This window comes from Microvirga vignae (assembly GCF_001017175.1).
Lineage (GTDB): Bacteria > Pseudomonadota > Alphaproteobacteria > Rhizobiales > Beijerinckiaceae > Microvirga > Microvirga vignae.
The window spans coordinates 1-230,686 of record NZ_LCYG01000020.1; the positions used below are offsets into that span (position 1 = coordinate 1).

Here is a 230,686-nt window from a genome sequence, read left to right on the forward strand (position 1 = left end):
CCTTGCGAAGCTCGAAACGCAGGATGTTGTTGTCGGCGGAATCGAAGCTCCACGTCTTTTCGGCATCGACATAGAATTGCCGGCCACCGACCGCAATCGTCTCGTTTTCATTCGTGTAGGTAGTCCATTGGGAAGGCAAGATAGACATAAATAAAATCCTGATTGCAGCTTTATGCGTGATTTTTTGAAATGTTAGCCAATTAACTCAGAGTATATCTAACCGCATTCTAAGATCAGTTATACTATATTCTCTTAAAACTAATCTCTGGATGCCCCAAAGTGATTGCTGAGGGACGTCGGTAGTCGAATACACGCTAATCGAAGCGGCCGTCTTGTGAAAGTGCGCCACTTATTTATTAATACAAGCCAACTCAATCCACCTAGATCCTCTCTGACGGCCTGATGGCCCGCAATACTGACGCATGAAAGCGAGCTTGATCATGGCAGCGAAGTTGATCGCGAGCTTCTCGTGTCGGGCGGCAATCGAGCGACAACCTTTCAGCCATCCGACACAGCGCTCGACCACATTGCGTCTGCGGTAGAGGTCTGGATCGAAGGCTCGTGCGCAGCCCTTGCCCATGTTGCCGCCGGTGCGGGGTGGGATCACGGGCCGGATGTGGTGTTGACGCAGAGAGTGGAAGACAGGCCGGTAGCTGTAGGCCTTGTCGCCAGCCAGGTACTTGGGCCTTGTCCGCGGGCGGTCTCTCGGGTTGGGCAGGCGAACCGCTCTCAAGGTCGTCTCGAAGACCGGCACCTCGTGCCGCTGCCCGGGCGTGAGCGAAAAGGCGAGCGGCAGGCCGACACCATCGCTCACCAGGTGGATCTTGGTGCCGGAGCCACCGCGCGAGAGGCCGAGCGCATGGTCGTCCGGCTCCTGCGGATCCCCTTTTTACGCGCTCCGGCCGCGGTGCGACTGGCCCGCACCGAGGTGCTGTCGATGCACCACAGATCCAGGTCAATCAGCCCCTCGGCATTCAGCTTGAGCCGCAGCCGATCCAGGATCATGTCGAACAGCCCTTCACGGCGCCATCGGGTCAGGCGCTCATACACGGTTTGCCAAGGGCCGTAGCGCTCAGGCAGATTGCGCCACTGCGCACTGGTACAGAGCTTCCACATCAGCCCGTTGACTACCCACCGGTGGTCGCGCCAGCGCCCGCCGCCCCGCAGGCCAGAGCGGGGCATCCGATCGGCAATCAACTCCCATTGCGCATCGCTCAGCTCGTGCCGCCGCATCGCACGTCTCCGCCTTGATCAGCCTCACCAAGGCAACAGCCGCATCCCTGCGCAGTCTCAAAGGCCGTCAGACAGGATCTAGTTGTCTGGATCCGAGACCTTCCTTGGCGGCAGCGACAACCTGCAGGGCCTGAGGGAGAGCATTGAGATCCGGCGGCTTGAAGCGCAGGTTGGTCAGTCTGGACTCACTGATCTTCCCTCGCATTGATGGACACCTCTGATATGCTCTTTGGCGAGCGGGAAGGTGTTCGATGACGAAGACGAGACGAGAAATCACACCCGAGTTCAAGCGAGAGGCCGTGGCGCTTCTGGAAAGCAGGAGACGGCCTCTGATGCAGATTGCTAGCGCATCGTGCTTGAATAAGTGGCCCCGGTTTTTCGCTGGCGCGGACCTTCGGTTTGCGCCGGGCGATGCGCTGTTCAAGAGAAGGAGCATCGGATGAGATCCCAAAAGTTGGTCCACTTTTCACGTCCGAGGCTCTAGCTGAGGGCCCCCTTCACTGCTCAGGAACCGGTGGGCCGTCGCCCATGGCGCTACGCCCAGATCCAGGACTGCTCCTGAGGCGCTGCCAGTGGGCGCGGCGCCCGCACCCTCCCCAGTTGATCAGGCGGCTGAGATTGCCCGGCTTGAGCACGCTCAGAAGGCCCTTGGCCGCGGTGCCGTCATGCGCCTGTCCCAAAAATGTCAACGTGACGAGGATCGGGCGGCCCTCGGCATCAACAAGGGCGTGGATCTTCCGTCGGGCCGCCACCAACACAGCCCCAGCATGCCCTTGCCTCATTCCCCGTCCCGCGAGGTTCGGCGTAGTGCTTCATGCTGCGCGCCCTTTCTGATGTTACTGGCGGCTCCAACAAACCCTACGTTATCATCGGCTTTCACCGCAGCACCCCTGGCGACTGCCTCGCAGGATCGAGCTCAAGCCGAGCACTCCAAACATCTAACAGACGTCAGGTCCGGGCGTGCAACCAACCGGATCGCCTGCGCTCTCAACGATTGCATCCTAGAAGGTGACCTCCGCCTCATTCGATCACCTAATCAGCCAAAGTTAGTCCGGTAACATGGTAAGCTCCTTCGCAGCGGCGGTTCAGTGTCTCTGAGAAGATGAAACCTGTGGAGTTTCAATTCTTGCTCGGCAAAACAGCTGACGGCGTGCTTCACCATTTCCAGCTCATTCGATCCTCACGCCGCGCATTTGGAGGATGTTCACGATCTCGCGAATACTCCGCAGGCGCGTTATGTCCTCGGCGGAGAGAGAAATGAGGAACTCGGATTCGAGAGCCATCGCTAGGTTGATGATCGCGAGGCTATCCCAGTTGATGATCGTATTTTGGCTGCTCTCGACCGAAAGCTCGCTGGGATCAACGTCCAAAACCGGTGCGACTGCCCGAAATAGCTTCATCACGTCTGCACCTCTCTGACCTTAATGAACTTGCATTCAACCGTGGGACCTTTCGCGAGCGAAATGCAATAGATCCGACGTTCACCCTCGAGCGTTTCCTTCAGCTCGAAACCTTTGCTTTCGTAGAAGCTCTCAACAAGCTTGTTCTTCTTGGTTGGGGTGTATTCACCGATCAGCTGAGTCGCACCTTGCGCTCTCGCGTCACGTGCGATTAGGGCGAGCATGGCGTCCTCGGCGCCACGCCCGATCACACGACAAGACATCAGGAAAGTATCGATACAGGCTGCATCTCCTTCTTTTCGAACGAGCGCTAAGCCCACTTGTCCGTTGTCGCCGAAACGGTCCACAAGTCGAAGCGTATAGGTCCGCCACAAGGGAGACTGCGCAATCTCCTTGATGAAGGTCGCGTTATGCCGCTTTGTTGTGAGGTTGAACTGATTCGTTTTTTCGAGTAGCTGAACCGAGCGTGCCAACGACGCGCCATTAATTGGCCCGATGTCGGCTACCATCTCAAGTGATGCGACAAAGTCTTCTACGTTGGCCGAGATGCTCATGGCGGCTTCACGCGCCTGATCCGCTTGATAATACACGTTGCGCTTACGATCTTCCGCGGACCGCTCCGGGCTGGCAAAAAGATCGAACTGAGCTAAAAGCCTCGGGATCTGCTCGATGACGGTTGGCATTTGGAGAACGGTCACCTGTGGCAACTCACGGCAAAGGAACTCGCATTCGGCCGGGTTATCGTCGACGAAGACGAGCGACTCGAGCCCAATGTTTATCTCGGCTGCGATCTCGCGGAGATTCGAGACTTTGTCGCTCCAATTCACTCGCTTGACCGCGAAATGGTCCCATTGCAGGATCATCTCGGGGTGTTCGTCGAAAACAGCTTTCGCGTCGGATTCGTTGTTCTTGGAGTTAAGGGCTAGGATCACACCCTGACGCCAGAGATCTAGCACCTGCTTTTGGAACGCCTGATAGATGTTTCCAGGGTAATCTCCACCGATCTTGATTCCATCCATGCCATCTTCTCCGATGATCCCTCCCCACATGGTGTTATCGAGATCAAGGACGAGACATTTCCTGCGAAAGCCGAGCCTGTTACGAACAACAGATAAATAAAGGCCGCTCCAGTCCCAAGCGTAGCGGCTGCTTCCGTGGTAACGTGCCCAGTACCAAAGCTTGGGATCGAAAGAGGCATCGCGTCCGACAAAGGCGGTGACTTGCTCACTATCCAGCATGACGACATCTGGGGTCGTGCGCGCGAAAGTCGCGAGTTCCTGATTCATCTCGTGAACCGCCGCTCTCATACCATATGCCACCATCCAATCATATTGGTGATATGGCATCCACTCAGGCGTCGTAAGAGAATTGAACGCGATTACGCCGCCAAAATTTGAGCGCAAAGCGCTGAGCGAAGTTTTTAGTTCGCTGATCGCCTGCTGGACGATCTTTTTAAGATCATCCTCCTCGCGAGCTGTGAATTCCTCAATAAATTTGGGTGATAGCTCTTCCAGCCGCAGAGAAAGAAACACGAACTCTGGACGATGAGCATACAATCCCGAGTTAATGTCCCGAAGTTCCTCGTGCACTCGGTTGAAAGGACCGAAATAGATCTCCGGCCAGAATCGCTCCAAGTGCGCTCTGACAGTGAGCGGCTGGAGAAGAGGCTCAAGTGTCGTCGTTCCTACCAGCCCGATCCGAACGACCTTTTCGGAGCGAAGCTGGGGCTGGATCTGCAACGTGCGGCAGATGAAGTTAACGTCCGTAGGCGATGGTATAGCCGAGCGTCGAATACGATCTAGTTTGGCTTCGATTTCGCTCACTTTGCTTCCCCTGCTTACTGAACTTTGACTTCATTCCGAATGAGAAGTGCGCCCGTCATGTTGTTTCGCACCGTGCCCTCCAGTACAAGAATCTTGAGCGCTGCCATCTTACCGACTACCTTTACTTTCACGTTGATCGCCCAGATAGGCCGGTGCTGTAAAATCAGTTTGCACACCCAAGCAGAACCATCCCGGCCCCGGCGCTTCGCTACCCACCACACCGATAATGAGCGAAGTCATCCACGCGCCGTGCGCATTGAACCGGCCAAACCTCGTAGTCTTTGCAAAGCCTTCGTCGAGATGAAGCGGATTGCCGTCGCTGACGATCTCAGCGAACTGCGTGATCCTAGCTTCCGTGACCGGCACCTCGATCGTTTTCTCTTCACCTTCCTGGATTTGGTCAAATTCTTCGATGATCCATTTCGTCATACGATCTCCATCAATTGTAAATCGTCCAGCCCGAAGCAGCCTTTTCAAGAAGCAGATCGTTAGCTCGTTTGGCGTCAAGAAGGTGTAACGGGATTGCGCCGATTGAACTCTTCTGCATTATGCCCCGACGAAGCAGCTCCCCCTCGAGTTGCGCGATATTCCTCTTGCAGGAAACGTCGGGATCATGGACACGGGTGCGAACCTTCAATTCTCCCGCCCCGGTCACGACTGAGACCTCTAGGGTTCCCGGCAAGTAGACACGAACTGGGAATTTCGCACCGAGTTCGTCTTCTGCGACGTGCACGAGTGTCAAGACCGATAGATCAACTCCGAGGAGGAGAACTTGTCCTCGTTGCTCGACCAACCGGCCGAGTGGCGAACTCTCGTCGAATGGCAACTCAGTCCTCCCGTGCTCTTGGGTCAGCCACTCTGCGAGGGGTCCTTGGGCACACACAGAATGCGATGGATGGAGACTTCTCTGGACGCCCGGTATTCTGCGAAATACTTCCGTCAAAAGCCCCATCTGCGAGGGTGTGCGACGCAAGTCGAATTTCTCATTAAGCAGATAGTCGCGCGTGAAACCTGTGGACGAGAAGGCGGGCATCATGATCGTGCCTTTTTCACCAACCACTTCGCGTAGGACCTCGAGGAGAGCCATCACGCCACCTTCGAGACCCTCGAACCAGTCGGAAGCGCTATGAACAAAGACAACGCCGCCTTTGACGACACCAAGACGCGTAAGTACTGCGCTCAGCTCTTCGCTCGTGAGATTGCACCGCTCGCGGCGGAGCCTTTGGTTCCGACGACGGCGAATGATCTTCTTCAGCGCATTAAGGGCTCTCCTAGGTAGGAAGTTGATGACCGCGGAGCGAACCCTTCCCGTGAAAGCCATCATTATCCCCACCCTCTCCCTTGCATCCTGCCGTTTCTTGCAAGAACGGCATCAATGAAGAACTTTGCAGCCCAATTCGGGAACCTGAAGGTCATATAGGGGCCCCACACCGGCGACGATCCGGCAAAGCTGCCTTTGAGACGCGCGAGCGGTAGTCGGACCTGGCTCTTCACGAGATAATCGATCGCTCGATCAGCGGCATCGACCCAACGCTGATCCCACGCAATATGCTCATTGTAACGACTCCAGTTGATCGCGGTCTGGGCGATGCCGGTCAAGCATCGATAGCTCGGTCCGGAGAAGTCTTTGGCGATCTCCCCCGGCAGACTTCCGTCTTCGGCCTGAATATCCCGCAGCCTCTCGAGGCTGATGCGAGATGCGGAGATGAAGCGCTCCTCGCGAAGGATCAGACCGCCCTCGAGAAGACCTGAAATGAGATAAGCAAACGTATGGAGAACCGGATTTTTTCCCTTGCTAAAAGCGCAATGCTCGAACCAACCCTGTCCATCGTGATATCGAAGGGTAAAATCCAAATTCCTTTTCGCAGAGACTAGCGCTTCCTCATATCCCCACACCTCGCCAGCCAGTGCTAACGCCCATGCAACGCGAGCATAGTAAGTATGCACAATGTTCCTATATGTGTGCCTTCTCCAAGCTCCATCATCATCCATCACGGATGAGAGCCATCGGGCACATTTGATGCCGGATTCACGGTAGCGGGAATCTCCGGTTTCTCGGAAGAGTGCGATGAGTCCGAAAAGGATCTGTCCGGAATTGAAGACGCTTGGCTTAAACTTGGTCGCAGGAGTCCAGAGGCCGGCGGGAAAAGCTCCATTATGGTCCTGAAGTGAGAGGAGCCACTTGCCCATGTCGAGCGCATGGTCGCGCAATTCTGGAGCTTGCCACTCGCGAGCAACGGCCAACATCGTGGGTGCAATGTAACCGGTGGTCTCAGGGTATGAAGCCGACCAACCACCCAATAGATGATAGACAGCCGGAACGCCCTGTCTCTGCGACTTTTCATGAGCAAATACAAGCCAATCAACGGCCGCACGTGTAGCTTCAGTCCTTAGATCCATTGATGCTCTCCATCCGGTCACGGACAAAAGATGTCCATACCTGGTGTTCTAAGAGTCGAATCCAGACTTGCCCGTAGCCACAATATATCGCGGCCCTTATTCCCCGGATGCCCCGCCACGCTGAGGCGATGACCTATTCCCAAACAAGCCTACAGCGTCGGTTGAATTCCGGAAATTGAGGTAGCATTGCGGCATTTTTCCAAAACCCAATATTGACGACGATGGCTCCCATATTTTTCAGTTGCAAGTACTGTTCCACAACCCAAGCAGATTGTTTAGCCAAACGTTGGCGCTTGAGGTGCAACAAGCACCAAAAAAGTGCTACAATTGTTTCCAATAGGATCACCAAAAAGTAGTATTCACGCATGAACATTTACTTGCGAGTGGTTGATTGCCTCATCGTTTCTGATTAAAATCCTATATAACGTACATGAAGCTAATTACAGCGTTTGTTCTGTAGATATTCCTATATGAATGCAAAAAACTTTGACTAGGGAAGCACCCTTAATTTCCGTTTAACCTTGGGTTGAAGGAGTAACGACGGCGAGGCAAATTGACCGTTCAGGCTATTCAATGCAGCTCATCGGCACCGATGCTTGAGGCAAGAGGCACATACTATCCTGCTATCTTGGGTCCTTGAATTCGGGCCAGGTGGCCGCTTGAGACCTTGGTAGGTGGTCTGCTTGGGATTATCTTGGGTCCAGACGAGATGGATGTGAACTCGAGAACATCGTGCGGAAAGCTCGAACCCTTAGGCTATCGTCGTCGAGATAGCGCATAAGCTAACCAGTCATAAAGTCTTGCAGCTACTACGACGCCGATCTGTGGTCGAAAAATTCTTAGATCGATGACACGCCACCACCTGCTAGTGCGGGACTAAGAGGAAAGGTGCGATGTCCCGAAGGCCTTCATCCACGTCACCACGAGCAGTCTCTTCCGGCACATCGCTCACTGGCCGCTCTCAAACGGATTCCGAGAATTTACATACCGCAAGCCGCCTCGGAAGAGTAATTGCGTGGCACCGCCCTGACTGTGCAGAATGGAACAGTTACTGGGCTGCCGCGGAACGTTTGAGCTTTTAATAGGTCGTGGATGACTCATCCACTTGCCTCATTGAGAATACGTACATTACTGATGGGCCCCCAAGATGAAGGTCGTAATTCTTACCCATTTCTATCCTCCGGAAATGGGAGCGGCGGCAGCACGGCTGCATGGGCTTGCCCGCTGTCTCGTTCAGTTTGGGCATGAGGTAACTGTTCTGACGGGCTTTCCCAATTATCCATCGGGTATCGTAGCCCCTGAGTACCGAAGTAAGCTTAGGGTACATGAGCAGATGGATGGAGTAGAGATCTGGCGAAGCTGGATCTATGCTTCACCACGTCGTTCTAGTATCCAGCGCCTCGCCAACTATTTTTCGGCTGTAGGATCCGCAACGATTTCAGGTTTGATGCTTGGTCGTTCGTACGACATCGTTATCGCGTCATCTCCGCCTCTCTTTATCGGCTTGGCTGGTCTTGCACTGGCGCGCCGGCGCCGTGTTCCACTGCTGCTGGACATTCGGGATATTTGGCCTGAATTGGCAGTAGAGGCCGGTGAGTTCAACTCCGACTCTGCTATCGTCCGTTGGGGGGAACGACTGGAAAGATTCCTCTATCGACGGAGCACATCTATCAGCGTCGTCACGGAGGCGAAGCGGCGCAAGCTAGCGAAAAAGGGCGTGCCGGAGGACAAGCTCACTCTTGTACCGAACGGAGTAGATCTAGAACTTCTCAACTCGCCTACCGATACTAAGCTGCGCGAGAATCTGAAGCTCGAGGGCAAATTCATCGTTGTTTACGCAGGCTTGATCGGCATCTTTCAAGGACTGCATACCGCCGTTGACGCAGCAAACCATCTAAGGGGGCACAGACATATCCACTTCCTGTTCGTTGGTGATGGCGTCAAGCGCGCCGACATTGAACGCCAAATTTTATCTCACCAACTAGAGAATATCACTTGGCTTCCAACTCAACCGCGGGAGGCTATTCCCGGAATTCTGCGGGCCTGTGACCTTGCCCTTGTGCCCTTGGTGAATGATCAGTTGCTGGATGCAGTTCCGTCGAAGCTCCTAGAAGCCTGGGGATGCCATTTGCCGGTGGTTTTAGTTGCGGGTGGTGAAGCGCGGCGACTGGTAGAGGAGGCTGGGGGCGGGGTGATTGTTCCACCTGGTGAAGCACAGCAGTTAGCTGAGGCTATCCTCAAGATCTCAAAAAAGCGGGATAGCTTGGATGCTATGAGTAAGCATGGACATCATTATGTCGCCACACAGTTCGACCGACCAATGTTAGCTCGTCAGATGGAACAAGTACTTAAAGCTATAGTGGGAAGGGCGCAGTAGTATGCTCAATGTCCTAAGCATTGACGTAGAAGAGCATTATCAGGCTCACGCCTTCGAAAACGTTATTGATCGCACTGATTGGGACAGACAGCCGAGCCGGGTCGTGGCCAACACAGAGCGAATATTGAGGCTCTTGGCGAAACACCAGGTTCGCGCGACTTTTTTTGTCTTGGGTTGGGTAGCTGATCGGCATCCAGGGTTGGTGAGGCAGATTGCGCAGGCTGGGCATGAGATTGGAACACATGGTTATTGGCATCAGTTAATTTATCGCCAGAACCAAACCGAATTCGCGGCTGATGTAAGGCATTCCATTGAGGCCATCCAACGTGTATTGCCCTCCTGGAAGCCGTTGGGGTACCGAGCTCCTGCCTTCTCAATTGTGCAAGACTCGCTCTGGGCGCTAGATGTACTTTCTGCCTTAGGTTTTCGATACGATTCGAGTATTTTCCCGCTCCTTGCTCATGATCGATATGGAATAAGCACGGCCTCTCGCTTTGGAAGTCGCCTGCCGAATGGCATGTGGGAAATACCAATAAGTACGGTCCGAGTTGCTGGCCGTAATTGGCCCGTAGCGGGGGGCGGCTATTTTCGACTATTCCCCCTGTGGTTGACCCGGTCAGCCATCCGGCACATCAACGCTGAAGGACAACCAGCAGTCATCTACCTTCACCCTTGGGAGTTTGATCCAGATCAGCCGCGCGTTGTCAATGCACCTCTCACGTCTCGGTTTCGTCACTACGTCAACCTTGATCGGACGGAGCTTCGCCTTGAATCACTTCTTTGCGAATTTCGGTTTGGATCAGTCGTGGACGTATTCGCTTCAAAATTAGGCTCGTAAGGCGGGAACCATGCGTATTGCTGTCGTAACTCAAGAAGAGCCTTTCATCCTTGCGCCTGCACTTGATCGTCTGTGTCGCGCCCGGGCGAAAGACATCGTGGCGCTGATCATACTTCCGTCGTTCAATGAGAAGCTGCTGGCAACAGCACGCCGCCTGTATGGATTTTATGGACCAGTGGATTTTGGCCGGCTCTGTATCCGTTATGGTTGGACAAGACTTGCCGACTTCGTCAATGGCTGGCGGCCCGTCACTCGAGCTTACTCGGTGGGGGATGTCGCCCGCCGCAACTCTATCCCGTTCTATCGCCCGACCAATATAGGCTCTCCTGAGTTCATCAAAACACTTAGCGAGAGAATAAGTCCGGATCTGATTGTCTCAGTGGCTGCGAGCCAGCTGTTTACGAAAGAATTGATAGATATACCCGCTCTCGGATGCATCAATGTGCATTCTTCTCCTCTTCCTCGCTACCGCGGCATGATGCCAAATTTCTGGACCCTACTTCACAATGAACCTGAGGCCGCTGTTTCGATTCACTACATGGTTGCAAAGCTTGATGCAGGAGATCTCATCATGCAGAGAAAGGTGCCGATTTTCGCAGAAGATTCCTTACAGGACCTCATGGTCCGGTCGAAATCGGTAGGAATCGAGGCGCTCCTCGAGGCGATAGATCACATCGAAGCTGGAACGGTACAAGTTGTCCCGATGGATATGGCCCAATCGAGCTACTTCTCCTTTCCAACGCGGAGCGACGCCCAGCTGCTTCGCATGCAGGGCCGCCGGCTCCTTTGAGTGCATAGTGTGCCAGATGCTTTCGGCACGGTACTTATCACTGTCGGGATAGGGCTAAGCTCGACAATAGCCGGCGAGGCAGCGCAACGAGCCTCGCTGAGCTGGACAGCAGGTGCGGCTGGCAGTGGTTGATGAGTCCCTCAGTTTCGTGAGCGCTTAGCTGATCTGCCCCCTGCGAAGGGTCGTCCCTGAAGTATGGCTTGTGAGCCGATGGAGCTGCCCCCCGGATGTGATCCACGGCCTATGCAACTTTCCGGGTCTGATAAATTTGTTGGGCGAAGGCGTTCGGGATCAAGCCGCCGAGCGCCTATGGGGTCTGGTCTCATTGTAATCTCTCCTCCAGTATTCAATCCGCTCCCGGGCATCCGTCATGGATAAGAACCACGACGCATTCAGACATTCCGCTCGCAGGCGGCTGTTGAACGCCTCGATGTAGGCATTGTCCGTAGGCGTTCCGGGTCGGGAGAAGTCAATCTCCACCCGGTTCAGATACGCCCACTGGTCCAGCATGCAACCGGCGAATTCCGGGCCATTGTCCACCCGCAGGCTCTTCGGCCGGCCGCGGTTCCGGGCGATTGCATCGAGCGCCTCCACCACCTGATACGCCCGGAAACTCACTCGCGGGACAATCGCCAGTGGCTCTCGTGTGTGGCAGTCGACCACCGTCAGGATCCGGAAGGGGCGGCCATCGAAGAGCTGGTCAGCCATGAAGTCCATTGCCCAGACCTCGTTGGGTCCACCGACCTCCGGCCGACCCTGCCGGTAGCGCCAGGCCCGCTTGCGCTTGGGTGCCTTAGGCCGGATCGACAGCCCTTCTTCGCGATAGAGACGGTAGGGGCGCTTGTGGTTCACCGGCCAGCCCTCCCGGCGCAGCAGAATGTGCAGCCGGCAGTAGCCGTAGCGCACCCGCGCCGCGGCCAGCTCCTTGAGCCGCATGCGCAGCTCGATCTGCGGATCAGCCCGCTTGCGGTAGCGCTGCGATGAGCGGCGAAAACCAGTGGCCGAGCATGCCCGCCGTTCGCTGATGCCATAGGCCGTCTGCAGATGGCCTGCGACCTCACGCCGAACGACGGGCTTCACCACTTTCTTTTGAGCACGTCCTGCAGCATGGTCTTGTCGAGGGTGAGATCCGCCACGAGCTTCTTGAGCCGGGCGTTCTCGTCCTCGAGCTGCTTGAGGCGGCGGATCTCGGCCACGCCCATGCCGGCGAACTGTTTCTTCCACCTGTAAAAGGTCGGCTCGGTGATGCCCATCTTGCGGATCACCTCGGCCACCGGCGTGCCGCTCTCGGCCTGCCACAGAGCAAAGGCGATCGGCTCTTCCGTGTAGCGCGTCTTCTTCATGGCACTGACCCTCCTCAAGGATCAAAATGCCCGAAAAAGTTGTCCTCGACATGGACCAGTTTGACGGGGCAGGACCACATCAGGCCATCCCAGTAGCCCGAGGAAATCTCCCCGTATGGAAAGTTCGGCACGCCGCAGACGACTGTCACGGTGACTCCAGCGGCAGCCCAGCCCCGTGCATTCTCGGACATGCGCACTGACAGCGTCCTCGCCGAAAGAGGATAGTAATGGCTTAGACAACGCACATGTACACCCGGGATCTCCGCTCTGAAGAGATGTGAAGGCTCAAGTGCTGATCCGCACAGCGAACCGGCCAAAAGCCCTACACGCCAAAATACTCCTTGATATGACGGCAAATGCGCTCCGCCGCCCTGCCGTCCCCGTAGGGTGACACCCCAAGCGCCATGGAGCGGTACGCCTCCGGATCGTCGAGAAGACGGGAGACCTCCGTAATGATTTGGGCGCGATTCGAGCCCACGAGCCGTGCGAGGCCCAAATCGACCGCCTCCGGCCGCTCGGTTTCGTTCCGCATGACGAGTACGGGTTTTGCAAGCGCAGGGCCCTCCTCCTGCAATCCGCCGCTGTCAGTAAGAACTATATCGCACCGAGTGAGTACGCTAACAAGTTCCGGATAATCCAGAGGCTGACACAGATGGACACGAGGCTGTTTGCCCAGCATCGTCTCGGCCAGCGACCGAACATTCGGGTTGGGGTGCACCGGATAGATAAACTCGAGATCCTGATAGGAAAGGCTCAGGTCGATGATAGCTTGGAACATCTCGCGCATGGGCTCACCCATGTTTTCGCGGCGATGAGCAGTAACAAGAACAAGGCGCGATTTACTGGAAAGAGAGAAAGGTAACGGCGGCGCCCGCTGTGACATCCAATAGAGCGCGTCGATACCAGTATTGCCGGTCACGAAGGCTTTGGCGTCCGCAATGCCATCTCGCAAGAGATTGGCTTTCGCCTTCGTTGTCGGAGCGAAATGCAGTGTGCCGAGCATTCCTGCAACCCTCCGGTTGAATTCCTCGGGGAACGGCAGGTGAATATCAGACGTCCGCAGGCCCGCCTCTACGTGCCCGAAGGGAATATTCTGATAGAAGCACGAGACCGCTGCAACCATAACCGAGGTCGTGTCACCCTGCGCCAGAAGCATGTCCGGTCGCAACTCGTTTAGGTACGACTCCAATCGTTCGAAGATGCGCGCTGTAAGTGAGCAGAGGGATTGCCCCTCCGTCATAACGTGCAGGTTACTGTGTGGCTTCACACCGAAGGTCGCCAGTGACTGCTCGAGTAACTCCCGATGCTGGCCTGTAGCGATGATGATTGTCTCCGCCCATGGCGACTCCTGCAAGTTCAAGATTACCGGAGCCATCTTGATTGCTTCGGGACGTGTTCCGATGATGCAGAGAATCCTTTTTTTCGAAGCCAAGATTTCTATTCCTCAAGGTCCGTTACAAGCCAATCGCAGCTTCACCACGGGCAAGATAACCACTATGCATTACTTATATGGCTGGAAACTTGAAGCAAAAGTGGAAATAAGCATAAAGCGATCCTAGTTTAGGTTTGTTGTTGCCCCGAAAGATCGGACAGGATCTCCCGAGTTGACGTGAGGCGATGAACTCACGCGGGGAACGATAACCGAGTGCCGTGTGCGGGTGAAGGCTGTTGTAGTGCTCGATCCATAAGGGAAGGCTCTCCAGCACGGTCCGCGCATCCGGAAGCGGGCTCACTCGGACGTAATCGCGCTTGATCGTGCGCACGACGAAGGCTTCGGCCATGCGGTTGCTTTGCGGGCTCTGCACCGGCGTGGGCCTGGGCTCCAGGCCGATCTCCCGCGCTGGGCTCTTGGTCTCATCGGCGACATACTCGGACCCTTAGCACGTTGCGAAGCAGCGCGGCGGAGCTGGCCTGGGTTGCGCAGCCGCGCTGCGTGGGGTGGTCATGGCCGACCAGCAGGTCTCACAGTGATGTCGCCGCACACACGCAGGTGACTGACCGACGATACCAAGGACATCCTATCCTCCATGTCATGACGATCTTGGCGGAGGCAGGTATCTGCGCCGCTTCGGGCACCACTGCCAGTTCCTGAAGTTCTGTGGCCTTGACTTGGCCACCTGCAAGTCTGGCACCTTCCGCGGCCGCACCAAGCTATCGAAGCACGGCAATGCTCGTCTGCGGCGGGTGTTATGGATGGCTGCCAAAGTGGCAGCCCGCCAGCGCGACAACAGCTTTCGGGATAAACTCAACCGCTACGCCAAGCGCAATCGCCACGATGCCGATCTGCGCCAGAAGGCCATAACAGCGTTGACCGCCAAGATGGCCCGTGTGGTGCATGCGGCGATCAAAGGCGGAACAGAATACCGGCCGCTCTTCGAGCTTCCGGTGTCAAGTGGAAGGAGTTCTCTCTGTACGGGCCGTGAGGACACGTGAGCGACGCTGTAGATTATGTTTGGGCCTTCCTTGGGGGGTGCCTCGCATTGAGGATGGTGAGGATCACGGCGATGGCCGCTGGATCCCGAGTTTGCTACGGAAAAGAACAATCCCGTCGACGGTGGAAGCCACTTGGCTCAGCCTGATGCTAACGCCGATCCCAACTCATCGGCGTGCTGAGATCTGCTGGCCCGGCGCCGCTGCTAATTCCCCACATTAGACGTAGCACCAACACTACTCCTATCTCTTAAACGAGGTGTGAGATGGTGTTCAGTCTATTCAGGGACTACTTCAGCTTCCCTTTTCTACACTCCGCCATTCTCTCGAAATCTGCCTCACTTTTCGAGCCTAGGGGCCCTTCACAATCTTCAATTACGCTATCTTACGTTGAGACAGTGGCTGCGTCGGATTGAGTCTTGCAAATCAAGCACTCTTGTCGATTGGGGAGCTCGCAACCTCACAGCTTTCTGATCTTTGAGCCAACTGGCGTCCGGACTCATTACAGCGCTCGGAATGTGCGTTTCCCCAAGGACTCCAGAGCCGGAACCGCCATCGGGCGCGTCTTTCTCGATCGGCAATGCTGCAGGTCATGAAGCCTGCCTCTTCGAGAGCATGTTTTGCTCGAGAGTCGTCTGCATCAATTCGGACCAAGATCGTCTCAATATCCGGCAGTGCGGCTGCATCCTGTAACCTCTGTGCGACGGAGCAGTTTTGCAGGAAGCGATCACGTGCTGTTGGGTGCGTGTAGCTGTTCCAGAGCAGGCATGCATGTTTCGGCGGCGCGATACGATCCTCCGAATTGATTTCAACACTGCTCTTAAGATTGCTGAGCCAGGCGCAATGAAGCAACACACCGCCTTCTGCGAAGGTATAGACGCGGGCGCCGGCCTGCAGCCACTCGATGGAATCGAGAAAGAACTGTGTCCTGCTAGGATCAGCCACGCCCAACGGCTGGTAGAGCAAAAGATCAGCAATGCAATTGACATTGAGCCTCGGCGAAATGTCGCTATGTCGCACCTCTTTCGGGGAGATGGCGTAAATATTATACTCATGGTGTCGAAGCAGCTTATGAAAAGCTGTCCGGGTCACGTGGGACAAGAAAGTCCAGACACCCGTGTTCGCAATCCGCCTTGCGCGTTTCGCGATTGTATGACGTCTTCCGCCAAATGCTTTAGCTAAAACTCCATGTAGACGAGCCTTCCCAATGGCACGGACGAAGGCAGCCCGATTGAAATAAATCTCGAGGGTGTAGACCTGATCCGCATGATCGGCGAAGCGATCCTTGTAAATCCCTCCGGGTGTCAGATCGAGTTCCCGGAAACCTTGTCTGCCGAGTTCACTAGCAAGGAGCAGGATCAACAGCTTTCCGGGAGAATGTTCCGCTAGGAATGGTGAATGGGCAATGATGCCGAGCAGAACCGTGCTGCGGTCAATCGGACCGATATGTGCGGCAATCACTGAATCTCCGAGCATAAGCGCTGATGCATGCACCAGCCCGGGTTTTTCAATTAGCCGCAGCCAGAACTCTTTCTTGCAGGGATCCTCCCGGAAGGGGAGAAGAGAGTTGATAGCGCCTTGGCGCAGATCGCAGTATTCGGCGACCGTAGGAAGAATGCTCTCGAGTTCTTCGCGGGTGTTCAACTGCACCAGACGAAAGGTAGCTATTCTCTGAAGCCGGTGAATGCGGCTCTTGTTGCTCTTCTTACGCAGGGATTCCTCGGCGCGGCTATTGGGACCGAGCGCCAAGAGAGGGCGTTTCTGTTCGCGCAGGATTACTCGCGATTCCCACGCGCTTCCCGCGCCGCACCAGTCGATCGGAGATCCTGGTGGGAGGTATTTGAATTTTAACCGCTGCCCCGGATAATTGCGGCCAAGCGCGGCCAGAGCCTCCTCGATGAACGAATTTCCGTGTGTCTCGTACGCTAGCCATGCCTGATATTCAGCTTGGCCGGAGCCGATATGAACGATGGCACCTGTGTTCCTCTGGATCGCAAGCGGCAGGAGTCCGATGAGTCCGTTGGCCTCGTCGCGCTGGATTACCAAGAGCGGTTCATAAGTTTCGCGATAGACGGAGAGCCAAGTTTCGGCGTATTCCCAGGATTGCCATATGGTGCTCCAAGGGCACGCCGCAGCGAGTTCCGACCAAGCCTGACGAAATCCGGCATTCTGAAGTAGCGTGTCGGCACTGGTTCCTCGGACAATCTCCGTCTTGGCAGGATTAATCGCAGTTCCTGAAGAATCCATGATACTCGCACCTCTAAGGCCAGAGCCTAACTTATGCGACTCATACGAGATAATATTATATCCGGATTAGCTTTCAATACTTTGCTAAAGTGCTAGAGCCGCATGACTGCCGATACCCGGGTTATTGTAAGCCCTCCGTGTGTACTCCCTGATGAAGTCTGATTTGGAGCTCGAAGGCGCGAGGAAAAATGGAGTATAGCCCCAATGCGTCGGCTGATCAGGGCGCGAGTTTCCTATGCTGTCGCTTGAATATGGCGATCTGAATCAGCGATTACCTGTGAGGAGTTGTGGATGCAGAGTTATGAAAAATCGCCCTATTTTGACGGGCGACTGCGACCCGGAATCAAGCGACTGTGGCAGCAATTCTATCCGAACAACTATACTGATGCCTTTGAGCGGCACGTTGCCTCACTCGTGAAGCCGGACATGAAAGTGCTGGAGATCGGGGCCGGATCCGGCTCGGGTCTCCAGAATGTGTTTGCACTCAAAGCACACTGCGCGTTCTATGCCGGGGTGGATCTCGATCCGCGCGTTCTTGATAATCCTTATCTTGATTATGCTCAGGTGGCCGATGCCTCGCGCCTTCCTTTCAAGGACGCAGCCTTCGATCTCGTCTTCCACAAGATGGTGGCGGAGCACCTTGAGGATCCGCAAGCCGCGTTAATAGAGACGGCTCGGGTGCTCAAGACCGGCGGTCAGTTGATATTCGAGACGCCAAGCCGGTTCTACTATCCCATGCTCATCGCCCGCGTTACGCCGACCTGGTTTCACCGTTTCTACGTTCGCTACTTCGCATCGGGCCGAACGGAAAACGAAGTCTTTCCGACCTATTATCGTCTCAATGACCGCAGGACCATTGAGATGCTCTGTCGTGAGGTGGGACTAGAGCCCACGATCACCTTTCACTCGACTCCGCCCGGCTATCTGCGCTTCAGCGTCGTCACTTTCCTCTTGGGTGTGTTTTACGAGCGGTCCCTCGAACGCCGGTTCCCGGCTCTGCGTGCTAGAATTTGGGTCTCGGCTCAGAAGACAGCTTGAATGAAAGCATCGATCCAGGGTCTATGAAACGGCATTTCGCCGGATGCGTTGCTTCAGCATTCCCCAGTAAACCTCAATGACCCTTGCTGCGACAAGAGGTTCGGCAAGCGATGCTACCTTGCCCCGACCATTAGAACGACACCCGGACTGAAAGACCTGGCGCAATCCCTCGGCGAGCGCCGCCGGATCAGATGAGCATATGGCGCCGGGCACGACGCCGTTGAGCTGGTCGCGCACATCTCCTACATCGGTGCAGACTATCGGGAGGTTGCAGGCCAAAGCTTCCTTCACGACTGTCGGCGAGCCCTCATGGATCGAGGTCAGTAGCAGCACGTCGGCCGCGCACATATAGAGCGGGATGTCCTCTGGCTTTAGGCCGCTTGCTGTTTTCAGGCTTACAGGAATCGTGTCTTCAAGTTGCCTGACAGCCTCTTGCGCTAGAGAGAACCGCTTCACCGGATTCGCAAGATCAAGCGCTGCAAAAAGCACGACGAACGAGTCCTGAGGCCACCCAAGTTGGTCACGTGCCTGTTCCCTGGGCGTCACGGCGAAGCGGTCAAGGTCAACGCCCAAGGGAATCACGTGATATCGTTTGCGCGGCAGGCGCTGGCCTAGATGAGGGGAGACCACGATTACCTCATCCACGAGAAGCGACATCAGCCGGCTGATGAAAGAGACGAAGCGACCTTTCAACGAGTATTGACCATTGCTTCCGACAATTCCCATCACATCGCTACCATGATAGGTAACTACCACCGGAACTAAACGCTGGAGCCTCGCGATCATGGAAGCGTGCCCGAAATGGGCGTGTACGATATCGTATGTTTTGGAGCGCAATTGCGCGCGCATGTGCTTCCATGCGCGGAAATGATTCATCGGACTTGCGCGGCTGACAAAATGGATGACATCAATCTCGACCCTAGCCTTAGATAAGGCCTCCACATGGCGTACCAAAAAAGCGGCCGCCCCGGGTCGGTCTGGAGTGGGATACTCAGTCGTGAGAAGAAGAACTCTAATCCTGGCCGGCTTTTCCTCACGAGCGGGAAATAGCGAGGAATCGCACTCGGGATCAAGGCTAACAAGCGGGTGCTCCAATCGTTCTCTCCATGCTTGTTTGAGCCAATTATCCAGGCTCCGCCAGGATAATTCAATGGTGCTTCTTGGCCAGCTTCAGTTCTGATCGTTCCGGCAATTCTACGACTCAGCCGATCAAACAACGGTGGGCAAGAGCGCACTCATAGTGTTTACTCTAATTGGCGTGGTTGTCGGTTCACCGCAGACTAATAAGTCTTCGCTTAGACTGGTTTGTTGCTGCTGGGCCAAATGCGGGCACAGGCTCGTACGCACCGCCTGCGCCAGGATCTTGAACGACTGGTCCTGACCCGTCAAACTGGCCTATGTCGAGGATAACTTTTTCGGGCATCCGGCTCACAAGCCATACTTCAGGGAGGCCCCCTTCTCAGAGGACAGACCACGGCAACGACCAGGCTCGGGTCTCATTCATCACAGTGATTGAGGAGGACTTGGCGGATTCAAACGGTCGTCGCAACACGGAATCTGTTGATTTACCGCAGCCATTCGTCAAGTGCCTCTGCGGGCGTTTTCCAGCCCAGCGTCTTTCTCGGCCTTGAGTTGAGGGCGGCTGCCACGGCGGCGATCTCCTCGGCGCTGTGCACACTCAGATCAGTGCCTTTCGGGAAGTATGACGCAGCAGTCCGTTGGTGTTCTCGTTGGTGCCGCGCTGCCATGGGCTTTGCGGATCGCAGAAGTAGACCTGGACGCCCGCATCGATCTTGAGACGAGCATGCTGGGCCATTTCGCTCCCTGATCCCAGGTCATCGATCGGCGCAACTCTTCGGGTAAGGTGATGATGGCGCGCGCGATCGCGTTGCGCACAGCCTCGGCCCCATGGCCAGCAAGTGCAGGCCCGTTCTTTATGCGCGGCGCATCGCCGTGGCCCGCCAAGCCGGGAAGATGCAGCAGCATCGTGAAGCGGGTTGTGCGCTCGACCAGTGTGCCGATCGCTGAGCTGCCCAAGCCCAGGATGAGGTCTCCTTCCCAGTGGCCTGGCACCGCCCGATCGGCCGCTTCGGCAGGACGCTGGCTGATCATGATCTCGGGCGAGACAAAACTCTTGCCGCGCCTGCGTACACGCGCCCTCGGCACCCGCAACACCCGCCCTGTTCGCAAGCACGCCGTGAGTTCGCGGCACAGCGCCCCCCGGCCTTGGACGAAAAGTGCCTGATAGATGGCTTCGTGGCTGATGCGCATTGTCTTGTCGTCCGGAAAGTCGATCGGCAAGCGCCGGGCAATCTGTTCCGAGCTCCAGGCCCTAGCCCAGCGCCAATCCTGTCGCTGGCCATGCGGGCGACCCTTCCAGGCTGCGGCAGGACCGGGAATGGGAACGCCGCTCGGAGCGACGACGATCCCAGCCAATCTCTCCTCCACATAAGTGCGCAAGGTCGCGTTGAGGACAAACTTTGTTGGCTTTGGGCGGCGGGCCGATCGCTCGGCATGCCACTGGGCGGTCGTCGCGCGATACTCCGGCCCACCGCTGCAGGTGGCTGCGTTGCGCCGCAGCTCACGGGAGATCGTCGAGGCGGATCGACCGAGCCGGCTCCGATCTCCTGCATGGAATGGCCCTGGACCTGCAGAAGCGCAATTTCCTCACGCTCCAGTAACGACAGGTACCGCCCGGAGAGCGGCTTTGCTGAGGATCTGAACATCGCTGGGGGCATGCCACCTGCCTTTCGGAACCATCTGGTTCCAACAGGCTGCGACACACCTGCCTCGACCGCAGCATCCTCGCTGCTCATTCCCGCTGCGATTACTGACCAGAACCGACTCCGTTCGTCACGTCCTGCCACAGGTGGCCGGCCCGGTGACGGTAACGGCGCTCGTCCAGACCGATCCGACCGCCGCTTTCGAATGCTCATCGCAACCTCCTCCTTCAGGGTGTTGCGACGACCGTTTGAATCCGCCCAGTACTGCTCAGCGGCCTATGTCCGGCAGTTGGCTGCGTTGGGCGCAAAGGCATCGACGAGCCGAACAGGTTGCTGTTATGACAATGCCCCTATGGAGTCGTTCTTCCATTGCTTGAAGGTGGAGTTAGTCCATCAGCGCTGTTGGGCCACCGCGAGCAGGCCCAGCGGGATCTGTTCGGCTATTTGAGGGCTATTACAATCGACAGCGCATCCACTCGGCGCTCTGGTAACTCACGCCCGAGCAGGCCGAGCAGGCCGAGCAGAAAGCGGGCTAACGCAGTGTCTACTCAATCGGGGGAAGATCGCTGCTCAGGTCCATCTAAGGTGGTGACAATGTTAGAGCCCGGTTGCGCTCGGCCCAGGTCAGGGCAACCCAGAGAATAACTTCGCCGACGACCTGGACAACGGCCGACCAAGTTACAATGGCGAGGGGACTGGCTGCCGGAAACAAAAACGGGAGGGTAGTTGCCCCAACACGCCCCAGATTAACCATTAGCGCAATGCGCAGCAAGTTATGCCGCTGCGCCCGGATGTTGTAGAGGCCGATCGAGGCGGTAATGATCAGACCTCCGAAATAGATTAGGAAGAATGGACCCGCCATCGCAAGCCGTTGGCCATAGATCCAATGTATGATACCGGCAACCGGCAACGTCACAGCAATGAAGAGCACGGCGAAGAGCGTCACGACAGTGTTGAACGATCCATTCCCGAGGCCGAACACATTCACCTCGTTCAAATCTCGGTAGAGGACCTGCGGCAAAACATAGTTGCGGATGGTGGCGATCAGGATATCGATTGGGGCCATGAAAATCAGCGCCACGCCGAAGGCTGATGTCGCAAGATCCTCGCCGCGATAGTGCAGCAGACTCTGTGTGATCACCGGCAAGGCACTGTACAGCGCGGCTGATGTGAACATCAGCGGTGATACGACAAGCAAGGGGCGCACGCTGCTCACCTTCAGCATCGGCCAGAGATTGCGCATGGCCGTGGTCAACGTGGCGAAATGGATCGGCAATTGCGCGACCACGTGCACAGCAAGTATGATCAAGATCCAGCTATTGAACAGCACTGCGATACTGCCGGCGCCGACGCGGGTTATCGCAAGAACACTATTCATCCATGTGAGACGCGTGAACCGGCGCTCATATTGCTCGACAACTCGTGTCGCTGACCAAAACGCCACCCCGGCCGCCGCGGCAACGATCATCAGATTGACATTAGGGCCGAAGAGGGCTGTTCCGATCAGGAAGGACAGGAAGGCCGTCATGAACAATGCGGCCTTGGCAAAGATATTGATCGCAATATAGCTGCTGTCCCTGCGCTCGAAAGAAAGCTTGAGAGCGCTCTGGTCCAGGCCGAAAGCAAAAAGAGTGGCGAGCACGTTGATCCAGCTATTAGTGAGCGACAGCCGCGCGAACGTACCCGGGTCGAGTCTCAAGGAGGCAAACACGATGACAATGAAGAATGACAAGTTTAGCAGGATCTGGGATGTGAAAACGCCAGCCTGCTCCCGCGCCTCGGATGATCCGTAGATTTTACGTGCCACATCCAACATCGTTGTCAGCCCTACCCAAGTGGGACGGCACAACACGCCCATATCGCACAAACCGAGGACTGCCCGATCATTCCCATTACGTCCCCACCTTCACACGTCATCGTGGTTTTCATATGCTGTCCCGGCACGATCCGAACGACTCCCTCGCCCCTGAGCCCAGGCTGCGAGGCGCGACATGCCGGTGAGCTTGGCAATAAAGCGCGGAGCGTTGTCGTGAAACCCCACATAGATCCGCCGAACCGCCATTGGCCTTTGCCTGACCTCTTGAAGGCGTAAAGGGCCGGGCTCCAAGGTGAAAGCGATGGCGAATCCAGCGTTCCGCACTGCCTCCTCATGTTCGACAGCATAATCGCTCCGTGAGCCGTTCGGGTAGGCAAAACCTAGGGTGGAGCGCCCGAGCTCTTCCGTCAAGCGTGCCTGACACCCGGCGATCTCATCCTGCGCCTCGGCTGTGGGAAGCTGAGTAAGAATAGGGTGCGTGCAGGTATGCCCCCCGAATTCCAGGCCATCCCGGCTTAGCCGGCGAACGTCGTCCCAACCAAGGTAAAAACCAGCGAAAGCATTCTCCGGCGGGGAGACGTCAAGCCTATCAGCAAGCGCCTGCGCAGCCGTCCAGCGCTCACTCCCCGGGATCCGCTTGGCGGCGGCAACCCAGTCCGCGGTGCTTGCATGCCGAGCCGCCATGGTCGACAGGTTCCGCTCGCCGATAAGGGGATCGGCAATCCTCTCCAATGCGCTCATCTGAAAGCAATAAGCAGCGAAGTCCCAGAGGAATGGCTTTGCGGTTCCGATATGGTCAGTGGCTACGAACACAACACCGGGAATGCCAAATTCGCGCATGATAGGCCAAGCTACGTCGCCATTATCCCGGTACCCGTCGTCGAAAGTAACAAGCACGGGCCTGCGGGGAAGCGGTTTGCCCTCCTGCAGCCATAACACGAGCTGCTGCAGCGACACGGGCGTGAAAAGCCTCCGCACGAGTTGCATTTGCCGCGTGAACTGATCAGCTGTTGCCGTGAAAGCCGGCCGGAAGCCCTTGAATCCGGCGCTGTGAGGATTTCCGACTCGATGATAGCAAAGGACTCTCAAACAGTCGTTGTGGTGTCCGGTCGGGAGACCCTTCAAGCCCCACTCATGGGGTACCCTCGCAGGAGCGGAGGCAATGCCCTCGTTGATCATTGGCGGGTTCATCCTCTGCCTCCCTCACGCAGAGGAGGACGCGTGATCCTGCTATCCATTACTGACCGCTGGCTCCGTGCACCCGGGCGACAGCCCGCGCCAAGAGGCAAACAATATGGTCTCCAGGTTGGAGCCTTCATGACGGCACGCGTAGCGATAGCCATTGCAGAAGCCAGGGCGACATTCGAAAGCCGGGAGGAAAGAGAGTTATGGCTCGAGAGCATATCGACGACCATGATAACACTGAAGCCAATCGCAACCAGGCGCTCCGGAGAACGGGACCCAATCATGAACAGGCGGGCGAGAAAGCCAATCAGCAAGAGCAGCGGGAACAGACCGGCTTCGCCCAGGATCACTAGAAATGTATTGTGCACGCCGAGCCATTTGTCCAGATCAGGACGCTCCCTGAAGCCGCCAACAAGGGCATGAAAATCCCCCAATCCTGCACCCCACGGCAACTGCTGATCGATCCGCCGAAGTCCGAGCTCCCACACCAGTGTGCGCCCCGTCGTGGTTCGTGTCGAGATGTCGCCGCCGAGGATATTTAGAACATCGGCGAGACGCTCCCGTTGATCATAGGACAACTGAAACACGTCATTTGCCAAGATGTACTTCGTGCTTAGCGCTGCCAGCGTGAAAGTGAGAATGGCAACACACAACAGGCCGATGGATCGCCGCGTGATCACGAACAGTAAGCTCAGCGCAATAAGCGTCAGTATGCCCGCTTTCGAGAAAGTCAAAATTAGCGCAAGCAGGGCGATCACCGCTTGGCCGAATGTCAGAACGCGGCTACGGGCTGGATAGGCTACAATCAGCACAATGCAGAAGAGCGCTGCCACTCCCGCCTCGTTCGGGTTGCCGAATAGGCCGGAGGGACGGTCGAGCGAATGCGAGTAGGCTAGATAGGTTGATAAATACGGCGACAATGGAACGAAGATGCACGATACAATGAGGATGCGCTTAAGCATCCTGAAGACATAGGCAAGTTCGGCTTTCGTACAGCCGGTCAGCCAGAAATAAATCGCTGAGACAAAAATCAGCGTTGCCGAGTAAAATTTGATGTAATAACTATCGAAGTGCGGGTCGGTCGCAGCAAACAGCGCTGCAAAAGCGAGATACGAACCCAAGAAAGCCACGAACAGAACGTAGCATTCCGCCTTCACGGCCGAAGGATGTGCGTAGCGCAGCCACAGAACGAGCGTGGAGCAAAATACCAGTGGCGATAGGAGAGCCTGCGTCCCAAAGAACAGGAGTAGCGCACCATTCAGGTTAAGACCGCCGAAGACCAGGAGCGTAATCCCAGCGAGATCCCTGTGCCGCCTCTTTTCCGCACGCGGCGCGGCATCAGTTGGAACGGAGAGGGCGCGAGACCGCATTAAGTGCCTATCCACTTCATTTCAGGTCGACACACAGGTGCGCGCTTCCTGTGCTTGTTGCATGAAATTGCCGGAAGTGTATGAGCGACATCCCAACGGCTCACGTTTTCATGCTCCTATAGCTTGACGCGACGGTGCAGGCTCCAAGCCCAAAGCTGTGCGGTACACATTGATGGTTTGATTGATGATACGGTCGAGCTCATACCGCGCAATCGCTGTTCTACGAATTGCATCCCGGTCGGGCCCACGCGCGAGAAACTCGCTAAGTCGAAGGGCATCGCCGGCAGGGGTAGGTGCCTCCAGAAAGATGCCATTGACGCCTTCTGTCACCATCCAGCGCAGACCGAAGGCGCGGGGAACGGCCACCGGTAGACCTCGGCAATGAGCCTCCGCAACGACCATCGGCGACGTCTCCTGCCTTGAGACAAGGAGCAGCGCATCAGCACGATCCATGAATTCCGCCACATAGCTGGGCGGAACACCGCCATGAAACGTGACGACAGACCCCAGCTTCGCCCTTGCGATCTCGTTCAAGCACCGGCGGTGATAGCGTTCGTCGACCACGGGCCCGACGACATGCAAATGAACATTTGTTCCCCCACGAACCATTTCGCGGACGATCGCGATGGATGCCAAGATATCCTTGCGAGGAGAGATGACGCCCACTTGCAGGAGATGGCGCGTGAGGCTTGGCCGGTGCGGAATACGCGGTGCGCTGAAAAAAACTTCGTCAACTGGATTAGGGATGAAGTGGTGCCGCAAGGCGGTGATATCGGGCATCGCCTCAAGCACGTAGTCATTGATTACAATGATGTCGTCATAGCTCTTGCGTGATCCGCGCTCAATCGCACCGATCACAGCAGCCCGAGCCGGGGCTGTGAAGCGGCGCAGAACATCCGTTCCGGCCGTATGCAGTACGTCTTTATCGTTTACTCCGTGGACGGTAAAGACCACGGGTGGACTACTAGACTTCCGGCATTTCGGCCAGAGCCAAGCGACCCCCGCCAAATCCTGCACATGAACGATGTCAGGGGAAAGCCGCGCAATTTCCCGGTGAACAGCCCTCGAACTCCAGGACCAGTAGCTCAAAAATCCGGGTCCCGGCGGGCGCCTCAGATAGGAGATCTCGCCGAACTCGTCTCTGTGTAGCAGGTTTCGCCGGGTGTTCGGGACAATGAGGGAAACCTGTACTCGTTCCGCGAGCTTGCGCCGCAGAACCTCGACAACTCGTTCAACGCCGCCTCTGCTGGGCTCTCCAGGAAAAGGGTGGGCACCGACCAATGCAACATGCATGGTGCTTACTCCTATCCATGGCAACGCTCAAGATCGCATCCGCTTTCGCGCAGGCTGCACGCCATTGACGACACTCAAGGCGCGATTGTGCAGGGGTACGACATCCTGCCGCCTCTGCGCCGTGCCGAGGAGGCCGATTGTATCGACAACCACCTTGTTCAGGAACGTATTGGCCTCAAGATGCCGGAACTGCTGATGCCCGACGAGAAAAACCACGATGTCAGCCTCGCGCCGAGCCTCGTCGGTTCCCGCAAGACGGACGTTCGGCAGGTTTGCCAGCACAGGCGGCAGACTGCGCACATGCGGATCGCAGGCCAGAACTTCCAGATTTTCATCGCGCGCCAGCTCCTCCACGATGGCGAGAGCCGGAGATTCCCTGAGATCATCCACGTCGGGCTTGTAGGTCAATCCGTAGCAACTCACAACAGGACGCTTGAAGCGCATCGCCAAGGACTTGACCTTTTCAACTACCCAGTGGGGTTTTCTATCATTGACCTCCCGGGCCGTATGGATCATGCGACTCAACTCAGGCGCACTGTCGACGATAAACCACGGATCAATCGCGATGCAGTGGCCGCCGACGCCGGGCCCCGGCTGCATGATTTTCACCCTAGGGTGCCTGTTGGCGAGCTCGATAGCCTGCCAGACGTCAATGCCGAGATGCTCGCAGATCAGCGACAATTCGTTGGCGAAAGCGATGTTGACATCGCGGAATGCGTTCTCGATCAGCTTAACAAGTTCAGCCGTCCGGCAATCTGTCACCAGCAGGTTGGACCGTACGAAGGTCTCGTAGAGCGTTACGCCACGCTTCGCACAGGCTTCCGTGACGCCGCCGATAATGCGGTCGTTGGACACAAGTTCACGCAACATTTGCCCCGGCAGGATTCGCTCGGGGCAATGGCAGACGAATATGTCAAACTCGTCGATCATCTCCGAATACCGCGGCACCCTCAGATCTGGGCGGGCAACGGCTATTCGCTCGCACAGCCGCTCCGTCGTTCCGACCGGCGAGGTCGATTCGAGGATTACCGCGCTCCCCCGCTTGATATAGGGGGCGATGGCGTCACATGCCGCCTCCACATAAGACAGATCGGGCTTCTTCTCTTCCACGAGAGGAGTTGGCACGGCGAGGATGTAGTAATCCGCAGCGATGGGCTCGGTCTGGGCCTTTAGTCGACCGGTGCTGATCGCCGCTTCGAGCAGCATCTGCAGATCTGGTTCATGAAAATGCGGATGCCCAGAATTGATCGAGGTGACGGTCGCCGAATTGATGTCGAACCCAGTTACCTGATGACCCTGGCTCGCCAGCATGGCAGCCGTTGGTAGTCCGATATATCCTAGTCCTGCAACGCATACATCTGCCATGGCGAAGGCTCATCTTTCTAAAGGTTGGATAGGTTACCGAACACGGTTGGGGTCGAATATTGCGATGATTGTTCGCAAAGCGATCTCGGCATCGAGCGCAGGCCCAAATCGCTCGAGGTAGAAGAGGTCGAACTCGATCTTCTCGCGGGTCTCCTCAAGGGTTTCCGCATAGCCGAACCGCACCTGCGACCATCCCGTAATGCCGGGACGGACAAGATGGCGAAGATCGTAGCCGGGAAGATGCTCGGCATAGGCAGCCACCAGGGCTGGCTGCTCGGGCCGCGGGCCGATTAGTGTCATTTCGCCAATCAGGACGTTCCAGAGCTGCGGCAACTCGTCGATGTGGTAACGACGTAGGAGGCGGCCAAGGCGGGTGATCCGGCCATCGTTCTTGGCGGTCGCGTTTTGACGTTTAGTCGCCGGGTCGTTGTGCATGGTGCGGAGCTTGTACATCCGGAAGACGCGCCCAGCCTGCCCCACGCGATCCTGCACGAATAGGATCGGCCGGCCCATATCGATCAGGATTGCCATTGAGGCCACGGCAAGAATTGCTAGTACAAGCGGAGCCATCAACAGAACTATAGCGATATCCATGGCGCGCTTGACGAGTCTATAAGCGGGACGGTTCAAGCAGGCCAGCGCGAGCGGCTCATCGCCGTCAAGATGTATGCGGCCGGCATGCCGCTTTACATAGTTTGTCACTGATTGAATCTCGCATCCGGCAACTGCTGCCCGCGCGACGAAATCGGCCCAGATAGACGTCGAAAGGACCGATCGTGGAACCACAAGAAGATCAAGCCCACATGGATCAGCCTTTGGATCGTCGATGAGACGAATATCCTGGTCAATCTGCTTCAGAGCCTCGGGACCTAGATCAGTCGCGATGACGCTGACAATGCGCTTGCGATAGACAACCCGGAGAAGAGCGATTGTTATGCCGAAGGCTAGCGAAAGAAATGCTCCCATGAAGATAAGCTGGGGTGTGACTCGGAGCGGCAAAATCGCGCTCATCAGAATAATGGGCACGTGGGTGGCCAGGACGCAGAAGAGCACCGCCATGATCCGGCGAGGCAATGGCCCCTCGACAGCAAATGAAAAGATGACGACGATTGCGGGTAATAGGAGGACCAGAACTCTTGATAGAAACTCCACATGATTCAAGATCTGCCGATCGATTTCATCGGAAAGGGCGATCGTCAGGATCCCAATTCCCACAACGAGCACGCCGAGCAGGAAGGCAGCGTGGCCGGGATGCAGCTTGAAAGCTCTATTGGACTGCTGAGACGAGCCCATGAAAAGGGAGGATCCGTTGGAGTCGGCGCTTGCGCCGTTGCCTGCGCCGTTTTGCTCGCTTGCAACTGTGTTCACCACATCGTTCTCCTTAGAAATACAACGCGGCCACTTTTTGGTTCAGATCTATAGGACAGACTGAACAAACGTCGGACTAGCAAGCCACCTCTGTTGCCAAGAAGATCACGGACATGTTGCCTCGCAGGTCGTAGAGAGCAAATGGAAATTCCGTAGATGAACAAACGTCGGACTAGCAAGCCACCTCTGTTGCCAAGAAGATCACGGACATGTTGCCTCGCAGGTCGTAGAGAGCAAATGGAAATTCCGGAGATAACAAGTGGATATTTGTAGCCACTCGCCGGCGATTAGGTTCTGTGATCTGATGAGGACGGCTATCGTGAAAGAAGTCTATAATAAGGATATTTTTCATATCGTCCATTTTATTCAATACAAAGTTAGATCAGCAGTCCTGTTATCAAGCTAATTCTTAATCTTCCCCCTTTTTTTGCTGGTTTTAACAAGACTAGGTAAGTAATATCTTTGAAATTAATAAATGAAGACAGGGTTTATAGGAGAATCGAATATTGATGTGTCCTATGGTAGATCAATAATAAATTCTTGCGTAACTTAAAGTAAGAAAGATATATTCCGCATATACTTATTGTTGTCTTCATTATCATAATGTGTAAACTTGCCGACTAGAAGGGAACCTACAATGTCTGGGTCGAGACAAACAGTCCAAGCGTGTGTCATCGGCGATATAGACTTGGTGCGCCCGCTCGGATTGGCGGGTATAAAATCGGCCGTCGTGTATCCACCGGGGAGTCCCGTCCTCTACTCGCGTTTTACGCATAAGGAGTTCTCGTGGGAGGACCGGGCAGACACCGAAGCAAGCGCAGAACGCATGTTAAACGCACTTATACGCTTCGGAGCTACACAGTCAGAGCCACCCGCGCTTTTTTATCAAGGTGACGGAGAACTGCTGCTCATAGCACAGCATCAAAAGCAGTTGGAGCAGGTTTTCCGCTTCGTAGTCGCAGAGCCAGCGTTGGTAGAGAACTTGGTCAACAAAGCCAAGTTTCAGAAACTTGCCGAGCACTTGAATTTACCGGTACCAGCTACGCGGCGAATCCACTCTTCTCTCAAGAACGTCGATGAAATTGACCTGCGGTTCCCAGTAATCATCAAGCCGGTACGGGAACGGACGTATTGGGAAGCAATCGGGGGGCGCCGCAAGGCGTTATTAGTCGAATCGCCAGAGGTGCTCAGGAAGCTTCTGCCCCAATTAGCAAGTGTCAGTATCGACCTCCTAATCCAGGAAGCCATTCTTGGACCGGAAAGCAGCATCGAAAGCTACCACGTTTACGTGGATCAGCTTGGTATCATTGTTGCCGAGTTTACTGGACGCAAAATCCGGACTTTTCCGGTGACCTGCGGCCATAGTACCGCTCTCGAAACAACCGATGCACCGGACGTGCGAGCACTAGGGCGAGAGATCGTACAAAAACTTAATTTACGTGGCGTGGCTAAGATGGATTTCAAACGTGGGCCAGAAGGTACGCTTTACCTTTTGGAAGTTAACCCGCGTTTCAACCTGTGGCACCATCTCGGGGCAGTTGCTGGAGTAAATCTTCCTGCACTCGTCTATGCGGATCTGCTAGGATTGCCTCGATCAACCAATCTCGTTGCTCGGCCCGGAGTTCGTTGGAGCAAACTGTGGTCGGATATGCATGCTGCTCGAGAATGCGGAACTCCAGTCACGACTTGGTTGTGGTGGGCTCTTCATTGTGAAGCAAAGTCCGGAATGGCTTGGGATGACCCGGTGCCCATTCTAAGATGGGCACTGGCGAAGTTTCGCCTTCAACGCGGAGCCAGATCTGTTAGGCATCGTGAAGGTGCTCTCACGCGAGCGCCCGCAGCCGATAAGAGCTGACATGAAAGTAGCGCTCATCTCCGATATCCACTCCAATTTGGAGGCGCTACAGGCGACTTTAGAAGCAATATCAACCCAGGAAGTCGACTATATAGTGTGCTTGGGTGACATTGTTGGGTACAATGCGAACCCTACTGAGTGCATAGAGCTGCTGCGACAGAGAAACGTTACGTGCGTAGCGGGTAATCACGACCGAGCCGTCACTGGGCAAATCACAACGAAAGGTTTTGACTATACTGCAAAAAGAGCTGTCGCATGGACGCGCAACTGTCTTAGCAATGAAGCCGTTGAGTACCTTGCAGAGTTGCCTGTTGAACTCAGCATTCCAAACGAACTCGTCGCCGTGCACGGGGCACTCCACCCAAAAACGGGACGCGAGACAGTGCGCCTTGATAGCGACGCGCGTCGCCGCCAGAGCTTTGAGGCTCTGCTTACGCATCATTCAAAGGCACGTGTTTGCGCATTCGGACACACACATCAGCTGGGTATATTTGAGCTTCACAACGGTGTTGTGCAGATGCTGACGGGAGACCAAGTCTCTCTGCGAAATGATGCATGGTATCTCGTCAATCCTGGATCAGTAGGACAGCCGCGAACGGCAGATCGCCGATCTACGTATCTGATTCTGAATTCGTTCCAGAAAAAAATCACAGCTCATTACGTTGATTACGCCGACGCGATACCGTTCGCTAAGACTCGTAACGCAGGCTTACTGCCTTTCTGGATCCATCTTCCTCAGCCTATCCGGAAATCACTTAGGTTTCTACCAACACCGATACGTAGCGCCATAAAATGGGCAATAGAATTGCTGCGGCTCTGATAATTCCTCTGCCTCACAGTTTCCTGAGGCTCTCTGCAAGTGGCGAAGATCCGAAGAAGGGTCACGATGACAGAAGTGATGGAGGATGCGGTAGGTCCAGGTCGCGGCGGGTGGATGTCGCGCCAGCGCAAAGAGGAGGCGTTCTGCATCTGCTGCGTGGTGAGGATCTGGAGACAGTCTCGCACTCGCTTGGGGTGCCGGCCGCAGCCGTTGGCGCTGGCGCGATGCTTTCCTAACCACCAGCGGGACCATGGTCCTGCCCCGTCAAACTGGTCCATGTCGAGGACAACTTTTTCGGGCATTGAACTTGCCCCGAATGCTGGACCACTTCCGGAGGCCACTCTCGGCCAGATGTGGACTTGCCCCGAACGCTGGACCACAGCCGGACATGAACTCCGGCCTCATGGCCTCATCGGCCGGCTGGGGGTGCCGATGGATTTCATGAACTCGATTGGGGTCTTATGCCCGATCGAGCTGTGTGGTCTGTCGCCATAATACTCATGGCGGAACGCCTCACATTTTGGCCTGGCATCGGCCAGGGACAAGAACCAGTTCTGGTCGATGCATTCGGCCCGCACCTTGTCATTAAAGGCTTCTACGAAGCTGTTGTCGGTGGGCTTGCCAGGCCGCGAGAAGTCCAGAACAATCCCGTTTCGATAGGCCCAGAGATCGAGAGCGCGCGAGATAAACTCAGGGCCGTTGTCCAGACGAATCGTGCGCGGAACACCATACTGGCTTGCCACCCGCTCCAGGGTCGCAACCACATCCGCGCCGGTGTAGCGGAAGCGCACATCAATCGCCGGCGAGAGCCTCGAGAAGATATCCACGATGGTCCGGACCCGGATCTTGCGGCCATCGAAGAGCTGATCCGACAGGAAGTCCATTGCCCACACCTCATTCGGAGCCGAGGGCAGCTTGCGGTCCGAGCGCACCTTCGCGGCCACCTTGCGCTTCGGCCGTTTGTTCCGGATCTGCAAGCCTTCTTCGGCATACAGCCGGTAGACGCGCTTATGGTTCACGGCCCATCCCTCGCGCTGCAAGAGCACGTGAATGCGTCGATAGCCGTAGCGGACCCGGGTCTCGGCGATCTCCCGGATGCGCTTCGATAGAGCCGCCTGCGACAGCCGGCGCGAGCGATAGAAGTAGGAGGATTTCTGGAACTCCAGCACGCGACAGGCCCGTCGGATCGAGACCTGGAACGTGCTCTGCAGACCATCCACCAGCCGCCGCACCCGCGCAGGCTTCAGAGCTTTTTTGACAGCACGTCCTGCAGCATGGCTTTGTCGAGCGAGAGGTCGGCCACCATCTGCTTCAGGCGCCGGTTCTCCTCCTCGAGCTGCTTGAGGCGCCGCATCTCCGACGGCATCAGGCCACCGTACTCCTTGCGCCACCGATAGTACGTCTGCTGGGAGATCCCGGCCTTGCGGCAGACCTCCTCAACGCTGACGCCGTCATCGACCTGCTTGAGGAGCATGGCAACCTGCTGCTCCGAAAACCTGGACACCTTCATGGTCCGTTCCCTTCTCCCAGCCGGGAGACATTACGGGAGAATTCCCACTTTGGCTGGTCCAGTTTGACGGGAGAAGGTCAACCATTCGGCTCACAAGCCATACTTCAGAGAGGCCCCCTTCTCAGAGGACAGACCACGGCAACGGCCAGGAGACTTGGGCTTGTCCATCATTGCGATCGTGGCAGCCAGTATGCGGTCGAGGCCTATGTACGGCAGTTGGCTGCGTTGGGCGCAAAGGCATCGATGAGCCGAACAGGTTGCTGTTATGACAATGCCCCTATGGAGTCGTTCTTCCATTGCTTGAAGGTGGTTCTGGTTGCCTGCGGATGCTCGTGGATGCCGATCCGTGCCAGGATGATGTTATAGCACTGGACAAAGGCCGCACGGGCCTCAGCCTCTGTTGCGGCTCCGATGGTCTCTGCGGCGTTCGGAAATCGGATGGACCGGCGCGAGAATTCACCCTAGGCGCCTGAACCGAAAAAGTGTTCGAATTCAATCTCACCTACCTAGACAGTATGGAACGTTTTGGATGTCTCCTCAGCCGGCCCGCGACCTTCGCGATCAACTAATGTCTGTTCAAACCACAACATGATTTTTCCTCCCTAATCTTCATAAACGCGGCGGATCCACTCACCGCGGATCCGGAGGGAGATTCAGCGCCGATGAAGGCTTCTGTTTCGGAGGGTAATCGTTGCTCTGCCTCACTGCACGAGGAGGATGTGGATACAAGCGATGCAACTGGGTCGAGCTGATGGTGTCCCAATCGTCATTGGTCTGTTTAGCTGGAACAGGCTTCTGCGTGAGAGGATCAGGCATGCTTCTCTCCCTTCCTGCAATACTTTGCCGAATGTTGAAAAGCCGGAATTGCCGTTCTTTCAGCGCTCCAAGATCGGTTCAGATGATGAATAGGTCTATTCATTAAGAGATGTACTCCCAATTCGCAGCGGGAGCTGTATGTGTCCTCGGCCGATGAGGCAATCAATCATGAGTGAAGAGGGCTGGCCCTGGCGAGGGCAGGGCCTCAGCCGGCCAGCCGACGCTATCATGAGTGGCGTTCAACGGGGGCCACTTACTCCGGTTTAGCTGTTGCTACCTCATGCCAGCGGTCACGATCTTGCTCAGCAGCCGCCAGAGCAGTCCTGAGAGCATCCACATGGGGTAATCGCGGGAGTGAGTCGCCCTGAAGCAGTCACGCTCGTGGAAGCCGGTGGCTGTTCCCCGATACGATGGAAGAACGGGCTCACGACGGGAAGCCGGGCCCAAGCATCGAATGGAGAACTGCCATGGATGACTATATCGGGCTCGACGTGTCGATGAAGGAGACGGCGGTGTCGATCCGCCGGGACGGCAAGCGCGTCTGGCGGGCAAGTGCCCTTTCCGATCCCAAGCTCATTGCTGACCTGATCCGCAAGCGCGCATCGTCTGTGAAGCGGGTGATCGTCGAGACCGGTCCACTGTCCGTGTGATTCTACCATGCCCTTCGAGCCGAGGGGCTGTCAGCTATCTGCATCGATGCTCGTCATGCCAAGGCCGCCCTCGACATGGCTGCCAACAAAACCGATGCTAACGTCCCCGACGGTTTGGCCCATCTGGCTGAGGTTGGGTTCTACCGTGAGATGCGGGTGAAGAGCTTCGACAGCATGCTGACCCGCACGCTTGTGGCGGCGCGCACCCGACTGGTGCGGATCTGCACCGAATGCTCCACCAGATCCGCGATCTCATGAAGACCTTCGGCCTGATCGTTCCCGCCGGCAAAGGCAGCACTTTCGAGAAGAATGTTCGCAGTCTTCTGGTCGATCAGGACGGGCTCGCTGCGATCGTGCTGCCAATGCTGGAGGCTTGGCGCAACCTGCGCCTGCGTGCCGCTGAACTCGGACGTCAACTCGTGGCGGGCGCCCATCAGAACCAAGCCTGTCGCATTCTCATGCCGATCCCCGGTGTCGGGGCGATCACCGCAATATCCTTTGCGACCGCCATTGAGGATCCGGACAACGTCAAGAAGTCCCGCTCCGTCGGCGCTTGGTTCGGCCTGACCACCCGGCGCTACCAGTCGGGTGAGGTCGACTACGATGGCCACATCTCCCGCCGGGGCGATCGCCATGTGCGAGGGCTTCTCTTCGAGGCGGCCACGGTCGTCCTGACCCGCAGCTCGGCTGACAGCAGCCTGCGAACATGGGGTCTCAAGCTCCGCGAGCGGGTGGGCTTCAAGTGCGCTGCCGTTGCGGTAGCACGTAAACTGGCGGTCATCATGCATGCGATGCTCAAGACCGGCACGTTCTTCGATCGGAGCATCGGAGCTGCGGCTTGATCGGTTGAGGATCGCGCTCAGTCTCCGAGCGCGCTGAGATGTCCCTGCCGGGACGTGGGCCGAGCCATTCCGCTTGATGGGATGCACCGCTGATGCAGCCGAGTGCATCGTCCACATGGGAAGGCTCCTCCCGCGAAGCTCCATCATGCGGCGACTGCTGTCGACCGCAAAGACGACCCTGCACTCGGCAGACGCTCACATGGCGGGCCGCGGATCCGCTGTGATCTGGCCCTCCGCAATGGTCCCTCAAGCCTGACCTCAAGCTCGAGCCGGTTCTTACTTGAAAAAACACTTGCAAAATGGTCCGCGATTAGACGACCTATCAAGCGCTATTTTGTTTGCCTTTGAGCCTGGACAGCCAGAGTATCTGCTCCTCGGCGTGGCTCATGCTTTGCTCTTCGGAGCTGCACTATTTGGGATGTACAACAAAAACGTAATGGACTTGTTCGGCGAGTTAGCCGCATTTGCTACTTTCTTGTCAGCATGAACGCTGGCTTGGCCATCGGATTTTTGACTGGATTCGCGGGAATGCCTCCCCGATTTGGAAAAGGCGGCTCGATAGCGATGGCAATCATGGAAGGTTTCTTTAAGGCTGGAGGAAGAGGCCGTGAGCATCACTAATCTGCGTGTATTCAGAAGCGCCGCATGGCTCTGCATTGTGCTGCTCGCAGTTCTTTCTTTAATGCCCGGCAGTGTTCAAATGCGTTCTGGAATGCCTGGAGGCTTTGAGCATGCCATAGCTTATTTCGGCACGGCTACGATGTTTATGCTCGGCTATCACAAGAGTGGGCGGCTGGTTGCTGCAGGACTTTTGGCCTATGGCGGCCTTCTTGAAACCCTTCAGCTATTTGCCCCTGGACGAGTACCCAATATCGCTGATGCGGGTGCAAGCGGCGCAGGCTCTATCCTTGGAGTGATCGTCTGGACAGTCCTTCTCGAGCACTGGAGGAGAGACTCTCACTCTGGCGATGATCGTGAACCTATAAAGGGGCATTAATGCTAAGTCGCCGTACGCTCTGATTCGATAAGGGCGCATTTCTTACTTTCGAGAGCAACAGACGAGATCTAGACTTCAAGTGAAGGTTCATCGCCGAACACGGAGCGGCCACCATAGGTGTGTGAATTTTCCCGCTCTTTAGTCATTAGAAGATCAAACTCTGGACCCGCGGCAAAGCGTTCTAGAGCGCGGGCCTGTTCGTCTAGCCGCTTCAGAGCGAAAAGCTCCTCCTGTCGTCCTAATTTCGCTTTTTCAACGGCAGATTTCAAAACCTGGATGGTCTGATCGTAAACACGGAGCGGCACCGGAAAAGGGTGCCGGTCCTTGCCGCCATGCGCAACCGAGAACCGTGCTGGATCGCTGAACCGGCATGGCGCTCCATGAACGATCTCCGCTACCATGGCCAGCGCCTGCACTGTGCGAGGCCCAACGCCAGGTGTCAGCAGCAGATCAGGAAAATCCTCCGGGCCACGATCAGCAGCGGCCGCGAGACTTCCATGCAACCGCCTCAACACCACGTCTTTGGAGCGAACGTCATGATGCTCGGGCATCACCAAATGCGGAAGCAGCGGCTGTGGTGCGGCAACAGGCTCTTTGTCTTCCTCAGCCAGCGCAAGAAACTTTCGGGCAACCCCATCAGGCCCCATCGTATCCAAAATCTCGATCTGGGCCCGGCGTGAGGCCTCAGCCCGACGATCTGTCAGATTGACGATCGTCCCCTGCCCGACCCCATCAATGCCCGTATGCGGCTCATCGACGAAACTCTTCAGGTCTTCCGAGAGCCAATGGTAGCGCCGAGCCTGCCAGCGTGCATCGTTCATGCCCTGCTGAACGACAGCCCACTTGCCGTCGTCTGTGACGATGAAGCCATGCAGGTAGAGATCGAAGCCATCCTGAATGGCAGCGCTGTCGACCTTGGCTACCAGCCGACTAGCCTTTGCCAGAGCCGATCCGTCAAAGCCTACGTGCTCGCCGATAGACACGAGTTCCTGTGGGGTCTGCCGGGAATGACGTCCGCGCCCGCCGCACACGTGAATGCCGAGCTCCTTCGACAGAGGTGTCAGGCCGCGTTTCAGCGCCCCGATCACGCTGGTCGTGATGCCTGACGAATGCCAGTCCATTCCCATAACAGCGCCGAATGACTGAAACCAGAAAGGATGTGCCAAGCGGCGTAGCAGTTCATCGCGCCCATAATGATGAACGATAGCCTCACTCATCACGGCACCCAGACGCGTCATGCGGTCAGCAAGCCATTTCGGCACGTGCCCGCTGTGTAGCGGCAGGTCCGCGCTTCCTGCTTTTCGTGCCATGAAAGAAAGGCCCTTCGTCGGCTCTTATAATCTGTTGTGATATCGCCACACTAGCTAAGACTAGGCATTGGTAAGATCAAGCGTGCTCTCGCGCCCCAGAGCCTGAAAGTTCGTTGCCAGCCAGCTGCGGGCTGAGGCGCGGCCCAGATCCTTCAGTTTCTTGAAGAAATCCCACCTTGCATTGAGGCGCGATGACGCAGCATAGGTATCGAGCTGCGCGCCACCATGAATCCGGTGCATCAGCACGCGCTTGTAGTCGTCTGTCGAGAGCTTTCCCTCATCGATTAATCGTCGGACGAATCCGATCGCCCTGAGCTCGTAGAGAAGATTGGCGTTGAAGGTGATCTCGGTCAGCCTGCTGCGGATCTCCTCAGCTGTACGTGGTGTTGAACGGCGTTCAATAGGATTGATCTGAACGAGCAGGATGTCATCCGACTCAGCCTCATAGAACAGTGGGAAGAGCGCAGGGTTACCGGTGTACCCCCCATCCCAATACGGCTCGCCATCTATCTCGACGGCCTTGAAGATCGTTGGCAGACATGCGGATGCAAGAACATGATCAACAGTCAGTTCAGAGGCTGAAAAAACTCTGATCTTTCCGGTCCAGACATTTGTTGCCGATACAAAGAGCTTTGTCTCCTTACAAGCCCTGACCCGTTCGAAGTTGATCAGCTCGTTCAGCGCATCCTTCAGCGGATTGATGTCCAGCGGATTCAAATCGTAGGGACTTGCGACTTGAGAGAACGCTCCGCTCCATATATTCGTCGACCCGTGGGTGCCGCTCCAGTAGCTCAGGAAGTGGTCGAAGAGAGAGCGTTGAATGGGTGAGAACCCGCCATCAAGGCTGACCCTTTTCCAGAACTGCCGCAACTGCTGGCGGGCACCATCTCGGCCGCCCTCCAGCCAACCTTCCACGAGGACGACCGCGTTCATCGCACCGGCGCTCGCGCCTGTAATCGCCTCAATGGCCAGCCGGCCATCTTCAAGCAGGTAGTCCAAGACACCCCAGGTGAACGCCCCGTGCGCTCCCCCGCCCTGCAACGCCAAGGAAACCATCTTCTCGGCATTCGGCCCAACTAGACCGAGCAGCTTGGTAGATTTGGTTGAGGCTCGCCCTGGCATCCCGGTCTCCGTTCATCGTGTCCCGGTGCAGGATGTAGCATAAATGCCCCATATGCGCAGGAAGCCTGCGACATTGAGACGAGCGGACGCCGGCATGTGGCCGGCCTCATATCCTTTAAGCTACTGACCGAAGCGCTGATCGTATTCCAGGACGGCGTTCAATAGAACCTGAGCACCGGCAGCGCATTCCTCGAGCGTTGTGCTTTCTGCCTCGTTGTGGCTCAAGCCTCCTTCGCAAGGTACGAAGATCATCGTCGTGGGAGCTATGCGCGCGATATAAGCCGCATCGTGGCCAGCACCGGACACCATATCACGAGACAAGAATCCTGCTTTCTCCGTGCCCTTGCGGACTGCGGAGATGCATTCAGGATCGAAGCGAACTGCGGGGGAGTCCCAAACCTTCTTCACTGAAAATTCCAGGCCGATTTCATTCGCGATGGCAGGAATGGCGCTCATGAGCTTGCCCTCCATGACTTCGAGCACCGCATCGTCCGGATGCCGGAAATCGACCGTGAAGAAGACATGTCCAGGGATCACATTGCGTGAATTGGGCTTCACCTCCACCAAGCCAACGGTGCCGACGGCGGAGGGTGAATGCTCCAGGGCGATCTGGTCCACGCGCTCGATGATACGGGCGGTTCCGAGCAAGGCATTTGTGCGCAGGTTCATGGGGGTCGAGCCGGTATGAGCCTCGCGTCCGGTGAGCTCAACCTCGTACCAGCGCATACCCTGAACGCCGGTCACAACGCCCACCATCTTTCTCTCGGCTTCGAGAATGGGCCCCTGCTCAATGTGAAGTTCGAACATGGCGCCGAACTTCATGGAACCCGGTACCGCATCGCCCCTGTAACCAATGCTCTCAATGGCATCGCCGAACTTCACGCCCTGGCGGTCCTCTCGGCTGTCAGCGAACGCCCGGTCGAACACGCCGGCATAGACACCGGAGCCGAGCATCGCGGGCGCGAAGCGCGAGCCTTCCTCATTGGTCCAGTTCACGAGCATCAGGGGCGCATTAGTCTCATAGCCGAGGTCGTGCATCGTCCGCATGACCTCAAGGCCGCCGAGGACACCGAGAACGCCGTCAAACTTGCCGCCTGTCGGCTGCGTATCGAGATGGCTACCGATAGCAATGGGGGAAAGATCGCTCCGCTTACCCGGCCGAGTGGCAAACATATTGCCGACCTGATCGACAGCGACCGTGCAGCCAAGCGCCTCGCATTGGCTGCGGAACCAGTCGCGCACCTGGCGGTCCAGATCGGTCAGCGTGAGGCGGCAGATGCCGCCCTTCTCCGTGCCGCCGATCTTGGCTGTATCCATCAAGCTGTCCCAGAGGCGCTGAGGGTTGATGGTAAGATTTTGCATGATGTGATCTCAAAATGAACGCAATGAGCCTTGCTACGGGAGCCCTCCTCCCGCATGCGGGAGGAGGCAAGCGCAATCAACGCGCGACGGCCTTCGGCGCAGTATTCGCCTTCCAGAGGCGCTGGGCTTGAGCAAAGGCTGGCAGCGGCGGACGAGCCACGAAACGGCCCTGACCGCGTTCGGCCCTAACCTGACCGCTCTCCGCTGCAAGCCTGCCACGCAGATAGACCTTCGCCGGAAGGCCTGTGAGCTCGAAACCTTCGAACACGTTGTACTCGATACGGCTCACTTGGGCCTTGGCCGAGACGGTCTTGGTCGCCTTCGGGTCCCAGATCACGATATCCGCATCCGCTCCAGGCAGGATCACCCCCTTCTGCGGATACATGTTCAAGATACGTGCCGCATTCGCCGAGGTGACGGCGACGAACTCGTTCGGCGTGAGCCGTCCCGTATTGACGCCTGCGTTCCAGAGCACGGGCATACGGTCTTCGAGGCCACCCGTGCCATTCGGGATATTGCGGAAGTCGCCCAAGCCCATGCGCTTCTGTTCGATAGTGAAGGAGCAATGGTCGGTGGCGACCACCTGAAGCGAACCGGCCTGCAAGCCTGCCCAGAGACTGTCCTGATGCACCTTTGGCCGGAAGGGAGGCGACATCACGCGTTGGGCCGCATGATCCCAACTCTTGTTGAGATAGTCCGTCTCATCGAGCACGAGGTGCTGGATCAACGGCTCGCCGAAAACACGCTTGCCTTCCGCCCGAGCGCGGGCAATCGCATCGTGCGCCGGCTTGCAGGAGGTGTGCACGATATAGAGCGGACAACCTGCCATGTCCGCGATCATGATCGCACGGTTTGCTGCCTCGCCCTCTACCTCAGGCGGACGGGAATAGGCGTGAAACTCGGGGCCAGTCTTGCCTTGGGAAATGAACATGTTCTGCATCTGCGCAACGACATCGCCGTTTTCGGCATGGACGAGAGCCGTGGCACCCAATTCTGCGCAGCGTTTGAAGGAGCGGAAGAGGATATCGTCATCCACCATCAGCGCACCCTTGTAGGCCATGAAGTGCTTGAAGGTGTTGACGCCATAGGTGTTCACGATCTCACCCATCTCGCGTTCCACCTGATCCGACCAGGATGTGATGGCAAGATGGTAGGAGTAGTCACCTACAGCCTTTTCGGACTTGTTTCGCCACTCTCGATAGGCATCAATCAGGGATTGACCTGCGCCGGGAATGCAGAAGTCGACGATAGTGGTGGTTCCACCGGAGATCGCCGCCTTGGTACCCCACTCGAAATCATCCGCAGACACGGTTCCCATGAACAGGAACTCCATATGCGTGTGGGGATCGATGCCTCCCGGCATCACGAAGGTGCCACCGGCATCGACGATCTGCGCACCTGCAGGTGCTTCGAGGTTCTCGCCTACGGCGACGATCCGCTCACCGTCCACCAGCACGTCGGCACGACGGCTCATATCGGCATTCACGACGGTTCCGCCACGGATGAGAAGAGACATGGTCCTGTTCCCTGATCATTTTATGATTGGTGGATGGGGCAAGGCGTGACGCCTCGCCCCAACATTCACTGATATGCACGAGGCACGAGGCTCACATTTTGGCGTCGACGACGGCGTGGGACCAAGCGCCCTCGGGCTTCTTGGTGATCACAGGCGCATCGCCGCCGGAAGAGAGAAGGATCGCAACCGTGCGGTCGAAATCCGCCGGGTCGAGCTTGCCCTTGCCCGAGGTATCAAGCAGCTTGGCGATCTCACCCGCCATACGCTTCTGATGCTTTTCGGTTTGTGCGCCGGAGGCATCGTTGTCGAGGACGATGGTTGCTGCCTCGTCCGGATTCTGGCGCATGTAGTCCCAGCCCTTCTGAGAGGCAGCCACGAACTTTGCCATCTTGGTCACGAAGGCAGGATCCTTCAGCTTGTCCTGCATCACGTAGAGACCGTCCTCGAGCGTTGCGACGCCCTGATCCTCATACTTGAAGACCACGAGCTGCTCCGGCTTGAAGCCCGCATCGATGACCTGCCAATACTCGTTGTAGGTCATGGTCGAGATGCAGTCAGCTTGTTTCTGGATGAGCGGATCGACGTTGAAGCCCTGCTTGAGAACCTTCACGCCGCCGGCCGATCCATCCGTCTTGAGCCCGAGCTTCGCCATCCATGCGAGGAAGGGATATTCATTTCCGGAGAACCACACGCCAAGAGTACGTCCCTTAAGGTCCTGTGGCGTCTTGATGCCAGTCTCGGCGCGGCAGGTGAGCATCATGCCGGACTTCTTGAACGGTTGCGCGATGTTGACCAGCGGCACACCCTTTTCGCGTGCGGCGAGAGCCGATGGCATCCAGTCCACGACGACGTCCGCGCCACCACCGGCGATGACCTGAGGCGGTGCGATGTCCGGACCACCTGGCTTGATCGTCACGTCAAGTCCGGCCTCCTTGTAGAAGCCCTTGTCCTTGGCGACGTAATAGCCAGCGAACTGCGCCTGCGTGACCCATTTGAGCTGGATCGTTACCTTGTCTGCCTGCGCGAAGGCGGCGCTGGTAAAGCCGAGTGCAAGTGCTCCCGCCAGTAGTGTGGTCCTGATCATTCTTCTCTCCTCCTAAACGCCGCCCGCGGATCCCCTTATGTGCGGTACGACGGATGCCAAAAGGTTGCGCCGCGCTCTATGAGAGCGACAAGTCCGTAGAAAGCCGAGCCCGCAATCGCTGCGAGCGCGATTTCCGCCCACACCATGTCGAGAGACATGCGAGCGACCTCAATTGAGATGCGAAAGCCCATACCGACGATGGGTGTGCCGAAAAACTCCGCGACGATGGCGCCGATAAGCGCGAGCGTCGAATTGATCTTCAACGCATTGAAGATGAAGGGCAGCGCCACTGGCAGCCGAAGCTTCAGGAGGCTCCTCCAGTAACCCGCCGCATAAGAATGCATGAGGTCCCGTTCGAGCTTGCCGACAGCAGCAAGACCTGTGACGGTGTTCACGAGCATCGGGAAGAACGTCATCACCACCACGACAGCCGCCTTGGACGGCCAGTCGAAGCCGAACCACATGACCATGATGGGCGCGATGCCGATGACCGGCAAAGCAGAGACGAAATTGCCGAGCGGCAGAAGCCCCCTGCGCAGGAAGGGAACGCGATCCGCGATGATGGCGACCAGGAAGCCTGAAAGACATCCCATCGCGTAGCCGGACAGAACCGACTTTACGAAGGTCTGGAAAAAGTCGTCTCGCAGCAGCGGCAGTGAGGCAGAAAACTTTGCGGCGATGGCGGAGGGCGCAGGCATGAGGACTGATGGAACCCCTGCCCCTATCACGATCACCTCCCAAAGAAAGAATAGGAAAGCGCCGAAAAGAACCGGCACCGCGAGCCCGATCGCACGGCGGGCAACCGGCTGTTTCAGTTTGAGATGTGACAGACCGCTGATGGCGAAACCCGTAAGCAGCCACAGGACCACGATGAAGGCCCAGAAGGCCAATCCAGCTTGTCCTGCGACATCCGGTCGATGCACCAGATAGAGAGCATAGAGGCAGCCGAGAATGGCCAGCGGCGTCAAGATCAGAGCGTGGCGGTTGGCACTCATGCCGGGCGCACTCCCATGCGGCGGTTCACGATCCGCTCCACCGAGCTCACGATGGCGACCAATATCGAGGCCAAGATGGCTGCACCGAAGAGAGCGGCCCAAATTTGAATGGTCTGGCCGTAGTAGGATCCGGCGAGAAGACGCGCACCAAGTCCGGCCTGTGCACCGGTCGGCAACTCGCCGACGATGGCACCCACAAGGCTGATAGCGACGGCCACCTTCAGGCCTGCAAAGAGATAGCTCAATGACGCCGGAAGACGCAGCTTCCAGAAGATCTGTGCCCCGGACGCAGAATAGGTGCGCATCAGATCGCGTTGGATGAGATCGGGAGAGTTCAAGCCCTTCACCATGCTGATTGTGATGGGAAAGAAGCACAGATAGGCGGAGATGATCGCCTTCGGGAAAAGACCCGTGATTCCGATGGAGCCCAGAACGACAATGATGATCGGCGCGATGGCAAGGATCGGGATTGTCTGGGATGAGATGATCCAGGGCATCAGGCTGCGCTCAAGGGTCTTCACATGAACGATGAGAACCGCCAGTACGATGCCGAGCAAGGCGCCGAGGCCGAACCCTAGGAGCGTGGACGACAGCGTCACCCACGCATGGAACAGCAGATTGCGGCGGGATGTGATTGCGATGCCGAACACCGTCTTTTTAAGCTCGGCCACAATCTGATGCGGAGCAGGAAGAACAGGTCGCTCTTGATCCAGTGTCCCGAGAAGGATCTCGCCAGTGGTGTGCTGCTCGCCCGCGCGCGAGAAGGCGTCGGTCACACCCTGCCAGTTCATGAAGATGGCGGCCACGTACCAGAGCGCGAGGATTACCAACACAACCACGAGAACGGGACCGGTAGTCCCTTCCCGGCGCAGCACCTTGCGGCGCGCTGGAGGCGCAGCGAGAATGAGAGCTTCAGTCGTCATAGGAATGCCCCGCTCTCAGACCCTCGCGGACCCTATGCGCAATCTTCAGGAATTCAGGAGTCTCGCGAATGTCGAGCGTCCGATCACGTCCTAGAACGCTTGCATCGATGATATCGATGATGCGCCCCGGACGTGGTGACATGACCACGATCTTAGAGGAGAGAAAGACCGCTTCCGGAATGGAGTGTGTGACGAACAGTACCGTCTTGCCGGTTTTGTCCCAGAGCTTGAGCAACTGCTCATTCAAATGATCGCGTACGATCTCATCCAACGCACCGAACGGCTCATCCATGAGCAGGAGCTTTGGGTCGAAGGAAAGAGCGCGAGCAATGGACGCGCGCTGCTGCATCCCGCCGGAGAGCTGCCAGGGAAACTTGTTCTCGAACCCTTTCAGGTTCACAAGCTCAAGCTGCTTTGATGCCTTCTCACGTCTCTCGGCTTTGGAGACGCCGAAGATTTCAAGCGGCAGCTCGATGTTCTTCTGAATGGTGCGCCAGGGGTAGAGTGCAGGAGCCTGGAAGACAAAGCCATAGTCCCGACGCAACCGCGCCTCTTCCGGGCCCACGCCATTGACGTGAATATCACCGCCTGTCGGCTGCTCGAGATCGGCGATCACCCGCAGCAGCGTCGTCTTTCCGCAACCCGAGGGGCCGATGAACGAGATGAACTCCCCTTCTGCGATCTGCAGATCTACGTTGGAAAGAGCATAGACAGGCCCATCCGCTGCCTCATAGGTCAGTGACAACCCCTTGATCGCGACGACAGGCGGCGATGCGGGTTCTTTCATGGCGCCCTGTGCAGCAAGCGTAGCCGGCATCCCGTTTTCACCGATCCATTCATTCGTTACGCGCTTCAGCACTGTCTCACTCCCCAGAGGCTCTGGTTATGTTCAGGCAAGAATCGTGCCGTTCCCATTCTTCCGGAAATTCCGCGACCCTCATTCGAGGGGAATGCCCAGTTCATAAGCACTGCGCCGCCGCTTTCAGCATCTCGCGAATGACGTCCGCCATCACTTGCCGATTGAATTTCAACAGCGATATTGCGCGAGGACACATCCGCAACGTAATGTCCACTCCAGGAAGAACGAGAAGGTTTCGATCGGTGGCTGACGAGATAGGCCAGGACCCGCAAATGTCCTCGCGCAAGACCAGAGCGGGAGAAGCGAATGTTCAACGCATTCTTGACTCGGCTCTGACTGTTTTCGCCGCCTACGGCTTGAGGGGCGCGCGTATCGACCAGATTGCCGAAGCCGCCGGCCTGTCGAAGCCGAATCTTCTCTATTACTTCCGCACCAAGGAAGAGCTTTACACCGCGGTTCTCGCACGAACTCTCGACATGTGGCTTGAGCCTCTGCGCGAGCTTGACGGAACGAGCGATCCGCGAGCCGCGCTGAGTGCCTATATCGGCCGCAAACTCGAATACTCGCGCACGCATCCCTCGGCCTCGCGCCTGTTCGCTCTGGAAGTGCTGCAGGGTGCGACGCACTTGAATGCGGACCTCACTGGCACTTTGCTCGAAATCGTGGAGGCGAAGTCCCGCATCATTGAAAGCTGGATTGCCGATGGGAAGATGCGCTCCGTCGACCCTAAGCACTTCATCTTCGCCATCTGGGCAACCACGCAGCACTATGCCGACTTCAGCGCCCAGATCGAAGCACTCACGGGCAATACCATTGCCGACAATGATTTCTACAAGACTGCCCACAAGACGCTCACGAGCATTCTCCTCGACGGCGTTTTGCCGCGTGGATCCGAAGGATTGGAGGATTGAAGCAGCCATAGCGACGAGCCATTGATATCGATACGCAAATGGAAACGGCGCCAGTCGACCAGCGCCGTCATTCTGTTCACTCCGCCGGCTCGAGCGGCTCGAGGGGTTTCTTCGCGACTTGAGGATTGTTCGGGTGCTGGGTCCAGTTGAGGCATGAGCCGTCCACGAGGCGTCCCGTCCGACGATCCACCTCGTCCATGAGAGGCACCATCGTGATACAGTTCTCGATGGGACAGATGCTGGCGCAGAGATTGCAGCCGACGCACTCCTCATCGATCACCTCGAAGTGCCGCACGCCATCCTTCAGATGCGTGATTGCCTGATGCGAGGTATCCTCGCAAGCCACATGGCAGCGGCCGCACTTGATGCAAAGATCTTGATCAATATGTGCCTTTACAGCGTAATTGAGGTTGAGGTACTGCCAATCCGTCACGTTCGGCACGGCTGCACCGACGAAGTCGGATACTTTAGAGTAGCCGCGCTCGTCCATGAAAGCCTCAAGACCCGTGATCATCTCCTGAACGATCTTGAAGCCATAGACCATGGCCGCAGTGCAGACTTGAACCGTGCCGGCACCCAGAGCCATGAACTCTGCTGCATCGCGCCAGGTTTCAATGCCGCCGATGCCTGAGATCGGCACGCCATGCGTTGCAGGCGAGCGGGCAATTTCCGCTACCATGTTGAGCGCGATCGGCTTCACCGCAGGGCCACACATGCCGCCGTGGGTTGCCTTGCGGTCCGTATGCGGCCGCGGAATCATGAGGTCGAGATCGACACCGACGATGGAATTGATCGTGTTGATGAGCGACACCGCGTCGGCACCGCCGCGTTTGGCGGCTTCTGCAGGCTTGCGGACATCCGTGATGTTGGGCGTGAGCTTCACGATGACCGGCATGCGCGAATGCGTCTTGCACCAGCGCGTGACCATCTCTACATATTCCGGCACTTGGCCGACCGCCGCGCCCATGCCGCGCTCAGACATGCCATGCGGGCAGCCGAAATTGAGCTCGATTCCATCGGCTCCCGTCGCTTCAACGCGCGGAAGAATGCGTTTCCAGGCCTCTTCCTCACAGGGCACCATGAGCGAGACGACGATGGCCCGGTCTGGCCAGCGACGCTTCATCTCGGTGATTTCCTGCAGGTTCACCTCAAGTGGGCGATCTGTAATGAGCTCGATGTTGTTGAAGGCGGACACGCGCCGGTCGGGTCCATGCACGACGCCGTAGCGTGGGCCCGAGACGTTGACGACCGGGGGCCCCTCCTCACCAAGGGTCTTCCAGACCACGCCGCCCCAGCCGGCGCGGAAGGCGCGTTCGACGTTGTATGCTTTGTCAGTGGGCGGCGCCGAGGCGAGCCAGAAGGGATTTGGCGATTTGATGCCGCAGAAATTGACGCTGAGATCGGCCATGACTCTCCCCTTATTCCGCCGCCATCGGCACGAAGCCTTGAAGGGTGCGATCGATCGACAAGGCTGCCTGTTTGCCGTCCTCGACGGCCACCACCGTGAGATCGCGGCCCCCAGCCACGCAGTCGCCGCCGGCCCAGACATCCGGCAGCGAGGTGCGACGGTCAGCATCAACGGCAATGCGCCCCCTATCGAGGTCGAGCACCTCGCTCGATCCTTCAAGAACCTGCGGTACGAAGAGCTGGCCGATAGCCTTGAAGAGCTGATCCGCCTGCAGTTCGAAAGTCTCGCCCGTATCGACGAGGCGCCCGTCGCGCTCCGCCGTTGCCGCGAAGATGACGGACCGGAGCACGCCGCTCTCGCCATGCACGGCGACCGGCCGGGCCCAGTGACGCACCACGACGCCCCCAGTGAGCGCCAATTCCTGTTCGTAGCGGCTGGCACCCATCTGCTCTGCACCACGACGGTAAACGATGGTCACTTCCTCCGCTCCGAGCTTCTTCGCCTGCACCGCGGCATCGACAGCTGTCATGCCGCCACCAATGACCACGACACGCCGACCGATCGGCAGCTTGGAGAGATCAGCCGACTGGCGGAGAGCCTCGATGAAGGCCACGGCATCCTCGATGCCGCGCAGCTCGCCAGCGTCGATCCCGAGGGAATTCGCCGCCTGAAGACCGAGGCCGAGGAAGACGGCATCGAAGTCGCGCCGCAGATCGGCCAGGGTGAAGTCGTGCCCGAGCGCTTGATCGCACCGCAGTTCGATTCCTCCGATGCTCAGGATCCAATCGACTTCGGCTTGCGCGAAATTGTTGGTCGACTTGTAAGAGGCGATCCCATGCTCGTTGAGACCGCCGGCCTTCTGCCGCTTGTCGAATACCACCACGTCGTAGCCGAGCGTAGCGAGTTTATGCGCACAGGAAAGACCTGCAGGCCCCGCGCCCACCACCGCTATGCGGCGTCCGTTCGGCGCGCCATGCTTGTAGAGCTGGCGCCCGGAGGCCATGATCGCATCGGTGGCGTGGCGCTGAAGCTGCCCGATGATCACGGGCTTTCCCTCCGCCTCATTGCGCACGCAGGCCTGCTCGCAGAGCGTTTCCGTCGGGCAGACACGGGCGCACATGCCGCCAAAGATGTTGGAGTCGAGAATGGTCTTGCCTGCGCCCGTCGCGTTGCCGGTGGCGATCTGCCGAATGAAGAGCGGAATATCGATACTTGTCGGGCAAGCTGTGACGCAGGGCGCGTCGTAGCAGAACAGGCAGCGCTCTGCCGCCACTCGCGCCTCATGAGCATCGAGAGGAGCATGGAGATCGGAAAACGCGTTACAGTAGTCGCCCGAGGGCAGCCGCCCGCCTCGGATATCGGGTGCTGAAGACATAGGTCCTCCTGCGCGCTCAAGGCGCGTTTTACAGGCTGTCGATCCGTTCACCTCGGCCCGCCTCTATCGGGCAGGCTCTTGTTTGACCATCCGATCAAAAGTTTTGAATACTGTCAAACACTGTTTAGAATGATTTTTATTGGCACGACCGCCTAGGTATTCGCCAAGCATCTGCGCAGGATGCGGCTAAACAACGCGAAGAGCACAAGAATTCGGCATCTGGATACACTCCTCAGCTGAGTGTGCCCGTAGACGGGCAGCGTGTGCCCAAATTAGGTTCACATGGAGCTTGCGCTCTTCCCATCAGAAAATGCACGAGGCTCAAGTTCGACGAGAGTTCCAGCACGGCAGCGCGCAGCTCCCGGCAATCCAGGCATGATCGGTCTCAGGGCGCATAAGAGAGAAGAGCCGGCATCATATGCCGGCTCTGACACGGCCGACCCTGCTTTTCTATCTGAGAGCAGCCGCGATGCGCGTCAGCTCAACCGCCGCATGTCGGCCATGATAGCACGCGCCGCGTTATGGCCGGGCGCGCCCGTGACGCCACCACCGGGATGCGTACCTGCGCCACACATATAAAGACCTGTGATCGGGGCGCGGTAATCCGCGTGGCCCAACATTGGTCGAGCACTGAAGATCTGGTCGAGCGTCAGGGCGCCATGGAAGATATCGCCACCCATCAGGCCGAAGGTGCGCTCGAGATCGAGTGGACTCATGATCTGCCGTCCAACGACGCTCTCCTTGAAACCGGGAGCATAGCGGTCGACGGTGGCGATCATCAGATCGGCTACCTCCTCGCGGTGATCGTCCCACGAACGGCCATCCGAAAATGTCGGTTGGACATGCTGGCAGAACAGGCTTGCGACATGCGCGCCCTCCGGTGCAAGGCTGTCATCGAGGGTTGAAGGAATGAGCATCTCCACCACCGGCTCGCGGCTCCATCCGAAATGCTTCGCATCGTCATAAGCACGGTCCATATAGGCGAGTGACGGTGCAATGATGATGCCAGCGGTATGGTGATCGGCCACCTCTCGCCCAGGAAGAGCCGTGAAGCTCGGCAAAGATGAGAGCGCCACATTCATGCGGAACGTGCCCGAACCCGACTTCCAGCGCCGCATACGATTCAAGAAGTCTGCCGGCAGGGCATCTTCCGGAACCAGCCTATCGAAGAGCAGTTTAGGGTGGACATTGCCAGCCACGGCGCGCGAACGGATCGTACGCCCGTCCTTCAGGACGACGCCAGCCGCCCTTCCCTTTTCAATGATCACCTCACGGACCGGGGCGTCGGTCTCGATCTCGACGCCGCGCTCGCGAGCCGCCTTTGCCATGGCCTGCGTGATCGCACCCATTCCGCCGATGGCGTGGCCCCAAGCACCCCTCTTGCCATTCACCTCGCCGAAGACGTGGTGAAGCAACACATAGGCCGTGTTCGGCGTATAGGGGCTCGCAAAATTGCCGACGATGGCATCAAAGCCGAAAGCTGCCTTCACACAATCTGTCTCGAACCAGCCGTCGAGATAATCGCCCGCCGATTTGGCAAAGAGATCCAGCAGAGCCCGGCGGTTTGCCATAGAGAGCCCGCGCAGGCGATTGCCGGTTATCAAGGCGCGCCAGCCTTCTGACAAGGCCGCGCGCCAGCCGCCGGCTACGAGATTCGGAGGCTGCTGGAGAACGAGATCGCGCAGGACATCCGCAACGGCGTCGATTTCGTTGGAATAGGCATCGTAGCGCTCGGCATCCTTGGCACTGAAGCGCGCGATCTCGGACCGGGTCACGCCCTCACCGATCTTCAGATACTTGTCGTTGGGAAGGGGCAGGAAGTTGGACAGGCGGCGCTCGACAACCTTCAGACCGTGACGGTGCAAGTCCAGATCGCGAATGATCTTGGGGTTGAGCAGGCTTACCGTGTATGAGGCCACGGAATTGCGAAAGCCAGGATGAAATTCCTCTGTGACAGCCGCACCGCCCACAACGGAACGCTGCTCGAAGAGCTTCACCTTGTATCCGGCCGATGCAAGATAAAAGGCACAGACGAGACCGTTATGCCCTGCCCCGATGATGACGATATCGCAATCATTAGCCACGCTTCGTTACCCCTAGTCCAGTGATCTATCTGTGGTTCTTGAGCCTAGATCAGTGAAGGATCTGGCTCAAGAAGGTGCGGGCGCGCAGCTCCTTCGGGTTGGAGAAGAACTCGGACGGTGTGCCTTGCTCGACGATCTCGCCGCGGTCCATGAACACCACACGGTCGGCCACCTGACGGGCGAAGCCCATCTCATGGGTAACAACAGCCATGGTCATACCCTCGCCGGCGAGCTGCGTCATGGTGTCGAGCACCTCCTTGACCATTTCGGGATCAAGCGCAGAGGTGGGTTCGTCGAACAGCATGATGTCGGGCTGCATGGAGAGAGCCCTTGCAATGGCTACACGCTGCTGCTGGCCGCCGGAGAGTTGCGAGGCATATTTATGAGCCTGGTCCGGGATACGTACCTTGCCAAGATAATGCAGCGCCCTCTCTTCGGCCACCTTCTGGGAGACGCCGCGCACAAGCCGCAACGCGAGCATGCAGTTTTCCAGCACCGTCAGGTGAGGAAAAAGATTGAACTGCTGGAATACCATGCCGACCCTTTTCCGCACTGCCTCCACGGCTTCGGGCTTTCGGGTCAACTCGATGCCATCGACGAGGATCTGCCCCTCCTGAAAGCTCTCGAGTGCATTGATGGTACGGATGAGCGTCGACTTCCCGGAGCCCGAGGGGCCGCAGATGACGAGTTTCTCTCCACGAGCAATGGTGAGATTGACGTTCTTCAGAGCTTGAAAGGTGCCGTACCATTTCGACAGGCTCTTGATCTGGACGGCAGGGGTCGCTCCCATGGGTTCAGGCGCCGTTTCCACGAGAGAGAGCTTTTTCTTCTGCATCACGAATGAATCTCCTCTCAAACATGCCTGGTTCCGGTCGTGGCAATCATCATCGCATTTGGGCTCTGTTGAAGCGCCGCTCGATGCGCGCCTGAACGAGTTCCAGAACGATAGACAGGATCCAATAGATCAGCGAGGCGGTGATCATCATTTCCACATGACGGAACTCGGTCTGACCCTGGGTGCGGGCAAGATACATGAGCTCCCACACACCAACCACAGACACCAGCGAGCTGTCCTTCAGCATGGCGATGAACTGGTTCCCGGTCGGCGGGATGATGATGCGCATGGCCTGGGGAAGAATAATGCGGGTCAACGTATCTCTCGGCCTCAATCCGAGAGCGCGGGAAGCCTCCCACTGGCCCTTTGGAATGCTCTCGATGCCAGCGCGGAAGATTTCGGTCATATAGGCGCCGTAGCAGAGCGACAGGGCCAAGATACCAGCGGGAACCGCGTTGATGACATATCCAAGCTGCGGCAGACCAAGATAGATCATGTAGATCTGCATGAGCAGCGGCAGACCACGGAAGAGAGAGGTATAGAAATTCGCTATTCCCAAGGCAATTCCGTTAGAGGACAGCTTGGCGATGGCGCCGATCATCGCCAGAACGGATGCGACGACAATCGAGATGGCCGACACATACAGGGTCGTCACCAAGCCCTGTGTGAGTAGGAAACCGATCTTGCGGCGGATGAACTCGAAACTGAGATCGAATGAATAGAAAAACAGCAGGACGAGAAGTGCCAGCTCCACCCAAACGGCATACATCTGATGCCTGATGCTGAGGCGCATCACCACGGCCACGTTCAATGCAACGACGGCCGTGATGAGCAAAGCCACAAGCAGGTTCGCCGCTAACGGCGAGCCCTCTGCCAGGCCGAAAAGTTCCACAAGCGCTTTGCCGAGTGATGTGGCTCCAGCCTGTGTATAGAGAAGAACGCCGAAGAGAAGCCCGAGACCCGGGATGTAAATGGAGGGTCGGGATAGCAGCCTCGGGTAATCGACGTTATCGGCGTAATGCATCAGGCCAATCCTCTCTCAAACCCATTTCAATGACAGCATCAAATTTAGACCGACTTCCGCTCCCGGAAGAGATCAGCCGCCTGATAGGCCCAGTATGTCAGCTGGGCGGCTACGCGGCCGGCAATCCAGCCATTCCAGGCAAGACCAAAGGGAGCAAACAACTTGTACCGATCCGTCTCACCGAGAATCGCTTCTGCAATCACGCGCCCGCCGATGGTGGTGGTGTTCATGCCGTGTCCGCCAAAGGCCGTGCAGTACCAGACGCCAGGCTGCAACTGTCCGATCTGAGGCATCATATGGCGCGCATAGGACATCAGGCCCGACCAGACGATCTCGACATCGAGATCCTTCAGTTGCGGGTAGGTCGAGACCATCGTCTTATGCAGCAGACGGCCGAGGAGGCGCGGCTCGGTCGTCCGTGTCGTGATCTTGCCTCCCCAGAGGATGCGTTCGCCGCCATCGACGACGCGATAATAGTCACCTGCACGCCGGTCGTCGCCAATAGCCGCATCGGTTCTAATCGCGCTCGCAATCAGCTCCCGGTTAGGCTTGGTCAGCATCACGTAGGTCGCGATGGGCAGGTAGCTATGCTTGAGCCGTGGAATGAGATTTCCGGTATAGCCGCCCGATGCAATCACCAAATCGTTCGCATCAACGGAGCCATGTGCCGTCTTGGCGATCTTGGTCGCACCGTTAAGGGCAACCGCAACGACAGCCGATCCTTCGTAAATCTGACCTCCTGACCGCTCGATTTCCGCAGCGACCGCCCGGGCATAGGTAAGAGGATTGAAATGGAAGGCATTAGGATCGAACAGAGCCTGGTAGTAGCGCGGCGAGACGAGCAGCTGCCTTACCTCATCCTGGCTCTTGAACTCGATCTTGTAATCGAATTCCTTTTCCAGCCAATCACGATGTGCCTTGAGATCATGCGTCGCCTCGTAGCGTACAGCGCCCAGAATGCCATGGGTCGGCTTTGCATCTTGAATGGCAAGGCCCTGGACATTCTTCAGAACATCCTCCATGCCTTCGATGGAGAGGCGGTGCAGCTCCTTGGCATGATCGGCACCGACCATACGCTGGATATTCTTGTAGCGGGCCGCCCAACCGGGGCTCACGAAACCACCATTGCGCCCCGAGGCGCCCCAGGCGACGCGGTTGGCTTCCAGCACACAGACCTTCCGGCCTTTCCGCGCCAGTTCGAGAGCGGCTGTCAGACCAGCCAGTCCCCCACCTACAACACAGACATCAACCTTCACGCGCCCTTCGAGCGCCGGTCTCTGGACGGCATCCGGGCCCAGCGCCCGACGGTAATAGGTTTCGATGTAGGACATGATCGGTAGTGTCGTGTTGCGGGTGGAAGATTCAACCAGGTTGCGGCACGCTTACTTGCTGTAATCGGCGCCGTACCACTTCGTGGTCAGCTTGCTCAGAGTGCCGTCATCCTTCATGCTCTGGATGATGCTGCCGAGCTTGGCGGTCCATTCCGGATCACCCTTGTCCGTTACCACCACGAGCGGCTCCTTGAAGGCAGCATCGCCGGGCAGGATCTTCACCGGATACTTGTTCTTGATAGCGTTCTGGGCCGTCTGCTCCGGCGCGATCACCGCGTGGATGCGTGTGCCGTCGCCTAGACGCAGATCATCGAACGGCAGCATCGAGTCAGCATAGGTCTTCACCTCGCCGGGTGTCAGCGTATACTGGATCGGCGGAATACCGGGGGCATCGATCTCGAGACGGCGATTGATATAATCCTCTGAGGTCGTGCCGGTCTCAACACCGATCTTCTTGCCATTCAGATCGCTGCGCGAGGCGGCCTTGCTGTCTTTGTGCACTACGAAGACATAAGGGCTGTAGTAGTAGATGCCGGCGAAGTCGATCACCTGGGCCCGTGCCTTGGTGGGCGTCACGGAGCCGACGGCCACATCGAAACGGCCATGCCAGCGACCACCGGTCATCACGTTCCATTCGGGCGTCTCGAAACTTACCTTCACGCCGAGGCGCTTGGCGATTTCATTGGCGACGTCCACGTCGAAACCAACGAGCTTATTATTGTCATCGAGATAGCTCTGCGGAGGCCACCCGCTGTTGGTCGCCACTTTCATTTCACCGGCCTTCATAACCCGGTCCATGGTCGGGCCAGCCTGAGCCGCTGCATTCATGGCCGAGACGAATCCTAGGGCCACCATTGTGCCAAGAAAGAGCTTACGCATCCTTCATCATTCCTCTGGTTGTGGTTGGATAAACAAGGCGATAGGTTTTTCCTACTTCTTGGAGCCGCAGCTCACGCCCAGTGCGACTGAGCGTCAAAACAGGCTTCCGCTACGTCAGGCGATGGAAGCTCTGAAAATCTTTTGAGAGAGAACAACCGGTTCGAAACAAAGACGCCGGACGGCACGCCCTACGCGGACCACACGTGGAGACGTGCGGCCGCGCAACACCTGCCTCAGTGATCAAAGGGCTGTGCATAGACTGATCTAAGCCGTTCCAGAATCCACAGCCTGCGTGGCTCATGTTCCGCAACCTGCTGAGAGCGATCAGCCTTCAGCACACGCAAATTGCTGTGAAATCAGCCACTTAGCCATTCGAGACCTCCCTCAGGCGTTTTCGCCAATTTGTGTTGTCTGACAGCAGACGACTAATCTTTTCTGCTGTCAAGGGTGCTGACGCTAGGGAAGGGAAAGTTTCAACCGCTACAGGCCTGACCCGGGAGCATGCCCAAATCCAAAGCTCAGACAAGAAGCTAAGAGATGGGTTTATTTGCGAACGAAGCTGAATGAAAAACGGCTGCCGCGATGGTAGTCCTTCGCGAAAACCACAGGAACTCCTGTGGGCGTGAACGCCGTTTCCGTGATCAAGAAGGCCGGACCGAAATCATGCAGGTCGTTTCTCTCGCTGACATCATGCGGCAGCATGACGGAGGCAGCAATCGCTGTGGACATCCGCGGACGCATGTCATGACGCTCCAGCAGATCGAGTAAGGATCCGCTCCAGTCGATGTCGTAGAGACGATCGGAAATGATGGAGCGAGGGATATAATCCAGGCAGTAGACTAAGACCTCCTCTCCCTGCATCCGCAGTCTTTCCAGCCGAATGACGCGGGAACCGGGAGAAAGACGCAAGGCCTCCTGCGCCTCCCCTGATGCCACCTCCTCGGAAATCGACAGCACCTTGTTGATCGGGCGATATCCCGATTTGTGCATCATATCCGTGACGCTCTCGAAGCAGGTGATCGGCCGCTCGACTTGGAGAGCCGCCGCGGCAGAGACAAAGCGGCCCTTGCCATGCTTCACATAAATAGCGCCATCCTGCTCCAGAAGCTTCAACGCCTCTCGCAGAGCCGGCCGCGAGATCTGGAACTTCCGTGTGAGCTCCGCCTCCGTCGGCAGCTGATCGCCTGGTTTAAGGCCCTGCTCCTCGATCAAGGCGCTGATTGCATCGCGCAGTTGCAGAACCAGGGTTCGCTCATCGCGGAGCGGGGTAATCAGGGACATATCGAATTCAGCTCACTTATGAGGCTAGTTGTCAGTCCACTCAGGATTGAGCGATCTTTGGCCCGGGCGCAAGTTTCTTAAGCAGCCCTCCGTCGTCGCGCTGGTGTCTGGCCCTCCCCTCGTCAAAATATTAAGTCTGACCTGCGAATAAGCGAGCCTGTGACAAATTTGGCTTGACATCATCCCGCTCCTCACCCAAGTTGTCAGACGACTGTCATTAGCACGATCTCAGCTCCAACGCTGTTCGAGAGCCCACATGCTGAACTTCGATGAAAAGCGCTTCCTGCGTATCCAATCCGGCGCCGTGTCCCATGCTGGCGGTCTCTATCGTGCTGTTCAAGAATGCCTTGAACAGGGTGCGCAGAACTTGTTCTTTCTGGGAACCGGTGGGGCTGCGATCCTGATGATGCCTGCTGCGCAGATGCTCCAGCGGCAATCTTCCTTTCCCACATTCCTGGAGATGTCGGCGGAACTTGTCCTGACCGCCCATCAGGCACTCGGGCCCAAGTCGATTGTCGTCATCCCTTCACTCTCCGGAACGACCAAGGAGAGCGTTGCGGTCATGGAATACTGCAAGGCAAAGGGCGCAAAGATCATCTCTCTCATCGGCCACGCGGAGGCTCCTCTTGCAAAGGGAGCAGACTATCCGTTCGTGAATTTCGCCGAGGACGACACCTCCTGCGAATCCTTCTACATCCAATCGCTTCTCATTGCTCTCGCCGTCATGCACCTGCGCGGCGAATATGCTGATTTCGATGAGACCGTTCAGGAGCTCATTCGCCTGCCGCATGCTCTGCTGAGCGTCAAGAAAGGCTATGAGATCCGGGCCGAGCGCATTGCCGAAGAGATCAAGAGCGAGCCCTATCACATCATCACGGGCGCCGGCTCGAGCTGGCCCGAGGCCTTCTATTACGGCATGTGCATTCTCGAAGAGATGCAGTGGATCCGTACTCGTCCGGTCCATGCTTCCGACTTCTTCCACGGCACGCTTGAACTGGTGGAGAAAGGCGTCAGCGTACTCCTCTTCAAAGGTGAGGATCCATCACGTCCGCTCGTCGAACGTGTCGAGCGCTTCCTGCCAGCCTATACGGACAAAGTGCGTGTCTTCGACACCGCTGAATTCATACTTCCGGGAATCTCCGACGAGGTTCGCGCCTTGATCTCTCCTGTCGTTCTTGCAACGATCTTCGAACGGATCAGCGCGCACCTGGAAGTGAAGCGTAATCACCCGCTGACGACGCGTCGCTATTATAAGCGCGTTGCATACTGAGAAGGCATGCTTGAGAGAGGCCGCCGATGAGTTCGTTCGAGTTTGCAACCGTCGGCGACAATTGCATTGATCGTTTCATGCCTCCGATTGGCCTTTCGCTTATCGGAGGCAATGCCGTAAATGTGGCCGTGCAGCTCAGCCGACTCGGGCTCAAGACAGGCTATTTCGGCGCAGTTGGCCCAGATGAAGATGGCCGTCGTATGCTGGCCTGTTTCAAAGACAACGGTCTTTCCATTGATCACGTGCAGATCCTGCCGGGAATCACGGCCTATACCAATATCGACGTCGATGAAGCCGGGGAGCGGACGCTCACTTTCGAGGAGTTCGGAGTCTGCAGAGGCTATCGTCCGAACGACCTCGATCTGCTGGCTCTGTTGCGGATGAGGCACGTCCACATCGGATGGCTCGACGATGGAGGCGCTTTGCGCCGTACATTGAGCGCCTCAGGTGTCAGTGTCTCACAGGATATCTCTGTCAACGCCGATGCTCATCATCTCGGCATCGAAGGGCTCGACGTCGCCTTTGCCTCTGCTGGAGAGGATCTGGGTCAGGCGGAGCAGCTTCTGAATACCCTTCTCTCAAGAGGCGCAAAGCTCGCCGTTGTGACATGCGGCTCTCGCGGCAGCATGGCATCCGATGGCACACGCATAAGAAGGACAGGGATCAAACCCGTGGAAGTCGTGGATACGACTGGAGCTGGCGACAGCTTCATTGCAGGCTTTATTGTCGGGTACGCCAGCGGACAGGATCCTCAAAGATGCCTGGAGATGGGGCGAGATATAGCGGCCGAGGCTTGCTGTCACGTCGGTGGCTTTCCGCAGCCGGTGCTCCCTCTCTGAGCCTGGAGAGATTGCAAGGCTAGCCTTGAGCCGCCCAAGGAAGCTGGGGACACGCACCGCCGCGCCTCCTCTCACTATATTGACGAGAGCCATCTCCCATGCACTACATATTGTAGTCATGGGTCTTCGGATTCGGATCCGAAGCTAAGAGGGAATCCGGTGAGCCTTAAGGGCAAATCCGGAGCTGCCCCCGCAACTGTGAGCGACGAGCCTCCTGCCATCACACGTCACTGGTGAGCAATCACCGGGAAGACCGGCAGAGGGCGACGACCCGCAAGCCAGGAGACCTGCCCAGGACTGACGATCATGTCCTCGGGCGGGGTGTCCCGAAGGATCGCTCTGCTCACTGCGTATGATATGCGCGGTCTGCCTCGCGTTCCTCGGCCCATGCCCCCAACATTTTGGGGTTGCCGAATGTCAAACTCTCTCTCTACGACACAGACCGCTACGGCGGTGCCTTTTGCTTCTTTCGCAGAACCGCCTGTTGCATTTGAATCCGGTTACCGCATCATCCGGCGTAATGGCAGTGTCACGCCTTTCGATACTGCGAAGATTGGGTTGGCACTAACCAAGGCCTTTCTCAATGTCGAAGGTTCGACGGCTGCCGCCTCCCGTCGCATCCATGAAACGGTTTCATCTCTCACCATTGAGATCGTTACCGCTCTCACCCGTCGGGCTGAAGCAGGGCGTACTTTCCATATCGAGGAGGTGCAGGACCAAGTCGAGCTCGCTCTCATGCGCGGCGGGCATCACAAGGTTGCGCGTGCCTATGTGCTCTACCGCGAACAGCGAGCAGCCGAGCGGGCCAAGGCGGCGCCGACACCAAGACCAGAAGAACCCCTTCTGCACATGACGCTGGCGGACGGCACCCGGGTTCCTCTCGATATGACGCGTCTGCAAGTGCTTGTGACGGAAGCCTGTCAGGATTTGGCTGATGTTGCAGCGGACGACATCCTGGCCGAGACCCGACGCAATCTTTACGATGGCATCAAAGAGACCGAGCTGGCACTCGCACCCGTTCTCGCCGCACGCACTTTGGTTGAACAGGAGCCGAACTACTCCTTTGCCAGCGCTCGCCTGCTGCTCGACAACCTCCGCAGAGAAGCCCTGAGCGCTGTCTATGGCGAGCGGCAGCAGGCCACGCAGGCTGAGATGGCTCAACGCTATGCCGAGTATTTTCCGAAATATGTGAGAAAGGGCATCGAGGCAGAGCTGCTCGACCCCGAGCTCGGCCGCTTCGACCTTCATCGTCTGGCAGCAGCGCTGAATCCGGAACGCGATCTGAACTTCCAGTATCTCGGCCTGCAGACCCTCTATGACCGCTACTTCCTGCACATTGCGGGAACCCGGTTTGAACTGCCTCAGGCCTTTTTCATGCGCGTGGCGATGGGCTTGGCTTTGCGCGAGATCAACAGAGAGGAGAAGGCGATCGAGTTCTACGCCCTGCTCTCATCCTTCGACTTCATGGCCTCGACGCCGACTTTGTTCAATGCCGGCACGACACGCCCGCAACTCTCCTCATGCTTCCTAACAACCGTACCGGACGATCTCGACGGCATATTCAAGGCCGTGAAAGACAATGCCCTCCTGGCGAAATACTCAGGTGGTCTCGGCAACGACTGGACGCCGGTGCGCGGTCTGGGCGCTCACATCCAAGGCACCAATGGAGAAAGTCAGGGCATTATCCCCTTCCTGAAGGTTGCCAACGACACGGCCATTGCAGTGAACCAAGGCGGCAAACGCAAGGGCGCCGTCTGCGCCTATCTTGAGACATGGCACATAGATATCGAGGAGTTCCTCGACCTACGGAAGAACACCGGAGACGACCGCCGCCGCACCCATGACATGAACACGGCCAACTGGGTCCCGGACCTGTTCATGCAGCGCGTTACCGAGGATGGTGTGTGGACACTGTTCTCACCTGACGAGACGCCCGATCTGCATGATCTTTACGGTCCGGCCTTTAAGAAGGCCTATGAGTCTTATGAGGCCAGGGCTGCTCAGGGCGTCATCAAGGTCTTCCGGCAGGTCCGAGCGGTGGATCTTTGGCGGCGCATGCTCACTATGCTGTTCGAGACAGGACACCCCTGGATCACCTTCAAGGACCCCTGCAACATCCGCTCGCCTCAGGGGCATGTGGGTGTCGTGCATTCATCCAATCTTTGCACGGAAATTACCCTCAATACATCGCTTGATGAAGTCGCCGTCTGCAATCTCGGCTCCGTCAATCTCGCGCATCACGTGACGCCGCAGGGTATCAATCATGAGCGCCTAGCGCGCACGGTGAGAACCGCCATGCGGATGCTCGACAACGTGATCGACATCAATTTCTACACCATCCCCGAGGCTCGTCGTTCGAACTTGCGCCATCGCCCCGTAGGCCTTGGGCTCATGGGTTATCAGGATGCACTCCACACCCTACGCCTGCCGATCGCATCCGAAGGGGCTGTTGCCTTCGCTGATGAGAGCATGGAGGTCATTAGTTTCCATGCCATCTCGGCGTCTTGTGACCTCGCTGCAGAACGTGGTCGTTATCCGAGCTTCGAAGGTTCACTGTGGTCGCAGGGAATTCTCCCCATCGACTCTCTCGAAAGGCTGTCTGAAATCCGTGGAGGCCTTGAACTCGACCGCGCGGTGACCCTCGATTGGTCATCCTTGCGCGAGCGCGTCATGCAGGTCGGCATGCGCAACTCCAATGTGATGGCGATCGCGCCGACCGCGACCATCTCGAACATTTGCGGGGTTTCGCAATCCATCGAACCGACCTTCCGCAACCTCTATGTGAAGGCCAATATGTCGGGCGATTTCACTGTCGTGAACCCCGCGCTTGTGCATGACCTGAAGGCGCGTGGCCTATGGGACGAGGTGATGATTGCGGACCTGAAATACTTTGATGGAAGTCTCGCTCCCATCGACCGGGTTCCGGATGACCTCAAGGCGCTCTATGCCACGGCCTTCGAGATCGAACCGTCCTGGCTGATCGAAGCGGCGGCGCGTCGTCAGAAATGGATTGATCAGGCCCAGTCGCTCAATCTCTACATTGCCAATCCGAATGGGCGGAAGCTCGACGGCATGTATCGCCTAGCCTGGGAGCGTGGGCTCAAGACAACCTATTATTTACGCGCCACGGCTGCGACCCATGTGGAGAAATCGACCCTCAAGGGAACGGACGGCAAGCTGAATGCCGTACAGGTTGCTCCGGCTCCGGCAAGCCACAACTTCGAAGTCAGAGCCTGCTCCATCGATGATCCGACCTGCGAGGCGTGCCAGTAAGCAGCTTCGGTCACCTCACTCTCATGTCAACGGTCGCACTGTGCGCGCGGCCCATCTCCATCATTCAGGGACCTTTTCTATGCTCGACTGGGATACTCCTCGGAACACTGCTCAACCCGCATCCATCCGCCCTGCCCCTCTTGCCGATACCACGGGCCTTGGCGCCATCGACCGCAGCGGCGGGCGTGTCAGTGTAGATGAGAAGGCAATGATCAATTGTCGTGCCGATGTGAACCAACTGCTGCCACTCAAATACAAATGGGCCTGGGAGAAGTATCTCTCCGCCTGCAACAATCACTGGATGCCGACTGAAGTCTCCATGCAGGCGGATATCGCGCTCTGGAAATCGCGTGATGGGCTGACAGAAGACGAGCGGCGCATGATCAAGCGCAATCTCGGCTTCTTCGCAGCTTCGGAGAGCCTGGTGGCGAACAATATCGTTCTGGCGATTTACCGGCACCTTACCAATCCGGAATGTCGCCAGTACCTGCTCCGCCAAGCCTTCGAGGAGGCGGTTCACACGCACACTTTCCAATACATCGTGGAGAGCCTTGGCCTTGATGAGGGCGAGCTGTTCAACATGTATCGCGAGGTTCCCTCGATTACCGACAAGGCCGCCTGGGCGCTCAAGCACACCCAAGGCATCGAGAAGCCCTCATTCGCTACGGGAACTCCGGAAGCAGACCAAGCGTTTCTGCGCGATCTCATCGCCTTTTACGTCGTTTTCGAAGGCATGTGGTTCTACACGGGATTCGCGCAAATCCTGGCACTGGGCCGCCGCAACAAGATGGTCGGGATCGCGGAACAGTACCAATACATTCTGCGGGACGAGAGCATCCACCTGAATTTCGGGATCGATGTCATCAACCAGATCAAGATCGAGAACCCGCATCTCTGGACGCCAGCCTTCCAGGAAGAAGTTCGCCAGATGCTGCGCGAGGCAGCAGAGCTTGAAGCCGCCTATGGCCGGGACACGATGCCTCGCGGCTTCCTTGGCCTGAATTCGACCCTGTGCGAGCAATACATGCACTTCATTGCCAATCGCCGCTGCGCTCAGCTTGGCTTAAGCTCTGTCTTCGCCGAGGTCGACAATCCCTTCCCATGGATGTCCGAGGCGATGGACCTGAAGAAGGAAAAGAACTTCTTCGAAACTCGCGTCATCGACTACCAGAGCGGCGGTGCTCTGGCTTGGGACTAAACACAAAGATGCGGGGCGCTCGACGGCGCCCCGCGTATCCTAACCTTGGCGCATCGCGCGGAACCGGAGGTCCGCTCCCAGCGGTGCGCTCCTCTCAAGACTGAGCATCGGGTCAATCCCAGTAATGGAATCCGCTTTTCTCCTCCGATGCTCTAGTGCCGCAGACCAGGTGCTTCTTGGCCGGTACGGGCTACGTACTCTGTGTAGCCACCGCCATACTGGTGAATGCCTTCTGGCGTGAGCTCGAGGACCCGGTTTGACAAGGCCGCCAGGAAGTGGCGGTCGTGGGAGACGAAGAGCATGGTGCCCTCATAGCGCGAGAGCGCCTCGATCAGCATCTCCTTGGTCGCCATGTCCAGGTGGTTCGTGGGCTCGTCGAGCACCAGGAGGTTCGGCGGATCGTAAAGCATCTTGGCCATCACGAGACGCGCCTTCTCGCCACCCGACAACACGCGGCATTTTTTCTCCGCATCGTCGCCCGAGAAGCCGAAACATCCGGCGAGCGTGCGCAGCGAACCCTGCCCCGCCTGCGGGAACGATTCCTCCAGGAACTCAAACACCGTGCGGTCACCGTCGAGCACCTCCATGGCGTGCTGGGCGAAATAGCCCATCTTTACGCTAGCGCCGACGGTAACCGAGCCCTGGTCGGGCTCGGCAGTGCCTGCGACCAGCTTCAGCAGTGTGGACTTTCCAGCGCCGTTGACGCCCATGACGCACCAGCGCTCCTTACGGCGCACCGCGAAATCGAGTCCCTTATAGATGTTGTGGCTGCCATAGCCCTTATGGACATTCTTAAGGGTAATCACATCGTCACCTGAACGCGGCGCAGGAAGGAACTCGAACGCGACCGACTGACGGCGTCTGGGTGGCTCCACGCGTTCGATCTTCTCCAGCTTCTTCACCCGGCTTTGCACCTGCGCGGCGTGCGAGGCGCGGGCTTTGAAGCGCTCGATGAACTTGATTTCCTTGGCGAGCATCGCCTGCTGGCGCTCGAACTGCGCTTGCTGCTGCTTCTCGTTCAGCGCACGCTGCTGCTCGTAGAATTCGTAATCGCCGGAATATGTGGTGAGCGACCCACCGTCGATCTCGATGATCTTGTTGACGATCCGATTCATGAAGGCGCGGTCATGCGAGGTCATGAGCAGAGCGCCCTCATAGCCTTTGAGGAACTCCTCAAGCCAGATGAGGCTCTCAAGATCGAGATGGTTGCTCGGCTCATCGAGGAGCATGGCATCAGGACGCATGAGAAGAATACGAGCGAGCGCCACGCGCATCTTCCAGCCGCCGGACAAGGCGCCCACGTCACCGTCCATCATCTCCTGGCTGAAGCCGAGGCCATCCAGCACCTCGCGGGCGCGACCTTCGAGGGAATAGCCGTCGAGCTCCTCGTAGCGCGCCTGCACCTCACCATAGCGCGCGATGATGTCATCGAAATTTCCCGCCTGATCCGGGTCCGCCATCGCGGCCTCGAGTTCCTTCAGCTCGGCCGCCACTTCGCTGACCGGGCCAGCCCCGTCCATCACCTCGGCGACCGCGCTGCGACCCGCCATCTCGCCCACATCCTGGCTGAAATAGCCGATGGTCACGCCACGATCGACGGAGATCTGGCCCTCGTCCGGCTGCTCCTCCTTGGTGATCATCCTGAAGAGCGTCGTCTTGCCCGCGCCGTTGGGGCCTACCAGACCGACCTTCTCGCCCTTCTGGAGGGTCGCTGAGGCTTCAATGAAGAGAATCCGGTGGCTGTTTTGTTTGCTGACGTTCTCGACGCGAATCATAGTCCCTGGGCCTAAAGCAGTTGCGGCGGCCTTATGGCATGGGTCGCGTCTGGGGACGAGGGCCTCAGGGCGGACAAAATGTCAGCCTCTCTCCCTCACCTCTTTAGTCCTAGCCTCGCGATCTACCTGCTAAATGGCCTCCCAGGCCGCAGAGGCTTCCGAGCGCCGAAGTGCATCGAGAATACGCAGGTTCTGGATCGCATCGTCCAGTCCATAGGCCAAAGGCTCAGCACCGCGAACAGCCCGGCTGAACGCCTCGCCCTGGAGCTGGTACTGATCCAAGACGTGAAACTCAGTTGCCCGAGCCGATCCTCCACCAGGGACCGTACCGTCGTCCACGAAGATCCGAACCGGCCTGTCAGCGGGAGCATTGAAGGGAATTTCGACTTCGATCCGCCCTCTCGTACCAAGAGCCTGAAGTCGCTGGAAAGGAACTGTCTGCGTTGAAACCGTGAAGGTCAGCTGCCGACCGGCACCGAAATCCATGAGCGCGCTCGTCATGCGATCGGTTCCGAACGCAGGATCCCGATCAATCAGAGCGATTACCCGGAGAGGTTCCGCATCGAAAAAGTAGCGCCCCGCCACTACGGCATAGCACCCGATGTCCAGAAGACCGCCGCCGCCGATATCCGCCTTGTTGCGAATATTGAGGGGATCGACATTAAAATATGAGAAGGCCACCTGCAGCGCTCGCAGCTCTCCGATCTCGCTGCCTCTGATCAAATCCCTGGCATGCTGCCATTGCGGATGGTGCCGCACCATGAACGCCTCGGCGATCAGCACCTGAGATGAGGCGTCCTTCAGCGTCTCGGCCTCAGCGGACGTGATGGCAATGGGTTTCTCGCACAGGACATGCTTGCCGGCAGCGGCAGCCGCTAAGGTCATCGGAACGTGCAGATGATTGGGAAGCGGGTTATAGATTGCCTCGATGTCCGGATCAGCCAGCAAGGCTTCATAGGAACCGTAAGCTTTCCGGATTCCAAGCTCGTCTGCCATCTCCCGCGCGGAAGCCTCATTTCGAGAGGCAACAGCCACGATATCGCATAAGGAGCTCTTCATCATTCCCGGTACGACCTTCGTCCGGCCGATCTTTGCCGTACTCAGAATTCCCCAGCGTACAGGTTGCATCCTGTCCTCCCATGTAAAGTGCTATTGAGACAGAACCCGCGTGCGGGCCCGGCTCTGCCGCGAGACCTTCTTTGGATCCCGCAAGAACGGACCAGTCGTGTCACGTTCCAGCAGTGTCAACGGCAACCGTACGTTCCAATCCTCCGGGCTCATTCCCTGGCGAATCATTTTGAGCAGCACATCTGCACCTTTTCGCCCAAGATCATGCAGCGGTTGCCGAAATGTGGTGAGGGTCGGTTCGACATAATCGGCAAACTCGATGCCATCAAATCCGATCACGGAAACATCCTCAGGAATGCGAACACCAGCGGCCCGAACGACCTTGATGAACCCGATCGCACTCTCGTCGGAAGAGGCGTATATGCCTGTCGGTCGATTCTTGAGACGCAGGAAGGCTTCTGCAGCAGCGACACCCGCTGAAAAAACGAACCGCCCCTCCCAACACACGAAGTCCCGTTCAGTTAGGCCCGCCTCAGCGATGCCATCAAGGAAACCCGCGAGACGCTCAGCCGCAATGACGTTAGGAGGCGGTCCAGCGATGTATCCCAACCTTCTGTGTCCAAGCCGAACCAGATATTCAACGGCGGCCCGCGATGCCTCTCGATCCTGAACGACGACATTCGGGATCTTCTCCTCGTGAATGGCCGCGCACATGGCCACCATGGGGAGTTCAGCCTCCCTCATCGTTCGCTTGTCGCTTTCAGGAATCCGGCCATTCATGAGGATAATGCCATCGACCTGTCGAGACAAGGCAAGCTCGACATAGCGCGCCTCTCGCTCGGCACAATTGTCGAGATTGCCAATGACAAGGCCATAGCCTGATTGTGTGAGCTCATCATCGATCCCGCGCAGAATTTGAGCGAAGACAGGATTGGCAAGGTTAGGCACCACAACCAAAGCTGTCATCGTACGGCGCGTGCGAAGATTTCTCGCCACGCTGTTCGGAGTGTAGCCGCTGCGTCGTACAGCCTCCGTGACGAGGTCGCGCGTCTTCTGCCTGACCTTGTTCGGATCGGCCAGAACACGGCTGACCGTGGCGGTCGAGACACCGGCGAGCCGAGCCACATCGGCGATGCGCACCTCCTTTGCAGAAAGCCAGCCTTTCCGGCTCATGGAGAATACTCCTGAGACTCCAACAAGATATCATCCCTATCTTTATAGACCATACTTATGATTTCCGTAGTGCCTTGACTTCTTGGAAAAGTGCTTACAACTTATCAGGCAAGATGTAATCGATTACAAAAGTCGATACAACGCTTCTGGGAGGAAGCCATGCGCCTGAAGAAACGCGTTTCCGCGTATACCCTTGCTTTTGCCTTCATCTCAAGCTCTGGAGCACTTGCGCAGCAGAAGGCTGAGGTACTCCATTGGTGGACATCGGCGGGTGAATCCGCGGCCGTAAGGGTCTTCGCGGATCAGTTCACCAAGGCTGGCGGCACCTGGGTCGACAATGCCATCGCAGGTGGCGTCAATGCTCGCGCAGCAGGTGTCAACCGCATCGTTGGCGGCAACCCGCCAACCATGACGCAGTTCAACACCGGCAAGCAGTTCGATGAACTCGTCAGTGCCGGCCTCCTCCGCGATCTCGATGCTCAGGCCAAGGCTGGCAAATGGCGCGAGATCATGCCGAAATTGATCGTCGACGCGGTTACCCGCGAGGGCAAAGCCTATGCGGTCCCGGTCAACATCCACGGCCAGAACTGGATGTTCTACAACACCAAGGTCTTCGCCGATGCGGGCGTGGAACCGCCGAAGACGTTCCCCGAGCTGTTGCAGGTCAGCGACAAGCTGAAGGAAAAAGGTGTCATCCCGCTGGCTCTCGGCGGCCAGCCGACCTGGGAGCGCAATCTGTTCAATGCCGTGCTCGTGGGCCACGGCGGCCCCGACCTGTTCCGCAAGGTTCTTGGCGAGCGTGATCAGAAGGCAGCCAAGAGTCCCAAGTTCAAGGAGGTCGTCGAGATCTACGGCAAGATGCGTGGGCTCGTCGACCAGGGCAGCCCGGGCCGGAACTGGAACGATGCCGCGTCGCTCGTCATCACCGGCAAGGCCGCCATGCACTTCAACGGCGATTGGGCCAAGGGCGAGTTCATCGCGGCGGGCCAGACGGCCGGCAAGGAATATGGCTGCACCATCGTGGGCGAAACCCCCAGGGAAATCATCGGCGGCGACGTGTTCGTGTTCCCGGCGACCAAGGACAAGGCGCAGCTCGCCACGCAGGACAAGCTCGTCGAGGTGCTACTCGACCCGGCGAGCCAGCTCGAGTTCAACAAGAAGAAGGGCTCGATCCCGGTCCGCATGGATGTGGACATCTCCTCCATGGACGCCTGCGCCCAGAAGTCTCATGCGGTGGTGAAGGATCCCGCCAACCAGGTGGAGGCTCAGGAACTGATCTCGACTCCGAACTTCACCGGCGCCATGCAGGACGCGATTACGCAGTACTGGAACACTCCGAACATGTCGGCCGATGCCTTCATCGAGAAGGTCACAGCGGCCATGCGCGACGCGAGCTGATCCCTGCGGCTCGCCCCCGGGGCTGGGGCGAGCCGTCCTTTGCCGAGGCTTGAATTTTCTCGACAGGACGTTCTCGATGGCCACCATCCCGATCCGCGTTCCCAATCTCGCCGCGTCCAGAACCACGGCCCGAAGCCGCATCCGAAAGCGATTGCCCGCGGCTTTCGCCCTCCTTCCGACCGCCCTCGTTGTCCTTGTCGTCTATATCGGCTGCATGCTCTGGACTGTGCGGCTCTCATTCACGAGCTCGACGCTCCTTCCGAAGCTCGACTGGGTCGGCCTGGCACAATACAGCCGCCTCTTCGCCAACGACCGTTTCCTGACCTCGGTCGAGAACATTGCCATCTTCGGCGTCCTGTTCATCTCGGGCTGCCTCATTCTCGGCTTCCTGCTCGCGGTGTTCATCGATCAGAACGTGCGCGGCGAAGGCGTTTTCCGAACCGTTTTCCTTTATCCCTATGCCATGTCCTTCGTCGTCACCGGCGTGGCCTGGCAATGGTTTCTCAATCCCGGATTAGGCCTTCAGAAACTCGTGCGGGATCTGGGCTTCCCGAACTTCACCTTCGACTGGATCGTCAACCAGGACATGGCCATCTACACCATCGTCATCGCGGGCCTCTGGCATGGGGCCGGCCTGACCATGGCCATCCTGCTTGCAGGCCTGCGCGGAGTGGATGAGGATCTGTGGAAGGCTGCCAAGGTCGACGGCATTCCCACTTGGCGCGTCTATGTCTCCATCGTCCTGCCCCTGCTCCGACCCATGGTCATCACCGCAACGGTGCTGCTCACGACCGGCGTCGTGAAGCTCTACGATCTCGTCGTCGCGATGACCCTGGGCGGTCCGGGCATCGCCACCGAAGTGCCTGCGAAGTTCGTGATGGACCACCTGTTCGAGCGCAACAACATCGCGCTGGGCACCGCCACCGCCACGATCATGCTGATTGCCGTGGTGTCCGTGCTGGCTCCGTGGGTCTATGCCCGCTACGTCCGACCGCAAGGGAGGCACGCATGAACGCTGCTCAGCCTCAAGGCCGTCGCCCGCGCCGCCTCACCCCCGGCCGCATCGGCGTCTATGTCTTCCTGATCTCGGCCGCCCTGTTCTTTCTGCTGCCGCTCTGGATCATGGTCGTGACCTCCCTCAAGCCCATGGAGGAAATCCGGCTCGGCAACATCCTCGCGCTGCCGCAGATGCTCACCTTCGAGGCGTGGAGCAAGGCCTGGTCATCGGCCTGCACGGGTCTCGAGTGCCACGGCATCAGCGTGGGCTTCTGGAACTCGGTGCGGATCCTGATCCCGTCCGTGATCTTCTCGATCATCGCGGGAGCGATCAACGGCTATGCCCTCTCCTTCTGGCGGGTCAAAGGCGCCAACATCCTGTTCGGCGTGCTGCTGCTCGGCGCCTTCATTCCCTATCAAGTCTTTCTCTATCCGCTGGTGCGCATCTTCTCGATGACCGGCATCTACAATTCACTCACATGCATCGTTCTGGTCCACGTCATCTTCGGCCTTCCCACGATGACGCTGCTGTTCCGCAACTATTATGCAGGCCTCCCTATCGAGCTGTTCAAGGCGGCACGCATCGACGGAGGTGGCTTCTGGTCCATCTTCTTCCAGGTCATCCTGCCTATGTCCACGCCGATCCTGGTGGTCGCCACGATCCTGCAGGTGACCGGCATCTGGAACGACTTCATCTTCGGCTTGACGTTCGCCGGCCGGGAGAACCTGCCGATGACCGTACAGCTCAACAACATCGTTCACTCGACCCAGGGTGAGCGCGCCTACAACGTCGACATGGCCGCCACCATGCTCGCAGCGTTGGTTCCCCTCGTCATCTACTTCGTTTCAGGACGTTGGTTCGTTCGCGGCATCGCTGCCGGCGCGGTGAAGGGATAGGACATGTCTGCCGTTTCAGTTCGTGATGTTACCGTTGCCTTCGAGGCATTCCGCGTTTTCGATGGTCTTTCGCTTGATATCGAGGAAGGCGAGTTCATCGTGCTCCTCGGCCCTTCCGGCTGTGGCAAGTCGACACTCCTCAACGCCATCGCCGGCCTCCTCGACGTCGCCTCGGGTCAGATCTGGATAGGCGGCAAGAATGTCACCTGGGAGGAGCCCAAGGATCGCGGCATCGCCATGGTCTTCCAGTCCTACGCCCTCTATCCTCGGATGAGCGTCCGTGAGAACATGTCCTTCGGTCTCAGGATGGCGAAGACGCCGAAGCCCGAGATCGAGCGGCGTGTCAATCAGGCAGCGGAACTCCTGCAGATCACGCATCTTCTGGATCGCAGGCCCGATCAGCTTTCCGGGGGCCAGCGCCAGCGCGTCGCCATCGGCCGGGCGCTTGTGCGCGATGCGGCGGTATTCCTGTTCGATGAGCCACTGTCCAATCTCGATGCCAAGCTCAGGAATGAGTTGCGTGTGGAAATCAAACGCCTCCACGCGCGGCTCGGTAAAACCACGATGGTTTATGTGACGCATGATCAGATCGAGGCCATGACCCTGGCCGACCGGATCGTGGTGCTGAAGGAGCAGAAGGTCCAGCAGATCGGAAGCCCGGATGAAATCTATCGCCGTCCCGCCAACCTTTTCGTGGCAGGCTTCGTAGGTTCCCCGCAGATGAACTTCGTCAAAGGCCGCATCGAAGGTAGCGGCGCCGGCCCAGAGTTCGTTTCTGGCAAGCGTCGCTTGTCGCTCGCCGGGTATCAATTCACTGACGCGCCGCAGCCGGGACGGGAGGTTGTCCTTGGCGTCAGGCCCGAGCACCTCGACATACTCGAAGCAGGCACCTGGCCGGACTTCAAGGTCGACATCGTCGAGCCTATGGGCGCCGACACAGTGATCTGGTGCAGCGATGGTGAGGGCTCTATTCAGGTACGCACGAGCGGGAGCAAACGAACTGCTCGTGGTGAAGCCCTCTCCGTCGGCGTCGATCCCGCACAAATCTCCCTGTTTGCCGCAGATAGCGGCGACCGCCTTTGATCCGAAACGTCTCTCACTCGCGAAACGAGCTTCCTCGCCTGCTCGCCATGCCATCAAACCTTGAGGACCCAATGAGCGTCACAGACCTTCTTTCCATTCAACTCTATACCTTGCGCTCGCTGGAGGACGTTGATCGCATTCTCGATACCGTGGCGGAAGCCGGCTATCGCTATGTGGAGACCGTTGGCTCGCATCTCGAGAATGCCGCAAGCATCAAATCGAAGCTTGATGCGAGAGGGCTCAAGGCGTCGTCGAGCCATGTCAGTATGGCAGCTCTGCGCGAGAAACCCGAGTCGGTCATCGAGGCCTGCCAGACGCTCGGCTTCAAGGATCTCTTCATGCCGGCCGTGCCTCCAGAGCAACGCGACATGGACGCCGAGGGCTGGCGCTCGCTTGGGCGGGAGTTGGGCGAGATGGCCCACCGCTTTCACGAGCAAGGCATCAGCCTCGGCTATCACAACCACCATTGGGAGCTGAAACCGAAGGATGGCAGCAGGACAGCCCTTGAACTGATCTTCGAAGCGGCAGGAGACAGCCCTCTTGCATGGCAGGTCGATGTTGCATGGCTCGCGCGCGGCAATGTCGATCCGAAGGAGTGGATCCATCGCTATCGCAGCAAGATCACGGCTGCCCATGTGAAGGACATCGCGCCGCCTGGGCAGAACGAGGACCAGGACGGCTGGGCCGATGTCGGCTCCGGCATTCTGAATTGGCACGAATTGTGGCGCACCTGCCGGGAGGCAGGCGCCCAATGGATGGTGGTCGAGCACGACAAGCCTGCAGACCCCGCACAAACCGCCCGCGCCAGCTTCGCCTTCCTGCGCACCATCGAGGATTGATCATCATGGATACCCTGAACGTCGGCATCGTCGGCTGCGGCAACATCTCCGGCATTTACCTGCAGAATATCCCAGCCTATCGCGGTCTCTCGCTGCGTGCCTGCGCGGACATGCGGCCCGAAGTGGCCCAGGCCCAGGCGTCTCGCCATGGCATCGAAGCGATGTCCGTCGATCAGCTTTTGGCCCGCGACGACATCGATCTCGTGGTAAATCTCACGATCCCAAGTGCTCATTTCGGCGTATCGCTTGCAGCGCTGAGCGCAGGCAAGCACGTGTTCTCGGAAAAGCCGCTTGCCGTTGATTTCGAGCAAGGTCGCAAGCTTGTGGATGAGGCGGAGGCCCGTGGTCTCCTTCTTGGGTGCGCACCCGATACCTTCCTGGGCGCAGGCGGCCGCCTTGCACGCAATCTCATCGATGACGGTTCCGTGGGACATATCCTATCGGGCACGGCCTTCCTGATGTCGCACGGAATGGAACATTGGCATCCCGATCCGGAATTTTTCTTCAAGCCTGGTGGCGGTCCTATCTTCGATATGGCCCCGTACTACCTCAGCACGCTTGTGAACCTGATCGGCCCGGTCAAGCGCGTCTTCGCGATGTCAAGCATCGGTTTTCCTGAGCGCATCGTGACAACGGAGTCCTCTCCACGTAAGGGTGAGCGCATCACGGTCGAGACGCCCACCAATGTCATGGCGCTCCTGGAATTCGCTTCCGGCGCCCAAGTCACCCTGTGCATGAGCTGGGACGTGTGGAAACACGGGCACCCGGCCATCGAGCTCTACGGCACGGAAGGTTCACTTCGCGTGCCGGATCCGAACTTCTTCGGCGGTCATGTGGAGGTCACGGATCGTGGTAGCGATTGGCGTGCGCTTGACTCGAGCGCGATGCCCCTTGGCGCTCCCAACTGGCGCTCACCAAACTGGGCACCCGATGTACCGGCACGTGCAAATTATCGTGCCCTCGGTCTGGCCGATCTCGCCAATGCCGCCCTGCGCGGCACGCCGCACCGCTCCAGCGGGCGCCTCGGACTTCACGTCCTTGAGGTCATGCATTCCATTCTGGAAGGTGCTGCCACGGGTCAGCAGAAGGCAATCACGACCATGCTGGAGCGCCCGGCTGTTCTCGCTGACGATGATGCGGCCGAACTCTGGAAAGGCCTTCCTCAAACCGCATCTGCAGCCTGAGGGAGCAGCCTGAATGCGCGAGGCACTGATCGTCTGGGGTGGCTGGAGCGGGCATGAGCCGGAGCAATGCGCGGGCATCATCGCCAGTATGCTGGAAGAGGACGGCTTCAAGGTCCGCATGGAAACCTCGACCAGGGCGTTCGCAGATCCAGACCTCGCGCAACTTAGCCTCATCGTCCCGATCCACACCATGTCGAAGATCGAAAAAGATGAGGTGGCCAATCTCTCCCGGGCCGTACGCGAAGGCGTGGGTCTGGCAGGCTATCATGGCGGGATGGGAGACGCCTTTCGCGAAGCCGTCGAGTACCAGTTCATGTGCGGCGGACAATGGGTGGCTCATCCCGGCAACATCATCGATTACCGGGTCAATGTGACCCGTCCCGATGATCCGATCATGCAGGACATCCAGGACTTCGACTATCGCTCCGAGCAGTATTATATGCACGTCGATCCTTCGAACGAGGTTCTGGCAACGACAACGTTCTCCGGAGAACATGCACCATGGATCGAAGGCGTCGTCATGCCGGTCGTCTGGAAACGCCATCACGGCCAGGGGCGCGTCTTCTACAGCTCCCTCGGGCATGTGGCGAAGGAATTCGAGGTGCCCGAAATGCGCACGATCCTCAGGCGCGGCATGCTCTGGGCGGCTCGATAAGCGTGTCATAAAACTGTCATGCAAACTTCATTAGGCGGCACCATATCGACCTGATATCCCTTCCCCGTCATTCAATGGGGAAGCCAAATGGCGAAGACCGATAAGGATCCACTTCAAAAACTGTCCACGCTTATGGCAAAGGCCGTACAGCGTGGAGAAAAGCTCGAACGCACTCTCACCAAGCTCGTTGCCCAGTCAGAGCCTGGCTCTGCGGCAGACGATTTCCTAAAAGCTGTTCAAGGAGGCCTCAAAGCCATCCGGAAGAACGTCAAGTCGCTGGAGCGATCGGTCTCCGCTGATGCGAAGAAGGCATCGAAGGAACAGGCTAAGAAGGGTTTTAAGAAGCCCGCAAAGCGCAATGCCATTCCCAAGAAGCCTGCGTCTGCTGACATCAGCCCGCTTGTCGAAATGACCATCCAAGAGTGAAACTACCTCACCCCATCACCAAAGAACATATTCTGGAGGGCCTGCTCCTGGGCCCTTCATCGATAACCTACGCCATTGGAGTCTGGCCTATTGCCGAGTGGATGGCGTGGAGTGGTACAGGCCGATCTTCCTGCCAAGGCCGCTTCTGCGATGAAGTATCACAAGTTAGATGTAGGCCGTGCAGGCTGCCGTAACGGCCCCATGAACTGCCTGTCTTTCGGCAACGCAACTGGCCTTTAGAATATTTTAGAGACGGAGCCGATTGGTGAGGCTATATATTGAACGAGGTAGTACCAAAGAGATCTTAAAGTGACTTTTGTGTTCATATTGAGTGCCCTGGTTGGAGCAGCGGTTACTTTCGGTGCCCTCTGGCCCCTAGGTGCGGCCATCGCGCTGATCGGGGCCCCATTTGGTGCAAGCCTATTAGCGCTTCTTGTAGCTATTCTCCTATCTCCGCGAACTTCAGAGACCAAGAAGGCAAGCTCCCAGCGGGCCTGATAACAGGCGGCAGTCTCCACCGCTCTCTACGTGAAGTGCGGCCAGCATGAGCTGCACCACTCTAAGCGGCACCTATTGAGCTCCACGATAGTACGATAGCATATCCCTTGGCATCAAAGATCGGGATGACTTTTTACCGAGGAAAAAGCTCCCAGATGGGCCGTCGTAGGAATGCCGCTTCGACGATACACGATCAAAGTGTTTCAGCCAGAAGAATAGAAGTGCGGTTACCAGTCCGAACTTCGATGATTTGAAAATACCAGCTGAAAAATAGCGGATCGACCAAAGCAACGCTGTCCCAGGCCCACGCGTGATCCCTGCTTCGATTTCCTCGAACCGGCGAAACAACCATCGGTGTCCGCTTGGCGTAAATCTGGTGAAATCATAAGCCGCTTCGTGCACCTGCTGCATGAAAGGCGTTTCTGCATAGACGAGGCCACCTGGCGACAGAACTCGATATATTTCAGCCACTACATCGGAAGGAGTAAGGACGTGCTCGAGAACGGCTTGAATCCACACTCCATGGACTGAGGAGTCTGCAAGTGGGAGCTGATGCCCATCCGAAACGAAATGCGTCAGCTCTGATTTGTAGATATCGGTTCCGAAGACCGTCACGTCCGGATCAGAATATAGCGCTTGAGCGCCATTCCCTATTTCCCCTCCCCCGATGACGAGAATGATGGGATGCGCATAGGTAGCCTTCAGTTCGGAAAGGAACCGCGTGGCATTCGCCTCCGTAGGCCCCTCTGTTCGAAGAAGCGATTTCTTGAGCTTCTGCGCCCACCCCACCCGCCTCTTCACTGGAGAGGATGCGCGATTGGCCAAGACTTGCTCTCTCAATACGATCGAGTTCTCGAAGTCGATGAGGACCGGAACTGTATCGACTACCGGAAATTCGGACGTCGACATCTGGCATATGCTGTTCGTACAGCGCCAGCCATGAGTGGCTCTTGAGGATAAAAGCGGGAATTTACAACGTGGGCAATGCAGGTGAATCATCTCATCCAGCCTCAACCTGTTTCTAACGATGAGAGCGCAATCCATTGACGCTCTGTGCAACTAGGTCTGCTTACTGGTAGGCGCCGAACTCAACGCGCCCGTCTTTGAATGCACGAATCAAACCATAACGCAGCAGCAATTCTTGCGGTGACCTATGCCGAGATCATGGCATCGGTCTTGATCACACAACTCCTTAAAACATGCCTTATTTCGGCGGAAAGTGCCTCTTCTCTATCCAGTCGATGTGCGCGAGTTAGGTACACACAGAAAGTGCAGAGGACATTGAGGATGCCTCTACTGCAATGCCAAATGTCATTGCTGCGCAAATGAAACAGCAATATGGCATTCAGTCGGCTCTTAACCCAGAGTTTGCTTGATCCATCTCGACATACATCCAAGGCGCATCGTGCGCCTACCACTTATGAGCATGAACGGGCTCGCTTCATGTAGAACATCGGTCTCTGCAACATGCTGAGATGCAATGCCTTATTTAAGCTATGATGCTCTGATCTCTAATCCTTACTCTTTGTTTCTTTTCTATTCCCCATAGCCTTGTGGGGGATGCAAAGAAGCCGTTTTCGCAGCTGCGAAAAGGATCTACCCCGCAATAATATTATCGCCGTGTTGAAGGTGAAGCTAGGTTGATACCCAACTCAGCCGCTCAGGGCTCTACGCGGCAATGTCGCGCTCAGTGACAGCTAGCCCATAATCTCATGGCTAACCAGGGGTGTGATCGATGACTTCATCCGCCGATGCATCAACTACGGGTCCTCGGATTCTAGCGTCAGCATCGACTCCCTTTTACATCCCCATTTATTTCGCCACGGCCCTCATGGCCGCATTGGACTTCAGTCTCTCCCTCCTATCGTTCGTTCTTGGAGACCTCGCTTTTCATCGGGTCTTCACGAAAGGCACCAGTCTGCCAGAAGATGCAGCGCTCCTAGGCGCGATTGCGGGATTGATCACCGTGCCGGGAATATTCGTTACCCGGGGGTACTCGGCCCTACAGGGAGTTTATCGCTCGAGGTATGCACTAAAGTTTGTCTTACCTTGGGCCTTTGCTTTCTTTGTGATCGGCTGGATAGCCTTTCTGACGCAGACGACCCAAGCCGCTTCGCGAGGAACGGTCACATCTGCATTTATCATTGGATTCCTGCTGGCACTGCCCACACGTTCCGCGGCTCTGGCCTACTTCAAGCATCAGGTATCGCGCTCTGCTCTTGCAACGCGCCGCGCCATCCTCATGGTAGAAGAGACTCACAGCGACGTATCTCAGATCGTCACCAGTCTTAAACGAAGCGGCATAGATATCCGTGCCCAACTGCCGTTTGATGGAAGCGGCGACGAAAATGATATCTTGTCGAACGTCAAGGATGTAGTTGATCGATGTCGCTCGATCCTCGCGCACGAGAACTGCGAGGCTATCTATCTCTTCATTCCCTGGTCCGACAACAATAAATACAGGCTCATCCGATCTGCGCTGAGTAAAGTGCCTGTACAGGTCTATCTCTTCCCCGACCGCCACATCGACGAGATCCTGCGCGGCGCCTGCATCGAAACGGCGTGGGGCGCTGGCTATCAGGTCCAGCGCACTCCCCTCAGCCTGATTGACCGGGCTCTGAAGCGTGTTCTAGACGTGGCAGCGGCGTCTACGGCCCTTCTCCTACTCTCACCACTCATGGCCGCTGTGGCTGTGTTGATTAAACTCGACAGCACCGGTCCCGTCATTTTCAAGCAAAACCGCCGTGGCTTTAGCGGCCGGCAATTCAAAATTCTCAAGTTTCGCAGCATGACGGTTTGCGAAAACGGGGACACAGTCCAACAGGCTCGCCGTGGCGACTTAAGGATCACTCGCGTAGGCGCCTTCATACGCAAAACCAGTATCGACGAATTGCCACAGCTGTGGAATGTCGTACGAGGAGAAATGTCCCTGGTAGGACCGCGTCCTCATGCCCTCGCTCACGACGATTTCTATAGCCAATTAATCGCCAGCTATGCATCCCGTCATCATGTGAAACCTGGGTTGACAGGCTGGGCTCAGGTGAATGGCCTTCGGGGAGAAACTCCAGAAGTGTCGGACATGGAAGCTCGCGTGACAAAGGACCTGTGGTACATCGATAATTGGTCCATCCTGCTCGATCTCAGAATTATTCTTCGAACCGTGTTCTGCGTCCTGTCAGACAAGCGGGCATACTAGCCGCGGGTAAAGGCACCACCTCCCAGCTAACAGCTAGCTGTGTCCTCAGATGAAAGGATTGTTGTATGCGTATTGCAATGATTGGTGCAGGCTATGTGGGGCTCGTATCGGGGGCGTGCCTTTCTGACTTCGGCCATGAAGTCGTCTGCATCGATAAGGATAAGAGCAAGGTTCGAGCTCTACTTGATGGCAAGATACCGATCTACGAACCCGGACTGGATGATCTCATCGCACGCAATGTGCGTGAGCAGCGTTTGACGTTCAGAACAGGACTGGCAGAAACCGTTGCAGCTGCTGACGCTGTATTCATCGGAGTAGGCACCCCATCCCGCAGAGGTGATGGCCACGCGGATCTTTCCTATGTTCATCAGGCAGCCCGGGAAATCGGAGCAGCGATATCTGGTTACACAGTTGTGGTGACTAAATCGACAGTTCCCGTCGGCACTGGCGATGAAGTAGAGCGTATCATCCGAGAGATCAACCCGAAAGCGGATTTCGCCGTCGTTTCAAATCCAGAATTCCTGCGTGAGGGAGCGGCAATTAACGACTTCAAACGTCCGGATCGGATCGTCGTCGGCACTGATGACGAACGGGCCAAGAAGATGATGCAAGAGATCTATCGCCCGCTTTATCTTAACCGATCACCGCTTGTTTTCATGTCGCGGCGCACGGCGGAGCTGACCAAGTACGCCGCCAATGCTTTCCTTGCTACGAAAATCGCGTTCATCAACGAGATAGCGGACCTTTGTGAGCAGGTGGAAGCAAACGTTCAGGATGTGTCGCGCGGTATAGGTCTCGATAACCGTATTGGCTCGAAGTTTCTGCATGCAGGCCCCGGCTATGGCGGCTCGTGTTTTCCCAAGGACACTCTCGCTTTGATGAAGACTGCCCAAGACTACGGCGCCCCACTCCGCATCATTGAGACAGTCGTCGCATCAAATGATCAAAGGAAGCGTGCCATGGCACGAAAGATCATCGCTGCATGCGGCGGTTCCGTACGAGGCAAGACAATCGCCATCCTTGGTCTTACGTTCAAACCAAATACCGATGATATGCGTGAGGCACCGTCGATCGCTATTATCACAGCTCTGCAGGATGCAGGAGCTCGGGTTCGTGCTTACGACCCTGAAGGAATCGAGCAGGCTCAGCTCGTAATGGGCAATGTTGAATATGCTGACGACCCTTATTCCTGTGCGGAAGGCGCTGCCGCGCTCGTCATCGTCACCGAATGGGATGCTTTCAGAGCACTCGACATGAGACGGCTCAAAAACATCATTCCCTCTGGGATTGTTGTAGATCTACGAAACATTTATCATCCGGACGAGATGGCTGAGTATGGTTTCACATATCGAAGCATTGGTCGTGCCGAGGTCACGTGAGTAGACAAGCCAACATACAAGGCGTTCTTGCAATTTCTGAGTGAGGTCAAACGCACGTCTCTCAGAAATTGCCATTCCTAAGCGCCAAGAGCGATGTCGGATCAGATGCAATGGAGTGGCAACGACCAGGCATTCTTAGAGGTAACTCGATCTCCGTTTAGGCCACAGCCCCTGGCCGAGGTCATGCTGGTGGTCAGCTCCCCATTCAAAGCAGCTCGTTCTACGAGACATTGCCGTATGCTATGTCGATGATGGGGATCTTCTGCTATTTCATTTAAACACCAGAAATAGTCCCCTTTTCAAATTCGAGAGGCGATAAAGATGTCTCCCCCGTCTGACCGCACTCTATAGAAGTCGTATCGCAGCCGCAACACGAAGCCATCTCCAAAACGTGCTTAGGCAACTTGCTCGAGCGTTAAGTGGTTGCGGGGATAGCCAAAAGCGTCAAAGTCTTTGCGATAGAAATTATAGATCAAGTCCATAGTTTCAGAATCGATTTCTATCGGCCTATCGCCGGACTTGTTAGTGTGGGGGATCTTCTCAACCAGGGAGACGCCCAGGACATCTTGCAGACGCTGCTCTACCGGTGTGAAACCATCTTCCAACTTGAAGATCTCAACATCTGGGGTTAGGAAATCAGTCTGTGGGCGGATATGATTGCTAAGCAGGTAGCTGTTCTTTTCATACTCGGCAAAGCAGCGGCGCACCCATCTCCGGAAAGAAGGAGTGAACAATGTCTGCTTTTTGGACCCTATTCTATACTTGTATTCACTCATGATGCGCTCATAAGGGTTGCGCACGACAGCAAATGAGTAGTCGAAGAAACTCCCGTCGAAGAGATAAGCATAAACGTGTGTATCAAAATGCTGCGGGACACACGGAACAAAATCACTGCGCTTAGGCGCATAGAGAGACAAGGGCCCTATCGATCGCAACCACTTCTCAACGGAGGTTCCACCAGTCTTGGGGATATGTACGAATAGCAGAACCTTAGAGCCAGCTCGCAGAATCGGCATCTCGACCTCGTAGCTTAACTCTCACACAATTCCGGGATGATGAGAGTTGGTTGAAGAAATATCAGTAACGGTAAAGATCAGCGTTACTTCTTAAGGTTGGGACCATAGTACCCTACCCAGTAGCTCTCATCGTAGCTACTGTCGTAGCTGCGAACCCTCTTTTCATCGACCTTGTTAAGCACAGCGCCGATGATCTTCGATTTGATCTCTCCAGAGGTCTCGATCGTTCTGCGCAGCACGTCAGCTGTTAGCATGTTCCATCCAACGACCAGTACAACTCCGTCAAGCAAATGCGCGGCCGCTCTCACGTCTACGCTCGGAGCTATTGGCGACATATCCAGAACGATTACGTCATAGTGCGCACTAAGATCGTCCATCAGTTGCTTCATTCGCCGGGATCCAAGCATCTCATGGGCAGCAGCTTCCGGCTCACCAGATACGCCGGGAAGAACGTGAAGACCGCTTTCTGCGTCGATCCAGAGCTTGTCGTCGAGACTTCCGCCGCTCTCGAGAAGGTCCAGGATTCCGCGGCTCGGATTGTCGACAAGCGCACTGGTTAGATATGGAAAGCGGAAGTCGAGGTCGATCAGGAGAGTACGGCGTCCGGTTCGAGAAAACATATGGCCAAGATTGACCGCGACGGAGCTTTTCCCCTCGTGAGGAATACAGGATGTAACGCCAATCACCTTGCAGCGCGAGGCACGCCCTATCTCATTACACGTCACTACAATGTTTCTGATCGTTTCCGTGAACCGTGTGTACGGCTGATGGATTACTGCGCTCAGAAGAGGCTGGTAGTGATGAGCAACTGAAGAGCCGTCGAGTTTGGACGTGACAGATCGCGTTGCCGCATAGTCCAAACTGCCGACGTCGAAGCGAGGCAAGAAGCCCAGAAAGTCGCAGTTAGCCAGGCTCTCAACTTGCCTCGTAGTCTTGACCTTCCGGTCACTTATCTCCCGCAGAAAGGCGCCTGCAGTTCCCAGAGCTAATCCGGCAGAGGATGCCATCAGCATGACAATGCTGATGATGGGAGCATCCCTCTGAGTTGGCGGAACAGCCCGTGTAAGGATGCGCGCTTCCGATCCAGAGAACGACTGCTCCTGAACGACACGCGCATAGCGATCAAGGAAATTGTTATACAGCGTCCGGTAAGACTGGGCGTTGCTCTCGAGCTCACGCAAACGGACCTGAGCCTCGGATCCACCGTCTGGTTGAAACTGCGCAACAGCTCTGTCAGCAACGGCAGCACGCGAGCGCAGTTCCTCAATCCGCTCCTCAAGCCAATCTTTAGTTCGTCCCGCACCGACAAGTCGTGATGCCACTTGATACTCGATGTATCGCTCAGAGAAGGCGTTCGCAATCAATGCAGCCTTTTCAGGATCGAGAGAAGAGAAACCAATCGCAATCACATAACTGAGGCCGCCACGGTGAACGTCCAGATTGTCTTTGACCTTCTCGACTGCGATCCGGATGGGGTCATTGCTGTTCGGTGGCTGAGGAGGAAGCCAGCCGGCAGATTGCAAGGCCGTTTTCAAGGCGGCTCGTACATGTGAGATAGGATTAAAGGTCGGATCATCGCCGCTACCGAACTCAGGATCGTCCTGCAATCCGAGGCGTCTTACGACATCCTCTACAACGGCAATCGAGTTTATCGTAGCCACTTGGCTTTCTATGAAGCCAGGATCTATGGCGCCGGATGCCGTCCCCGAATCCTCGCGGAAGGGATCGATTCGTTTTGCATCGATAATCACGCTGGATGAGGCATAGAACGTAGCTGGCGTGATCACGATATAAGCGACACCCAAAGCCGCGAACAAGAACCATGCTAAGGCGATAAGCAGCCACTGGCGCTTCATTGCCCCAAGTATGAAGCCGAAATCAACGAGGTCCTGACGCTCTGCTTCGGTCTTAGTGCTGATATAGTCAGCCTTGATACTGTAGTTGCGAGCAAGATTCATATTGGAATATCCCTGTTGACCAAGGCCGCTCCTTCACATCCAAATTCCAGCAAGGAGCACTGACCATATCTTCAGCACTGGAGCTTTATAGCTTAGTCCTACCACGAGGCATCATTCCCAAGAGAGGTACTCTCAAAGCCTGGGCTTCCGTTGTGACGGATTCTATTTCTCTGACGGGCTAATTTCAGCCGGCTTGTAAAGAAGCGGTCCTTAGGATTGATGACTCTACCCATGAGCTATTCTGCTATCCTTCTGCTCCAAGACTGAAGTTGAATTTGGACTAATATCCAAAGTAGCCAGGTTTATAGATCAGTCAGAACTGAAATGTCGCAGCAAGTACATATCTATCTTCCCTCACTTGATGGTGGCGGGGCCGAGCGAGTTTTCGTACGCCTCGCAAATTATTATGCAAATGCAGGCCTCAGAACGCGTTTATGCGTCAACACAGCCACTGGACCGCTTCGGACAATCGTAGCCAGCAACGTTGATCTGGTCGACTTTGGAAAGAACAAAGCTCGGGAAACATGTATCTCTCTGAAGAGATATCTAGAAAAGGAGCGTCCCACGGCACTCTTGTGCGCACTGACGGTCAATAATCTTACGGCGCTGACTGCTCGTGCCGGGGCAAGAGTTTCCACGCGCCTCGTCATCAGCGAGAGAAACAACCTATCCAGCAACCTGAAGCGATGGCCATTGCACAAGCAGCTGGCTATCCGGCTTGGTGTCCGCGCGCTTTATACAAAAGCCGATGCGATTACGGCAGTGTCATCCGGCGTAGCGGATGATCTCTCCCAAATTTCAGGAGTCAATCGAGGAAAGATCAGCGTCATATACAATCCGACTCCTGATCACGGCGAGATCACAGCCGCAATGGCATCTCCTAATCCGCATCCTTGGTTAGGGGAAGACATCCCAGTCATAGTCGCAATGGGACGTCTCGTACCGCAAAAAGGGTATCGCACCCTCATTGATGCGTTCACCATTCTGCGTGCAAGCCGTAACGCTCGTCTCATCATCCTTGGAGATGGTCCCCTGCTTCCTGAGCTTGTTTCACGAGCAGAATCTGCAGGGGTACAGAATGATATCTGTTTCCAAGGTTTTGTGATGAACCGACTCGACTATCTTGTCAGATCTTCGGTCTACGTGTTGAGCTCTGACCGGGAAGGATTCCCGAACGCTTTGTTGGAAGCCCTTGCTTGCGGCATTCCTGTCGTCAGCACAGATTGTGACGGGAATGGCCCTCGGGAAATCCTCGGCAGATCACTCCCTGAAACTCTTGTGCCAGTGGGAGATGCTGTCAAACTAGCTACCACAATCAGTGAGCAACTCAGCTCTCCCCCTTCACGCGAAGCGCTTGACGCGATAGCCACCCCCCTGACCATGGATCATGCCGCTGGCCGCTACCTTGCTCTTTTAGAAGGAGCGGCCACGGCCTAGTTTATGGAGCGGGCTCCTCAATAGTTGGATCTGACGATCGACAGATCCGGTTTCGAGGACCGGAACTACTGTGTAACTCCTGCCACAGCACCCTGTGCGGCGCCGGCTGTTACCACATCACCGGGCATCAGTTCCATATCTAAGCGCCCGATCAGCTGCTCTTCCCGGTCAGCTGACTTACGGTAGACTAATATCGAGGGTGTTGATCCGACGGACGATCCACCTGTTGGCAGCGGAACGGAAAGCCCAATTGCTCTAAGTCGTAAAGCAGCTGTCACAAGGCTGGCATTTGCCGTTTGCAGATCACGAAGAATTTCAACCCTCCGATCTTCGTCCGCCTTCTCAAGTCTCCGGCTTATATCGTCACGATCTTTCCGTGCGTCGGCCAAGAGGACATTGGTCTGCAGCATACGGGTTGCTGAAGTCAGGGCCGCACGCCTCGCTTCAGAGACGCGGAAGATCGAGGTATTTCCCTTTTCGAGTGAAGCACTCAGACTTGCTAGATCCTGCTGATCATCCTCGTTGACCTTCCCCTCCTTCTCACTCTGCTCCTTCAGGGAGGCAATCCTCAAGTCCATCTTGGCAATCGAGTCTCGTAGGTGCGCCTTGTCACTCTCAAGGGCTGCCTGACGAGCCTGCTTCTGCTCGATTTCCAGCTTGAGAATACGATCTGCGACATCCTTCTCCACCAGTAAGGCCGGAGACGGGACGGGATTCGCGCCCTTAAGCTCGGATTCAAGGCGCCATACTCGCGCGAGTTCTTTCGAGTATTCCAGTGTCAGGGTCTCACGTTCACTTTGAAGACGCACGAGATCCATAGGCGTCGCACCAGCGCTTGACGCCGACATTGATCCTCCGGCCAAGGCAAGTGCTTGGCGGACCGTCATGCCCGGCCGAAACGGAACCGAACCAGACTTAAGAACATCACCGCTGACATAAACCGGACGGTACTCGGCAACGGTGACCAGAAGCTCCTCAGGATTAAAGTTGACAGCGGACTTCCGCCCATCTTCGGCTCTGCGGAAAAGAACCTTGTTCGGAAGAGTAGCTTCGATTTGCGCCCGCAACTCTTGGAGTGTCAGCCCCCGGGCCTTGATGCTGCCGAAAACCGGCAACGCCACTTCGCCATTCAGATCAACGGGAGCCTGAAAGCGAAAATCCTTCATCCCTGCGATGATAACTTCAACTTTATCACCACTGTCGAGGCGATACTCAGCTTTCGCAGCAGGTGAGAATAAAAATAACGGAACGCCCACCACGAGCAGAGTTCGAGCTTTCATCATTGCTTGCCTTCAATCCCATGAATTCGCGTATTCGTTACGCTACAGGACAGAGAAGTGGCAGTCCACCAGTCCAGGCGGATCGCATGCGAGCCAACATGTTGCTTTCATTCGCAAAATCTGGATTACCCCGTTTGATCAATCTCTGTCATACTTATAAAGAAGAGTCGTTCCGCAGCCCGTCCCCCGCACAGATCTGGCCCTATATAAAATCTCGAGCGCAACCTCCACTTCAAGCGACTGCCGATGCGGTTTTGTGCTTGAATGAAACGAGATCCGATGAGGCAAAGGCGATAAAATGAGGATTGGCGAAAGCAGAGTCGCTGACCTGGTTTCGCTTTCCATAGGTCAGGTCTATCCCGTCGAGGGTCCGTACGCATCCTCCAGCCGCACTGAGAAGAGCATGCCCGGCTGCCGTATCCCACTCCATGGTACGCCCTAAGCGCGGATAGATATCTGCTTCCCCCGCAGCAATAAGACAAAACTTCAGGGAGGAGCCCGCAGAAACGCGGTTCAGAACGTTGAACAATTTGAGATAAGCGTCAGTCTCCGCTCCAGCGTGAGATCGGCTCGCCACCGCGACAAGACCTTCATCAGGAATCTCACGGGCTTGGATGCTCCGCCAGATCAGGTCCTTATCTTGGGTGACATTCGCCTCCCAAGCGCCTTTGCCAATAGCACCGAAGAAGATGCGTGAGAGTGCAGGTGCATAGACAACACCCGCAACAGCTTCAACGCCGTTAACAAGAGCAATATTAACAGTGAACTCTCCGTTTCGGCTGATAAACTCTTTTGTCCCATCAAGCGGGTCGACGAGAAAAAACCTCTCGGATTCTGGAGGGATCGTACCAGCAGAGGCCTGCTCTTCCGATATGATCGGGATGGAAGGCACGTGTGTCGAAAGAATTTTGATGATTTCAGCCTCTGCTGCTTCATCAGCAGCTGTAACAGGGGACGAATCGACCTTTAAGCGTGCCTCTGTCGCCTCCTGGCTATAGTGTGACAGGATTGCCTTGCCTGCTGCTAATGCGGCAGCAATCATTGCATCATGGACAGGATTCTCAGAGATCATGACTTTGGGCTTTCATTTTAGAAGTAGAGGAATGTGATCATGGTTAGGCTTCCAATCGTGTAAGCAAGCAATGTAAGCGAGCCCACCCGCAGAAAATCTGCGAACGTATATCCTCCGGCCGTCATAACCATCAGATGCGTTTGATATCCGAACGGCACGAGAAAGCTCGCACTCGCACCGAATGCCACAGTGAGTGCAAAAGCATCCGGAGGAGCCCCAATAAGCCGCGCGATCTCAAGAGCCACAGGTAACGCTGCGAGTGCAGCACTCACGTTGGACAGGATTTCGGTCAGAACCCAAGTAAGAGCGAAGACCATGACGATGGCTGCCACGGGACCTGCTCCGGGTGCAGTGTCCAAAAGTAGTTTGGCCGCTGTCGTCCCAAGCCCCGAATGTGCAATCAAGGTCCCGAGAACCAGGGATCCCCAAAGCATGACGACAAGTTCGAATGGGAACGTCCGCTTCACATCACGCTCACTGAGCCATTTTCCCGCTAATGCGAAGAACAAAAGAAGTAGTGTCGCAAGTGCGAATGGCACAGCCTCTGTGAACGCCAAAATTAGGAATACACCGAATCCAGCCGAGACCAGAGCCGCACTTTTGGGGGGAAGATTGGTGGGACCTGCATAGGACGTCTCGACGACATGTAGCTGCCCCCGAATATCATCGCGAGCCGCGAAGTCGTAGCCAGCTGCAAGGACGAGCAAGTCGCCAGCTTCTAAACGGATATCCCCGAGTTTCCCAGACAGTCTGGCGTTCCCTCTTCGAATGGCAAAGACTGACGCGTCAAAGCGAGAGCGGAACTGCGCTTCCTTGAGGGTTTGTCCTATGAGGCTGGAATGCGCAGCAACGATAGCATGAAGGATATTCTCATGCGGCCGGCCGGCGGCCTTCGGCATCATTTCCAAGCCGTCGATCGATTCGAGCTCGACTATGTATCTTACGTCTCCAACGAATACCAGGATGTCACCCTCTAGCAGAACCTCCGTAGGCTCTACTGGGGAGAGAACACGGTCTCCGCGCATGACCTCTGCAAGGAAAAATCGCCCGAGATTGCGCAAGTGGTTCTCGATGACGCTCCGCCCTATGAGCTGTGACCCCGGCGGGACGCGTGCCTCTACGTGGAAGAACTCCTGCTCTCCTGCCAGACGCTGGGCACCTTTGCGGAGCAGAACGGGAGCCGCGACGACGAGGACAGCAACGACAAGGATGACGGATGCAAGACCCGGAAGGAAAAAGCTGTCGACGCCGAGAGAAATGCCTTCGCGGGCCGCCTGCCCGACCACGATGAGGTTTGCCGAGGTGCCGAAAGGCGTCAGCATGCCGGCCGCAAGAGCCCCATACGATAGCGGCATCAGAAGGGTGTGCGGTGCATGACGCGGGTGGTTTGCCGCACTACCCATGAAGGCTCCAACTACGGCCGTGTTGGGGACGACCGAAGAAACTAAGCTCGTGACGCCAAGAAATCGCCCCAATGTTGTTCGAACGCCCGCTTTCGTCCGATGAGAGAACAGAAGCCTCCGGATCCAGCCGATCCGCGACAGGACATTTGAGAACAGAACGAGGCAGATGACCGCAATAAGCGAAGGATCTGCCAACAAGCCTAGAACAGTATCGAACGGTAGCCGCTCGAGAAGAGCGACTGCCGTGATGAAGATCAAAAACCCATACATTGGCGACAATCGCGAGCTTGCCAAGCAAACGACCAGAAAGCCCACCAGAGCGATGTCGATCCAGTTCATGAGCGAAACCCTTGAGCGAAATCAGATCGCGATGGATTTCATGCGTAGGTAGCCCAGGACTTCATCTGCGAGTTCTTCTGCTGACTTCCCGGTTGTGCGCAAGTGAAGCTCCGGAGCGCTCGGAGTCTCGTAGGGCGAGTCAAAACCAGTAAAATTCTTGATTTCTCCTCTCTGAGCCTTGGCATAAAGACCTTTGGGATCGCGCCGCATGCATTCCTCGATGGGCGTATCCACGAAGATCTCGATGAACTCATCCTCCTTCATGCGTTCACGGATCATTCGCCGCTCAGCTTCGAACGGAGATATGAAGGAACACAGAACGATAAGGCCAGCGTCAACGAATAGCCTGGAGACTTCACCAATCCGCCTGACATTCTCTACGCGGTCGGCATCTGTGAATCCGAGATCTCGGTTGAGTCCATGGCGAACATTATCGCCGTCCAGGCCATAGGTGTGATATCCCCTGGCATGAAGTCGTTTCTCGACGACGTCTGAAATGCTCGACTTTCCCGAACCAGACAATCCAGTGAACCACAAGACGCATGGTTTCTGACTCTTGATCCGGGCACGCGCTTCCTGATCGACGGTCGTATGCTGCTGGTGGATATTTGTTGCTCGGCGGAGAGCAAAGTCGATCATGCCAACAGCAACTGTGGCATTCGTGAAGCGATCGATGAGAATGAAGCCACCAGTCTCAGGGTTATCTTTGTAGGCATCAAATGCGATTGGACTCGCTGTCGAGAGATTGCAGACGGCGATCTCGTTCATCGACAACTGAGTTGCCGCCAGATGCTCGAATCTCTCAATATCGAGTTTATGCTTGATCGAGGTAATCGTTGCGGGAACAAGACGCATTCCAACGCGAAGCAGATACTGGCGGCCAGGCAACAACGCATCCTCGGACATCCAGAGAAGGTGAGCGCTGAACTGGTCTGCTACTGAAGGACGATCGTCAGGCGGGCATAGGACATCACCGCGTGCAATGTCGACCTCATCGGTCAGCGTTATGGTTACAGCTTCGCCGGCTCTGGCCTGATCGAGATTTCCGTCGAAAGTCACAAGGCTTTTGACGGTGCTCGCCCTCCCGGACTCAGCGACCGCTATTTTGTCTCCAACCGTTACGGCTCCCGACGCTACTGTGCCGCTATAGCCCCGGAAGTCCAGGTTGGGCCGATTGACCCACTGGACGGCCATCCGGAAAGGAGCGGCCTCATGGTGCGACTTGATATCAATCGTCTCCAGATAGCGAAGCAGCGTAACTCCTTGATACCACGAGATATTGTCAGAAGGCGTAACGACGTTGTCACCATAACGTGCCGAGATCGGGATCGGCATGATTGATGCGAAAGACAGCTGACTTGCGAAGGAAGAGAAGTCTGCCACGATTTGATCAAATATCGCCCTGTCATACCCGACAAGGTCGATCTTGTTCACAGCCAGAACAATGTGGCGTATTCCTAACAATGAACAGATCACCGCATGACGTTTGGTTTGTGGCAGCACACCTTTGCGGGCGTCAATCAGCAGGATCGCGACGTCCGAGTTCGAGGCCCCCGTCGCCATATTTCGGGTGTATTGCTCATGCCCAGGCGTATCTGCGACCATGAAGGCCCGCACCGACGTCGTGAAGAAGCGATAGGCGACGTCGATCGTGATGCCCTGTTGACGTTCATCATCAAGACCATCCACAAGGAGAGCATAGTCGATTTCATCCCCGGTCGTGCCAAAGCGCCGGGAGTCGCTCTCCAGAGTAACGAGTTGATCCTCGTAAATCCTCTGGGACTCAAAAAGAAGACGACCGATCAAGGTCGACTTCCCGTCGTCGACAGAGCCGCATGTCAGAAATCGCAGAAAGCTCTTGTTCTGATCTGCCAGCATTCGCTCGACAATTGTTTCTTCCTTTGCGTGAAGGTTTCCGCGGAAGAGAGCTTCGGAATAAAGCCTGAGACTCGTCATCAGAAATAACCCTCGCGCTTCTTTCTTTCCATGGATGCAGCTTCGTCCGTGTCTATAAGGCGTCCCTGACGCTCGGAGGTCCGAGTGGTCATCATCTCCTGCACAACCGCTTCGACCGTATCTGCGTCGGACTTCACAGCACCGGACAAGGGATAGCAACCGAGTGACCGGAAGCGGACCTTCTTCATGACCGGCCGCTCTCCGTCGTTGAGGCGCATCCGTTCGTCATCGACCATAATGAGGGATTCGCCGCGTCGCACGACAGGGCGTTCAGCCGCTAGATAGAGGGGGACAATCGGGATGTTTTCCGCCAGCGTGTAGAGCCAGATGTCGAGCTCGGTCCAGTTCGATAACGGAAAGACCCTGATCGACTCGTTCTGGTGAACGCGTGTGTTGTACAGACGCCAAAGCTCTGGTCGCTGATTCTTCGGGTCCCAGCCGTGATTGGCGCCGCGGAATGAGAATATTCGTTCTTTTGCGCGGCTTTTCTCCTCATCGCGCCGGGCCCCTCCAAAAGCGGCGTCGAACCCGTATTTATCAAGCGCCTGTTTGAGACCCTCTGTTTTCATCACCCGCGTATGCAAAGAGGATCCGGAATCGAAGGGATTGATCCCACGATCGATTCCTTCTTGATTCACATGCACAATGAGCTCCAAACCGAGCGATGCCGCAAGATTGTCCCGGAACGTGATCATGTCCCTGAACTTCCATGTCGTATCCACGTGAAGCAGCGGGAATGGCGGCTTGCTCGGATAGAATGCCTTCATCGCCAAATGGAGCATCACGCCCGAGTCCTTGCCGATCGAGTACAGCATCACGGGATTCCGGAACTCGGCAGCAACTTCGCGAATTATGTAGATTGACTCGGCCTCAAGTCGCTTGAGGTGTTCTGACAACATAAAATGTGCTCCGTGATTGTTATCCGTTTCAACCGCAGAAACAGGAGCGTGATGCCGAACTCACTTCTGGTTTAGGATTCGGCTTTGCGCACAACACAGGCGTTACACGCAAAATAAGCCTGCGATGTGTACCGCCTCCTTGCACCAACTATCGCTCCTACCTCTCCCTTCTTCCTCGTCCGTCCTGCACTTCGTTGTGCAGGCATGAATTACCGTCCTATGTCTCCGCCGAGCGTGCATCGCATGTCATGGGCATGATCTGTTGAGGTAAACGCCCAGCGTTCAAGCAGCCAGGATGGCCTCCCATCATGACTGTTGCTTTTGTCCAAAGATCCGCCGATATGATTTGTCCAATTGCTCGGACAGCCACTCCCCTTCAGCGCCGAGAACCCGCCGCCCAAAGAGGGCAAGCAGCAGCATGAAACAGGCGGCGGTAGCGCTGCCGCAAAGCACAATAAGAATTGCCGGCCAGTCATATTTCACGCCGAGATGATGGATACTAAGCATCAAGGCCAATATGACAGTCGAAAGCGCCAAATGACGCATGACGCTTCTTAGAACCAATGTAACCGGGACCTTACGGGCGATACTTGCAAAAGCGAGACCGAGCCAGAAATTCAGTACAATCGCTGTTGAGACTCCGAGGCCAACTCCGTTAATGCCGAACGGTGTGCCAGCGATTGCTCCGGTAACGACGCTCGCGGCGTAGATCCATTGCCAAAGGGCAAGAGTGTAGACGAAGCCAGAAGCTCGCAGAAGCGTACTTGTCAGCTTATAGGCTGTCCGGAAAGGCAGGGAGAGGAGCAAGATCTGAAACGGGAGAACGGCTGCATCCCAGTTGTGACCAAGCAGGATTCGTACGATCTCGGGAGCCAAGGCGATCAGAAAGGCAGCAACAGGAAAGCTGACCATGGCGATGAGCCCAATGGCCCTTACATAAGCGCGGTTGAGACGCTCATTCTTGTCCTGTATCGATGCCATCGCCGGAAAGAGAACCTTGTCCGCGACAGCGCCGATCATGTTTGTTGGCTGTGCGACAAAATAAAATGCACGGGTATAGATGCCGAGAGCTGCCGGGCCCAGCCAGCGGCCGATGATAAAGTAATCCGCGTTCATGGCGATGTGATTGCCAATACGTGCAACGGTCGTGCCGAACCCAAAATGTGCGATTTCGCGCGCAATAGGGCCGTCAATGAGCGGACGTAGAGTATGCCGGCCAAGCAACATGAAGCCCGCAGAAAGAATGGCTGTTTGAGCGACTTGGCCAACGACAAGCGCCCAGAAGCCGAATCCGAGAGCTGCTGCCGAGATCGCGAAAGGTGCATATCCCAGCAAATAACTGACGAACTCCGTCGCGGCCATGGCCTTGTAACGCATCTGGCGCTGGACAAGCCCCTCGGAAACAATCGAGATGGAGCGAATGGGAAAGAGAAATGCCAATGCCTGAACGACAGGTTCTAGAGCTGGCATCTGGAATAAAGATGCAACGAGTGGCGCTAGTAGCCAAGTAACGGCTCCAGCCGCGACGCCGAACAGGACAGAAAGCGTAAACCCGGTGCGGATATGGGCTTCGGTGAGATCGCGCATCTGCACGATTGAAGGCGCTACGCCCACTCGGGCAAAGACTTCACCGAGCGTTACCACCACCATGGCAGCGCCAACGATACCGAAGTCGGCAGGCATTAGGATGCGTGCGAGAACCGCGAGAACCAGAATCCTGACGACAGCTAACGCTCCGCTTCCGGAAAAAATCCAGAAGAATCCGATCAGCGATCGCGTTTCTAGACCCAGAGTTATTTGGCCAACCGACATAGCTGGATTTTGCCCCACTTCAAGAAGCAGCCGAAGCGTCCGACATCGCTGTCGGTGGATTCTTTGCTACTGGTCCATTTTCGGCATTCCGAACGGCAAAGTCGAAGTCCCGTTGGAGGTATAAGGGTCCTCGGGCGGGGTATCCCTGTTGGCTCGAAAAAATTAGGACGAGAGCGCCGTTTCTCGGTGTTGCATGCTCTCATGAGAACGGCCGATAAAGGCACCTGCCTGATCGAGCAGGCGAGAACCAGCTTTATAAACAGCTGCGGTGGGCACGAATGCTAGTGGTTAGCAGCTCTTATGAAGCTGCTGCCAATCCGACGAAGTCAGGGTGAGAACAAACAACATGCGCCGCGGGATGCGGTCGATGGCACCCTCTTTGCAGCCAATTCGGGCGCAATGACTTTAGTTCACACCGTGATACGTCTTGAACCAGGATACAAAGCGAGCGAGCCCCTCCTCGATGGGCACGCGGGGTTCATAACCCAAATCCCGGCGACTGTCCTCGATATCGGCAAATGTACGCAGAACATCGCCCTTCTGCATCGGGGCAAAGTGCTTGTCCGTCGTGCGCCCCATCTCTCGCTCAATGATGCGGATGAAATGCAGCAGGTTGGTCGGACGATGATTGCCGAGATTATAAATCTTGTGACGCACCCCATACTGATTGCGCTCAGGGGTTCTCCCTATTGCGGCGATCAAACCGTCGACGACATCACTGATATAGGTGAAATCCCGGGCCATATCGCCGTTGTTGTACACTGTGATCGGCTTTCCGGCTGCGATGGCTTTCGCGAAAGTGTAGTAGGCCATATCTGGTCGCCCATAGGGACCATAAACAGTAAAGAACCGAAACCCAACCGAGGCCAAGTCGTAGAGATGACCATAGCATTCCGCGATATGCTCGGCAGCAAGCTTGGTTGCGGCGTAAAGAGAGACTGGGCTCGTAACCACCTGCTCTGGAGAGAAAGGCGTCTCGCGATTGGCCCCATAAACGGATGACGAGGAGGCATATAGCAGCGTTACGGGACGAGCCAGGCTGCGCATCGCTTCAAGAATTGCGACCTGCCCCAGGACATTAGCCGTGACATATGCCTCAGGATTCTCGATGGAATAACGTACCCCTGCCTGTGCTGCGAGGTGAACCACCGCGTCAGCATTCGAGTGCTCGGAAAAAAGTGATCGCATAAGTGCCATGTCGCTGACATCGGCACGGAGGAAATGATAGCGCTCATATTCCGCAAGTCGTGTTTGGCGGGCCTCCTTCAGGGTTACCTCGTAATAGTCGTTGATGACATCAATTCCGATCACCGTGTCGCCGCGCTCAAGCAAGCGTTCAGCAAGATGAAAGCCAACGAAACCGGCAGTTCCTGTAACGATGATCTTCATCGACTACCCTTTTCTTTAGGAATATTACTGCTGAATTCTTACAGACGGGGCACATCTCTGTCTATGTGCCGGCATATCTCTTAAGTATAGAGTCACGTTCCAGGGGGATATACGCCACCTTATTTTGGAGCAAACAGGAGCGAAACTCTCGATCAATACTTTCTGGATGGCGCATTTGGCCCGTTGACACCTCGGGGCTAAAGGCCGCGGATCGATTGATTGAGACCGAGCTTTCGAGAACTATGTGGTGTGTCCTACCCTGTCGGTGAGAACGTTCAACTCATGCCATCCTCTCTCCAAAAGAAGCTTCCAAGATTCAGCAGGCGCGAGCTTCTCTCGGGCTGCTTGAGTGGGCTCCTTCTGACCCAAAGTGGGCGCGGAGCGGCTCAACCCACCCGGCAATCGGAAGCTCGAGATCTCCCTCAATTCTTTATCGCGCCATCCGCTTCCGGAACGGGGAGGTCCTGGGCTGATGCATCCGGGATTGAGAGCCTCCCCGAGTTGATCACACAGGGAGGTCCTGGGAGCATTATTCACATTCGAGCCGATGAGAATGACTTCTATGATCTCACTGGCAGGACACTGAGGATTGAGCGGGGCGGCACGGAGCAGGCTCCTGTCACGATCCGCGGGGTACGCAGCGACGGCAGCGTCGGATATGCTCACCTTCACTCGGATCGTACGCCTTGGACTCTTCCGACCTCCCCTGAAACGGTCACGGACACCTCTCAGTGGAATCCGGGCGGTGATCTGTTCCTGGTTGCTTCCGGAGCCCAGCATATCGTCTTCGAACATCTCGACCTGCGCCGAGCAGGCAATGCAATCAAGCTCTCCGACAGGATGCATGGCCTCACTATTCGCAATTGCCGAGGCTACAACGTCCGACGTTTTCTGGAGATGAACAGCAATATCGACGTGAGCGACGTCGTCGTCAGTCATGTCACCGTCATCGGCTTCTCCAAACATTGCTTCCGCTGCCGCGGCACAGGAGGGAACTGGCTTTTTGAGGCTGTATCGGCCAATTCAGGACGTCAGGATGGTGACAACTTCGCCGTTGGAATAGGCATCAACGAGATGGCGCACGGTATCGTCATCCGAGATTCGGAGTTCGCGAACTGCCATGACAGTCAAAACCGGTACTGGAATGGCGATGGCGTATCCTCCGAAGAGGAAAACAGCAATATCTTGATCGAGCATGTGGTCTGTCACGGCCATACCGATGGGGGGCTTGACCTCAAAAGTTCGCGCACGACGGTCCGAAATTGCGAATTCTACGATAACAAAATCAACGTTCGTGCCTGGGGTGATATCGCGTTGATCAACAACATTACCCGGTCTGCCCATCTCAGAGGAGGCGTCGGCTATGCCGCTCATATTGGCGTCTATGCCAACAAGGAAGTGACGGCCAATTTGCGCATAGATGGAATCAAAATGCTCGAAAAGAATCCAGACGTGAGTCTCTTCTCGCTAGGAGGAGAGAACGCGACAATCTCCGTGGTGAGGTATGAAATAGATAAAGCTCCCGGCACGGCGCTCATCAGAAAAGATCGAGCCAGTGGCGCAACGATGATCGCCAATCCCCCTCTCCTCTGATTGAAATCAGCTCGATCACCCTTCGGCCCGCACAGTAGGGAATGAATCGATCAAGCTCATACCTGGAGACCTGCAAACGACAGGAACCCACAAGATGAAATCAAAGACCCTGTCCGTCGTTCAATCATTCACACCAGAGATTCATTATTCGCGCCGCTCATTTCCGCTGACAGCGAGCGGTGGCAGACCAGCCTCAGTTGCGAGATCGGCATTCTGTGCCGGCAGCCCCTGCAAGCGCCGGTGATCTCCAAAAATTCGAGACAGGAGGCGCTCCGGCGAATATGGAGCTACAGTGTCAGCGACGAGGCTCGGCCTTATTTGCCCGCTCTGAATTGATTTCCAGGTATCGACAATTTTGGCTGCCAGGTCTTGAACTTCTGTCGGAGAGCGAGGAACAAGGACTCCGCTTTTCCCTTCAAGAACGACCTGCTCAAGCTGCGGCAGGTGAAATGCACAAACTGGCCTGCCAGCGGATAATGTCTCCATCACAAAACGCGGCATACCTTCGAACTCAGACGTGAGAATGCCGATATGCACGGAGGACAAGATGCCTGCGATTTCCGATGCCTTCCTGCGACCGTGCCGAACCGTCACGCCGCGAATGGCGTCGAACTCCTGAAAGGCCTCCATATTGCCGTCTCCGATGTAGTGAAAGTTGACCATGCCGTCGGTCAGCCGGCTGACCTCCTCGATGGTCCGGAACATGAGACCAGGGTTCTTGAAAAGATCGAGACGCCCAGCGTAGACGATATTCAGCTTGTTTGAGCTGAGATCAAACTCTGTGGGCCGGAAAGTATCCTTGTCCGCCCATGTCGTTAAGGTGCCGAGTTTGCCTGCACAACGCGGGCTCATGGCCTTGAGCCGGTTCGTGAGGTTCTCGTTCACGCAGTAGAACTTGCTGCAGAGATTAAGGGCAAGGTAATCGCCGAACTCCTTGATGAACCAGTACTTCTTCAAAAGCGAGCTCATGCTGCTGCTTTTGCTTTCTGCCCCATCATGGAGCATTTGAATGAAGGGTCTTCCGAGCAAAGCCGCAAAGGGAGCGAACTCGACACGGCGAAGCTCGACCGTGGCCCGGGTGGATGAAGTGTAGCATCGGATTGTCCGCCAATGCAGGATCAGTTGCAGCATGAAGTTGAATGTGAGCGAGTCTTTCAACTTAGCCGCATATTCGTTCGTCTGCTGATCGTTGTAGTAGGCGATGGGAAGAAACTTTATCCTGCGTCCTCGAAACTCGATCTCCGAGATCTTACCGATCTCCAAATCTCCGAATCCATCGACACCAACCAGAAGCAGTTCCATATCCTCGGGATGGTAGGTGATGTAATCCCTGACATAAGTCTCGATACCGCCCACCTTTGCACCACGGGGATCAAACGGGTGAATCATGCAGACGTGATACATCGCGTGAGCGTCCTTTTTGTCTAAGCAGTCATGAGCGTTGAGGTCGTTGACTTATGAGCGATCGCTGCCTTCCAGCGACAAAGGCATCGGGCTCTGCAGATCCTTTGCGACCGCGATCAGAAAACGCCAGGAATTGAGGAGATAGCGCGGCGCAAGTCTGCGCGGCTCCTGGGCTAGGCGCCAGAACCACTCCATGCCGATGCGGCGCATGAATGGAGGCGCACGTCGCTGTGTTCCCGCGAGAAAATCAAGGCCCGCACCCAGACCGAAGGCATACAAGCCGCCAAGAATCTGACGATGCTGATGAACCCACACCTCTGACTTCGGAGAGCCGATCCCCATCAGGAGATGAGTGGTTCCGTGTTTGGCTACCTGTTGCGCCATATTGGTCGAACAGGTGTGGTCATATTCAAACCCTAATGGCGGTACAACCCATGCAACGGACGCCGGATCAAAACCTTGGGAGGTGAGCCGCTTGGTCAGCCGTTCGCAGGCCTCCTGGTTGCTTCCAATCATAAAAACTCTGTGGCGCGCAGGATCCCAGCAGCCGAAGAGAGATTGAACAAGGTCTGCGCCTGTCACGCGGGCTGGCAGCTTCACCCCTCGAAGACGTGCATAGAGGTAAACGGGCCAACCGTCTGCTGTCGAGATCCAAGCTGACCCGTAAGCGGCACGGTAATCGGCTCGTCGCGTCAAATTCACCACATGATCCAGGTTTGTGGTCACGACAAGGCGTGGACCGGATCCATTTGGTATATCCTGCGTAACGAGATCCACGATGGCTTGCTGTGTCAGCGAAGAGAAGTTGATCCCGAAGACGTGCTTCATGGCCCCACCCGAACGAATGTTCCTTTACTAGAGCTTAGAAAAGCACTGCCATGCCGTCGCTCGGTCATTGGCTGTACGCCGAAATTGCCACTTGGGTGACGCCTCTACATCCATTGAGCGCTCAGCCGTGGTACCCGGCTTGCTTTACATTCCCGAGAATTCATCCGGGAAGAAGATCTCTGAAGCGAACCAAGAAGCAGTATGGCAAGAAGCAGCATGGTATGAATAGCATTTTCAGACTTGTCGAAAAAATCTATGCTGTTACCGCCCTGTTCTTCATGACGGGCTCATTGATTGCCATCATGTCCCCCGACGAGCTTGCCGTGGGTGTCGATGGGGCAGGTTCTCCGCACTATCGGATGCTCGGGCTCGCAATCGGCGGCGTGGCATTCCTCTTGTTGGCTATGCGTCCAAAGGCTTTGCTTCGGTACTGGATCGTGTTCATTCCGGTGCTCGTGGCCGTTGCCTCCATCTCCTGGTCAGTATCTCCAGGAGTCGCTTTTCGCAGATGCGGCTCTCTCATCATCACGACCGTATTCGCCATCTGGCTCGGCGAACGCTTTACGACGCGGACCATCATGAATCTGCTGCTGGGAGCAATGGCCCTTGTCTGCATCAGCAGCTACGTTTCCATCTTCGCCTTTCCGAACTTCGGCATTCACAATCCGACCAATACCATCAATCCGAGCCACTTTGGGGCCTGGAGAGGAATGCTGGGCCATAAGAACGACTTCGGCCGCATGCTGGCTCTTGCATCCACTATCTTTCTGGTTGCCTTTCTCATCCGCCAGAAGTGGCGCTGGGTCTATTTGACCGGGTGGCTGTCCGCGATAGCTCTGATCGGCGGCTCTCACTCGGGTCAGGCGGTTGTTCTCGCCATCCTGCCTGCAATAGGTCTGATCATGCTGCTCTGGCTGAGAGGCATGCCGCTGCAGTTCCGATCTCTGGTCATCATTGTCACCCTTCCAATCGGCCTCTTCGTCTCCCTGATCTCCAATGTGATCGTGACGGAAGTGCTGAACATTCTGGGTAAGGACCCCACCCTCACCGGCCGGAGTGATATTTGGAGCGCCGCCCTGAGTTCTCTCGGGAACAACATTTTCCTAGGTGGCGGTTACGGCACCGGATGGGAGATGATTGCCGCTGGCGTGTTCATGCGGATGGGTGGAACCATGACGCATGCCCATAACGGTTATCTCGACCTGCTCCTTGATGTTGGAGTCTTCGGGCTCTCCATAACTCTAGCGTTCTATGCAATCCTCGTCTTCAAACTGAGGCGGATCCTTCTTTCGCCTAAACAGACGGAAGCTGTCGCTCTTGGGCTCGTTGTGCTGATTTTTATCATCTCAGGTAATTGGGTGGCGTCCTTCCTCCTCCAGTACAACAGCATATATTGGGTTCTGCCGGTCCTCTTGTATGTAAAGCTCACGCAGATCGAGACTGCAGCTTCGCAACAAGTATTACCAGTTCAGATCAATATCCCGCTCGGCTCAGGAAAGTACGGCCCGATGACAAGCTGAGGCCGAGAGAGGATCTCGGTAGCTTGGCGACCAAGAACACTCTAGCGAATGCTGCTTCGAGAGCAGCCGGCTGGATCAGATACGACGTGGTTTTTTCTGCACCAAGCCCCTGGCGCAAGGCCGGACATGCCGCATAAGCCTCGCGCAGTATGCGTCAACAAGGGAATATCTCGCCATCCTGCGAGAGGGAACCGTTTGAAGGAGCCGGAGTGCAGAGATGTCTCAAGCCGTTCCTGCTTCGGCCGGCGCTCTCCAATGAGGCAGATTGATTCCGATCATCTCTTCGAGCTTCTCAATATCTGCAAGCAGAAGATCGGAATATTGAAGCGCCTGCCGGCGGATCTCTTGCTTGTGCTGGGCACTCGGCACGGGCCCGAAGACCAGCTTCTTCAGGGGGGCAAGATTCAATTTGCTGACCAGATAGCCGGCCCCGAGTCCTCTCAATTCATCGGCCCCGAACCGGGTCAATCGGGCAAGAGCCTTGAATTTCGGAACGCTTGCCTCGTTCACGAAGGCCTTGGAAAGTTCGGAGCTTGGTGCGATGAAGGGAATACCGAGGAGCTTGCACATCTTCTCGCAAAAGCCGTTGAGATTGGCCCTCATTTCTTCTTCCAAGAGGACGTGGACCCGGTCAGCTCCCAAAAGGTCCAGCCAGACGCGCAGATTCTGATAGTAGAGGCCCGAGTGGATGATGTCTTTGTGCATCTCCACCATTCGTTCAAACCCGACATCAGGTACGCCACATTTGAGATAGTGGAAATAGTGCGACACAGCACGATCGATCGGGTTCTTGAGAGTACAGATCACATGAGCCGTGGGAAGGATTTGCGCCAAACGCTTCGTGGCCTCAGGCTTTCCGAATAGTGTCGGCGCAACCTCGACACAAACTCCTTGCCTCCCATCGCTGAAATGCGACTCGTACCATTCGAGGCCTTTGTGAAATCTTTTATCGAAGAAGACTGTCTCTTTCAGGGTCAGCGGCAGGACGACATCGTTTCGCGCCCGCAAGTAGGTATCGATCCAGCTCGTACCGCTCTTGGTCGGCCCGATAAACACGAAGTTTGGAAGCATGAGAGTCCCTTCCCCATCCCGCTTAACGCAAATGTCTGATAGGCGGGCGTACTTTACGAACTCTCCAAAGTGTTTCCCATATATCTGTAGAGTTAGCCCATTCTAGATAGCGGGCGCCTTTCACAGGTACCTCAGCATCCTGTTCATCGAACATTGATGCTGGAGGATACAGGATGTCTGGTCAGTGATGCACATGAGGCAGATAGGCCACCCTCTCTGCCTCATCTCTCTTCGGACGCTTATGCCACAATCATGAAATGATCTGCTGTGAGCAGAACGCCTTTCTTGAACGTCGCCAGCAAGGCCGCTTCTGCAGCTCCAGCGCCGTCACTGTCCCACATCAGCTTATAGGATGTCTTATTGTACAAGAACTGGCCATGCCCCAGAGCACTGCCTTGCTTCGACGTTCCCGACACCGTCTTGAAATAGCTGGCTTCAAGGTCCCCATTCCGCAGGCCTGCCCCTTCGCGCAGTCCGAAGCCGGCGGCCATGATGCCGATCCGATCCGCGCTGTTGGAGAAATCGAGGATGGTGTCGGAGCTGGCGGCCTTTGCCTCGCTGAATACGAATGTATCCGCCCCTGATCCGCCGGTCAGGCTATCATGCCCCCCGGCGCCCCAGATGATGTTGGCGCTATTGTTTCCCTTCAGAACATCGGCACCGCTTCCGCCCTTGATCCAGGAGGATTGGTCAATCGTGCTTGGAGGTATGCTCGAAGAAGGAGATGGAGTCTGAGAGTCTTCCGTCTCATCCGTCTGCACGGAGCCTGACGTCTCATAGTAAGGCGTCACTCCAACCCCTTCCCAAACGGACGGGCCTGTGCTGCCGGCGTAGTTGCTGATCAGCTTCGTGCTGTCCAGGGCGCTCGCGAGACCAAGCCAGTCTGTCTTGTCGAGCCAGTTGCCCTGCAGAGTCACATCCTTGCTCTCCCACGCAGGAGTATGGAACGTGCTGCCTGCCGCGGAGACACCGATTGCCTTGGTATGAACAATGTCATGGATCCAATTACCGGTCAGTTCCACCGACTGGGCACCGAGCACACGGATGCCCTGATGAGCCGTGTTCTCGACTTCATTGCCGACCACGCGAATGTCGCGGGCCTCGTAGCTTTCCGTACCAATGAAGCCGGGCCAGAAGAACTCCTCTCCCGTATAGCCGCCAACGCCGATCCCGTGCTTACCCGCACCATCGATATGGTTGCCCTCGACCAGGATGTCGTAGGAGCCACCCTTGATATTGATTGCCGCACCGTGAGCGCCCTTGATTTCATTGTGGCCAATCACACCGTGATGCACACCCACGAAGTCGATACCCTCCTCCTCACCCGTCGAGCCGGTGATGCGGTTATTCAGGACATAGACATATTCGGCCTTGCTGACCTTGATACCGTCGCCAGCGAGAGCGGCGATGTCATTGTTCTTGAGGACAATGTTCTTCGGAGGATCGAAGGTGTTATTGAGGTTCACATACACATGCACCGCATTGCGGGATGCAGATGTGGGTCCAGCAATGCTCATGCCGTCGATCACGATATGATCCACGCCTGCGACTTGGAGTGTGTCTTTCGCGTTGTCTGCTGGCTTGATCTGGGCTTTGCCACGGCCATCCGCAGAAATGATTTGAATCGGTAGGTCCTGAGCACCGTTCGTCCGGAGCGTTACATTCTCGGTGTAAACACCAGCCTTGACCATCACGGCGGTTCCGGGCTTGGCGCGATTGACAGCCTCTTGGATCGTTTTGACAGGATCAGTCTCAGTTCCCGCTCCGCCCGTGCGTCCGCCAGCGGATACCCAAATAACATCAGTCGGCTGAACAGCCTGCAATAAATACATCGTATGCCCCAATTATAAAAAAAGAAAATATTCTTATATATTTGAATAATAATGCTTATTAGCAACAACGCCGAAGCGTGTCTATACGTAAGATCTGAAAATTAAGCGCGACGCAAGCAACGCACTCTGCGCTTCCAGCAAGATTCAAGCACCCGTATGGTCTCGGGAAATTCTGATCGCTGCCTGATCAGTATTGGAGAAAGGACAATTCTGGAACAGACTTAAAGCTATCGGTCCCGCGGCGATTGGGGGGCAGACCACAGGCAAATTGCGATATCCGCTTGGCTCCCGTGATTCCTGGAGTCTCCCCTCCTCCGATATTAAAATACAGCAACTGACCAGCGGTTCGGCCAATTCCTCGAATGCGGGCTGGTATCGTATTGGGCTGGTCGGATATTTTGAGCGTGACGTAAATCTCGGTTTTCCAACCCCGTTGCAGGCGCTCGGAAATGTACTCCGGCTTGACCAAGGCTTTGAACATGACCAGATCGCCCTGATGCTGGCTCAGGTACGAGCAATGCTTCATGAATATACCGAGCGCCTTCTCCACGTCGCTGCGGGTCAATGTTCCGCCCTCTATTGTTATCTCAAACCGTGGTGTGCTGGCATTGGCCGCAAAGGACGTGAGGCCGATCAGGGCGGCTCCTAATCCAGCCAGGACAGCCCACCACATCTGTATCTCCCGTCAGCCCCATCGTGAACCATCAGCGGATCGGAAGAATGAGAGCCTTGCTGATGGTGAGGATCTAATGCTTGTCAGAAGTCAGTTGCAAACGCCACCTGCCATAACGAGCTAGCTCGCGTTCCACTCTTCCGCGCCAACGAAGAGAATTGTGAAAGACTCTCCAGGCTGCGCAAAGCAAGAACAAGAGAGATGATCCGCCGTTTACATGGCTATAACTGCCTTCAGGCGCCCGACATCCCTGTCAAGGATGTATAAGGCGTCAAATCTCGGACATGCTGACCAAGATCTTGCAGCTCGATCCAACAAACCTGGATCAGGATGAGTCGGCCGGGATTACCGAGGCGGGTGTGTCAGCGTTCGCGAGACAGCATCGCGCCAGCCGTTCACTTTCTCGACCCGCAAGGTCTCTGGCAGGGATGGCAGAAAGCGCGTCTCCAAACGCCACATATCGGCAAAAGCCACAGGATCGGGGAAGATTCCGGCATGCAGACCTGCAAGATAGGCCGCGCCCAGAGCGGTTGTCTCCTTCACCTCAGGTCGATCGACAGGAGCCCCAAGGATGTCGGCGAGGCGCTGCATCGCCCAATCGGAGGCAACCATGCCGCCGTCTACACGCAGCACGGTTCCCTCCCCATCGCTGCCAGACCAATCATCGTGCATGGCATCCAAGAGGTCGAGCGTCTGGTAGCAAACGCTTTCCAGGGCCGCGTGGGCGATCTCCCGAGGGCCGGTCGCCCGGGTGAGGCCGAACAGAGCTCCTCGGCAATCCGGGTCCCAGTATGGCGCGCCGAGCCCGACGAAGGCCGGCACCAGGTATACGGATTGAGCAGGATCCGCGTCGCGGGCCAACTCACCGGACTCCGCGGCGCTCTTGATGATGCCGAGCCCATCACGCAGCCATTGCACGGCAGCACCCGCAATGAAGATCGAGCCTTCAAGGGCATAGATGGGTTTGCCGCCGAACTGGTATGCGATGGTCGTCAGGAGACGGTTGCGGGAGGCGACAGGCGTGTCTCCGGTATTCAACAGCGCAAAGCATCCGGTGCCGTAGGTCGACTTGGCCATGCCGGGCGTGAAGCAGGCTTGTCCAACCGTCGCTGCCTGCTGGTCGCCGGCAACGCCGCAGATCGGGATCGCGGCCCCAAAATGCTCGGACAGGCTCATGCCATAGGAGGCAGAACAGTCACGCACCTCTGGAAGCATGGAGCGTGGGATGCCGAAGAGGTTCAGAAGATCGTCGTCCCAATCGCCGCGATGAATATCGTAGAGAAGCGTGCGGCTTGCATTCGTGGCATCGGTCGCGTGGACTTCGCCGCCGGTCAGACGCCATACCAGGAACGTATCCACCGTTCCAAACGCGAGTTCACCTCGCTCCGCGCGGGCGCGCGCACCCGGAACATTGTCGAGAATCCAGGCGATCTTGGTGCCGGAAAAATAAGGGTCCAGGAGCAATCCGGTGCGCGACCGGATAAGATCTTCATGCCCTTCGCTCTTCAGCCGCGCGCACAATTCCGCCGTCCGGCGATCCTGCCAGACGATTGCCCGATGGATCGGCTGGCCTGTACGACGATCCCAGACAAGCACTGTCTCGCGCTGGTTGGTGATGCCGATGGTCGCCACATCCGCAGGACGGGCATCTGCCTTGCGGAGCACCTCGCGGCCCATCTCCACGACGGTCTCCCACAGATCCTCCGGTTCATGCTCGACCCAGCCGGATGCGGGATAATGCTGAGGAAACTCCCGTTGTGCGACGGCAACGATGGACATGTCCGCCGAGAACAGGATGGCGCGGGACGACGTGGTCCCCTGGTCTATCGCGAGAACAAGGCTCATGACTTCCCCGGAACATTGTGTCTGAAGGATGTTTCAGAGCACATGGATTCTAAAAGGCCCCGCCCTCGTAAAGGCGGGGCCGGACTTGTTTAGCTGCGCTTCGGCGGATTGGCCGGCCAGCTCTTGATGAGCGTGTCGTAATCGACCGTCTCACCCTTCGGCTTCTCGTTCGCCAGCTTGCGCTGGGGCGCGATGTTGCCAGAGGCTTCGGCCTTCTTGAACCACTCCTCTGCCGAAGTCTTCGGGTTCAGCTTCGGTCCGCACTCGCCCTGCACGTTGGCGCGCTCGAGACGGCCGAGCACCTCGTCCTGGGCTGCGGCAAGCGAGTTCATCGCTTCCTGCGGAGTCTTGGCGCCGGAGGCCGCGTCACCGATGTTCTGCCACCAGAGCTGGGCGAGCTTCGGATAGTCCGGCACGTTGTTGCCGGTGGGCGTCCACTGCACGCGGGCTGGCGAGCGGTAGAACTCGATCAGGCCGCCGAGCTTCGGCGCGCGCTCGGTGAAGCTCTTGTCCCAGATGTCGCTTTCGCGGATGAAGGTAAGGCCGACATGGCTCTTCTTCAGCGAGACCGTCTTCGAGGTCACGAACTGAGCGTAGAGCCAAGCGGCCTTACGGCGCTCGACCGGCGTGGACTTCAGAAGCGTCCAGGAACCCGCATCCTGATAGCCGAGCTTCATGCCTTCCTTCCAATAGGAGCCATGCGGCGAAGGAGCCATGCGCCATTTGGGCGTTCCGTCCTGGTTCACGACGGGCAAGCCTGGCTTCACCATGTCGGCCGTAAACGCCGTATACCAGAAGATCTGCTGGGCGACGTTGCCTTGGGCAGGCACAGGGCCGGACTCGGAGAAGTTCATGCCGTTGGCCTGTGGCGGGGCATATTTCTTCATCCAGTCGAGATACTTGGTAATCGAATAGACGGCGGCGGGACCATTTGTATCGCCACCGCGTTCGACGGAGGAACCGACCGGACGACAGCCTTCCATGCGGATGCCCCACTCGTCCACGGGCAGGCCGTTCGGAATGCCCTTGTCGCCATTGCCGGCCATGGAGAGCCACGCATCGGTGAAGCGCCAGCCGAGCGACGGGTCCTTCTTGCCGTAGTCCATGTGGCCATAAACCTTGACGCCGTCGATTTCCTTCACGTCATTGGTGAAGAATTCGGCGATGTCTTCATAGGCCGACCAGTTCACCGGCACGCCAAGATCGTAGCCGTACTTGGCCTTGAACTTCTCCTTCAGGTCCGGGCGCTGGAACCAGTCGTAGCGGAACCAATACACGTTCGCGAACTGCTGGTCCGGCAGCTGATACATCTTGCCATCGGGCGCCGTGGTGAAGGATTTGCCGATGAAGTCGTTGATGTCGAGGGTCGGCGAGGTCACGTCCTTGCCTTCGCCCGCCATCCAGTCGTCGAGCGCAACAGCCTGCTTATAACGGAAATGCGTGCCGATGAGGTCGGAATCGTTGACCCAGGCATCATAGATGTTGCGTCCGGACTGCATCTGCGTCTGGATCTTCTCCACCACGTCGCCTTCCTGAATGAGGTCGTGGGTGAGCTTGATGCCGGTGATTTCCGAGAATGCCTTGGCGAGCGTCTTCGCCTCGTATTCATGGGTCGTGATGGTCTCGGAAACCACGTTGATTTCCATGCCGGCGAAGGGCTTCGCTGCATTCACGAACCATTCCATCTCCTTGAGCTGATCGTCCTTGGAGAGCGTCGAGGGCTGGAACTCGCTATCGATCCAGCGACGGGCTTCCTCCATGCCCGCCAGAGCAGCGCCGGTGCCAAGCGCCATGGCAATGACGCTCGTCGAGACAAAGAGCCTCAAGCGCCGATGAGATTGGGTCAGTTTCATTTATTCCTCCCAAACGATGCCCTGTCCGGCTTTCTCACCGTTGTCTTCTTCGGCACGGGCAACCCGAAGAAATTCTTGGAGCCTGCCTCCTCTCACACCGTGCGGAACACCAGCACGGCATAAAGGAGCGACAGGCCCGAGGCCCACCACAGGTCGGGCCCGACAAGCCCAAGCCACGCAAGGTGGATGAAGGCAGAGCCCAACAAAGAAATGAAAAGGCGATCGCCCCGCGTGGTCGGAATGCGCAGGATTCCGACCCGCTCGGTTTCCGGCCGATAGATTGCCAACAGAGTCATGATGACGAGTAGGCCCGCAATGCCGACGAAGAACAATGCCGTCTGCCATGTCCAGGCCATCCAGCTGAGATCTGGCATGCGAACCTCCTTAGACCCGGCCCAGGGCGAAGCCCTTGGCGATGTAGTTGCGGACGAACCAGATCACGAGCGCGCCGGGAATGATGGTGAGAACGCCCGCTGCGGCGAGCAATCCCCAGTCCATGCCAGAAGCTGACACGGTACGCGTCATGGTGGCCGCGATAGGTTTGGCGGTCACCGAGGTCAGCGTGCGCGCGAGCAGAAGCTCGACCCAGGAGAACATGAAGCAGAAGAACGCCGCGACACCGACACCCGAGGCGATCAGAGGCATGAAGATCTTCACGAAGAAGCGCGGGAAGGAATACCCGTCGATGGCGGCCGTCTCGTCGATCTCGCGCGGCACGCCCGACATGAACCCTTCGAGGATCCAGACCGCAAGAGGCACATTGAACAGGCAATGCGCCAAGGCGACGGCCCATGGCGTATCGAACAGGCCGATCGCCGAATAGAGATTGAAGAAGGGCAGCGCGAAGACTGCTGGCGGCGCCATGCGGTTGGTGAGCAGCCAGAAGAACAAATGCTTATCGCCGAGGAAGCGATAGCGTGAGAACGCGTATGCCGCAGGAAGCGCGAAGGCGATCGACAGAACCGTGTTGATCAGCACATAGGACAGCGAGTTGATGTAGCCCGAATACCAGCTCTGATCCGTGAAGATGGTGATGTAGTTGTCGAAAGTGAGATTGCGGGGCCAAAGCGTGAGGCCGGAGGTGATCTCCGTGTTCGTCTTGAGGCTCATGTTCACGAGCCAGTAGATCGGCAACATCAGGAACAGGATATAGAGTGTCATCACCACCACGCGCCCGTTCACACGCGGTCCGGCAAGGACCTTGTTCGCAGCGAGCGGCGCTGCGGAGGTCTTGACGTCGGATGGCCGGATAGCAACGGAATCGGTCATGCCTCAGCCCTCTCCTTCTGCGCATCCACATTGGTCATGATGGTGTAGAAGACCCAGCAGATGGCAAGGATGATCAAGTTGTAGACCAGCGACATGGCCGCCGCCTTGCCGAGGTCGAATTGTCCGAGCGCGAGCTTCACCAGGTCGATGGACAGGAAGGTCGTGGCATTGCCCGGGCCGCCTCCGGTGAGCACGAAGGGCTCCGTGTAGATCATGAACGAGTCCATGAAGCGCAGGAGAACGGCAATCAGCAGCACGCGCCGCATCTTCGGCAGCTGGATCGTGCGGAACACGGCCCAGCGCGAAGCACCGTCGATGCGCGCTGCCTGGTAGTAGGCGTCCGGGATGGATTTCAGACCGGCATAGCACAGGAGCGCGACGAGGCTCGTCCAGTGCCATACATCCATGACGATGATGGTAATCCATGCGTCCAGCGGGTCGCCCGTGTAGTTGTAGTCGATCCCGAGATGGTTCACGACCCAGCCGAGCAGGCCAATGTCGCTGCGGGCGAAAACCTGCCAGATCGTACCGACCACGTTCCAGGGGATCAGCAGCGGCAGAGCCATGAGCACGAGGCTGAGCGCCACGGTCCACCCCTCGCGCGGCATAGAGAGAGCGACTGCAATGCCGAGCGGCACCTCGATCAGAAGAATAATCGCGGAGAACAACAGGGTACGCCAGAGCGAGTCGAAGAAGCGTCCGCCAAGGTCCGTCGAGGGATCGAGCAGCTCCTGGAACCAGCCGACGCCGTTCCAGAAGAACTGATTGTTTCCAAAGGTGTCCTGCACGGAATAGTTCACAACGGTCATAAGCGGCAGAACGGCCGAGAACGCCACGATGAGAAAGACGGGCAGGACCAGGAGCCAGGCCTTGTTGTTGAGGGTTTTCGTCATGTTGCATGCCCTCCCAGTGCTTCACCGGCAACCAGATGCCCATCGGCATAGATGTGAATGTGATGCGGGTCGAGATGGAGCCCTGCCTCATCGCCGCTGACGGAGAGATTTTCGGGGACACTCGCGGCCAGCACGCGTCCGTTCATCTCCACGCGAGCGATGCGTGCGCGCCCGATATCGTCGATACGCCGGATCCGCACGGGCAGCCCTGTGCCTTTCGGCTGGAGCCGAACGAACTCGGGCCGAATGCCGAGCTCGATCCGGTCAGTTCCTGGCAGGCTGCGATAGCCGCGCTGGAGAGCCACGGATTCGTTGCCGAGATAAGCGGTTGCCCCCTCCACGCGGCAGGGCAGGATGTTCATGCCCGGAGAGCCGATGAAGTGACCCACGAACGTATGGGCCGGGCGCTCGAACAGCTCATCCGGCGTGCCGGTCTGCACCACCGCGCCATCATGCATCACCACGACCTTGTCGGCGAAAGTCAGCGCTTCGGTCTGGTCATGGGTGACGTAGATCATGGTGATGTCGAGGGCGCGGTGAATTTCCTTGAGAGTGGAGCGCAGCTGCCACTTGAGATGCGGATCAATCACCGTCAGCGGCTCGTCGAAGAGGATCGCCGCCACGTCCGGACGCACGAGGCCGCGCCCCAGTGATATCTTCTGCTTCATGTCGGCCGTGAGGTTGCTCGCCTTGCGGTTAAGCACGGAGGTCAGGTCGAGCAGGCGCGCGATCTCCTCCACCCGCTGAGCCGTCTTGTCCCTCGGAACATGGCGGTTCTTCAGTGGAAAAGCGAGGTTCTCGCGCACTGTCATCGTGTCGTAAACGACAGGAAACTGGAACACCTGCGCGATATTGCGTGCTTCCGTGGGAAGGTCCGTCACGTCGCGATCATCGAACAGGATGCGGCCACGGGTGGGGCGCACCAGCCCTGAGATGATGTTGAGAAGAGTGGTCTTGCCGCAGCCGGAGGGTCCCAGCAGTGCGTAGGCGCCGCCTTGGCTCCACACGTGATTGATCTCCTTCAAGGCATAATCCTGCGGAGCCTGCGGGTTCGGCTTGTAGGCGTGGGCGAGATGATCGAGTGTGATACGAGCCATGGATCTCTCCTCACGCGGCTTTCTGTGCCGTGCTGGCGGCGGCAAGTCGGCCAGTCGGATCGAACAGGAAGAGGTGGCGAGGGTCGAGGTACGCGGTGATGGAAAGACCCGGCTCCAGGCGTTGCACACCCGGGACAAGGGAGACGAACCGGTGCTCCCCGGCATCGAGATGCACATAGCTCTCGGAGCCCGTGATCTCAGCAACGGACACGGAGGCCGGAATAGTGATCTCATCACCGCCCGAGGATACGAGGCTTAAGTGGTGAGCCCGGAAGCCCACCGTGTAATCTCCGTCAGGAACGGTCGCGAGAACATCGGTGGCAAGAACCTGTCCACCGGTGCTCAATGTCGCAGATCCGCCCGATTTGCGGATCGTCAGCGTGTTGAGCGGCGGATCGGAAAACACGCGCGCCGTGACGAGATCTTGGGGCTTGCGATACACCTGTGGCGTCGTGCCGAATTGGGTCACGCGGCCCTCAAATAAGGTCGCCGTGTTGCCGCCGAGAAGCAGCGCCTCGGAAGGCTCGGTGGTCGCATAGACGAAGATGGCGCCGGACGCCGCGAAGACGCGCGGCAGCTCCTCACGCAACTCCTCACGCAGCTTATAATCGAGATTGGCCAAGGGCTCGTCGAGCAGCACGAGGTCTGCTCGTTTCACCAGAGCACGTGCAATGGCTGTGCGCTGCTGCTGGCCTCCCGAGAGGTTCAAAGGCTTGCGGTCGAGATAGGGTTCGAGCTTCAGAAGCCTAGCCGCATCCTGCACACGCGTCTCGATTTCGGAGGCTGGCAAACCTGCGACGCGCAGTGGCGAGGCGATGTTTTCGTAGACGCTCAACGATGGATAGTTGATGAATTGCTGGTAGACCATGGCGACGCTGCGACGCTGCACGGGCCAGCCTGTCACGTCCCTGCCATCGACGAGAATGCGACCGCCTGAGGGCGCATCCAGACCTGCCATGAGTCGCATGAGAGAGGTCTTGCCGGCGAGCGTTGCGCCCAGGAGAACGTTGAGGGAGCCTCGCTCCAAAGTCATGGAGACATCATCGATATGCACCGATGCTCCGACCTTCTTCGATACTCCTTCCAGAACAAGAGTCATTGGCAATTCCTTCAAGCCGCGCTGGAAGTAGCGGCATTGCGCATGAACATGTCGAGCGCCTCAGTCTGGGTCGCTGAAAGCCTTAATCCCAGTTTGCTGCGCCGCCAGAGCACATCATTGGCGGTGAGCGCCCACTCCTGATCCATCAGATATTGAACTTCACGCTCTGTGAGACCAGCACCGAAATCCTGCCCCATGTCGTCCATGGAGCGAGCGTTCCCCACGACGTCTCGGGTGCGGGTGCCATAGGCGCGCACGAGGCGTGCAACGAGGGCGTGGTCCAGGAATGGATACGCGCCACTCAACTCGGCCACCAGAGCCTCGTAACCCGTCTGCGGGAAATCACCGCCCGGAAGCGGTGCTTCACCTGTCCAAGCAGGCTTTCGCGCCGCGGGAAGATAACCTTTCAGCTTGTCGAGCGCTGCCTCGGCAAGGCGCCGATAAGTTGTGATCTTACCCCCGAAGATCGACAGCATCGGCGGCTGTCCGCCTGGAGCATCGAGCACCAACACATAATCGCGCGTGGCCTCCTGCGCTTTGGATGCACCGTCATTGTAGAGCGGGCGGACGCCTGAATAGGTCCAGACCACATCCTCCGGGCGGACAGGCTGCTTGAAGTACTCGCTGGCCGAGGCACAGAGATAGGCGATCTCCTCTTCGGTCGCCTTCACCTGGGCCGGATCGCCATTGTAGTCCCTGTCGGTTGTGCCAATCAGTGTGAAATCGCCCTGATAGGGAATCGCGAAGATGATGCGGTTGTCATTATTCTGGAAGATGTAGGCGCGGTCGTGCTGGAACACCTTCTTCACGACGATGTGGCTCCCCTGGACGAGCCGCACGGATGCGGAGATGTTGGCTCGGGCCACACCGTTCAGCACCTTCTCCACCCATGGCCCCGCCGCATTGATCAGCACCTTCGCTCGAATGCGCTCCCGGCGACCGGTCCGCAGGTCTTCGGCGGTAACGATCCAGTGGCCGCCGGAGCGCTCGGCGCTGACAACGCGGGTGCGGGTTCGGACCTGTGCGCCACGCTCCGCTGCATCGCGAGCATTGAGCGCAACGAGTCGTGAATCGTCCACCCAGCAGTCGGAATATTCAAATCCCTTGGCCAGACCCGGCTTGAGAGGATCTCCGACAGAATTCGCTCTCAGGTTGAGGGTCCGGGTCGGCGGCAGGAGCTTTCGGCCACCAATGTTGTCGTAGAGCGCCAGTCCCAGGCGCAGCAGCCATTGCGGCCGCAAGCCTTTGTGGTGGGGCAGGACGAAGCGAAGCGGCCAGACGATATGGGGCGCGATGCGCCAGAGCACCTCGCGCTCCATCAGCGCTTCGCGCACGAGGCGGAACTCGTAATATTCCAGATAGCGCAGACCGCCATGGATGAGCTTGGTCGACGCGGAGGAGGTGCCGCTGGCGAGGTCGTTTTGCTCAAAAAGAATGACGGACGCCCCTCGCCCGCTCGCATCCCGGGCGATCCCGCATCCATTCACGCCACCACCAATGATGGCAACGTCGAAGGTCGCTCCCTCAAGCGAGTCCACCGGCGTTCCTCCCGAGCCCCAGGCTGGATTTTCGTTTTTATATTCGTTTGAGGCTACTCAGTCCTCAAAACGAAAGCAAGATCCACTAAACGAAAATCGGCCGAAGAGCTAAACATATTATAATATAACATTGCATCCTACCCAAAGGCATCTGTACCAGCGGCTACTCGCCGAAACTTCCGACTTCCACGACCTCAACCTGCGAGGCCTCGCAGACTTCCCGCAGTTGCGGTGACGACAGCGTATCCGTTACGAACATGTCGACTTCCCGAAGGTGTCCAATCCGGACAGGCGCAGAGCGCTCCGCCTTGAGGTGGTCGGCCACAAGAACAACTTTTCGGGCATTGTCGATGATGGCCCGTGACACCCGCACTTCGCGCACGTCAAAGTCCAACAATGAACCGTCCTCGTCGATAGCCGAGGTGCCGATCACCGCATAATCCACCTTGAACTGCCGCACGAAATCGACCGCGGCCGAACCGATGACGGCGCCATCCGAGCGCCGCACAGGTCCGCCGGTCATGATGACCTCGATCTTGGGATGCCGGTACAGGATATTGGCAACGTTGAGATTGTTGGTGATGACGAGCAGTCCCTCGTGATCTTGAAGCGCTCTCGCGACTTCCTCCGTGGTCGTCCCGATATTGATGAAGAGGGAACTGTTGTTGGGAATAAGGCGGGCGGTCGCCGCGCCGATGGCCTGTTTCTCGGCCTGGGCGATGAGACGCCGGGCCTCATAGGCGACGTTCTCGACACCCGAGGCGATGATGGCGCCTCCGTGAACCCTGGTCATCAGCCGTCGCTCGCAGAGTTCGTTCAGATCCTTGCGGATGGTTTGCTGTGTCACCTCGAGGCGCGCAGCCAGATCATCCACGTTCACCCGTCCGTGGAGGCGCGCAATCCCGATGATTTCCTGCTGGCGAGGAGAAAGCACCTGATCCATGGCCTGAGCTTTCGTTTTTGCGCCGTTTTAACGAGAAAGCGAGCCTCAAGCGAAGCATAGGGCTATCGCCGGGTCAAGCCAGGCCGCAGAGCAGCCTCAAGGACGGCCCATCCACGCCGCCGCCGCGGAAAGCCCAACAATGCCCCCTTGCGCCCGAGGACGGTCTCGCGCATCGCCAAGCCGAGGACCTTTAAGGAAAGCGCAGAGGAAGAGGGGTAAGTTGGGATTGAAGATATGTGACTAGGCGGCGGCAGTTACGGCGAATGCGCTCACGAGCAAGGTGGCAACCAAGCTGCACAATCAACCCTGGGCCAGAGCCCATCTGCGCCAAGCGAGAGCGTCAAGCGCCTGCCCTGCCGTACCTCACCGATATCGATCCCGACCAAGCACTGCCCGTTGCTACCGACCCGGCCCCAGGATGCATCAAGTGTGTGCTACCGAACTGATCCGCTCGATTATCAGCAGGAAGAGTCGCGCCACTCGCCCTTCGAACGGCATCAATATTTTTTAGAGCCGATGATCTTCGCATGATTTCCATAACTGAGCGCCCAGGCAGCAAGAGCCGTTCGGTTGTTGATATTTATCTTTCGATAGATGTTATGCAGATGCATTTTCACAGTTCCTTCGGTGACACCGATCTGTGATCCGATCTCTTTATTAGACAGCCCCTCCGCAACGAGGTGAATAATTTCACACTCGCGCGGCGTCAGTGTGCTGATGGTCTGTTCGTTTCTCTCAAACTGCTCTTCCAAAAGCCCGATCTCAGAATTTACGATATCTGTTGGAAACCAGCGATTGCCCATCGCAGTTTCACGCATGGATTTAAGCAGCGTATCCGCTGCTGCATCCTTGAGCATTAACCCATAAGCTCCACGCGCGATGGCTTCCGCAATCTGGCTGTCATTAACGGATGCGGTAAGAAAAATGATACGAGTAGGAATCTCATCGCCAAGAGCTACAAGAACTTCAACTCCGCTGAGACCCGGCATTGCGAAGTCTAAAATAGCCAATTCGGGTCTTAGATCTTGGATAGCTTGAAGCGCCGTTATGCCATCAAGGCATTCGGCAGCAATCTCAAACATCGGATCTGTTTGAATCAACGTTCTAAGCCCCCCCAGGAAAACGGGGTGATCATCAGCTAACACAACCCGAAGAGGCCGGAAGGCGGTTTTCACAGCGGGATCTCAATGGTTATCTCAATACCCGAGGGAGAGACTTCGAGGGTAAGGGAGCCGCCTAATTCCTCGGAACGGGTGCGGAGTGAAAGGGGGCCGATTCTGTGGGCTGCCAGTTCATCATCCGAGTATCGACCGCTGAGGCCCGGAAACCCGCATCCGTTGTCTCTGATCCTGAGATTAAGGCTGCCCGACTCAGCCCGAACGGCAATATCAATATGGGATGCCTTGCCGTGCCGGACAGCATTGGAGAGCGCCTCGGCTAACAGATAGCATACGTTGCGCGCTATATGTTCTGCAGTTTGTAAACCGGGAGGGTCAACCGTCACATCCACATCGCAATCCCATTGCTCGCTAAGATCGCTGAGCAGACTTCTGATCTGGCTGCCAAGATCTGCCGGCCTTGAGGGGGTATTCGCGCCCGACCGTGTCATCTCGATGAAGGCTCGAATCCGCTGTTGCTCGGCAGTGAGAATCTGTCGAGTGCGAGCTAGGTGCTCCTTGCTCTGCTCACTAGCCTTGTTCATGCTGATCATCAGATGAATGTCAGCAGCAGCCAGCCCTTGCAGAACACCGTCGTGCAAATCTCGCGCCAAGCGAGCTCTCTCGTTGAGAGCAACAGTCATTTCACGCTCACTACGTAAGAGATGGTGCTCGAGATCGACGCCAAGCCGTGTTGCAATCAGCTCAGCGAGCAAAAGGTCGTCCGGAGAACTCTCATCAAGCGGATCGAGTAAGAAAATTCGGCCGCTACAAACCGGGAGCTGAAATGGAGCAGACAGGGCTCTCTGAATCGAGAAAGTCTGCCGAAGATCCTCATTGATCAATTCTTCCGCGCTCACCCGTTGTACGCGAGGGGTGTATAAGAAGCTTTTGCGCGCCATACCTTCGGCAACGATCGTACCGAACCGATCGGAGCGCTCGCGACTGTACTGAATGCCTTGTTTTGACCAGTACACAACGTCGCGGAATGGCTCATCAGGCTGCTCCCAAATGATTAGCATTCGTGGGGCACAAAGAATGTCGGCCGCATGTTCGAGCGCAGATATGATTGGAACGGGAACATCTTGCCTGTGCTCAGGCCCCGGCCATGCGACGAGTTGGGCCAAGCGAAGACGGCTGCGCTCCTGCAATGCGCCCACATAACCCAGCATAATGCCTGCGACCAGCAGATTGGCCGGCCGGAGGATAGCCTGGCTTAGGCTGAGTTCGTTGTCTCTTTCCGTGAAACCCTGGCGTTCAATTCCCATGACAAGGAAAAAGATCAACACGAGCAACCCCGTCGTAAAGATTGCACCGCGCCAGTCCCATCGAAGCGTGGCTGACGCAATAAGAAAAGTAAAGTACAGCAGAAACGGGCTGGCTAGCCCGTGATTGAAATACATCAGAAGGCAAATGCAGACAACATCGATGGTATGGGCAAGGATCTGTTCTCGATTGGCTGGAGGTCCTTGCATAACTATATAAAAGCTGACAAACGCAAATACCAAATAGGCAATAGCAATAATATAATTTGGCGCTGCACTTCGGGTAATCTGAGGGAAATCTAACGTGATCGCAGCGAGCGCAAAGATCGCCATCAGCAGCCGCGCAAGAACGATGACACGGATCGGCGGCACCGTTAAAAGGCGCCGAAGAAGAGAGTCCTCAGGCTTGGCCATAACATTCATGGTCCAGCACAACACGATGAAGATATTGTCGATGCTATGAAAGATTGCCCATGATAATTAGCGCGAGGGGCGTAGTCCTATCGACCTGAGGTGTTATTCTTAGATCATGGGGAGTAAATATGCCCTATCCCAAGTATGTCCTGGAACCGAATGGATAACTCCATTGGACCATCGATTGGAAATCGCTGAGCATTGAGCGTCAAAGGGTATTCGGTAGAACTGCTACGGCAATCGCGGTGGGATCCTGAAACCTAAGCGCCGGGATCGACCCTGGAGTTTCAGCAATCTTCAGGGTGGGATGGCTTGGTCCTCATCCAGATCTCATAGGTGACAGCTCGTGCCTCCTCCTGGAGCCTGGCCAGTCGAAAGAATAACTCATCGACAGGCACAACGGAGAGAGGTTGACTTCTAACCTCGTCCAACTGGGCGCCAGTAAGACGGCGTAGCTCTCCAAGAATTTTTGGCCCCACTCCGGGCCTCTTCAACCATTCCTTATCAGGAATACTTTTCACTTCCTGCAGGCTTGGAATGCGTCCGGCAAATTCGGCCAGCACGATGCTTCGAAGACGTGCCGGGCATCGGTCAACTGGAAAAGGGGCAGCATGCTCCATCTGATTGTCCCGTTCGACAAGAACTCATCACAAGGTCGGGTCGTACCTCAGGTCGCCGATCTTCCCGGAGTGGAAGGTTTCGTATCCCGCACATCAGGTGGGCCAAGGCTGGTTCAGTTCTAGTTCAGTTCTAGAGCCTTCGCTTTCGACGTGTCCGTTGCGACAATGACCGCAACCTGCGTACGGTTTGCTGCGCCAAGCTTCCGCATGATCTGTCGAACATGCACTTTGACCGTGGCCTCGGTCATGTGGAGCTCCCGCGCGATCAACTTGTTGGAAATTCCATGTCGCAAGAGTTCAAGCACCTCCTGCTGGCGCATCGTGAGGCCATGCGACGACCTAACTTCTGCTATCTCCGCTCTCTCGACCTGCGGCTCTGAATCATGGATTGCTATGTCCGCATGCTGCAAAAAACGCTGGAGGACGGCTGGTGGAAAAAATGAGCCGCCGCTTAAGAGAAACGTTAGGGCCTGAAGAGCGACGGTGGGCTCCAGGTTCGTTGGAATGAAGCCGTGGATCCCGATCTGAAAAGCGCGAAGCATTTCATCAGGATCCTCTCGATCAGATATCGCAACAAGAACTGCCTCTGGCTGTTGAGCCCGGATAGCATCGATTTTCTGCACGAGGCTTGGATCACATAACGTGCAGTTGCCGACGCTGAGCATGATCATCTTGCAATTTTCTACCAACCCATTCTCGCGAAAATCCGACGCCTTGAGCGTCAATCCACAGGAGCGAGCCCACGCCTCCAGAAGGCTTACCAAGCCTGCCCGCCTGAGGCTCCTCACATCGAGGATCATTGCTGTAGCATCAGTGGCGTTTTCAGGCGTCACGTTCATTTTGGTCTCTCCCAAGCCACCAAAAATGTTATCTGGCTGCCAATGCAACTTTGTTGTTTAAAACGCTGAACTTACCGCTGAAACCTAGGTTCTAGGTGCGGATCTACTACTGATAACCAAGAGTTGCGGGGCTTGGCTATTTACCCAAAGTTATACCACTTTATTAGAAGTCTAATGGTTTTATCATTCGTTCTAGTTGAATTATATCCTAATAATTAGTGTATTCAGACGAACATATCTGATGTTGATGCACGAAATGGCGGCGATCTTCTGGGTCAAGCGTATTTATATAAGGTGGACACTGATCAGGTCATGAGTTTATTTGCCTATTGGATCGCGTGACCGGCGGATAGGAACTTGTTTCCATCTGTCGGGTCCGGACACCCTTTCAATTCAACTCCTATTTCCCCAAAAGACAGCACTATTCCTACTCACGATATATTCGCACTGAGCTTTCACTCTTCTGATAGATTGCGTCGGCCCTCACGGGATTGCGATTGTTGCTCGTCGCAAAAGCCTGGGAAGTTACGCCCTGCTGTCCGTACAGACGTGGCGAACCACTGGATTATCTAGCGACATCTAGGACACCGCTTGCAGCGGAGCCTCGTCATGAGTGATACAGGCCTACATTTCGATGCAAGCCGCGTCGAGAGCGCCTACGAGAGACTCGACCAAGCCGTTATGGCGGCTCGACAGCTTGCGACGGAGTCAAATCACAAGCTCTCCAGGGAACCTGCTTCCTCGGCTGCGGATGAGCTCGCCTATCTCCTGGCTTCACAGGCAGCTGAGGCGAGTCACGATTTTTCTCTTGGTACTCTTGGCACATTCGCAGCTCAGACACCCGACCAGCACGCTGCGATAGCCAAGCCGCAGGAGGCTGCACCTTTAGTGGAATCTCGAGCCGACGGAAGCATTTCCGCGCAGATGCCTACCTATCCGTCGGTTTTGGCACCCTGGCTACAACTTATGGGACCTGCGGTCATCACCGCTCAGATTGTGGCAGTCGTAGTGCTGGTAATTGTCTGGATGCCGGGTCTCCTGTCGGAGTCCGTCGCGCAAGTGTTTGGTCGGAAAGGACGGACAGCGAGCAATCCCCTGCAAGGCAGCACGATCGTAGTCCAAGCTGATATTCCACAGACAAACTTCCCACAGAATGAAGCGGTGCCGTCCGAAGTAGCGGAGAAACCTGCCATAACGGCGATCTCTTCTGAAAGCCTTGCCCCACCAGCTCCCGTTGATGTTCAATCAGCCGAGCCCGCGACCGACGCTATCCTGAGCCTTCCGGTCGCACCTCTTCCCGCCACCGATGTCGTGTCAGTCCGGAATGAGGCTGACGGGATGATCACCGAAAGCACGCCCGAGGAGACTGGTGCTGCGTCACCGCCGTCGCCGACCGTCTCTGTGCCCGGACCCGCTGCTCCAGTGCTGAACACGACAGATCCTTCTGCGGACCCGATTCCCGCCGCTGCAGAGGGGTTGAGCCGGGAGGAAACCTCAGCCGCAACAGTCACAGAGCAACAACCCGAGCCGCTATCGCCGGACGAGGAGGTCCCTGCCGGCGAACCGAGCGAGGAAGCACAGCGCGCTGCGACGCTGCCCGACGGGCTTTCCGTGGAAGAGAAACCAGATGTCATGCCAGCGCCTGAGACGGAGCCTTCATTGTCGCTCGAGGTTCCGCACGGCGTTCCAGCGCCGCCAACCGCAGACAGTCCTGCACCAGCCCCTGTTGAGCGCCTCGTCAAGATGGCTGAGGAACTCGCTGCCGAGAACCGAGTGGCCTTGGAGCGTGAACGGGAGCGCGCTGATGCGCTCGCTCACGAACTCGCTTTGGCACGTGAAGAGCTGGGCGCGCTGCGTCTTCGTCCATCCTTTTCATGGGGAACGGCACCCCTCCTCGTAATGCCTGCACCGGAAGCCACCCAGGCGGCTGGCACGGAGATAACACCCGCAGAGCCTGCAGATCGGGCGAACGCGGAACCGATGACAGCTCCTCTCCCGGCACCATCCACCGAGAACGATCGCACCGCCTCAGTATTATCGATCCCGTCTTCGTCGCAAACCAGTTCCGCGAACGAGCAGCGCCTGGTCGACCGTGCCGAGGCGCTCCTGCAAGCTCGCGACATCAGCGGCGCCCGCCTTCTGCTGGAGCGCGCTGCAGAGCGCGGTAGTGCTCGCGGAGCTTATCTCCTCGCTCAGACCTACGATCCAAGTGTGCTTGCTCGATGGCAGGTGCGCGGCGTTCCCGGCGATCCGGAGAAGGCTCGGAAATTCTATGAGCAGAGTCGAATGCCGGCGGATCGGGAGGTGGCTGCGTCCCCCATGTTACGCTGACCGCTTTACATCAAAATCGTTGGGCCAAACGCCGCTGCCGTGCATAGCCGCCATCTGCAGAGCCTTCCTGATCTGCACGGCCGGATGCATCAGATGCTGCGGTCTCTCGTCTTGATATGAAACGTTTGCAGGCAATTCTGACGCCAAGTATCACAAGGATAATCCACGATGGTTTGACGTCGCGTCAGCCTAAATCATAAGTTTGATCACTGACTGCACACGTTCTATTCGGCCTATGGATCTGCTCTCTTTGCAACGACCTCGCACGAGCGGTTGACAATTTCGGAAGGAGAAACAGGATGGCCAAGGCAAAGATGTTTTCTAATGCTTTCGCGAAAATAACAGGATCTCTGTCATCCGCAAGCAGCAGTGCTTCGTCGTTAGCCGATGGCCCTACAGGCGATGCGGCCAAGCAACCAGCTCCAACGCCGAATGCCCTCAGCACAGATACGAACAGCAAGATGCAGACCATGATTGGTGGCGAAGCGACCGCCGTGGGGGAGAGCACCAGCGCAAGCGGAGAAGTCACCACTCGGACGTTCGACAAAGGCGCGGTCAAGATAAGCTTTGGCTCCGCCGAATTCACGGCAGCCGCGAAGACAACCGGCGGTGATCCAACATACGCAGCCGCTGACTCCTATGCGTCTGCGTCAGGCGCAGATATCTTCCTGACCCGCACGAAAGTCTCCTCATACAATGGACAAGAGGCGCTTCAGACTTATTCGGGCGAAACATCCCGAACCGTTTATCTCGCGATTGACATCGAGAAGGTGGACCTGCCGCGCGGTCCAATAACAGTCGATAAGACGATCGAGAAAGGGGATCCACCCACGGCACTCCCGAGCGATGGCAACCTGGCAATTCTCGACGTTGACGCGAAAGCCGAGGCAGAACATACCTATATCGGCACCGATGCCTCCGCTCTTTCGATGGAGGACAGCCTCTCTACGGTCAGCGCGATCGTGATCACCGAAGTGGCTTGAAGACCGATGTTGATCGATATGCGCCGCAGAGACTGACTTTAGTCCGCTCTCACTGCCACCGAAGCGGCGCCTCACCTGTCATCTATCATGACCAACTTCTCACCCGCATGACGATCGTTAGGTGGATCACCCATTGCGTCTATTTCAATGCTCCCTCGACTTCAGTACTTCTGGGGCTCGGAATCGCTCCGTCAGGAGGATAGATGATGAAGGTCAGCAGTTCATACCAATCCACGACATCCGTATCTTCCGTGACGAATTCGACGGACCCGGCGGGCGATTCCATCGTTCGTACTCAGAGTAATGACACGACGATCGGTATTCAGACCGGGTCTCTGGGTACGGACAGCGACGACGGCACGGTTGCCGTCCTGGGCGGCGAAGCAATCGCCGTTGGCGATGACACGTCGGCGATCGGGACCATCGAGGGCGAGGTCACTGATACAGGGACCGCTGTTATCGCAGAGGGATCTGCCAGTTTTACTGCCACCGGCGAGGCATCCGACGGCGAACTCGCTTATGCATCCGCCAGCACCTACGGTGAGGCATCTCCGTCAGACACGCTTGTGACCGTCACTTCGGCATCCTCCGAGACCGTCCAAACGTCCGACAAGTCCACATGGACGGAGACGTCAACGACCGACCTTCTGGTTGTTGATTTTGATCTGTCGAATGCCTCCGGCGACTCGGACGTAAGCAGCGGATCCCTTGACGGTGGCTCCGACGAGCAATCCAATGTCGTTGAGGCAGATGAACCGAGCCTGTCAGATGCTTCCACGTCGGTCGATCTGGATGGCAACCTCGCCGTTATCGAGATCGATGCAACGGCATATGGTGACGAATCCCTCGTTCTTGTTGACGCCTCCGCACTGACTATCGAGGACGAGTTGTCCGTGATCGGCGGCTACGCCTGGTTTGGCGTGGGCTGATCCAGCCCGGCCGCAAAGTCATCTAAGATGGAGAGTGAAAGACATGCAAATTGATGTCATCAGTGACATACAGACGCTCTCATCGCTCCGGGATGACTGGGACGCCGTATATGAAGCCGATCCGGAGGCACAATTCTTTCTGTCATCGGTTTGGCTCTTCAAACACCTCGAGCGCCTTGATTCTCCATGGTTCGTGCTGGCCGCGAAGCCGACGAACGACGCCATCAGCTATGTTGGCTTCTTTCCTCTCCGCCTCAGACTCAAGACGAGGGAGAATGGCGAGTTCTACAATGAAATCACAATGGCCGGGGCACCGGGAGCCGACTACACCGGCTTCATCTGTGTGCCAGGAATCGTGCACGATGTGGCGGCAGCTTTTGCGACACACATTAAGACGCTGAATTGGGCGGACCTCAATCTTACACATGTCCTCGCATCGAGCGAGCGTCTCAATTCGCTTCTGAGACATTTTCCGCGAGGTTCATTCCGGATAGGAATCACGTCACTGGTGAATACCGACGGCATTGACAACAGTGTGTGCCCGCGCGTTGAACTCCCGAAAGATTGGGAAGTCTACCTGAACAATGGATTGCGCCCGAACTTGAGGCAGAAGATCAGGCGGTTTCTGAGGCATGTGGAGACCTCGCATGAGTTCCGCATCACGAATACCACGGCAGAAACCATCGAACATGACATAGGGACTCTGCTCCGTCTTTGGGAAGCCCAATGGGGATCCCGGAAGGGCGAACGTCTGGCGAGCATCCGCAAGGTGGCCCGTGTCATGCTCATGGACTGCTTCGACAGCGGTCTGCTGTTTCTGCCAGTTCTATGGAAGGATGGCGTCCCAATCGGCGCACTCGCCAGTCTGATCGACATGAAAAACAAGTCGCTTCTGTTTTACATGGGCGGCCGCATGGAAGGACTTAACAATCCTCCGCCTGGCCTTGTCCTTCATGCGTACAGTATCCGAACGGCCATCGCCGCAGGTTTCGCAACCTATGACTTCCTGAGGGGGAACGAAGCCTACAAGTACTCCTTCGGAGCTGATGAGCGCCACATCAGGTGCATTGTCGTAAGGACGGAAAGCGGACGCAATCTTGGGAACAGATTGGACAGAAGAAGCCTGCCTCTGCTGCTCCGGCAGGCGATCGCCCTTCATCGGGCGGGACGACTTGATGAGGCCGAACGTGTTTATCGAAGGGCTTCCGACCTGCAGCCTGATTGTACGATGGCGCTCTATCATTTGGGACAGTTGATGGCAGTCAAAGGCAATCACCGCGCTGCGGAGCAACTATTTAAGGCCGTTGTCGTTGCTGAACCTGCCGCATGCAAAGCATGGTCCATGCTGGCGCGATCGCTTCTGGCGCAAGCCAAGCTTAACGAGGCGGCAGCCGCATATCAAGAGATCATAAGGCGGCAGCCGACATTCCCCCACGCATACTACAATCTTGGAGTCACTCAACTCAAGCTTGGACAGCACCGGGATGCGGTTGCATCGTTCGAGGCGGCGCTCGATCTACAGCCGGATGGTACCAACGCACGGACTGCATATGCAAAAGCTGTTGCCGTCGCAAGATCGGCAGTGCTCTCGACACGGATCTATGAGCACAATGCTCTGGAGCGCTTCTAGGATAAGCCCAATTTTTTGGGTAAAGCGCAGCCTATCGTGATCCGCGCCCGCTATGCGCCCCTGACTACAGGGTTGAACGCTCGTTCTCACATCGGAACTCGGCCCGTCGTGTTTGGCATGCCTTTAGCCGCCGCGGAACGATATTCTGAATGCTTATTCGTCTCAAGTTGAATCGCTCGTTGTGCGGCATAGAAAGATGCTCCATCGGAATAATTACAAGTATTCTGTTGTTGCTCCTATATATATCTAATGATTGATCAAACTTTAGCATCTTTGACTTTGAACTGCTTCGATTTCAAGCTTCGTTTGTCGGTGATCTTGCCGGCTTCGTAACGGGAGACAGGAAATGTCTTATGACGTAGATTTCGAATTCGAAAAGGAAATTGATATTGAGGTCGAGGCTGAGGTCGAGCTCGAGTGGGATATCGAGTTCAAGAAGGATGTTGACGTCGACATCAAGGTCGAGTCCGATGTCGATATCAAGGACAACCTGACCCAAGTGAATGTTGACGCCGAAGCTTATGGCGAGAACACCCTTGTGGAAATCGATATGGCGGTCCTCACGACAGATTATCTGTCGCATGCCTCCGTTTCGGTCATCTCTGCCGTAGACTAGTGGCTAGGTGATTGCGGCGGCGGTCGTCTGCGGGCGACCGCCGCCGGCTTTTATTCGTCTGGAGATAATCTGACTGATTGCTCCGGGTTTTGTGCTTTCACGGCATTGAAAAACACTGAGGGCTGCGAGAGCCTCGTGCGGCAGCTGCTACGGTCGCGACGCCAGATGTTTCATGTCGCATGCATTCACCCTCCCCACATTTACATCTCTGTCGGCTCGCCCGACTGCATGACGATCCCGCAAAGATGATTAGCCAACAGTATGAGCACACCCGTGCTGGGGCATCGCCTACGTCAAAGGGTGTTAGCCGTGTGCGTCGTTGTATTGGTGAGTGCAGTCTCTACTATCCCGGCAAAGCACTAACGTGATCTGCGTTGATGTAGTTAATTCATGGGGAATGTGCCATGCCGAAAATCAGGCTTACTGGATCGAGCGACTTTTCAAAAATATCGACAGCCGGCAGCTATCAGGTTTACGGCCTCGGAGGTGCCGATATCATTCAAGTGAGCATTGCACGAGGCTCAACCAGTCCTGACAGTGGTGACTACTTGGACGGCGGCGACGGCAATGACACGATCACGGCCGCGGGCACGAACGATACCCTGGCAGGAGGTGCCGGCACGGACATTCTCAGGGCTAACGATGGAAACGACGTCATCTACGGTGACGCCACGGATGCTAATGAAGATGGCGTGGTGGATTCCGCCAGCATCGACGGTCCCGTCGGAGGCGGCGACATCCTCGATGGCGGCAACGGCAACGATACGCTCCATGGCGGTGGCGGCAACGATAGCCTACTCGGAGGCTACGGGAGTGACAGTCTTCTCGGCGGCTACGGGAGCGACATGCTCATTGGTGCCGGGGATAACGACACCCTGCGAGGAGGTGCCGACAATGACACGCTCGACGGGGGACTTGGCAATGACGACCTGGACGGTGGAGATGGTGACGATCAATTGCTGGCGAGCAGCGGGGACGACATCCTTCGCGGAGACCTCGGGCAGGACACATTGTTGGCGGGAGCCGGAAACGATCAGCTTTTTGGCGGCGACGGCGACGATGAGCTTATTGGTGGCGAGAACGATGATAGGCTCGTCGGCGGAGCGGGTGCAGATCTTCTGAACGGCGGCCCCGGAAACGACCAACTTTTCGGCGACGACGGCGATGATGAGCTTGTTGGCGGCGAGGACGACGACCGGCTCGTTGGTGGGGCGGGTGCGGATGTTTTGAATGGCAGTCTCGGTTTTGATACGGCTGACTACTCAGGATCGTCGCAGGCGATTACGATCCAGCTGAGCGCCGATCCCGCAGCCCCTGGCACAGGAGACGGAGGTGAAGCTGAGGGAGACAGTCTTTCCGGAATCGAGAAAGTCATCGGCTCGTCGTCGAACGACGTTTTGCTCGGCAGCACGATCGCGGATGTGCTGGATGGGTTCGGCGGCAACGACCGGCTCGTCGGTGGCGGCGGTGCGGATTTTCTGATTGGAAACGGTGGCGTCGATACAGCCGACTATTCGGCCTCGGGGGCTGCGGTCTCCATCACCCTCAACGCTGATCCCGCCGGATTCGGAACCGGCGCTGGTGGCGATGCCGAAGGAGATAAGCTCAACACGATCGAGCGTGTCATCGGATCAGACTTCAACGATACGCTGACGGGTAGTTCGGTCAATGATGCGCTCATGGGAGGTGCCGGAGCCGATGTTCTGACGGGAGGTGACGGCGTTGATGGAGCAGAATACTCGACCTCATCATCAGGAGTTTCGGTCAACCTTCAGGCGGGGACAGGCCTCGGCGGAGATGCTGAAGGCGATCAGCTCAGCACGATCGAGAATCTGATCGGGTCGGCCTTCGACGATCTGCTGATTGGCAGCACAGCCGCGAACCGGCTGGAAGGTGGGAACGGCAATGACACCTTCCGCGGCGGCGCCGGAGCAGACGTATTGATCGGTGGTGACGGCACGGGCGACACGGCGGACTATTCGGCGTCGTCGGCCGGCATCCTGGTCACGTTGACTGCCATCGCAAATGGAGCAACAACAGGTGCCGGAGGGGACGCAGCTGGAGATGTTATCAATGGCATCGAGAACCTGATCGGTTCGGCCTTCACCGACGATCTGAGGGGCAGCAGCATCAGCAATCGCCTCATCAGCGGCAACGGCGATGACATCCTCCGAGGAGGCAGCGGGGCCGATCTGCTCATCTCGAACGGAACCGGGTCGAAGACACTGATCGGTGACGGCATCACAGATGGCGGAAGCGCCGGATTGGACACCTACAGGACTCTCGCCGGAACGTCGTTCATCACTCAGTATCAGACCGGCGAGGACATTCAGGTCGGCGGCGCGTTCACGGCAAGCCTGGCTCAGATCAATTCGGCTGGCACCCTTGCGCTCAAGCTGACGGGAGCAGGAGGAGCATACCTCACCTATGTGGTCGTGGGATCGTTGGCCAATACTCCGGCAGCGCAGGCTGCGGCATCTGCCATCCTCAACAGTGGTGATATCTCAATCGTTGATCCAACTTCGATCGCCTGACCACGAGCAGCGATGGCATGTACGGGTGGCGGAAAGCGTACTCGCACGTGCCATAACGCTGAACAGCAAGACGCTCCCTTTAACTGGAGCACACGTCAAGCGCGATCTCAATGTCGTCTGGCGCAGATGGCGCCGAGACTGCCGACAGTCCTGCCAGCCGTCTGTCGAAGCTTGGAGAAGTTAGCATGGCGCAGCAAGCCAGCATCACACGATCGTCACGCCAAGATACTGAACTCGATAAAGCCCTGTCGGCTTGCCGCTCCGCCTTCTGGATCATGGCTTTGTTCAGTCTTGTCATCAATCTACTGCTGTTGACACAGCCCATCTACATGCTTCAGGTCTATGACCGGGTGCTGACAACGGGCCATCTTGAGACCCTGATAACATTGACGGGTCTCGCTGCAATCGCTCTCCTCCTTCTTGGCGCCCTGGATTCGCTTCGCTCTGCCGTCACAGCCAGAATCGGCTGCTGGCTCTATAATCGTCTCGGGCCTGTGTATCTCGCGAACGGAGTCAATGCCCGCCTTCTCGGAGACACTGCGGGCGCGCAGCCGCTGAGAGACCTGAGCCAAGTCCAGACCTTCATTGCGACTCAGGGCTTAACAGTGTTCTTTGACGCGCCGTGGGTTCCTGCCTTCGTGATCCTGATCTGGATGCTGCACCCGGTACTCGGAATATTGGCTCTTTGCTCGGCCATTATTCTTCTGGCGCTGACCATCGCCAACGATCTCTTAACGCGTAAACCTAATCTCACGGCAAATCTCGCTCAGATCTCAGCGACCCAGCAGGCAGAAGCAGCCATCCGCAATGCCGAAGTCGTCTGCGCGATGGGCATGCTTCCCGCTATCGTCGAGCGGTGGAGGAACTCGAACGCTCTGGCTCAGAGCGCCATCCGGACGTCAGCGGAGCTCGGAGGAGTTCTAGTCGGTCTGACGAAGTTTATGCGCTTTCTGGTGCAGATCGCCGCTCTCGGACTGGGGGCGTGGCTCGTTCTAAGGGGCGAGCTATCGCCTGGCGCGATGATCGCAGGGTCGATCCTCCTGGGCCGCGCCCTTGCGCCGGTCGAATTGGCCATGTCGGTATGGCGCGGCTTTTCTTCTGCCCGGATTGCTTATGGACGCCTCAAACTGCGACTCCAGAATAGCCCGGTGGATATCAACCGGACGAGGCTTCCCACTCCGGCAGGCCGGCTCACTGTCGAGAACGTCACCTATCTGTTGCCGCAGGATCGGCGGCCCGTATTGCGGAATGTTTCCTTTGTTGTCGAGCCAGGCGAAGCGGTGGCCATCATTGGTCCATCGGCCGGCGGGAAGAGCACTCTTTGCCGTCTGCTGGTTGGAACCGCGATCCCTTCCTCCGGACAGATCCGGATTGATGGATCGCAAATTGATCACTGGGATCAGGATCAACTTGGCCAATTCATTGGGTACTTACCACAGGACATCGAGCTCTTCGCAACTTCAGTCCGCGAGAACATCGCCAGGATGGGCCAGGTTGACGACCAAGCTGTGGTAGAGGCCGCGATGACGGCTCATGCACATGAGCTTATCCAGCACCTTCCGCAAGGATATGAGACGCAGATCGGGGATGGTGGAACTGGCCTTTCAGGGGGGCAGCGCCAGCGCGTGGGATTGGCACGAGCCGTATATAGAAACCCACGGTTAATCGTCCTTGACGAGCCCAATGCCAATCTCGACCAAGCCGGTGAGTCGGCTCTGGCCGCAACCCTTCATGAATTGAAGCAGCAGGGCACAGCTCTCATCATCGTGGGGCATCGCCCCTCCACATTGGCTCAGGCCGACAAAATCCTCCTGCTAAAGGACGGCCGCGTCGAACTCTTTGGTCCACGCGAGCAGGTCTTGCAAACGCTTCGTGGGCTCGCCGCAACCAGTGGCAAACCGGGAACGGTTCCAATGCATAAAACTCCCAGTGTCGAGGAAAATGATACGTCTAAGGAAGGTCATACGGAAGGACCTGCCCCGATCACGGCATCTGTACCCGAAAATGCAGAACCCAACAGGTGTGCACAATGAGCTCAGTCCCGGTGTTGCGAGTCGTTGAGGGGGATCGGGATCGGTTCCCGACGATAACAAATGATCGGGCGGATCTTCGTCACGGCCTTCGGGGACCAACGCGCGCAGGATGTGTCTTGACTGCCGCTTTCCTGCTCGGATTTGGCTTATGCGGATCTGTGGTACCGATCGCTGCTGGTGCCTCCGCTCCTGCAATCATCAGCCCAGACGGGAGTCGCAAGACAATCCAGCATCTAGAAGGAGGCATAGTTGAGGCGTTGCGTGTCCGCGACGGCGATACTGTCAGCGTCGGGCAACCTCTCGTCATTTTATCCAGCATTCAGCCGCGTGCCACATACGAAACGCTGCTGGAGCAGCAGCGAACTCTCCTAGTGACACGTGCACGGTTGCTGGCTGAACGTGCGGGACAAGACGAATTGGAAGTTCCGTCCGAGTTGCGTGATAGCGTCAATGACTCAGGGTTTCACAAGATACTCGAGGGGCAGCGTCAACTTCTCAAAACCCGGCACGCCATGCATCGGTCTCGAGTACGAGTCCTCCGGCAGCGCATCGAGCAGTATCAAGAGCAGATTCTGGGATTGCAGGCGCAGGTTCAAAGCGCGACACGGCAGTTTGAGTTACTCAACGAAGAGGTAGAGGGCAAGGAACAGCTCCAGCGAAAGGGTATTCTCCCGAAACCGGAATTGCTTCGGGTGCAGCGCATGCAAGCTGAGATCCTCGGCCGAAAGGGCGAGTACACTGGCAACATTTCTCGCGTCAGGCAGCAGATCGGCGAAACAGAGCTTCAGATTGCAGCCTTCGAGGCGGAACGCGCAGATCAAATCACAGCTCAACTTGACCAAGCTCGCGTTGAACTGGCGACAAACGGCGAGCGCCTCCTCGCCAGCAAGGATATCCTGAACAGGACGACTATCCGGTCACCGGTTGCGGGAAAGGTCGTAGGCCTTCGGGTCAAGACGGAGGGCGGGGTCGTTCAAAAAGGCGAGCCTATCATGGACATCGTTCCCTCGGACGACATGCTTCTGATTGATGCGCGTATTGCGCCGAACGATATTGATGTTGTTCATGTCGGCCTTCCGGCGCAGGTGCATTTACTTGCGTATGCAAATCGCACCGCGCCTCGAATTTCAGGTGTGGTGAAGTCCGTTTCTGCCGACCGTCTCATCGACGAGAGTACCCACCAGCCCTACTATCTCGCTCGCGTCGAGGTTGACCGGGAGGAAGTGAGACGAAATGATCCAAGTATCGAGTTGGTGCCCGGAATGCCAGCAGAGGTCTTGATCGTCACTGGCGAGCAGACCCTGGTCCAGTATTTGATCAAACCATTCGCCGATGCATTGAGGCGGAGCCTACGGGAGGTCTGAAGACCCTGCCGGCGTCCTGAACACAAGGCAGAGTTAGTCTGGACGAAGGGATTCCACGATAGCGAAGAAGAGGTTCAATCCAGAGCAGATCATCGTCGTCTTGCACCGGATGGAGATAAATCGCGCTTGCGTGTAAAAGGCCGTGATCCCGGAGCAGCGCTCAGGAACGAATACCTCAGGCTGGGATCTTCGGCACGCCCACGGAATCCCAGGTCGTCACTGGAAACTGAAGGGACCATTCCAACGACGTGCGCCCCTATCTTCGTGCCGCCGCCCGTCGTCATGGAAGCGACCTGCTGCAGGAGAGGCCTTTAAGGCGAAGAAGTATCAATCGGCGACTGCCTCTGCCACGTTGGTTGTACTGGAGAGTGCTAATCCTTTGAGAGAGCTAGCATCGAATCTGCAAGGAGAGCAGGATTGCTCATCAGCACTGATGCAACCGGTAACAAGGGAGGGCCGTTCCGATGCCATCCTCATTCAGCAAGAGCGCCTTGCAGTCTCTTAGCATCGCCATTCTCACGGGGGTTGGGCTGGGGGTCAGTGCGGCGACAGCTGTTTCCGCCTCACCCGAGGATGAGATCGCCCGTCTCAATCGAGTTCGCGCCAACCTGTTTGAAGAGCTGGTCAAAACGCGAGCAGAAGCAGCTGCCGCCCGTGGAGAGCGAGATGAGGCCATCAAGGTGCGGGATGCCGCCGAGGCCGAACTTACGCGACTGAAGCAAGAAACGGCTTCTGCCCAACCGCCAAGTCCGGCACCCGTCGGCGAGACTACGGTCGAGCCACAGAAACAAGTTCAGGGCGCCAGTCCGACAAAAATACAGAGCCGCCCGAAAATGAAGACAGTGCGTCCCGCTGATCGGCGGAATATGCCGGGCTCTGGCCCAACCGCTACAGCTTCGATCCCTCGGGCTGTCACAGCGACATCGCAGTCTGACCTCGTTCGGACTGGCGCCGATGCCCGCAGGGCAAGCAGGCAGGTCAGGGCAACTGCGCGCATCCCGGCGATTTCGGCTGCTCAGCCACAGGAACTCCCTAGCGTGTTGCGCTTGCAAGGTCCACGGTAGCTCACCAAGGCCCAAGGTCTCGGATATGCCTGAAGCCGAAAGCCAGGCCAACCCGAGCTTCGTCGGTGTGGAGTCAATCCCGCTTGGCGCTCTCATGCCGAAGTCGAACCCAGCAGCACTCTTGCTGCCGTGATCCACATTACGAGACCAATCGCGCCGTCGAGAAACCGCCACGTACCCGGGCGGACGAAGAAGGGACGCAACAGGCGTGCGCCATACCCCAGCGAAAAGAAGAAGGTGAAGGATGCGAGCATGGCCCCGAGCGCGAACATCTCCCGCCCCTCATCAAACTGGGTCGAAATCGACCCGATCAGCACTACGGTGTCGAGGTAGACGTGAGGATTGAGCCAAGTGAATGCCAAGCAAGTGAGCAAAGCCCTTTCCAGTGTGGTCGTGGCAGTTCCGGATAACTGCAAGCCAGTATCGACCGCAAAGGCTGATATGAAGCTGCGTGCACCGTACACAATGAGAAATGTGGCGCCCGCATAGCGCATGACAGGCTCAGCCCAGGGCATGATGGCGCTGATTTGGGCAAATCCAGCGACACCGAGCAGGATCAGCACGGCATCGGACAGAGCGCAGGTCAGACACACCGCCAGGACATGCTCCCCCTTCAGCCCCAGGCGCAGCACAAAAGCATTTTGCGCTCCGATGGGTAGGATCAGGCTGAGGCCCAGCATGAAGCCTGCGAAGAGAGGAATTGTCATGTCGAACTCCAATAAGGGTCGACATGGGCTAGGCTACACTGCAAGATTAGGACAGTTAAAATTTCTCAGCCTACATTAGACGCTCTAATCCATGCTCGATTACTCCCACCTCTCCGCCCTTGCGGCTGTTCTCCGGACCGGCAGCTTTGAGCGCGCCGCGCAGCAACTCCACGTAACGCCCTCAGCCATCTCCCAGAGGATCAAGCTGCTGGAGGAGCGGCTTGGGGTCGTACTTGTGATTAGGGGACAGCCCTGCACGGCAACGGAAGTTGGCCAGCGGCTGTACCAGCATGTGGAGCAGGTTGCGCTGCTCGAAAGCTCTTTGCATCAGAACCTTCCCGTTCGGCCCGAGAGCCGACCAGTCACGCTGCGCATTGCCGTGAATGCAGACAGTCTCGCGACATGGTTCATCGCGGCCATGGCGAGCACAGACGGATACCTGTTCGATCTGATGCTGGATGATCAGGATCACAGTGCGGAATGGCTGAGGCGCGGCGAGGTCGTGGCAGCGGTGACGGCTCACAGCACGCCGATCCAGGGCTGTGACTGCCATTCTCTTGGGGCATTGCGTTATATTGCGACCGCAAGCCCGCAATATTGCGCCCGATGGTTTGCTGATGGGTTCAGCGAGCATGCGGTTGCACGTGCGCCATGCCTGATCTTCAATCAGAAGGATCAGCTCCAGGCGGAATGGTTGCAGCAGGTGCTCGGAACCAATCTCTATCCACCGCTTCACTGGCTGCCCTCGTCGCAGGCTTTCGTGGATGCGGCACTGGCTGGGCTCGGCTGGGGCATGAACCCGGAACCGCTTGTGATCGATCACCTGCGTGCGGGGAGACTGGTTGCGCTGAAGCCCGATCAGCCTCTGGATGTCCCGTTGTTTTGGCAGCAGAGCCGGATAGTGAGTTCTGTGCTGGGCGATGTAACCCGGGCCGTTCTGCATGAGGCCAGTGCGATGCTGGTGCCGGTCCAACTCGCGCCCAAGCAATGAGGACACGGCGACCTATTTGCCGTCGGTGCCCTCCCACCATGGCGTTAGCTGTCCGCAGTGATCCAGAAGCGGAGGCCTCCTCTCCTTCGCGAGTATCCGCTTACCGCTCGCAAGCTGACCACTGCGCGATCTTCGAGATGTGCCACTTCCTGACATTCCCTTTCGGCCACTTTTTGCGCGGCTGCTGCTCTGGATTAACCAGGCCCTTACTCCTCTGTCAGATAGTGCCGGTCCACGGACGGCAAAGGAGAAGCCATGAGTGACATCGTTGGAATTCCGGGCAATCGGATCCGCTCGTTTATCGAGCGCATCGAGCAGATCGAGACCGAGATCAAGGAGTTGAACGAGGCCAAGAAGGAAATCTTCTCCGAGGCCAAGGGAGAGGGCTTCGACGTGAAGATCCTCAAGGAGATCATCAAGCTGCGCAAGCAGGATCAGGACGAGCGCGACGAGCACGATAGCCTGCTCGACGTCTACATGCGGGCCATGGATGAAGCCGGATCAGGCCCTGCTGCGCAAGCTGCCTGACGGCATCACCCGCTCAAGTTCTGAAAAGGCTGCCGTTGGGCGGCCTTTTTTCTTCCCGGCGTGAGACAGGCCGCGCCCGACGTACGATATTGCTGTTGGAGCCTTCGTGGCGGTTCCTTGGGCAATTTCGACTGTGGATCTCATATTGTCTTGTCGCGTGGGCCATGAGCTAATCACGACAGGCAACCTAACTTTATCTGTCGGATACATGACAGACCAGCGCCGAACACAATGTTCAGCTTAACAATTCAGAATTAGGAAAGTTAAGTAATAAATCCAATAAGTAAAGCCTATAAATAATACAAAAGATGCTCTTATGAACATCACGTAAATTGATGTTCATAAAATTTCCTCATTTACCTGTAGATCTACGTCTCACTCGGCGCATAGAATTACAATGCTGTCGTTTAATTGACCATTGATTTAATAATTGATGATATGACCTTAAGATTATGAGGCCGCATATTTTAAAATAGGTATCCGTCCGTATGGGCAGATACGGACTAGGGGGTCGCGAACACGGTTAAAGGCCGGGCGCGGCCTTTTTTCTTCCGACCTCAGGCGGGTAAGACCGACTCCGGATTCGACAGCATTGACGCTGCTATGCAAGCGGCAGTCCGCTCAGCGGCGGGGATCGGAACAAGCCAGCTTGCGCGGGGGCGCAGCAATATTGTTATTGACGCGATGGACGAGCAGAAGCAGCGGGTGTGCATGGTGACCGCTTCCATTAAGATTGGGTAGCACGTCCACGGCCTTGCCTTCCATACGTCCTCCGATGTCTGAACCTCATCCTGCCGATGATCCTGTTCCGCCTTCTGTGTTGGGGACAACAGCGGCAGCGAGGAATACAAATAGATTGCGTCGTGGGAAAAGGACCTAGAGTTACCATGACGAGGCTCGGCGGTGGCCTCCATCGCCGTCGAGCCACTCACGCTCAGCCAAAGGGCATTGCTCACATGACAAACCCGAAAGCTGATCGATCAGGGAGATGAGCCATGATCCTTGCTTATGTGGTCTTCGGACTCGTTGGGGCGGTTGCCGCGCCCGCCGTCGTGGGATTGATGATGCCGGCATCCGCTCTGGATCTTCTGGCTTGCGCGCTGCTCGGGGCAAACGTGACCCCGTTCGGTGTTGCACTCGTCGTCTTGCTGAGGGACTTCTTGGCCAACGGATCCGAGAGGAAAAGAAGCGCCGCGGATGAGGCCAGAGCCGTCCGCGGAATGTAACTTTCGATAAGCGCGATCATCGAACTCGATACTAAGTGTTCAAAAAGTCTTTGCGGCAATTACAGGATTTTGCTGGAATTATTCAGTCAAACCAACTCCTGAGAAGCCGCATCTGACCCGTCGCTGAGACTTCGGTCACGGTAGACAGGGCTCTGAAGCAAAGAGTTTGCAACACAGCCCGGAAGTTTCGTCTGCTTCAACCGCGGCGTTGAGATACGTGCCTTGCGAGCGAACTTTTCCTAAGATCGCCTTGATATACTCCTTCACGATCGGCTCTGATAAACCAAGTTCCGATGCGATTGTGTCGATTTGCACCCCTGCTTGCAATCGCCACAACACAGCAGCCTCTCCCGCTGAAAACATGCAGGTGTCGGGAACAGGCATTCTGAGGATTGTTGCGGTCATCACATATCCTCAAGGACAGCGAGTTCTCGAAGGTAGCTTTCCCGTCGTTGGTGATGCCGGGCCTCAAGCATCGTCAAAGCGCGATCCTTCACGAATGGATCCGGCAAGGCTGCGATAAGATTTCTGCCTCTCCCTCTCATACTGGTCATCGATCCCCTTCAAGATGGCCCGAAGGGACCTCACGAGAGGGTGATCCTCCACAGTTGCACGAAACCCAACGCTGCCTAGCCCTTCAGTTGCGCTGTTTGCCTTCTGATAGGTCACTCCCCGCCCCTCTCGACCACCGTCAGACCCTCCAATCTTGCGGGAAACCATGTGCAGCGTCTGTCGGAAGAACGACAGTTGAGATGAATGTTTTGATGAATGGTTTCTATTTCCTCACAACGCCTCCGTGATGATCAGCGCCTGCTATCAGAGGTGGCATGCAGCGGCATCAGGTTGACGAGTAGGTGTGCGGCAAAAGCCGCCTGAAGACCTGTCTTATCTTCGTGTGGCATTCACACGCTGCTTGTTCGAGCCCGTCACGATCCAACACGGCAACTGCGCCTCGGTGTTGGCTGATCAAGCCTTGAGCCTGGAGCCGTCCTAACACCGCACTCAGAGTGGGCCGTTGCACCGATAGCAGTTCGGCCAAGAATTCATGAGTAAGAGGCACCACATCTTGGTTTACCCGGTCCTGTGTGTTCAGGATCCAACCGCAACATCGCTCCTCTACGGTGTGAACGGCGTTGCACGACAGGATCTGGAATGTCCGGGCCAGTAACGCTTCGCCATACCGCATGATGATCTGGCGAATGCCGGGCCGCGTATTCCTGATCTCGTTGAGTTGCTCAAAGGAAATCCGCGATGCCGTTCCCGATACATGCACGATGTAGCGCCCGAAGGACTCGCGTGTCACAAGCGCACTCAGAAGCCCGAACATTCCCTCACAGCCAAAGTTTGCAACTTCTACGGTGCGACCATCCTCCAGCACGTTGACGAGGGAGACAATGGCGTCATGGGGGAAATAGGCGTGGCGAATGAAATCGCCTGTTTCATAGACCGCCGTGCCGCGTCGCAGATCAGCCATCTCCAAGTGAGGCTCAAGACAGGCGAAATCGTCGGGATCAAGCGCGGCCAGAAGCCGGTTGGAGCGATGACCTTTTGCTCGTCGTGCCTGTTTCATCGTCAGGGATCATAGCCGTCTGCTGAACTCGGTCCACGGAGGAGTAGGATTGACGGCCTGACCGGCAACTCGCCTCCTCCCAAAGAGACAACTTTCCGCCTTCACGGATCCGTGAATGAATGAACGCGGACGGACAAAGTCCCTCGGCCAGGCGTGAAGAGCGCGACGGCAGCCCCCGCCCGGATTTCTCGGTTAAATACATATCCTGTCGAGCCGACAGCGCCGTCCGCTCAAAGGGGAGAAATTTGAATTGCGCGTTTGACGAACGTCGATACAGGATATTTGCCGCAAACCAGACGCTTAAGCTGCAGCCCTCGCTCAACACGACATGGCAGCCGCTTTCTTGGCGGCAGCATCCAGGCCTGCAGAAACCGATTCCCTGAAGCCACGAGTGACCATGGTTACGAGGGCAGCGGCACTCGTGCCGCGATAGTCGATCATGTCCTGCACGATGACGGTCGGATCGACGCCTGCGTTTGCCATCGGCTGGCTCGCTCCAACCACCACTCCCTTTGCAGCGTGTCGGGCAAATTCCTCCGGGAGCCCCTGCTCTACGGCGTGCGCGGCCATCGCTTGTGGTGCACGAGGTCCGCGACCCGGTTTGGATCAACTGAGTCCGGTGCCTCTCCGAGAAGGCCAAGGCAAATCACCGTTTCTGTTCCGTGTCCGCGGCCGGTCCAGGCCAGCGATCCGTAAATCCGGGCCTCAGTCCGTCTCGGAACGAGACCATCACACTTCAGCTCATCGATGAAGCGCTTCGCGGCCGCCATGGGGCCGACCGTATGCGAGCTTGACGGCCTGATGCCGATTTCGGAGAGTTCAAAAGCACTGATCACGGGAGCCTCGCGTCTCGATCAGGCGATGGAAGGTTCGAACTCACGGGCTGCTTCGATCAGGTAGTCGCGCACGTAGGTCGAGAATGACCTCCAGCACTCCACCTGGTAGGTTGGCGTGTCATCGAGCCTCATGAGCACGATCTCGGCCTTTCCCATCAGCGTGCGGGTCGCCATGCCTGTTGGAAAAGCGGCCTCGGCGAGATCCAACGGGCAGCCGCTGTTGAGCACCTCGGCCGCGCGGCGGCCGGAAACCGTGATGCCAACATTGCGATGGCTGACGTCCACGAGGGTGTAGAAGCGGCCGCTGAGTGCTGCGTCGATCTGACTCGCAATGACTTCCGCATCATCGTAGGGTCCGGTCAGAAGCCACTCGTTGGGTCCGAGGCGGATCGAGGACCGCTCGGCCGAGCCCGAGCGGGTGTTGATCGGAATATCGAGTGTGACTCCCGCGGCAGTCTGAGCACCTTCCAGATCGGCCTCATTCAGCCGAAGCGAAAAGCGAGCCTGGGCCGGGAGAGGTCGGATCACGACCTGCGCCTTAGTGTCGGGCCTCGTGACAGGTTGCTCGATCGGCAGCGACAGATCACGGTGGGCGGCATGGCTGGTCTTAAGCATTAACGCGCTCCCCTGCAGGGTCAAAGAACACCGGCTCACAGATCTTCGCGGTCGTGAAGCCCGTCGGTGTCGTGACATAGACGCGGCTGCCCATGCGCGAGCGTCCGCCGGCCAGCAACGCAAGTGCGATGGAGCGATCACAATTCGAGCTCCAATAGCTGGAGGTCACGTGTCCTACCATGCGCATGGGAATTGTTTGATTAGGATCCATCACGATCTGAGCCCCCTCTTCGAGCACCTCGTTCGGGTTATCCGTCACCAACCCGACCAGCTGCTTGCGCCCTGCGCTCACAATGTCTGGACGCGAGAGCGAGCGCTTGCCGACGAAGTCGGGCTTGGTTTTCGCGATAAGTCCCGACAATCCGAGATCATCCGGCGTCACGGTGCCGTCCGTTTCCTGGCCGACGATGATAAAGCCCTTTTCGGCGCGCAGTACATGCATGGTTTCGGTGCCGTAGGGTGTAATGCCAAAGGGTTTGCCGCGCTCGAAGATCGCCTCCCACACGGACTGCCCATAGTCGGAAGGCACGTTGATCTCGAAGCCGAGTTCGCCTGTGAACGACACACGGAACAACCGGCAGGGAATGCCGCAGATGAAGCCAGTGCGCACGGACATATGCGGGAACGCCCCGGGCGACAGATCAATGTCCGTCACCAGCGGCTCGATCACCTCCCGAGCCTTCGGGCCTTGGAGTGCGATGACCGCATATTGCTCGGTGATCGAGGTAAGGAACACCTTGAGGTCCGGCCACTCGGTCTGGAGATAGTCCTCCATATGGGCCAGCACACGGGGCGCACCGCCAGTCGTCGTGGTCACGTGGAAGCGGTCATGGGCGAGGCGCGCGACGACGCCGTCATCCATGATGTAGCCGTCTTCCTTCAGCATCAGGCCATAGCGGCACTTGCCCGGCTCGAGCTTCAACCACGCATTCGTATAGATGCGGTTCATGAACTCGGCGGCATCCGGGCCCACGACTTCAATCTTGCCCAGGGTCGAGGCATCGAAGATGCCGACGCTCGTGCGGGCGGCCTTGCACTCGCGTGCCATGGCGGCATGCATATCCTCGCCCGCCTTCGGAAAGTACCAGGCACGCTTCCATAGCCCGACATTCTCGAACTCCGCCCCATGGGCCGCCGCCCATTCGTGGATCGGCGTAGTGCGGATCGGATCGAACAGGTGGTGACGACTCGGACCGACAAAGGCGCCGAACGTGGTCGGGGTATAGGGCAGCCGGAAGGTGGTCGTGCCGACGGCCGGGATCGGACGGTCGAGAGTGCCCGCCACCAGACCGAGCGCGTTCATGTTCGACGTCTTGCCCTGATCCGTCGCCATTCCTGTGGTGGTATAGCGCTTGACGTGTTCGATTGACTCGAAGCCCTCGCGCACCGCAAGCCTGATGTCCTTTGCCGTCACATCGTTCTGGAAATCGACGAAGGCACGCAGGCGCTTCGGATTGACGTCGGTCGGGAGCACCCGCACCGGCTTGAAGCCGGCCGGGCTGTTGGTGGCGTCGAAGGTCCGCTCGGACACATGCTCCGCCGCTTCGGCGCCGGCCATCCAGCCCTGCCTTAGACACTCGCCAAGCTGGTATGCTCCCTTGGCGGCGCCGACCGAACGCTCAGCCTGCACCGAAGTGCCTGGCACAAAAGCGTCCAACGAGGGCTCGTAGCGGGCCTTGGCGCGCGACTGGGAGAACAGGTGGATAGCGGGCGTCCAGCCGCCGGACATGCCCACACAGTCGCAGCGCAGCGTGCGGCGTGCGCCGACACGTCCATCGGCACTGACCGGAGCCACGATGAGGCCGGTGACCCGCTTGCGTCCCCGCGAGGCGACAACAGTATGGCCGGTCAGCACCTCGCAGCCCATCGACCGCAACTGAGCGACCTCCGGTCCGCACTCCGCCTCACTGCGGACATCGACCACCGAGACGGCGAGCCCCGCCGCCTTGGCATCGGCCGCTGCCGTGTAGGCGGATGCACCGCTGGTGGCGAACACGATCTGGCGTCCCGGCGCGACGCCGTAGCGATTGATGAAGGCGCGGACGCTCTCCGCCAGCATAATGCCGGGACGGTCGTTGTCGGCGAAGACGAGCGGGCGTTCATGAGAGCCGGTGGCGAGGACCACCTGCTTGGCACGCACCTGCCAGAGCCGCTCTCGCGGGAGGTTGGACGACGGGTCAGCCAGATGATCCGTCACGCGTTCAGCCAAGGCAATGTGGTTATGGTTGTAGTATCCGAAGGCCGTCGTGCGTGGCAGCACCACGACGTTGGCGCGGGAATCCAGCGTATCGACCGCCTGTCGGACCCAGTCCTGCGCCGGAATGCCATCGATCAGCGAGGTCACGTCGTGCAGAAGCGAGCCACCGAGTTCAGCCTGCTCATCGACGATGATGACCCGCTTTCCACTCTCGGACGCGGCGAGAGCCGCAGTGAGACCAGCCGGCCCGGATCCGACGACGAGCACGTCACAATGGGCGTGGCGATACTGATAGCGATCAGGGTCCGCCACTGTTGGGGCGCGGCCGAGACCGGCGGCAGCGCGGATGCGTGGCTCGTAGACCTTCGTCCAGAACGTGCGCGGCCACATGAACGTCTTGTAGTAAAACCCCGATACGATCACCGGCGAGAGGAGATCATTCACCTCGCCGACGTCGAAGTCGAGCGATGGCCAGTGGTTCTGCGAAGCGACGGCCAGGCCGTTGAAGACCTCCACCACTGTGGCGCGGTTATTCGGGTCGGAGCGTCCCCGTCCACGATCCACGTCCAACAGAGCATTCGGTTCATCCGAGCCGTGGGTGACGATGCCGCGAGGCCGGTGATACTTGAACGAGCGAGCAACCAGATGGATGCCATTGGCGAGCAACGCGGAAGCGACGGTGTCGCCCGCGTAACCCTGCACGGTCTGCCCGTTGAAGCTGATCGAGACAGGCTTCTTTCGGTCGATGCGACCGCCTTCGGGGAGTCGGTAAGCCTGGTCCATCAGAGCCTCTCCTGCCCGGGTGTGCGGTCGGGCCGCTTTTCACCCACCTTGTAGGTTTGAATGAATCGGTCGCTGGCAGTGTCGCGAAGGGCATTGAACCAGCGCTGGCAGCCATGGGCGTGATTCCAGCGTTCGGCGAAGACGCCCTTCGCGTTGGTGCGGACGAACAAAAATTCCGCCCATTCCTTGTCGCTGAGTTTTGAAGGCTCTGCCGGGCGAGCAATGTGGGCCTCACCGCCGCAGCGGAATTCAATCTCCGGGCGGGGTCCACAATAGGGACAGGTCACGAGCAGCATGGTGCGCCTCAATGTGCAACGGCCGCCGCTGCCGCCTCATCGATGAGGCGGCCGGTACGGAAGCGGTCCATGGTGAAGGGAGCGGCGATTGGATGGGGCTCGCCCTTGGCAATGGTGTGGGCAAAGACGTGGCCGGAACCGGGCGTGGCCTTGAAGCCACCGGTGCCCCAACCGCAATTGACGAACAGGCCTTGCACGGGCGTCTTGCCGATGATGGGAGAGCGGTCCGGGGTCACGTCGACGATGCCGCCCCAGTTGCGCAGCATGCGCATGCGGGTGAATTGCGGGAACAGCTCGCAGATCGCATCGAGAGTGTGCGTCGCGATGTGGATGCCGCCCTGCTGGCTGTAGGATACGTACTGGTCTGTGCCGGCACCGATGACGAGTTCGCCCTTGTCCGATTGCGAGATATAGGCATGGACCGCGTTCGACATGACCACGCAGGGAAAGACCGGCTTGACCGGCTCGGAGACGAGTGCCTGCAGCGGGAAACTCTCCAGCGGCATGCGGACACCGGCCTTCTCCATGATCACGCTGGTGTGGCCTGCCGCCACCACGCCAATGCGAGGCGTGCGGATGAAACCTCTTGTCGTCTCGACCCCTTCAACCGCGCCACTGAGGCCGCGGCGAATGCCCGTCACCTCGCAGTTCTGGATGATGTCGACGCCCATCGCGTCCGCGCCGCGGGCATAGCCCCAGGCGACGGCATCATGGCGGGCCGTGCCGCCGCGCCGCTGCAGAGCCGCGCCCATGACCGGGTAACGCAGCCTCTTGGAGATATTCAGGGGCGGACAGAACTCCTTGGCTTCCTCGGGCGTCAGCCACTCGTTGTCGACGCCGTTGAGGCGGTTCGCATAGACGTGGCGCTTGAAGCTCTGAACGTCATGGACGTTGTGCGCGAGCATCATCACGCCACGGGCCGAATACATCACGTTATAGTTAAGCTCCTGGGACAGACCCTCCCAGAGCTTGAGCGCATGCTCGTAGATGGCGGCGCTCTCGTCATAGAGGTAGTTGGAGCGGATGATGGTGGTATTGCGGCCGGTGTTGCCGCCGCCGATCCATCCCTTTTCGAGCACTGCAATGTTCCGCATGCCGTGCTCTTTCGCCAGATAGTAGGCCGTAGCGAGGCCGTGGCCGCCGCCGCCGACAATCACGGCGTCGTAGCCAACCTTCGGCTCCGGGGCGCGCCACTGGCGTCCCCATCCCTGGTGAGCGTTCGTCGCCTCCTTCAGAAGCGTGAGAAGCGAAAATCGGCGCATTGGAACACCCTCGTGCTGTCCGCTTGTTATGCCGTACATCAGCCGTCGGACTTCGTATTTGTGCGACATTAGAGTAGAACGGATGCGACAGAGGATAGAAGATAATGGCGCAATCCGGTCGCAAGTTGAAAGTGGGCTTCGTGCTCATGCCGAAGTTCACCCTGACGGCCTTCTCGACCTTCCTGGACGTGCTGCGCCTGGCAGCTGACGAGGGGGATCTCAGCCGGCCGATCGCCTGTGCGTGGGAGGTCATGAGCCCGCAGCGCCGGCCAGTCGGGTCCAGCTGCGGAATCGACATTCAGCCATCGTCGGATTTCGTCGACCCAAAGGCTTTCGATTACGTGGTGGTTGTGGGAGGGCTGCTGCATGGCGCTCACGGGCTCCCTCCCGAGATCGCTCAATACTTGAGAGCCGCAGCCCAGGCTGGCGTGACGCTCATCGGAGTCTGCACCGGCAGCTTCGTCCTTTGCCGCTTAGGATTGATGGCCGATCGCAAGTGCTGCGTCAGCTGGTATCACTACCGGGACTTTATGGAGGAGTTTCCGGACCTCGTCCCGATCGCCGACCGACTTTATGTGATCGATCGTGATCGTATTACGTGCTCCGGCGGAGCCGGCGTAGCCGATCTCGCGGCTCGCCTGGTCAGCGACCATCTGGGACAGGCTCAGGCTTATAAGGCTCTGCACATCCTTCTCGTCGAGCGGCCACGTTCGGGAGACACCGCACAGCCCGCACCGTTCATCGCTGCGACAAAGGATGACCACCTTGTCTCACGGGCCCTGCTCCTCATGGAGCAGAATCTCATGGAGCCTCTCTCCGTCCAGGATCTCGCTGGAGCGCTGTCATTGAGCGTACGTCAGCTTGAACGTCATTTCCGCAACCATTTGGGCGAGAGCCCGCAGGAGAGCTACATGGCCCTGCGTCTCAAGCATGCACGCTGGATGCTTGAACATAGTGCCCTTCCGGCCGTCCTGATCGCGGCGGAACTCGGCTTCTCGGACAGTTCCCACTTCGGTCGCAGTTTCAAGGCACGCTACGGGATGACTCCTGTCCAATTCCGTCAGATGAGCCGCCACGGTGACACGAAACCAGTCAGGCGCCCGTCGGCTCATGCATATGCTGGCGATAACGTCGACCGGCGGGTTTTCGACCAGAACCATGAGTCGGACGCATCAGCCGAGAGGCAAGAGGCCCCCAAGGGACGACAGCACTGGCTGTCGCGGAGTTGAACCAAGCTCGTCCCCGATGCTCCCGTCCGGCCTCATGCATCCGCTCACTCTGCTCCACCGCAGATTATTTAATCTGGAATCCATGCGCCGGTGGATCCCGGTCGTCGACAAAGATCGTGTTGTGACCGGTGATACCAGCCCATCCCCCTATGCTTGGCATGATCCCATCGTAGGATCCGACAGGACTGGAGGCCTCGGCTCGACCCTCAAAGATCGTGCCGATCAGGCTTTCATTTCGGTAGCTGTCTCCGATCTTCAGGACCCAGCCCCATCTCCATTCGCGTCAGCCCTCTCGCAACCTCGGCTCCAAGACCGCCGGCCCCACCAATCCGGCCAATACGACCATCGCTAGGGAAAGAAGAATGCATTGGTTGAGGCCAACGAGCAGCGTCGGTTTAGCGGGTGGCTTGTCGCGCCGGGACGTGCCACGAACTTAGTGCGGGCGGAGACAGGGGATCTGAACCCGGTCCGTGCTCAGCGGCCTCCGCGATGGGTTAGTCGTGCTGAAGGTCTCGAGAAGGTGCGAAATAGCACCTGACGGGCAACATCCCGCTGGCCGACAAGGGAAATTCACCTGCCGCTTCCGGCCTCGGGTGTATAATGCCCGCACTGACTCGAGGTCCCTTCGGGTCGCGGGTCGCATGGCGAAGGAGGGTGCGATGCAGACCAATGTCGAGCTGGTTCAGATGCTCTACAAAGCCTTCCTCGACCACCGGATCGATACCATCCTCGAGCACTGCTCGGACACGATCACCTGGGACTGCGTCGGCAATCCCGCCTGGGTGCCGCTGGCCGGTACCCGCAGCGGCAAGGACCCCGTCCGGCGCTTCTTTGAGGAACTGGCCCGCGGCTACACGTTTGAGGAATTCTCGCCCGACAGCTTCCATGACGCGGGCGATCATGTGTTCTGCTTCGGGCACTCGCGCTCCCGCGCGGCCGCAACCGGGCAAGCCATCGACGACCGTTTCCTGCATGCCTTCAGGATCGAGAATGGCAAGGTGGCCGCGTTCACCGACTTCATGGACACGGCGGCGGTCGCCGTGGGGAGCGGAACCCTTCGGGTGACCGGAGAGGGAGCCAAGGCAGCTTAGGACTTGCTTGGTGGCTCTTGCCGCCGAATGCGGAAACCTCCGATCCAACCAAGGAGCGGAACCATGACGGCCTTCAACGTTGTTCGGGTACGCGTGAAGTCAGGGCGCGAGGGTGTGTTCATCGAGTTTCATCGCAGCATCGCTCCCGACTTGGCAGGCCTGCGACATGGGGTGGTGATCAAGACCGGCGAGCGCTCCTGCTGTGCCATCGGCGAATGGGGCAGCATGGACGCCCTGGTGGCGGCACGCCCGGCGAGGACCTCCTATCTGGATCGGTTCAGGGACATGCTGGAGGACCTCGGCTCCGGCTTGGGCGTCACCGACCCGGTGTCCGGCGAGGTGATTCTCGATACCGCCGAACTGATGCCGATCCCGCCGATGGGAACGGGTGCCGATAAGCCCCGGGCAGGCAGGAGTCTGTAGTCCCGGTCGGAAAGCCCGCCAGTCGGGCGTATAGGGAGGCGGGTGGATCTTCGCCGATGAGGTGGAGCACCCGATCGGGTCTCCCGGCATGGAGGAAACGATGCCAAAGATCAGGTTGTGGGCGGTTGCCCTGGGTTTCGTGCTCTGCCCGGCATATGGACAGGCCCAGCATCATCACGACCACGCGCAGGGCGCCTCCCCAGGCGCGGTGGCTCTCGGGGAAGTCCATTTCCCGGTCAGTTGCACGCCCGAGGCGCAAGCTGCTTTCGACGAGGCGATGAAGCTGCAGCACTCGTTCTGGTATCAAGCCGCAGGCGAAGCTTTCCGGCGGGTGCGTGAGCGCGATCCAGCCTGTGTCATGGCTTATTGGGGCGAGGCCATGGCCCTCTTGGTGAATCCCTTCACCGTCACCACCGCAGCAAACCTCCGGCAAGGACGCGCCTTGCTCGAGGAGGCGCGGCGGATCGGTGCCCGCTCCGAGCGCGAGGCCGGTTTTATCGCTGCTCTCTCCGAGCTTTACGGCAATGAGGACCCGGCGACGCACAGATCCCGCCTGGAGCGCTATGAGCAAGCGATGAGCGGGCTGTACGAGCGCTTCCCCGACGACCCGGAGGTCGGCATCCACTACGCCCTTGCTCTGGTGATGGCGGCGCCCCCGACGGACAAGACCTACGCACGCCAGATGCGCGCCGCGGAGATCCTGGAGCGGGCGTGGGCCCGGCAGCCGCAGCACCCCGGTATCGCCCACTATTTGATCCACACATACGACACGCCCGCGCTTGCGGCGCGCGGTGTGGCGGCAGCCGAGCGCTACGCCGAGATTGCTGCCGACGCCCCGCACGCGCTGCACATGCCCTCCCACATCTTCACCCGGATTGGCCGCTGGGAGGACTCGATCGAGACCAACCACCGCTCTGCCGAGACGGCACGTGAGCGGCAGGCCGTCTTCGACGAGATCCATGCGCTTGACTACATGGTGTACGGCTATCTCCAGACCGGGCAGATTGAGGCGGCACGGAGCGTGGTCACCGACTTAGGGCGCTTTGCCTCGTGGACAGCGCCGGCTCCGATCTTTGCCTGGGCCCTGACCGTGATGCCGGCCCGCTTTGCCCTTGAACGCGGGGCATGGGAGGAGGCGGCGGCTCTCACCCCAGGCCAGCAAACCGCACCGCTGGTTGTCGCAAACACGCACTTCGCTCGTGCGGTGGGCGCGGCGCGGGCTGGGCGCCCGGATGCAGCGGCTGCGGACATTGAGGCACTGAAGGCTGCGGCAGCCGCTCTTCGCAATAGCGATGCCTATTGGGCGGAGCAGACGGAGATCCTGCGCCTCGCGACTGAAGCTTGGGTCGCCTTTGCGCGCACCCAGCATGACCAGGCAGTCACCATCATGCAGGAGGCGGCTGAGCGCGAGGGGCGGACGGATAAGCATCCGGTGACGCCCGGCCCGCTCTTCCCTGCTCGCGAGCAACTCGGGGAGATGCTGCTGATCATGGGCCGCTATGCCGAGGCGCAGCGCGAATATGAGGCCGTCCAGACGACGGAGCCTGGCCGGTTCCGTGCCGTCCATGGGGCCGCACGAGCGGCTGAGTTGAGCGGCGATCGTGAGGCGGCGCGACGGCATTATGCACACTTGCTTGATGTCGCCGCACAAGCTCAGCCAGGCTTAGCCGAGATTGAGCACGCTCGTGCTTTCCTGAGCAACTGAGGGAACAGCGGTCGAATGTCGGCACCGGGTCAAACCACGAAATTCGGTGCTGGCCATAAACGTCCGCTCACGCTTTCAATTCCGGAGACTTGGATGGAGACTTGGATCATGTGAGCCTCGCGCCGCCTCTGGAGCATGCTCCGGAGGCCGGAAGGATCAGGCTATCGAATCGTTCACTTCGACGCCCCACTCGAAATCAACCGTTCCCGCCACATGCGTCAGCGTTCCAGCCGCTATGCCATGCCGTTATCGAGGAGCTCCCAAAAGGTGAATGACGGCAGGTGCACCAAGTGAAATTCCCGAGAGGAGTAGGAGGAGGAACACGATGCGCCGCATCGTGACAGGTGAAAAGGGCGGCGGCCAGCGGCGAGCAGTGTAGGTTGCGCTCATCACGGCCGGAATAGCCACAAGCGCCGACATGGTCGAGCTCGATGGAAGATCGCCGGAGACTGCCACAAGGCTGATGCGGAATACCGCGTTAAGAGCGAAAACCGTCACCAGGGTTTCACGCACCTTCACCAACGGCATGGGCTGACGATAGAAATGGTAAACGAGCGGCGGGCCTGCAGTTGAGAACATCCCGCCCATCACACCAGCAATTCCGCCGAAAAATAGGAATGATCCATTGCCGGATCGCTCCGGAAGCGGCTCGGGCTTTCGCGCAAGCTGCAGGCTCGAGACGACGATCACCAAGCCGAGAAGCAGGCGCAGAAGATCGACGTGGCTTCCAGCAAGCCATTCCAGCAGCCAATAGCCGACAAAGAGCATCGGAATGCTCGCTGCCATGACGAGGCCGAATTGATACCACGCCACATCACGCCAGCCCTTCAGAAGCATCTGTGTGGCATTCACAAGAGTCAGCATGCTCACGATCACTGCAGCGTCGGGCAGAGACAAAAGTCCCGTGAGACCGACCCCACCCATGGTGATGAGGCCGAAGGCGAAGCCCGTCAGGGTTTGCGCATAGGCAGCGGCGCCCGTCAGGACCAGGAAGCCGATGAGCTCCGAAAGCGACATACTTTGTGGACTTCCTCAAACTGGCGAACAGCTCCACAAACCGGGAGCCGGCATAATTGAAATCGGCTGCTAAAGCATCGGCCCCAAAAGTGGATTTGCACTTTTGGGATCAATCCGATGCTTTCTCTTTCAAGCAGAGCATCGTTCATGCGGAAAACCGGGTCCACTTTTCCGCACGATGCTCTAGCCCGAGGGAGCCGCAATTCTCGCTCCCTGTGCTCTAATCGCGGGTTTTCAGTCAAGCGCGATGAGGTGAGGTCTGGTATCCTTGCTTCTCCTCGGGTCATGGTTCGCTCTGCGGCCGGCACTCGCCGCCACAGGATCGGTTTAACAGCATCAGCCTTCCAAAGCCGGCGACGTGGTCAGTTGGAGAAGCGTTGTCACATCGGCTTCACCCTAAGGTCAGCCTCGGGTCACAGTCCGACATTCCCCTGCCCTTCCCGAGTGTCAGCTTACGCCGGATGAGCAGAACAAACTTCTTGCGTCGGAGAAGTGCCAAAAGGCGACGTCAGGAATACGCACCAGGCTTGCATGTCTCTCCAAGCTCTGTAGCCCGGCAGCCGCTCCACCAAACTGAATGAAGCGACACGCACCCTTCACAGAGAGGAGGTCACAGCACCGGTGATGCGGGTGATCGCCTCATCGACCGTCGGTCTGGGGCAACCGAGATCGGCGCGCATATCGAAATCCTTGTTCGCTCGCCCGGGACCGCGACGATTGAAGGCTGTCACAGGGCTGTTCACTTGCACGTCCTTTGATCGATTGTGAGTTGTTCGTTCAGTACCAGGGCTCAGAGTTCCGCGCGTCCGCCATCGACGACGATCTCGGCCCCCAGCATGTAGCTCGAACCATCGCTGGCCAGGAACAGCACCGCCGCGGCGATTTCCTCCGGCCGGCCCATCCGCCCGAGCGGAACCTGTGCACCGACCTTGGCGGCGTAAGCGCGGAACTCCTCTTCCGTCTGGTTCCTGACACGGTGGATCGGCGTTTCGATGGAGCCGGGGCTGACCGCGTTCACCCGGATCCCACGCTCCAGGAGTTCGGCGGACAAGGTCCGCGCGAAGGAACGGACCGCCGCCTTCGATGCCGAAAGGAGCGAACGCCCGGGCGCTCCCACCTGGTTGAGCCAGGATGTGTTGAGGATGATCGAGGAGCCCGATGACATCAGAGGCAACACGGCCTGCACGGAGAAGTAGACGCTCTTCACGTTGACGTCCATCAGCCGGTCGTACATCGCCTCGTCCGTGCTCTCGATGGGCGTGCCGAAGGCGACGCCGGCATTGGCGAACAGGATGTCGAGCGAGCCGAAGGCCTCCCTCAGTTCCTGTTGCAGTCGGTTGAGATCCTCTCGCGAGGTGACGTCCGCGCGTATGGCAAGGGCAGCGTCGCCCAGTTCGGCGCGTGCGCCCTCAAGCTTATCCGCATTGGTCCCGGTGATGGCGACCCTTGCACCGTGCTCTTGCAGCAGCCGCGCAGTCGCGAGGCCAATACCGCTCGATCCGCCGGTGATCAGCGCTGTCTTTCCCTTAAGCATCGGTTGATCCACGCTCCTCGCGCCCTCAGCGTCGGCAGGCATCACGGCGCCTTGGCGACCGAGCGAACAAGGGCCACGACTAGGCTCAAGATGCCGCCAAACCATAGCGCCATCGCAACTGGTCCCAAAGCCATGGCCCAGCCTGTTTGGCCCGGCGCATGCATCATGGGATGAGTCCAGGGCGTGCCCGTTGAGTCCGTGGCGAAGTGCCCGGGACCGGACTGATGCAGAACGATCATCATTGCGATGCCGGAGAGCAGCGCGACGCCTCCGATGGTGGCTAACCTCTTCGTACCAGTCATGATCTGTCCCTTTCTCAATTGGAAGGTCTTGGTCGATCGCGATTAAGCCCTGGAAGTCCGCCCCTGTTCAGAGACCGGTGCTTGCGTCTCCGTCTTCCAGGAGAGTGCAGCACCAGCAAGCAGGAGCGGGAGGAATGAGATCCAGAGGACCATGTCCCAGCCGTAGCTGGCCAACAGTCCTCCCGACGAGAACGAGCCCGCGGCCATCGTGCCGAACACCAGGAAGTCGTTGAGCGACTGCACGCGCGTCCGTTCCTCGGGACGGTGGCACTCCAGCACGAGTGCCGAAGCGCCCACGAAGCCGAAGTTCCAGCCGACCCCAAGCAGGATCAGGGTCAGCCAGAAATGCGCCACGTCCACCCCCGTCAGCCCGATGGCGGCGGATGCGGCCGTCAGGGCCAATCCAGCGGCTACCACGCGGGGGGCGCCGAAGCGCGTGATCAGCCGCCCGGTGAAGAAGCCCGGGCCGTACATCGCGATGATGTGCCATTGCAGGCCGAGGTTGGACGATTCCTGCGACAGGCCGCACAGACGCATCGCCAACGGGGCCGCCGTCATGATGAAGTTCATGAGCGTGTAGGAAACGACCCCGCAGATCACGGCGGTGATGAAGCGGGGCTGGCGCACGATGGCACCGAGCGGGCGACCGCCGGCCACCTCCGCCGCCGTGGGCATCGGGACCCGGACGCCGAACAGGACGAGGGCGGACACGACTGCGACGGCGGCCTGCGCCAGGAACGTCGCCGCGAACAGGTAGGGCTGCCACAGGTCCATGGTGTAGGTGACGAGTTGCGGACCGATGACCCCGGCGAACACCCCGCCCGCCATGACGGCGGACAGGGCCCGGGGGCGTCGCTCCGGCGCGACGCAATCGGCGGCGGCGAAGCGGAATGAGAGGACGACGGCGGCGTAGGCGCCGCCGAAGAACGTGCCTAAGCAGAACAGCCAGAACGAGCCCAGCACGACCGCCAGGGCGGCCAGCAGGCCGACGAGCACGCCACATCCCGTTCCCGTCAGGAACGCGGCGCGACGACCATGGCGCCGGGCGATGGCTCCGGCCGGCAGAGTGCAGGCCGCCATCCCCACCACGAAGATGGAGATCGGCAGCGTGGCTAGCGCCTTGCTGGGGGCTAGCATGTTGCCGACGATGGCGCCGGTTGCGTAGACGACCGCCGAGTTCGCCCCGGCGAGCGCCTGCGCGACCGCGAGCCTCAGGACATCGGCATCCCCGGATCGACTCGCGGGCCCGAGCCTGGTCGCCGTGTTGGCATCAGCGTGTGACATGGGGATCCTCAGGCTGCGAGCAGACCATGCCAGCGCGTGTCGCGCGGCGACGGGCGGCGGTGCAGGCGACGGTCGAGAAGCTTGCCGGCCTTCACGGTCTCGCCGCTTCGCATCAGAGCCAGAAGGAGCATGTCCTCGATCATCTCGCGCTGGGCACCGCTGCCGCCGATGCGCACGACCTCGGCCGCGACCGGCTCCAGGATGCGGGCGCAGCCCGCGTAGTCCTCCTCCGCGAAGGCCAAGGCGGCGCGGCAGATCGCCGGCACCACCGGCCCGGCGGCCAAGCCTCCCGCTTCGATCAGTCCCGTCAACGCCTGCACCCGCTGCTCGACCGCGGCCCTGTCGCCGGTTGCCGCCGCGATGAGGGCCATGTGGACATCGGCGAAGGCGAAGCCGGCCTGTTGGAAGACTCCGCCGGAATAGGCCGCCGCCGCCTCCCACAACCCCGCCGGCACCGTGTGGCCGTAGGCCTTGAGCCGCCACAGGAACGACGCCGTGTCGCTGACGACGTTGACCGGCATCCCGGCCGACACCGACGGCTGGATGTAATCCGCGTAGATCGCAAGCGCCCGCTCCGGATCACCCCGCTCCAGGGCACCCAGCGCCGAATGCCAGGCGATGTGGCCATGGAGGATGCCGGCGCGGTCATAGCCCGGCAGCCAGTCCGCGATCAGCCTCTCCGCGTCCTCACCCGCGCCGCCCTCGTACATGGCGTGCGAGAGCGCGTGCGCTGCGTTCGCGTTGTTTCTTCGCAGGTCGTAGCTGCGCTGCGTGAGTGCCCAGCCAAGCGTCACATTGCCGTTCTCGGCATGGGCCCAGCCCCGGTAGGTGAGGAACCACCAATCGTCGGCGTCGAAGTGCCGGGCGTGCCGCTCGCAGAGATCCACGCGCGCTTGGTCATGGTCCGCCATCCCGGAGAAGGCGAAGAGCCCGAAGGCGCCGAGAGGCAGCGACAGGATCAGGACGTCCCGCGGCCAGGTGTCGGCGTGCGCGAGCGACCGCTCCAGCGCCTTTGCCGACTGGCCGTTGACGGCAAGCGACAGGATCTCCACATGGCTCCGCTCGCGCTCGGTCCCGCGCCGGGCGACGATCTCTTCCGCCGTCGCGATCCGCGCCTTGGCCTTCGCCAGTTCGGCCCGGATGGCGTGCAGGCGGGCGCGCGCCGCATGGGCGAGAGCGAAGTCCGGGTCGGCCGCGATAGCCTCCTCCAGGGACTCCGCGGCGCCGGGCCAGGCCGAGAGGAGCAGGTCGACTCCGTGCCGGTAACGTTCGGCTGCGAGATCGGACGTCGTCGAGAGTGGCAGACCACGGCTATCCAGGAGGGTCATGGCAGGGTCCTCGTTCTGGGATCGGGCGGGCAATCAGTGCTCGTTCCAGCGGTTTATACGCGATCCCCTCCTGTCGGTATTTTGACAATCTGCCAAACTATGTAGAGTAACCGCCAAACTGGAGGCCCAACATGACATGGGAGACAATCCAGGCGCCGTCTGGCTTGGCACCACCCCAACCGATCACCGTCCGGGCTCAGTCGATCCCGGCGCGCCATTACTTCCCCGAGCATGCACACTCCTGGAACCAGATGGTATACGCGATCTCCGGCGTGCTGACGGTGGCGGTGGAGGGGCGCTCCTTCGTGATCTCGCCGGAGCAGGCCGTCTGGCTGCCGACAGGCCTGCGGCACCGGGTCGGATCCCTGCTCGGGGCGGAGTTCCGCAGTCTCTGGATCGCCGACGAGGCCGGCCGCGGCCTTCCGACGGCTCCGACGGTGTTCGGCGTCACGCCGCTGCTCAAGGCTCTCATCGTCGAGGCCACTGCGATCGAGGACGAGGAGGATCGTGATGGATATGCCGGCCGTGTGACGGAACTGATCCTTGACCAACTCCGGCGGGCGCAGCCCCTCCCGGGCGCGCTCCCCTGGCCGCGCGGGGGATCCTCCCTGACGGCGCTTTGCGAGGCGCTCTACGCCGACCCGGCCGACCCGCGCGGGCCGGAGGCGTGGGGCCGGGAGCTTGGGATGTCGGAGCGGACCCTGGCCCGCCGCTTCGAGACGGAGATGGGCATGAGCCTGCGTTCCTGGCGGCGGCGCCTGCGGCTGTTCAAGGCGATTGAACTCATGGGCGGTGGCTTGGACGTGACCCGGACGGCCATGGAGCTCGGCTATGGCTCGACGTCGGCCTTCGTGTATGCGTTCCGCACCGACATGGGGTGCAGCCCCCAGGCCTACATGCGCGGGCGTGGGGCAGATCGGTTCGGGAGCTGATCTAGTGTCCCGTCGGAAGTCTCTTGGCTGGCCAAAGCTGATGGTGAAACGCCGCTGGTACTGACTACGCCGAGGCCAGATGACGTTGCGATAAGATCCTGAATCCGCAGTTTGACGCATGGTGTGCATGCGGACAGGTTTCCGGTGTACGACCGAGCGCACTTTGTACGGCACCTTTAATTGATGGTTGAGGTCTACTCCGAGGCTGCCGTCCCGCCCGGCCTGTTGCGGAAGCCGTTTTCTCGGGATCACCCTGCTCCTGCTTTGACTACCGCGGCGGAAGCATGGCGCTGATCCGGACTTGAAGTCCGTCCGGAGCGAAAGTCGTCTCGACCTCGCCCCCCAACTGCCGCCCGAGGGCTCGGTGCAACAGCACCGATCCAAAGCCCTGCCGCTCCGGCTTCTCGACCGGAGGTCCGCCACGTTCCTGCCAAGCCAGATTGAGCTTGCGCCCGTCGGCCCGCTCCTCAACGCTCCAGGTTACCTCAACGCAGCCGCTGGGAAGCGAGAACGCACCGTACTTGGCGGCATTGGTGGTCAGCTCATGCACCGCCATCCCGAGTGCCACCGCGATCTCGGAGGGCAGCCGAACGTCGGGTCCGGCAAGCCTCACCCGCTGGCCGGATCCATCGTCGTAAGGCGCTAGCTCGAAGTCCAGGATGCCCTTGAGCGAGGCCCCGCCATGCCCCTGTTCGATCAGCAGTGTGTGCGTTCTCGCGAGCGACGTGATCCGCTCCGTCACGGCCTGCTGGAACTCGGCAATGGTCTGGGCGCGCCGCGCCGTCGAGGCGATCACCGCCTGGACTGTCGCCAGTGTATTCTTGACCCGGTGATGGAGCTCACGGTTGACCAGAAGGAGCTGCTCCTCCAGCCGCTTGCGCTCGGTGATGTCGCGGGCGATCTTCGAGGCGCCGATAATCCGGCCGTGGCCGTCCTTAACCGGTGACACTGTCAGTGAGATTGCGACCTGATGGCCGTCCTTGCATTGGCGAACGGTTTCGAAGTGCTCGATCTGGTCGCCCCTGCCGGTGCGTTCGAGAATCCCCGTCTCCTCGTCCTGCCGATCTTCGGGGATCAGGAGCGTCACGGGTTGGCCGATCACCTCCTCGGCCCGGTAGCCGTAGAGCCGTTCCGCACCCTTGTTCCAGCTCGTAATGGCGCCGGTCAAATCCATGCTCAGGATGGCGTCGTCGGACGACTCGATGATCGCGGCAAGCCGCCGCGCGGCCTCTTCCGCCTGCTTGCGGGCGCTGATGTCGACGGCGAACTCCACGATGGTGCCGTCGCCCAGGTCGCGGCCGGCGAACAGCATCCAGGAGCGGCTGCCGTCCTTGCGCAGGTACTCCTTCTCATAGGGGCCGATCCGCCCCGTCCCGGCCAGATCCTTCATCTGCGCCTCGCTGGCGGCGACCCACTCGGGCGGGGTCATCCGGCGCCAGTCGAGATTGCCGCTCTCGACCTCCTGCCGCGACCAGCCGGTGATCTTGAGGAATACGTCGTTGGCGCCGATCAGCGTACCCTCATAGTTGAAGAACATGACGCCTACGGCTTCGGTCTCCAACACCCGCCGCAGGCGCTCCTCGCTCGCGCGCAGCGCCATCTGGGCGAGGTGCGCGTCGGTGACGTCATGCCCTTCGCAGAAGATCCCGGTCACCCGCCCGGCTGCGTCGCACACGGGCTCGTAGACGAAGCTGAGGAAGCGTTCCTCCGGCACGGTGCCGGGCGCGCGTTGCAGGCGAACCGGAACGTCTTCGGCCACGACACGCTCGCCGCGCGCATAGACCTGGTCGAGCCACTCGAAGAAACCCTGCCCCGCGAGTTCGGGGAAGGCCTCACGCGCGCTCCGGCCGATGCAGTCGCGGTTGCCGACCAGCCGCAGATAGGCTTGGTTGGCGAACTCGAACACGTGCCCGGGTCCGCGCAGGATCGCGATGAAGCCGGGGGCCTGCTCGAACAGGCGCCGCTGCCGCTCGGTCTCGGACGCGAGCCGCCGCTCGGCCATGATCTGGCGGGTGATTTCCGTGCAGGCACAGAAGAACCCGGCAACCGAGCCCGTTTCGTCACGCACAGGTGTATAGGAGAAGGAGAAATGGGTCTCCTCCGGGTAGCCCCGCCGCTCCATGATGAAGGTGATGTCGTCCATGTGGACCGACTCGCCCGCATAGGCCTGCTCAACAATCGGCAGGAGTTTGTCGTGGATGTCGGACCACACATCAAGGATCGGTCGGCCCAATGCGGCCGGGTGCTTGCGCGCAAGGATCTCGGCATAGGCGTCATTGTAGAGCAGCGTGCGCTCGGCGCCCCAGGCAATAAACATGGCCTGTTTGGAGCTCACCATAACGCCAATCAGGGTCTTGAGGGCCTGCGACCAACCCTCGGGATGGCCGAGCGACGTCGCGGCCCAGTCATGGGCGCGGATGCGGGTACCCATTTCCCCGCCGCCCGAAAGGAGGTCGAGCCGCGTGTTCGGTCCGAAGTTGCCGTCCATGATCTCCATTCTGTTTGTCTGAGGGCTCAGGGGCTCGGCCCCGACTGCCGCCTCGTTCATTCGCCCGGTGTGCCCCTCATCGTGGCGAGGGAAGGCAGCTTCGTTGCTTGGGCCGTGCGGCGCCTGCCGTCTGGCGGTTGAGGTTGCTACCCCGCCTCAGCCCCGTCATGGGCTGATCCACCGCGAAATGAGAACGAGCCCCGCTGGACGGAGGTACCCAGCAGAGCCCGAACCGATGCGGATGTGACGCCAATCCGCATTTGAGACCCCTCGTTTACTCAGAGCTGCGAGAGGCCTCACTTACATAAGTGAAACGTAACCGCAGCTTCCCAATTGGCGGCGCGACGGGAACGAACTGTGCTCTGTCCGATCCTTTGTCTCGCCCCTGGCAAGTAAACCGACGGACCGAATGTCAGCGCCGGGTCAGACCAGGAAATCCCCTGCTCCTCAGGAGCGTCCGGTGTTCCTTTCTTAAGCGGACACTCGGTCTGCTTCCGCGTCGTGCCATGAACGGACCTTCCTGACGAAAAGGTGCCGCCGTGCAGATCCTTACCTGTTGCGGAATCTCCCGGTCATCTCATGAATGTGCCGCACGGGAGTGGCCCCGCGATACGGCTTTGGCATGAAGTGTCCGTCGTCCGGGATCTCATCAGGATGCGGAGGGGCATAGCCGGAGGAGATCAGCAGCCGGATGTGAGGCCAGCGCTGGTGGACCTGCTCGGCGAGCGCCATGCGGTCCGTCGAGTCGGGCATGTCCACATCCGTGAACAGCACCTGCACCTCATCCGACCGCGCCTCCAGCACCGCCAAGGCGACACGGGCGTTTGCCGCCTCCAGAACATGGAACCCAGCCTCCTCCAGCTCGTCGGCAGCGGTCATGCGCACCAACGGCTCGTCCTCGACGATCAGGACAACAGGAGGCTCTTTGATTTCGGTCGGTGTCATTGCCGTCGAACGGAATTAACCTATGTTAGTTCCTACCGCCCAGGTTCTTTGTTTTGCTTGAGGTTTTTATCGATGATCCTGTCTGACACGCCCGCCCACAGGTTCAAGGTTGGAGATCGGGTGTGGATTGTCAGATCCTCCAGCGGCAACGCGGCGGAAGCCTTCCTGGAACTCGTCACGCTCGCGGATGCCGCACAGCGCCCGCAGCAGATCTGGGAGGTGGTCCGGCTTCGGCCAGCCGACGAGATCGGATTTCAGTACCACGTCAAAGCCTGTGAGAATGGACAGGAGCGGCTGGTTCGGGAGGGCCAGCTTGCCCCGGCGGAATAGCTGTCGGCTGGTTTTCTATCAAAGAGAGCGGCGTCGCCGCTTGGTTCTGCTGGCGGATCCGCTCGGCCGTCCCATCGGGGCCGCTAGGCCAGACGCTGGCTGATCCATGCCTGCGCGGCATCCGGATCGGCAAAGACTGGGTGGTCTATTCCGCCAACCTCCCCAAAACCAGCCTCCGGAAACCAGTGCGTGGGAGCCGCCTCGGCGGCTCACCCCATGCGCGCAGCAGAAGGAAGAAGACCGTCATGATACGACGGCTGGGTAGGCCTCTGGCCCATGAGGAGCTACACTCAGGACGGTCTGGGGGCGGGTTCCAGCAACCGGTAGAGAGCTTGGGCGGGCGTTTCGCGGCTGACAGGCTTTTCGAGCCATGGTGCATCCCGCAGCTCCGGCGGACGACCGGCTTTTGGCGGCAGGCTCGAGTAGAACGCGAGCGGTATTCCCCGGCGCTTCAGCTCAGGGGCGACGTCGAGGGAGGCGCCGTCCTTGATCATGATGTCGAGCACGGCCAGGTCGGGGGATGTTGTGTTCCAGCCATTGCCGCGCCTGGGCACTGCTCATGAGGGGGCCCGCACCGTGAATCCGGTCTCCTCCAGGGAGGCTTCCAGCGACATGCCGATCAGCGCCTGATCTTCGACGATCATGCCGTGGGATTCACGCATCGAACTCACCCTCCGTGTAACTTGGACAAAGAGAAAGAGCCCCGCTGGCAGGAGGCCGCCAGTGGAGCCCAATGGACGCGAGGAGGGACGAAATCGCATCTGCCCGCTTCTTTACGCAGGCCCGAACGCTTCTTCGCTCACACAGGTAAACCCTGGCCGCATACTCTCCGAAGTCACGGCATTATGGCGAACAGCGCGTGCCCCAGTCTGGCCTGCATTCTGAAAGATTATCATAAGTTAGTGGCAGGGCTCTTTCGGTGCCTTAAGGCACACGGCCCTCTGCGCGGACCAGCCTGGAGGCTGCCGTTTGTGCGTGGAGGAGAAGCATGGTCGCCGACAGCCTCAAGGCGGGGACACTCCCGGAAGAACCTGATGGTCTTGAGGATGGGCAGAGCGTTGATGGCGAGCCTGCGCCGGAGCCAACCCTGCCACCCCGTATCGCCGCCTATCTGGGAGAACAGCTCCAGGCCTTCTACGCGCACCTGATGAGCGCGCCTGTTCCCGATCGTCTCGTCCAACTCCTGGAGCAACCGGATCGGAAGGGGAGCGCGAGCGATGGCGACTGAGACCTCCGTCCATCAGGCCATGCTGGCCGCCGTCCCGCACCTGCGGGCCTTTGCCATCTCATTGTCCGGCAACGTCGAGTATGCGGACGATCTCGTTCAATCGGCCCTGATGCGGGGCCTGGAGAACCTCGACAAGTTCCAGCCCGGCACGAGCATGCAGGCGTGGCTCTTCACCATCCTGCGCAACCACTACTACACCGAACTGCGGAAACACCGGCGCGAGGTGGAGGATCCGGACGGAGCGATGGCCGAGAAACTGGCCGTGCTGCCGGAGCAAGGCTCGCGGCTGGACTTCACGGATATGCAGGCAGCACTGGCCAGGCTCAGCCCCGAGCAGCGTGAGGCGCTTCTGCTCGTTTCCGCCGAGGGCGTGTCGTACGAGGAGGCGGCTCAGATCTGCCGGGTCAACATCGGCACGCTCAAGAGCCGCGTGAACCGCGCCCGCACCCGCTTGGCGGAGCTCCTGGCGCTTGATGCTGAGGAGGACCTTGGCCCCGACCGCCTGGTCAAGGCCGCGCTGCTCACGCACACGCCCTGATAAGAGCGGCCGTGCATTCGCAGCGGCCAGATGCTCTCATCAGCTACTCGGCCATCCGCTCGTCAGGAATCTCGCCGGTTGCGGCAGAGCTGGCTTCAGCCGCAGCCGCTGGCGGAGCATTCTCGACCGTCGCGCCGGAGCGCTCCTGCCCTTGCTCAGCCAGCTCCCGCTCTGCCCGGAACCAATGGCCTTCAGGATTTCCGGTGCGGCCCTCACTCTCCCAGATCTCATAGGCCCGCCGCCGGATCCGCTCATCCTGGTTGGTGGCGATGGCTGCGGCGGACACTGTGTCGGACATGATCTGCCCCCTCTCGCTGGACCACCGGATCAATGATCGAGCAGAAAAGAGGTTCATCCATCCCTATGTCGAAGTTGGCCCCTGCAAGCGAGGATCACCTTCGAACCCATGAACAACCGCATGCCACGTGCAGGTTGTGCATGTTGTGCTTCATCTCGGATGAGCCGGCTCACGGATTGCCTCTCCGATCGCGGCTGCGCATGGCCTGCCGCAGCACCTCAAAGATGACCGCTGTCGACCAGCCAAACAGCAGTACGCCGTTCATGGCCGCCATCGGGCCAAGTAGGCGCCAGCGCTCCACCGGCACGACATCGCCGTAGCCGAGTGTCGTGTAGTTGACGAACGCGAAGTACAGCATGTCGACTCCCGCAGGAGCGGCATCCAGGATTGCATAGGCGAGAGACCACGCGATCACCTCGGCTACGTGTGCGATCATCAGCACCCCGACGGTCGCGACCATGACGGCAGCGAGCCACGCTTGGGATCGGCGGGGCTCCCATTTCAGGGCGCGGCGGGCAGTCCCCACCACCGTTGCCATCACGGCCGCATGGATGGCGATGTTGCCCAGGCTGACGGCGCCCCCGAGGAGAAGCTGTCGCAACATGGCTCACCTTCTACGGCGTGGTGGTCGGGATCAGGTAAAGGATAGCCGCGATGATGAGATAGAGGGCCAGCAATTGGGCTCCCTTGAACCAGTTGGACTGGCCGGCCGTCGCAACGGTTGCCCCAAGGAGCACCGCCCCGAACAGCATCCACATTTCGGCCTGCGAGAAGGCCAACCGGAACTGCGGCTGGCCCATGAGCGGTGCGACCAACACCAGGATAGGGGCCACGAACAAGGCGATCTGCACGCAGCTTCCCAGAGCAATGCCGATGCTGAGATCGGGACGGTTGGCCCGACCCATGGCGATGGCCGAGCCGGACTCGGCCGCGCCGCCGACAAGCGCCAGCACGATCACGCCCATGAACACCTGCGACATGCCCAGCGAGTGCCCGGCCTGTTCGGCGGCCCCAACGAGGAGTTCGCTCATCCAGGCTGCGCCGAGAGACGCAACCAGCAACGTCGCGACGCCCCACGCGAGGCTAGGATGATCGTGACTTTCCTCGCCGGCGGCAGGGGCATTCAGTTCGGCGAAGATCTCCGGATGGGTTCGCAGGGAGTACAGCAGGAAGAGCCCATAGAGGCCCAGCAGGACGACCGCCACGACGAGGTCCAGGGTGGCGTGCAGGCCAAGGTGGGGCTCCGCCTCAAGGGTGCGGTGGAACGCGCTCGGCAGCGCCAGGCTGATCCAGGCCAGAACCATGGTCGACGAGTAGGTCCGCACCGCATCCGGGTTGTATTTCTGGCTGTGGTGGCGCAGGCCGCCGAGCAGGAAGGAGAAGCCCAGAGCCACCAGCAGGTTGGCGAGGAGCGCCCCGACAATGGAGGCGCGCACCATCTCCAGGAGGCCGGCCCGCAGGGCCACCATGGCGATGATCAGCTCCGGCAGGTTGCCGAAGGTGGCGTTGAGGAGGCCTCCGACCGTGGTGCCCGTGTGGACGGCGACCTGCTCGGTTCCCTGGACGATGAGCTTGGCGAACGGCACGATGGCCAAGGCGGCGCAGAAGAAGACCACGCCGGCAGGAAGGGTGCCGACGCGGTCGAGACCGGCGGCAATTGGCGCGAGGACCAGGAGCCACAGGAGAGAGGGCCTGAGCAGGGATGACCTGTGCGGTGATGCTCCGGCCACCGGGTGAGTGTCGGGATACGGCTTGTCTGTCATGACCTCATCCCTCTTGCTTGGTCGACCGTGCAAACCTGGCCGCTTCCATTCATCGCCCATTGTCAATCTCGATGGAGCGGCAAACCCCTCCAATCGGGCATTGGGCGGTGTCAACCGTCCTCACCCAGGCCGGACGTGCCGTTTCCTGGAGAGCGCAGAAGCTCGCGTCCCGCACATAGCGGTCATAGGTCGTTGGCCCTGTGCGCAGCACGGCCGCGCCCTGCGACACCACGATCCCCCTGGCCTGCGCACAGGTCATGGCAAGGGTCGTCGGTCCCGGCTGCGCGATGGCGCCTGGGGCGAAACCTGCGATGGCGATGGACACCAGGATGGATCTCATGACTTTCTGCCTTTTCGATTCATCCTAGCCCACCCGCAACCCCGTGCTTGACCGAGGGAGACAATCCTTTGGCAGTTTGGGCCGCCGATCCGGCCGTGAACGGGAGATGCCGCGATGACGAGCTGCATGCAGCAGCCTGACTGCCGCCCATGCCTGCCATCAAGGCATCATGGTCTGGCTCCGGGAGCCCTCATCCGGCATTCGACCCAAGTGGATCGGGATCACTCTCCAGGGCTAGCCAGTGGGCCGCTGCATTGGCGCCCTCACCACTGGACGGGCGTCGCTGACTTAAACTGCCAAGATATTGTCCCATTCTGTCAAGCAGGCTGCCTTGGCCGACCTACAGTGATCCCATGGGCAATCCTTGGTCTCTCCCGTGGCGGAGTGTCCTGACACTCGGATCGTCAGCTTGTCCAGGTCCCAATGGAGACCTGTCCTGGGCGTGCACGGGCAATGTGAGCCCCGGCATCAGACTGTATCCCGCCACGCCAGACCAAGCCTCAAACCGTTGGTCCCATCTGAGATGGTCTTGGACGGATGCCTTTTGGAGGAGGACACGATGCGAATTGCGGGACTTGTGGGTGCCACTGGGCTTGGCCTTGGCATTGCGTCGACGTGGGTCTCGGGCGCGATCGCGCAGGGAGGCCTAGCAGCCTATCAGGGCGCTTGGCTGTCCGGGGGCGCGGATTGCGCAGAGGTTTACGCGTCCGCGGGGAAAGGAACCTCGTTCAAGAGGCCGGTCGACATCTTCGCGCCCGCCTTCATCGTCTCCGGCAGCCGCCTGAGGACGCCTCAGGCATCGTGCCGCATCAAATCGGTTCGGCCGAGCGGTGATCGTCAGCTCTTGGTCCTCGGATGCGCCAACGCCGTGGCGGGCAACGAGGTGCGGGTTCTCATGGCGCCGCAACCGGACGGCTCGCTCAAGCGCTACTTCAACGCCCAGGACACGATGGGCACCGCGTACAAGCAATGCTCGCGATAAGATCCCTGGGGACAGCGGCTTTCGCAAGCCTTCCCCGGTCACGGTCAAGAAAGGCGAGCTCAGACGAGCCATCAGTCGAATAACAGCAAGGGGTGCGATGGTGACTTCTTTGAGAGCATCGACAAAGCGACAGGTTTTTTCCGTGGCGGCCGCAAACTTACTCGGCTTGGCCCTTGCGACGCACTCGGCTCTCGCGGACAACCCTGCTCCCGCAGCGGCGCTGGAGATCGGGGCGAGGTCGGCGGGGATCTCATCCGAACGGTACGGATCCGCCAAGGCACCAACACGAAAGCCGACGAGGAAGCAGCCTGACCAGTCCGGCAACTTCGTGTACGGGATCATCAACCAGATCCGGGCCCAAAGCGAGGAGCTCTGCGCCCGCTACGGCAGCCCGGGCGATTGCCTGGAGGAAGCCGAGATCTGCCTGACCATGCGCGACTCGGAGGACAATCGGGTCAGGCTGTGCCTCAACACCATTCCCGGAGAAGGCGGAGGCGACGGAGGCGCTGTGCAGAAATCACGCCTGAGACGGTAGCCTCGATGATCATGGTGCATGATGCGGCCTGCGCGCCGAATGGTGTTATAATTAAGGTTGAGAACCGCGAGCGTCCGGCCTGCATGGCCGTGCTCATTGCCATGCATTTCCGATGAACGGGTCTGCACGACCAAGAGGAACTTCGAAGAAACAGAGGGGGTGGGCACGAAATCTTTGGAGGTTGTCATGAGGAAACTCGCAACTGTCGCCGCTGCCGCCTTGATGACGATGGGCAGTGTTGAAACGGCGGACGCGCAGTACTGGCGTGGCCGCGGCTGGGGCTATCACGGCGGTTATTATCACCATCACGGCGGCTGGGGCGGCGGCGCCGTCGCGGCCGGGCTGATCGGCGGGGCAGTTCTCGGAAGCCTGATCACCGCAGCCGCCACTGCCCCCGCCTATGGTTACGGGTATCCCGCCTATGGTTATGGATACGGGTATCCTGCCTACGGCTATTATGGCACGTGGCCGGGCTACTATTACCCGCGTCCCGCCTACTACTATCCACGGCCTGTCTATTATGGCCCGCGCTATTACTATCCCCGCCGAGTCTATTACGGTCCGCGTTACTATCCGCGCCGCGCCTATTATGGCCCTCGTTACTACGGGCCCCGCTATTATGGCGCATATCGGGGCTACTACGGCCCGCGCTACTTCGGACCTCGCGTGGCCTACCGCCGGTATTATTGAGGTCGTGCCGCGAGGAGCCGCTGGGACTTTCAGGGGATGGCGTACTGCGCCGTCTTCAACCAGGCCTGAGGGATTTGAGCACGATGCAGGCGAGAGACTACGCGGCCACCGAGATCCTGCGTGACGAACGCAGGGTTGAAATCCGTGCCCTCAGGCCTGAGGACCGGGCTGCCCTGCTCGCCGCCGTCAGCCGGACCAGCGACCAGTCCCTCTACCGGCGCTTCTTCGCCTTCAAACGCGGCTTCACGGACCAGGAGGTCGACTTTTACATCAATATCGACTTCGTCAGCCACGTCGCCCTTGTTGCGGTGCTGGAAGAGGACGGGCGACCGATGATCGTCGGCGGAGCGCGTTACATCGTGGGGCAGCCCGGTCAGGCCGAGGTCGCCTTCGCCGTAGACGATGCCCACCAGGGGAAGGGCATCGGCACGGCCCTGTTGCGCCATCTCGTTGTCTTGGCCCGTCAGGGCGGGCTCAAGGAGCTGATCGCCGATGTTCTGCCGGTCAACACCGCGATGCTGAAGGTCTTCGGGACCAGCGGACTCGGGATCACGACGCGGCAGGAGCCGGACACCACCCATGTCGTGCTCCAGCTCTCCTAAGTTAGTGCATCGTACGGATCCGGAGGGCCGCGCTAGCGAATAACCGGATCCACTTTTCGCTGACGCGGCCCTTCGGGTCGCGCAGACGATGCGCTCCTCTGGAGATTGAGCATCGGATGAACCCAAAAGCGGAATCCACTTTTCTCGTCCGATGCTCTAGCCTCCCCCTGAAAGGTGAGGGCTCGGGCACTCTCCCAAATGCCCAAGCCCCCTAAACGCCTTGGCCAAGTCCGAGGATGAAGTCCAACCAACCACGGGCGCCTTGTCCGGATCAGATGCTGCCGGCGAGACGGCTGGCTGCCAGCATTGTGGCGCTCCTTGAATTTCCTGCCTTTGGGGCCACTCTGGCTCGGTCGCCGTGCCGGACTTGACCGATGGGGACGATCCTTTGACAGATCAGGACATTGAAAAGGCCCAATTCCGGGTCAGCCTCGCCGTGGATCGGGCCTGACGTGATGGCGGCGCCTGGGGCAGTCAGGAACGCCAGGAGATCATCGGCACAAGACGTTTATGTTGCTGCGGCACAGTTTCATCCTCCAGACCAGGAAGGGGGCGAGGCGATGGCGGAGGCGCAGCCGCAGACCGTATCCACGGCCCAAGCGACGGATCCGGTTCACGCCTGGATCATGGCGGGCCTGCTGTTTCTGTTCATGCTGATCAACTTTGCCGACCGGGCGGTGCTCGGCCTCGCCGCCGTTCCGATCATGCAGGACCTTGGACTGACCCACAGCCAGTTCGGCCTGATCGCGACGAGCTTCTTCACCCTTTTCTCGGTGGGAGGCGTGATCGGCGGCTTCCTGGTGAACCGCGTCGCCAGCAAGTGGGTGCTGGCGGCCCTCGCGTTGATCTGGTCCCTATGCCAGCTGCCCATGATGCTGTCGGTCTCGGTGGCCGCTCTGGTTGTGAACCGGGTCGCCCTCGGCTTCGGCGAGGGGCCTGCCTACCCGGTCGCGCTGCATGCCGCCTACAAGTGGTTTCCGAACGAGCGCCGTGCCGTCCCGACGAGCCTCATCGCCATCGGCGCCTTGGCGGGCAACGGCATCGCGGCACCGGTGATCGTCACCATCGTTGCCGGATGGTCCTGGCACGCCGCATTCGGGCTTCTCGGTGCGGTTGGCCTCGTCTGGTGCGTCGCGTGGCTGGCGATTGCCCGCGAGGGGCCCCTCACCCCGGATGGCCTGAGCTCCGACGAGCCCATGGCGCGCCCGTCGTACCGCCGGCTGTTCAGGTGTCGAACGGTCATCGGCGTCCAGATTGTCGGCTTCTGTGCCTACTGGCTGCTGACGCTAGCAGTCGTCTGGCTGCCGGCGTTCCTGAGCCAGGCCTTCGGCTACACGCCGGTCCAGGCCGGTTGGATCATGATGCTGGTGTCACTCGGTCAGATCGTGCTCCTGCCCGGCCTATCGACCCTGTCCGACGGCCTGAAGCGACGCGGCGTTCCGAGCCGGCTGGCGTGCGGATCGGTTGCGTGCGCCAGCACACTCGCTGCGGGTCTGATCATCATTCTGTTGGCGCGATCCGAGGGGTCGCTGCCGATCATCGCGTGCACCGTGATCGCCTTCTCCCTCTGCAACGTGATGTTTGTGCTTGGACCTGTCCTGATCGCCGAGGTCACTCCGGTCGAGCGGCGCGGGGCGGTCCTCGGCGTCTCCAACGCGATCACGACGCTGGCCGGCCCTCTCGCCCCGGTGATCACGGGAGTGGTGGTTGATGTCGGCACCCGCCCGGCGGACGGGGTCCGCACAGCCCTCCTGATTGCGGGAAGCCTGACCATCCTGGGGGCGCTTGTGGGATTTGTCCTGATTGACCCGGAGGCGGATCGGGCCCGTAATCCGCTGGATTCCAGGGATGAAACCCAACCAGCGTAACAGCTAACCTGCGCACCTGCGTCCCACGTGGGGTTCGAAGCGTTCAGAGCGCTCCCGACCGACGGCCACCGGCCGTAAACTGGCAAGGCGCTGTCCAAAGACATCAAACACGCCGCCAGGCACTAGGAAGTTCCCGATACCGGGAAGTCACTCCGGTCCAAGGTGCCCGTGGCCTCGGACAGGGTGAACAATCACCCAGCCCGACGGCCACCCACCGGCGCGAGAGGATCACTGCACGGTGCCGCGGGACCGGCCGCCCGGGATGCTGCAGGAGCATCCGGTACCAATCGGCGCCGAATTGGTCAAAGCGCAGGTCCGGACCGGGGTCACACAGTATCCGCCAGACGCCGATGCCACCGGTGTCTGGTAGGTGGAGTACGGGTAGCCGTAATACGGATAGTTATAATACGGGTACGTGGCCGCCGCCCCGATCACCGCCCCCGTGGCTAGACCCCAGCCCCAGCCGCCATAGTAGCCGCCGTAATACGGATAGCGCCTGTAGTAGCCGCGGTAATAGGGATACCGCCCACTGTAATACCGATTGCGCCCCCCATAATACGGATAGCGCGCGCCCCAGGAGCCCGACGGACGCACGCCGTACCGCCAATCACCACGATTGCCCCAGCGGTTGTCGAAGCGGCCGCCCGGATTGCTGATCGCAGCCGGGCGAAAGCGCCCGGCTCCGGGGCTGATGCCGGCCACGCGGCTTGGCATGCCGGACCGGGCGGCAATCGCACCAGTGCGGAAGCCACCACCTGTTCCGACTCGGGAGGCGCCCATGCCACCTTGAGGAATCCATATCCGCGGGCCTCCCATGCTACCGCCGCCCATGCGGGCACCACCACCGAAGCCGCCGCTCATGCGGGCGCTTGGGCCGCTAAAGCCACCGCCGCGGCCGCCACGCTGGGCCTCAGCCACATCCGGGATCAGAAGAGTGCCTGCTGCGAGAGTGATAAGAGCCAAGAGAGTCCTGTTCATTGCCATCCTCCCTTTCGCCGCCCGGCGCACAGCACAGGGCAGGCTATCATCGGCAGAACACATTGTGATCACGGTAGGAAAACCTGCTTGATCGTTTGAGACAAGCACTTGGCATTTTGCGACGGAGGTCATGCAAAGAGCTTCACTCCCCCGAGATTTCCTCCCATGCGAAAATCCGGCAGAAGCTCAACAAACTGGTGCATGTCAGGGAGGCGATTTCAGGCCGCTAACCCACATGGACCGACGCTTGAGGCGATTCCTGGTCTCAGCGTAGGCCGATCTCAACGCCGCTCACGTTGGCGTTCAGCTCCAGTCCGATGTTGCGGCCGCGCAGGTCGAGCACGATACCCCTCGCATTCTGCAGACGAATGCTCGATACGCCGCCGCCGGCGGCGGCTCCCACGCCAACGGCCGTATAGGTGCCGGCGATGTCGGAGGCTCGGCGCAGGTTGTAGGCGCGTCCGACTAGGTCGGCCTTCGAGGCCCCAATCGTCGCGCCGAAGCTCAAGCCGCCAACACTCAGCGGATAACGCCGCCCCTGAAAGACGAGCGTGCCTCTGCCGCCGCCGATGCCGACGATGAACCCCGCCTTGGCAATCTCGACGTGGACCGTGCCGGTTGCGGCCCATCCTGGTGCCGCCAGCCCCAGCGCGAACGTCACCGCAAGGGCAACCAGACCAGAACGAAGAGTATGGTGGAATGTGAACATGGATCCCTCCCTCTTCTCACGTTCTCACGGGCAGAGACGAACCCGGGACCTGGCGATCACAAGGCTATGATGGTCTCGGCACGGGCGCTTGCCATCAGCCGAGGCCGGTTGCGAGGCAATCCGCTCGCTCTCCCGCAGTGCGTGACCGCTCGGGTTACAGCTGGCACTGGATCGTGCAAACACTGACCCAGAACGTTCCAGCGGGAAACCGTCACCCGCCGATCCGGCCCCCTCCGTTCACGGACTTGGTGTAGATGGTCATCAGTTTGCCTATCTCGGAATTGTAGTCGCGGAGGGTTTCCTCCATCCAGCGGGATTGAATGGCCGTCACGTCCGCAAGGTTCTTGCAGGCCATCATTTCGCGGGTGGTCTCGGCGTCCTTTTCAAGCCGCATAGACACGAAGCTCATCATCTCGCGCTGGCATTCAGTGGCCGCGGCGAACCACGTTTCCGTGGCGTTCGCCAGGGCGCGGCCGCTGTCGCCTGACAATGCATATCCGGCACCGCTTCGCAGTGTGTCTGATGTTCCTGAACTCTTCGACATGGTGGCCATGGATCGTCCTCCTTGAACAGAATCCTTCTTCAGACTGAAAGAGGCGCCCCCTCGCCTGCTCACAGGCGGCGGAGGGCAAAGTCCGCCCGTCGTGATGTCAGTGCCCGCCGAGCACGAGGGTCTGGATGGGATACAGCAGTGCCTGGATGCGCAGGATCATGGCGTGCACGAGCCCGACGGCATCCACACCATGAAGGGCAAGTCCCTTCAGGGTGCCGACCTGACCCGAGGCGATCAGATCGTGATTGCTGGAGTAAGCATTGGCGATGCAGCTGCTGCCCGGCGTGACGCCGTCGAACCCGCCCTCGTAGAGGGGTTCAAGAAAGACCAGGATGGTCCCCGGCCGCGTCACCTGCTGCGGGTCGATCAGCTGCTCGCCGCTACGGATCTGGCCGGCTGCAATGAAATCCTGCACGTCTGTCACCACCATTGGGATGACCGTCCAAGGCTTGGACGCGCAGGTGGCTTCGGCAGCCATGCCGACCTTCATCACCTGTGCCTCGACCTGGCCGAAGCCAGCCTGCAGGCGTCCCCGGCCGGCGCCCTCCGGGATCAGGACCCCAGCCGGACGCATGAGCGGGTTGACGATGTCACCCACCCGCAGCGTGAACTGCTCCACCCGCCCATCAATACCGGCCCGAACGACGGTCTTGTCCAGATCCACCTGCGCCTGGGCCAGAGCGGCCTCGGCGCTGGCCTTCTCGGCCGGCAGCAGGGTGGTGAGCCGCGCCTCGGCCTGGGCCTTGGCGGCGGTGGCGGCGTCAATGGAGCCCTGGCGTCCCTCGACGGCCACCTGCAGCTTCTCGATGTCCCGTGTGGCGACCGCGCCCGGATTGCGCCGGTAGATCTCCTGCTTGGTCTCCAGTTCGTCTATCGCCTGCTGATACGCGCTCCGGGCCTCCTGGATCTTGCCCTCGGCCGCCTGGATGTCCGTCTTTGCGACGACCAGCGCCGCGTCGACCTCGGCGATCTTGCGACGGGCGGCCTCCGCGGCCGCCTCCTGTTTCGAGCTGTCGAGCCGGAAGATCGGCGCGCCTTGTTTGACCGGGCCGCTCACGCCGCCGACAAAGACTTCAGCGACACGCCCGTTGGTCTCCGGAAGGATCGGGATCGTTCGGAAGAACGCCGTGGCATTCGTGGTCGACGGATGATTGTAGAAGATCACCGTGATCAGCCCCACCGTGAGCATCAGGCAGGCAATGATGCCCCACCGCAGCTCGAACCAGACCGAATAGAGCGTGATCTCCTTGCCGAGCCGCTTGCCCTGGGCATAGCGGCGGTAGAGATAGTCCGGCAGGATTGTCAGCAGGGAGCAGAGAAGAAGCTCAAGCATGGATCTTCTCCTTCGAGATTCGAGCAGGAGCGATGGTCTTCGGCACTTCGACTGCGCCCCCACCTGACGCTTCGGCCGGCGTGACTTCGGCGCCGATCTCATCCGGGGCCTCGCCCGCGCCCTCGCCGGGCTTCAGGCCGGCGATCTTCTCAAGCGACCCGGCGATCCGGCGCAGCGGATTTCCAAAGTCGGGAATGTCGATCAGGGCGAGCAGCAATCCGGCCACCCAGAACAGATGCACGTGCGTGAACAGCGCCAGCAGGCCCAGAATTGCGACGATCTCGAATTGCAGCTTGTGGCCCCTATGGGCGATCCGCTCCGGCAGGGTGTGCAACCTTAGGAACAGGAGCCCGACCGCCAGCACTGCGAGCACCAGAAACACCGCTACGATGACCATGAGGACGTCGGTCTCGCCGGGCGCGGTGATGAACGCCGGCAGGTGGTGGGGAGCCGCTGGGTTAAGTGCTGCGGTCATACTGTTTCTCCCATTGCGCAGATTGAACCATTTTCTCAGGTCAGCCTCGCCCCATCTGCCGCTAACACCCGCTGCAGACGCTGCGCAGGGTGCGGTTCAGACGGCGGTCCATTTCGCGCATCTTTCTGTCTGCCTCCGTCCTGCTTTTGTCCGCGTTCGTCTGCACGTCTTCCTGCTGCTGAACGGACGACGGGGTCGGCTGCCGGAGCTTGGGCCTGTCAGGCGAAGATTGCTGATCCGGCGCCTGGGCCACGGCGGTTCCGACCCAAAGGAGCGCTGGAATCGCAAGAGCGGTGAGTCTGCTCAACGACAAGGGAATGGAAGCCATCTGGACCTCCTCTTGTTCGCATGTTCAAGCGTCGGACCAGCGTCACGCCATGATGCTGAGCCCGCCGTCGACATAGGTCGTCGTCCCAGTGAGGCGCCGGGCGAACGGCGTCGTCAGGTAGGCGGCCGTGAGGCCGACATCGTCGATGTCGACCAGCTCGCCGATGGGGGCCCGCTCGATGGCCTCGGACAGAAGGACGTCGAAGTCCTTCAGCCCGGAGGCTGCCCGGGTTTTCAGCGGGCCTGGCGAGATGGCATGCACGCGGATGTGCTTGTCGCCCAGCTCGTAGGCGAGATAACGGACGACGCTCTCCAACGCCGCCTTCACGGGGCCCATCAGGTTATAGTTCGGCACGACCTTGTTGGCGCCGTGATAGCTCATTGCCAGGAGCGTCCCGCCCTCGGGCATCAAGGGTTCGGCGAGCCGCGCCATGCGGACAAACGAATGGCAGGAGATGTCCATCGCCACCTTGAATCCCTCGTCGGAACTGTCGACGAGCCGTCCCTGCAGATCCTCCTTCGGGGCGAAGGCGATGGAATGGAGCGCGATGTCGAGGCTGCCCCAGGTCTCGCGGATCTGCCGGAACACGGCCTCGAGCTGGCCGCTGTGAGCCACGTCGCAAGGTGCAAAGATCGAAGCCCCGAGCTCCATGGCGAGCGGCTCGACATAGGGCCGGGCCTTCTCGTTGAGGTAGGTGACCGCAAGGTCGGCCCCGAGCTCGCGGAAGACCCGGGCGCAACCGTAGGCAATCGAATGCTCGTTGGCGATGCCGATGACGAGGGCGCGCTTGCCATGCAGGATCTTCGACTGGATGGCGACTTTGGTCAGGTCTGTCGATTGATCGTTCATGAGCTTCCCCTCGTGCGTCGGTTGTCGCGTGCGTGACGGGCGGATGCTTGCTTGGCCACCGCTTCAGGACGGACTTCTGCCGGGTTTTCCGCCAGCGTCACCGTGATGGGCTCGGCTTTCGCCGTGCCGCTTGTGTCCTCTTCGGCGAGGAGGCGCCGGATCTCGCCGAGCAGGGTGACCTGCTTTTCGTTGGCCTCGATCTGGCCCTCTACACGGTCGAGCAGGTCCAGCAGCCTGCGCCGGTCCGCAGAGGTTCGCAGGAGCTTCGGAAGCGCGGTGAGCGCCTTCACCGGTTCGAAGTCGACGATGAAGGACTGCTCGCGGATGATCTCCCGGGCGGCCTCCGCCGGCATCTCCATGAGGCCGATCTCCCGTCCGACGAGCTCGCGCGCCCGTTTCATGGTCGAGAGCCTGCGCCGGCCCGTGCCGGCCTTCATCAGCAGGAGCGCCGCGCGGACCATGGCTTCCGTCCGGTCGCCCTCCGCGATATGCGCCAGCGCCTCCTTGACCAGCGGAGCATTCCGCACATCGATGGGTTCCTCCGCAACGGCTTCCCTTTCCTCCGCGGCCATGCCGATGCTGGCCGGACCGTAGGCGCGGAAGAAGGCGTTCTCCACTGTCGCATCGCGCAGGTCGCGATAGAGGTCCCACGAGGCGGAGGTCACGGCGGCCGTCCAGCGCTCCATCATGGCCATCGGGCCGTCATTGTCGCGCGGCGCCCGATTCGCTCTCGCCAAGTCGGCCATGCCCTTGAGCGGCCACAGGAAGGGATTGAGGTCCGACACCGCCCAGCGCTGCGCCCTTTGCGGATTGAACGCCCGGGCGAACCCGGCCGTGGCCGGGGTGACCATGGGCGCCACGAACGGGTGCACGAACGTCTCGTAGGCGGAAGCAAGCGCCTCCGAGGTCCTCTCAACCGCCTCGAATGGCATCTCATCCTTGCGGCTGTATTTCTGCAGAACCTGCAGGTCCTCGATCCGTCGCTCGGTCAACAGCACGTCATAGCGAACGCGCCCGTTCGCCTTCTGCTCCTCGACCTGCATGCCGTAGAGCCCCGGCGGGAGATGCTCGATGTAGTCGATCAGGTCGACGATCTGGGTGTACTCACGCTTGGCGACAGCGCCTGAGACGAAGATGCCGAGATGGCCGACGCTCTTGTGCATCAGGCCGACGATCACCTGTCCGTTGGCCTTGAGGGCCTCGGTGGTCGGATAGAGATCGGCGACCCAGTTGAAGGCCTGTTGCGGTGGCGTGATGTTGTCGCCAAGCGATGCGAACAGGATGATCGGCGACTTGATCGACCGCAGGTCGAAGGCGCGTCCCTCGGACCATTCGGCGTCGCCGGCCGCCAGATTGTTTCCGACGAACAGGTTCTCGACGATCCACTTGATCTCCTGCCGGTTCATCAGGAAGAAGCCGCCCCACCAGCGCTCGAACTCCAGGAAGCGCTCCGGCTCGGTGTCGATCTTCGAGAAGAGCGTGTAGTACTTGTCGAAATAGGTGTTGGCCGGGTTGAGATATTCGAAATTCTCGACCAGGTAGGCCCCGTCGAACTTGCCCGCGCCAAGATCACTTGCGAACAGCGCGGGCCAAGTGCCGCCGAGAATGCCGCCAGCATAGCGCATCGGGTTCTCGCCGTCATTGCCGGCCCAATACGACATCGGCGCCCCGTTGATGACGATAGGACCGACGAGATCCGGTTCGACGGCGCCGACCAGCATCGAGGCCCAACCGCCCTGGCAGTTGCCGAACAGGACGGGCTTGCGGGTCTTCGGATGGCGCTCGCCGACGATGCGGAGAAACTCGGCCTCGGCGCGGGAAACATCCGCCAGGGTCTGTCCGGACACCGGTTCCGGGAAGAAGATCACGCAATAGACCGGATGCCCGGCCTTGAGCGCCACCCCGACCTGCGAGTCCTGCTTGAACCCACCAATGCCGGGCCCGTGGCCCGCCCGCGGGTCGATGATGACGAACGGCCGCCGGTCCGGGTCGGTCTCAATCCCATCCGGTGGGAGGATGCGCACGAGGGCATAGTTCACGGGCCGTTCAAAGGTGCGGGCGTCCGCGATCATCTCCCAGTCAAAGGCCAGCAGCGGCGGCTTGCCGGCCTTCTCGTGCTCGATCCAGTTGTTGCCGCGCTGCCGCAGTGTGTCCCAGAACAGGATCGAGCGCTGGGTGAAGTCGAGCCAATAGGAGCTGGCGTCGCGCCAAAGGTCGAAAGGCGGCACCGAATGGTGCGAGTCATCTCTCATTGGCTCACTCGCAGCCTTCACGGCATCAAGGTAACGCTGCACGGCCTTGGTGCACCGCTCCTGATAGACCTCCGTGACCTTCGTCTGCACGCAGCCGAGTTCGGTCAGCCTCGTGTCTAGGCTGTGGTGATTGCTGTCGGTCGCCGGTTCGGTTCTTGGCATCGGAGTCATCCACCCATGAAGGTCGTGATTACTGCTTGGTGTCGCCCCACTTGAGGAAGAAGCCGACGTCGCCCGGCAATCCGCCCGGCCACTCGATGATCATCGCGCTCAGCCTGAAGCCAGCATTCTTCAGCTGGTCACGCCATAACTCGTAGGCCTGACGCGGGCGTCCGGTGAGAGTGTCGGGCCAGGTGGGATCCGAATTGTTGATCGCGCGGCCATGGTCGGTGCACAGCGCGTTGGGGAAGCGCATGACCATCAGCTCGGTCTGCCCGCGCTCCGCCGCTGCCCGCAGCTTCGACTTCAGCGGTTGCAGGATTTCCTTCAGGCGCTCAGGAGTCAGGTCGATGGGCTCTGCCATCCGCTTGATCAGGTCCTGGCGCGCCTTCTCGGCGCGGTCCATTCCCTCGACCGATTTGCTGGCTTTCGCCATCTGCATTTCGGTCATGTAGGTCCGCAGGTCGGCGGCCGACATGAACGTCTCGTCCCCGAGTTCCTGCTGGCCCTTCTCGTCCGGCCTAGTCTTCAGCGTTTCCATGACAACAACCTCCCTGTTCAGGATGCGAGCTTGTCTTGCATCGCGCCGAGCATGCTGCGCGTCTGCCGGGCGATTACGAGTTCCTCGTTGGTGGGGATGACCCACGCCGTGGGCCCGGATTGGGAAGAGATGCGCGGGCCGCCGGTGCGGTTGGCGGCCTCATCGAGGGTGAGCCCGGCCCAGGCGAGGCCGGCGATCACCTCGGCGCGGGTCGCCGCGTCGTTCTCACCAATGCCGGCCGTGAAGACGATCCCGTCGATGCCGCCCAGCGCAGCCACGAGCGAGCCGATTTCGCGCGTGATGCGGTAGACGAACAGGTCGATAGCGCGCCTTGCGTCCACATCGGTCGCCGCTTTCGACCGCAGAACCCGCATGTCGTTCGAGATACCGGAAACCCCAAGGAGGCCGGACTTGGTGTAGAGCACGCGCTCGGCCTCTTCCGGCGTGAGTTTCATTTCCCGGAGCATGAAGAAGACGACCCCGGCATCGATGGCGCCACAGCGGGTTCCCATCGGGAGGCCATCGAGGGCGGAGAAGCCCATGGTCGTCGCGACGCTGACGCCTCCTTCAAGGGCGCAAAGGCTCGCGCCGTTGCCGAGATGCGCAACGACCACCCTGCCCTCGGCAAGGCGTGAATCGTAGTCCTTGAGCACGGACGAGATGTAATCGTAGGAGAGGCCATGGAAGCCGTAGCGCCGCACGCCGCGCTCACGCATTTCGCGCGGCAGGGCAAACAGGCTCGCGATCTCGGATTGTGTCTGGTGAAAGGCCGTGTCGAAGCAGGCGATCTGGGGCATTCCGGGAAGGCGTCGGTGAACGATCCGGATCGGCTCCAGGTTGTGGGGCTGGTGCAACGGCGCAAGCGGCACCAGCGCCTCAAGCCTCTGAATGACGGCCTCGTTGACCAGAACCGGGCGTGAAAAGGCCTCGCCGCCATGAACGACCCGATGCCCGATGGCCACGGGCTTGCGCTCCTCCCGAAACTGGCTCAACCACGAAACGAGGTGCATCAGCGCCTCCTCATGCCCGAACCAGTCGCCGGAGTCCCACGTCATCTCGTCGAGGACGGCGCCGCCCGCGTCCTTGACCAGGAAATGCGCCGATCCCCCCAACCCTTCATAGAGGCCCTTCCAGACGAGCCGCGGCTCCGCGCCGTCCAGCATGTCGAAAACCTGGAACTTGAGGCTCGATGACCCTGCATTGAGGACAATGAGGACCGGTGTCATGGCTCAGACCTCCGGAACGGAAAGCTGCTTGCGCTGCGCGTCGGCCACGAGCGAGGCCACGGCACAGGAGGCCAGCCGGGTGATCGTCGAGTCGGCCCGGCTTGTCAGGATGACCGGCACGCGGGCGCCGAGCACGATGCCGGCGGCATCCGCGTCGGCCAGAAAGGTCAGGCTCTTGGCGAGCATGTTGCCGGCCTCGAGATCCGGGACCACAAGCACATTGGCCTGCCCGGCGACCGGCGACTGGATCTTCTTGATTTTCGCCGCGCCGAGGTCGATGGCGTTGTCGAGCGCAAGGGGACCATCGAGGATCCCGCCCGTGATCTGGCCGCGGTCCGCCATCTTGCACAAGGCCGCGGCCTCGATGGTCGAAGGCACCTTCGGGTTGACGGTCTCCATCGCCGACAGGATCGCGACCCGCACCGGATCGACCCGCAGCGCCCGGGCGAGATCGATGGCATTCTGGACGATGTGGATCTTGTCCTCCAGCGTCGGCGCGATGTTCACCGCCGCATCGGTGATGATGAGCGCGGTCTCATGGTCGGGTACGTCCATGACGAAGCAGTGGCTGATCCGGCGTGCGGTGCGCAGGCCGCCCTCACGGCGAACCACCGCCCCCATGAGCTCGTCCGTATGCAGGCTCCCCTTCATCAGGGCCTCGGCCTGCCCGGACCGCACCAAGTTGACGGCTTCTTCCGCCGCCGCATGGCTGTGCGGCGCGTCGACAACGCGCATCGCGGAGACATCCTTGCCCAGCGCCTCTGCGGCGGCCGCGATCTTGGCCTGTGGCCCGACGAGAATTGGCTCGATCAGACCGAGTTCGACTGCCTCGAACACCGCGCCCAACGAGGCCGCATCGCAGGGGTGTGCCACGGCAACCTTCAACTTCGGCAGAGACTGAGCTGTTGCCACGAGCCGGTCGTACTTGTCGTGCCGCCGCTGGCCGTGCTGTGGCGCGTCTTGCGCTGAAACCGCAGCCGTCATGATGACCTCCTCGCTCTTCTACCGATGGTCACTCGCCATGGCCGCGGGGATGCCGGAATGCGGGGGCATGCGGAAGCGCCTCCCATGCCCGGTTTCACGACCGTCCGGCCTGTGTGCAGATGCAAGTATGGGCCGCTCCCATCCCGCTGCTTGACCCATTGAGCCATTGTTTTGACAGTTTAGGACTTCCCTGCGGGAACTACCCTGCGGGGAATGTGCGATGCCCCCGCCTCGCCCGCCCCGGTAAGACTTGCCTGCCTCGGGCAGGAAAAGTGTCGTGACGTCATGATTTTAGAGGTAAGCCCTACCAGGGCTCCTGCCCCGGACGGTCAGGTCAAGGGAGCATCCGGCCTTGTCCTGGAGGCGGCACAGGGCTCGCCTCTGCCTGCAGCCGGATCAGAAAGGTTTGTCCGGCCAGCTGGGGGGCCGAAGCCGGCGTCCTCGCGAGGTCAGCGCAATTTGCGGAGCCGGCGCACCTTCCGGACATGGGGATGGCTGGCGCGCCATGCCGACGGGGGCTGCCCGGACCAGCGCCGGAACGCGCGCGTGAAGGCGCTCGGCTCGGAGTATCGCAAGACCGTCGCAATCTGGCCAAGCCCCATATCGGTGTTTTGCAGCAGTTCGCACGCGATCTCGAAGCGGATCTCGTTGGCCACCTGCCGGAACGCGTGTCCTTCCGTGCGCAGGTAACGGTTCAAGGTGCGGCGGTGCATCGAGAAGAGACGGGCGATCGTGGCGGCGGAGCAGGTGTCCCTGAGCAGTTCGATCCGAAGCACACGACGCAGATCCTCGGTGAGGGGACCAGCACCATTGGCTGAATGCGGCCCGGCCCTGCGGATGGATGGCATCTCCATGGCTCTTTCCCCCTTTCTGGCAACCTTGGCGCTACCGGACCTGCGATCATCCCCTCCCCGTCGGCCCGCCTAATCGCTTGGGACTTCCCCTTGACGGTTGGCGAAGCCATCCGGGGCACCCGATCAGCCACCCTCCTCGGGCGGCTTGCCTTTGACGAGGGTGAGCACTTGTCGGGCGGCGGCCGGCTCGGCTTCGTCGCGGCCCGCCACCTGCACCGTGGGAAATGCGAACCTGATCCCGTTCTCGTCGAAGGCCTTCTTGAGCATCGCGTACGCCCTGCGACGGATCACAAACTGCTCGCCTGGCCGGGTCATCATCTTCATGCGCAGCTGGATGGCGAACTCGCCGAACTGCTCCACGCCCTGCATCTTGAGCGGCTCGATGAGGTTGGGTGCGAACTCCGGATCGGCTGCGAGCTCCTTGCCGACCTGCTTGATGACCTTCTTCGCCTTGTCGAGGTCGGTATCGTAGGTGACGTTGATAGTCATCTTGTCGATGACCCAGTCGCGGCTCATGTTCTCGACTGCCCCAAGCTGCCCATACGGGATCGTGAAGACTGGACCGCGATGGTGCCGCAGCTTCACCGAGCGGAAGCCCAGCTTCTCCACGGTGCCCTTATAGCTGCCGCTCTGGATGTACTCGCCAACCCGGAAAGCGTCGTCGAGCAGGTAGAAAATCCCGCTGATGACGTCCCTGACCAGCGTCTGCGAGCCAAAGCCGACGGCGACGCCGAAAATCCCTGCGCCCGCGATCAGGGGGCCAATGTCCACTCCCAGCGACGAGAGTGTCATCAGCACGGCCACCGCGGCCAAGACGATGAAGGCGGCCATCCGGAACATCGGCAGCAAGGTCCGGATCCGCGCTTGGCTCAAGGCGGCCTCGCTGCCCGGAGGAGCCTCGGCCTGCAGGCGCGACAGACGCCGGTCGATGTGTGTCTTCACGACCTGCCAGATGAGGTCCGCAACGAGCAGGATAACAATGCTGCTGAGCGCACCGCGAACCAGCCGGGTCCCGACCGTGTCGCGGCTGGTCAGCTCGACCAGATCAATGTTCCAGACCCGGGCCAGGAACAGGGCGGCCGCGACGATCAGGAGCGCCCGGATGCCTCGATCCAGGTAAACGGCACCCAGCTCGTGATGGTTGGCGGCCTCCGCGCTCCCCGGCGGCCGCAGAAGGTGACGGGCGGACCGCTGGGTGATCTTCACTGCCTGAGGCAGCACAACGGCGACGACCAGAAGCCAGAACAGCCCTATCAGACCGGCAACCCACAATCCCCACAGCAGGACCAGGTGGAGCGACAGCAGCCACTCCCCAAGGACATGATGACGAGGAGGATGCTCAGCCGCCTCTGGCACAAGGGTGGGAGAAGATGGCCATCGCCAAACGGCCTCGACCGCCAGCACCAGAAGACCGAGCCCCAGGACGTAGGCAACGAGCCTGCGTCCGTCGGGCGAGAACCCGAGGGTATGCACGAGTTCGACAGTCGCCCAGCCGAACGCGAACCAACCAACAAACAGTACCAAGCGGCGGTACCAGAACCGGGCCGCCCTATCGGCCATCGGAATGACGCGCAGAGCTTCAGGATCGTGGCGGCCCATCGGCCGGGGCGAGAGCAAGATTCGACCGCCCAGGAGAGCGAACCGCAGCAGGAGCGCCGCAAACAGATAGGCTAGCACGATCCGCCTGAGCAGCGGCGGCCAATCGAAGACGAGAAACGCGCCGATGCTCCCGATCCCGAAGATCGCCACATGGGCCAGACCGAACGCAAGGCGCCAGACTGTCATCCGCACGCGCTCGGCCGCTGTCTCGATCGGACCGGAGATGTTGCGGTCGCGCGCGGAGGCCGTGGCCTTCCGGAAGAGCCACTCGGCTCCAGCGCCGAGGCCGAGAAAGCCGAGCACAAGGAGAACGACATCAAGGAGGGACCGGCTCTGAAGCTCCTGCGACAACAGAACGGCGGCCCGCTCGACCTCCTGGGGGAAACGGGGCACCGCCGCCACAAGGGACCCAAGATGCGTCCGCAGCGCCTCGACCCGCGTCGCCAGCATCTCGGAACCCACGCCTTGCGGCTCGGAGGATGTGGGCTCTCTCGGGGACGCCGCCGGCTGCCGCTGCTGATCGATCCATGTCCGGATGGCAGGGTCGTCCAGGAGCCTGAGAAGCTCCTGGACTTGGGGTGGCGGAGCGGCCGGAGCCGCAGCGGTCTGCGCGCAGGCTGGTTCGGCCCCGGCCTGAACCGCGAACAGGAACATCAGGCCCCGCAGGGCCCCGGCCACCGACCGAAATCGTGTCGCTTTCACGCTCCGCTCCAATCAGGGCTGGCTACGGGCAGCGGTAGACGATCTGGCCGTAGGAGTTCACAACCTGCTGGCAGCCGGGAGCGGCATAGTAGTATGTGCCGGCCGCCGCGGCGCCGGCCGCCGTTCCGTAGGCCACGGCCCGGCGAGTGGTCCGGCGGGCCACGCCGGCATAGCTCATGGGTGTCGCGGGGCGACCCACCCTCGCCTCCGCCTGGCTGATGAATGAGCCGGACGGAATAGGCTCGCTACCGCTCCAGAAGAGAGTCGCGCCGCCGGCCAGGAGCGCGGGCGCAGCCCGGGATACTAATTTGAGTGACATGGTCATTTCGCACCTCCGGGAACGACACCGGATGGGATCTCGTCGATGTCCTTGAGGAGAGTGATCGCAACCCCGCTGGAGCCTTCCGGCGGCTTGAACGTGAATGCGTCCGTCGCCGGGCTGACACCAGTTTGCCAGTCCCGAAGCCGCAGCGTGTACTGGGGCGCGGCGCCCACCGCTTTGCTTGTTATGACATATTTGCGGGGAAGCGGCCGTTCGCCGACTTCGACCCAGATCTGCCAGTCAGTGTCGAGGTTACGGAATGCGAGATGCTCGCACTCGACACCCTCTATCACGCCGCGACCGATGTGCTTGGCCTCCAGCACCCCTGCCATCAATTCATCATAGGGTTTTGACAGCAGGAGATCCGCGCCTGGAAGTTCGAGCGGGGCCTCGGTCCGGAGCCGGTCGACAACCTCATCGAACGTGCCGGTGGCGGGAATCTGGGCAAACTTGTTGCCACCGCGATCATGGATCGTGACATTGGACCCATCTGAGATGAGTTCGACATCGGCGTAGCCCCCGGTGCGGCTGACGCGGAACTTGTTCGGGCGGCTCAAGGTGACCTCGCCCGAGGCGCTGAACTGGATCTTCTCGACGGCCGGGGTCACCACCTCGACATCTGCATCGTATTTCAGTGACAGATTCTCCTGGCGGCTGACGTAATCTGACATGGCCTTCAGGATGTTCTGAGCAGCACCGTCCTCCGCCCACGCGGCAGGCGCGAGTGCGCCCGTGATGGCCATGCCGGCGAGAAGGCCCAACGCGGATTTCGTGAGCGCCACACCCGGACGCGAACAGATTCGTCGGTTCATCGTGTGATCCTCCCTGGAACTTCCCACCGGAGCAAAGCCGTGGGAGCGTCGAACTGCGCTTTGCCGGATCGACAGCCGGTACGGTCACTCTAGGCCCGCCGGAACCCTGTGCTTGACCGGTGGGGACAATCTCTTGACAATTTTGGCCGCCAGCACGTCAACCCGGGTGGCCTTCACCACGCCAGGCGGTGGGCGTCTGACCCGACCAGCGCCGGAAGGCGCGGGTGAAGGCGCTGGCCTCGGAATAGCCCAGAGCCGCCGCGATCTGGCCCAGCGGCACCTCGGTATACTGCAGAAGCTGGCGAGCGATCTCGAAGCGGATTTCGTTCGTGATCGCCCTGTATCCCATCCCGCTGCCTTTGAGGCGGCGGCTCAAGGTGCGCCGGTGCATTGCCAGCAGGTCGGCAATATCCTCCGCAGAGCAGCGCTTGCTCGTCAGCCGGGTACGCAGCAGCCGCCGAATATCGTCTGAAAGAACGGAACCCTGAGCGCCCTTCATCTGCTGGATCCGTTCCTCCAGCAGGGCCCGCACCATGGGATCGGCGCCAGCGATCCGGCGATCCAGATCACTGGTCGGGAGGACGATGACAGCTGTCTCCTGATTGAATCGGACGGGAGCCCGGAAGTGGCGCCGGTAGGGCTCCTGATCTGCTGGTGCGGCCCGTGGCAAAAGCACCTCAATCGGGTTCCAGTCGGGGCCGCACAGAGCGCGTATGGCGTTGAGCGCTACAGCGAGGGATCCGTCCGAGATCTGATCCGCGCTCTCGGCCTCGGGCTGGTAGACCGAGAAGGAGAACAGGGCCGTGTCTCCGATGAGCCTCAGCGACGGGACAGCCCCCCGGTTCTGTATGCTCAGGTTTGACACGAGCGCTCGCATGGCGTCGCCTAGCGTCTCCGAATGCAACATCAGGCGCCCGACCATGCCTAGCGACAAGATCGTGGCGCGCTGGCCGACCAGCAGCCCAAAATGCGGGCAGCGGGTGCGTGTCACACTCAGGCTGAGCAGTCGGCCCAAGGCAGCATGCGGGATCACGTTCGTGCCATCGTCGAACAGATGCGGGTCGAGCCCCGCCTCGCGGATAACCGGATCGGGATCGATGTCGAAATCGCGCAGGGCCGGGGCAATCTCCTTGGCAACCCCTAGATGGATGTAGCCGGGCGGAAGGGTTCGCCCGGGGCCTGCCAGAACAGAGGGTGAGATTGATACGCGTTGTCCGAGACTTCTACTCGTACTCTTGGACGCAGGCCCGATGTCGTTGGTCATCGCCAGGCCCTTTCGCAGAGTTCTGAAATCTATCTTGGGACCGCATAATTGGTCCGCTCGAACGCCAACGCCCTGACCGGATCAGGCTAACATAGGCTAATCGGCAATTGAGGCCCAATCACGAAAAATGCCCGCTCTTTTCCCTGCCGCTGTCCCGTCTGGTCAAAGGCCTGTCTTGAAGCGTCAAGCCGGCCGTCAGGTCAGCGCAATCATCGAGCTCCTGCGGAGGCCGGAGTGAGGTCCGGGACGCGGCAGATCACGGAGGGGCTGCGGATGAGCCTGGACCAGCTCATCAGTCTTCTCGTCGCCGTCACCTTGATCGAAACGATGCTTGCCAGCGGGCTCGGCGTTCGGCCCGGTGGTATCCTGGCCATGCTGACTCTGCTCGGCGCCAGCCTTGGGGCCGGGTGGGTTGCCGGCGGTCGGTGGAGCGGGGACCGTGAAGCGGTGGCCTTCACAACCTCGATCCGCAATGTCGGCCTTGGCCTAGTGATCGCAGCCGGCGGTTTCGCCAGCCCATCCCGGTTACGGCGGTGCTGGCCTATGGGCTCGTCCAAATGGTCGGGTCATTCCTGCTGGCGTTGTGGCGGCAGCGGATCCCGTCGTCGGCGGAGGCGCGGCCTGACGGTCGCGAGGAAGAACTGAAGGGTCTCCCACGCTGCCGAATCTAGCGAAGAATTCCATCCTGACGCTACCTGCAGAACTTCTATCCCCTGAGCAGTTGGAGGACTGCTAAGAGTCAGGTACTGAAGTTCTCGTGCCATTTTGCAACGTCTGCTTAGGGCAGGATTGCTGCCCTCGGGCTTAGGTCCGCCTCGTGCCAGGAGCGGTCATTCCTGTCAGCTGTTCGGATTGGAGAAGGGCCGAGTGCAGCGGCCGTGTTTCTGCCTTACTTAGCGACGCTAGAGGTGATCGACGCGATCACCTCCGAGGCCTTCTGGAAGGCCGCGTCCCGGTCCGTGATGCCGTGGCGCCGGGCGATGTACTGGAAATCATTATAGACCGTCCACACTGTGCCATTCTCATCTTCCGAGATCAGCAGCCGCACTGGCCAGTCAATGCCAACATTCGGGTTCGAGGTGATGAACTGCGAGCCGAGCGCAGGATTGCCGAACACCAGAAGGGTCGATGGTCTCAGTTTGATTCCTGCATCAGAAGCGAGCTTCGACTGGTCGACGGCGAAGAAGAACATGATGCCCTTTGCGCTGACATTCTGCTTGATCCGGTCGATGGTTTCATTGAACTGATAGGCGCTTTTCACCTTCACAATGCCGTTCTCAAGGGTCTGCTGACTGGAGTCCTCCGCTCTTGTTGTGACGGGGGAAAGAGCGAGCGCGAAGGGGATCAGGGCAGCGGCACATAGATCTGCAATGCGGGTAGCCATTGGGCACTCCTTCGGTTGCCGCCCACGCACCGCGCGTGAGCCATGGCAGCAGCATGAAGAAGGTCGCCTGCATGTTGAAATACCGAGTAGCTCCCAAATCGATACCCGTCAGCTATCGCCGGCGCGAGCATGCGAGAAGAGGGAAGCTCCACACATAGTCGCAGGCGCTCACAGCCGTGCCGCCGTCATAGCCGCCCGCTATCGGCTCCATTGTTCAATGGTATTTCAACCGCCTAGCCATTTCCGCGATCATGTCCCAACCGGCAGCGCAAGCAGGGACTAAGCTCATATTCCGAGAGATCGGATCAATGCTTCCCGGTTGCTGGAACGGGAGGGAACCGTGGCATCATCAGCTTCCGTCACGCGCTCCGACGTCGTCAGCCTCACCGAGGCGCTGGCAACCCGGTTCCCCGTGAGCCGGGCACTTGTGGGGGATGATGTCTTCCGGGCCATGGCGCACGCCTTCATCGAGTCGTCGCCACCCCTCTTTCCCGTGCCCATGGCCTATGGCGACGACTTCGGTGATTTCATCAATACTTTCCCGCTCCCCCGGCCGGTGCCGTATCTCGGGGACATGGCGCGTCTCGAGGCAGCACGAACCCGTGCCTGTCACGCGGCGGAAGCTAGCCCTCTGACGGTCGTGGAGCTTGCTGCTTACGCCCCTCATGCCTGGGAACGGTTCTGGGCCGTTCTCCATCCGTCCGTTCAGATCGTCAGATCCACCTACCCTATCGTGTCGATCTGGGAGGCGCACATCGCCGAGTCGCCAAGCCTGGTTGATAGTTCAAGGCCGGAGGATGCCCTGGTCGCTCGTCGGGAGCTTCAGGTCGAGATACACCGGTTGCCACACGGCGGTGCAGCTTTTGTTCAGTGCTTGATGAGCAAGGCGACGTTCAGGGAGGCGGCTGACAAAGCTGCCGTAGAGGATCCACAGTTCGATCTCGTCACGAGCCTGAGCGTGCTTCTCAGTCATCACCTGATCGTTGGGCTCAACTCACGCGCTGGCCGGTGACCTGAGCAGGGAAGACTGTGGCCGTCGCTGGTTGTTTGCATGAGGCCAGGCCAAGCCAGGATTCAACCGAAAACAATCCAGTCGGGAGCCGCGCTCGCCGCGCTCGGCGCGTTGGGTCTAATCGTCAATACGGCATTCCCTCGGCGCGCTGGCGCCGCAGGGCCTCGGCGTACCAGACGAGCTCATCGACGAAGCTGCTGACTGCCTTGTCGAGCCATGGCACCTCCGGATACCCGTCCGATGTGAGCGCTGTGCCGATCTCGGGGATCGGCAGTAGGGATGGGATGCTAGAGGGCCCGAGCTCGCAGAGCATCGCCCGCAGCTGCATGGCGGCCCTGACGCCGCCGAAACGCCCGCCCGAGTAGCAGACGATGGCTGAGGGCCGCCAGAATTACTCCTCGAGGAAGTGATCGAGAGTGTTCGACAGGCCAGGCGGGATGCTGTGGTTGTACTCTCCGGACACAACCACGAAGGCATCCGCGCGTCGGAAGAGCTCCGCGAGACGCTCCAAGATCTCGGGCGCCTCTCCCTTGGGATATTCCTTGTACATGCGATCGAGCAGCGGCAGCTTCAGCTCAAGCGGATCCACCAAGGGCGCCACATGCCCCCGGCCCTTCCAGATGGCGAATGATGAAGCGGGCGGCCTTTATCCCTTGGCGATCCGAACGAACCGAGCCCAGGATCACGGGCATAAGAAGAGGCATCTCATCTTCCTGACAATTCCGGCGTGGCTGTGAACGATTTTGATCCCGGGTACCTGTCGCATCCTTGGCATCACTGTCGGTATCCTACCCGCCTGCTGCCGGAAGCGCTCATAGACAGTTCCTATCGACATGACAGACAGCGGGCATTTCAGCTCATGCATCACGCCTGCGATCATGTTCGTGTCCAGCATTTCCTGACTTGACCAGCGGACAGTGGCACCAAGAGGCCGTCATGAGCACCAACGAGAACGAGCGCATTCTCATCGTCGACGACAATCCGGCGTTCCGGGAGACTCTCGTGAAGTGGCTCCGAGCCGCCGATCACGATGTCGTCGCGGCTGAGGGCGGCGAGCAGGCCTTTCTCATGCTACGAGATTGGCAGCGCCCCATCGGCTGGCTCTATACCCGAGCGCCTCTCCCTGGTCTGATCGACGGCTGGATCCTGGCCGATGAATACCATGACACTCATTCCGGTCGTGCGGTCATCGTTGCGGCTCCGCAGGCCCGGCCGTCCCGTGCCGGCGACATTATCCTCGCTCAACCCACACTGGCCGCGGTGATGGAAGCCCTTCGCCATCTGATGAACAGACACCGGAATCGGCCAATTTCTGCCGACACCAACTCCCGCCAGCAGCGGCGTGCTGCGTAATGCTGGGATTGGAACGGGCCGATAGCCATTCGGCATGGAGCCCATAGAGAGGCGATATTTCTGCTTTACGAAGCCACCTGGGACAATCGCAGCCATCTCTTCAGGAGGATCTCCCATGACGGAACTCTCCGATGCCCCCAAACGGGCTCGTGTTGTGATCGTTGGCGCGGGCTTTGGCGGTCTGACGGTGGCGAAGGCCTTGGCCAAGGCGCCGATCGACCTGACGGTTGTCGATCAACACAACTACCATCTGTTCCAGCCCCTGCTCTACCAGGTTGCGACGGCAGCCCTCTCACCGGCTGATATTGCTTCGCCTATCCGCACGATTCTCAAAGGACAGCGGAACTCCTCCGTGCTGCTGGCAAAGGTCACGGGCATCGATACGAACTCCGGGGAGGTCATGGCGGGAGATCGTCGGATTCCGTATGACTATCTCGTTCTCGCGACCGGCGCCCGGCACGCATACTTCGGCCATGACGATTGGGAGGCCTATGCCAAAGGCATCAAGACGATCGACGACGCGACTGCACTACGGCGCAAGATCCTGCTCGCTTTCGAGAGAGCCGAATTCGAGCATGATCCAGTGGAGCGCGGCCGCCTGCTCGCGTTTGTCATTATCGGCGGCGGTGCAACAGGGGTCGAGATCGCTGGGGCCATGGCTGAGTTGGCCCGGAAAGCGCTGGCTGTCGACTTCCGCTCGATCGACCCGACGAATGCCCGCATCGTCCTGATCGAAGCGGGTCCGCGCCTCCTCCCGGTCTTTGAGGAGCATCTCTCGGAGGCGGCCCGGCGCTCGCTGGAAGAGCTCGGGGTGGAGGTCCGGGTTTCGACCGCCGTCACAGACTGCGATGAGGCTGGTGTATCACTCGCGGATCAGCGGATCGGGACGCGCACAATCATCTGGGCCGCGGGCGTGCAGGCATCGCGGGCGGGCCAGTGGCTTGGGGCCGAGACCGACCGGGCTGGCCGGGTCAAAGTCGCGCCGGACCTCAGCGTCCCAGGATACCCGAACATCTTCGTCCTCGGTGATACGGCCCACGTGCGCGACATGGATGGAAAACCTCTCCCAGGCGTTGCCCCTGTGGCGAAGCAGGAAGGCAAGTATGTTGCCGAGCTGATCCAAACACGGATCGCCGGCGGCGATCTTCCACCCTTCCGCTACCGCGACCCGGGATCGCTCGCTACCATCGGCCGGAAGAAAGCGGTGGTGCAGTTTCGCCGGCTTCGCCTCAGCGGCTACTTGGCATGGTGGCTCTGGAGCGTGGCTCATATCTACTTCCTGATCGGGTTCCGCAACCGGCTGGTCGTGGCGATGAATTGGGCTTGGACCTATGTCAGCTTCCAGCGCGGCGCACGCCTCATCACGGGTCCTGATCCGGAGCCAGAGATCAGAACCGACAAAGGTCCGGGGATGGAGCGACTGCACGAAGTTGCCTAGGACACCAACAATCGTCCCGCGACAGATCCTGAGCAGGCTTCTGCCGCCATCAATCCCTCCTTGCAGACCTCACGTCAGGCAAGCTCTTCCATCCGTTGACGCTCCTTCTCGAGGTCCAGGGCAAGAGCAGGCTGTCCGAGCCATTGCGCCCGCATGGCCTCGCGCACGAGGGCTCCAACGGCCGGGGAATACGGGCGCCCGCGGACCGTCACCAGATTAACCTTGCGCCAGATTTCCGGGTCGACCATCGGCCGGGCCACGACCATCGGATGCCTGGCACAGCTCTTGGGCATGAAGCCAAAGCCGAGCCCCGCCGCGATCATGGCGAGAATCCAGTCGTCCCGCTCGCTGCGATAGACGGTGTCGCACCCAGCAAAACCATGCTCTCTCCAGATCGGCCCGGCATACCCGTTGAACTCGCAATTGATGCGGTTGAGATAGCGCTCCCCTGTGAGGTCGCGCGGCGTGATCACGTGCCGGGATGCGAGCGGGTGATCGGGCGAGACGACAATCATGAACTGCTCCCGGAACAACGGCATGTGGTGCAATCGCTCGTCAGGCTCCTGCCCCGGAATGCAATAGATCGCCACCTCAAGCTGGCCGTTGATGAGCCGGTTCTCCAAGTCGGCCGCGTTGGCATCGACAATTTCGAGTTCGATCCCGGGGTGTCGCGCCTGCAGGCCGCTGACGAGCCCAACGAGCTCATCAGGCTGGATTGTGCACATCACACCTAACTTCAAGGTTGTTTTCTTCAGCTTGGCGAAGTCGAAGGCCTGCCGCTTGGCTTCCTCCGCTTGGGCATAGACCTGCTCAAGATGCGGTTTCACCATGCGCCCGAGCTCTGACAGGTGCGTGTTGTTCCGCTCCCGATGGAACAGAACGCCCCCAAGTTCCTCCTCGAGCAGCTTGATCGCTCGCGTCAGGGAGGGCTGCGCGACATTGCAGTGCTCTGCCGCCCGCGTGAAGTTGAGATCTTCGCAGACGGCGAGGAAGTATCGGATCTGGTGCATCTCCATGGGAAGCCTCCTCCCCATTGGTTAGGTGGCTATACCACCGTCGCTGGCTCTGCCTGCATTCGGCGCTCATCCTCAACATACCGTCGAATGGTCCGTTGCAGTGATAGCTTCTGGCTATGGAATTGAGGCCCACTCGGCATTTCCAATCGGCCCTTGCCTGCCCGACCATGAAGCTACCGCATCGCGCCGGCTCCACTTGGTTGCCTCCATCTGGGCGCAGCGGAACAGAGGAGACGTTGATATGCTGAACCGAATTCAAGGCGCCTTTATGCTCCGGCATGGACTCTGCGCGGTCGCTCTCCTGGCGGGTGCTGTCCTGGCCGCTCCCGCACATGCCGGGGAGTGCCCCGCTGACAAGATGAAGGCCGGCGCCCGCGCCCAGGGTGAAACCCAACCTAAAGGTGTCACAGACACGACCCTCGCGTCGATCGACCTGTCGAAGGAGAAGGTCAACCTGCAAGACCGGCAGATGCGAATCCGGAGGCTGGTGGTCCAGCCTGGCGGCGTCGTTCCCTGGCACAGCCATGAGGACCGCCCTGCCCTGATCTATGTCGTCTCGGGCACGATCGAGGAATACGCCAGCAACTGCACCGTACCGATCGTGCACAAGGCCGGCGAGGTTTCGGTCGAGAAGCTCGGCGTCCAGCACTGGTGGAAGAACACGGGCAAGGCACCGGCGGTCCTGCTGTCCTCGGATGTCTTCCACGAGATGAGGAAAGAGGACGAGCACATGATGTGATCATGCCCTGACGCGTCCGGCGCCCGGCATTTCGGGCCGGCCGCCGGACCACCACAGCATTACGGGAGGTGATCATGACCCATTTCAGCCAAGATCAGCTAATGCCGATGCATGGCCATCATGCCGGCACGCTGGAGCGAACCGTTCTGATCGGCTTGATCGCCTTCCTGACGGTGGTCGATCTGTTCGGCACCCAGGCCATCCTGCCGGCGCTGGCCAGGAGCTACGGCGTGACGCCCGCCGCCATGGGCTTCGCCGTGAACGCAACCACGATGGGCATGGCGCTCGCTTGCCTGGCGGTCGCCTACTTCAGTCACCGGATTGATCGCAGGCGCGGCATCCTGGTCAGCCTGACGGGGCTCGCAATCCCGACGGCCCTCCTCGCCGTTGCCCCCGACCTTACGACCTTCACGGTGCTGCGGATCGCCCAGGGGCTGTGCATGGCCTCAGCCTTCACGCTCACCCTCGCGTATCTCGGCGAGCATTGCAGCGCCATGGACGCCGGCGGAGCCTTCGCGGCCTACATCACCGGCAATGTGGCCAGCAACCTCTTCGGCCGGCTTCTGGCGGCAGGGTTCGCCGATCATCTCGGCCTGCCAGCGACTTTCCTGTCTTTGGCCGGTTTGAACCTTCTCGGCGCGGTGATCGTCTATGTCTGGCTCACGCAATCCGCGATGATGACCGCTCAGGACGAACCCGTCCGGGCACCATTTTCGATCTGGGCCGAGCACCTGCACAATCCGCTCCTGCGACCCAGTTTCGCCATCGGCTTCTGCATCCTGTTCGCCTTCATCGGCACCTTCACTTACGTGAATTTCGTGTTGGTCCGTGAGCCGATCGCGATCGATCAGATGACTCTCGGGTTCGTTTACTTCGTATTCGCGCCCTCCATCGTCACCACCCTGCTGGCAGGCCGCGCTGTGCAGCGCTTCGGGACCCGCCCCACCTTCTGGGGATCCCTGGCCGTCGCAGGACTCGGTCTGCCCCTTCTGGTCGTGCCAAGCCTCCCCGCAGTTCTGATCGGCCTGATGCTCGTTGGCGTCGGCACCTTCTTCGCGCAGGCGACCGCGACGGGCTTCGTCAGCCATGCGGCCACAACGGACCGCGGCTCGGCGAGCGGACTTTATCTCGCCTCCTACTTCTCGGGCGGACTGGTTGGGAGCGCGATTCTGGGTCAGGCCTTCGATCGCCTCGGCTGGGGAGCGTGCGTCATCGGGGTCGGTATCTCGCTCCTGGCCGCCGCACTCCTCGCAATCCGGCTGCGACCCGCATACGAGAGACCTTTGCCCGAGACGGAGCGGGATATCCCGACACCATCTCCATCCGCTCTGCGCTAGGCGTATCCAGGCGGCTCGATAGCGGCCCTCTATCAATACGGCAGCAAACCGGCATTTCAGATCCAAGCCCTTCGCTGCCATCGTCGAATGGGTTGGATGTCAATCCACCGGAACGCGTCACGACACCCCTGCAGGAGGATCATTATGAACGTCGCCCTCACCCAGCCATCGACCGGTTTCGCGAGAGTTCTGGACGGCAAGGTCGCCATCATCACGGGCTCGACCAGCGGCATTGGCCTTGGCATCGCCCGCGCCTTCGCGTCAGCCGGAGCGTCGGTGGTCATCAACGGGTTTGGCAAGCCGGACGAGATTAACGCAACGGTCGATGGCTTCCAGAATGAAACCGGCACCAAGGCGGTCTACTCCGCTGCAGACATGACCAAGCCGGACGAGATCGCCGGCATGGTGGATCTTGCCCTGGAGACGTTCGGTCGCCTGGACATCCTGGTGAACAATGCCGGCATCCAGCATGTCAGCCCGATCGACCAGTTTCCCATCGAGAAATGGGATGCGGTTCTGGCCATCAATCTCTCCTCCGCCTTCCACACGATCCGCCTCGCCCTTCCGGCAATGCGGCGTCAAGGCGGCGGCCGCATCATCAACATCGCCTCGGCGCACGCCCTGGTCGCCTCCCCGTTCAAGGCCGCCTATGTGGCTGCAAAGCACGGGATCGTCGGTTTGACCAAGGTCGTCGCGCTTGAGACGGCGGAGCAGAACATCACATGCAACGCCATCTGCCCGGGCTATGTCTCGACCCCGCTGGTCGAAGCGCAGATCGACGACCAGGCCAAGTCTCACGGCATCCCGCGCGAGCAGGTGATCCGGGACGTGCTCCTGGCGCAGCAGCCCAACAAGCGGTTCGCCACCGTGGAGGAAATCGGTGCCTTCGCCACCTTCCTGGCCAGCGATGCCGCAGCCTCGATCACAGGTGCTGCTCTGCCAGTCGACGGCGGCTGGACCGCCCACTGAGGAGGACGTCATGCTGAACCATGGGACACCTAAGGCCGACATGAGGGGCAAGGGCTCCGACGAGGCGGTGATCCGCGAACTCGAGCGGACGGGAACCTCACCCGAAGCGATCACCGAACAACGGCTCCCAGCGACGGTGCCGACCCGCTTGCGCCGGATCCCGAAGGAGCTCGGCCAGATTGTCCTCGTGCTGCAGGGCGGCGGCGCGCTCGGAGCCTATCAGGTCGGCGCCTATCAGGCTCTGCATGAGGCCGGAGTCGAGCCGGACTGGGTGATCGGCACCTCGATTGGCGCCATCAACGCCAGCCTGATCGCAGGCAACGCGCCGGAGGACCGCATGGAGCGGCTGCGGGAGTTCTGGAGCCGCATGCAGCACAGCCCCTGGGTAGAGCTCCTGGGGGCTTGGCCACTGGTGGGACCGCTGGCCACGAACCTGACAACCATCACGCAGGGCATTCCGGCCTTTTTCAGGCCCAACCTGCCAGCTTTTCTCGGCCTCCAGGTGCCCCTCGGATCGGAAACCGCCGCCTACTACGATACCTCGCCTCTGGCCGAAACCCTGTCCGAACTCGTGGACTTCGAGCGGATCAACGGGAAGGAGACCCGCCTGACGGTGGGAGCCGCCAATGTGCGCACCAGCGAGATGCGGTACTTCGACAGCCGTGACATGGATCTCGATGTCCGACACGTGATGGCATCCGGTGCGCTCCCTCCGGCGTTCCCGGCGGTGCGGATCGACGGAGATCTCTACTGGGACGGGGGCATTCTGTCGAATACGCCGGTCGAGGCCGTGTTCGATGACAACCCGCGGAAAAACTCGGTCATCTTTGCGGTCCACATCTGGAACCCGCAGGGACCTGAGCCGGACACGATCTGGCAGGTCATGAGCCGGCAGAAGGATATCCAGTATTCCAGCCGCGCGGTCAGCCACATTGCCCGGCAGAAGCAGATCCATCGGCTCCGACATGTGATTGCCGAACTTGTGCGCCGGTTGCCGGAGAGGGAGCAAAGGACCGATGCTGTGCGGGAGCTGGCAAGCTATGGCTGCCTGACCCGCATGCATGTGGTCCGGTTGCTGGCGCCGCCTTTCGAGGGGGATGACCACACGAAGGATATCGACTTCAGTCCGCGGGGCATCCGCCGCCGCTGGGAGACGGGTTATGCCGACACGAGCCGGGTTCTGGAACTGGCGCCCTGGTTGGGCGACTTCGATCCGGTGGAGGGCTTCATCCTGCATGAGACCCGGCCCGGTGTGATGATGACGGCCGGATAAGGTGCCGGTCATGCGGACCGGCGCCTCTCCATCAATGAATAGACCTGGTGGAACTGCCGCAGGAGAAGCACTATGAAACTCACCTTCCCCCAGCCGGCGGTCGGTGCGACGAGGATACTCGACGGCAAGGTGGCGCTTGTGACGGGCTCCACCAGCGGAATCGGCCTCGGCATCGCCCGCTCATTCGCCTCTGCGGGAGCCTCGGTCGTCCTCAACGGTTTCGGCAAGCCCGAGGAGATCAGCGACGCCGTTGACGGCCTGCAGCGTGAGACCGGCAGCAGAGTAGTCTACTCTGCTGCCGACATGACCAGGCCGGACGAGATCGCCAGCATGGTGGACGTTGCCCTGGAGAGCTTCAGTCGCCTCGATGTCCTGGTCAACAACGCCGGTATCTTCCATGTCGGTCCCGTTGATCAGGTTCCGGTCGACAAGTGGGATGCGGTTCTGGCGATCAATTTGTCTTCCGCCTTTCACACGATCCGCCTGGCGCTTTCAGCGATGCGCCGCCAGGGCGGGGGCCGCATCATCAACGTCGCCTCGGCACTCGCTCTCGTCGGTTTGCCGCTCACGTCGGCCTATGCGGCGGCCAAGCACGGGATCGTGGGCCTGACCAAGGTGGTCGCGCTCGAGACGGCAGAGGAAAACATCACCTGCAATGCCATCTGCCCCGGAAATGTCTGGACGCCGCTCGCGGAGGCACACATTGCGGAGCAGGTTCAGACGCAGGGTCTCTCACGCGAGGAGGTGATCCGGAACATCCTGCTGGCCGAGCAGCCTAACAAGCGCTTTGCCATGGTCGAGGAGATTGGGGCTCTCGCCACCTTCCTGGCGAGTGATGCCGCCGCTTCGATCACGGGCGCGGCGCTCCCCATCGACGGCGGCTGGACGGCCCACTGAAACGACCCGATCAGATCCTATGCTTGGGCATCGTCATCGACGGGAGCCTCAGCGGACCTGGCCTGCTCGACTGCAAGGGCACGCTCCCCGAACCAGCGCGTGCTCATCGCCTCGCGCACCAGCGCCCCGACGGCCGGCGAGTGCGGCCGACCCCGCACGGTGACGAGGTTCACCTCGCGCCAGAACTCGGGCTCGATGATCGGCAGGCCGACCACAGCCGGATGGTTGACTGAATTGGCCGGCATGAAGGCCCAACCCAGGCCTGCCGCGACCATGGCCAACGTCCAGTCATCCCGCTCGCTCCAATAAACGGCGGTGCATTTGACGTTCTGGGCCTGGAACACCGGATCGGCATAGCCTGCGAACTCACAATTCGTGCGATGGATGTAGCATTCCCCATCGAGATCTTTCACCCGGACGGCGTTCCGGCTCGCCAAACGGTGCTGCCTCCCAAGCGCCGCAACGATCTGTTCTCGGAAGAGCGGAAGAACGTGGAGTCGCTCGTCCGGCTCCTTTCCGGGAATGCAGTAAATGGCGACCTCCAGGTCACCTTGGAGGAGACGCTCCTCCAGTTCCCAGGCATTGGCATCGGCCATCTTCAGCTCGACTCCTTCATGCCGCGCCCGAACTGCACTGATGAGGCCAACGATCTGATCCGGAGCGATGGTGCACATGATGCCGAGCTTTAGGGGAGTATGCCTCAGCCTGGCGAAATCCCCCGCTTGGCGCTTGGCCTCCTGCATCTCGCGGTAGACCTGCTCCAGATGCGGGCGGACGATCCGGCCGAGCTCCGACAGGTGCGTGTGAGTACGCTCCCGGTGGAAGAGTGGCCCTCCGAGCTCCTGTTCCAACTGCCGGATTGCGCGCGTCAGGGAGGGTTGAGCCACATGGCAGCGCTCGGCCGCGTGGGTGAAGTTAAGGTCCTCGCACAGGGCGAGAAAGTACCGCACCTGATGCATTTCCATCGCACACCTCCCGCAAGCTTGGCCTTCATGGCCGGCGAGGGTCTGATTCCCTTTGGGTTTGAACTTTGCTCCATCAGAAGGTGATGGAGAACGCGATCAGGAGAACCGCAGAACCAAATTCGCCAATCTGCTGTTGCCCATAGTGGTCTCCCGCTGACTTCAGGTGCCCTGAGCAAGTGCCTCCGTGGGGCCACAAAGGTTCGCCTCAACCATTGGCGGACGAATTTTTGCATGGATACTAAGGCGATGGTCGAGCCGATGTGCGGAAGGGCACCTGGACGCTGAGGTGAAACCTCCAACACCGGACATCCTACTAACCGCCCAACACAACGCCCGGCTAAACTACGCGAATCATCTTAACTTCCGCGAAATAACGGCAAACTGAAGAATAGGAGTTATGGGCCAGCCAAGCGGTGCAATATCGCGTGCTGAGTGGCTGTTTCCGCGCCCTTTTGGCGTGTCGGACGAACACATGGGCCAAGCTCGCCGCAGGCATCGATGCTCTCCCTCTATCGACGCAAGAGCCACAAAGTATTTCCGCCACGCAGCCCCTACCCTCATCCTAGATCCATTGGCTTTCGGAAAGGCTCGTCTCGACCATGACCAGCATTTCTGAAGCGACAAACTGAAACAGCCATAGCACCGAGTTCCAGACGAAATGTCTGTTTGGGTGCCGGTCTCAATTTGAGGAGTTCTGGGCATGCGCAAGCTTCTCCTTGCCTTTCTGGTTGGCGGTATTCTGGGAGCCAGTGTTGGGGTGGCCCTCGGGTTTTTCTTCTTCCCGTTCGTGTTCCCTCCCCCGGTCGCGATGGACGCCCTGAGTGAAAACGAACGTACGAAGGTAATCGCGACCGGTGAGTTCCTTCACGCCAATCCCGCCGATCCAATTCATTACGGCCGTGGACGCGTGACGGCCACCTCAAGAACGGTGTTTCTCGAGGACGACTTCGAGGTCGGTCCCGGCCCAGCATTTCATGTCTACCTGGTGCCACGGAAGGAGGTGCGCCGATCCGCGGATGTCACCGGAACCATGTTCGTTGACCTCGGCCCCCTGCGCGCGTTCAAGGGAAGCCAGCGCTATTCGATCCCGAGCGGAGTCGATGTGGCTCAATTCGACAGTGTCGTGATCTGGTGTCGCGAATTTTCGGTTCTGATCTCGCCGGCTGACCTTCAATTCAAGACATCAAAGCTAAGTGCCGTAGGTGAAGCTGACCCGTCGATCGCCCGATAAGTCCACATGGGCACATGGAAACCACTGCTCGGTGTCATTGAACATGGATAATCAGGTGATGGAACAAATATCCATGAAGTTCCCCCACCCTTTACACATGTCTGGTTAGGCGCGACGAGCGGACCAAAACGTTACTTCCGAGAAGTGCCAATTGCTGACATTCCCACTATCTCCATTCGGGACGCATCAATCTGGACTATCAGCCCCAAGACTCGTCGATCGGCTTTCCAAACCTGCCCGCCATTCAGCACCCGCATCACGACGCGAGTGTCGACGTCCTGCCTTTTTCAGTCCGGGCCGGCTGGTAGGGCCTGATCGAGAACGTCTGAAGACGCACGAGGGCGGCGCTCAGGCGGGCGGCCTCCTCATAGCGGGTTTCATCATGGGGCGGCTGGTCCGTGTGGCCGCTGGCGAGCGCCTCTGTCGTTGCGACCAGCCGGCGGAGCGGCTTGGCGAGCCATGCCGAGAATAGGTAGAGCAGGACGAGACCGACCAGTGCACCGGCGCCGAGCAGCATCCAGAAGGCCTGTGCGATGGCCCGCGTGGGATCGAGCACCGTGTTCAGGTCCGCACGTACGATGAGGCTCCAGCCGAAGCTGGGCATGTCCTTAAACTGGATCGAGGGAATGACGGCCGCTATGTAGTCCTTGCCGTCCTGCCATCTTTCGCGAAGCGAGATCGATATGCCCTGGCCGGCGGCGACGGCCGACCCTTCGGACAATCTCGTCTCCTGAAGCTCCGGCGGGCCCGAGAGAACCATCCGGTCCCGCGAGACGAGAAGGGCATCGACTCCCTGTCCCCTCACGGCCTGGATGATATCCCTGACCATGTTCCAGTCGAAATGCGCCCCGATGACGCCGATCACGGCGCCTTGGTCGTTCCTGATCGGAGCAGAGAAATCGACGAAACGGCGCGGCTCCTGCGTGGCGGGGAGAAGCTTCGCCAGAAGAACCGCCTCATGCACATCGACAGCGGTCGGGCCGTTAAGGCCGCGGCGAAACCACGGCCTCTCGGCAACGCTTGCGCCCTCCAGCATGCCCTGCGAGGCGGCGATTACCTTCCCCTGCACATCGGCCACGCCGATCCAGGTATAACGCCGATCCACCTGACCCAGCAGGGTGAACTGGCGGCGGATTTCCTCAGGATCGTCCAGGCGAACGACGCGCGCCATTCCCTCAACGTCCTGCCAGAGCTCGTGCATGCGCTGTCCGAGCTGGTTGGCGACGATTTCGCCAAGAAGCCGCAAGCGCGCGCTGTTGGCCACCTCTGCACGGCGCTGCATGGCATTCGTGAACATGGTGCCGGCCACGATGGCTGGCACGAGCATCAGCAAGGCGCCGATGACGAATACAAGTGTCTTGATCCCGATGCGCATTCTCGCGCTCTCCTCTCTTGCGCCTACCGCGACGCCAGGCTGCGCATCCAGCCTCTGATCATCTCGGGAAGGTCGCCCCGCCCGGTTCCCGGCTTCGCATCTGCCGTGTGGAGCTTGCGCAGAATCCCATCGCGCTGTTCCGGAGTTGGACGCAGGGACAGGTGATAGCCGTCGTTCGTTTCTTTCGATATTCGGACGGCGACATCGCCGACATCCGCAAGAGCGATCGCTCCCAGGGCGCCGACCGTCAACCCGGCCAATCCGCGGACACGGGCATGATCGACTCCGAGCTCGAGCACCCAGGACGGGAGTCGTTGCGATCCGACGGAAATCGTGGCCAGCTCGACATTCTCGCGCTGGGGCCGGTTGGCGCGAGGCCGCTCGATGCAGACCAGCATGGTGATGGCGAGCACGACCAGATTGTAGATCGTCCAGAACAGGATGATCCTGATGCCATCTCCGGCTTTGGCCACGTGGCTGAAATGATCCGGGAAGATCAGGGGCAGGAGCATTCCCAGCACGGTGAGGCCGAAGAGGATCGCGAAGGGCTTCATCATCGGCCATTGCACGATTGTCTTCGTCCGGTCGCCGCCCTTGGCCGTTACGCGGAATTTGTGCGGTCCTTTGGTCAACAGACCCATCGCTGCCGCGCGCGTGATGGGCCATGCGGCAATGAGCTGGGACACATCGTTGAGCACAGGCCAGATCAAGCCGCCGGAGATCCAGTTGAGCGTGATCAGCACGGCTGCGTAATAGGGCAGATAGTACGAAACGACATCTGTCAGCGAGGCATTCACGACGAAGATGCCGAAGTACCAGTAGAGCAGCGGGCCGATGAGAGCGATCAGGCGGAACGGAAAGGTTGTCGTCCAGAACATTACCGAGTCGACGAGGCTCAGGCGCTGCATGAAGCGCAAGCCATTGGCGCCGAAGGGATTGTAGACGTTGCGCACGATCTCCATCATGCCCAGGCACCATCGCCCGCGCTGCACAACATATTCGTGCAGTCCTTCCGGGGCGAGCCCTTCCGTGAGCGCTTCGTTGAGGTAGACCGTGCGATAGCCGTGGCTGTCGAGGCGGATGGTCAGAAGGAAGTCTTCCGTCACGCTCTGCGTCGGCAGGCCGCCGATCTCGCGCAAAGCCGAAACGCGCACCATCGAGGAGGTCCCGCAGCACACCGCGATGCCCCATGCGTCGCGCGCAGGTTCCAGATGATCGAAGAAGAAGCGCTGCTCGTCGGGATAGGCGGAGGCGATGTAGAGATTGTGCTGGATCGGGTCCGGATTGAAGAAGTGCTGCGGCGTCTGGACGAGGCCGACCTTCGGATTGTGGAATAGGGCGACGGCCCGGCGCACGAAATTGCGGTGCGGCACGAAATCCGCGTCGAGGACGGCGACGAAGTCGGGGGCATCCTCATCCTTCAGGCGCTGTGTCAGCGTGTAGTTGATGTTGCCTGCCTTCGCGTGCTCGTTGGTGGGTCGTGTCCTGTGCTCGGCGCCATAGCGGCGGCATACCTCGGTCAGCCATTCCCGGCGCCCGTCGTCGAGAACGAAGACTCGTAAGCTCGGATAATCGCTCGCCTGCGCACCGGCGAGCGTGCGCTCGAGAACCTCCAATTCCTCGTTGTAGGTGGCGATGTAGAGGTCGACGCGCGGCGGATTGCTGCCCCACCAGGCGATGTTCCGGTCCGCTTCCTCATGTCGGTCTTTCCGGCGGGTGAGGAACAGATAGGCCGTGGTCGAGGACACGAGAGTCAGGGCCTCGATCGCTACGAAAATCCATCCGGCGATGACATCGAGGGTGAGGCCTTCGGCCGCCGACGGAACGGTCTCGGTGATCCGCCAGATCATGTAGCGCCAGCCCAGCAAGGTCGTCAGACCGAGCAATAGGGCACGGATCCAGGTGCTCTTCGGCGGGGCGAGCGGCAGCAGCAGCAGGGCAAGGCCAATGACAATGGCTAGACCCGCGAGGCTCGACAGGTATTGGTCGAGGACGAGCATCTACAGGCCGAGATCCGCGAGCTTCTGCCGGATGCCGGCGAGCGGCCCGCCTACGAAGACCACCCGGCCCGTGCGGCCGACGGCGCAGGAGAGGTCCGGATCGCTCGCAAGCTCCGGAATGCTCAAGGCGACGTCGAAGCGGGTCAGGTGCTCGGGGCTGGGACCGATGGCGAGCGTGCTGTAGAGGCCGGCTGCCCCCGATCCGCCGAGGCGGGTGATCGTTCCCTCGAAGACCCGGCTGTCGCCGACCAGCCGGAACTGGGCCGGCATGCCAATCCGGAGGGTGGAATAGACACTCTCGCTCACGCTGGCCGTGACCATGACGGCGGAGCAATCCACGAACCGGACGAGATCCTGCCCTTGGTTGACGTGTTCTCCGCTGCTGGCAAGGAAGTTCCAGACGATGCCGGGGCTCTGCACCGAGAGTTCTGCCGAGGTCAGGCGATTGACCCGGACCCGCTCGGCCGCGATCTGCTCGGCGGTCAGGCTCAGGCGGCGGCTGACATTGTCGGCCTCCGCCTTGAGCTCGGCCAGCCTGAGGTCGAACTCCCGGATGCGTTGGATCGAAAACGGTGCGTCGTTGTAGGAATCACCGATGAAGACGCCGTTCTGAGCCGACGAGAGTTCCGCCGTGAGATAGGTGATGCGCTCGCGGGTGCTGGCGATGTCCTGCTGCGCGACGTCGTGTTGGGCCTTGGCGCGGTCGAGGGTGATCGCGGTCTGCACGCCGCGCGAACTCAGCTCGCGGGTCCGGTCCAGAGCGCTGTTCGCCTCGCGGAACCGTGCCTCCGCCGAGTTCACGGCGGTCTGCGCCTCAGCGATGCGGGACCGGATCTGGCGCACTCGCCCTTCCTGATAGCTCTTGGCCTGGGTGTCCAAGACCTTGCGGGCCTCGTCCACCGCCGCGGTCTGGGCCTGGAGCCGGGCGAGATCCGCCTCGAGTGTGGAGCGGGTTCGCTCCAGGTCAATCAGGCGGGCATTGTCGAATTGGTTGTCGGTGATGCGCACAACGGTCTCTTCAGGGGAGATCTGGGCTCCAATCGTGCGCACAGAGAACTCGGCCAGTCCCTGGATGGGCGCACGCAGGACGGTGGTGCGGGCATTGATCGTGGCGTCGGCGCTGGTTCCCGAGAGGTACTCGCCGACAACGACATAGAGCCCTCCAAGGAGCAGGATTGCTCCCAAGAAGATACGGACGAATTTCATTGGTTAGAACTCGATCGGGACCTGAGACAGATTAGGCTGCAACGACCTTGCCCTTGCCCCTGATTGAAGACGCATCCGCTATCAGGCTACGAGGTAGGTCAGAGACATAAGTCTTAACCTAGCCGTTGGTTTCTGATGGGGTAATCCGAAAGAGGTTTTTGGACAACGGGGCCATGTGGCGACGTGATGTCCTATCACGCCGCTGACACCGTGATAGGCGCATGCTTCTGTTCAACGAGCACTGTAGCGCGCACGAGGTGAGCTGAGCTTGTGTGGCGCTATTCTGAAGGTCGCCTTCGGGTCAAAAGGCGAAGTTCCCCACCCTTCACAAACGTCGGCTCACCGCTCACAAGCTGACCAAGATGCAACGTCTGTGATGTGCCAGAAGCAGTCCTTGGGTGCCCTCGACGTCGAAGTCACGTTTCAATCCCTTGTGGATATTTAGGTCAGCGGCATACACGGCTGCTGACTCATCGCGAAAGCTCGGAAGGTCCGCTACAGGGATGCTGACCTTGGCTACAGCAAGTTTCCGCGTTCCTCTGTGCCGCTGTTGCGGACGCATGCGTGACTTCAACGCTCCCTGACGGCAAAACCGTTTGGCGGCTCGATAGCCGCCACAGATGATAGGTAAAGTTGCCAACAACTGCGACCGAAAGGACCTGAACCCAGCCAGTGAACTTGGCCGCCGCGAACATGGACTTGACCACTCGCACCGCCTTGGATCCATTCTGGCAGTCATCGCCTGGCGGCTCTCGTCAGGACGGCAGCCGTATTTCCCGAAAGGATTCGCCAAGTTGGAGTGCAGCGCTCCGTCGATCGCCCATATCCACGAGCAGATCGAGTATTCTCAACAGCTTCTGGGCAAGGGACAGTGACATCGATGCGTCGCGCCCCGCGAAGTCCTGAACGAGCTGGGCAATCCTTGCGCTGAGGAATGTGCCTCGCCAGCCCTTCAGAGATTGGAGCCCGCCGCCAATGACTGCAAGGACTTGGTCGGCAAAAGCATCGGCCGGATAAGAGGCCTTCGCACGTTCGCAAAGGGTAAGATAGTGGTCCATCACCGGCGCGGCCCAGCCCCCAGCCCGCACGAAGCGATCAATAATCGGCAGAATTCGAGCGATCTCGGACCAGTCGCCGTTCACATAGCGCGCCGCGCCATTCGCGCGCTCGATTTCAACAAACATCAGGGTCTGCACTAGCCGCGGCTGATCGAAACCGGAGAACTCACCGCTGCGATAGGACTCCTTCTCAATTGCTGAAGAAGCGAGCAACCGTTCAAGGCAAAGCTCAAGAACCTCAATCGCATCAGAGGGCACGGCCGCTGCATCGTAGATGTAGCGGCATACATAGGAGCTGGCGAATGGTGCGAGAAGCGCCCAGCAATTGTCGCTCTCGAGCTGAAGGATCGGCTCGAGCAATCGCGGTTTGATATCCGCGAGCGGAAGAAGCCCCGCGATCCGGCCCAACGTCTCCCCGAGTTCGTGGATCCACTCAAAGAGGTTTGACGAGCTCCGATCACGGCGGCCCGGCTTCACCCAAGGTGGCGCGTTCTTCTCGTTAGTCCAGGTGAGAACCGACGACATAAAATCGAGGAAGAAGGGCTTTGCATCGCTCGCGACAATTCCTTCGATTGGACCGTGTCGGATGATCTTGGCCGCGTACTGCGAGTACCAGTACACATCGGGCTCGCTCCACACTTCGTTTGGGTCCGCCGCGTCGCTGTCATCGTAATCTTCATAGTGCTGACGCCGACCGCGCGCGTTCCGTGCATCGAGCTTCACCCAAGCCGGCGGCGGCTGAGGGATTGGCAACCAGCCCGCGCCATTCAGGTAGAACTCAGCGGCATGGTTGAGAGCGGCCTGGGCGTCTTCCTGCGAATGGACAGGATCGCCTGGGCCGCGCATCTCGCCCGGGGGGACCCGCTTAATGTGACAGAGCGAAAAGGCAAGGACGAGCGCCGACCAAGCCAGCTTTGGATCGATACTCCAGAGCCCAGAAACCTCCTGCAAAGCAGCCAGCGACACCACTTCAAGCGGATGCGCCACGAGCGCTAAGAGTTTGGTCGCCGCGTCCTTCTCCGCAGTGCCGTTTCTCAGGTCAGCCGCCAGACCGCGCGCAACGAAGATCGATGGGTGCCAAGGGATGATGCTTCTCGACGTCCAATATGCGTCGCGCTCTTCCGGAGCGCGGATCGCCCGGTTGAGGATTTCACGGGCCCAATCGAGATCGGCGGGGTCAAGCTGCTCACGCAAATTCAAGGCCACAGCAGCAGTTGCGGCGACCGCACCGCGGTGCATCTCGATCTGATCGTCTTCGCCTTCTGGCGCTTCAAACAGGGCAGGATTGTCGATCTGCTTCGCGAGCGCAATTGCCTCATGGGTTGTGAACCCGTCAGCAACCTTTCCATCTTCAAAGGTCTTTGCTGCCCAGGTCCAGAGCTGCGCCTTTCGGAGGTACAACGTCGCCTTTTCAGCCTTCACTTGCCGTTCGGGGGCGGCTGCTGATGGGCTGACATGGTTCAGCCAGATAGTGTCGGGATCCTCACTGGCGCAGTAAGCCTCGTAGTTCTCGGGGTCAGCCAGCTCCTCATATTCGAGTGCCTGTGCGAGGTAGTTTTCCCGCGCAGCCGGATCGTTTTGCTCCTCTTCGTAACGGTACGGGAGCGCGTTCTTGAAATTGCGGATCGCCGTGCGCGTTCTCTCCGCGAACTGTTCACCGCCGAAAACGTATCGGGGAACCAGCCATCGCAGCTGCTTCTTCCGGGCAGTCCGCTCGTTCACGGACCGGATGGCGTCGATGTGCGCCTGGTCGGTGCGAGCCTTAAAGCCCATGAGGCTAGTGGTGTTCGCCGAGATGTCCTGGGCCATGCGGTTGTGATCGGCCGACCATAGCGCCTGTGATGTGACGAGGGGGAAGACCGCTTCGGAAATGGCATCGGTATCGAGCGCCAACGCAACAGCGACACCGAGGATGGCAATGCATTCATTCCCCTCGACGATCTCCTGGATCAGTACGTCAAGTGAACGACCGCGCTTGAGTTCGGCGAAACACCAATCCTCAAGCGCCAAGAACCCGCAAGCGATGGGCTTCGGTGCCCAAAGGGCGCGAAACCAGAGGTATTCCCGGGTACCGCCCCAGAACCTTTGTGTGCCCCATGGGAAGGTGAGTTCGAGCGGTATGGGGGGTGCCCCCGCGGTCGCGGGAATGGCGATGAAGTTGCCGCCAAGCGGTCATCGCATGATTGCAGAGCCCACGCAAAAGGCGAAGCGCGTCAGCTGGCGCGGACTGAAAGAGCGCATGAAACGGCTCCCTCAGAGGCGATGGCGGCCAGAAGTTTTGTGTATCCTCATCAATCGAGAGTCGTTCCCAGTCATGATAAGAGAATTCACCAATGCTCCGGATTGAGAACCCACTAGCGATGCCGAGCTCATCGATGCGCGTGCGCTCACTCTCGGGTTTTCCGAGCGCCGCAAGGCTGCGCTCGGAGGCCTTTTGCAACTCCTTTCTCTCCCGCGCGACCTGATCGTCGGGAAGCTCTTTCGTCAGGTGTGCAAGGGTCAGCTCGACCAGCAACTGGGGGTGTGAGCGCGCGAGATAACCCGAAAAGCCGACCAACTCCTCAAACTGGCGGCTCCGCATGCGATCTGCCCGGATGACGCGCTCAAGATACTCGGTTGTGAGTTCCGGTTCGGTCCGGGACGATGTGAGAATGAGCGCTGAGAGCCGACGCCGGAAATCGCCGAAATCAGGAACCTGATGCCAGCGGCTTGATGTCGGCGTCGGCACATCGTCCGACGACACGCAGTCAATTTCGCGAAGCCACTCTGCGCACCTCGATATGATCGCCTTCGAAATGGGATTGGGGTAGTCCCAGAGCGCGTTCTGCCAGATCTCGAATACAGCGACAATCTCTGGGTAGAGACGTGAAGGGATCTCGTCGAGGCGGGCAAGAATAAAAGTGATCAGGCGGCGCCATGCCGCGAAATCGGATGGCCAGCCAAGGAGGTCCGCGAACCGCTGGCGCTGCTCTTGGGGTAGATTGCCCGCGAGGATCGTTGGATTCGGGATGGTCTTTTCAGACTGGAACCAGACGAGTACCTTCTCAAGCAGGCGGAAGTCATTGGCATAAACTGCGGTCGCGAAGCGCTCCGGAGCAACTTCGAATTTAGCCGAGCCAAGGGGGCCAACGAGCCAAGCGCGCATCCACTGGGACCTCAGACCAGACGTTTCGGCCTGCGCCAGGTAGGCCCCCCAATTCTGGTCTTCGGTGTACTCCCACTGCGATAGCAGCTCGACGACACGAGCGACAGCCGGCGGCTCGCCACAAGCTCTAATCTCATCAAGCCACTGCGACGCCTGATCGGCTAGAACGTGAAAGAAGGCCCGCTCAAAGAAGATGTCGTGGGCAAATCGGACAGAGTGTCCCGCCCGGGCATCCTGCAGGATGCCGTCCGTCCTCAGGTCGTCGATGTGAGCAACCGACTTTAGCTGGCTGAGTCTGATCGGCTGACTGAGCTGTCGCGCGCGAACCGTGGCGAGATCGAGTATCGCACGTTGCCGTTCAACCGCACTCTGACCAGAAGCGTTGTAGCCGCCGCGCTTCCACCAGTTCTCGATCAGATCGATTTCGGACTGGGGCGTGAAGGACGGCCCCCTCGGATCGGCGATGAAACTTTGGTTCAGGACCTTGGCAAAGAACGGTCGCCGCACGATCGCCTTGACCTGACGCGTGCCAAACAGGAGTGATCGGAGATGGGGTTTTGCGTTGGCGAGAAGCTCCGCCTCGTCATCGTTCAGAGCGTCGACGCCAAGCGTCTCAACCTTGGCTAGAGCAAGCACGTCGCCCAGCCAGTTGCGCAGAATCTCAATCTCAGTGTCGCGGAGGGAGACGACGATCCGCCAGTTGCCGAGCAGCGGAGACTGCACAACGGTGCGGATCACATCCAGCACAACAGGTTGGTGCTCCTTCTCGACTCGATCAATCGCGTCGATAAAAAGGATCGGCGTACCCGCCGCCCCGATCTCAACGAGTAGGTGTTCGAGGGAAGCGCTCGACATCCCTTGGGACGCCGCGTAGCTGATCCAACTCGTGCCTTCGAGCTGCTCTGCTTTGAGGAAAAGTGTTGGACCGTCTTTGAGCGACCGCTGAACGGCGCGGCGCATGAGCACGGACTTGCCACTGCCCGGCAGTCCGCGAACTTGAACGAGGCGGGCCGTGTTTAGCTTTGAGTCCAGCTCTGCCAGGAGTGTCGGTCGCTCAAGCTTCGTGCCTCCAACATCATCTTGGATCAGCTCCGCATAGCTCTTGGCGAGCGCGGAAACATTGTCGAGGTCGTCCTGCAAAGAGGTCGCGCCACGCAGACGCGCGACTTGCGCGATCGAGCGAACCAGCCGCGGACGATCAAACTGCCCCGCCTTGCCCGCCGAGGCTCGGGCGAGCTGGACCATTCGCGACCAGATAAGAGGCGCCTTAGCAGCGTCACCTGGGATGAGGCAGTCACGGATACGATTGATCGCTTCGGGCGGGTCAGCTGCGCCCTCGCGCAGGAAATCGAAACGGATCAGGACGAAGTGAGCGAGGAACCGGTGCACTTCCTCACTCGTGCATAGCGAACCTTTGGTGTCATTGAGGAGCGCAACCATGTCCGCTCTGACCGCCTTTTCGGCTGGGCCGGCATTTCCGCCCTCCGCGAAGCGCGCATCGAAATGCGCTGGTGTAAGGCTTTCGCGCGCCAGATCACAAAGGGTCCTGAGAGCCCTTTCCTTGGCGGAGGTTATCGTTCCGACCGCCGCCCCATGGCGGTCCACGCCACTCCGAAAGTCCGGTTTTCCAAGGGTAGCCCAACTATCGCGAATGATGTCGCGGAAATCCTCGTTAGACTCCGCCTTGCTGATTGTCAGTTCCCGTTTGACTTGCAGGCTGAGGCGCGCGGGGGCGCCAGTCGCGCCCTCAAATCGACGATGACATCATCCAGTGGCTCACCGAAGTCACGCTGCTGGACAGCAACGCGGACCACGGTCCGGTCATCAATGCCGGGCGCATAGTCCTCGGCGAGAAGCGCCGCGAGATAAAAGGCGGCGGCATCTCCCTCAAAGGTGAAGCCTTCACCTCCCGCGAGTTCAGGTGATTGCGGCATGAGCAGCCTTCTGAATCGGTCGAGCAATCGCCACGTGCATCCACACGTTGCGACGAGACGATGGTGGATATGTATTTCTTCCCCAGAGTCAATTGGCGTTACCCGTACCCGGACTTGATGAACGTCCGCGATGGATTGCGATCGGAGGTCGGCCCCACCTATTGCAGTTATCCGACACGCAATTATCGAACGACCGCTTGGGATAGAATTCGGCCTTTAAGCGCGGCCGTGTAGAGGTTCGCTTTAGGTCTGTATTTAGACCCTCCGCTTCGAACCTCGGATCTGCTAGGGAAAAGCCAAACGTCCAATGCGGAAGAGAGTGCCCCCGCTACCCATATCATCGTATAGCAGGCAGAAGTGTTACCTCAGGCGTAACCTTAAACCGGTACATGCAGTACAGGCAGCGCCCTAAAACTATCTATGTCTTTGAAAACATTGGTGGGTGTACAAGGACTCGAACCTTGGACCCGCTGATTAAGAGTCAGCTGCTCTACCAACTGAGCTATACACCCGTCGCCGAAGCGCTTTCAGCGGCGCGATCTCCGCTGAAGAGGCCGTGCGTGTAACAAACCGTACGGCCCCTGTCTAGCCCATTTGGAGAGGTTTTTTCCTCAAGCTGCGGTTTTCGATTTGGCGCGGTGATAGCTGCCGTCACCTTGTGTCAAAATCCGATCCTCAGGCTGGATCTGCCCGGGCTCGATCTCTCCCTGCCCCTCCAGTTCCTTCCAGAGCGGAATCAGCCGGTCGATGTCCAGGCTCGGCCAGGCTTCGACGCCGTCGAGCACGAAGTAGGTCTCCTGGTAGTCATCGATCCGGTAGAGGGTGCGCATGACACGGCCCAGATCGAACGCGACGCGGTTCGGCGATGGGCTCTCGAGCGCAAAGATCGTCTCGCCCGGGGACGAGGCGATCCCCGCGCCGACAATGCGCATCCCTTGAGGGGTCTGGGCGAGGCCGAACTCCACCGTGTACCAGTAGAGCCGAGCCAGATACTTCAATGCCCCATGCTCGGCGGCCACGAGGCCTGCCTTACCGTAGGATTCGAGATAGTCCGCATAGATCGGCTGCATGATCAGCGGCACGTGGCCGAACACGTCATGGAAGATATCGGGCTCCTCGATGTAGTCGAGCTGCTCCGGTTTGCGGATCCAGAAGCCTGCCGGGAACTGGCGATTGGCCAGCATGCGGAAAAAGGCCAGATCCGGGATGAGCCCGGGCACGGCCATGACTTCCCAGCCCGTCGCCGCCTTGAGGCGCTGGTTCATGACGCGGAAATCGGGGATCCCCTCCTCGCCGATGCCGAGGCGTTCGAGCCCTTCGAGGAACTGGTCGGCGATACGGCCCTTCAGGATCTCCCGCTGACGCTTGGCCAGGGTTCTCCAGGTGGCGTGATCGGTCTCGGTGTAGTTCTCAAAGCCCTGATCACGGATGTAATCGCGCGGATCGTCGCTGCCGTTGGCGGTGTTCATGGCGTTTCCTCCGTCGTTGTTGTGTCGTTAGGATAACACCCGCTTCAGGTCATTGTTCGCCGGATCCTGCCTGGAAAAGCATCCACGCGGTCATAAAATGACCTGAAGGCCTCAATTGATGAGATTTTCATGAAGCGCCACCTGTCTCTCTCCGACCGCCGGATCCTGCGTGCCATCCAGGGGGACGGGCGCATTCCCAATTCCACCCTGGCCGAGAAGGTCGGGCTTGCCGCCTCCCCCTGCCTCAGACGCCTGAAAGCCTTGGAGGAGGATGGGATCATCGAGGGCTACCGGGCGCTCGTGAACCGCAAGGCCCTCGGCTTTGAGGTGGAGGCCTTCGTGTTCATCAAGCTGGAGCAATCGGAACCCGGCTGGCGCACCCGCCTCGTGGACCGGCTGAAAGGCTACGAGGAGGTGATCGCCTGTCATGCTCTCGCCGGCGAGGTGGACATCATCGTCCATGCGGTGGCGCGGGACATCGAGAGTTTCGGCGAGTTCACCATGAATCGGCTGCTCACGCTGCCCGGTGTGGCCGACGTACGCTCAAGCTTCGTGCTCTCGACCATCAAGCAGCAGAGCCCGATCCCGGTGCCGGATTAAGCAAAGGCAGCTCTTTGTCTCCGGTCATGGCCGCACTTGTTGCGGCCATCACGTCTTTCGCCGCCTAAGACGTGGATGCCCGGCACGAGGCCGGGCATGACGGGAAGGATGCTTTACTCCGCAGCGTGCTGCGCGTGGAGGCGAGCGCCTCGGCTCAGCAGCTTGTTGAGGGCGCCGAGATAGGCCTGAGCGGACGCGACCAGCGTGTCGGGATCGGCGGCGCGGGAGGTCACGCTGCGGCCGTCGGCGGAGAGGCGCACCGACACTTCGGCCTGCGCATCCGTGCCTTCCGTCACCGCATGCACCTGATACAGCTCCAGCACGGCTTCGTGCGGCACCAGCGCCTTGATGGCGTTGAAGGTGGCATCCACCGGGCCGTTGCCCTCCTGCTCCTCGATCACGGCCTTGCCGTCGACCTGAAGGCGCATGGTGGCGCGCTGCGGACCGCGCGTTCCGGCGACAATGTGGAGCGAGACCAGCTTGATGCGATCATGCGCGGTGGCGATGTTCTGATCGACCAGCGCCTCGATGTCCTCGTCGTAGACGTGCTTCTTGCGATCGGCCAGATCCTTGAAGCGCTCGAACGCATCCTGGAACTGGTTGTCGGAGAGGCTGTAGCCCAGCTCGTCCAGCTTGTTGCGGAATGCCGCGCGGCCCGAATGCTTGCCCATGACGAGCGAGGTCTTGGACACGCCGACGCTTTCCGGCGTCATGATCTCGTAGGTCTGCGCATTCTTCAGCATGCCGTCCTGGTGAATGCCGCTTTCGTGCGCGAAGGCGTTCCGGCCGACGATGGCCTTGTTGTACTGCACCGGGAACGAGGTCGCAGCCGAAGCGAGCTTCGACGCGCGCGTGAGCATCGTCGTTTCGATGCCGGTCTCGAAAGGCAGCACGTCGCCGCGCGTCCTGATCGCCATCACGATCTCTTCCAGCGCCGCATTGCCCGCACGCTCGCCGATGCCGTTGATGGTGCACTCGATCTGACGTGCGCCGCCCTCCAACGCGGCCAGCGAGTTGGCGACAGCGAGACCCAGATCGTTGTGGCAATGGGCGGAGAAGATCGCCTTGTCCGCATTCGGCACGCGCTCGCGCACCGCACGGAACATGGCGCGATATTCATCCGGCGTCGCATAGCCCACCGTATCCGGCAGGTTGATGGTGGTGGCGCCTGCCCTGATCGCAGCCTCCACGCAGCGGCACAGATAATCGATCGGCGTGCGTGTGGCGTCCATGGCCGACCATTCGATGTCCTCGATCAGGTTGCGGGCCTGGGTCACCGTGGTGGTGATGATCTCCAGCACCTCTTCCTCGGTCTTGCGCATCTGGTGCGCCAGATGGATTGGCGAGGTGGAGACGAAGGTGTGAATGCGCGGTTTCTTGGCATGGCGCACGGCCTCGCCGGCGCGGGCGATGTCGGCCGAGATGGCGCGGGCGAGACCGGCGACGGTCGCGTTCTTCACCTGCTGCGCGATGAGGGACACGGCCTCGAAATCGCCATTGGAGGCGATGGGGAAACCCGCCTCGATGATGTCGACGCCCATGGCATCGAGCAAAGCCGCAACCTCGAGCTTTTCCTCCAGCGTCATGGTCGCGCCGGGGCATTGCTCGCCGTCGCGCAGGGTGGTGTCAAAAATGAATACGCGGTCCTTGGAGGAGCCGGTGGTGGAAGCGGTCATCGTGTCAGTCCTTCTCGGAGGGAGCGCGATCCAGGGCCTTTATGCCATGCGCTCACGGTTGTTCTTGAGATCTTCCAAAAACCCCTGAGAGCCCAGGCGGCAGCGCCCAGCCGACCCTCAGGGGCGGCTAAGGAGAAGGAGGCCAAGGAGAAGCGCGCGGCCGGCCGCTGCAGCGGTGCCGTTCATTCCAGCGCTGTGGGAGCCGATTGCCATCGCTGCCCATTCCTCCAAAGACCGCGGCCCTGCCGCGAACAACGGGCACGTTTGTAACGGGACGTTCAGGGAATGGCAAGCGCTTGAAACAAACGAAAAGCCAGAGCCCGACGATGGTATAGGAAATATCGTCCGAAGCCATGGCCCAGCTGGAGACCCTGGCCGGAGGCCAAAATGCTCTAGATCAGATCGAGCTTGGCTTTTTTCAGACCGTCCCAGCCCGAACATGAGGTGCCTTCGATGACAAACGCGATCCGCGGCCTATGGCTTACCGGCCTCGTGGCCTTGCCGCTCGCCGCCTGCAACCAGACCACCTCGGGCCCTGCACAGGCGCCTGCCAGATTCCGCATGCCGGACGGCTCCGGCTGCCAGGGCGAGATCGCCCGCTACCGGGCCGTGATGAGCAACGATCTCGCCATGGGCCACGTGAACCAGACCGTCTACAACCGTGTCGACCGGGAGATCGGGCAGGCCGAGGCCGCGTGCGCCGCCGGGCGCGATGCGGAGGCGCAGCGCATGATCAACGCGACGAAAAACCGCCACGGTTATTAGCGCATCGTGCGGACCCGAAGGGCCGCGTCAGCGGAAAGTGGCCCCGGTTTTCCGCTTCAACGATGCGCTCATTCTAGAAGGGAGCATCGGATGGATCCCGAAAGTGCAAATCCACTTTTCACGTCCGAGGCTCTAGTGAGTGAAGACCCACTCGAAGAAGGATTGCAGAAAGAGGGGCATCGCCTTCGGGTCGATGTCCCCCACTCCGCGGATGATCCGCACATCCTGCAATTCGGGCTCGGAGTCTTTGGCGATGTTGGCGCGGATGAGGCCTGCGCCTTCCTCCGCCGTCATCGGCAAAGTCACCATGCGCAGAAGTGCAATGGTCGGCCAGCGCTGGACGATGATCCACTCGTCATCCACGTGGAACTCGTTCTCCCGAAGGCCTGTCTCTTCGATCAGCTCGCGTGTCAGGCTGGAGGCAAGATCGACAGTGCCGTCAGGCCTGAGATCCGACAGATCCGGTGTGCCCGCCGCGAAATAGACGCGGCCCGCATTCGTGGTATGCGCGCCCATGACGCCGCAGATGAAAGCGCCGTCCGATCCGCGCAAAGCGCCCATGGCGAAGCCGTTGGCAATGCTCTTGTCGGGATAGCCGCTGTCGATCCAGGCAACGAAATCAGCGTAGCTCGTCTCGAAGTAGGTGTTGCGGCACAAGTCCTTTTCGAACTCGACATTGCGGAGCAGCAGAACCCGCCCATTGAACATCTTCGGCTTGTCCGCCGTGCGGCGCTTCCAGTTCGCCGCGATGAGATCGCGATTCTGCTCCGCCCAGGCCCATTCCATGGGCACGCATCTCGCCTCGACGCGTGAGACGCGCCTGATCAGAACCTCACGATTCACGCAATGATCTCGCCGCGGCTCACCATGACCGCACCGCCGCCGATCTCGGCGGAAACCAGCGCGCCATTCTTGATGGTCATCTGCAGGAAGATCTCGCTCGGACGGCCCATCTCGACGCCCTGCTCGATGACGATGTTGTGCTCGCCATCTCCCAGCGGCTCGCATTGCATGAGCGCGCCTGCGAAAGCTGCAACGGCGGAGCCGGTGGCCGGATCTTCCGCGATGCCCATGCCGAGGCCGAACATGCGGGCACGGAAACGCAGGCCATCTGCGTTCGGCATCCGGGTATAGACATAAGCAGCCGGATGATCGCTATCGAGGAAAGCCTTGTCGAACGCCTCGCCCTGCGGCCGGGCGCGGGCCAGCGCATCGAGCGATGCGACGGGGACGAGATCGTAAGCCACACCACCCGTGTGGCGGCTCGGCACATGCCGCTCGAAACCGATCTCCGTGGGATCAAGGCCGAGCGCCCAGGCGCAAGACGTCGTGTCCTTGCCCTCGCCCCAGGAAGACGGCAGGCGCGGCAGGCGGAAGCGGGCCTCGCCGCTCACAGCATCCTTCACCTCGACCACGCAGGGCACGATGCCGACCAGCTCCTTCAGGCCGAAGACCACGGCGCCGGGCTGGCCGTTCTGATCCAGCAGCGCGAGCAGCACCGCCGTTCCCACCGTAGGGTGACCGGCGAAGGGCAGCTCGCGTCCGGGCGTGAAGATGCGGATATCGGCGCGCTGATGCGGATCAGCCGGCGGGAAGACGAAGACCGTCTCGGAGAGGTTGAACTCTTTCGCGATGGTCTGCATGCGCGCGTCGTCGAGCCCCTCTGCGTCGAGGACGACAGCCAGGGGATTCCCGGTGAAGCGCTCCGAGGTGAAGACGTCGAGGGTGATGAAACGGCGGGCCATGCGGATCAAACCTCTTCGGCGATAAAACGATTGGTGGGCGAGACGAACTCGTCCTGCGCCGCGATGGTGAGGATCTCGCGGGACCCCGCCTCCTCCGTGCGCTTCAACAAGCCGTAGACAGAGGCAGAGGCTTCGGCAAGTGCTGTCGCAGCGGAGCCCGAGCGCGCATAGTGGACGAAGAACAAGGCCGCGATTGCGTCCCCTGCCCCGTTCACGCTGAGCGAGAGCTTCGGCGTACGCACGCGCCAGAAGCGTCCGTCCTCACCCGCAATCAGATCGATGGAATCCGCGGGAGTTTCCTTGGTTCCAACGGAGGTCACGAGAACGGCCCTGGGACCGAGCTGCTGCACGGCAGAGACGGCCTTCTTCAGATCACTCAAGGTTTCAGTCGTGAGGCCCGCAAGATAGTTCAGTTCGAACTGGTTGGGCGTGATGATGTCGGCAGCAGGAACCGCGTGATCCCGCATGAATTCGGGAATACCGGGGCGCACGAAGATGCCGCGCCCCACATCCCCGATCACCGGATCGCAGCAATAGAGCGCCTTTGGATTGAGCTTCCGCACCCGGGCCACGGCGGAGAGGATCGCGTTGCCGATATCGGCCGAGCCCATATAGCCGGAGAGAACGCCGTTGCAGCGTTCCAGCACGCCGCGCTCGGCAATGCCGTCAACCAGCTCTTCGATGGCAGGACCGTCGAAGACTCGGCCCTTCCAGGAGCCATAGCCCGTGTGGTTGGAAAACTGCACCGTATGGATGGGCCAGACCTCGACACCGAGCCGCTGCATCGGGAAGACGGCGGATGCATTGCCCACATGTCCATAGGCAACATGGGATTGGATCGAGAGAACATTCATGACTTTGGCCCCTTCTGCTTCCTGGGTTAGCGCATCGCCGATCCGGCATCAAATCAGGGGATGTGATCTTTTTCATCACGGGGAGGAAACATGCCGCCCTGTGGCGAAGCGGGCCTATGGCATCTGGCCCCTCTCGAGAAGCCCGGGCATGATCGAAAGGGGCGAATTCTTCTTCCAGCGCTTCGGTCCCTGGGCCATGTTCCTGGGCCGCTTCTTCGGTCCCACCCGCGCGGTTCTCCCGCTGATCGCCGGCATCTTCATGATGCCGCGCGTTCTCTTCCAGGCTGCCAACATGGCGTCAGCCTCGGTCTGGGCTTTTGCCCTCCTTGCGCCTGGGGCCGGGCTGGCACATTACCTGCTCTGGTAAGATATTTCGGGGAACCGGGTCAGGTAAGGCTCATTAACCTCCCATACCAAACGGAGGTTTCCTATGGGCAAAGGCAAGATGAGCGGCGACAACTCCGCCGAAAGCAAGAAGCACCCTGGCACTCACATCCGCGGCTCGGGCGGCACCATGAAGAACCGCACTGATCCCGGCAAGCAGGACAACAACAAGGCCGCAAACACCAAAAGCAACCAGCAGTAGTGTCGGTGCTTTTCAGCCTTCCTGATTAAAACGCTCTCCATTTTCGGACAGTGGCAAATGCCTTCCGCAATGTTGGCCAGAAGATACAACATTGCAGGAGGATTGCATGGGGCGGTGCCCCGAGTGTGGGCTTTCATCTTTGCAGGCCTATTGCGGTAGCAGCCCTGGCCCGACACTCGGCTGATCCGCTGAAAATCAGAAAAAAGAAGGGGCGGAAGTTTCCGCCCCTTTTGATGTCTGCTTCCTGCAGGGATCAGTTCTTGGTCTTGTCGACCAGAGCCTTCTCCTTGATCCACGGCATCATGGCACGCAGGCGAGCACCCACGTCCTCGATCGGGTGAGCGGCGTTGCGGGCGCGCACGGCCTTGAACGAGGTCTGGTTGACCTTGTTCTCGAGCATCCAGTCACGAGTGAACTTGCCGGTCTGGATGTCCTCCAGAACGCGCTTCATCTCGGCCTTGGTCTCGGGCGTAATGATCCGCGGACCCGTGACGTACTCGCCGTACTCGGCGGTGTTCGAGATCGAGTAGTTCATGTTGGCGATGCCGCCCTCGTAGATGAGGTCGACGATCAGCTTCACTTCGTGCAGGCACTCGAAATAGGCCATCTCGGGCGCATAGCCCGCCTCGACGAGGGTCTCGAAGCCCGCCTTGATCAGCTCGACGAGGCCGCCGCAGAGCACCACCTGCTCGCCGAAGAGGTCGGTCTCGCACTCTTCCTTGAAGGTCGTCTCGATGATGCCGGCGCGGCCGCCGCCATTGGCGGAGGCGTAAGACAGCGCGATGTCATGAGCATTACCCGTGGCGTCCTGGTGGATCGCGATAAGCGTCGGCACGCCGCCGCCGCGCTGATATTCGGAACGCACGGTATGGCCGGGGCCCTTCGGAGCGACCATGAGCACGTCGAGGTCCTTGCGGGGCTCGATGAGGTTGAAGTGCACGTTGAGGCCGTGAGCGAAGAGGAGAGCCGCGCCCTGCTTCATGGTGTCGTGCAGCTCGTTGCGGTAGATGTCGGCCTGCAGCTCGTCGGGGGTGAGCATCATGACCACGTCGGCCCACTTGGCGGCCTCGGCCACTTCCATCACGCGGATGCCGGCAGCCTCGGCCTTGGCAGCGGAGGGAGAGCCCTTGCGCAGCGCCACGACGATGTCCTTCACGCCGGAATCACGCAGGTTCAGCGTATGGGCATGCCCCTGGCTGCCATAGCCGACGATGGCGACCTTCTTGCCCTTGATCAGATTGATATCGGCGTCGCGATCGTAATACACGCGCATGGTGCTCTAGTCCTTGTGTTTCAGGGGGCGTTCCCCAGTCTCCATTGGCATTGCGGTCAGGCCCGGGCCATCGCGCAACATTTGTTTTGTCCAGCGCCGCTTTTAGCGAACAAAACTGCGCTGACAAGTCGAAGTTTGTAGGAAAGATGCGGAAATTGCCTCAGTTCGGCACTTCCACCTCACCCCACAAACGGTCCGAGCGCGGAGAGTTCAAAGAGCCCTCCAATGCTCTAGATTGGCTTCAAAGCGATTCCCCTTCGAAAGGACAAGCCGCATGCAGCGCCTCGCCACTCCCGATGAAGTTCTCGCCTTCTGGCGCAATGCCGGGCCGGAGAAGTGGTTTTCAAAGGACGAAGCCTTCGACCAAGACTGCCGGGACCGTTTCATGTCCACCTATGAGGCCGCCGCGAGGGGCGATCTCAACGAATGGGAGCTCACCCCTGAAGGTGCGCTCGCCGTCATCCTTCTGCTCGACCAGTTCCCCCGAAACATGTTCCGGAGCCGGCGCGAGACCTATAAGACCGATCCCGTCGCCCTGATGGTCGCAGACCGTGCCATCGAGAGAGGGTTCGACCGCAAGGTGGAGCCGGAGCTCCGCCGTTTCTTCTACCTGCCCTTCATGCACTCCGAGTCCCTGCGGCACCAGGAGCGCTCGGTGGCTCTGAACGAGTCCCTCGGCGAGGAAGACTCCATCAAATGGGCGCGCCACCACCACGACATCATCGCCCGCTTCGGTCGCTTCCCTCATCGCAACGCCATTCTTGGGAGAGAGACGACGCCGGATGAGGAAGCCTTTCTGAAAGAGAGCGACTTCAGAGGGTGATCCCTCACAGAATTCCTTCCGCACCGCGTGCCATGGCGGCAACGCCGGTGCGGGACACTTCCACGAGACCCACTGCCGTCATGAGCTTGATGAAGCGCTCGACCTCATCGGTCGTGCCCGTCAGCTCGTAGACGAACGACGTGAGCGTCGCGTCGAGAGTGCGTGCGCCGAAAGCGGAAGCGAGTCGCATCGCTTCCACGCGATGATCGCCCTTGCCCACCACCTTCACGAGGCAGAGCTCGCGCTCCACTGCTTCGCCGGTCATCGTGAGATCGACCACGCGATGCACCGGCACGAGACGCTCGAGCTGGCTTTTGATCTGCTGAATGATGCTGTCCGTACCCGTGGTGACGATGGTGATGCGCGAGATATGAGCCTCGTGCTCCGTCTCAGTCACGGTCAGGCTTTCGATATTGTAGCCGCGGCCCGAGAAGAGACCAGCGATGCGGGCGAGAACGCCCGGCTCGTTGTCGACGACCACCGCAAGAGTGTGCCGGTTGACGGGCTCGACGCGGTGCGCATCGGGGTAATGGGTTTTCATCTGGAGCATGGTTCGTTGTCCGGCTTTATCGTCTGGCTTCAAGCTGCTTTGCGGTAATTCTCGAGTGCTTCTTCATCGACCTCGTCGGCGTCGACGATCCAGGTCTCTTTCAGCGCCGCAGCGCGCCATTCCTTGAAAGCGGGAAGCGAGAGGATCGTGTCGACATAAGCGCGCGTTGGCGCATCGAGCGGAAGAGAATAGGTGTCGAGGCGTGTCACGAGCGGCGCATACATGGCATCCGCCGCCGAGAACGCGCCGAAGAGGAACGGCCCGCCCGCACCGAAACGCTCACGCGCCTGTCGCACGACTTCACAGAACCGTGCCACATCGCGCGCGACGGCCTCGCCGCGATCCTTTTGCGCGTACTTCTTGCCCAGATTCATCGGGCACGCATTACGCAGAGCGAAGAAGCCAGCGTGCATCTCCGCCGCGACGGAGCGTGCCATGGCACGAGCCTTGCGACCCTCGGGCCACACAGGAACACCAAAGGCATCGCCCACATATTCCATGATGCTGATGCTCTCCCACACGGCCACATCACCATCGATGAGGATCGGCACCTTTCCGGCGGGAGAGTGCCTGAGCACCTTCTCCTTCGTATCCGGCAGATCGAGCGGGATCGTGATCTCGTCGAAGGTGACGCCCAGCTGCTTCATCAGCAGCCAGGGACGCAGCGACCAGGACGAATAGCACTTGTTGGCAATGACAAGGGTTGGCATGGGTTCACTCTTTCCGATCACACCAGCATCTTGCCCTTCTCGTCGATCACGGAGCCGATATCGGCACCGGTCTCGCCGAGATAGTCATTCAGCAGCATCTCGTTATGCGCCTTGCCCGAGGGAATCATCGGGAAGCAGTTCTCCGTCTTGTCGACGATGCAGTCGAAGATCACCGGGCGGTTCACGGTGATCATCTCCATGATCTTCGCATCGAGCTCGGCCGGGTTGTCGCAGCGGATGCCCACCCCGCCATAGGCTTCCGCGAGCTTCACGAAATCGGGGAGCGATTCCGAATAGCTCTGCGAGTAGCGGCCGCCGTGCAGCAGCTCCTGCCACTGGCGCACCATGCCCATGTACTCGTTGTTGAGGATGAACACCTTGATCGGCAGATTGTACTGCAGCGCCGTCGACATCTCCTGCAGCATCATCTGGATCGAGGCTTCACCCGCGATGTCAATGACGAGCGCATCGGGATGCGCAAGCTGCGCGCCAACGGCTGCCGGCAGGCCATAGCCCATGGTTCCATGGCCGCCCGAGGTCATCCAGTGGTTCGGATCCTCGAACTTGAAGTACTGCGCCGCCCACATCTGGTGCTGTCCGACCTCGGTCGTGACATACGGCGCACGATCCTTGGTGAGTTCGTAGAGACGCTGGATCGCGTATTGCGGCTTGATGGTTTCTTTCGAATTCTTGTAGGCGAGGCAGTTGCGTGCACGCCAGCCCTCGATCTTGTTCCACCACTCCTTCAGCTCCACCTTGTCCGCCTGACGCGCGCCCTGGCGCCACAGACGCACCAAGTCGTCCAGCACATGCGCGCAATCGCCGACGATCGGGATGTCCACCTTCACTGTCTTGTTGATGGAGGACGGGTCGATGTCCACGTGAATGCGCTTGGAGTAGGGAGAGAACGCGTCGAGGCGACCCGTGATGCGGTCATCGAAACGCGCGCCGATGTTGATCATCACGTCGCATTCATGCATCGCGAGATTGGCCTCGTAGGTGCCGTGCATGCCGAGCATGCCCAGCCACTGCTTGTCCGAGGCCGGATAGGCGCCGAGGCCCATCAGGGTCGAGGTGATGGGGAAGCCCGTGAGCTGCACGAGTTCGCGCAGCAGCGCCGAGGCATGCGGGCCGGAATTGATGACACCGCCGCCCGTGTAGAAGACGGGACGCTTCGCATTCGCCATCAGCTCGATGGCGGCGCGGATGTGGTCCATGTCGCCCTTCACCGTCGGGCGATAGGTCTTGTGCTGGTTGTTGGTGGGGCGAACGTAGGTGCCGGCCTTGAACTGGATGTCCTTCGGCAGATCCACCACCACCGGGCCGGGGCGGCCGTTCTGCGCCACGTAGAAGGCTTCGTGCAGAATGCGCGGCAGGTCCTCGATGGATTTGACGAGATAATTGTGCTTCGTGCAGTGGCGCGTGATGCCGACCGTGTCGCATTCCTGGAACGCGTCGGAACCGATGAGATGGGTCGGCACCTGACCGGTGATGCAGACCAGCGGGATCGAGTCCATCATCGCATCGGCGAGACCCGTGATGGCATTCGTCGCGCCGGGGCCCGAGGTCACCAGCACCACGCCCGGCTTGCCCGAAGAGCGTGCATAGCCTTCCGCAGCGTGAACCGCACCCTGCTCATGACGGACGAGAACGTGACGCACGTTCTCCTGGTGGAAGAGCGCATCGTAAATGGGAAGAACCGCGCCGCCCGGATAGCCGAAGACATGCTCGACTCCCTGGTCCTGCAGGGCTCGGATCACCATTTCGGCTCCGGTCATCGTCTCGCTCATGGTACTTAGCTCCGTCGGGTCTGTCGTGTTTGTCTGCGTTGTTCTGGTGTTTCGGGCAATAAAAAAGGCCCCTGAGGGGGCCTGTGCGCCATCGCCGGATCTACGGGGATTAATCCCGCTCCGTCGATGGCGCTCGTACTACGAGAATAAGCTTGCGCATTTGGGCAGCTCTCGGTTCAAAAGTTGCGCAGACGCTATCTGATCCATTTCATTCGGTCAAGCGGGGTCCGATTGGCAGAATGCAGCTTAGCTTTTAAGGTGCGCGTCCTATTTTAGTCGTATGACCATGAACGATACCATCTCCTCGACCGGCGTTCCGATGCAAAATCAACGCCTGACCGCCCGTGCCCTCCTTTTGGGCGATCGCCTCGACGTGGCAGGGCTCGAGCGCAGTGACGTTCTGTCCACCACCCCCCTCGCCTTCCGGGCCGGCCAGGATGGCTTCGTGGCCCTGTTCCGTTACGGCGTGGCCGTTCTTGTGGGCCTGACGCCCCTCGAGGAGGACGAGGTCATCCGCGGCTTGCGCCAGCGCATCCAGGGCGAGTTCGCGCGGCATGAGGAGGAGACCGCGGTCATCGAGATCTCGCCCGACCGGGATGACCAGATCCCCCCAGGCGGCCCGATCTATATCAAGCAGCTCTCCACCGAGCGGCTGATCGTCATTGCCGACGCCCTTTCCAAGAGCGCGACCCTGGCTCGCGACGAACGCGAGGCGACCGCTGCCTTCGAGCTGGTGGAGCCCTCCGTCGAGCATTTGGCTGCCAAAGGCCGCCGCCCCAGCGACCGCCGCAAGATCCTCAAGCATGTGGGCCGCGCCCTTCTCGTGCGTCAGCGTATGTCAGGGCGCGTGGCCGTGGAGGAAAAGCCGGACGTGCTCTGGGACCGGCCCGATCTCGAACGTCTCTATGCGCGCCTCGAGGACGAATACGAGCTGAAGGAGCGTGCCGCCGCGCTTCACCGAAAGCTCGAAGTGCTGGGTGATACGGCTCAGGCGCTCACCGACATCATCGACACGGAGCGTTCCTTACGCCTCGAACTGATCATCGTGCTCCTGATCGTGTTCGAGATCTTCATCACCTTCTACCAGATGTTCACGGGCGTCTCGGGGCATTGAGGCCCGCCAGCACCGCCTCATATCCCCTCTCGGGCTCCACCCATTGCCAATCCGGCAGCTGATGGCGGAACCAGGTGAATTGGCGCTTGGCGTAGCGGCGCGTGTCGCCCTGTCCCTTGGCGATCGCTTCATCGAGCGAAATCTCGCCCCGCAGGTAGCTCAGCAAGCCCGGCACACCGTGCGCCCGCATGGCGGGAAGCATCGGGTCGAGGTTTCGTTCGCCCAGCGCCTTCACCTCATTGAGCGCGCCCTGCTCCATCATGGCGAGGAACCGCTGGTCGATGCGCCTGCGCAGTTCCTCCCGCTCGGGGGCAAGGAACAGCTTGATGACGGGCACATCGCTCAACGGCCCTGGCTGGCGGGCTCCATGGAAGGACACGAGCGGCTGGCCTGTGGCCGCGAAGATTTCGAGCGCCCGCTGCACCCGCAGCCGGTCTGAGGGACGCAAGGTGCTTGCCGTTTCGGGGTCGCGCTCCGACAGCAGGCGGTGAAGCTCGGGCGTTTCCAGCCCCTCGCTTTCCCGGCGCACTTCTTCGCGGATTTCTTCCGGCACGGGCGGAATATCCGAGAGGCCCTCGGTCAGCGCCTTGAAGTAGAGCCCGGTGCCGCCCACGAAGATCGGCAGCTTTTGCCCCCGGATCTCCTCCAGAACCTGGACGGCATCGGCCACGTAGCGACCCACGGAAAAGTTCACCGCAGCGTCCACGTGGCCGTAGAGCCGGTGGAGAGCCTGAGCCTCCTCCTCAGGCGTCGGGCGGGCCGTGATCACCCGCAGGTCGCGATAGACCTGCATGGAATCGGCATTGATCACCACGCCGTCGAGGCCTTGAGCCAATTTGATGCCCAGAGCGGACTTGCCTGATGCGGTCGGTCCTGCAATGAGAACGGCGCCGATCTTAAACCCACTCACAGCCCGGTCTCCCCATGGCGTCTTCTCAAGAATCCCTCGTCGCGACCCTGATCGCCAACCCATCCCAGCCGGTCGTCACGGACGACCTCGTGGCCATGGCGGCGCGCGCGCTTGGTCATGAGACGGAACGCACCATTCTGGCAAGGGGAATCGCAGCGGACCTGATCCTCCCCGCCTCTGCCGGGGCCATGGCCGTCGAGGCAGATATCCGCGCGGCCGTTGAGGGACAGCCCATCGATATCATCGTGCAGCCCTTGGCCACGCGCCGCAAGCGCCTGTTCCTGGCAGATATGGATTCCACCATGATCGGCCAGGAATGCATCGACGAACTTGCCGATTACGTAGGCCTTAAACGCGAGGTTTCGGAAATCACCGAGCGCGCCATGCGCGGCGAGATCGCCTTCGAGCCGGCGCTCCGTGAGCGCGTGGCGCTCTTGAAGAACCTGCCTGTCGGCGTCGTCGATGAGATCATCGAGAAGCGCATTACCCTGACCCCCGGTGGCCCCGCCCTGGTCCGGACCATTCGGGCCAATGACGGCTATACGTGCCTCGTCTCAGGCGGGTTCACCCTTTTCACCGGCCCGGTGGCCGCGATGGTCGGCTTCAACGAGCACCGGTCCAACCACCTGATCGTCGAAGGCGAGAAGCTCGCCGGCCTCGTGGAAGAGCCGATCCTGGGCCGCGAAGCAAAGCTCGCGACGCTCATCGAGTTGCGAGAGCACTTCAAGCTTGCGCACCACGAGACCATGGCCGTAGGCGACGGCGCGAACGACCTCGCCATGCTGGGCGAAGCGGGCCTCGGCGTCGCCTTCCGTGCAAAGCCCGCCGTGGCTGCCGCCGCTCACGCCCGCATTGACCACGCGGATCTGACGGCGCTTCTCTATGCGCAGGGATACCGGGCAGAGGAGATCGTTGCGACGTCGGTTTAAGCAGAATCTAGCGCATCGTGCGGACCCGAAGGGCCACGTCAGTGAAAAGTGGGCCCGGTTTTCCGCTCCCAACGATGCGCTGCTCGAGTTGCCGGAGGCACTATCGCGCAGGCTCTCCGGCGAGCGACCTATCCCGATGAGCTATGACCTTTATGACAAAGATATGACGGTCAGGTTTGCTGGAGCTGAATCCGCTTCACGATATCCGCCACCACGGTGGGATCGGCCACAGTCGATGTGTCGCCATGGTTCTCGAAGTCGCCAGCAGCGATGCGCGTGAGGATGCGGCGCAGGATCTTGCCTGAGCGGTTCTTCGGCAATTGCGCTGCCCACTCGATGCGATCAGGCGTTGCGATGGGGCCGATGCGGGTGCGAACGATCTGAATGAGATCACGCTGCAAGTCCTGGCTCTCGGCGACACCTTCCTTCAGCGTCACGAAGGCGAAGATGCCCTGCCCTTTGATGTCGTGCGGAAAGCCTACGACGGCAGCTTCTGCCACAGACGGATGTGAAGCGAGAGCCGCTTCGACCTCGACTGTTCCGAGACGATGCCCGGAGACGTTGATCACATCGTCCAGACGGCCGGTGATCCAGTAATAGCCATCCGCATCTCGACGCGCGCCATCGCCGGTAAAGTAGAAGCCAGGATAGGTGCTGAAGTACGTTTTCAGGAAGCGCTCGCGATCGCCATGGATCGTGCGCGCCTGTCCCGGCCATGAATCGGCAAAGCACAAGCCGCCCACCCCCTCGCCTTCGACGATCTTGCCGTCGTTGCCCAGCAATGCAGGACGCACGCCGAAGAACGGCTTCGTCGCGGAGCCCGGCTTCAACGCCATCGCGCCTGGCAGCGGGCACAGCAGAACCGCGCCCGTTTCCGTCTGCCAATAGGTATCGACGATGGGACAGCGCCCACCGCCGACAACCTCGTGATACCAGAGCCACGCTTCCGGGTTGATCGGCTCGCCCACGGAGCCCATGAGCTTCAGCGACGAGAGATCGTGCTTGCGCACCGGCCCCTCGCCTTCGCGCATCAGCGACCGAATAGCTGTCGGCGCCGTGTAGAAGATGTTGACCTTGTACTGCTCGATGATCTGCCACCAGCGCGATGCATCGGGCCATGTTGGCACGCCTTCGAAGAGCACGATGGTCGCGCCATTCGCGAGAGGCCCATAGATCAGATAGGTATGCGCCGTCACCCAGCCCACATCCGCCGTGCAGAAGTGGATGTCGCCGGGATGGTAGTCGAACATCGCCTTGAAGCTCGCAGCCGCATGCACGAGATAGCCGCCGGTCGTATGCAGCATGCCCTTCGGTTTTCCCGTAGAACCGGAGGTATAGAGAATGAAGAGCGGATCTTCCGCGGTGACATCCACCGGCTCACAGACATCCGGCACCTCCGCCAGAGCCTCGTCGTACCAGCGGTCGCGTCCGGCCTTCATGGGAACGTCGCGTCCCGTGCGGCGAACCACGAGCACATGCTCGACGAAGGGAAGGTGTTCGAGAGCCGCATCCGCATTCTTCTTCAGCGGAACATATTTGCCGCCGCGCATGCCTTCATCGGCCGTGATGAGAACGCGCGAGCGGCAATCCTCGATGCGCCCTGCAAGCGCCTCCGACGAGAAGCCGCTGAACACGACCGAATGGATTGCGCCGATGCGTGCGCAGGCGAGCATTGCAGCGATCGATTGATGAACGACCGGCAGATAAACGCTGACGAAATCGCCCTTCTTCACGCCGAGCTTTTTCAGCGCATTCGCGAGACGGGAGACCTCGCTGTGAAGCGCGCTCCATGTGATCCGTTTCGTCTCCCCGGGCGCATCGCCCTCCCAAAGGACCGCGGCATCATTCCCGCGCGTGGCCGCGTGGCGATCCAGGCAGTTGTAGGACGCATTGAGTCGGCCATCGGCGAACCATTGAATGGTGACATCCTCAGGCGAGTAATGCGTGTTTTTCACCTGGGTGAACGGCTGCGACCAGTCGAGGATCTGCGCCTGCTCCCGCCAGAAGGTCTCGGGATCGTCAATGGATTGCCGATAGAGCCTCTCATAGGTCTCGGCATTCACGTGAGCCGATGCTTGCAGGCTACCTGGTACGGGGAAAACGTTCTGGGTCATCGAAGGTCATCGCTGGATTCACGAGCCGTGCTCAAAGGCTCGTTAAGGAGGCAATGCCCCAGATGCCTCGACGATGGACGCTATGTCAACCAAAACGTTCTTTATTTAGAACAGTGAATGACGAAAAAGGCGGCCGAAGCCGCCTTTCTCGAGAGATCCCGGTTCATTTATTCGATAGACAAAGCCACGAAGCGAACCTCGCCCTGAGGATTGGCGACCAGGAGCAGCGCAGACTTGCGCCCTTGGGCCTTCAGATCGTCGATCTTCTTGGTCACGTCGGCTGGGTTCGTCACCGGCTCCTGATTGACCTCCACGATCACCTCGCCGGCCTGAATCCGCTTGTCGGAGGCCGAGGAGTTCGGATCAACCCGGGTGATGACCACGCCCTTCAGGTCGTCCTTGAGGCTGAAGCGGCGGCGCAGTTCGTCCGTCATGCCGGACATGCTGAGGCCGAGAGCCTGGCGCGTGACGGTCGGGGCTTCCGCCGGCGGCTGCTGCAGGCTCGCCTGCTTTTCACCATCCTCGAGGCGGCCCAGGGTCACCTTCTTGGTCATTTCCTGACCCTTGCGCACGATGGTGACATCGACCTCCTTGCCGACGGGCGTAGAGGCGACGATGCGCGGCAGGTCGCGAGAATCCTTCACGTCCTTGTTATCGAACTTGACGATCACGTCGCCGACCTCGAGACCGGCCGGCTTGGCCGGGCCCTTCTCGTCGACGCCGGCGATCAGAGCGCCACGGGCGGAACCAAGACTCAGGGCCTCGGCCGTGGCGTCATCCACATTCTGGATGCGCACGCCGAGCCACCCGCGACGGGTCTCGCCGAATTCCCGCAGCTGCTCGATGATCGGGACAGCCGTGGAAGCCGGAACCGCGAAGCCGATACCGACCGAGCCGCCCGTGGGCGAGAGGATGGCCGTGTTGATGCCGATGACTTCGCCGTTCATGTTGAACAGCGGACCGCCGGAATTGCCCTTGTTGATGGCGGCATCCGTCTGAATGTAGTTGTCGTAGGGACCGGACTCGATATTGCGGCCGCGAGCCGACACGATCCCCGCCGTCACAGACCCACCGAGGCCGAACGGATTGCCGATTGCCATCACCCAGTCGCCAGGACGTAGGGTATCGGAGTCGCCGAACTTGACGGCCTTGAGAGGCTTGTCCGACTTCACGCGCAGGACCGCGAGGTCGACCTTGGAATCCTTGCCCACGATTTCGGCCTTGAGCCGCGTGCCATCGGAGAAGATCACGCTGATGTCATTGGCGTCGCCGATCACGTGGTTGTTCGTGACCACGATACCGGACGGGTCGATCACGAACCCGGAACCGAGCGAGTTCGAGCTGCGCGGGGGACGCGGGGGGCCACTCTCGCCATTGCCCTGGCCGCGGCGGTTGAAGAACTCCTCGAAGAGATCTTCGAACGGGGTTCCAGGCGGCAGCTGAGGCAGGGTGCGGTTCCGGGCCTCAACGGTGGTCGAAGCCGAGATGTTGACCACGGCACCGGTCACCTCCTCTGCCAGATCGGCAAAGGACTCGGGCGCCGACCGGGCTGAGGCAGCAAGCGGCATGGCAGTCGCGACAAACGTCATGACCGCAAAGAAGGACGCAGCCAGCCGGCCTATGCGGCGCTGAGACGGCGCCGTTGCGGAGAGCGCCAGCGCATTCGTGGCTTGAGTCATCGAAAACCCTCTCTTGGAGAATGAGATATAGATTGTCGTTCCTGCCCGTCATTCAAGCGGCGAATGCGGCAGAAGCTGGGCCGTTGCCTTAAGCAAACCAGCGCACCAGCCATATGATGCCAAGACCGACGAAGGCCGACACGATGCCGACAAGACGCATCTGATCGCTCGGGCTGTGCGCGGCCTCGTACATGGCGCGGCGCATTCCATCAGGGAAGGCCGCAAACAAAAGGCCCTCGACCGCGAGAGCGAGGCCGAGGGCTGCAATCAAGTCCAACATCAGGTCTTACTGAGCAGGAGCCGGCTGGGGAGCCGGGGTTGAGGGAGAGCCTCCATTGGGCCTGCCCGCAGACCCGTTGAAGTAGCGGAAGAAGTCTGAGTCAGGGCTCAGAACAAGGCGTGTGCTGCTTCCCTTCAGGCCTGCTTCGTAGGCCTGCATGGAGCGGTAGAAGGCGAAGAACTCGGGATCCTGACCAAAGGCCTCGGCCAGAATGCGGTTGCGATCCGCATCACCCTGGCCGCGCAACTCTTCAGCTTTGCGGTTGGCCTCGGCGCGAATGATCGTGGCCTCGCGCTCCGCTTGGGCCCGAATGGTTTGAGCACGCTGCTGGCCATTGGCCCGCAGATCCGCCGCTTCACGCTCACGCTCGGTGCGCATGCGTTGATAGACGGCCTGACTGTTTGCCGCAGGCAAATCGACGCGGGTGAGGCGCACATCGATCATCTCGATCCCGAGGCTGCGTGCCTGGCGGTTCACGTCTTCCTGGATCCGGTTCATCAATCCACCACGTTCCGTGCGAACGATGGCATCACGCGAGGCATTGGCCAGAACATTGCGCATGGCGGAGTTGGTGAAGCTCTGCAGGCGCTGATTGGCAAGAGCGATGTTGCCGACAGCCTGATAGAAGCGGAGCGGATCGTTGATGCGGTAGCGCGTGAATGCATCGACCTCGAGGTTCTGACGGTCGGCGGACAGGACGGTCTGAACCGGCAGATCGAGATCGAGCACCCGCTTCTCGAAATAGGTGACGTTGTCGATGAGCGGCAGCTTGAACTTCAAGCCCGGCTCGGAGATCGCGGACTGCACGGCACCAAAGCGTAGCACGAGTGCATATTGCGTCTGCTGGACGATGAAGATCGAGCTGTAGAGAACGATGGCAACCAGAGCCAGAAGGATCAGGAAACCTGTGCGAAGCGCAGGGTTATTCATCGCGTGGCCCCCTGATTGGTGGTGCCGCTGTTCTGGGATTGCGGCACTTGGTTGAGCGGCAGGAAAGGCACGACCCCCTGCCCGTTCTGATCGACGATGATCTTGTCGACGCTGCCGAAGACACGCTCCATGGTCTCGAGGAAGATACGCTCGCGGCTGACGTCAGGCGCCTTGCGATATTCCTCATAGACCTGACGGAAGCGCGCAGCCTGACCGCTTGCATCGGCCACGGACTGCTCGCGATAGGCTTCCGCCTGCTGGATGGTGCGGGAGGCTTCGCCTCGCGCTTCGGGAACGATGCGGCTGGCGAAGGTCTCGGCCTCGTTCTGCACGCGCACCGCATCCTGCTGTGCGGCGTTCACATCGAAGAAGGCCTGCTGGACCTCGGACGGAGGACGGGCTGCCTGAAGCTGCACCACGTTGATCAGCACGCCTGCGCCATAGGCATCGAGCGCTCCCTGCATGATCTGGCGCACTTCCTGGGCGACACTCGCCTGCTCGGTCGTGAGAATGGCTTGAATATTGCGCCGGCCGATCACCTCGCGCATGGCGCTCTCGGCGACGGACTTGATGGTGCCGTCGGGGTTCTGCAGGTTGAACACGTAATCCTGCGGGCGCGCGGGATTGATCTGCCAGACCGCATCGAAATCGATGTCGACGATGTTCTCGTCGGCGGTAAGCATCAGACTTTCCTCGATCACATCACGGGCGCGGCCCTGGCCGGTCGCCGTCGAGCGGTAGCCGACCTCGACCCGCTGCTGCGCGGTCACATTGGGCTTGATCACCCGGCCGATCGGATAGGGATAGTTGTAGCGCAGGCCCTCACCGCTCGTGCTGCTGTATTCCCCGAAGATCATATTGATGCCGACCTCATTGGGCCGGACCGTGTAGAAGCCGGTCAGCAACCAGATGGCGACGACACCGAGGACGAGGAGGATGAGCCCCTTGCCGCCCATGGAGCCGCCGGGGATAAAATCCTTCAGGCGATCCTGGCCGCGGCGCAGGATATCCTCAAGGTCGGGCGGGTTTCCATTGCCTTGCGGGCCACCGGAGCCCCACGGACTCTTGCCGCCTGATCCGCCACGTTGCCCCCAGGGGCCGCCGCCGCCGCTTTGGTTACTCCAAGGCATAGGACGCCTTTCCTCACTCTGAAAAGACCGGCTGGGAAGCCGATGGGAATTTAAGACGGTTTTGGGTTTTGCCTGTCCCGCCTGTCAAGCCTGCGAATTGGGGATTCAAGAGCCGTTCGTCAACCTTAGGCAAGTCAGGAGCGCCTTTCGAGATCAATAAAGGTAAACGGATGCTCGTCATCAGGTCCCTTAGGGTGGGCAACCCGGGCCGTTTCGCGAAAGTATGAACGGTCGATAGGTGGGAAGAACGCGTCCCCTTCCGGAGCGGCAGCGACCTCGGTGAGGTATATTTTCTGCACATGCGGCAAGGCGATTTTATAAATTTCGGCCCCTCCTACGACGGCAACGGCATTGGCCCCCATCGCCTTGGCAAGCTCCTCCCCCTTGGCCACGGCCCCGTCCCAGCTATGGGCGACATGAACGCCCGGGACGGAGAAGTCGGCATGGCGCGTGAGCACGACGGTCTCACGCCCCGGCAGCGGCTTGCCGATGGATTCAAACGTCTTGCGACCCATGATCATGGGCTTGGCCATGGTGAGCTCGCGAAAACGCTTCAGATCCGTGCGAAGACGCCAGAGCAAGTGGTTGTCGCGTCCGATGACGCCGTTCTCGGCCACTGCGACAACCAAGATGAGAGGGATCGCCATCACGCCTCCGCCAGTTTGTTGAGCGCCTTGCCCGTCATGCGCTGCACGGTCCATTCATCCATCGGCACGGCGCCGATGGAGCGGTAGAATTTCAGCGCCGGCTCGTTCCAGTCGAGCACCCACCATTCGAGGCGCGGCAGGTTCTCGTCGATGCAGCGCCGTGCCAGATGCTTCAGCAGCGCCTTGCCGACGCCCTTCGAGCGGAACTCTGGCCGGACGAAGAGATCTTCCAGATAAATACCGTGACGCCCGCGGAAGGTGGAGAAATTGTAGAACCACAGGGCAAAGCCTGCAGGTTTCCCCTCCCATTCGGCGATGTCCGCAAACGCGCGCGGGTTCGATCCGAACAGCGCCTTCGCAATATCGTCCTCGGTCGCGCCGACGTCGTGTGCCAGTCGCTCGTATTCGGCGAGTTCCTTGATAAAGGATAGGATGAGCGACGCGTCGCGCTCTTCAGCTTTGCGGATGGTCAGTGTCATTGGGCTTGTACTGAAACTCGAAACTGTCGTGGATTCAATCCGCTTCGTCCTCAGCGAGGACACGGCGCGGCGATCCCCATTCCTCGAGAATGGCATTCATGTCATCAAGCACGAAGAAGCGGGCGCTTTCCACGTCGTAACCTTCATCGAGCAGGTTGTCGTAGTCGGTGAGCCTGTGGCGGATATACGAGGTGATCGAGAGCCACGCCGCAGTCTCGGGCGAAGCCGTATGGAGGCCGCGGCTGCCGAGGGCGTGATCCATCACGGACTCGAATTCGTGCTTCGGGATTCGGGGAGCCAGAACCCGGACAGCGCCCTCGATGGCCTCGCGCCTGTTCATGCACGTCAAACCGCAACAGGAGCCTTGATGGCAGGATGCGGATCGTAGCCTTCGATAGCGATGTCATCGAAGGTGAAATCGAACAGCGACCGCACAGCCGGATTGAGCCTCAGCTTCGGCAGAGCGCGCGGCTCGCGCGAGAGCTGAAGACGCGCCTGCTCCAGATGATTCAGATAGAGATGGGCATCGCCGAAGGAATGCACGAAATCGCCCGGCTGCAATCCTGTCGCCTGCGCCATCATATGCGTGAGCAGCGCGTAGGAGGCGATGTTGAACGGCACGCCGAGGAACACGTCCGCCGAGCGCTGATAAAGCTGACAGGAAAGCCTTCCTTCCGCCACGTAGAACTGGAACAGGCAGTGACAGGGCGCGAGCGCCATCTTGTCGAGATCCGCCGGGTTCCAGGCGGAAACGATCAGGCGGCGGGAATCGGGATTGCGGCGGATCTCGTCGAGCACCCATTTGATCTGGTCTACGGTGCCGCCGTCGGGCTTCGTCCATGAGCGCCACTGCTTGCCGTAGACGGGGCCGAGATCGCCGTTCCCGTCCGCCCACTCGTCCCAGATCGTGACGCCGTTCTCCTGCAGGTAGCGAATGTTGGTATCGCCCTTCAGGAACCAGAGCAGTTCGTGAACGATCGAGCGCAGGTGAAGCTTCTTGGTGGTGACGAGCGGAAAGCCCTGGCTCAGATCGAAACGCATCTGATGGCCAAAGACGGATATCGTCCCGGTTCCGGTCCGGTCGTCCTTGCGGACGCCCTCATCCATAATGCGGCGGAGAAGGTC

General features: G+C 59.4%; 197 protein-coding genes, 1 tRNA gene, 14 pseudogenes and 1 riboswitch (1 of these 213 cut by a window edge). Of the genes and pseudogenes, 72 read left to right on the top strand and 140 right to left on the bottom strand.

The genetic code is table 11. The features are described 5' to 3' along the window. Window positions 1–349: 349 nt before the first annotated feature. Together AA309_RS32945 and AA309_RS37595 are read right to left on the bottom strand one after the other, a co-directional pair. Window positions 350–1,233, bottom strand: a protein-coding gene (locus tag AA309_RS32945) for an IS5 family transposase (RefSeq protein WP_244470298.1) whose coding sequence is annotated in 2 segments (ribosomal slippage) — window positions 350–882 and window positions 882–1,233 — 885 coding nt in all. Because the reading frame shifts where the segments join, the coding sequence is not laid out codon by codon here. Window positions 1,234–1,311: 78 nt separating this feature from the next. Further along, window positions 1,312–1,414: pseudogene (locus tag AA309_RS37595) on the bottom strand (IS481 family transposase); the annotation flags it as partial. 70 nt (window positions 1,415–1,484) lie between these two features. Here AA309_RS37595 and AA309_RS37600 point away from each other — a divergent pair. Then, window positions 1,485–1,622: pseudogene (locus AA309_RS37600) on the top strand (transposase); the annotation flags it as partial. Window positions 1,623–1,730: 108 nt separating this feature from the next. Here AA309_RS37600 and AA309_RS37605 read toward each other — a convergent pair. From AA309_RS37605 to AA309_RS08335, 7 genes are all read right to left on the bottom strand, one after another. Continuing rightward, window positions 1,731–1,985: a hypothetical protein gene (locus AA309_RS37605; protein ID WP_150117442.1), complete on the bottom strand. Its 255-nt coding sequence runs from the start codon at window positions 1,983–1,985 to the stop codon at window positions 1,731–1,733. 417 nt (window positions 1,986–2,402) lie between these two features. Beyond that, window positions 2,403–2,633: an acyl carrier protein gene (locus AA309_RS08310; protein WP_047188553.1), complete on the bottom strand. Its 231-nt coding sequence runs from the start codon at window positions 2,631–2,633 to the stop codon at window positions 2,403–2,405. After that, entirely contained in the window at window positions 2,633–4,456 is a 1,824-nt protein-coding gene (locus AA309_RS31785) for an HAD-IIIC family phosphatase (RefSeq protein WP_052954550.1), read from the bottom strand. The genes AA309_RS08310 and AA309_RS31785 overlap by 1 nt, the downstream gene beginning before the upstream one ends. A 108-nt stretch (window positions 4,457–4,564) precedes the next feature. Then, window positions 4,565–4,885, bottom strand: a complete 321-nt coding sequence (locus AA309_RS08320) for a MaoC/PaaZ C-terminal domain-containing protein (RefSeq protein WP_052954553.1) — start codon at window positions 4,883–4,885, stop codon at window positions 4,565–4,567. Window positions 4,886–4,895: 10 nt separating this feature from the next. After that, complete coding sequence (locus AA309_RS08325; protein ID WP_047188554.1) at window positions 4,896–5,780, bottom strand: AAC(3) family N-acetyltransferase; 885 nt, start codon at window positions 5,778–5,780, stop codon at window positions 4,896–4,898. Then, on the bottom strand, window positions 5,780–6,856 hold the full coding sequence (locus tag AA309_RS08330) for a prenyltransferase/squalene oxidase repeat-containing protein (RefSeq protein ID WP_150117443.1): 1,077 nt from the start codon (window positions 6,854–6,856) through the stop codon (window positions 5,780–5,782). The genes AA309_RS08325 and AA309_RS08330 overlap by 1 nt, the downstream gene beginning before the upstream one ends. Window positions 6,857–6,989: 133 nt before the next feature. Continuing rightward, a complete protein-coding gene (locus AA309_RS08335; protein WP_150117444.1) occupies window positions 6,990–7,223 on the bottom strand; it encodes a hypothetical protein in 234 nt (77 codons plus the stop codon). Between the two features lie 780 nt (window positions 7,224–8,003). Here AA309_RS08335 and AA309_RS08340 point away from each other — a divergent pair. The 3 genes from AA309_RS08340 to AA309_RS31790 are packed head-to-tail and all read left to right on the top strand — an operon-like array spanning window position 8,004 to window position 10,861. Next, entirely contained in the window at window positions 8,004–9,233 is a 1,230-nt protein-coding gene (locus AA309_RS08340; RefSeq protein ID WP_047188556.1) for a glycosyltransferase family 4 protein, read from the top strand. 1 nt (window position 9,234) lies between these two features. After that, a complete protein-coding gene (locus AA309_RS37610) occupies window positions 9,235–10,071 on the top strand; it encodes an XrtA system polysaccharide deacetylase (RefSeq protein ID WP_084730990.1) in 837 nt (278 codons plus the stop codon). Between the two features lie 10 nt (window positions 10,072–10,081). Then, window positions 10,082–10,861, top strand: coding sequence for a methionyl-tRNA formyltransferase (locus AA309_RS31790; RefSeq protein ID WP_052954559.1), 780 nt, complete (start codon window positions 10,082–10,084; stop codon window positions 10,859–10,861). Window positions 10,862–11,102: 241 nt separating this feature from the next. On the opposite strand, the pseudogene AA309_RS08350 reads toward AA309_RS31790, so the two are convergent. From AA309_RS08350 to AA309_RS31795, 4 genes and pseudogenes are all read right to left on the bottom strand, one after another. Next, window positions 11,103–12,204, bottom strand: a pseudogene (locus tag AA309_RS08350) (IS3 family transposase). Between the two features lie 14 nt (window positions 12,205–12,218). Further along, a complete protein-coding gene (locus tag AA309_RS35115) occupies window positions 12,219–12,395 on the bottom strand; it encodes a hypothetical protein (protein WP_160310421.1) in 177 nt (58 codons plus the stop codon). A gap of 131 nt (window positions 12,396–12,526) precedes the next feature. After that, window positions 12,527–13,636 carry a non-hydrolyzing UDP-N-acetylglucosamine 2-epimerase gene (gene wecB, locus AA309_RS08360; protein ID WP_047188558.1) on the bottom strand — a complete coding sequence of 370 codons (1,110 nt, stop codon included), beginning with the start codon at window positions 13,634–13,636 and terminating at the stop codon, window positions 12,527–12,529. Between the two features lie 178 nt (window positions 13,637–13,814). Next, window positions 13,815–14,081: pseudogene (locus AA309_RS31795) on the bottom strand (integrase core domain-containing protein); the annotation flags it as partial. A gap of 155 nt (window positions 14,082–14,236) precedes the next feature. Between AA309_RS31795 and AA309_RS08370 the strand changes: the two are divergent. Further along, window positions 14,237–14,637: pseudogene (locus tag AA309_RS08370) on the top strand (transposase); the annotation flags it as partial. 423 nt (window positions 14,638–15,060) lie between these two features. Here AA309_RS08370 and AA309_RS08375 read toward each other — a convergent pair. Beyond that, window positions 15,061–16,881: a GNAT family N-acetyltransferase gene (locus tag AA309_RS08375; RefSeq protein WP_047188560.1), complete on the bottom strand. Its 1,821-nt coding sequence runs from the start codon at window positions 16,879–16,881 to the stop codon at window positions 15,061–15,063. A 291-nt stretch (window positions 16,882–17,172) separates the two neighbouring features. Here AA309_RS08375 and AA309_RS31800 point away from each other — a divergent pair, with 291 nt between their 5' ends. Next, window positions 17,173–17,919, top strand: a complete 747-nt coding sequence (locus tag AA309_RS31800; protein WP_052954564.1) for a class I SAM-dependent methyltransferase — start codon at window positions 17,173–17,175, stop codon at window positions 17,917–17,919. 21 nt (window positions 17,920–17,940) lie between these two features. Here AA309_RS31800 and AA309_RS36350 read toward each other — a convergent pair whose 3' ends face one another. Together AA309_RS36350 and AA309_RS08390 are read right to left on the bottom strand one after the other, a co-directional pair. Further along, window positions 17,941–19,014, bottom strand: coding sequence for a glycosyltransferase (locus tag AA309_RS36350; RefSeq protein WP_052954566.1), 1,074 nt, complete (start codon window positions 19,012–19,014; stop codon window positions 17,941–17,943). 470 nt (window positions 19,015–19,484) lie between these two features. Then, window positions 19,485–20,855: pseudogene (locus AA309_RS08390) on the bottom strand (IS30 family transposase). Window positions 20,856–20,898: 43 nt separating this feature from the next. Between AA309_RS08390 and AA309_RS32955 the strand changes: the two are divergent. Then, window positions 20,899–21,133 (top strand): annotated as a pseudogene (locus AA309_RS32955) (IS3 family transposase); the annotation flags it as partial. Between the two features lie 89 nt (window positions 21,134–21,222). Here the strand turns inward: AA309_RS32955 and AA309_RS08395 are convergent. The 6 genes from AA309_RS08395 to AA309_RS08420 form a co-directional block, all read right to left on the bottom strand. Then, window positions 21,223–22,449: a hypothetical protein gene (locus tag AA309_RS08395; RefSeq protein WP_150117447.1), complete on the bottom strand. Its 1,227-nt coding sequence runs from the start codon at window positions 22,447–22,449 to the stop codon at window positions 21,223–21,225. Window positions 22,450–22,548: 99 nt separating this feature from the next. Then, a complete protein-coding gene (locus AA309_RS08400; RefSeq protein WP_052954568.1) occupies window positions 22,549–23,649 on the bottom strand; it encodes a polysaccharide deacetylase family protein in 1,101 nt (366 codons plus the stop codon). Next, a complete protein-coding gene (locus tag AA309_RS08405; RefSeq protein WP_047188562.1) occupies window positions 23,646–25,013 on the bottom strand; it encodes an O-antigen ligase family protein in 1,368 nt (455 codons plus the stop codon). Before AA309_RS08405 ends, AA309_RS08400 begins: the two co-directional genes overlap by 4 nt. 108 nt (window positions 25,014–25,121) lie before the next feature. Beyond that, entirely contained in the window at window positions 25,122–26,306 is a 1,185-nt protein-coding gene (locus tag AA309_RS08410; RefSeq protein ID WP_084730996.1) for a glycosyltransferase family 4 protein, read from the bottom strand. 27 nt (window positions 26,307–26,333) lie between these two features. Next, on the bottom strand, window positions 26,334–27,671 hold the full coding sequence (gene wecC, locus AA309_RS08415; RefSeq protein WP_084730998.1) for a UDP-N-acetyl-D-mannosamine dehydrogenase: 1,338 nt from the start codon (window positions 27,669–27,671) through the stop codon (window positions 26,334–26,336). 33 nt (window positions 27,672–27,704) lie between these two features. Then, window positions 27,705–29,039: a sugar transferase gene (locus tag AA309_RS08420; protein WP_150117448.1), complete on the bottom strand. Its 1,335-nt coding sequence runs from the start codon at window positions 29,037–29,039 to the stop codon at window positions 27,705–27,707. Window positions 29,040–29,865: 826 nt separating this feature from the next. Between AA309_RS08420 and AA309_RS08425 the strand changes: the two genes are divergently transcribed. The 3 genes and pseudogenes from AA309_RS08425 to AA309_RS34135 form a co-directional block, all read left to right on the top strand. Beyond that, window positions 29,866–30,894, top strand: a complete 1,029-nt coding sequence (locus AA309_RS08425; RefSeq protein ID WP_200901961.1) for a carboxylate--amine ligase — start codon at window positions 29,866–29,868, stop codon at window positions 30,892–30,894. A 1-nt stretch (window position 30,895) separates the two neighbouring features. After that, on the top strand, window positions 30,896–31,714 hold the full coding sequence (locus AA309_RS32960; RefSeq protein WP_084731000.1) for a metallophosphoesterase family protein: 819 nt from the start codon (window positions 30,896–30,898) through the stop codon (window positions 31,712–31,714). A 66-nt stretch (window positions 31,715–31,780) separates the two neighbouring features. After that, window positions 31,781–31,985 (top strand): annotated as a pseudogene (locus tag AA309_RS34135) (IS3-like element ISMtsp5 family transposase); the annotation flags it as partial. Window positions 31,986–32,115: 130 nt separating this feature from the next. On the opposite strand, the gene AA309_RS08435 reads toward AA309_RS34135, so the two are convergent. Beyond that, a protein-coding gene (locus AA309_RS08435; protein ID WP_150117449.1) for an IS3 family transposase occupies window positions 32,116–33,224 on the bottom strand; the annotation gives its coding sequence in 2 pieces (ribosomal slippage) (window positions 32,116–32,972 and window positions 32,972–33,224; 1,110 coding nt in all). A gap of 156 nt (window positions 33,225–33,380) precedes the next feature. Here AA309_RS08435 and AA309_RS32965 point away from each other — a divergent pair. The 3 genes and pseudogenes from AA309_RS32965 to AA309_RS34140 form a co-directional block, all read left to right on the top strand. Further along, window positions 33,381–33,542: pseudogene (locus tag AA309_RS32965) on the top strand (IS3 family transposase); the annotation flags it as partial. Between the two features lie 965 nt (window positions 33,543–34,507). Further along, window positions 34,508–35,532 (top strand): annotated as a pseudogene (locus tag AA309_RS32970) (IS110 family RNA-guided transposase). Between the two features lie 607 nt (window positions 35,533–36,139). Next, window positions 36,140–36,529, top strand: a complete 390-nt coding sequence (locus AA309_RS34140) for a VanZ family protein (RefSeq protein ID WP_150117450.1) — start codon at window positions 36,140–36,142, stop codon at window positions 36,527–36,529. Between the two features lie 68 nt (window positions 36,530–36,597). On the opposite strand, the gene AA309_RS08460 is transcribed toward AA309_RS34140, so the two are convergent. The 8 genes from AA309_RS08460 to AA309_RS08495 form a co-directional block, all read right to left on the bottom strand. Next, on the bottom strand, window positions 36,598–37,839 hold the full coding sequence (locus AA309_RS08460) for a DUF763 domain-containing protein (RefSeq protein ID WP_047188569.1): 1,242 nt from the start codon (window positions 37,837–37,839) through the stop codon (window positions 36,598–36,600). Window positions 37,840–37,899: 60 nt separating this feature from the next. Beyond that, complete coding sequence (locus AA309_RS08465) at window positions 37,900–38,961, bottom strand: patatin-like phospholipase family protein (protein ID WP_047188570.1); 1,062 nt, start codon at window positions 38,959–38,961, stop codon at window positions 37,900–37,902. Window positions 38,962–39,081: 120 nt separating this feature from the next. Then, window positions 39,082–40,323 carry a Zn-dependent hydrolase gene (locus AA309_RS08470; RefSeq protein ID WP_047188571.1) on the bottom strand — a complete coding sequence of 414 codons (1,242 nt, stop codon included), beginning with the start codon at window positions 40,321–40,323 and terminating at the stop codon, window positions 39,082–39,084. A gap of 76 nt (window positions 40,324–40,399) precedes the next feature. Further along, complete coding sequence (hydA, locus tag AA309_RS08475) at window positions 40,400–41,839, bottom strand: dihydropyrimidinase (RefSeq protein ID WP_047188572.1); 1,440 nt, start codon at window positions 41,837–41,839, stop codon at window positions 40,400–40,402. A 91-nt stretch (window positions 41,840–41,930) separates the two neighbouring features. After that, on the bottom strand, window positions 41,931–42,923 hold the full coding sequence (locus tag AA309_RS08480; RefSeq protein WP_047188573.1) for an ABC transporter substrate-binding protein: 993 nt from the start codon (window positions 42,921–42,923) through the stop codon (window positions 41,931–41,933). A 35-nt stretch (window positions 42,924–42,958) separates the two neighbouring features. Then, window positions 42,959–43,918 (bottom strand): ABC transporter permease, encoded by a 960-nt coding sequence (locus tag AA309_RS08485; protein WP_047188574.1) that lies wholly within the window; start codon window positions 43,916–43,918, stop codon window positions 42,959–42,961. Next, on the bottom strand, window positions 43,915–44,841 hold the full coding sequence (locus AA309_RS08490; protein WP_084731002.1) for an ABC transporter permease: 927 nt from the start codon (window positions 44,839–44,841) through the stop codon (window positions 43,915–43,917). Before AA309_RS08490 ends, AA309_RS08485 begins: the two co-directional genes overlap by 4 nt. Continuing rightward, entirely contained in the window at window positions 44,831–45,628 is a 798-nt protein-coding gene (locus tag AA309_RS08495; RefSeq protein WP_047188731.1) for an ABC transporter ATP-binding protein, read from the bottom strand. Before AA309_RS08495 ends, AA309_RS08490 begins: the two co-directional genes overlap by 11 nt. 314 nt (window positions 45,629–45,942) lie before the next feature. On the opposite strand from AA309_RS08495, the gene rutR reads away from it, so the two are divergent. After that, window positions 45,943–46,611 (top strand): HTH-type transcriptional regulator RutR, encoded by a 669-nt coding sequence (gene rutR / locus AA309_RS08500; RefSeq protein WP_244470299.1) that lies wholly within the window; start codon window positions 45,943–45,945, stop codon window positions 46,609–46,611. A 76-nt stretch (window positions 46,612–46,687) separates the two neighbouring features. Here rutR and preA read toward each other — a convergent pair whose 3' ends face one another. The 8 genes from preA to AA309_RS08540 all read right to left on the bottom strand — a co-directional run bounded on the left by preA (window position 46,688) and on the right by AA309_RS08540 (window position 56,822). Next, a complete protein-coding gene (gene preA / locus AA309_RS08505) occupies window positions 46,688–48,019 on the bottom strand; it encodes an NAD-dependent dihydropyrimidine dehydrogenase subunit PreA (protein WP_047188576.1) in 1,332 nt (443 codons plus the stop codon). A 10-nt stretch (window positions 48,020–48,029) separates the two neighbouring features. After that, complete coding sequence (locus tag AA309_RS08510; protein ID WP_047188577.1) at window positions 48,030–49,394, bottom strand: NAD(P)-dependent oxidoreductase; 1,365 nt, start codon at window positions 49,392–49,394, stop codon at window positions 48,030–48,032. A gap of 476 nt (window positions 49,395–49,870) precedes the next feature. Beyond that, on the bottom strand, window positions 49,871–51,478 hold the full coding sequence (locus AA309_RS08515) for a phytoene desaturase family protein (RefSeq protein WP_047188578.1): 1,608 nt from the start codon (window positions 51,476–51,478) through the stop codon (window positions 49,871–49,873). Window positions 51,479–51,527: 49 nt separating this feature from the next. Continuing rightward, entirely contained in the window at window positions 51,528–52,313 is a 786-nt protein-coding gene (locus AA309_RS08520; protein ID WP_047188579.1) for an amino acid ABC transporter ATP-binding protein, read from the bottom strand. Window positions 52,314–52,362: 49 nt separating this feature from the next. Beyond that, window positions 52,363–53,337: an amino acid ABC transporter permease gene (locus AA309_RS08525; protein WP_052954573.1), complete on the bottom strand. Its 975-nt coding sequence runs from the start codon at window positions 53,335–53,337 to the stop codon at window positions 52,363–52,365. Window positions 53,338–53,381: 44 nt separating this feature from the next. Next, complete coding sequence (locus AA309_RS08530) at window positions 53,382–54,668, bottom strand: NAD(P)/FAD-dependent oxidoreductase (protein ID WP_047188580.1); 1,287 nt, start codon at window positions 54,666–54,668, stop codon at window positions 53,382–53,384. Between the two features lie 51 nt (window positions 54,669–54,719). Next, on the bottom strand, window positions 54,720–55,547 hold the full coding sequence (locus tag AA309_RS08535; protein WP_047188581.1) for a transporter substrate-binding domain-containing protein: 828 nt from the start codon (window positions 55,545–55,547) through the stop codon (window positions 54,720–54,722). 543 nt (window positions 55,548–56,090) lie between these two features. Further along, entirely contained in the window at window positions 56,091–56,822 is a 732-nt protein-coding gene (locus tag AA309_RS08540; RefSeq protein WP_150117462.1) for a GntR family transcriptional regulator, read from the bottom strand. A 262-nt stretch (window positions 56,823–57,084) separates the two neighbouring features. Here AA309_RS08540 and AA309_RS08545 point away from each other — a divergent pair, with 262 nt between their 5' ends. From AA309_RS08545 to AA309_RS08560, 4 genes are all read left to right on the top strand, one after another. Further along, window positions 57,085–58,098, top strand: coding sequence for an SIS domain-containing protein (locus AA309_RS08545; RefSeq protein ID WP_047188583.1), 1,014 nt, complete (start codon window positions 57,085–57,087; stop codon window positions 58,096–58,098). Between the two features lie 26 nt (window positions 58,099–58,124). Then, on the top strand, window positions 58,125–58,937 hold the full coding sequence (locus AA309_RS08550) for a PfkB family carbohydrate kinase (protein WP_047188584.1): 813 nt from the start codon (window positions 58,125–58,127) through the stop codon (window positions 58,935–58,937). A 103-nt stretch (window positions 58,938–59,040) separates the two neighbouring features. Further along, window positions 59,041–59,246, top strand: a riboswitch (cobalamin riboswitch). Window positions 59,247–59,351: 105 nt separating this feature from the next. Further along, window positions 59,352–62,210, top strand: a complete 2,859-nt coding sequence (locus AA309_RS08555; protein WP_047188585.1) for a ribonucleoside-diphosphate reductase subunit alpha — start codon at window positions 59,352–59,354, stop codon at window positions 62,208–62,210. Window positions 62,211–62,289: 79 nt separating this feature from the next. Then, on the top strand, window positions 62,290–63,408 hold the full coding sequence (locus AA309_RS08560) for a ribonucleotide-diphosphate reductase subunit beta (RefSeq protein ID WP_047188586.1): 1,119 nt from the start codon (window positions 62,290–62,292) through the stop codon (window positions 63,406–63,408). A 152-nt stretch (window positions 63,409–63,560) separates the two neighbouring features. On the opposite strand, the gene AA309_RS08565 is transcribed toward AA309_RS08560, so the two are convergent. From AA309_RS08565 to AA309_RS08575, 3 genes are all read right to left on the bottom strand, one after another. Next, on the bottom strand, window positions 63,561–65,183 hold the full coding sequence (locus AA309_RS08565) for an ABC-F family ATP-binding cassette domain-containing protein (protein ID WP_047188587.1): 1,623 nt from the start codon (window positions 65,181–65,183) through the stop codon (window positions 63,561–63,563). Window positions 65,184–65,312: 129 nt separating this feature from the next. After that, complete coding sequence (locus tag AA309_RS08570) at window positions 65,313–66,311, bottom strand: Gfo/Idh/MocA family protein (protein WP_047188588.1); 999 nt, start codon at window positions 66,309–66,311, stop codon at window positions 65,313–65,315. A gap of 21 nt (window positions 66,312–66,332) precedes the next feature. Then, the gene (locus AA309_RS08575; RefSeq protein ID WP_052954574.1) at window positions 66,333–67,424 is read right to left on the bottom strand and encodes a LacI family DNA-binding transcriptional regulator; all 1,092 of its coding nucleotides are present in this window, start codon (window positions 67,422–67,424) and stop codon (window positions 66,333–66,335) included. Window positions 67,425–67,583: 159 nt separating this feature from the next. Here AA309_RS08575 and AA309_RS08580 point away from each other — a divergent pair, with 159 nt between their 5' ends. The 8 genes from AA309_RS08580 to AA309_RS31805 all read left to right on the top strand — a co-directional run bounded on the left by AA309_RS08580 (window position 67,584) and on the right by AA309_RS31805 (window position 74,902). Next, complete coding sequence (locus AA309_RS08580) at window positions 67,584–68,822, top strand: ABC transporter substrate-binding protein (protein ID WP_047188589.1); 1,239 nt, start codon at window positions 67,584–67,586, stop codon at window positions 68,820–68,822. A gap of 76 nt (window positions 68,823–68,898) precedes the next feature. After that, the gene (locus AA309_RS08585; protein ID WP_047188590.1) at window positions 68,899–69,834 is read left to right on the top strand and encodes a carbohydrate ABC transporter permease; all 936 of its coding nucleotides are present in this window, start codon (window positions 68,899–68,901) and stop codon (window positions 69,832–69,834) included. After that, window positions 69,831–70,715 (top strand): carbohydrate ABC transporter permease, encoded by an 885-nt coding sequence (locus AA309_RS08590; RefSeq protein ID WP_047188591.1) that lies wholly within the window; start codon window positions 69,831–69,833, stop codon window positions 70,713–70,715. Before AA309_RS08585 ends, AA309_RS08590 begins: the two co-directional genes overlap by 4 nt. Before the next feature lie 3 nt (window positions 70,716–70,718). Then, a complete protein-coding gene (locus tag AA309_RS08595; RefSeq protein ID WP_047188592.1) occupies window positions 70,719–71,798 on the top strand; it encodes an ABC transporter ATP-binding protein in 1,080 nt (359 codons plus the stop codon). A gap of 71 nt (window positions 71,799–71,869) precedes the next feature. Further along, window positions 71,870–72,637: a sugar phosphate isomerase/epimerase family protein gene (locus AA309_RS08600; RefSeq protein WP_047188593.1), complete on the top strand. Its 768-nt coding sequence runs from the start codon at window positions 71,870–71,872 to the stop codon at window positions 72,635–72,637. 5 nt (window positions 72,638–72,642) lie between these two features. Continuing rightward, entirely contained in the window at window positions 72,643–73,821 is a 1,179-nt protein-coding gene (locus tag AA309_RS08605) for a Gfo/Idh/MocA family protein (RefSeq protein ID WP_047188734.1), read from the top strand. Between the two features lie 13 nt (window positions 73,822–73,834). Further along, entirely contained in the window at window positions 73,835–74,476 is a 642-nt protein-coding gene (locus AA309_RS08610; protein WP_047188594.1) for a ThuA domain-containing protein, read from the top strand. A gap of 87 nt (window positions 74,477–74,563) precedes the next feature. Then, complete coding sequence (locus AA309_RS31805; RefSeq protein ID WP_052954576.1) at window positions 74,564–74,902, top strand: hypothetical protein; 339 nt, start codon at window positions 74,564–74,566, stop codon at window positions 74,900–74,902. 570 nt (window positions 74,903–75,472) lie between these two features. Here the strand turns inward: AA309_RS31805 and AA309_RS08615 are convergent. After that, window positions 75,473–76,309, bottom strand: coding sequence for a class I SAM-dependent methyltransferase (locus AA309_RS08615; protein WP_052954578.1), 837 nt, complete (start codon window positions 76,307–76,309; stop codon window positions 75,473–75,475). A gap of 826 nt (window positions 76,310–77,135) precedes the next feature. Between AA309_RS08615 and AA309_RS08620 the strand changes: the two genes are divergently transcribed. Further along, complete coding sequence (locus AA309_RS08620; RefSeq protein ID WP_052954580.1) at window positions 77,136–78,596, top strand: undecaprenyl-phosphate glucose phosphotransferase; 1,461 nt, start codon at window positions 77,136–77,138, stop codon at window positions 78,594–78,596. 65 nt (window positions 78,597–78,661) lie between these two features. After that, window positions 78,662–79,975, top strand: coding sequence for a UDP-glucose dehydrogenase family protein (locus AA309_RS08625; protein ID WP_047188595.1), 1,314 nt, complete (start codon window positions 78,662–78,664; stop codon window positions 79,973–79,975). A 395-nt stretch (window positions 79,976–80,370) separates the two neighbouring features. On the opposite strand, the gene AA309_RS08630 is transcribed toward AA309_RS08625, so the two are convergent. Both AA309_RS08630 and AA309_RS08635 read right to left on the bottom strand, forming a co-directional pair. Further along, window positions 80,371–80,991 (bottom strand): sulfotransferase family 2 domain-containing protein, encoded by a 621-nt coding sequence (locus AA309_RS08630; protein ID WP_047188596.1) that lies wholly within the window; start codon window positions 80,989–80,991, stop codon window positions 80,371–80,373. 83 nt (window positions 80,992–81,074) lie between these two features. Further along, the gene (locus tag AA309_RS08635; RefSeq protein ID WP_047188597.1) at window positions 81,075–82,949 is read right to left on the bottom strand and encodes a nucleotide-binding protein; all 1,875 of its coding nucleotides are present in this window, start codon (window positions 82,947–82,949) and stop codon (window positions 81,075–81,077) included. Window positions 82,950–83,273: 324 nt separating this feature from the next. On the opposite strand from AA309_RS08635, the gene AA309_RS32975 reads away from it, so the two are divergent. Beyond that, window positions 83,274–84,386 carry a glycosyltransferase gene (locus AA309_RS32975; protein ID WP_084731004.1) on the top strand — a complete coding sequence of 371 codons (1,113 nt, stop codon included), beginning with the start codon at window positions 83,274–83,276 and terminating at the stop codon, window positions 84,384–84,386. Between the two features lie 65 nt (window positions 84,387–84,451). On the opposite strand, the gene AA309_RS08640 is transcribed toward AA309_RS32975, so the two are convergent. The 7 genes and pseudogenes from AA309_RS08640 to AA309_RS08670 form a co-directional block, all read right to left on the bottom strand. Next, window positions 84,452–85,669 carry a polysaccharide biosynthesis/export family protein gene (locus tag AA309_RS08640; protein ID WP_047188598.1) on the bottom strand — a complete coding sequence of 406 codons (1,218 nt, stop codon included), beginning with the start codon at window positions 85,667–85,669 and terminating at the stop codon, window positions 84,452–84,454. A 229-nt stretch (window positions 85,670–85,898) separates the two neighbouring features. After that, a complete protein-coding gene (gene cysQ, locus AA309_RS08645) occupies window positions 85,899–86,738 on the bottom strand; it encodes a 3'(2'),5'-bisphosphate nucleotidase CysQ (RefSeq protein ID WP_047188599.1) in 840 nt (279 codons plus the stop codon). Window positions 86,739–86,755: 17 nt separating this feature from the next. Further along, window positions 86,756–88,480 (bottom strand): SLC13 family permease, encoded by a 1,725-nt coding sequence (locus tag AA309_RS08650; RefSeq protein WP_047188600.1) that lies wholly within the window; start codon window positions 88,478–88,480, stop codon window positions 86,756–86,758. A gap of 21 nt (window positions 88,481–88,501) precedes the next feature. Beyond that, window positions 88,502–90,436 (bottom strand): sulfate adenylyltransferase subunit CysN, encoded by a 1,935-nt coding sequence (gene cysN, locus AA309_RS08655; RefSeq protein ID WP_084731006.1) that lies wholly within the window; start codon window positions 90,434–90,436, stop codon window positions 88,502–88,504. Then, window positions 90,436–91,389: pseudogene (gene cysD / locus AA309_RS08660) on the bottom strand (sulfate adenylyltransferase subunit CysD); the annotation flags it as partial. The pseudogene cysD and the gene cysN, both read right to left, overlap by 1 nt. 252 nt (window positions 91,390–91,641) lie before the next feature. Further along, window positions 91,642–93,147: a lipopolysaccharide biosynthesis protein gene (locus tag AA309_RS08665; protein ID WP_047188602.1), complete on the bottom strand. Its 1,506-nt coding sequence runs from the start codon at window positions 93,145–93,147 to the stop codon at window positions 91,642–91,644. Between the two features lie 405 nt (window positions 93,148–93,552). Next, complete coding sequence (locus AA309_RS08670) at window positions 93,553–94,536, bottom strand: GDP-mannose 4,6-dehydratase (RefSeq protein ID WP_047188603.1); 984 nt, start codon at window positions 94,534–94,536, stop codon at window positions 93,553–93,555. A 501-nt stretch (window positions 94,537–95,037) separates the two neighbouring features. Between AA309_RS08670 and AA309_RS08675 the strand changes: the two genes are divergently transcribed. Next, window positions 95,038–96,129, top strand: a complete 1,092-nt coding sequence (locus AA309_RS08675; RefSeq protein WP_047188604.1) for a hypothetical protein — start codon at window positions 95,038–95,040, stop codon at window positions 96,127–96,129. Between the two features lie 144 nt (window positions 96,130–96,273). Here the strand turns inward: AA309_RS08675 and AA309_RS08680 are convergent, their stop codons facing one another. Together AA309_RS08680 and AA309_RS08685 are read right to left on the bottom strand one after the other, a co-directional pair. Continuing rightward, complete coding sequence (locus tag AA309_RS08680; RefSeq protein WP_052954581.1) at window positions 96,274–97,533, bottom strand: glycosyltransferase family 4 protein; 1,260 nt, start codon at window positions 97,531–97,533, stop codon at window positions 96,274–96,276. Window positions 97,534–97,584: 51 nt separating this feature from the next. After that, complete coding sequence (locus tag AA309_RS08685) at window positions 97,585–98,361, bottom strand: WecB/TagA/CpsF family glycosyltransferase (protein ID WP_052954582.1); 777 nt, start codon at window positions 98,359–98,361, stop codon at window positions 97,585–97,587. 221 nt (window positions 98,362–98,582) lie between these two features. Here AA309_RS08685 and AA309_RS08690 point away from each other — a divergent pair, with 221 nt between their 5' ends. Further along, the gene (locus AA309_RS08690) at window positions 98,583–99,881 is read left to right on the top strand and encodes an O-antigen ligase family protein (RefSeq protein ID WP_047188605.1); all 1,299 of its coding nucleotides are present in this window, start codon (window positions 98,583–98,585) and stop codon (window positions 99,879–99,881) included. Between the two features lie 222 nt (window positions 99,882–100,103). Here the strand turns inward: AA309_RS08690 and AA309_RS08695 are convergent, their stop codons facing one another. The 15 genes from AA309_RS08695 to AA309_RS08770 all read right to left on the bottom strand — a co-directional run bounded on the left by AA309_RS08695 (window position 100,104) and on the right by AA309_RS08770 (window position 118,289). Next, complete coding sequence (locus AA309_RS08695; protein WP_047188606.1) at window positions 100,104–100,952, bottom strand: sulfotransferase domain-containing protein; 849 nt, start codon at window positions 100,950–100,952, stop codon at window positions 100,104–100,106. Between the two features lie 239 nt (window positions 100,953–101,191). Then, complete coding sequence (locus tag AA309_RS08700; protein ID WP_047188607.1) at window positions 101,192–102,784, bottom strand: right-handed parallel beta-helix repeat-containing protein; 1,593 nt, start codon at window positions 102,782–102,784, stop codon at window positions 101,192–101,194. A gap of 187 nt (window positions 102,785–102,971) precedes the next feature. After that, on the bottom strand, window positions 102,972–103,457 hold the full coding sequence (locus AA309_RS08705) for a hypothetical protein (RefSeq protein WP_047188608.1): 486 nt from the start codon (window positions 103,455–103,457) through the stop codon (window positions 102,972–102,974). 345 nt (window positions 103,458–103,802) lie between these two features. Beyond that, entirely contained in the window at window positions 103,803–105,302 is a 1,500-nt protein-coding gene (gene glpK / locus AA309_RS08710) for a glycerol kinase GlpK (protein WP_047188609.1), read from the bottom strand. A gap of 89 nt (window positions 105,303–105,391) precedes the next feature. Beyond that, a complete protein-coding gene (locus AA309_RS08715; RefSeq protein ID WP_425286860.1) occupies window positions 105,392–107,095 on the bottom strand; it encodes an ABC transporter substrate-binding protein in 1,704 nt (567 codons plus the stop codon). Window positions 107,096–107,247: 152 nt separating this feature from the next. Then, window positions 107,248–107,529: a DUF2160 domain-containing protein gene (locus AA309_RS08720; protein ID WP_047188611.1), complete on the bottom strand. Its 282-nt coding sequence runs from the start codon at window positions 107,527–107,529 to the stop codon at window positions 107,248–107,250. 10 nt (window positions 107,530–107,539) lie between these two features. Then, window positions 107,540–108,316, bottom strand: coding sequence for a carbohydrate ABC transporter permease (locus AA309_RS08725; RefSeq protein ID WP_047188740.1), 777 nt, complete (start codon window positions 108,314–108,316; stop codon window positions 107,540–107,542). Between the two features lie 104 nt (window positions 108,317–108,420). Further along, entirely contained in the window at window positions 108,421–109,317 is an 897-nt protein-coding gene (locus tag AA309_RS08730) for a carbohydrate ABC transporter permease (RefSeq protein WP_047188612.1), read from the bottom strand. Beyond that, window positions 109,314–110,414 (bottom strand): ABC transporter ATP-binding protein, encoded by a 1,101-nt coding sequence (locus AA309_RS08735; RefSeq protein WP_047188613.1) that lies wholly within the window; start codon window positions 110,412–110,414, stop codon window positions 109,314–109,316. The genes AA309_RS08730 and AA309_RS08735 overlap by 4 nt, the downstream gene beginning before the upstream one ends. A 10-nt stretch (window positions 110,415–110,424) precedes the next feature. Continuing rightward, window positions 110,425–111,513 carry an ABC transporter ATP-binding protein gene (locus AA309_RS08740; RefSeq protein WP_047188614.1) on the bottom strand — a complete coding sequence of 363 codons (1,089 nt, stop codon included), beginning with the start codon at window positions 111,511–111,513 and terminating at the stop codon, window positions 110,425–110,427. An 11-nt stretch (window positions 111,514–111,524) separates the two neighbouring features. Beyond that, window positions 111,525–113,051, bottom strand: a complete 1,527-nt coding sequence (gene glpD / locus AA309_RS08745) for a glycerol-3-phosphate dehydrogenase (RefSeq protein ID WP_047188615.1) — start codon at window positions 113,049–113,051, stop codon at window positions 111,525–111,527. A 163-nt stretch (window positions 113,052–113,214) separates the two neighbouring features. Further along, entirely contained in the window at window positions 113,215–113,994 is a 780-nt protein-coding gene (locus AA309_RS08750) for a DeoR/GlpR family DNA-binding transcription regulator (protein WP_047188616.1), read from the bottom strand. A 497-nt stretch (window positions 113,995–114,491) separates the two neighbouring features. Next, entirely contained in the window at window positions 114,492–115,169 is a 678-nt protein-coding gene (locus AA309_RS08755; protein WP_047188617.1) for a LuxR C-terminal-related transcriptional regulator, read from the bottom strand. Then, window positions 115,166–116,830 (bottom strand): sensor histidine kinase, encoded by a 1,665-nt coding sequence (locus AA309_RS08760; RefSeq protein WP_047188618.1) that lies wholly within the window; start codon window positions 116,828–116,830, stop codon window positions 115,166–115,168. Before AA309_RS08760 ends, AA309_RS08755 begins: the two co-directional genes overlap by 4 nt. A gap of 739 nt (window positions 116,831–117,569) precedes the next feature. After that, window positions 117,570–118,289 (bottom strand): response regulator transcription factor, encoded by a 720-nt coding sequence (locus AA309_RS08770; protein ID WP_047188620.1) that lies wholly within the window; start codon window positions 118,287–118,289, stop codon window positions 117,570–117,572. Between the two features lie 1,338 nt (window positions 118,290–119,627). Between AA309_RS08770 and AA309_RS34145 the strand changes: the two genes are divergently transcribed. The 8 genes from AA309_RS34145 to AA309_RS08810 all read left to right on the top strand — a co-directional run bounded on the left by AA309_RS34145 (window position 119,628) and on the right by AA309_RS08810 (window position 130,709). Beyond that, window positions 119,628–120,620, top strand: coding sequence for a hypothetical protein (locus AA309_RS34145; protein WP_150117452.1), 993 nt, complete (start codon window positions 119,628–119,630; stop codon window positions 120,618–120,620). A gap of 299 nt (window positions 120,621–120,919) precedes the next feature. After that, entirely contained in the window at window positions 120,920–121,603 is a 684-nt protein-coding gene (locus AA309_RS08780) for a hypothetical protein (protein ID WP_047188621.1), read from the top strand. A gap of 203 nt (window positions 121,604–121,806) precedes the next feature. Beyond that, window positions 121,807–122,532, top strand: a complete 726-nt coding sequence (locus AA309_RS08785) for a hypothetical protein (RefSeq protein WP_047188622.1) — start codon at window positions 121,807–121,809, stop codon at window positions 122,530–122,532. Continuing rightward, window positions 122,519–124,162: a GNAT family N-acetyltransferase gene (locus AA309_RS08790; protein ID WP_150117453.1), complete on the top strand. Its 1,644-nt coding sequence runs from the start codon at window positions 122,519–122,521 to the stop codon at window positions 124,160–124,162. Before AA309_RS08785 ends, AA309_RS08790 begins: the two co-directional genes overlap by 14 nt. Before the next feature lie 346 nt (window positions 124,163–124,508). After that, window positions 124,509–124,778 carry a hypothetical protein gene (locus AA309_RS08795; RefSeq protein WP_047188623.1) on the top strand — a complete coding sequence of 90 codons (270 nt, stop codon included), beginning with the start codon at window positions 124,509–124,511 and terminating at the stop codon, window positions 124,776–124,778. A gap of 404 nt (window positions 124,779–125,182) precedes the next feature. Next, window positions 125,183–127,312, top strand: coding sequence for a calcium-binding protein (locus tag AA309_RS08800; RefSeq protein ID WP_150117454.1), 2,130 nt, complete (start codon window positions 125,183–125,185; stop codon window positions 127,310–127,312). 185 nt (window positions 127,313–127,497) lie between these two features. Next, entirely contained in the window at window positions 127,498–129,345 is a 1,848-nt protein-coding gene (locus tag AA309_RS08805) for a type I secretion system permease/ATPase (protein ID WP_047188624.1), read from the top strand. A gap of 14 nt (window positions 129,346–129,359) precedes the next feature. Beyond that, window positions 129,360–130,709, top strand: a complete 1,350-nt coding sequence (locus AA309_RS08810) for an HlyD family type I secretion periplasmic adaptor subunit (RefSeq protein WP_280136889.1) — start codon at window positions 129,360–129,362, stop codon at window positions 130,707–130,709. A gap of 563 nt (window positions 130,710–131,272) precedes the next feature. Here AA309_RS08810 and AA309_RS35120 read toward each other — a convergent pair. Beyond that, window positions 131,273–131,431 (bottom strand): hypothetical protein, encoded by a 159-nt coding sequence (locus AA309_RS35120; RefSeq protein ID WP_160310425.1) that lies wholly within the window; start codon window positions 131,429–131,431, stop codon window positions 131,273–131,275. Window positions 131,432–131,865: 434 nt separating this feature from the next. Continuing rightward, a complete protein-coding gene (locus AA309_RS08815) occupies window positions 131,866–132,480 on the bottom strand; it encodes a LysE/ArgO family amino acid transporter (protein WP_047188625.1) in 615 nt (204 codons plus the stop codon). Between the two features lie 91 nt (window positions 132,481–132,571). Between AA309_RS08815 and AA309_RS08820 the strand changes: the two genes are divergently transcribed. The 3 genes from AA309_RS08820 (at window position 132,572) to AA309_RS08830 (ending at window position 135,225) form a co-directional block, all read left to right on the top strand. Further along, on the top strand, window positions 132,572–133,471 hold the full coding sequence (locus AA309_RS08820) for a LysR family transcriptional regulator ArgP (protein ID WP_047188626.1): 900 nt from the start codon (window positions 132,572–132,574) through the stop codon (window positions 133,469–133,471). A 255-nt stretch (window positions 133,472–133,726) separates the two neighbouring features. After that, entirely contained in the window at window positions 133,727–133,999 is a 273-nt protein-coding gene (locus AA309_RS08825; protein ID WP_047188627.1) for a DUF2312 domain-containing protein, read from the top strand. Between the two features lie 995 nt (window positions 134,000–134,994). After that, entirely contained in the window at window positions 134,995–135,225 is a 231-nt protein-coding gene (locus AA309_RS08830; RefSeq protein WP_047188628.1) for a hypothetical protein, read from the top strand. 135 nt (window positions 135,226–135,360) lie between these two features. Here AA309_RS08830 and AA309_RS08835 read toward each other — a convergent pair whose 3' ends face one another. The 8 genes from AA309_RS08835 to AA309_RS08870 all read right to left on the bottom strand — a co-directional run bounded on the left by AA309_RS08835 (window position 135,361) and on the right by AA309_RS08870 (window position 142,784). Next, window positions 135,361–135,630 carry a helix-turn-helix transcriptional regulator gene (locus tag AA309_RS08835; protein WP_047188629.1) on the bottom strand — a complete coding sequence of 90 codons (270 nt, stop codon included), beginning with the start codon at window positions 135,628–135,630 and terminating at the stop codon, window positions 135,361–135,363. 433 nt (window positions 135,631–136,063) lie between these two features. Then, entirely contained in the window at window positions 136,064–136,699 is a 636-nt protein-coding gene (locus AA309_RS08840) for a Crp/Fnr family transcriptional regulator (protein WP_342027938.1), read from the bottom strand. A gap of 414 nt (window positions 136,700–137,113) precedes the next feature. Beyond that, window positions 137,114–137,365 carry a pyrroline-5-carboxylate reductase dimerization domain-containing protein gene (locus tag AA309_RS32980; protein ID WP_084731014.1) on the bottom strand — a complete coding sequence of 84 codons (252 nt, stop codon included), beginning with the start codon at window positions 137,363–137,365 and terminating at the stop codon, window positions 137,114–137,116. Beyond that, the gene (locus AA309_RS08850; protein WP_047188631.1) at window positions 137,347–137,631 is read right to left on the bottom strand and encodes a serine dehydratase beta chain; all 285 of its coding nucleotides are present in this window, start codon (window positions 137,629–137,631) and stop codon (window positions 137,347–137,349) included. Before AA309_RS08850 ends, AA309_RS32980 begins: the two co-directional genes overlap by 19 nt. An 18-nt stretch (window positions 137,632–137,649) precedes the next feature. After that, window positions 137,650–138,246: a sarcosine oxidase subunit gamma gene (locus AA309_RS08855; protein ID WP_047188632.1), complete on the bottom strand. Its 597-nt coding sequence runs from the start codon at window positions 138,244–138,246 to the stop codon at window positions 137,650–137,652. After that, window positions 138,239–141,226: a sarcosine oxidase subunit alpha gene (locus AA309_RS08860; protein WP_047188633.1), complete on the bottom strand. Its 2,988-nt coding sequence runs from the start codon at window positions 141,224–141,226 to the stop codon at window positions 138,239–138,241. Before AA309_RS08860 ends, AA309_RS08855 begins: the two co-directional genes overlap by 8 nt. Continuing rightward, on the bottom strand, window positions 141,226–141,522 hold the full coding sequence (locus AA309_RS08865; protein WP_047188634.1) for a sarcosine oxidase subunit delta: 297 nt from the start codon (window positions 141,520–141,522) through the stop codon (window positions 141,226–141,228). The genes AA309_RS08860 and AA309_RS08865 overlap by 1 nt, the downstream gene beginning before the upstream one ends. A gap of 8 nt (window positions 141,523–141,530) precedes the next feature. Further along, window positions 141,531–142,784: a sarcosine oxidase subunit beta family protein gene (locus tag AA309_RS08870; protein ID WP_047188635.1), complete on the bottom strand. Its 1,254-nt coding sequence runs from the start codon at window positions 142,782–142,784 to the stop codon at window positions 141,531–141,533. A gap of 104 nt (window positions 142,785–142,888) precedes the next feature. On the opposite strand from AA309_RS08870, the gene AA309_RS08875 reads away from it, so the two are divergent. Continuing rightward, window positions 142,889–144,013 (top strand): GlxA family transcriptional regulator, encoded by a 1,125-nt coding sequence (locus tag AA309_RS08875; RefSeq protein WP_084731016.1) that lies wholly within the window; start codon window positions 142,889–142,891, stop codon window positions 144,011–144,013. Between the two features lie 64 nt (window positions 144,014–144,077). Here the strand turns inward: AA309_RS08875 and AA309_RS37615 are convergent. Then, window positions 144,078–144,272 (bottom strand): annotated as a pseudogene (locus AA309_RS37615) (proline racemase family protein); the annotation flags it as partial. A gap of 1 nt (window position 144,273) precedes the next feature. Beyond that, window positions 144,274–144,419: pseudogene (locus AA309_RS37620) on the bottom strand (ABC transporter permease); the annotation flags it as partial. A 253-nt stretch (window positions 144,420–144,672) separates the two neighbouring features. Between AA309_RS37620 and AA309_RS08880 the strand changes: the two are divergent. From AA309_RS08880 to AA309_RS08890, 3 genes are all read left to right on the top strand, one after another. Further along, window positions 144,673–145,104: a nuclear transport factor 2 family protein gene (locus AA309_RS08880; protein ID WP_160310426.1), complete on the top strand. Its 432-nt coding sequence runs from the start codon at window positions 144,673–144,675 to the stop codon at window positions 145,102–145,104. Between the two features lie 63 nt (window positions 145,105–145,167). Further along, window positions 145,168–145,527: a DUF718 domain-containing protein gene (locus AA309_RS08885; protein ID WP_244470302.1), complete on the top strand. Its 360-nt coding sequence runs from the start codon at window positions 145,168–145,170 to the stop codon at window positions 145,525–145,527. Between the two features lie 100 nt (window positions 145,528–145,627). After that, a complete protein-coding gene (locus AA309_RS08890; RefSeq protein ID WP_150117455.1) occupies window positions 145,628–147,232 on the top strand; it encodes a bacterial transcriptional activator domain-containing protein in 1,605 nt (534 codons plus the stop codon). A 246-nt stretch (window positions 147,233–147,478) separates the two neighbouring features. On the opposite strand, the gene AA309_RS08895 is transcribed toward AA309_RS08890, so the two are convergent. From AA309_RS08895 to AA309_RS08915, 6 genes are all read right to left on the bottom strand, one after another. Beyond that, window positions 147,479–148,249, bottom strand: coding sequence for a TSUP family transporter (locus AA309_RS08895; protein ID WP_047188637.1), 771 nt, complete (start codon window positions 148,247–148,249; stop codon window positions 147,479–147,481). Window positions 148,250–148,845: 596 nt separating this feature from the next. After that, a complete protein-coding gene (locus AA309_RS35125; protein WP_160310427.1) occupies window positions 148,846–148,992 on the bottom strand; it encodes a hypothetical protein in 147 nt (48 codons plus the stop codon). Window positions 148,993–149,039: 47 nt separating this feature from the next. After that, entirely contained in the window at window positions 149,040–149,783 is a 744-nt protein-coding gene (locus AA309_RS08900; protein WP_047188638.1) for an SDR family oxidoreductase, read from the bottom strand. A 41-nt stretch (window positions 149,784–149,824) separates the two neighbouring features. Continuing rightward, on the bottom strand, window positions 149,825–150,085 hold the full coding sequence (locus AA309_RS08905) for a hypothetical protein (RefSeq protein WP_047188639.1): 261 nt from the start codon (window positions 150,083–150,085) through the stop codon (window positions 149,825–149,827). A 42-nt stretch (window positions 150,086–150,127) separates the two neighbouring features. Next, the gene (locus tag AA309_RS08910; protein WP_047188640.1) at window positions 150,128–151,369 is read right to left on the bottom strand and encodes an MFS transporter; all 1,242 of its coding nucleotides are present in this window, start codon (window positions 151,367–151,369) and stop codon (window positions 150,128–150,130) included. Between the two features lie 8 nt (window positions 151,370–151,377). Continuing rightward, complete coding sequence (locus AA309_RS08915; protein ID WP_047188641.1) at window positions 151,378–152,697, bottom strand: tetratricopeptide repeat protein; 1,320 nt, start codon at window positions 152,695–152,697, stop codon at window positions 151,378–151,380. Between the two features lie 131 nt (window positions 152,698–152,828). Here AA309_RS08915 and AA309_RS08920 point away from each other — a divergent pair, with 131 nt between their 5' ends. Continuing rightward, window positions 152,829–153,629: an AraC family transcriptional regulator gene (locus AA309_RS08920; RefSeq protein WP_047188642.1), complete on the top strand. Its 801-nt coding sequence runs from the start codon at window positions 152,829–152,831 to the stop codon at window positions 153,627–153,629. Between the two features lie 268 nt (window positions 153,630–153,897). Here the strand turns inward: AA309_RS08920 and AA309_RS08925 are convergent, their stop codons facing one another. Continuing rightward, window positions 153,898–156,117, bottom strand: coding sequence for a PAS domain-containing sensor histidine kinase (locus AA309_RS08925; RefSeq protein WP_047188749.1), 2,220 nt, complete (start codon window positions 156,115–156,117; stop codon window positions 153,898–153,900). A 549-nt stretch (window positions 156,118–156,666) separates the two neighbouring features. Further along, window positions 156,667–157,062, bottom strand: a complete 396-nt coding sequence (locus AA309_RS08930) for a response regulator (RefSeq protein ID WP_047188643.1) — start codon at window positions 157,060–157,062, stop codon at window positions 156,667–156,669. A 72-nt stretch (window positions 157,063–157,134) separates the two neighbouring features. Between AA309_RS08930 and AA309_RS08935 the strand changes: the two genes are divergently transcribed. After that, a complete protein-coding gene (locus tag AA309_RS08935; RefSeq protein WP_047188644.1) occupies window positions 157,135–157,392 on the top strand; it encodes a hypothetical protein in 258 nt (85 codons plus the stop codon). Window positions 157,393–157,682: 290 nt separating this feature from the next. On the opposite strand, the gene AA309_RS08940 is transcribed toward AA309_RS08935, so the two are convergent. Continuing rightward, window positions 157,683–157,946, bottom strand: a complete 264-nt coding sequence (locus AA309_RS08940; protein WP_047188645.1) for a response regulator — start codon at window positions 157,944–157,946, stop codon at window positions 157,683–157,685. Between the two features lie 434 nt (window positions 157,947–158,380). Here AA309_RS08940 and AA309_RS34160 point away from each other — a divergent pair, with 434 nt between their 5' ends. Then, window positions 158,381–158,620 (top strand): NepR family anti-sigma factor, encoded by a 240-nt coding sequence (locus AA309_RS34160; protein ID WP_047188646.1) that lies wholly within the window; start codon window positions 158,381–158,383, stop codon window positions 158,618–158,620. Further along, complete coding sequence (locus tag AA309_RS08950) at window positions 158,610–159,158, top strand: sigma-70 family RNA polymerase sigma factor (RefSeq protein WP_047188647.1); 549 nt, start codon at window positions 158,610–158,612, stop codon at window positions 159,156–159,158. The genes AA309_RS34160 and AA309_RS08950 overlap by 11 nt, the downstream gene beginning before the upstream one ends. Before the next feature lie 43 nt (window positions 159,159–159,201). Here AA309_RS08950 and AA309_RS08955 read toward each other — a convergent pair whose 3' ends face one another. The 4 genes from AA309_RS08955 to AA309_RS08970 form a co-directional block, all read right to left on the bottom strand. Beyond that, the gene (locus AA309_RS08955; protein WP_047188648.1) at window positions 159,202–159,456 is read right to left on the bottom strand and encodes a DUF2934 domain-containing protein; all 255 of its coding nucleotides are present in this window, start codon (window positions 159,454–159,456) and stop codon (window positions 159,202–159,204) included. A 169-nt stretch (window positions 159,457–159,625) separates the two neighbouring features. Continuing rightward, the gene (locus tag AA309_RS08960) at window positions 159,626–160,060 is read right to left on the bottom strand and encodes a potassium channel family protein (protein ID WP_047188649.1); all 435 of its coding nucleotides are present in this window, start codon (window positions 160,058–160,060) and stop codon (window positions 159,626–159,628) included. 10 nt (window positions 160,061–160,070) lie between these two features. Beyond that, on the bottom strand, window positions 160,071–161,219 hold the full coding sequence (gene cax / locus AA309_RS08965) for a calcium/proton exchanger (protein ID WP_244470303.1): 1,149 nt from the start codon (window positions 161,217–161,219) through the stop codon (window positions 160,071–160,073). A gap of 49 nt (window positions 161,220–161,268) precedes the next feature. Further along, window positions 161,269–161,559 (bottom strand): hypothetical protein, encoded by a 291-nt coding sequence (locus tag AA309_RS08970; RefSeq protein WP_047188650.1) that lies wholly within the window; start codon window positions 161,557–161,559, stop codon window positions 161,269–161,271. Window positions 161,560–162,118: 559 nt separating this feature from the next. Here AA309_RS08970 and AA309_RS08975 point away from each other — a divergent pair. The 5 genes from AA309_RS08975 (at window position 162,119) to AA309_RS08995 (ending at window position 166,236) form a co-directional block, all read left to right on the top strand. Beyond that, complete coding sequence (locus AA309_RS08975) at window positions 162,119–162,541, top strand: hypothetical protein (protein WP_047188651.1); 423 nt, start codon at window positions 162,119–162,121, stop codon at window positions 162,539–162,541. Between the two features lie 142 nt (window positions 162,542–162,683). Continuing rightward, window positions 162,684–163,076 carry a hypothetical protein gene (locus AA309_RS08980; RefSeq protein ID WP_047188652.1) on the top strand — a complete coding sequence of 131 codons (393 nt, stop codon included), beginning with the start codon at window positions 162,684–162,686 and terminating at the stop codon, window positions 163,074–163,076. A gap of 186 nt (window positions 163,077–163,262) precedes the next feature. After that, on the top strand, window positions 163,263–163,766 hold the full coding sequence (locus AA309_RS08985; RefSeq protein WP_047188653.1) for a hypothetical protein: 504 nt from the start codon (window positions 163,263–163,265) through the stop codon (window positions 163,764–163,766). An 83-nt stretch (window positions 163,767–163,849) separates the two neighbouring features. Beyond that, the gene (locus AA309_RS08990) at window positions 163,850–164,368 is read left to right on the top strand and encodes a GNAT family N-acetyltransferase (protein ID WP_047188654.1); all 519 of its coding nucleotides are present in this window, start codon (window positions 163,850–163,852) and stop codon (window positions 164,366–164,368) included. 560 nt (window positions 164,369–164,928) lie between these two features. After that, window positions 164,929–166,236: an MFS transporter gene (locus AA309_RS08995; RefSeq protein ID WP_047188655.1), complete on the top strand. Its 1,308-nt coding sequence runs from the start codon at window positions 164,929–164,931 to the stop codon at window positions 166,234–166,236. 228 nt (window positions 166,237–166,464) lie between these two features. Here the strand turns inward: AA309_RS08995 and AA309_RS31815 are convergent, their stop codons facing one another. From AA309_RS31815 to AA309_RS09075, 16 genes are all read right to left on the bottom strand, one after another. Then, entirely contained in the window at window positions 166,465–167,214 is a 750-nt protein-coding gene (locus AA309_RS31815) for a hypothetical protein (RefSeq protein ID WP_052954589.1), read from the bottom strand. Window positions 167,215–167,479: 265 nt separating this feature from the next. Further along, complete coding sequence (locus tag AA309_RS09005) at window positions 167,480–167,923, bottom strand: lipid-binding SYLF domain-containing protein (protein WP_047188656.1); 444 nt, start codon at window positions 167,921–167,923, stop codon at window positions 167,480–167,482. 211 nt (window positions 167,924–168,134) lie between these two features. Further along, entirely contained in the window at window positions 168,135–168,476 is a 342-nt protein-coding gene (locus AA309_RS09010; RefSeq protein ID WP_047188657.1) for a phasin family protein, read from the bottom strand. Between the two features lie 97 nt (window positions 168,477–168,573). Next, entirely contained in the window at window positions 168,574–169,809 is a 1,236-nt protein-coding gene (locus tag AA309_RS09015) for an HlyD family secretion protein (protein WP_047188658.1), read from the bottom strand. Next, window positions 169,802–170,284, bottom strand: a complete 483-nt coding sequence (locus tag AA309_RS09020) for a hypothetical protein (protein WP_047188659.1) — start codon at window positions 170,282–170,284, stop codon at window positions 169,802–169,804. Before AA309_RS09020 ends, AA309_RS09015 begins: the two co-directional genes overlap by 8 nt. Before the next feature lie 61 nt (window positions 170,285–170,345). Further along, window positions 170,346–170,612, bottom strand: a complete 267-nt coding sequence (locus AA309_RS09025) for a hypothetical protein (protein ID WP_047188660.1) — start codon at window positions 170,610–170,612, stop codon at window positions 170,346–170,348. A gap of 42 nt (window positions 170,613–170,654) precedes the next feature. After that, entirely contained in the window at window positions 170,655–171,461 is an 807-nt protein-coding gene (gene fabI, locus AA309_RS09030; RefSeq protein ID WP_150117458.1) for an enoyl-ACP reductase FabI, read from the bottom strand. Beyond that, complete coding sequence (locus AA309_RS09035) at window positions 171,458–173,875, bottom strand: DUF3141 domain-containing protein (protein WP_052954590.1); 2,418 nt, start codon at window positions 173,873–173,875, stop codon at window positions 171,458–171,460. The genes fabI and AA309_RS09035 overlap by 4 nt, the downstream gene beginning before the upstream one ends. A 28-nt stretch (window positions 173,876–173,903) precedes the next feature. Continuing rightward, window positions 173,904–174,413: a hypothetical protein gene (locus tag AA309_RS09040; RefSeq protein ID WP_047188661.1), complete on the bottom strand. Its 510-nt coding sequence runs from the start codon at window positions 174,411–174,413 to the stop codon at window positions 173,904–173,906. 17 nt (window positions 174,414–174,430) lie between these two features. Next, window positions 174,431–175,639 carry an acetate/propionate family kinase gene (locus tag AA309_RS09045; protein WP_047188662.1) on the bottom strand — a complete coding sequence of 403 codons (1,209 nt, stop codon included), beginning with the start codon at window positions 175,637–175,639 and terminating at the stop codon, window positions 174,431–174,433. A gap of 3 nt (window positions 175,640–175,642) precedes the next feature. Then, window positions 175,643–176,623 (bottom strand): phosphate acetyltransferase, encoded by a 981-nt coding sequence (locus tag AA309_RS09050; protein ID WP_047188663.1) that lies wholly within the window; start codon window positions 176,621–176,623, stop codon window positions 175,643–175,645. A 449-nt stretch (window positions 176,624–177,072) separates the two neighbouring features. Next, window positions 177,073–177,477 (bottom strand): helix-turn-helix domain-containing protein, encoded by a 405-nt coding sequence (locus AA309_RS09055; protein ID WP_150117459.1) that lies wholly within the window; start codon window positions 177,475–177,477, stop codon window positions 177,073–177,075. 123 nt (window positions 177,478–177,600) lie between these two features. Continuing rightward, on the bottom strand, window positions 177,601–179,778 hold the full coding sequence (locus AA309_RS09060; protein WP_244470304.1) for a mechanosensitive ion channel family protein: 2,178 nt from the start codon (window positions 179,776–179,778) through the stop codon (window positions 177,601–177,603). Between the two features lie 22 nt (window positions 179,779–179,800). Beyond that, entirely contained in the window at window positions 179,801–180,103 is a 303-nt protein-coding gene (locus tag AA309_RS09065; RefSeq protein ID WP_047188664.1) for a hypothetical protein, read from the bottom strand. Then, complete coding sequence (locus tag AA309_RS09070; protein ID WP_047188665.1) at window positions 180,100–180,912, bottom strand: DUF2092 domain-containing protein; 813 nt, start codon at window positions 180,910–180,912, stop codon at window positions 180,100–180,102. The genes AA309_RS09065 and AA309_RS09070 overlap by 4 nt, the downstream gene beginning before the upstream one ends. A gap of 157 nt (window positions 180,913–181,069) precedes the next feature. Next, complete coding sequence (locus tag AA309_RS09075; protein WP_052954592.1) at window positions 181,070–182,176, bottom strand: AraC family transcriptional regulator; 1,107 nt, start codon at window positions 182,174–182,176, stop codon at window positions 181,070–181,072. A 234-nt stretch (window positions 182,177–182,410) separates the two neighbouring features. On the opposite strand from AA309_RS09075, the gene AA309_RS09080 reads away from it, so the two are divergent. After that, window positions 182,411–182,821 carry a hypothetical protein gene (locus tag AA309_RS09080; RefSeq protein ID WP_150117460.1) on the top strand — a complete coding sequence of 137 codons (411 nt, stop codon included), beginning with the start codon at window positions 182,411–182,413 and terminating at the stop codon, window positions 182,819–182,821. A gap of 244 nt (window positions 182,822–183,065) precedes the next feature. Here AA309_RS09080 and AA309_RS09085 read toward each other — a convergent pair whose 3' ends face one another. Then, complete coding sequence (locus tag AA309_RS09085; RefSeq protein WP_047188667.1) at window positions 183,066–183,560, bottom strand: DUF302 domain-containing protein; 495 nt, start codon at window positions 183,558–183,560, stop codon at window positions 183,066–183,068. A 340-nt stretch (window positions 183,561–183,900) separates the two neighbouring features. Between AA309_RS09085 and AA309_RS09090 the strand changes: the two genes are divergently transcribed. Further along, window positions 183,901–184,572: an HvfC/BufC N-terminal domain-containing protein gene (locus AA309_RS09090; RefSeq protein WP_052954593.1), complete on the top strand. Its 672-nt coding sequence runs from the start codon at window positions 183,901–183,903 to the stop codon at window positions 184,570–184,572. 124 nt (window positions 184,573–184,696) lie between these two features. On the opposite strand, the pseudogene AA309_RS09095 reads toward AA309_RS09090, so the two are convergent. Then, window positions 184,697–185,276 (bottom strand): annotated as a pseudogene (locus AA309_RS09095) (NADPH-dependent FMN reductase). 232 nt (window positions 185,277–185,508) lie between these two features. Between AA309_RS09095 and AA309_RS31820 the strand changes: the two are divergent. After that, window positions 185,509–185,925: a DNA-binding transcriptional response regulator gene (locus AA309_RS31820; protein ID WP_052954594.1), complete on the top strand. Its 417-nt coding sequence runs from the start codon at window positions 185,509–185,511 to the stop codon at window positions 185,923–185,925. Between the two features lie 115 nt (window positions 185,926–186,040). Beyond that, window positions 186,041–187,363 carry an NAD(P)/FAD-dependent oxidoreductase gene (locus tag AA309_RS09110; RefSeq protein ID WP_047188670.1) on the top strand — a complete coding sequence of 441 codons (1,323 nt, stop codon included), beginning with the start codon at window positions 186,041–186,043 and terminating at the stop codon, window positions 187,361–187,363. A 74-nt stretch (window positions 187,364–187,437) separates the two neighbouring features. Here the strand turns inward: AA309_RS09110 and AA309_RS09115 are convergent, their stop codons facing one another. Further along, a complete protein-coding gene (locus AA309_RS09115; protein ID WP_047188671.1) occupies window positions 187,438–188,379 on the bottom strand; it encodes a LysR family transcriptional regulator in 942 nt (313 codons plus the stop codon). Window positions 188,380–188,620: 241 nt separating this feature from the next. Here AA309_RS09115 and AA309_RS09120 point away from each other — a divergent pair, with 241 nt between their 5' ends. From AA309_RS09120 to AA309_RS09140, 5 genes are all read left to right on the top strand, one after another. Beyond that, the gene (locus tag AA309_RS09120) at window positions 188,621–189,118 is read left to right on the top strand and encodes a cupin domain-containing protein (RefSeq protein WP_047188672.1); all 498 of its coding nucleotides are present in this window, start codon (window positions 188,621–188,623) and stop codon (window positions 189,116–189,118) included. A 74-nt stretch (window positions 189,119–189,192) separates the two neighbouring features. After that, window positions 189,193–190,455 (top strand): MFS transporter, encoded by a 1,263-nt coding sequence (locus AA309_RS09125; RefSeq protein ID WP_047188673.1) that lies wholly within the window; start codon window positions 189,193–189,195, stop codon window positions 190,453–190,455. A gap of 144 nt (window positions 190,456–190,599) precedes the next feature. Further along, window positions 190,600–191,424: a 3-hydroxybutyrate dehydrogenase gene (locus AA309_RS09130; RefSeq protein WP_047188674.1), complete on the top strand. Its 825-nt coding sequence runs from the start codon at window positions 190,600–190,602 to the stop codon at window positions 191,422–191,424. A gap of 10 nt (window positions 191,425–191,434) precedes the next feature. Beyond that, complete coding sequence (locus AA309_RS09135) at window positions 191,435–192,697, top strand: patatin-like phospholipase family protein (protein ID WP_244470305.1); 1,263 nt, start codon at window positions 191,435–191,437, stop codon at window positions 192,695–192,697. 72 nt (window positions 192,698–192,769) lie between these two features. After that, window positions 192,770–193,594, top strand: coding sequence for a 3-hydroxybutyrate dehydrogenase (locus tag AA309_RS09140; protein WP_047188675.1), 825 nt, complete (start codon window positions 192,770–192,772; stop codon window positions 193,592–193,594). A gap of 17 nt (window positions 193,595–193,611) precedes the next feature. Here the strand turns inward: AA309_RS09140 and AA309_RS09145 are convergent, their stop codons facing one another. Next, window positions 193,612–194,559, bottom strand: a complete 948-nt coding sequence (locus AA309_RS09145) for a LysR family transcriptional regulator (RefSeq protein ID WP_047188676.1) — start codon at window positions 194,557–194,559, stop codon at window positions 193,612–193,614. Between the two features lie 700 nt (window positions 194,560–195,259). Between AA309_RS09145 and AA309_RS09150 the strand changes: the two genes are divergently transcribed. Next, window positions 195,260–195,790, top strand: coding sequence for a DM13 domain-containing protein (locus tag AA309_RS09150; RefSeq protein WP_047188677.1), 531 nt, complete (start codon window positions 195,260–195,262; stop codon window positions 195,788–195,790). 256 nt (window positions 195,791–196,046) lie between these two features. Here AA309_RS09150 and AA309_RS09155 read toward each other — a convergent pair whose 3' ends face one another. The 8 genes from AA309_RS09155 to phhA all read right to left on the bottom strand — a co-directional run bounded on the left by AA309_RS09155 (window position 196,047) and on the right by phhA (window position 207,977). Next, window positions 196,047–197,165, bottom strand: a complete 1,119-nt coding sequence (locus AA309_RS09155) for a cache domain-containing protein (protein WP_047188678.1) — start codon at window positions 197,163–197,165, stop codon at window positions 196,047–196,049. Between the two features lie 23 nt (window positions 197,166–197,188). Next, window positions 197,189–199,165 carry a glycosyltransferase family 2 protein gene (locus AA309_RS09160; RefSeq protein WP_047188679.1) on the bottom strand — a complete coding sequence of 659 codons (1,977 nt, stop codon included), beginning with the start codon at window positions 199,163–199,165 and terminating at the stop codon, window positions 197,189–197,191. Next, on the bottom strand, window positions 199,166–200,371 hold the full coding sequence (locus AA309_RS09165; protein ID WP_047188680.1) for an HlyD family secretion protein: 1,206 nt from the start codon (window positions 200,369–200,371) through the stop codon (window positions 199,166–199,168). 755 nt (window positions 200,372–201,126) lie between these two features. Continuing rightward, window positions 201,127–203,439: a hypothetical protein gene (locus AA309_RS35790; protein WP_200901965.1), complete on the bottom strand. Its 2,313-nt coding sequence runs from the start codon at window positions 203,437–203,439 to the stop codon at window positions 201,127–201,129. Beyond that, window positions 203,429–206,179: an ATP-binding protein gene (locus tag AA309_RS35795; protein ID WP_200901966.1), complete on the bottom strand. Its 2,751-nt coding sequence runs from the start codon at window positions 206,177–206,179 to the stop codon at window positions 203,429–203,431. Before AA309_RS35795 ends, AA309_RS35790 begins: the two co-directional genes overlap by 11 nt. 89 nt (window positions 206,180–206,268) lie before the next feature. Further along, complete coding sequence (locus tag AA309_RS35800; RefSeq protein WP_200901967.1) at window positions 206,269–206,508, bottom strand: hypothetical protein; 240 nt, start codon at window positions 206,506–206,508, stop codon at window positions 206,269–206,271. Between the two features lie 436 nt (window positions 206,509–206,944). Further along, window positions 206,945–207,020 (bottom strand) — tRNA-Lys (locus AA309_RS09180). A 99-nt stretch (window positions 207,021–207,119) separates the two neighbouring features. Further along, window positions 207,120–207,977, bottom strand: a complete 858-nt coding sequence (gene phhA, locus AA309_RS09185; protein WP_047188682.1) for a phenylalanine 4-monooxygenase — start codon at window positions 207,975–207,977, stop codon at window positions 207,120–207,122. Window positions 207,978–208,106: 129 nt separating this feature from the next. On the opposite strand from phhA, the gene AA309_RS09190 reads away from it, so the two are divergent. After that, a complete protein-coding gene (locus AA309_RS09190) occupies window positions 208,107–208,577 on the top strand; it encodes an Lrp/AsnC family transcriptional regulator (protein ID WP_047188683.1) in 471 nt (156 codons plus the stop codon). A 113-nt stretch (window positions 208,578–208,690) separates the two neighbouring features. Here AA309_RS09190 and AA309_RS09195 read toward each other — a convergent pair whose 3' ends face one another. Next, window positions 208,691–210,253 (bottom strand): 2-isopropylmalate synthase, encoded by a 1,563-nt coding sequence (locus AA309_RS09195; protein WP_047188684.1) that lies wholly within the window; start codon window positions 210,251–210,253, stop codon window positions 208,691–208,693. Window positions 210,254–210,706: 453 nt separating this feature from the next. On the opposite strand from AA309_RS09195, the gene AA309_RS09200 reads away from it, so the two are divergent. After that, window positions 210,707–211,018: a hypothetical protein gene (locus tag AA309_RS09200; protein WP_047188685.1), complete on the top strand. Its 312-nt coding sequence runs from the start codon at window positions 210,707–210,709 to the stop codon at window positions 211,016–211,018. A 132-nt stretch (window positions 211,019–211,150) separates the two neighbouring features. Here the strand turns inward: AA309_RS09200 and AA309_RS09205 are convergent, their stop codons facing one another. Genes AA309_RS09205 through pdxY form a run of 3 tightly spaced genes read right to left on the bottom strand, consistent with a single transcriptional unit; the run spans window position 211,151 to window position 213,617 of the window. Then, window positions 211,151–211,861, bottom strand: a complete 711-nt coding sequence (locus AA309_RS09205) for a hypothetical protein (RefSeq protein WP_047188686.1) — start codon at window positions 211,859–211,861, stop codon at window positions 211,151–211,153. Beyond that, entirely contained in the window at window positions 211,858–212,763 is a 906-nt protein-coding gene (locus AA309_RS09210; RefSeq protein ID WP_047188687.1) for a PhzF family phenazine biosynthesis protein, read from the bottom strand. The genes AA309_RS09205 and AA309_RS09210 overlap by 4 nt, the downstream gene beginning before the upstream one ends. A gap of 5 nt (window positions 212,764–212,768) precedes the next feature. Beyond that, complete coding sequence (gene pdxY / locus AA309_RS09215) at window positions 212,769–213,617, bottom strand: pyridoxal kinase PdxY (protein ID WP_047188688.1); 849 nt, start codon at window positions 213,615–213,617, stop codon at window positions 212,769–212,771. Window positions 213,618–213,765: 148 nt separating this feature from the next. On the opposite strand from pdxY, the gene AA309_RS09220 reads away from it, so the two are divergent. Continuing rightward, a complete protein-coding gene (locus AA309_RS09220) occupies window positions 213,766–213,984 on the top strand; it encodes a DedA family protein (protein WP_200901968.1) in 219 nt (72 codons plus the stop codon). A gap of 63 nt (window positions 213,985–214,047) precedes the next feature. Beyond that, on the top strand, window positions 214,048–214,203 hold the full coding sequence (locus AA309_RS35130) for a hypothetical protein (RefSeq protein ID WP_160310428.1): 156 nt from the start codon (window positions 214,048–214,050) through the stop codon (window positions 214,201–214,203). Between the two features lie 253 nt (window positions 214,204–214,456). Here AA309_RS35130 and ilvC read toward each other — a convergent pair whose 3' ends face one another. Continuing rightward, the gene (ilvC, locus tag AA309_RS09225; protein WP_047188689.1) at window positions 214,457–215,476 is read right to left on the bottom strand and encodes a ketol-acid reductoisomerase; all 1,020 of its coding nucleotides are present in this window, start codon (window positions 215,474–215,476) and stop codon (window positions 214,457–214,459) included. Between the two features lie 274 nt (window positions 215,477–215,750). On the opposite strand from ilvC, the gene AA309_RS09230 reads away from it, so the two are divergent. Then, window positions 215,751–216,299, top strand: a complete 549-nt coding sequence (locus AA309_RS09230) for a DUF924 family protein (protein WP_047188690.1) — start codon at window positions 215,751–215,753, stop codon at window positions 216,297–216,299. 4 nt (window positions 216,300–216,303) lie between these two features. On the opposite strand, the gene ilvN is transcribed toward AA309_RS09230, so the two are convergent. The 3 genes from ilvN to AA309_RS09245 are packed head-to-tail and all read right to left on the bottom strand — an operon-like array spanning window position 216,304 to window position 219,349. Further along, on the bottom strand, window positions 216,304–216,849 hold the full coding sequence (gene ilvN / locus AA309_RS09235) for an acetolactate synthase small subunit (RefSeq protein ID WP_047188691.1): 546 nt from the start codon (window positions 216,847–216,849) through the stop codon (window positions 216,304–216,306). Between the two features lie 29 nt (window positions 216,850–216,878). After that, window positions 216,879–217,559 (bottom strand): glutathione S-transferase family protein, encoded by a 681-nt coding sequence (locus AA309_RS09240; protein WP_047188692.1) that lies wholly within the window; start codon window positions 217,557–217,559, stop codon window positions 216,879–216,881. A gap of 17 nt (window positions 217,560–217,576) precedes the next feature. Continuing rightward, a complete protein-coding gene (locus AA309_RS09245; protein ID WP_047188693.1) occupies window positions 217,577–219,349 on the bottom strand; it encodes an acetolactate synthase 3 large subunit in 1,773 nt (590 codons plus the stop codon). A gap of 286 nt (window positions 219,350–219,635) precedes the next feature. On the opposite strand from AA309_RS09245, the gene AA309_RS09250 reads away from it, so the two are divergent. After that, window positions 219,636–220,463, top strand: coding sequence for an RMD1 family protein (locus AA309_RS09250; protein ID WP_047188760.1), 828 nt, complete (start codon window positions 219,636–219,638; stop codon window positions 220,461–220,463). On the opposite strand, the gene miaA is transcribed toward AA309_RS09250, so the two are convergent. Continuing rightward, complete coding sequence (gene miaA, locus AA309_RS09255) at window positions 220,441–221,373, bottom strand: tRNA (adenosine(37)-N6)-dimethylallyltransferase MiaA (RefSeq protein ID WP_047188694.1); 933 nt, start codon at window positions 221,371–221,373, stop codon at window positions 220,441–220,443. The two genes, AA309_RS09250 and miaA, sit on opposite strands and share 23 nt — an antisense overlap. A gap of 14 nt (window positions 221,374–221,387) precedes the next feature. Here miaA and serB point away from each other — a divergent pair, with 14 nt between their 5' ends. Continuing rightward, window positions 221,388–222,302, top strand: coding sequence for a phosphoserine phosphatase SerB (serB, locus tag AA309_RS09260; RefSeq protein ID WP_047188695.1), 915 nt, complete (start codon window positions 221,388–221,390; stop codon window positions 222,300–222,302). 170 nt (window positions 222,303–222,472) lie between these two features. On the opposite strand, the gene acs is transcribed toward serB, so the two are convergent. The 9 genes from acs to AA309_RS09305 all read right to left on the bottom strand — a co-directional run. Beyond that, window positions 222,473–224,416, bottom strand: a complete 1,944-nt coding sequence (gene acs, locus AA309_RS09265; protein WP_047188696.1) for an acetate--CoA ligase — start codon at window positions 224,414–224,416, stop codon at window positions 222,473–222,475. A 167-nt stretch (window positions 224,417–224,583) separates the two neighbouring features. After that, entirely contained in the window at window positions 224,584–226,095 is a 1,512-nt protein-coding gene (locus AA309_RS09270) for a DegQ family serine endoprotease (protein ID WP_047188697.1), read from the bottom strand. 88 nt (window positions 226,096–226,183) lie between these two features. Further along, entirely contained in the window at window positions 226,184–226,375 is a 192-nt protein-coding gene (locus AA309_RS09275) for a DUF2065 domain-containing protein (RefSeq protein ID WP_047188698.1), read from the bottom strand. Window positions 226,376–226,381: 6 nt separating this feature from the next. Then, complete coding sequence (gene hflC / locus AA309_RS09280; RefSeq protein ID WP_047188699.1) at window positions 226,382–227,305, bottom strand: protease modulator HflC; 924 nt, start codon at window positions 227,303–227,305, stop codon at window positions 226,382–226,384. Further along, a complete protein-coding gene (gene hflK / locus AA309_RS09285; protein ID WP_047188700.1) occupies window positions 227,302–228,435 on the bottom strand; it encodes an FtsH protease activity modulator HflK in 1,134 nt (377 codons plus the stop codon). The genes hflC and hflK overlap by 4 nt, the downstream gene beginning before the upstream one ends. A gap of 134 nt (window positions 228,436–228,569) precedes the next feature. Further along, window positions 228,570–229,082, bottom strand: coding sequence for a dihydrofolate reductase (locus AA309_RS09290; protein WP_047188701.1), 513 nt, complete (start codon window positions 229,080–229,082; stop codon window positions 228,570–228,572). After that, entirely contained in the window at window positions 229,082–229,561 is a 480-nt protein-coding gene (locus AA309_RS09295) for a GNAT family N-acetyltransferase (protein ID WP_047188702.1), read from the bottom strand. Before AA309_RS09295 ends, AA309_RS09290 begins: the two co-directional genes overlap by 1 nt. Window positions 229,562–229,595: 34 nt before the next feature. Then, window positions 229,596–229,901: a DUF2293 domain-containing protein gene (locus AA309_RS09300; protein ID WP_047188703.1), complete on the bottom strand. Its 306-nt coding sequence runs from the start codon at window positions 229,899–229,901 to the stop codon at window positions 229,596–229,598. 5 nt (window positions 229,902–229,906) lie between these two features. Further along, window positions 229,907–230,686, bottom strand: the 3' portion of a protein-coding gene (locus AA309_RS09305; protein ID WP_047188704.1) for a thymidylate synthase. It continues 15 nt past the right edge of the window; the window shows 780 of its 795 coding nt (coding positions 16–795); the start codon falls outside the window, past its right edge; it ends in the stop codon at window positions 229,907–229,909.

What these genes read in the sequence shown, in the direction of transcription:
- AA309_RS08310 (WP_047188553.1), bottom strand. Translation starts at nt 2,633, where the DNA reads ATGAAGCTATTTCGGGCAGTCGCACCGGTTTTGGACGTTGATCCCAGC.
- AA309_RS08320 (WP_052954553.1), bottom strand. Translation starts at nt 4,885, where the DNA reads ATGACGAAATGGATCATCGAAGAATTTGACCAAATCCAGGAAGGTGAA.
- AA309_RS08325 (WP_047188554.1), bottom strand. Translation starts at nt 5,780, where the DNA reads ATGATGGCTTTCACGGGAAGGGTTCGCTCCGCGGTCATCAACTTCCTA.
- AA309_RS08330 (WP_150117443.1), bottom strand. Translation starts at nt 6,856, where the DNA reads ATGGATCTAAGGACTGAAGCTACACGTGCGGCCGTTGATTGGCTTGTA.
- AA309_RS08335 (WP_150117444.1), bottom strand. Translation starts at nt 7,223, where the DNA reads ATGCGTGAATACTACTTTTTGGTGATCCTATTGGAAACAATTGTAGCA.
- AA309_RS08340 (WP_047188556.1), top strand. Translation starts at nt 8,004, where the DNA reads ATGAAGGTCGTAATTCTTACCCATTTCTATCCTCCGGAAATGGGAGCG.
- AA309_RS37610 (WP_084730990.1), top strand. Translation starts at nt 9,235, where the DNA reads ATGCTCAATGTCCTAAGCATTGACGTAGAAGAGCATTATCAGGCTCAC.
- AA309_RS31790 (WP_052954559.1), top strand. Translation starts at nt 10,082, where the DNA reads ATGCGTATTGCTGTCGTAACTCAAGAAGAGCCTTTCATCCTTGCGCCT.
- AA309_RS35115 (WP_160310421.1), bottom strand. Translation starts at nt 12,395, where the DNA reads ATGTCCGAGAATGCACGGGGCTGGGCTGCCGCTGGAGTCACCGTGACA.
- AA309_RS08375 (WP_047188560.1), bottom strand. Translation starts at nt 16,881, where the DNA reads ATGGATTCTTCAGGAACTGCGATTAATCCTGCCAAGACGGAGATTGTC.
- AA309_RS31800 (WP_052954564.1), top strand. Translation starts at nt 17,173, where the DNA reads ATGCAGAGTTATGAAAAATCGCCCTATTTTGACGGGCGACTGCGACCC.
- AA309_RS08400 (WP_052954568.1), bottom strand. Translation starts at nt 23,649, where the DNA reads ATGAACCCGCCAATGATCAACGAGGGCATTGCCTCCGCTCCTGCGAGG.
- AA309_RS08405 (WP_047188562.1), bottom strand. Translation starts at nt 25,013, where the DNA reads ATGCGGTCTCGCGCCCTCTCCGTTCCAACTGATGCCGCGCCGCGTGCG.
- AA309_RS08410 (WP_084730996.1), bottom strand. Translation starts at nt 26,306, where the DNA reads ATGCATGTTGCATTGGTCGGTGCCCACCCTTTTCCTGGAGAGCCCAGC.
- wecC (WP_084730998.1), bottom strand. Translation starts at nt 27,671, where the DNA reads ATGGCAGATGTATGCGTTGCAGGACTAGGATATATCGGACTACCAACG.
- AA309_RS08425 (WP_200901961.1), top strand. Translation starts at nt 29,866, where the DNA reads ATGTTAAACGCACTTATACGCTTCGGAGCTACACAGTCAGAGCCACCC.
- AA309_RS32960 (WP_084731000.1), top strand. Translation starts at nt 30,896, where the DNA reads ATGAAAGTAGCGCTCATCTCCGATATCCACTCCAATTTGGAGGCGCTA.
- AA309_RS08460 (WP_047188569.1), bottom strand. Translation starts at nt 37,839, where the DNA reads ATGGCACGAAAAGCAGGAAGCGCGGACCTGCCGCTACACAGCGGGCAC.
- AA309_RS08465 (WP_047188570.1), bottom strand. Translation starts at nt 38,961, where the DNA reads ATGCCAGGGCGAGCCTCAACCAAATCTACCAAGCTGCTCGGTCTAGTT.
- AA309_RS08470 (WP_047188571.1), bottom strand. Translation starts at nt 40,323, where the DNA reads ATGCAAAATCTTACCATCAACCCTCAGCGCCTCTGGGACAGCTTGATG.
- hydA (WP_047188572.1), bottom strand. Translation starts at nt 41,839, where the DNA reads ATGTCTCTTCTCATCCGTGGCGGAACCGTCGTGAATGCCGATATGAGC.
- AA309_RS08480 (WP_047188573.1), bottom strand. Translation starts at nt 42,923, where the DNA reads ATGATCAGGACCACACTACTGGCGGGAGCACTTGCACTCGGCTTTACC.
- AA309_RS08485 (WP_047188574.1), bottom strand. Translation starts at nt 43,918, where the DNA reads ATGAGTGCCAACCGCCACGCTCTGATCTTGACGCCGCTGGCCATTCTC.
- AA309_RS08490 (WP_084731002.1), bottom strand. Translation starts at nt 44,841, where the DNA reads ATGACGACTGAAGCTCTCATTCTCGCTGCGCCTCCAGCGCGCCGCAAG.
- AA309_RS08495 (WP_047188731.1), bottom strand. Translation starts at nt 45,628, where the DNA reads ATGAAAGAACCCGCATCGCCGCCTGTCGTCGCGATCAAGGGGTTGTCA.
- preA (WP_047188576.1), bottom strand. Translation starts at nt 48,019, where the DNA reads ATGGCCGATCTCAGCGTCAATTTCTGCGGCATCAAATCGCCAAATCCC.
- AA309_RS08510 (WP_047188577.1), bottom strand. Translation starts at nt 49,394, where the DNA reads ATGTCTTCAGCACCCGATATCCGAGGCGGGCGGCTGCCCTCGGGCGAC.
- AA309_RS08520 (WP_047188579.1), bottom strand. Translation starts at nt 52,313, where the DNA reads ATGCAGAAGAAAAAGCTCTCTCTCGTGGAAACGGCGCCTGAACCCATG.
- AA309_RS08525 (WP_052954573.1), bottom strand. Translation starts at nt 53,337, where the DNA reads ATGCATTACGCCGATAACGTCGATTACCCGAGGCTGCTATCCCGACCC.
- AA309_RS08530 (WP_047188580.1), bottom strand. Translation starts at nt 54,668, where the DNA reads ATGTCCTACATCGAAACCTATTACCGTCGGGCGCTGGGCCCGGATGCC.
- AA309_RS08535 (WP_047188581.1), bottom strand. Translation starts at nt 55,547, where the DNA reads ATGCGTAAGCTCTTTCTTGGCACAATGGTGGCCCTAGGATTCGTCTCG.
- AA309_RS08545 (WP_047188583.1), top strand. Translation starts at nt 57,085, where the DNA reads ATGCTGAACTTCGATGAAAAGCGCTTCCTGCGTATCCAATCCGGCGCC.
- AA309_RS08550 (WP_047188584.1), top strand. Translation starts at nt 58,125, where the DNA reads ATGAGTTCGTTCGAGTTTGCAACCGTCGGCGACAATTGCATTGATCGT.
- AA309_RS08555 (WP_047188585.1), top strand. Translation starts at nt 59,352, where the DNA reads ATGTCAAACTCTCTCTCTACGACACAGACCGCTACGGCGGTGCCTTTT.
- AA309_RS08560 (WP_047188586.1), top strand. Translation starts at nt 62,290, where the DNA reads ATGCTCGACTGGGATACTCCTCGGAACACTGCTCAACCCGCATCCATC.
- AA309_RS08565 (WP_047188587.1), bottom strand. Translation starts at nt 65,183, where the DNA reads ATGATTCGCGTCGAGAACGTCAGCAAACAAAACAGCCACCGGATTCTC.
- AA309_RS08570 (WP_047188588.1), bottom strand. Translation starts at nt 66,311, where the DNA reads ATGCAACCTGTACGCTGGGGAATTCTGAGTACGGCAAAGATCGGCCGG.
- AA309_RS08575 (WP_052954574.1), bottom strand. Translation starts at nt 67,424, where the DNA reads ATGAGCCGGAAAGGCTGGCTTTCTGCAAAGGAGGTGCGCATCGCCGAT.
- AA309_RS08580 (WP_047188589.1), top strand. Translation starts at nt 67,584, where the DNA reads ATGCGCCTGAAGAAACGCGTTTCCGCGTATACCCTTGCTTTTGCCTTC.
- AA309_RS08585 (WP_047188590.1), top strand. Translation starts at nt 68,899, where the DNA reads ATGGCCACCATCCCGATCCGCGTTCCCAATCTCGCCGCGTCCAGAACC.
- AA309_RS08590 (WP_047188591.1), top strand. Translation starts at nt 69,831, where the DNA reads ATGAACGCTGCTCAGCCTCAAGGCCGTCGCCCGCGCCGCCTCACCCCC.
- AA309_RS08595 (WP_047188592.1), top strand. Translation starts at nt 70,719, where the DNA reads ATGTCTGCCGTTTCAGTTCGTGATGTTACCGTTGCCTTCGAGGCATTC.
- AA309_RS08600 (WP_047188593.1), top strand. Translation starts at nt 71,870, where the DNA reads ATGAGCGTCACAGACCTTCTTTCCATTCAACTCTATACCTTGCGCTCG.
- AA309_RS08605 (WP_047188734.1), top strand. Translation starts at nt 72,643, where the DNA reads ATGGATACCCTGAACGTCGGCATCGTCGGCTGCGGCAACATCTCCGGC.
- AA309_RS08610 (WP_047188594.1), top strand. Translation starts at nt 73,835, where the DNA reads ATGCGCGAGGCACTGATCGTCTGGGGTGGCTGGAGCGGGCATGAGCCG.
- AA309_RS31805 (WP_052954576.1), top strand. Translation starts at nt 74,564, where the DNA reads ATGGCGAAGACCGATAAGGATCCACTTCAAAAACTGTCCACGCTTATG.
- AA309_RS08615 (WP_052954578.1), bottom strand. Translation starts at nt 76,309, where the DNA reads ATGTCGACGTCCGAATTTCCGGTAGTCGATACAGTTCCGGTCCTCATC.
- AA309_RS08620 (WP_052954580.1), top strand. Translation starts at nt 77,136, where the DNA reads ATGACTTCATCCGCCGATGCATCAACTACGGGTCCTCGGATTCTAGCG.
- AA309_RS08625 (WP_047188595.1), top strand. Translation starts at nt 78,662, where the DNA reads ATGCGTATTGCAATGATTGGTGCAGGCTATGTGGGGCTCGTATCGGGG.
- AA309_RS08630 (WP_047188596.1), bottom strand. Translation starts at nt 80,991, where the DNA reads ATGCCGATTCTGCGAGCTGGCTCTAAGGTTCTGCTATTCGTACATATC.
- AA309_RS08635 (WP_047188597.1), bottom strand. Translation starts at nt 82,949, where the DNA reads ATGAATCTTGCTCGCAACTACAGTATCAAGGCTGACTATATCAGCACT.
- AA309_RS32975 (WP_084731004.1), top strand. Translation starts at nt 83,274, where the DNA reads ATGTCGCAGCAAGTACATATCTATCTTCCCTCACTTGATGGTGGCGGG.
- AA309_RS08640 (WP_047188598.1), bottom strand. Translation starts at nt 85,669, where the DNA reads ATGATGAAAGCTCGAACTCTGCTCGTGGTGGGCGTTCCGTTATTTTTA.
- cysQ (WP_047188599.1), bottom strand. Translation starts at nt 86,738, where the DNA reads ATGATCTCTGAGAATCCTGTCCATGATGCAATGATTGCTGCCGCATTA.
- AA309_RS08650 (WP_047188600.1), bottom strand. Translation starts at nt 88,480, where the DNA reads ATGAACTGGATCGACATCGCTCTGGTGGGCTTTCTGGTCGTTTGCTTG.
- cysN (WP_084731006.1), bottom strand. Translation starts at nt 90,436, where the DNA reads ATGACGAGTCTCAGGCTTTATTCCGAAGCTCTCTTCCGCGGAAACCTT.
- AA309_RS08665 (WP_047188602.1), bottom strand. Translation starts at nt 93,147, where the DNA reads ATGTCGGTTGGCCAAATAACTCTGGGTCTAGAAACGCGATCGCTGATC.
- AA309_RS08670 (WP_047188603.1), bottom strand. Translation starts at nt 94,536, where the DNA reads ATGAAGATCATCGTTACAGGAACTGCCGGTTTCGTTGGCTTTCATCTT.
- AA309_RS08680 (WP_052954581.1), bottom strand. Translation starts at nt 97,533, where the DNA reads ATGTATCACGTCTGCATGATTCACCCGTTTGATCCCCGTGGTGCAAAG.
- AA309_RS08685 (WP_052954582.1), bottom strand. Translation starts at nt 98,361, where the DNA reads ATGAAGCACGTCTTCGGGATCAACTTCTCTTCGCTGACACAGCAAGCC.
- AA309_RS08690 (WP_047188605.1), top strand. Translation starts at nt 98,583, where the DNA reads ATGAATAGCATTTTCAGACTTGTCGAAAAAATCTATGCTGTTACCGCC.
- AA309_RS08695 (WP_047188606.1), bottom strand. Translation starts at nt 100,952, where the DNA reads ATGCTTCCAAACTTCGTGTTTATCGGGCCGACCAAGAGCGGTACGAGC.
- AA309_RS08700 (WP_047188607.1), bottom strand. Translation starts at nt 102,784, where the DNA reads ATGTATTTATTGCAGGCTGTTCAGCCGACTGATGTTATTTGGGTATCC.
- AA309_RS08705 (WP_047188608.1), bottom strand. Translation starts at nt 103,457, where the DNA reads ATGTGGTGGGCTGTCCTGGCTGGATTAGGAGCCGCCCTGATCGGCCTC.
- glpK (WP_047188609.1), bottom strand. Translation starts at nt 105,302, where the DNA reads ATGAGCCTTGTTCTCGCGATAGACCAGGGGACCACGTCGTCCCGCGCC.
- AA309_RS08715 (WP_425286860.1), bottom strand. Translation starts at nt 107,095, where the DNA reads ATGGCGCTTGGCACCGGCGCTGCTCTGGCGGGCATGGAGGAAGCCCGT.
- AA309_RS08720 (WP_047188611.1), bottom strand. Translation starts at nt 107,529, where the DNA reads ATGCCAGATCTCAGCTGGATGGCCTGGACATGGCAGACGGCATTGTTC.
- AA309_RS08725 (WP_047188740.1), bottom strand. Translation starts at nt 108,316, where the DNA reads ATGACACTCTATATCCTGTTCCTGATGTTGCCGATCTACTGGCTCGTG.
- AA309_RS08730 (WP_047188612.1), bottom strand. Translation starts at nt 109,317, where the DNA reads ATGACGAAAACCCTCAACAACAAGGCCTGGCTCCTGGTCCTGCCCGTC.
- AA309_RS08735 (WP_047188613.1), bottom strand. Translation starts at nt 110,414, where the DNA reads ATGGCTCGTATCACACTCGATCATCTCGCCCACGCCTACAAGCCGAAC.
- AA309_RS08740 (WP_047188614.1), bottom strand. Translation starts at nt 111,513, where the DNA reads ATGACTCTTGTTCTGGAAGGAGTATCGAAGAAGGTCGGAGCATCGGTG.
- AA309_RS08750 (WP_047188616.1), bottom strand. Translation starts at nt 113,994, where the DNA reads ATGGATCAGGTGCTTTCTCCTCGCCAGCAGGAAATCATCGGGATTGCG.
- AA309_RS08760 (WP_047188618.1), bottom strand. Translation starts at nt 116,830, where the DNA reads ATGGCCAAGCCTGAGGACTCTCTTCTTCGGCGCCTTTTAACGGTGCCG.
- AA309_RS08770 (WP_047188620.1), bottom strand. Translation starts at nt 118,289, where the DNA reads ATGAACGTGACGCCTGAAAACGCCACTGATGCTACAGCAATGATCCTC.
- AA309_RS34145 (WP_150117452.1), top strand. Translation starts at nt 119,628, where the DNA reads ATGATCACCGAAAGCACGCCCGAGGAGACTGGTGCTGCGTCACCGCCG.
- AA309_RS08780 (WP_047188621.1), top strand. Translation starts at nt 120,920, where the DNA reads ATGGCCAAGGCAAAGATGTTTTCTAATGCTTTCGCGAAAATAACAGGA.
- AA309_RS08785 (WP_047188622.1), top strand. Translation starts at nt 121,807, where the DNA reads ATGATGAAGGTCAGCAGTTCATACCAATCCACGACATCCGTATCTTCC.
- AA309_RS08795 (WP_047188623.1), top strand. Translation starts at nt 124,509, where the DNA reads ATGTCTTATGACGTAGATTTCGAATTCGAAAAGGAAATTGATATTGAG.
- AA309_RS08800 (WP_150117454.1), top strand. Translation starts at nt 125,183, where the DNA reads ATGCCGAAAATCAGGCTTACTGGATCGAGCGACTTTTCAAAAATATCG.
- AA309_RS08805 (WP_047188624.1), top strand. Translation starts at nt 127,498, where the DNA reads ATGGCGCAGCAAGCCAGCATCACACGATCGTCACGCCAAGATACTGAA.
- AA309_RS08815 (WP_047188625.1), bottom strand. Translation starts at nt 132,480, where the DNA reads ATGACAATTCCTCTCTTCGCAGGCTTCATGCTGGGCCTCAGCCTGATC.
- AA309_RS08820 (WP_047188626.1), top strand. Translation starts at nt 132,572, where the DNA reads ATGCTCGATTACTCCCACCTCTCCGCCCTTGCGGCTGTTCTCCGGACC.
- AA309_RS08825 (WP_047188627.1), top strand. Translation starts at nt 133,727, where the DNA reads ATGAGTGACATCGTTGGAATTCCGGGCAATCGGATCCGCTCGTTTATC.
- AA309_RS08830 (WP_047188628.1), top strand. Translation starts at nt 134,995, where the DNA reads ATGATCCTTGCTTATGTGGTCTTCGGACTCGTTGGGGCGGTTGCCGCG.
- AA309_RS08835 (WP_047188629.1), bottom strand. Translation starts at nt 135,630, where the DNA reads ATGACCGCAACAATCCTCAGAATGCCTGTTCCCGACACCTGCATGTTT.
- AA309_RS08840 (WP_342027938.1), bottom strand. Translation starts at nt 136,699, where the DNA reads ATGGCTGATCTGCGACGCGGCACGGCGGTCTATGAAACAGGCGATTTC.
- AA309_RS32980 (WP_084731014.1), bottom strand. Translation starts at nt 137,365, where the DNA reads ATGGCCGCGCACGCCGTAGAGCAGGGGCTCCCGGAGGAATTTGCCCGA.
- AA309_RS08855 (WP_047188632.1), bottom strand. Translation starts at nt 138,246, where the DNA reads ATGCTTAAGACCAGCCATGCCGCCCACCGTGATCTGTCGCTGCCGATC.
- AA309_RS08860 (WP_047188633.1), bottom strand. Translation starts at nt 141,226, where the DNA reads ATGGACCAGGCTTACCGACTCCCCGAAGGCGGTCGCATCGACCGAAAG.
- AA309_RS08865 (WP_047188634.1), bottom strand. Translation starts at nt 141,522, where the DNA reads ATGCTGCTCGTGACCTGTCCCTATTGTGGACCCCGCCCGGAGATTGAA.
- AA309_RS08870 (WP_047188635.1), bottom strand. Translation starts at nt 142,784, where the DNA reads ATGCGCCGATTTTCGCTTCTCACGCTTCTGAAGGAGGCGACGAACGCT.
- AA309_RS08875 (WP_084731016.1), top strand. Translation starts at nt 142,889, where the DNA reads ATGGCGCAATCCGGTCGCAAGTTGAAAGTGGGCTTCGTGCTCATGCCG.
- AA309_RS08880 (WP_160310426.1), top strand. Translation starts at nt 144,673, where the DNA reads ATGCAGACCAATGTCGAGCTGGTTCAGATGCTCTACAAAGCCTTCCTC.
- AA309_RS08885 (WP_244470302.1), top strand. Translation starts at nt 145,168, where the DNA reads ATGACGGCCTTCAACGTTGTTCGGGTACGCGTGAAGTCAGGGCGCGAG.
- AA309_RS08890 (WP_150117455.1), top strand. Translation starts at nt 145,628, where the DNA reads ATGCCAAAGATCAGGTTGTGGGCGGTTGCCCTGGGTTTCGTGCTCTGC.
- AA309_RS08895 (WP_047188637.1), bottom strand. Translation starts at nt 148,249, where the DNA reads ATGTCGCTTTCGGAGCTCATCGGCTTCCTGGTCCTGACGGGCGCCGCT.
- AA309_RS08900 (WP_047188638.1), bottom strand. Translation starts at nt 149,783, where the DNA reads ATGCTTAAGGGAAAGACAGCGCTGATCACCGGCGGATCGAGCGGTATT.
- AA309_RS08905 (WP_047188639.1), bottom strand. Translation starts at nt 150,085, where the DNA reads ATGACTGGTACGAAGAGGTTAGCCACCATCGGAGGCGTCGCGCTGCTC.
- AA309_RS08910 (WP_047188640.1), bottom strand. Translation starts at nt 151,369, where the DNA reads ATGTCACACGCTGATGCCAACACGGCGACCAGGCTCGGGCCCGCGAGT.
- AA309_RS08915 (WP_047188641.1), bottom strand. Translation starts at nt 152,697, where the DNA reads ATGACCCTCCTGGATAGCCGTGGTCTGCCACTCTCGACGACGTCCGAT.
- AA309_RS08920 (WP_047188642.1), top strand. Translation starts at nt 152,829, where the DNA reads ATGACATGGGAGACAATCCAGGCGCCGTCTGGCTTGGCACCACCCCAA.
- AA309_RS08925 (WP_047188749.1), bottom strand. Translation starts at nt 156,117, where the DNA reads ATGGACGGCAACTTCGGACCGAACACGCGGCTCGACCTCCTTTCGGGC.
- AA309_RS08930 (WP_047188643.1), bottom strand. Translation starts at nt 157,062, where the DNA reads ATGACACCGACCGAAATCAAAGAGCCTCCTGTTGTCCTGATCGTCGAG.
- AA309_RS08935 (WP_047188644.1), top strand. Translation starts at nt 157,135, where the DNA reads ATGATCCTGTCTGACACGCCCGCCCACAGGTTCAAGGTTGGAGATCGG.
- AA309_RS34160 (WP_047188646.1), top strand. Translation starts at nt 158,381, where the DNA reads ATGGTCGCCGACAGCCTCAAGGCGGGGACACTCCCGGAAGAACCTGAT.
- AA309_RS08950 (WP_047188647.1), top strand. Translation starts at nt 158,610, where the DNA reads ATGGCGACTGAGACCTCCGTCCATCAGGCCATGCTGGCCGCCGTCCCG.
- AA309_RS08955 (WP_047188648.1), bottom strand. Translation starts at nt 159,456, where the DNA reads ATGTCCGACACAGTGTCCGCCGCAGCCATCGCCACCAACCAGGATGAG.
- AA309_RS08960 (WP_047188649.1), bottom strand. Translation starts at nt 160,060, where the DNA reads ATGTTGCGACAGCTTCTCCTCGGGGGCGCCGTCAGCCTGGGCAACATC.
- cax (WP_244470303.1), bottom strand. Translation starts at nt 161,219, where the DNA reads ATGACAGACAAGCCGTATCCCGACACTCACCCGGTGGCCGGAGCATCA.
- AA309_RS08970 (WP_047188650.1), bottom strand. Translation starts at nt 161,559, where the DNA reads ATGAGATCCATCCTGGTGTCCATCGCCATCGCAGGTTTCGCCCCAGGC.
- AA309_RS08975 (WP_047188651.1), top strand. Translation starts at nt 162,119, where the DNA reads ATGCGAATTGCGGGACTTGTGGGTGCCACTGGGCTTGGCCTTGGCATT.
- AA309_RS08985 (WP_047188653.1), top strand. Translation starts at nt 163,263, where the DNA reads ATGAGGAAACTCGCAACTGTCGCCGCTGCCGCCTTGATGACGATGGGC.
- AA309_RS08990 (WP_047188654.1), top strand. Translation starts at nt 163,850, where the DNA reads ATGCAGGCGAGAGACTACGCGGCCACCGAGATCCTGCGTGACGAACGC.
- AA309_RS08995 (WP_047188655.1), top strand. Translation starts at nt 164,929, where the DNA reads ATGGCGGAGGCGCAGCCGCAGACCGTATCCACGGCCCAAGCGACGGAT.
- AA309_RS31815 (WP_052954589.1), bottom strand. Translation starts at nt 167,214, where the DNA reads ATGAACAGGACTCTCTTGGCTCTTATCACTCTCGCAGCAGGCACTCTT.
- AA309_RS09005 (WP_047188656.1), bottom strand. Translation starts at nt 167,923, where the DNA reads ATGTTCACATTCCACCATACTCTTCGTTCTGGTCTGGTTGCCCTTGCG.
- AA309_RS09010 (WP_047188657.1), bottom strand. Translation starts at nt 168,476, where the DNA reads ATGGCCACCATGTCGAAGAGTTCAGGAACATCAGACACACTGCGAAGC.
- AA309_RS09015 (WP_047188658.1), bottom strand. Translation starts at nt 169,809, where the DNA reads ATGCTTGAGCTTCTTCTCTGCTCCCTGCTGACAATCCTGCCGGACTAT.
- AA309_RS09020 (WP_047188659.1), bottom strand. Translation starts at nt 170,284, where the DNA reads ATGACCGCAGCACTTAACCCAGCGGCTCCCCACCACCTGCCGGCGTTC.
- AA309_RS09025 (WP_047188660.1), bottom strand. Translation starts at nt 170,612, where the DNA reads ATGGCTTCCATTCCCTTGTCGTTGAGCAGACTCACCGCTCTTGCGATT.
- fabI (WP_150117458.1), bottom strand. Translation starts at nt 171,461, where the DNA reads ATGAACGATCAATCGACAGACCTGACCAAAGTCGCCATCCAGTCGAAG.
- AA309_RS09035 (WP_052954590.1), bottom strand. Translation starts at nt 173,875, where the DNA reads ATGCCAAGAACCGAACCGGCGACCGACAGCAATCACCACAGCCTAGAC.
- AA309_RS09040 (WP_047188661.1), bottom strand. Translation starts at nt 174,413, where the DNA reads ATGGAAACGCTGAAGACTAGGCCGGACGAGAAGGGCCAGCAGGAACTC.
- AA309_RS09045 (WP_047188662.1), bottom strand. Translation starts at nt 175,639, where the DNA reads ATGACACCGGTCCTCATTGTCCTCAATGCAGGGTCATCGAGCCTCAAG.
- AA309_RS09050 (WP_047188663.1), bottom strand. Translation starts at nt 176,623, where the DNA reads ATGACGGCTGCGGTTTCAGCGCAAGACGCGCCACAGCACGGCCAGCGG.
- AA309_RS09055 (WP_150117459.1), bottom strand. Translation starts at nt 177,477, where the DNA reads ATGGAGATGCCATCCATCCGCAGGGCCGGGCCGCATTCAGCCAATGGT.
- AA309_RS09065 (WP_047188664.1), bottom strand. Translation starts at nt 180,103, where the DNA reads ATGACCATGTCACTCAAATTAGTATCCCGGGCTGCGCCCGCGCTCCTG.
- AA309_RS09070 (WP_047188665.1), bottom strand. Translation starts at nt 180,912, where the DNA reads ATGAACCGACGAATCTGTTCGCGTCCGGGTGTGGCGCTCACGAAATCC.
- AA309_RS09075 (WP_052954592.1), bottom strand. Translation starts at nt 182,176, where the DNA reads ATGACCAACGACATCGGGCCTGCGTCCAAGAGTACGAGTAGAAGTCTC.
- AA309_RS09085 (WP_047188667.1), bottom strand. Translation starts at nt 183,560, where the DNA reads ATGGCTACCCGCATTGCAGATCTATGTGCCGCTGCCCTGATCCCCTTC.
- AA309_RS31820 (WP_052954594.1), top strand. Translation starts at nt 185,509, where the DNA reads ATGAGCACCAACGAGAACGAGCGCATTCTCATCGTCGACGACAATCCG.
- AA309_RS09110 (WP_047188670.1), top strand. Translation starts at nt 186,041, where the DNA reads ATGACGGAACTCTCCGATGCCCCCAAACGGGCTCGTGTTGTGATCGTT.
- AA309_RS09115 (WP_047188671.1), bottom strand. Translation starts at nt 188,379, where the DNA reads ATGGAGATGCACCAGATCCGATACTTCCTCGCCGTCTGCGAAGATCTC.
- AA309_RS09120 (WP_047188672.1), top strand. Translation starts at nt 188,621, where the DNA reads ATGCTGAACCGAATTCAAGGCGCCTTTATGCTCCGGCATGGACTCTGC.
- AA309_RS09125 (WP_047188673.1), top strand. Translation starts at nt 189,193, where the DNA reads ATGACCCATTTCAGCCAAGATCAGCTAATGCCGATGCATGGCCATCAT.
- AA309_RS09130 (WP_047188674.1), top strand. Translation starts at nt 190,600, where the DNA reads ATGAACGTCGCCCTCACCCAGCCATCGACCGGTTTCGCGAGAGTTCTG.
- AA309_RS09135 (WP_244470305.1), top strand. Translation starts at nt 191,435, where the DNA reads ATGCTGAACCATGGGACACCTAAGGCCGACATGAGGGGCAAGGGCTCC.
- AA309_RS09140 (WP_047188675.1), top strand. Translation starts at nt 192,770, where the DNA reads ATGAAACTCACCTTCCCCCAGCCGGCGGTCGGTGCGACGAGGATACTC.
- AA309_RS09145 (WP_047188676.1), bottom strand. Translation starts at nt 194,559, where the DNA reads ATGGAAATGCATCAGGTGCGGTACTTTCTCGCCCTGTGCGAGGACCTT.
- AA309_RS09150 (WP_047188677.1), top strand. Translation starts at nt 195,260, where the DNA reads ATGCGCAAGCTTCTCCTTGCCTTTCTGGTTGGCGGTATTCTGGGAGCC.
- AA309_RS09155 (WP_047188678.1), bottom strand. Translation starts at nt 197,165, where the DNA reads ATGCGCATCGGGATCAAGACACTTGTATTCGTCATCGGCGCCTTGCTG.
- AA309_RS09160 (WP_047188679.1), bottom strand. Translation starts at nt 199,165, where the DNA reads ATGCTCGTCCTCGACCAATACCTGTCGAGCCTCGCGGGTCTAGCCATT.
- AA309_RS09165 (WP_047188680.1), bottom strand. Translation starts at nt 200,371, where the DNA reads ATGAAATTCGTCCGTATCTTCTTGGGAGCAATCCTGCTCCTTGGAGGG.
- AA309_RS35800 (WP_200901967.1), bottom strand. Translation starts at nt 206,508, where the DNA reads ATGCCGCAATCACCTGAACTCGCGGGAGGTGAAGGCTTCACCTTTGAG.
- phhA (WP_047188682.1), bottom strand. Translation starts at nt 207,977, where the DNA reads ATGAACACCGCCAACGGCAGCGACGATCCGCGCGATTACATCCGTGAT.
- AA309_RS09190 (WP_047188683.1), top strand. Translation starts at nt 208,107, where the DNA reads ATGAAGCGCCACCTGTCTCTCTCCGACCGCCGGATCCTGCGTGCCATC.
- AA309_RS09195 (WP_047188684.1), bottom strand. Translation starts at nt 210,253, where the DNA reads ATGACCGCTTCCACCACCGGCTCCTCCAAGGACCGCGTATTCATTTTT.
- AA309_RS09200 (WP_047188685.1), top strand. Translation starts at nt 210,707, where the DNA reads ATGACAAACGCGATCCGCGGCCTATGGCTTACCGGCCTCGTGGCCTTG.
- AA309_RS09210 (WP_047188687.1), bottom strand. Translation starts at nt 212,763, where the DNA reads ATGGCCCGCCGTTTCATCACCCTCGACGTCTTCACCTCGGAGCGCTTC.
- pdxY (WP_047188688.1), bottom strand. Translation starts at nt 213,617, where the DNA reads ATGAATGTTCTCTCGATCCAATCCCATGTTGCCTATGGACATGTGGGC.
- AA309_RS09220 (WP_200901968.1), top strand. Translation starts at nt 213,766, where the DNA reads ATGATCGAAAGGGGCGAATTCTTCTTCCAGCGCTTCGGTCCCTGGGCC.
- AA309_RS35130 (WP_160310428.1), top strand. Translation starts at nt 214,048, where the DNA reads ATGGGCAAAGGCAAGATGAGCGGCGACAACTCCGCCGAAAGCAAGAAG.
- ilvC (WP_047188689.1), bottom strand. Translation starts at nt 215,476, where the DNA reads ATGCGCGTGTATTACGATCGCGACGCCGATATCAATCTGATCAAGGGC.
- AA309_RS09230 (WP_047188690.1), top strand. Translation starts at nt 215,751, where the DNA reads ATGCAGCGCCTCGCCACTCCCGATGAAGTTCTCGCCTTCTGGCGCAAT.
- ilvN (WP_047188691.1), bottom strand. Translation starts at nt 216,849, where the DNA reads ATGCTCCAGATGAAAACCCATTACCCCGATGCGCACCGCGTCGAGCCC.
- AA309_RS09240 (WP_047188692.1), bottom strand. Translation starts at nt 217,559, where the DNA reads ATGCCAACCCTTGTCATTGCCAACAAGTGCTATTCGTCCTGGTCGCTG.
- AA309_RS09245 (WP_047188693.1), bottom strand. Translation starts at nt 219,349, where the DNA reads ATGAGCGAGACGATGACCGGAGCCGAAATGGTGATCCGAGCCCTGCAG.
- AA309_RS09250 (WP_047188760.1), top strand. Translation starts at nt 219,636, where the DNA reads ATGAACGATACCATCTCCTCGACCGGCGTTCCGATGCAAAATCAACGC.
- serB (WP_047188695.1), top strand. Translation starts at nt 221,388, where the DNA reads ATGGCGTCTTCTCAAGAATCCCTCGTCGCGACCCTGATCGCCAACCCA.
- acs (WP_047188696.1), bottom strand. Translation starts at nt 224,416, where the DNA reads ATGACCCAGAACGTTTTCCCCGTACCAGGTAGCCTGCAAGCATCGGCT.
- AA309_RS09270 (WP_047188697.1), bottom strand. Translation starts at nt 226,095, where the DNA reads ATGACTCAAGCCACGAATGCGCTGGCGCTCTCCGCAACGGCGCCGTCT.
- AA309_RS09275 (WP_047188698.1), bottom strand. Translation starts at nt 226,375, where the DNA reads ATGTTGGACTTGATTGCAGCCCTCGGCCTCGCTCTCGCGGTCGAGGGC.
- hflC (WP_047188699.1), bottom strand. Translation starts at nt 227,305, where the DNA reads ATGAATAACCCTGCGCTTCGCACAGGTTTCCTGATCCTTCTGGCTCTG.
- hflK (WP_047188700.1), bottom strand. Translation starts at nt 228,435, where the DNA reads ATGCCTTGGAGTAACCAAAGCGGCGGCGGCGGCCCCTGGGGGCAACGT.
- AA309_RS09290 (WP_047188701.1), bottom strand. Translation starts at nt 229,082, where the DNA reads ATGGCGATCCCTCTCATCTTGGTTGTCGCAGTGGCCGAGAACGGCGTC.
- AA309_RS09295 (WP_047188702.1), bottom strand. Translation starts at nt 229,561, where the DNA reads ATGACACTGACCATCCGCAAAGCTGAAGAGCGCGACGCGTCGCTCATC.
- AA309_RS09300 (WP_047188703.1), bottom strand. Translation starts at nt 229,901, where the DNA reads ATGAACAGGCGCGAGGCCATCGAGGGCGCTGTCCGGGTTCTGGCTCCC.